Here is a 212,654-nt window from a genome sequence, read left to right on the forward strand (position 1 = left end):
TCTGTTGATCATTGGTTTCGAACTCAATCTTTCCATTCACCATGTGAAGAAAATGAAACGAAACACTGAAAAATTGTAACATTGATTCATTAAACCTAAATTGCATATTCTCTTACTTTTTGCTTATGAAACGAATATTTATTCTCCTGGTACTTTCCATACTGATTATTCCAATCAAAGCACAGGTGTACGATCCATTATTTCCTCCGAATACCTATCGTGCCAACGATAATCCACAGTACTGGAAAAACCGTATTCCATTTGAAGGTTACTGGCAACAGGATGTACATTATATTATCAAAGCAAAAATCAATGAGCAAACGGATATCATTGATGGTGATCTGACTTTGATTTATACCAACAACTCGCCCGATGATTTGCCTTTTGTTTATTTCCACCTGTACCAGGAAGCATTTCAACCCGGATCTTATTTCGACAAACTCAATCACGCGAATAATAGCTACCCGAATTATGGTCCTTATGAAAAACTCGGATTAGGAACGGAAGTCAGTGAAGTAATCAGCGCGGGACACGTCCTGAAAACGGAACAAGACAATACCATTTTAAAAGTATATCTCGAAAAACCGATCAAAAGCGGAACCAGCGTTGAATTTCACATTCGTTTTAAAACCTATTTCGATAATGAGGGCGGAGTTGGAAGAAGATTCAAACAATTTAAGACGAATGGTTACAATCACTATGATGGTGTTCACTGGTACCCGCGTATCAGTGTGTACGACCGGAAATTTGGTTGGGACACCTACCAACACCTCGGCAAAGAATTTTATGGCGATTACGGATGTTTTGATGTGGAACTGGAATTTTCTTCGAACTACATTGTAGAGGCCACCGGAAATCTCATTAACCGAAATGAAGTTTTACCTGCAGAATTAAGAGCAAAACTCGATATTAAAAATTTTACTAAACCCATTCCGGAATCTGCCATTTCAGAAATTATTCCTTACGATTCTACAAAACGTAAAACCTGGAAGTTTCATGCAGAAAATGTCCACGACTTTGCATTTACTGCAGATCCAACCTATCGTATTGGAGAAGCCAGCTGGAATGGTATTACCTGTATTTCGGTAGCGCAGGAACACCATGCATGGAAATGGCAAAATGCTGCAGAATACACCGCAAAGATCATTGAAACCTATTCCACCGATTTCGGAATGTATGTTTATCACAAAATGGTAGTTGCAGATGCACGCGACGGAATGGAATATCCGATGTTGACATTAGACGGAGGATTTGAACCCGATTATCGCGGACTCCTAGCTCATGAAGTAGGCCACAACTGGTTTTTTGGTCAGGTAGGAAACAATGAAACTTACCGTGCTGCATTAGATGAAGGATTCACACAATTTCTCACCGCATGGGCACTTGAACATATTGACGGGGATACCATCATTAAAACTCGTCCGAGAAATTCCTACAGCAATAAATTCAAACATTACGATTTGGTACGCGAAACTTCCGTTTACGGAGGATACCTACGCGATGCTGTAAAAGGAGAAGATGCATTTTTAAATACCCATTCCGATGATTTCGAAAGCGCATTGGGACATGGCGGAGGTTATCGTCATGTGTATTACAAAACAGCTACCATGTTGTATAATCTTCAATATGTATTAGGCGATGAATTGTTTTTAAAAGCGATGAAACATTATTTTGATCAATGGAAAATTGCTCACCCTTACATTGAAGATTTTAGAAATAGCATTATTCAGTATACAAAAGTCGACCTCAATTGGTTTTTCGATCAGTGGTTCGAAACCAAAAAGTCGATCGATTACTCCGTAAAACATGCACGTTTTGGAGAGGAAAAAAATCAATATAAAATCACCTTCGAACGCAAAGGTGAAATGCAAATGCCGATTGATTTTGTTGTTATTGGTGAAAATGATTCTACCTATTCCTTTCACATCCCGAATACCTGGTTTGTAAAACAAACAGAGGCCACCGTATTACCCAAATGGACCGGTTGGGGCAAACTCAACGAAAGCTATGAAGCGGTAGTCATTTTACCTGCAGGAATTAAAGACATCATCATTGATCCCAGCAATCGTCTGGCTGATATTGATCAATTGAACAACCGTTTAAAATTGCCGGTGAAGTATGAGTTCGACTCCCGCATTTATAATACACCGGATCCTCACAATTACCAGGTGTTTGCTCGTCCCGATTTATGGTACAACGGTTACGACGGAATTAAAGCCGGGGTTCACGTGAATGGAAATTACATGAACTACAAACATATTTTCGATCTCAATCTTTGGATCAATACCGGATTCATGCACAATCTGCCCAATTGGGTTCAGTCGAACGATGGCATAAATAATTATTTCGATCCCATTTCGGTTCGTTTGAATTACAAAACCGGATTAAATAAAAAATTGGGAAAAGCGAATTTCCTATTTGGCGGAAAAATTCTCGACGGATTAAAATCGGTAGAAACAGGAATTGAAAAATGGAGCGAAAGTGAGAAAGTCAGAATGTACGCCAGTGCAAAACTGATGTACAGAAAAGATACAGCCGACAGAAACTATCTGCTTTATCCTGACCAATGGTTGGCGGATAAATTCAATAACACATTGAATGTTGGTCTGGATAAAAAATACAATTACAAAAATGGAAATGGATTTGTGAATTTTAATTTGCGCAGCTCCGCATTAGGAAGCGATTACTCCTATGCGCAATTATCCATGACCTCTATTCACCGCACTAAAATCTGGAGAACAACCTTAAGTACACGAATTTTTGCGCAATACGGAACAGGAACAGATTTACCACGGGAAAGTGCCCTATACATGGCAGGTGCCAATCCGGAAAAATTAATGGACAGCAAATACACCCGTTCCATTGGTATTGTTCCGAATGATTGGGCCGGTTCATATGGAGCAAGCACCAATCACTTTCAGGCCGGTGGCGGATTAAATCTGCGCGGTTATGCAGGGTATTTATGTCCGGAACAAGACAGCATCGGCAATATTTCTTATTACTATGCCGGCAACAGCGGGGCGAGTATTTCAGCCGAACTGGATCTCCGAGATATCGTAAAATGGAAACCCCGCAAATTGAGCCGGTATTTTGGTTTAGATATTTATCTGTTTGGCGATGCAGGTGTAATGAGTAAAAACATCGACGGAAAAGAAATAAAAGCTACAACACTTCGCGCAGATGCGGGAATCGGAAGTGCATTGCATATTAAGAAATTTGGTCCGCTCGAAATGGTAGAACCACTGGTTATTCGTTTCGACATGCCCTTATTCCTAAATGCAATTCCGGCTAGCGACAATAATTATTTTCAGTTTCGTTGGGTAATGGGAATCAGTCGTTCTTTCTGATTCCAGCTTTACGAGCAAGTTTCGCGCCTAAAAAACGAATCTCCGGAGAAACACCGGAAAACCAGACCAGCAACGCAAAAACAAGCGCAATGATGCTGGAACGATAAGCTACATTAAAAAAAACGGCTTTTAATTTTTCGGCCATTGCTGCATCATTGGAATAATGCATTATTTCCGGAAGATAATATCCAATCCCAAAGGGAACCAGTAAACAAATCAGCATTGCAATATTGCTTTTATGAAAAGGAGCAATGTTGAATTTCCGGTATAAAAATTCAGCTTTTAAAACATTATAAATTAAAATACAAAAAGCAGTAGCAATCGCAGCACCGGTGATACCCATAACGGGAAGCAATATTAAATTTGTAAGGACTGCAAGGGAAAGTAAGATTACATTATAATAAAAATTATACCGGTAGTAAGGCGTTGCAGATAATATCACGCCATTTATGGAAGTAAACAAATCAAACAATTTCGAAATTCCTAAAAACAAAAAAGGATATTTAGCTACACGAAAAGGTTCCGGCAACAAGGCCAGCATTGTATCGATATTGATCCAGATTAAAATAAAAATGATTCCGCCCACCAGTGTTTGGTGCAGGGAATTGGAACGATATAACTTCCGGATATTATCCCAATCGTTCCGGTGTACCGATTCATTGACCACTGCCAATGAAACATTAACCAGCGACCTTCCCGGCAATGAAATAACAGTGGCCATAAAAAAGGCCAGTTGATAATATAAAATATCCGCAGAACCGATTATGGCACCGATCATTATGACATCAATCTTATTGATAAAAATATTGGCTCCGCTATCGAGCACCGAATAGGCACCGAAGGATAGCAATTCATTGCGCTCTTTTTTATCGGCAGGTTTTTTAATCTTGAATAACCGGAATCCGCCAATTGTAAATAGCATTACAAAAAACTGCAAAGCATAAGCTAAAACCGAATACCAGAACAAAGCAACAAAATCGATTTTACCGAGGTAATACAATGCAAAACCAAGAATGAGAATGATGCGGATAAAGACCTCATTAAAAAACGATCCAAGGGTATTTTTAAAATCAGCAATGGCAATTCCGTTGAGCGAGCGGAAATAGGTCATAAATACAGTGTGCAAAAACAAAATGATCACCAGAAATCCGACATCCATCACAGGTTCTTTCACAATGATTCCCATGAACCAATATCCGCCAATACCTAAGAACAGCGCCAGAATAAACATCCCAATAAAAGGAAACAACCAGGTGTAATAATGCAATTCTTCCCGCCGGTTTTCTGCCCTGAAACGAGGCATAAAGCGAACGGCAATGTTGATGGCGCCAAAATTTAAAAATTGAGAAAAGACCACCGCCCAGGCAACAATCAATTGCAGCAATCCGAATTTTTCCTTCGAAATTTCATCGGAGAACATAAACGGAACAATCACCAGATTGGTGAAAGCACCAATGCTAAAGCCGATTAAAAGATTAACCGCACTAAAAATTCCTTGTCTGGCAACTATACCCATAAGCTAGATAAGGGTAAAACTAAGTATTATTCTTCAAGAATTTGATCAAGTTCAGGCTCCGAAAAGCAAAACGGGACTTTCATTTTCGTATTTTGGTCCTTCACAAACTTTAACATGAGCGACAAATCTCAACTCGAATCGAAAGGCTGGGTCTGGAAAACAGCAGTATTCTCCAAGGAAGAAATTGCACAAATCCGGAAATGGGCCGAGGAAGCCAAAAAGAAAAATCCAATGGGCGATCTGCTGCAGGACGACAATTTATGGAAAGTCCTTACCGATGACCGTGTTTTAAACCTCGTGAAAGAATTAGTAGGACCCAACCCCGTATATTTCGGCGATTCAAATATTTCATTCGATGTGTCGGATAATGGTTTTCATAAAGACAATGTCGATCGTTTTAATCCTACCGGCGGCGACTGGAAAGGTCAATACACCATTGTGCGAATGGGAATTTATCTTCAGGACCATTTTGAACATTCAGGCGGATTAACGCTGCGCGAAAATTCGCACACCAAACCAGGAAATGATCATGGAAAAATCATCAATGTAAGAACCAAAGAAGGAGATTTACTGGCCTGGTACCTCACAACTACCCATAGCGCCAATGCACATGTGATGAAAATGGCACCCAACTGGCATTTGCATCCACGCATTGCACGGCGAATTCCCGGATTTCTTTTGCAACCTAAAATCCGTCCACGCATAGCACTATTCTTTTCCTTCGCTGCTAACGACGAACACCTGAAGCGATTCATCACGTATTTGGAAACACGCGAATATGCCGTAAACCGCTGGAGAAATTCCTATTACGCTCCGGAAAAAATCGAAGCAGCTAAAGCAAAAGGATTAACCATTTTAGACATGCACGAAGCTTCGAAATCGATGGATTTATCGAAGGTGAGCAAAGAGCATGTGGAGATGAAGTAATTAATCGACATCACCCGACTCGAGCGGGTGACCTACTTGTAAATCGCGGCTGGCTTTTTTACCGAGAATCACATCAAAATATCGCGGGTGCAAACCTTTGGCGGGACGAATCACTTTTATGTTGGCCTCACTAAACACTTCACCTTTGGTGATAGGAGAAGAAACGTAAATGGACCGTTTAAATTCGAGACTTTTTTTCTCTTTCTCGGTTAAATCGTAACTCACTTTCCCCAATGAAAGCCAGGCGCGTTCCGTTTCCACCACCAATGCTTTTAATTCTTCGGGTTCCATCGAAAATGCACTATCTACTCCACCATCTGCACGACGCAAAGTGAAGTGTTTTTCAATCACCACTGCACCCATGGCCACAGCAGCAATACCCACTCCAATTCCCATTGTGTGATCCGAGAGTCCGGCAAGCACACCAAACCGATGTTCCAAATCAGGAATCGTGCGAACATTGGTGTTTTCGGGTGAGGCAGGATAGGTGCTGGTGCATTTCAGTAAAATCAATTCTTTACATCCCGCATCCTTCAGCACTTTTACAGATTCAGTAATATCATCCACCGTAGCAACACCGGTCGACATAATCACCGGCTTTCCTGTTTTAGCTACCTTTTTCAGTAAAGGATGATGCGTATTTTCGAATGATGCAATTTTATAAAGGGGGACATTCAAACTTTCCAAAAAATCCACAGCCGATTCATCAAAAGGAGAACTGAATGCAATCATACCATGTGCTTTGGCGCGGTCGAAAATAGCCTGATGCCATTCCCAGGGCGTATAAGCCTCTTTATACAACTGATGCAATTCTTTCCCCTGCCAGAGCGAACCTTCGTCCTGAATGGTATAAACACCCTTCATGGTGATGGTATCTGCGGTATAGGTTTGAAGTTTTAAAGCATGAGCACCACTAGCGGCAGCGGCATCCACCAGTGCAAGTGCACGATCGATGGATTGATTATGATTGCCCGACATTTCGGCAATGATAAAAGGCTTATGATGTTTGCCGATGGTATAGTTTTCTATTTTGATTTCCTGCGTCATAATTTCAAATTTGAAAAATGAATCATATCCATTTCATACCTAAGGACCTTTATTTCATTTAATTCATCATTAAATTCCTTAAATGCATTTTTTAAAAAAGCTTTTTGCGAAGCAACATTTTCTAATTTTACCCAGCCCTGAACTTTTTCGATTTCCGGGTGGTGAAAGATGATATATTCGATGGCTTTCTTCATCAACACGAAGGACAATCCTTTACCTCTGAATTTCTTATCCAAAGAATAATTAACGGTTGCCGTATTTCCTTCTATCGAAAATCTAACTTGTCCAACGGATTCATTTTCCCGCTTCAACTTCAACAACAATTGCGACTCATCCCCCATCTTTTCAGCAAACCATTTTTGGTGTTCCTCGAATGGAATGGGATTAGAATTAAATGATTGACTTCTCGTATCCGGATCATTGGCCCATTCAAAATAAAGTTCCAAATCGGAGAAGTCGGCCTCCTGGATATAATACTCCGTTTCCTCAGCAATGGAATGAAACAAATCAGGATAGGAATAATCCACCATTTCTTTTCTCCATGATTCTAAAACGGAACGATTCGTTTCATTTTTTCCTTTTAACCAATCAGTAAACGGAACGGCAACTTTCGATTCATGGAGGTAATCAAATAAATTTAACTGATTCGCTGCAGTTCGTATGATGACTAATTGATCATTGCAACATAAAAATTCATAAGCGATGGTGCTCGATGAACAAAATCCAATTTTTGCTCTGCGCATTAAATGAACCATTTCATCTGCCTTCAGACTATGGTGAATTTTCACATTGCCCATCATACCATAATCTTCGAAAAACTGTTCATAATGCACAAAGGCAGATCCTAAAACAACATGAATCGGATCTTCCGGGTAATGTTGTAAAACATCACGCATCAGAATAGAAATACGGTTTTCAGGATCAGCACCACCGAGACAAACAAATACAGATTTTCCTGAAACCTGATTTCCGGTTTTTGCAGCCTCAACAAATGGTTTTCGTAATAAAGATTGCTTAAACCCGAATAAAAACCGGGTATAAAAAGGAGATTGATAGGCATTTCTTAATCGTTCTCCATCTGCAATATTAATAACCAAATCGGCCATTACCGGATAAGGATGATAATCATCCATAGTCACCAGAAACACACCTGCTTTTTTTAAAATTCGCTGGTACTCGGTATCGAAAGGATAGCCATCCAGCACTAAAATATCATTACGTGATAACTTAGATCCAAGTTCCTTCGCTTCAAGATGCAAGGAAGCGGAAGTGAGAAAGTGAATTTCCTGAAAAAAATCTCCGATTGTTTTTTTTATCAAATCCGGATCGGAACAGGTAAATAAAACGCAATGAAAATCCGATTTCAGTTTTTCAGCCAATGCGGCGAGTCGAAATAAATGTCCCAATCCGATTTTTGGATCCCCATCCGCTCTGAAACAAATTCTCTTCTTCACCCTTTCAACATTTTAAACTTCAGCTCAGCCATTTTCCAATCGCTTTCTTCATCGATATCCTGCACCTCCAATTCCGATAATTCTACAATGCCGGTGTTGTTGGTCCAGATTTTTTTTGAGGCTAATAACAAGTCGGGACGAAACCAATAAAATTGTCCGGCATCGTGATACACCGGTGCTAAATCCTGACTCCTGCTATTGAGGTGTTCGGGAAACATCAATTGCATTTTATCGTTGTTGAGCACAAAAGAACGTTGAACGGGAAAAGAATATTTAACAGCTGCAAAGACGGAGTCGAAATTTGAATCCTGAAGTTTTTTTAATCCCTCCTGCAATCGGTTTACCGATAACAATGGATTTGTAGCATAAACACAGCAGGCAAGATCAAAACGAATTCCTTGTTGCTGATACGCTTCTATCACTTCTACCAAAACATCTACTGTTCCAGCTGTATCGGAGCTGTTTTCTGCACTTCGAAAAAAAGGAACACTGGCACCAAGTGAACGCGCAATATCAGCTGTAACTTCATCGTCGGTGGAAACCATCACCTCATCGAACAATCCCGATTCAATGCAAGATTGAATGGCAAAACTGATCATGGGTCGACCTAAAAAATCGCGCACATTTTTTTTTGGAATCCGTTTACTTCCTCCGCGTGCAGGTATAATGGCGATTTTTTTCATGCATTATTTTTGAAAAAATTCTTTCATTTTTCCAATCACGTAAGCTTGTTCTTCATCTGTTAAAGAAGGAAACATAGGCAAGCTCAGGCATTGCTCATAATACGATTCCGCAAACGGAAACTCACCCGGTTTATGTCCGATTTCCCTATAATAAGGCATCAGATGAACAGGAATGTAATGGACCTGACAAAGAATCTGATTCTCCTTTAGAAAATCATACAACTCTTTTCGCTTTTTAGTCCGAATGATATATAAGTGATATGCGTGTCGAAAATGTTTATCGTGTTTCGGTAGTTTAATGGGCAATCCATCCAATTCGCGATCATAACGCGCTGCAATTTCAATACGGCGTTTCATTCCTTCATCTGCTCGCTTTAATTGCGAAGTACCCAAAGCAGCAAGTATATCAGGCATGCGGTAATTGTAACCCAATTCCTGCATTTCATAATACCATCCACCGTGATTTTCCTTCATTAATTCCGGATCACGTGTAATACCGTGCGTTCGGAGCTGCAATAATTTACGATACAATTTTTCGTCGTTGGTGGTAATCATTCCTCCTTCACCGGTGGCAATATGTTTCACCGGGTGAAAAGAAAAAACACTCATATCCGCAAAATTTCCGTTACCACATTTCTGTATTTTTTTGGTGGCATCGGTAAACCATGCACCGGGGGCGTGACAAGCATCTTCGATGATCCATAAACCGTGTTCATCCGCAATCTTGCGAAAATGATCCAGGTTGCAGGGATTACCAGCAAGGTCAACCGGTATTATTCCATGAAAATAACCTTTCGGTTTGGAAGCAATCAAACGAATTACTTCAATGGGATCCAGTAAAAAAGTTTCCGGTTCCACATCCGCAAAAAAAACTTCGCCACCACAGTAACGAATGCAATTGGCAGAAGCAGCGAAGGTGATGGGTGTAGTGATAACACGTGTACCGGAATGTACATTTAAAGCTAAAGCAGCAAGATGCAAAGCAGCTGTTCCATTCGTTACAGCTACTGCGTATTTCGCTTCTACATAATCAGCAAATGCTTGTTCAAATTCCGCTACAGCCGGACCCTGTGTTAAATAATCAGACTGAAGCACTTTGTTCACTGCTTCGATATCTTCGGGAGTAATATGCTGCCGTCCGTAAGGAATCGTTTTCATCACAAGGTGAAATTAGGATCTACAAATTTCCGAATGAGTTCACGGATTTGTTCTGCGCTTAACCAATCGGTATTCTCTCCGGAATTATATCCGAAACCAGCAGGAACACGTTTCGCTTTTCCGCTGTTGATGATTTCTTCAGCCAAAACATTCCATCGGTCATTATTCGGATAAATCACAAAATGCGAATCGTATTCGAGCGTATTCAACGCATCGGAAGGAGTAATCATGTCCTCATGAATTTTTTCTCCCGGACGAACACCTACCAATTCCGTTTTCACATTGGGTGCAATTGCTTTTGCTAATTCCATGATGTTGTAAGAAGGCAATTTCGGCACATACAATTCACCACCTTGTGCAGTGGCAATAGCATACATCACCAAATCGACGCCCTGCTCCAATGAAATATTAAAACGACTCATTTCACTGTGCGTGATGGGCAGCACACCCGAGTTGCGTCGCTCCATGAAAAAAGGAATAACGGAACCTCTGGATCCCATTACATTCCCATAACGTACCACCGAAAAACGGATGTCGCGGTTTCCTTTGATGTTGTTAGCAGCAATAAATAATTTATCGGAACATAATTTGGTAGCACCGTACAAATTAATCGGAGCAGCAGCTTTATCGGTCGACAACGCAACTACATGTTTAACATGGTTAGCCATGGCTGCTTCAATCACATTCTCTGCGCCATTTACATTGGTCTTGATGCACTCCGTTGGATTGTATTCGGCCGCAGGAACCTGCTTTAATGCAGCAGCGTGAATCACCACATCAATTCCTTCCATGGCCCGAATCATGCGTTCTTTATCGCGGACATCCCCAATAAAAAAACGAATGCCATCATATTTTGCTTTGGGAAAGAGCAGCGACATTTCGTACTGCTTCAATTCATCGCGCGAAAAAACAACAACACGTTTTACCTTCGGATAATCGCGAAAAATGGTTTCCACAAATTTCTTTCCGAACGAACCCGTTCCACCGGTAATTAAAACCGATTTCCCATTTAAATCAAGCTGGTGATTGTAAAATTTCATATACAGTAAATCAAATCCGGTATGGCGGACAATCAAAGGTAACAAAAAGAGGCATCAGTACAAGGGAAAACAGCCTGTGAAAATCAGTGTTTTCCTGAAAGAAACTGCTTTAATTCCGGGCTACCCATCCGCTCAAAGGCATCAATGAAGGAATCGGGACTGGCATTGATAATTCTCACGTTGCGATCTTCGGCATAGCGAAGAATAATGAAATACGATTCAAAGGTGTGTGCAAACTTCCAAAGCACCTCATGCAATTTACGCTGTCCTTTACCCAATTTTTTCATGGTTTCGGGTTTGCTGCTATTCGCATCGTAAAAATGCTTTTGGTTCACCAAAACGTTATTGTGATTATCCACACTAATTTGTGGCAGCCAGCTATGATCTGCACCCAAAAGAATGATATCCGAATAGCCTTTTTGCATGGCCATCATAATGGAGGGCACCAGCACATTGTGCGGACGAGGCATTCCCAATTGCCGGTCGAACATCCACTGGCGGAAAAAAGGAAATCCTTCTGCAGGTAAAATATTATAGTACGTAATTTTTATGTTTGGATTTTTTGATAAAATGGAAATCCAGAACGGAAATTTTTTGGCTTCCCAGGCAATAAAAACCTCCAATGGCCAGGTGGTTTTTTCAGCGATTGCATTAAATATTTTTAATCGGAAATCGATGTAAAAATCATCTACCCCATCGCGCCATAATTCCGGGGCGGAGGTAATAAAATAAGCGGGCTTTAAACGTTCATAGTCCTCTGTAGCCGGATAAAAATTGACACACATTAAATCCGCATTTGAAATGCTGTCGCCCAAACTTTCCACACTACTGTGAAGACTTGGTCCATTACCCAGAACAATTAACCGGCGATTGTTTTGTTTGCGAATGACTTTTCGCCATTTGGAAATCAGCAACAGTCGCAAAAACGTTTCTGCGCTTTGTCGTAATTGCTCAAAAAATAACCTCAGCTTTTCCATTTATTCCTTAGCGAAAAATAATCCCTGTGATACCCACCAGCGAAAGCGAATTAAAAATACTGCTTTTAGCGGTTGAAGCGTGAAGAAATAGCCCAAAAACAAAAACAATGTTGCGATCCATTTCAATTTTTCAGCCATTGCTTTAAAGAGAAATGCATGCCATCCCAATGATTTTGTTCGTACTCGTTCCGAAAATCCGATTCCTCTTGCCTGGCGGCGGATATAATCCACTTTCATGCGCGATTCGGGAATGATATGCTCCACCACCGTAGTTGGCAAATACCAGGGTTGAAATCCGGCTTCACGAATCCGGTTAAATAGATCTTTTTCTTCTCCCCCTTGAAGATTTTTCCCTTTTCTTCCCAGATTTACATCAAAGGCTCCTACTTTTTCCAATATGGATTTCCGCACGGCCATATTGGCTCCTATGGGATATTGACGCAATTGAAAAGGTTGGGCTTGTTCTCCTAAATCCATCGCTGCAACAAGCGGCATTAGAAAGTGCGACATCCACGCCGGTTTTCCTGCTTCAAAAACCGGAATGGTTTTTCCACCGCTGGCCACTATTTGTGGATGTGAATCATAAAAAGAAAGAATGGAAGAAACGAAATCAGGAGCCGCAAACGCATCATCATCCAGATACACCAGAATATCGCCTTTCGACTCCTTAAATCCTCTGTTACGGGCATAGGATAATCCCTGAGAAGTTTCAATGATGTATTGAACTTTTAAACCGGGAAATGCGGCGATTTTTTCTTGACAAATGACATCGGTTGAATCGGTGGATTGATTATTGACCAAGACCAATTCATAACTGTTTTTATCTGCATTCTGATTTGCAACGTTATCGATGGCGCGACCAATATACTGTTCGCGATTATAGGTACAAACGATCAACGAAACACGAATGCTGCTCATTAAGCTGCTGTTTTACGCGAACGTCGGAATTCCATGTAACCAAATAATGCAACTGCAATCAATAACATCAGATTACCTGCAAGATTTATTTTCTTCATGGATTTAAAGTTATCCGGCTCAAAGGTGAATTCAATCACGTGATCGCCTTTAGGAACATCCATTCCGCGAAGAATATAATTTACACGAACATAATCGGCAGGCTGACCATCAATGGTTGCTTTCCAGCCTTTGTCGTAATAAATCTCGGAGAAGACCACAAATCCATCCTGCGAATTTTTGGTTTTATACACCAGGTGATTCGGCAAATACGATTCCAATTGAACCGATGCGTTGGAATCAAGCACCACATTACTGAATTTGACTTTATCCTTAAACCGCACATCCGCGATCACCGAATCTTCAATCGCAAAATTGGTGATTTTAAATGCAACCGAATCCACCTGTTTCCCTTCGTGTACAACCTGTAATGTTTCTGCCGGCACAACATTGGATACCGCCATCACTTCTTCATTGGCATCATTTACAAAACGCACATTCGAAGCAAACCAGGCTGGTCCTTTCGCTTTCGGATTGACTGCTGCGGGAATACCCGGATTTAAAACGATGTATTTTGTATTGAGCATATTGAGCAAATGCGTGCGCTCAAAAATTCCGGTGCTTGGCATAATGGTGGACAATTGCTCAACCGGTACATTGTTCTTCAGCATTTGATTCAGCAATCCATAACACATATTGTGTTCGCGGCGAATACCGAATTCAATCAGTTCCTGATAGCGCTTTAATTTTGCACCGTGATAGCCGCCAACCGATTTATGGAAATAAGAAATGGCAGAAGAATTAAACGGATCTCCCACACCCAATACACGGTAATTCGAATTGAAATTCAAAGCCGGAAATGCACCTTCAATCATTTGTGCTACCTGCAAATCTTTTCCTTTTTCAGCCTGCACCGATTGCATTTCAGTCTGAATTTTTTTCATCAGCTCAGGATTGTTGGTCACTTCCTGATTTAAAATAGAAATGTCACCATTGGAAGGCATATAAGGATACTCACCTGCCTTTTGCCAGGAAATGTATTCCGAACCTTGTTTTTCATCGTTCAGATAACGACGATCAAACGAATATAAATCGGCAGTAATAATTACACCTATACCAATTAACATCACCGACTTCGGCAGATTATTGTAGATGTAAAAATAGATCAGGGCAAATCCTAACAAAATAATTCCAAGCGAACGAAATGCATCTCCACGGAATAATTCCATACGGTAGGCCACCAGCTCCTCCTGTAAATCGCCTAATTGCATCGCCATAGGTGAGCCGAATAAGCGCATATCATTTTCACTCAGGAAGGAAATAAATGAAGATGGAACAGCTACTACCAATAATAAAACACCGAAAACACTTCCGGCAGCAATGAGAAATTTCTTCTTTTCGCGCACAAACCGATCTTTATCTTCAATCAATTCCTTAATGAATAAAATAGCCATGAAAGGCATGGTCAGTTCAATCATCGTAATGATCATCGAAACCGATCTGAATTTATTGTAACCCGGGAAGTGGTCGATAAAGAATTCGGTGAAGCCCATAAAGTTTCTACCCCAACCAAGGAATAAGGCCAAAACAGAGGCAGCGAGAATGGCCCATTTTAGTTTATCCTTAACAAACACAAAACTGAGAACAAAAAGGAAAACCACTAATGCACCCATGTAGGTGGGACCACTGGTAAAGGGCTGATTTCCCCAATAAGAATTAATCGGAGCGCCTTGTTCGGCCAATGAGCGGATCAATCCTTTATTACCGCTACTGATCGCTTTCGTTTTTGCAAAAGCCTCTTCATTTCCTATGAAACCGGAAGAGGGACCATTTGCACTTGGGAAAACAAAAGACCAGGATTCGGCAATACCATAACTCCAATCGGTGATATACGCTTTATCCAATCCCTGATCGGCCTGTGAAATAATTCCATCACCACTTATGGTGAGCTCGGAAGGACCACGCGTTGTATCTTTTCCATATTCGTAGGTATTCCACAAATTGGAAGAGGAAGCCATAATTCCCAATGCAGCGCCGATGACTAAAAATCCACTCCGCGTAAAAAATTGCATCAGGTTTTTCTTTTCGACTATGGTATTTACGAGTTCTCCAATTCCAACGATGAGTAAAAGAATAAACAGATAGTAAGTGATTTGAACGTGATTCGACTGCAATTCCAATCCAAAAAACAAGGTAAAAATTGCAGCACCCAGCCACATGTTTCCACGCAGGAGCATTATGAATCCACCCAATACGGCAGGGGCATAAGCCAATGCGTGAACCTTGGTATTGTGTCCTGCTTCAACAATAATGATGAAGTAGGATGAAAATGCATAAGCAACGGCCCCAATAATGGCCAGCCATGGATCCACTTTCATGCATAACATGAGAATGTAAAATCCTAAAAACAGCAATAGAAAATAACCAACTACTCCCGGAAACCATAATTGAAGTGCCCGGTCAACCTCATGCAGCAAATTGGTGTTATTATAAACATCAATCTGATAGGCCGGCATACCACCAAACATGGAATTGGTCCATAAAGGCTCATCACCATACGTTTTCCGGTAATCATGGATCTCCTTGGCCATTCCCTTGTAATTGATGACGTCGGCCTGACGCAGCTCATAGCCCTTTGTAATCGGAGAAAAATAGCTTAGCGTAAGAGCTACAAATACCACAAGGGCAGCCAGATAAGGCAAAAACTTTTTAAAATCGATGTTTTTCATTGGCAGAATTATGCGAATGACCAAATGTAATAACAAATGGTCATTTCCATACCCTTCACCGAGTGAATAAAACCTTAATGCTGTTAATAATGCTTAATCCTTGACTTCCTCGTAATCGATGTATTCGGAATTATCATCACCGTATTTTCCCGGTTTAGAGGGCTTGTGCTGCCCCCCGACTTGTTGTCCGCGGTTTTGCCCGGTAGCTGGGTTTTGTGTTTTATTGGCTGATGCAGATAAACGTCGGAAATAGCCAAGAAGCCACATAATGGCAATCAAAATAACCAGTGCTTCAATGATGTTGACTTTCCCCATTTATTTATCGGCTCAGGTAAAGATTTCGTTCCGAATAAATCTGACGGAAATAAGGATCTTTCAAATCATCAATGAAACGTATGGCTTCGCCGGTGGATTTCATTTCAGGACCTAATTCCTTGTTCACGTTCGGGAATTTCTCGAAGGAGAACACCGGAATTTTAATGGCATATCCTTGCTTACGCGGATTGAATTTAAAGTCTGTTACCTTATTTACACCCAGCATCACCTTGGTGGCGTAGTTGACATAAGGTTCGTCATAAGCTTTTGCAATGAAAGGCACCGTACGTGAAGCACGTGGATTAGCTTCGATGATGTAAACGATTTCATCTTTTATTGCAAACTGAATATTAATTAATCCAACCGTGCGCAATGCAACCGCAATTTTTCGGGTATGATCCTCAATTTGCTGCATTACTAAATCGCCCAGATTATACGGAGGCAATACCGCATACGAATCACCGGAGTGAATACCGGCAGGTTCGATGTGTTGCATTACACCGATAATGTGTACGTTTTCTCCGTCGCAAATTGCATCTGCTTCAGCTTCGATAGCACCGGAAAGGAAATGATCCAACAAGATTTTATTCTCCGGCATATCGCGTAAAATATCCACCACATGCTTTTCGAGTTCGTTCTCGTTGATTACAATTTTCATTTTTTGTCCGCCCAATACATAACTCGGACGAACCAATAATGGAAATCCAAGTTCCTTGGAAAGTTCTATGGCTTGTTCGGCCGACTCCACCACTCCGAATTTCGGATAGGGAATATTATTTTCTTTCAAAAGCGTAGAGAAACTACCACGGTCTTCAGCTAAATCCAGTGCTTCAAACGACGTACCGATAATTTTAATTCCGTAGCGATTCAGTTTTTCGGCTAGTTTCAGCGCGGTTTGTCCGCCCAATTGCACAATAACACCTTCCGGTTTTTCATGCAAAATGATTTCATAAATATGCTCCCAGAAAACAGGTTCAAAATAAAGTTTATCTGCCGTATCGAAATCGGTAGAAACCGTTTCCGGATTGCAATTGATCATAATGGTTTCAAAGCCACATTCGCGCGCGGCTAACACGCCATGTACGCAGGAATAATCAAACTCAATCCCTTGTCCGATTCGGTTGGGACCTGAACCTAACACTACAATTTTCTTTTTATCGCTCACCACCGATTCATTTTCCTGTTCGAAGGTAGAATAATAATACGGCGTTTGCGCTGGGAATTCGGCGGCACAGGTGTCCACCAGTTTGTATACGCGACGAATACCTGAATCCTGGCGACGGTTAAACACTTCACTTTCCAGGCAACGGAGGAGATGTCCTAATTGACGATCTGCATATCCTTTTTGCTTGGCTTCGAAAAGTAATTCGTGAGGAATGGTTTGAATAGTATATTTTTCAATTTCCTTTTCCATCATCACCAATTCTTCAATCTGGCGAAGGAACCATTCATCGATTTTGGTTTTCTCCTTGATGGTTTTAAATGGAATTCCAAGTTTAATGGCATCGTAAATATGGAACAAACGGTTCCAGCTTGGATGCTCTAAACTTTGCAATATTTGATCTTGATTCGTTAGCTCTTTTCCGTCAGCACCTAGTCCGTTGCGACGAATCTCGAGTGATTGACATGCTTTTTGTAAGGCTTCCTGGAATGATCTTCCGATTCCCATTACCTCACCTACCGATTTCATTTGCAAACCGAGTTCACGATCTGCACCCTGAAACTTATCGAAATTCCAGCGTGGAATTTTTACGATTACATAATCGAGTGTTGGTTCAAAATAGGCAGAAGTTGTTTTTGTAATCTGGTTGCTCAACTCATCCAGTGTATAACCAATCGCTAATTTCGATGCGATTTTTGCAATGGGATAACCGGTTGCTTTCGATGCAAGTGCAGAAGAGCGCGAAACACGGGGATTAATTTCAATGGCAATAATATCCTCATTCACATCATCACTCACCGCAAACTGCACATTACAACCTCCTGCAAAATTCCCGATGGAACGCATCATCTTGATGGCCATGGTACGCATTTTCTGATAGGTCTTATCCGAAAGCGTCATTGCAGGTGCCACAGTAATGGAATCACCGGTGTGAATACCCATCGGATCAAAATTCTCGATGGAACAAATGATGGCTACATTATCATTTTTATCGCGCAACAACTCCAACTCAAATTCTTTCCAGCCAATCACTGCTTTATCAATCAACACTTCGTGAATGGGTGAAGCATGCAATCCACGGGTAAGCAAACGATCGAAATCTTCCGCTTTATGAACAAAAGAAGCACCTGTTCCACCCAGGGTGAAAGAGGGCCGAATTACCAATGGAAATCCGATTTTCTGCGCAATTTCTTTTCCTTCAAGGAATGATTTAGCAATAAATGAAGGGGCCTGGCCAATTCCGATCTGGTTCATCAACTGGCGAAACTTCTCACGGTCTTCCGTGATTTCAATGGCTTTAATGTCGACACCAATCAACCGGACATTGTATTTTTCCCAAATTCCCAGCTCTTCACATTTCATACAAAGATTCAAACCGGTTTGTCCGCCCATCGTTGGCAGCACCGCATCAATCTTATGTTGTTGCAAAATGTACTCGATGGACTCCGGTTCCAGGGGTTTCAGATATACATTATCCGCAACCACCTTATCCGTCATAATCGTAGCCGGATTGCTGTTAATGAGTGTGACTTCTATACCTTCTTCACGTAGTGAACGGGCTGCCTGTGAGCCGGAATAATCAAATTCGCAGGCCTGTCCGATGATGATGGGTCCCGATCCGATGATCAGGACGGATTTAATGCTTTGGTCCTTAGGCATAGAGCAATGAACTGTTTTGAATCGCGCAAAGGTAATGGCTCAAAGCAAAAAAGCGTAGGAAAAAAGAGAAATAATGGACTGAACTTTTAAACAAAAAAGGGGATATCGTGGAAAACCATCTAGAATAAAATTCGAAAGCGCGACTTATTGACTGAAAATCAAAAATAGACCGTTGAAACACAGGGCAAGTATCCCTATTGATGTACTTCCAGCGTGGAGCATAAAAATAATTTATCGGCTTAGAAAAAAGGATTTATGTGACTTATGACGGGAAATGGAAATAGCAAAACAGTCCGTTCAATTCAAAAATCCTGAATAATGGACAGAAAAACAAAAATGACTAAAAGACCTTGATTGTTTCTATTTTTGGGAGGTGGAACGGTCGCAATTTTCGAAGGGGCCCTTTGTGCTCGATTATTTAAGCTTTGGAAGTGGTCCAAAAACCTTAATCTGTTTCCATGGATTCGGTCGAAGAGCAGAAGATTTTTTATACTTCCGCAAAGAGCTCGAATCAACTTACACCGTGTATTCTTTTTTCTTTTTTCACCACGGGCGATCGGAATATCCCGGTGATCGGATCGATAAAAACACACTCAGAGCAGAAGAATGGAATGAACTGATCCGGGACTTCCTGAATGAAAAAAAAATAGATCGCTTTTCTCTGATGGGATACAGTATGGGAGGCAAACTGGCGCTTTCGATTTTGGAACGGCAATCTGCCCATGTAGATGAAATTTTTCTGATGGCACCGGATGGAATAAAAACCAATTTCTGGTATCGCTTTACAAGTAAAAACAAATTGGGAAATATGATTTACCGAAGGGTTTTAAAAAATCCTAAACCATTATTCTCCCTCATGAATCTAATGGTAAAATTGCGATTGGTTTCATCGAAATTGGTTCGGTTTGCTCAAAGTAATTTAGAAACAAGAGAAAAAAGAGAATTGGTTTATAAAGTTTGGCTTACGCTCCGTCATGTAGAACCCACCGTTAAAACCTGCTCCCGTATCATAGCGCATCAATCGATTCAATGCTATCTGCTTTTTGGGAAATATGACAACGTAATTTTACCCTCTACAGGAATCTGGTTCCAAAAATTGAGTGAAGGAAAAGCAAAATTTTTCGAAGTGGAATGCGGACATAACATGTACAATGAGAACAGTAAAGCCGTATTAAAAAAGATCTTGAGCTAAATCTTTATTTTAATTTCCGTAAAAACGTATCGACCAATTTTGTTATGCCATCAAATGCAAAAAGTGATAATTGATCGGCCTGATCATTGATATCATGATACGCTTTTGATCCTCCCATGGTGTACATAAAAAAAGCAGGAACTCCTTTTTGTGAGAAGGGATAATGATCGGAATTGGCAGCAGTACCACGCGGCTTAATCTGCACCAGCGATTTCGTTTTTTTATTCAGATTGGTCAGTAATTTAAACTCCTTTTCATGCAAAGTTGCATTGACAATCGTCGCTCCTTCTTCACCAGTGCCTTGTAAATCGAGATTAAATAGAAAGCGGATTTTTTTTAAGTCCACCGGACAATGATCTGCCATATAGGAAGAACCCAGCAATCCTGCTTCTTCTCCCGCAAAAGCGACAAAAATGACATTGAATTTTTTAAGCGGATTTTTAACTATTCCTTTTAGCAGGGACAATAGCTGAGCAATTCCGCTGGCATTATCATTTGCACCATAAAAACAGGCTTGTGTACCCATCATACCCAAATGATCATAGTGAGCAGTGATCAGAATATATTTATCCGATTTTTTCTTTGCAGGGACGATAGACCATACATTTCGTGTGCTGTATTTGGGAATAAATCGGTTATTGATTTTTACATGAAGCATCTCAGCATTTTCAGGAAAAGAAGAAGCAAGCATATCCAGCTTTACGACGTCAGAAACTTTTCGTCCCACGCTCCATGTCAGTTTATTTTGCAGGCGAATAACCGGATATTTTTCGGAACAGGATTTCAAAATTTCCTGATATCGTTTTAAGGAATCTTTATCCGTAATTCCCTTCGAAGAAAAGACCAGAATTTCATCGGATGAATGTCGCGTTAATGCATTTTCCCAATGAGCGGGATCGTAAAATTTTATTTTATAAGTGGCGTTTACTGAAGGACAATTCGGATCTACTATATAATCGGTTCCCGGAATTAATGTTTTTCCATCCATCTTCAGTTCGATGGTATCCGGAAAAGTATTCACTCCGAATTGAAAGGGCTGAAAATAGGAATTAAGAACAGGTAGGGCACCGAGATTTTTCATTTCGGCAGCAATGTATTCGGCAGCGAGTGAATCGCCATGATTTACATAACCGCGGCCAAACAATTCCGGAGAAGCAAGATCCTTGATCCACTTACGGGAATCGTTGGATTGTGTCCATGCAAAAACATGGATTCCCAAAAACAGAATCGTAGCTAGTGTCCGAATAAAAAACATATCAGGAATATCTGCGTTCCACCAATTCCGTAAACTGAACGACGGATTCCGATTCAAGGTCCCAGTTATATTTCGTTCCGAGAGATAACAGGAGATTTTTGGCATCGTCCATAGAACTCATTGAGTTCAGTTGATTCACAGCTTCGTTATAGGCCGTGTTTTCTCCTTCGAATAAATCATTCATGAAGAGAAATTTCTGATTCAGACCTATGGCTGTTTTCAAATCTGAAATCGGTTTCTTCTGAAGTTTTTCTGCCAGTGAAACCTTTTGTTGTTGTTGCGATAATTTATCGTTGAGCGAACCAATATCAGTGCTGCTGCTTAATTTCTCTTCCACTGCAACAGGAGCTTGTTTAGTCTCCAGTTTAGGCTCTACAACCGGTTTAATTTCCTCCTTGGTTTCCTTCATTTCGGGAACCTCAGCATCTAAAATACTGGTTTGTGAAGTTGGCGTTTTAACCGGGTTCGACATGTTGATTTTAAAGGTGGGGACATCCACTTTTTCCTCTGCTACTTCCTGTTTTTTCTCCAGCACCACCGGAGCTTCCTTTACCGAACCGATAATTTGTTTTTCGAGCGCTTTATACCTCAATACCACAAGGCGTTCATACAATTCCCGGCTCTCCTGCACAAGGTTTTCCAATTCGGAAGCGGCTAATTGTCCACCCTCCAGACGGGCCAATTTGGACTGTAGGTTATCAATGAGTTCTTTCATGCTGCGATAAGCATTGGTATCCATGGATCTAAAGCTTTTGGGTAAAGATAAACAAAAGGCATAAACAGAACGCCGTAAATGGAATTGTGTTATCCACTAAGCGTCTTTTTTGCTATTTTCACATTTAAATCGCGAATTGATGTTCCTCGAGCACAATAATCAGGGAAAAAAAAGGGGCTGGATCGAAGTGATCTGTGGCTCGATGTTCTCCGGTAAAACCGAGGAATTGATCCGTCGTTTAAAGCGGGCTGAATTTGCGCGACAAAAGGTGGAGATTTTTAAACCTACCATCGACAAGCGTTACCATGAAACCGAAGTGGTATCGCATGAAGGAACAACAATTCGTTCCACACCCGTGGAATCCTCTTCCGAAATTTTACTTTTGGCCACCGATGTTGATGTGGTGGGTATTGATGAGGCACAATTTTTTGATGAAGAATTAGCCAATGTCTGCAACCAACTTGCCAATAACGGCGTGCGGGTTGTGATTGCCGGTTTAGATATGGATTTTCTTGGAAAACCATTTGGCGTGATGCCTAAATTATTGGCAATAGCAGAATATGTCACCAAAGTGCATGCGATATGTATGGATTGCGGTGAACTGGCCAATCATTCACATCGTACCAGTAAAGAAGAAAAACTGGTGCTACTCGGCGAAACAGATCATTATTTACCGCTCTGCCGATCTTGTTTTAATAAAGCAAGAGGTCAACAATGAATTCAGTTAGTCCACAACAACTCTGCAGCATTCTGAAAGGAACCATAATTTCTTCGGGGAAGGATTGTTTTATCACTTATCCTTTGCTCGACAGCCGGATTCATGCTGTTGCAGGACGTGAAGCTTTTTTTGCCATCAGAGGAAAAAATCACGATGGACACCGCTATATCCCTGAGATGATTGAAAAGGGCATTCAGGTCATTGTAGGCGAAACATTTGATCATATTACTTCGAATGATTGCTGGCTGATTCAGGTAGAAAATAGTTTGGAGGCCCTGCAACGATGGTCGGCCTACCACCGTTCGTTTTTTACTGCACCATTAATCGCCATAACCGGCAGCAATGGAAAAACGATTGTGAAAGAATGGCTCTATCAAATTCTTCGTAAGGATTTTAATATTGCGAGGAGTCCCAAAAGCTACAATTCCCAGGTTGGCGTTCCGCTTTCATTGTTATTGTTAAACGAACAGCATGAATTAGCCCTCATTGAGGCCGGAATTTCTCAGCCGGGTGAGATGGAAAAATTACAGACCATCATACAGCCGGATATTGGGATTTTGACCAATGTGCGAAATGCGCACTCAGAAAATTTTGTCGACCGAAAGGAACATATTCGTGAAAAAATTGAATTGTTCAAGAGTTGCAAAACCATCATTTACGGGAATGATGACGAACAACTGGACGAAGAAATCCGAAACCAATTTCCGGAAAGGGAGTTGATTACATTCGGAAAAAACAAAGATGCCTTTCTGCACGTGATCAGTCAACTGAACAGCGGTTCAAAAACAAAACTCGAACTGAATTCACCCGCAGGAAATTTTTCGCTCGACCTGCCCTTTACCGATATCGCCTCAATCGAAAATGCACTCTGCTGCATTTGCTGCGCAATACGATTACAAATTGAGCCCTCCATTATTTCAGAACGCATTGCCCAATTAACACCCATTGAAATGCGACTGGAATTATTAAATGGAGAAAATCATTGTACACTGATTAATGATAGTTATAATTCCGACATCGCCTCCTTATCCATTGCGCTTGATTTTATGAATCAGCACCACAGAAAAGGGAAAAAGACGGTGATATTATCGGATATATTGCAGGACAAACAAGCTGAACTAGAACTATACCGGCAGGTAGCGCATTTGCTGAATGAGAAAAAAGTGGATCGTTTAATTGCCATTGGTGATAAAATAAAAATCTGCAGTACATTTTTTCAGGGTTCCTCTTCCTTTTATGAAAGTACCGAAGCCTTTTTAAAAGAAATTTCTGTTGACGATTTTAATCAGGAAACGATTTTAATCAAGGGCGCCCGCTCTTTCGGTTTCGAGCGCATCACTCAACGCCTGCAGGAAAAAGCGCATGAAACCGTTTTGGAAATCGATTTGAATGCGCTGGCACATAATTTAAATTACTACCGGAATTTAATTCCCCGCGAAACAAAAATCATGGGCATGGTGAAAGCATTTTCCTATGGAAGCGGTAGTAAAGAAGTAGCCGAAGTGTTGGAATTTAATCGTTGCGATTATTTAGCTGTTGCCTATGCGGACGAAGGAGTTGAATTGAGAAAAGCAGGGATTTCTTTACCCATCATGGTGATGAATCCCACAGAAAGAAGCATCCGTCAAATCATCGATTTTCATTTGGAACCAGAAGTATATTCGTTCAAAATTCTTCATGAAATTCGCGATTATCTGATGCAGCACAGCGAAATTTTTATTCGTGTCCATTTGAAAATTGACACCGGTATGCATCGTTTGGGATTTCTCCCGGAAGAAATTGAACAACTCTGCCAGGAATTAAAATCGGTTCCCCGACTGAAAGTGGTCAGTATATTTTCTCACCTTGCAGGAAGTGATGATCCGCAACTGGATGAATTCTCCCTGCAGCAACAACATGAATTGGAAGCTGCAGCATTACAGATTGAACTTTCCCTCGGATACAAACCCATGAAACATTTACTGAACAGCGCAGGAATTGCACGTTTTCCAAATGCTAGTCTGGACATGGTTCGCCTGGGAATTGGATTATACGGCGTGGGATCGCAGGCTCAGGAACAATTACAACTTCAAAATGTAAGCAAACTACGCTCAATCCTTTCACAAATAAAATCCATTCCCGCAGGAGAAACAGTGGGATATAACCGAAATGCGAAATTGAATCGCGACAGTAAAATAGGAATTGTTCCACTAGGATATGCCGACGGATTTTCGCGTTTATTGGGTAATGGAAACGGTGATGTAATAGTAGCCGGAAAACGCGCTCCCGTTGTTGGTAATGTATGCATGGATATGCTGATGATTGATCTCACCGATATTCCCGAAGCAGCAGAAGGAGATGATGTCATTATTTTTGACTCCGCCGATCGATTAAAAGAATTAGCTCAAAAGTCGCACACCATCCCCTACGAAATCCTAACCTCCGTATCGGCCCGGGTAAAACGGGTTTATTTGCGTGAATAAAAATTTAAAGTCTTGCTTTTCAGCGAATTAATGATTGAATAATTTCAGCTTTCGTTTTAAAAAAAATCCTATTTTTGAAGCATCAAAATCATAATACTATGAGCCACGACAATCACGGACACGATCAAGAGCACGACCACGGACATGAACACGGTAGCGAGCACATCTTTTTTGATGGCGGCGGAGTTGCAGGTGTGGGATGGATTTATTTGATTCTTGCGCTCGGTATTATTTCCTATATGGTATTCCTGGGCTAAAAAAAGCCTACTTGTTTTTAATAGAAAGCAGATACAGTGATGTGTCTGCTTTTTTTATTTCAGGTTGGTGTTGATCCAATGTCCCAATACCACTAAATGCCAAACGCGCGACCAGCTCACGCGTGGATCATCCTTTAAAAATGCATTCCACCAATTTCTGATTTCTTCCGCATCAAAATGTTCATCCTTAACCAACACCTGAATTCCATCTTCGCAAAATGATTTTAATTCATTTTTCATCCAGTTTTTCCATGGCAATGTAAATCCCATTTTAGGGCGATCCCAGATTTCTTTCGGTAATACATCATTCATGGCATCCACCAGTAATTTTTTTGGTCGATCCGGATACTTATACCGGTTGCGAACACCCAGTACATATTCAATTAAATGATGATCCAAAAATGGTTCGCGAATTTCCAATGCATGTGCCATACTCATTTGATCCGCATCACGCAATAAGACATTCTGCAGATAACTGTACATTTCTGCATACGAAATTTTACTCAATTCATGCATCGAAACACCGGCAGTACCTGTGCCAATTCCGCTTATTAGAATTTCTTTTACACTGCGTGACGGTAATTTCTTTTGATCAAGCAATTGAGCAATGACCACATCTTTTAACACCTGACGATTCAATGGATATACATGTTCGAGATCAAAATATTCCAAACGCAAAAACTCATCGATTTTATCAGATGCAATTCCAGGTTTAAATTTTCGATAGGAAAACCCTGCCAGTTTGCGTAATCCCATTGGGAAATATTGCAAGTATTGTTTGGAAGAAAGTCCACTCAATCGTTTAAACACATCGTAGCCTGCAAACAATTCATCTCCGCCAATACCCGACAAAGCCATGCTAATCCCATTTTGTTTTGTAGCACGCGAAACAATCCAGGTATTGGGACCATCACCCGAAGGGTGATCCATATCCTGAATAGCTTGAGGTAAATCGTTTAAAAAATCTTCGGGCTTTAATTTTATTTCGGTGTGACGCGTAGAAAATTTTTCTGCAATAGTTTTTGCGAATTGTGCTTCACTAAACTCCTGATCATCGAAAGTAACTGTAAACGTTGAAACCGGCTCGGATGAAACCTCTGCCATCAATGCAACAACAACGGAAGAATCAATTCCACCGGAAAGAAATGCGCCGAAAGGGACATCAGCTACCAATCGTTTTTTCACTGAAGCTTTCATTAGAGCACGGACATCCGCTGTTACCTCTTCATAGGATTTACCCTCACTGCGATAATTTACCAATGCAGCTGCGTTCCAGTATTCTTCCGTTTTTACTTCACTGTCCTGTATCACCATATAATGACCAGGCATCAGCATTTGAACCTGCTTTAAAATAGTTGAAGGAGCGTGAACGGTTTGATACCGCAAATAATCCACCAGGGATCTTTTATCCATTTCTTTCGACACCAATCCCGATTGAATAATTGCCCGGATTTCACTACTGAAAACAATCGATTTTTCCGTTTGTGCGATATAAAGTGGCTTTACCCCCATTCGATCGCGGGCTATAAATAATTCCTGTTTCGCTGTATTCCAAATGGCAAAAGCGAACATTCCTTCCAAGCGCGATAAACAGTGGACGCCCCACTTTAAATAAGCGGCCATCAACACTTCAGAATCACTTTGTGTTTTAAAAGGATAATCGCTCAACTCATTTTTTAGTTCACGGTAATTATAAATTTCACCGTTAAACACCATCACCACCTGACGATCCTGCGAATAAAAAGGTTGATTGCCATCGGCAGAAACATCAATGATAGAAAGTCGGCGATGACCTAATACTATCATGGAGTCTGCAAACACACCTTCAGCATCCGGACCACGATGCGCAATGGCTTTGTTCATGCGACCTAAAACCTGCGATGGATCCACAATTCCATCTAGACCAAAAATTCCGTTAATTCCGCACATATAAAAAAAAGGGAGGGATTTCTCCCCCCCTAAATATAGCGTGTTTTATTTCTTTATTTAACCAAAAATTTGATGGTTTTCATTTCAGATCCAATCATGATTTTTGCAAAATAAATTCCAGATGAAAATTCTGTTCCTACAGGAACCGATAAGAAATTACCACCAACATTGGAATTGTATTTAGAAGAGTGAATTAGCTTACCGGAAATATCAATAATATCAAGTGAAATTAAATTCCCTTCCATTGACGTTGGCAATTCAAAAGATAGATTTACAAATCCTCCAACTTCTGTTGGATTAGGATATAAATTGAAATCAGAAATTGTTGAAGCATCATTTATTTCCATTGAGCGTTGAACTTCAATAATCTCATCCATTGCAACGGCTGATGCAAGCGTAATTGAACAACGAGTTGAATAAGAGCCCCAGGTAGTTCCAATTTTTGCACGAACATCAACATTGTAAGAATTTCCTGCAATTAACCCTTGAATGTTTCCGAGTGTATTTGTTGTTCCACCTGTAGTTACAGATGTAACTAATGTATTTCCATTATAAAATCTCCATTGGTAATTTACTGCTGAAGCTACAGAAGTACAAGTAATGGTTCCGGTTGATCTGCTTAATCCGGTTGCACCACAACTTGCACCATCAAGTGTAGTTGTTGGAACACCACCATTTAAAGTAATCTGACAAGTTGCTCCGGGATCAGTCCATGCGCCATTGATGTAAGCCCTAACAGAAACATCATAGGTGGTTCCATAAATCAAACCTGAAAAAGCTGACAAGGAAATATTTGGTAAACCCTGACCTCTATATTTCACCTGTGAATAGCCCAATGATGTATTTGTAAGGGTAAACTCATAATTATCTGCACCTGCAATAGAATTACAGGAAATACTGCTATTGGTAGAAATACCAGAAGCACCACAGAATGTTGGAGTCAATTGAGTGGTTGGTGCAACGGCTTGTAATGAAATAGAACAAATACCTGAAAAATCACCCCAAACTCCACCAACTTTTGCTCTAACTCTTACATTATACGTTTGACCATATAACAAACCCGGAACAGCACTTAATCCAATACTTGGTACGGCTTGACCTCTAACACGGTTTTGCGAGTAGCCTAAACCTGAATTGGTAAATTCGAATTCATAATCTTGTGCCTGGTAAACATTGTCGCAATAAATATAACTCGACATACTAAGATTTACTGCTCCACATGATGCAGTAGTTAATGCGGTTGTTGGAACACAGGCTGAAGAACTTACTGTGATATTGGAAGTAGCAAAATTAGAAATACCGTTACCATCTGTGTAGGTATAGGTGAGTGTATGTGTACCCGCACCGGCTACGGCAGGATCGAATGTATTTCCTACAACGCCCGGACCTGAATAAACCCCTCCAATAGGTTGACCATCCGACAAGACAAATGATGGCGTGTTAATACAAACACTTGACAATGGACTAAAAGTAACTAATGGAATACTCGTAACGCTAATATCATCCACAAACAATGTTGAAGCGTTGGTAGAAGCGCCTGACACAAAATAATAAACCCATCTGATTTGTACTACGGATTGATTATCGCAGGAAGCAGGAAGAGTTACAGGACCAAAATTGGTAGATCCTACTCCACTTACACTGCTGTACTCTCCGCCACCAGAAATTACATCGGTCCATGACCCTGAAGTTCCAATTCTATATTGAGCGCGAATTGCATATTTTCTTATTTGCACATTTGTACAACCTGCGGTCCAAGAAACCTGAACATTTGTTCTGTCTGTTGTGTTAACCGCGAGGATAGCATGTCCGCCTCTGTTCGTTTGATATCCCGTATTATCTGGAGTAGTGTTGGAATTGGTAAAGCTAAATCCGCCGGCGCCTAATCCATTCATGCGTGTTTTGGTAGACAGGCTATACGAACCAGTAATATTCCCTACTTCAGTGGAAGATAAATTTGGATTGACTTGTGAAAGCTTGTGAAAAACCATAGAAGTAGGATAGGTTCCTGCAGTACTTGTAGAAGCCCAATCCGTCATGGAATAATTTCCAAGTAAAGCTAAATTATAAGGTGTTGGATAGGTCTGTCCTATAGCCGTATAGCTTAATAAAAAGGCAATAAGAACAGAAAAAGTAAACTTTTTCATATAAAATTTGGTTTTGGGGTTTTAATTTCTGAGGCCAAAGTTATCGTTTTAAGCATGGACAGAAAAATGACCTCACTCAGTACCGGGTACACGGAATTATGACATCGATTACCTTTGAAAATAAAATCAACTGATTATCAACATCAATTCGCGAAACAGAAAAAATCTAAGCAATTTCAGGTTAAACAACTAACTGAATATCAATAGATAAATTTCGACCAATTTTTTTTAAGTTAGTGAATATTAAGCAATTTATCCGTCCAAACCTGCGGGGTGATTTTGCTTGAAAGTAAATGGCTGTGCACCGACATGGACAATAGAGAATCCTGATTCAAATTCATGCATTTAGTTAGGACCTCTTTAATTGAATTTTTATTTCCTGCCTCAATCAAAAAGCCATTTTTATTTTCCTCAAGAAACACTTCCGATGCACCAACATTGGGTGTGCAAATAAGAGGAAAACCACTTGCTGCAAATTCATGTACCACTACTCCCCAGGGTTCAAATTGACTGGGCAAAATAAACACACCGGTTTGAGCAATGATTCCGGAAATCTCATTCGGTTGAACAAAACCGAAGTGCTTTATTTTTGGATGCTCCACTTTTTTATCCCATAAATCACCCGTTCCTAAACACCACAATTCCCATTCATTCGGATGTTCATTTTGTAATTCAACAAAAGCATCCCATAAATCCTGAATACCTTTAAATGGTAAATAACGGCCTACATAAATAAATCGTTTCGGAAAGTGAGAAGTTCGAAGGGGTAATAATTCATTATAGATTTTAAAAAAATGACGCGTATCTGCCGAATAAAAACCGGTCGAAATATTTTTTTCGGGAATCCCCAATCGCCTTGCAAATTTTTTCTGTCGCTCGCCCGGCACCCAGGCGTGACTAAAATAGGGACGAATCAATTTAAAGCGAAACAATGATGCGATGCGTTGACGAAAACTTCCATCCCATTGATTATCGAGTCCAACAACCACCGGAATTTTGAATCGGAATTCCTTACAAACTTTCAGGTAACCTTTATCCACCCAACCACTACAAAAAATTAAATCCGGATTAAAATTTTTAGCCATTGCCAGTAATTCATCATCCTTGATTTCATTTCGTTGTAGCACCTTAATACCATCCGGAAATTTAAAATCGAACGGAGCTTCTTTGTTGAGGGGCCAACGTACTAAAATTACTTCTGTAGAAGTAGTATTCACTAATTCATCGATACAGCTCAGAATATAACCGGCTAATTCGGTGTACAAAAACAGAATTTTACGTTTTGAATCGCTCATTTCTTTCGGCGTTTAAACATAAAACGAATCAGCACCAATGGCAACAACAAACAAATTACACCATACCAGAAATAACGATGACCGATCGCTTGTTTGGTATAGAGCGGTACCAGTCGCCAGTTAAAGGCAGGCTTTGTTACTTTGTGAGGCGCATAATAGTCGAGATCATAAAATTCGGGCGACATAGCAAGCGGAAAACTTTCCAATTGGTATTGATCTCCCTTTATGTTCACTTTTAAAAGCGCATCCCTTGGCGTATCGCGAATGGCGGTTGCGACGTATTGAATATTACCTTCGCGATGCACAAAAAATGACGTGGGAACATTTCCCATGGAACCGCCCATGAAACAGACTTTTTTGGTGGCAGATAATTGTTCAAGTAAGGGTAAGATATCTTTTCTGTAATTGGAGGGATGAGAACCTCGGGTATTATCCGTAAATAAATCTTTGAGCTGCGGATGTTCTTCAGCCCAGATTAAGCGATGTGCAAACAAAAACACACCATGTAACGAATCGGCAAGATTTAATTCCGATTTTAAAAAATCTAATTGTTCTCCTTCTATTGAACCATCATTCAGTTCCGTATCGAGAATAATAAATTTCCAGCGGCCAACTACCATGGAAAACCAGGTGGCTCCGTAATTTTTCTGATAAACATCTGAAGACAAATCGTGATTTCCGACTGCATTATAAAGCGGGATTCGCAAGGGATTTAAAATATCGCTGGTATAATTCGGAATATCATTCTTTACATCCAGAAAAAAATCACCCAGGTGAATCAGAAAAAGTGAACTGTCTGCATTTATTTTTTGAAGATTGGAGGTGATGGTTTTTGCAGGGTGACCGGTAGTATTGTTGGAACTACCGTGAAAATGTCCGCTGACAAAAAACGAAAAGGAATCGCCAGTTACTGTAGGAAGCGATTTCCCATTCATGGCATGCCCGAATCCGAATTGCACCTGAACGAATACAGCTAAAATGGAAACTACAATTTTAATGCGATTCATTGCTTAAGGATTTCAAGTTTACAATCCTCTTCCACCTCATCCAATTGATCAACTTCGGTTGACTTCAGCGATTTAATTGTGCCGGAAGCGGGACCAAATACTTGTCCCTTATGATGCACTTTCAATCCTAATTTTAATTGCGACAGATTTAATTTTTCCACGTTCAGCACCGAAGAATTACTGAGATTAATTCCAAGTGGACCCTCACTTAAATCTAAAGTGTTAGAGCGTAACGTTGAATAATCTTCGATCTTCAATAATTCATCCTCTGTTTTCGAAATTTTTAATTCTTCGGCGCGAACAATGGCATTGTTCAATACGATTCCATTATCGCCGCATTTTTTTACCGTGATTTTATTCAGTGCTGCATTACCAAAGAAAAAGCGAATTCCATCGGAAGAGCAATCATAAACATACACGTTTTGAAGTCGGGCATTGCATCGTACAAAACTTAATCCTGCGCCTTTGCATTCTTCCACCAGGCAGTTTTTCATTTCAACGGATGAACCATAAACATTGAATACTGCATCATGCGAAAAATCACCCTTTTTGGGTCGCGACAATTTTTTAAAATGAACAAAATTAAAATGGTTTTCACCGGAAGTTTCCAGTAGTATTATTCCCATTCCTGTTCCATCTTCCGAACTAAACACAATTGGATTTCCTTCTTCTCCATTGGCATCTATGGATGAATGAGAAATAATTTTTGCTTTATCCTTTAAGTTGAATGAGGTTTGAGCTAATATCACCACGGTGTAACCAGAAGGAATAATCATGTCGCGATCTAGGGTATGATGCCCCGGCACAACATGAATGGTTTTGCTCGACTCCTCTACCACCATAAATGGAAACTCCGATAAATTGGCAGGCTGATTCAAATAAGCATCTTCTGCCTTGGAATAGCTATAAGCAGAATATGTAAATGATTTTTCTTCTTTACGTTCAGTTCTTCCAGGCAATGAATACTCAAATACAAAATCAGTTTTTTCAGTAATGGCTAAACCGGCAGGACGTCCGATTTTTATTTTTTTATAATTCACATAATCATCCGGCGTCTTGGAAGGGACAACCATTGGTTGCGCTAATGGAATACGAAGAGAATCAATTTTTAGCGCATAAATAACCGAAGGCAATGACTCTATACCTCCAATACTAAACTCCAATGAATCATCTTTGATTTTCTCGAGATGAGCATAAAATCCTTTAGGTGATTTTAAAATAGCCGATATGCTCTTGGCATTGTTATAATATAAATTGGGATCATATTTTTTGAAAGGGAATTCAGCATTCAGAATGGCCAAATGCGATTTTAAAACGGGATCAACAGAAGTTAAAAACTGATCGAGCCATTCTTTGGTGGCAATCCGATCCAAGGCCCGGATATAAGCCGCGAAAAATGCCGTATCATTAAAAAGTGCATTGTGGTGATCATTGATGTATTCCTTTTTTCCGGTAAAACGATATGAACCTGCCAGCTGATTGGTTTTTCTTACGCTGAAACTTTCATACGAAACAGGTTCCAGTAATTGGGTTTGAGAATTATAATAATACTTTACATCACTCCAATCGAGAGAATGGTGTCCACCAACCAAATCGATAATCGCATGAAAGCGTGCTAATTTTTCGATATCGAAAACTTCCGAAGTAGTTAAATCGCCGCGACGAAATCCTTCTAAGCGTTCCATGGCATTGACAAACAATTTACGCAGGGAAGAATCTTTTAAGGTATTCTTGGTATCGTAAGGTTCAAAGTAGGAAGACTGCATTTGTGCATATTCTTCCGTAATATTTATTTTATTTAATTCATTCAATCGATACACCCAATATAATTCCGGATTGTAACGGATAATGGGTCCTTTTAAACGTTCATTGTTTTCCACTAATTCCTGACCGAAATGTTCTTCCAGCGCATATACACCCCAGTTTTCTCCGTTTACGTTTACATGTAAAAACATATAGCGCAATGCCATAATGTCTTCATGTTCCATCATGGTGTGAAAAATCCATTCGTAAATATAATTGCGTGTTCCGGGATGCTGGAGTGAAAAGCGTTTCATCCCTAAAAAGGCATCCCCCTTTTTCGTCTTCACCCGGAAGGACCATTTTTTTTCCTGCAAATGATCAAGCATGTGTCCCTTTAAGCGCAACTCTGCACGAATGGGAGTACCGTTATGTTCAAGTAAGGCATCTACATAACTGTCCTCTTCATTCACCATGACTCCCCGCTCCAGCGATCGTTCCCTTTGTTGTTCGAGTTTTTTAAAATCAGCTTCATCAATGGTGATGGACAATGTTTCGTATTGTGCTTTAAAGCTTCCGGCATAATTTGAACTGGTAGTAGTAATAAACTCCCAGAGGTTGGAATAACCTTTGGATTTCACCCAACGATTGGCAAAAAATCCCCCAACTAGAGAAAATGCAAATAATCCAAGAAATCCGTAAAAAATCCGCTTACGCGTTTTGGGTTGCAGAGCCATGGGGTAAAAATACTTGAAAATGAAGAATAAATGATTAATTAATTCTTAATCTGTATCGCTTCATTTAAATTTTCTTCAGATTCCTGAATTTCAGGTATAATTTCAGGCGAAATTAAGATTGTAATCGTGCAGAATAAAATAATGGTAAATGGGTTGAGTGAACCTGCCAGCCAACTTTCATAAGTTATAGAAAACAAGGTTGCGAACAGGACAGGTATAGCTACACGGTTTTTTCTTGCCCCCTGAATAAATAGCTTAATAAAATTGGTAAAATATAGGACTAGTCCGATAATTCCTACATCGAACCACAATGTTAAATAAGAATTGTGTACCCCTCCCTGATGCCCCAGCTTTGCAAGCATACCGTAATTCTGCCTCATAATAAATTCATCGTTACCCATACTGCCTCCAATAAAGAAGAAATCCTGAATTTTTTGCCAGGCAAAACCCCATGCAACGAAACGGCCGGAACCTTCTTCCAATGTATTTAACCGGAAGTATTGCTCAAGGCCCAATGTTTGAATGATGTAAACCAGATTTTGGAAAATCAATTCCAGCGAAAACATAATGATGATTAAAATAATAAAACCAATAAACGGAGAGAAGCGATAAAGCCGGGTGAAAAGCAGCAATATAAAAACGGATAATAGTGCCGTTCTGGATCCACAAATCAATAGTGCATAAATAAAAATGATATAAAAAAATCTTTTCTCATTTCTGGTAAATAATGAGGGATACAAAGTTTGCAATACAAAGAAATAGGCAAACGATAAAAATAGATAAATACCAACACCATTAGGATTACCAAACAAACCTCGAAATCGTCCTGCCAAATAAGAAAATTCTGGATTGACTATCCTAAATAAAATCCCAAACAAGGTTATTAGGACCATCAGCCAGGCCAAATCTTTTAGTCCGATTAGTCCTTTCTCCCTATGAATAACAACTACATAAAAAGGAACAACCACAAGTAATAAAAAATAAGAAATTGTTTTTTGAAGTGAAACAGAAAAATTCCCTGCGTACATCAAACCAATGGTTGCAATAATTAAAAAAGGTATAAATCCAACATGGATAGTTGGAAAGGGTGAAAAATATTTTTTACGCGTGAAAATCGTAATAAACAAAAACAGAATATATACGTTTTTAAAAGATTTTGCGAAAGTAAAGTGATCTAGATTATCTGAAAAAACCAGGACCAGCAAAAATCCCATCAATAATTCGAGATACCTTTCACTTTTCCAAAATAATAAAAGTGATAAGGAAACCACCATCATGGCTCCAACGGAAGAAAACCAACCCACGATTCCCCAAATCAGAAAAATCACATATGATTGAATATGTCTGCTTAAATGATCTTTCATTTTGAAGCTTTTTCTGCCCTTATACTTTCTTCGGAAACATCATTTTTATAATGCTTCATTATTTCCTGATGTCTATTCTCCAAAAACTCGATTTGAAGTTGCAGAAAATTTTTCCATTCCTCCATTCCAAGAGGTCTTCTCCATCTCCGGATCTGTTGAGGCATTACCGGTTCAATGCGATCTGACATTTGCTGAAAGGAGGAAATCAGCGTCTCCGAATTTAATTTAGGATCCTGATTCAAGGTTTGGCCAAACATCTGCTTGAATTCTAAGGAATGATCCAGCGATTTAAACAAGATTCCTATTGGAGATTTCGAATTTCGAATTCGTTGAATCATGTTTGTGGTAAAAGCATCTTTCCCTGAGTATGCCATTCCATAATCCATATCCCAAAGCACGAAATTCCATTTTTGCATGGAGCTGTCAGCCTTTGAATCATTAATGCGAAAACACTTTACATTGTTAGCCGGCCAATCCGTATTTGCCACATAGATTTCAGTTACTAAATAGGCAACAAAGGCGGGAATGTTTAAACGTTGCTTTACGTAATTGTAATTTTCCTCTAGCGAAAGATCTTTTGTGCGACAAAAATCCAGCAATTGGTTGAAATCATCTACATCGCGTTTATTTCCATGACTCAAGGTTGTACCTTCGATAATGGCGACATCCTTTTTTGAGACGGAGAAACGGTTGGATAAATAATCTTCATTGATACGCTCTCTTAAATTATGTAGTCCCCAATATTCCCCATTGATAAATAATTCAACCGGAACATAGCGTTGAGCAATCAGGTGGACACCTAACTCCGGCCAATGCGAAAAATGGCGATGAATAAATTCATCGGAAATCATGGTGCGATCCCAGTCGTTACCACCATTCCGTAAAATCAAATCTTTCCATTTTCCAGCTTTTCCTTCCGAAAAAACATCACCCGTGAAACCGGTGTTTTTCTTTTTGCCTTTTGCACTTAAGCGAATGGATTTTTGCGGATAAGCCCTTGTAGCATTTCCGTGAATCCGCGCTGATGCATCCGACTCAAAAACCAGATTTCCATTGGCATCATTCATCATCACATGCACACCTCTCGCCCACTTTTTGCCTCTGAGTTTATAATTTGCCGGACGTTCCCACCAGGGAGTTCCTGTTGGAACATTGGTGCTGAAATAGGATGTATTTCCCATTACATATATTCCACTTTCATTGCTGAAAAAATCATCCGGATTGATCCATAATGCCATTTGGGGAATTCCGGAAGTGCTTAATGAATGGAAATGATAGTTTAATGCTGAGCGCTTTTTATTTTTCCGATCCACCTGACATGAAACGTAAAAATCACAAGCAGGGAAATTTCCGACAGGAGCTTTCCAACGAATGGACGTAGATACGGCACTTAAGCGATGAATTCCTTTCGGAAGAAAAAATTTCAATTGCGACTGGTCCTTCACCCAGTGATGACCATCGGTTGAATAATAGGTTTCAGCATCTGAAGAAAATTCATGCTTAGCATCAATCGCATAATTGGGTAATTCGGTCCACTTAACAGCAGGCGACATGAATGCATAGGAAACACCAATCACCAGCAGGAAATAAATAAAAGCGATATTGACTTTTGATCTCATGAACGCTTTTGCAGCCACAACAATGGCAACACAATGAGAATAAATGAAAGGAATGTTAAAATAACATATCCCGCTCCGCAACAAATTCCGGCTACAGCACTGGCCAGGTACAGGATAAATGCCGCATCATCTTTCCAGAAGCGCATAAAACGCACACTGAATAAAACAGCAAGTACAAGCACCATGATGGAAAGCGGAAAAGAATATTTTACCAATGCGGTTAACACGGCGAATAAGGAAGAAAATAAAGCAGAAGAATAAATTTTCTCATCACTTTTGCTGAATAATCCAGCCAGAAGACCCAAAATAGCAGCACTGGCAATCTGTATCAGGAATAATGGCACATCAGACAGTGCAAAACCATTGAGTAAATCAGAAAAAAGTGCTTTCATCGATAAAATCCTGTTACTCAACAAAAATAACCTTTTTACCATTAGACCAATGCGAATAGCAAGTATATTTGCAGCTACACACACTGGCTATGAGTAGAATTTTTATCACCGGAGGCGCCGGGTTTATTGGGAGTCACCTGGTAAAACGACTGGTTAATGAGGGGCACGACGTGATTGTTGCCGACATTTTGCTTCGGGGAAACAAAATAGAACCTGAAATTTTCAGAAAAATACAATTTCATCATGCGGATGTAAGAGACCATAAATTAATGCATGAGCTCTCTGCGGGATGTGATTTAATCATCCATTTTGCCGCTGTTCTCGGGGTAGATGTTGTAGCCGATAATCCGGTAGAAACCATGGACACCGAAGTGATTGGCATGCGTAATATTTGTGAAGCCGCATTACAAAACGGAATCAAAAAAATAATGTACGCATCCACCAGTGGGATTTACGGACATTCCGCCATTGATCAAACCGTTACGGAAAACATCGTTGTAGATCCGCGCACAAGTTATGCCATTGCGAAGCGCTACAATGAAATTTATCTTGCCGCTTTACATCAGGAAAAAGGATTGCAATCGGTTTCCCTTCGCTTTTTTAATATTTATGGTCCTGCCCAGGACAACCGCATGGTTATTCCGCGCTTTATTGAACAAGCGAAAAACAATGAAGCTATCACCGTTTATGGATCAGGTTCGCAAACCCGCGACTTTACTTATGTTGACGATACCATTGAGGCTTGCATGCGCTTAATGCAAAACATTCAGGGTTGTGAAATATACAATGTGGCCAATGAACGCGAAATAAAAATCAAAGATCTGGCTCAAACCATTATCGATATTACGCAATCGAAATCTGAAATACATTTTATAGAATCACCCAGTAAACGCTACGACTATGAAGTAGGTCGCCGCTGGGGAAGTTCGGAGAAATTATTTAATGCAACGGGGTATAAACCGGAGACGGGGTTAACAGAGGGAATACTTAATACTTTAAAAAATCCCTAAGCGCCCACATCCATTGACTGAACAATGGAATTCCATGTAAACTTTGCAGCATGGGAAAGGGACGCCTGTTTCATGTTTAACAATTCTTCATCACTCATTTCAATCCCCTTTTTTATCCCAGAATAAAGGGCTTCGGTCGAGCCAGGTATTATCAATATGCCATTTTGAGTAGTCACCAACTCCGACACCGCTCCAACATCCGTAGAAATTAAGGCACAAGAACGGCTCATGGCTTCTAATAAAAACGTCGGCATTCCCTCTGAATAACTCGAACAAATAGCGAAATCCATTTTGTCCATTAAGGATCGCATTTCCGTCTCATCAGAAATTACACCATGAAAAATGATGTTTGCATTATTTTTTGATTCCGAAGAATTAAATGGACCAACAAAATGAAATTCCACTTTATCTGTGGTAAACATGTTGAGGACAGGGAATAATAAATCCAAGCCTTTCACCTTATCATTCCGACCAACAAATAAAATCTTCCTTGGGGTATTTATTTTTATTTTTTCAGTATTCTCATACCAAAATTGATCTAAACCATTCGGCTGAACCAAAATTTTAGAGGAGGAAATTCCCATTTCCAATAAAATTTCAGTCAATCTGCCGCCTAAAGAAATAACTTTATCTGCCCGTTGCAATTGTGATTTCACAGGACCGCGTAACATAAATGATTCTAGTTGAGCCCTCCAACCAAAGGATTTTTGAAACATGTTTAATCCATGAAAATTGACCCAAACCGGAGCCTTGCGCATTTTGTTTTCAAGAATTGTCCAGCCAGTAAATCCCTGACAATAGATTAAATCGACCTTATATTGATTTAATTGTCGGGCTATCTCACGGGAGAATCGTTTTGATCTTCGGAGATAATGTCCAGGTACCTTTCCAGCTGCAGGAAAAATCACCGTGTTGATTTCCGGTAATACCGGAGGCAAATTTCCATTAGGAAAAATAGCCTGGACGACTTCCTCATTGGAGGGAACAGGATTTCCTTCTGGTATGCCATGAAATAAAATGACTTTTACCCCACTCCATGCTAATGCACGACATAAACCTAAGCTGTGCTTTTGCATGCCTCCCAAAACGAAAGGATGAATTCCATCGGTTAAAAGTGCAATTGATTTTATCATGACAAAATAAAATCAAAAAATGAGGAATAAAATTGTACAGTATTTGTTTCAGAATAATCCGACTTTATCCGATGCTGAAGTTTTAGACATTGCTCATCATATCTGTTCGAATCTGTAATTAAGACCCTCAATGAAGCAACCAATTGATCCTTGCTATTTTCTTTAAATAATAATACCTCTTTATCCTTTCCAAAGAGATCATGTATCGTTAAAGTATCAGGAGCCACAACAGCTAATCCAGCTGCTCCATATTCAAAAATTTTATTTGGAGCTCCATACCAATTGGAACCAGGCATAACACCTATATGCATCTTCCTTTTTTCACTGGCTAATTCAGCACCATCAAGGTAACCTAATAATTCAATTTGATTTGAATCGGGTCCGGACATCACTTTGCTTTTTATCCGATCAAATTCCATTCCAGCTCCAACCAACTTTAAGCGAATATTAAATCCATCCTTTCTTAGATCACTAAATGCTTCCAATAAAAGATCTACGTTATGCCATTTTAAGAATGAACCAATAAAACCAATACACATTTCATTAGAAAAAGGTTTAGGTTCAAAAAATTCAAACCGGGAAAAATCAACATTCTGATGAATACGGATCTTTTCCTTTACTGCACCAATCCCCGCAACAAAATCTTTCATGCTTTCTGAGTAAACTACTATTCCTGAAGCATGTTCAACAGAAGCTTTTTGCAACTTTAAAATTTTATTCCTGCCAACTATTTTTTTACCGTTAAAAAACTCATACTCTTCCAACACCGGAGCATCAAACACTAAACAGTATGGTTTATTGTAGTAGGCACTGACTTTTAATGAAAGATCCGAGCCATAGGTGTAAAACTCCATAATTAAATCAGGAGAATTCGGCAAGGAAATGCAATCCTTGTAAACTAATTCGTTTCGACGAAAAAGCTTTTTGTCGCGCAAAACATCTTTGATAAAAGAAGGGACAAATTTTCCAACGCTGAATTTCTTCCGGCTTTTTAAAGTACCTGGCTTATCCGAAGAAATGACTAATGAATCGAAAGGATCTTTATTGATAAATACCTTCCACCCATTTTTCTCCAACAAACCACATAAACAAAAGATATAAGAACCCAAAGCAGATTGCCGGTTCAATATTTCATTGCTTCCTTTTGAATATATTAACTGTAAAACCGGCATATCATTTCCACTTGACATCTTGCTTGATAACTCGTGCGGGATTTCCGGCAATTAACACGTGAGCTGGGAAAACCCCTTTTACAACACTTCCTGCCGCTACAACACTTCCTGATCCGATTTCTGTACCTTTTAACAGGGTAACGTTACATCCGATCCATACATTATCACCAATAATAACTTTTTCTTCAGCAGAGATTTTTCCTTCATAGTCCAATTCATGGTGATCAGAATCAATTATAGTGGATCCCCAGCTAATTGCACAATTATTTCCTATGGAAATTTGTTTGCAACATTCAAGATGTAAATCGGAAGTAAAGTAAGTACCATCGCCAATCTTTAATTCCGCATTTTGTTTGACAACAATATGAACTCCCGGTCCAACACTTACTGAATGACCAATTTGTACAACGCTGTTATCTGCGAAATCTATATTTACTTTAGTTGCAGAAACACGTTGTTTGTTTCGCCCCGGTGCACCTATAAATAAACGTCCGTGCAGGACGAGATTATTTGTTCTTATTTTAATTCGGGCAGGAATAGAAACAACAAACGGAATAAATTTTCCGGAAATGGATGGATACCTCAATGCATACAGAATGGTTCTCCAATTCATATCATTCAAATTTAAACATAGGTAATAGTGGACTCATTTTAAACTTCGATTTTCCCATTATAAATTTCAAGCATCGATATGCAAAAACATACATAGCATAAAATGAATTCGCGAAACCATTAACAAAGGCTGAAATAATAAATTTAGGAATACGGGTAGCTAAATAAATTTTCATTTTCAGAACCTCTCTCCTGTAATGAAAAGCTTCAGGGTAACCGCCTCCAAAGTGCATGATTACAGGCTCAACCTTAATATTATGTTTGAGAAAAGAACAATATCCTTTTAAGATATCCATTCGAAAAACACCTTTCTGACCAACAGGTGTACGCATACCTTTCCCATTATCGTTAATTGGACTCAGACCAAATTGAGCCATCGAAAGTGACATTAGAGGCTCTTCATTTACCTGCCCTCTCAATCTTGCAATACCAATGGTGTCATAGGCTTCAATTAACTTCTGAGCATTAGAAAAAACGGCAGCGGCGGTATCATTTTTTTTAAAGTAATAAACACCTCCGTTCAATTGAACGATGTAAGGCAACTTCAATCGGTCACATGTTTCCGTTACAGACATTCCGGCCCAGTTTCCATCTATGAGTTTTTCTCCAATTGCAGAAACATCATTTCCTTGAAAAAGATCCCACAGAAAAGAAAAATCATTCACCACCAAACAATCCGAATCAATAAAGATCGTTTCAGAAAAAGGTGAATAATCATATAAGTAAACCTTTTGAACCAGGCCCAATCCATGACGAGGATTCACAGGCACTACATAATCGAACCACTTTTTCATTTCGGCCTCCGGGCGATCCGTGATAACTGCAATGGGTAAACCAGGAGAATTTAAACGAATTGATTTAGCAAGATTAACTGCCATATCAATATATCGTTGTTTGCCTTGCGCTAAGGTTATTATGCCACGGTTAAACTCCATGAAGCAGGTTCAATTTAAATCTCCAATTGAGAAGATGATCGTTGTACGGATTATTAAACTATGAAGATAATGAAATATGGAAATGATTCTTAATTCCGGGACCTAATCCTGTCCAGTAATTCAAGAAAACGAAGACCAATGACTTTTGCAATGACTCTTTTCATTCCTGAATGGATAAAAGAGACCCGATTCTCAGCCCAAAATCTCATTTCAGTCCTATAAAAGCTTCGGTTACTAACTTTTTTACTATGGACCAACGTTAAATAATAAACAGAAGCCAAATAATCCCCCACCTTTATCGAATAAAGGGAATGATTGCGAATCCCGGACTTTAATTGTGGTAAATGATCGCAAGCCGTTTCATACACTTTTACCCAATTTGATGAAATGGAATCGGACATTTTGCGAATTATAAAAAACTCGCCGGGAATATATGAAAACGTTGAACCCGAAAGAAACAATCGAATGTGAAAATCCCAATCCTGTGCAGCAGATAAATCCGGGTTATACCCCCCAATTTTCTTTACTGCTTCAGCCCGGTAAAGAGGGTTTCCTGAGGTTAAAATCTGCCTGAAAACGGAATAAAAAAGATCATCACCGAATGATTTAAAATTCTGATGTTCTAAAATTTTGTTCTCATGAAATGAATCAATCCGAAGATCAGAATATACCACATCAACATCCGGTGAAAATCCCTGTAACTGTATTTCAATTTTATTAGAAATGATTAAATCATCCGCATCCAAAAATTGGATGTAATTTCCGGTTGATATGGCCAAACCTGCATTTCTGGCTGCAGCAGCTCCTTTTGCAGGGTTTAACATAACTTTTATTCTGGAAGGATGGAGCAATTGCAATTTCTCCAATTCGGAAAATGTAGAGTCCGTAGAATGATCATCAACCAAAATCAACTCCCAATTAGAATGGGTTTGGCCAATAACTGACTGTACCGCATCCTTAACATAAAGTGAAGCATTAAAACAAGGGATGATTATGGACACTAAATCATTCATTGGTTAATTGTTTCGCAAATTGATGAAAAACAACTTCTGCATTATAACCTTCTTTCCAAACTTCGCGCACTGCTAATCGCTTTTCTTTATTCCGGGAATAGGTATTGAGCAGCGATTGCAATTGCTCAGTTGCTATAGGCACATCAACAGCATGATTAAGCAAAATACCTGTTCGCTCCGAAACAATTTCCTTAACACCCCCGGCATCTGCTGCCAAAACAGGGATTCCAAAACTAATGGCTTCCTGGATTGAAACAGGAACTCCTCCTTCCGACTCACTCATATGAAGAAAGGCATCAACAGCATTTTCCTGGTAAAATGACAAAATAATATCATTCTTCACATGGCCCATTAATTTTAACTCAACCAGTGGAAAAGAAGCTACTTTTTGCATGATTTTTTCACGTTCTACCCCATCGCCAAAATGAACCCATTTAATTTTTCGATTTAAGCTACCTAAAATCTCAGCGATCAAATGAACACGCTTGAGAGGAATAAGATTGGAACAGGATACAACAATGGGAATAGCGTCTTCATTGATGGAGGTGATGCCACGATCAAAAACACCAAGACTAGCTTTCACATATTTTGATTTGTGTTCAGGATATTTATTATCGAGATATATTTTTCCAGCCTCGGAAACAGGAAAAATGCGTGTTGCTTGCTTAATTACAAACGATCGAAATGGAATTTTACCCCCACTTGTACGTTCTTCAAACAAATCATATCCATGTACCCTGAAATAAAATGACTTAATCTTTCCTTCCGACTTAAGGAGGGCTAATGCTAATGACCATTCATCACCCCAATACGAATAATAGATTTCTGTTTTATTTAATCCATTCTTTTCAAGAAATTTTTTTCTGTTCAAGGCCTCAGCATAATAACCTAACCAAAATTTTCTCTCCGGTGACGGTAAGGAAAAAATGGATTTTAAACATAAGGGGGATAAATAAGCCCCAAATTTTTCCTTTTTACCTGCTCCCTTTCCTAATGAAACAGAATGGACATTTTCAGGAATGGACCTTTGTGTTAAAAAACGAGAATCAGCATTAATTACAGTGATTGTTTTGAATTCCAAAGCCAGCACCTTCAATTCATTTTCAAGGAAAACTTCTGCCACACCGAAGGGATAGGATTGGGAGAGGATGGTAATATTTTTATTTACCATTTCCATATTTAAATTTTGAAATCAGTTTGTGTAGAAGGCTTTTATTAAAAGGATCTTTCGGGATAAATAAATTCTTTCTTTTATTAGAAACTTCAAGTTGTTCTATTATATTCACTAATCTAGGATAAAATTGAAGGCGGTTTAATATTATATTTCTAGCCTCACTTAATTGATCAATATTTTTATCCCAAAACTTTCCGGTCATAGCTAATTCAATTTCCGAAACTGTGTCTAATGGAGATTCTATATTCACGGGGATAAAGGAATTCGAGGGTAGATACTTACCTAAATTAGGACAACCGTAGTAAAAGGGGACATTCCATGAAAGTATAGCATCCTGAATCTTTTCAGTCCAATAATCATTACCGATAAAATTTTCCGCTGCTATTGTGTATTTTGAATATTTTAAAACTTCAATTTTATCATCAATTGGATTAAATCCTCTTCCAAAAAGCTTAAAGGGGATTGATGTATTTTTAAGATGTTCAATTAAATTTAATCTCAATTGATGTGCAGGAAATAAATTAATATTACTTGTTATCCATGAGACTTCATCTTTTTTATCTTCTAAACTAGACACATCAGATTTTAATAATTGATCATAGGTCAAGTTAATGTGCCATGGCAATGCAGCTTGCTCATGTATTATTTTTACTTTGGGGAAATCAAAATGAGAAACAACAAGGTCAAAATAAGGGAAGTACTCTCGATTATATAAATTTCTCTCTAATGGAGGTTCTTGGACAATTAGAACTGACCCGCCTTTTTTAATTTTGCAGTTAACATCCTTTAAAGGATAATTTAAAACTACCAAATAATCAGCCTCGGGAATTTCTTCCTCAGTAAAAAAATATCCCTTCCATTCTGAACTACAACCAGGCGATTGTCTAGCAATTTCCGGAAATTTGTAATTTCTTACTAGCCGAACTATTGGCATTATCGTCTAATTATTTTTTTAACAACTCGTTTAATATTTTCTTTTAAAAGAAACTGCCTATTCCACTTTCTATTTTTCTTTTGAAATTTATCTAGTAATTCTTCCCCATTGATTACCTTATCCCATTCGCCTTCAAAAATTTTTCGAACCTCATCATAAAATATCACATCGTAAGAATGGATTTTATTATAAAGATTTATTAAATTATCTGAAATTTTAGTGCGATCATAATTATTCGCAACATTACGCTTTAAATACTTTTCAATATTAAATCCTTCGTATTGATTTAATATTATACATGTCCGATCAAACTCTTCGGTTAACCCAACATGAAAATATTGATCTTTTATGATTTTCAATGCCACTGTCAACATTTCATCATTAACTTCAACTGTAGGATCAGGAATATTTAGAAACGTTTTTAGTTGAGGATTTTTCCCATAATAAATATCTCCCATTCTAACGTATTCCTCTAAACTGGGTGGAGATTTTACAAACTCGATCCTTTCTTTTAGTTCCGGCTTAACCTTTAAAATCTGATAATATCCAGAGATATGCCGTTGTGCGGGTTTCCGCAATATTGTAAGATATTTTACTGTGCCACTAAAAAGTCGATCCATTCCATATGTTCGGTGTCCCTTTAAAAGATCAATTGAATCAATCACATTTTGAGGAAGGCCAGAAAACTCTTTTTTTGAATCATCATGTTCTGTCTGATTGCCATTAATAGTATAGACTTTTCCGGAAAATGAGTTGTCAATTATAGAATAAAGTGTGGTGCCAGCTGTTTTGGGAATATGGTGAAATATAATATGATCCGCGGCTTTAATTTTCATTTTTTAGAACAAATTACAATTTCTGTTGAAGGCCCTTCAGTTTTTAATTTCGTAAATAATAATTCCAAAGGATAAAAAAATGACCCAACGATTGAACTGAACCGCTTATTCCTATAAATAAGTTTTTCCTGAGTTACCCATATCCATTTTAGAAATTTTCCTCTCGCATCAACAGGAGCGTTCATGAAAACAAATGCAGGCTTACGATATTCAACTTTAAAACCTGCCTCATTTAATGCATTGTAAAATTCATCTATATTCCTAGAAACATGATGTTGGCTTCTAAATGTTTTATCGTGAATAAAATTATCAGTTAATATCAGCTTCCCATTTTTATTAAGAAGTGCATTGATATTTTTTAACGCATTTAAAAATTTCTCATCATCAACTATGTGAAATAACACATCAAAAATACTTATTACATCATAAGTACCCTGATTTAAGGTTTTAACGTCATTGCTTGATGAAATGTCTAAGCAGTAAAAATTATTTTCAGGAAATTTCTCTTTTAAATTTTCAACCGCCACTTGTGTGATATCAGCGCCTTCAACATTCTTTATTTTTTGCTTATTCCATAAATCAATATAAAATCCAGTTCCTGATCCGATATCCAAAACATTTGTTGAAGAATTATTCAAAGAAATTTTTTTTATAGCTCTTTTAAAAATTCTGGTCCTCACCTTATACATCCATTTATTATATTCCTCACCCAGGCCAATATAACCTACACCATGAAGGCTATAATCATTTTTTAGCCTCTTTTCCCAATATTCCTTTGCGTTAAAATCTGACATTTCTGGTTTTTATTAATTCAAAAATAATAAATATTAATGGTTATTTCTTTTCAATTTTGACCTCAAAACCAATAGGATCCGTTTAAATAAAGTTTCATTTTTAGTAGAAATCCAGATAATTGCACCGTTCCCCGTCGCTTTCGCACGATTAACAAATCGAGACTCCATTATTTTATAATGAAAATTCATGGCAAATTTAGTCAGCCCCAGATTAACATCGAAATGAGAAAATCTTAATTTTTCCAACCAAGTAATGTAATTTGTAATTTCTTTTTCTTCAAAATTTAATAAATCAGTATATCCCAAATGTATTTGCAAAAGGTTATTAGTACATTCAATCCCAAATTCTGGGAATAATTCTTCATAAAACCTAGTTACTCTTTCTGATAATGTCTCCCGATTCCTTACCGTAACATTATGTTCCAAAATCCGGTATTTATATAATGCTTCCTGCAGATTGTGAAATTTGGCAATGGAAAACAAGGAAAGCCACATTACGCGATCTTCCATGTGAATATGACGTTCAGAATATCGGATTTGGTGATGGTTTAAAACTGACATCCGAAAAATTGCACTGGCGTGACCAACCATACTTTTATAAAAAATACAAGGTCGAATCATCTCATCTGTTTCATTGTATTTCCAAATGGAATTATCATTCCCAAAAGTTTCAATGAATGATCCGCAAACACCGATTTCCGGATGAGATTCCATAAAGTCCAGGAGTTTTGCAAGACGATCAGGTGTGCTGATATCGTCACCGTCCATTCGGACCATATACGGGGTAGAAATACAGTCTAATCCTCTGTTTAATGTGCCAACCAAACGGAGATTGGTCTCATTCTTTAAATAAATAATTCTGGGGTCGGAATAAGATAAAATGATATCCTCAGATTTATCGGTTGATGCGTCATTGATAATTAAAAAATCAAAATCAGCATAAGTTTGATTTAAGATACTATCAATGGCTTCCTTTAAATACGGCTCACAATTGTAAACCGGCATTAACACTGTAATTTTTTTATTCGAATTCATTCTTCTTCCAACAAAGCATTTTCTAATCTTTTTAAGCGCTCTTCTAAAGCTTTGTTTTTTTCTTCTGCTAGTTTTATTCTTCGTTCCAAATCATCAATTTCTTTCTCTTTTAGTTTAAGCTCTGCCGTTTTTACTTCCAATGCTTTAATAGCCGCAAAATTTACTCCATCTGCATCTACCAATGAAATCGTAGAATCGCTTTCTCCCATTTTAAAGGCAGCATAAAAATCCTGAGCCATGGGCCCCATGTGGATGATCGAAGAGTCCTGCGTTTTGTAGCTCCAGGTATATACCGGAAGTGCCTTTAATCCCTCTAAAATATGATCTGAATTTACCTTTCTAATATTATTCTTCATTTGCCGGTCGCTTAATGTAGACCATGATCCTCCCCCGGCAGCAAGACTTACCCCAGAAGTAAGAGCCGTATTTGAATACAACATATAACCACCTGAAGCACGCACCATAAATTGGTTGTCTGCCGTATTTGTTGTTACTGCAGCAGAAGAAGCATCTGCAAATACAAAACTACCCCGTTTGCCCCCCGTTGAACTATTATATCCCATCGACAATGAATAATCGCCGGAGGCTGTAGTTTGATAACCGAAGGCTAAGGATGCAATCCCTGTGGAATTACAATGATATCCTATACAAATCGACATCGAATCATTAGCGATAGGTCCCCTTCCTAATGCAATTGCATATGGACCACTTGCCTGTCCACCCGAACCAACCGCAAAACTATTAAAACCAGAAGCGATATTACCCCATCCTATAGCAGCTGAATTCGTTCCTAAAGCCTGATTTTGTTGTCCGGAAGCAAATGAATTATCCCCCTTTGCAATATTGTTAAAACCTCCCGCAAATGAGTTGTTTCCTATATTAGAAATATCCCATTCCGAAGCAGAAACTGTTCCCGCTCTAAATGCTGCTTTAGAAGGAAACCACATCATTCGTGTTCCGGCACCTGAAATAGGTAAAGTTGCTCCATTTCCAAAAGTTCCTGCTGCAATAAACCCATTTGGTGACTCCAGATGTAAATCCGCTAGTGGATTTACCGTTCCGATTCCGATCCGGCCGGTTGAAGTAAATCTTGCTCTTTCCACATTATTTGTACGCAGTACCAAATCAGTTGCGTCCGTAGTACCAAGAAATTGAGAAGATGAATTTATCCCCGAATTTCCACTTAACAACCAGGAAGCAGGGATGTTTCCGCAATTCCATGCAAATGTAGAGGAGTCGGAATAGTAAGCATAATTTGAACTATCAGAGAAAGATGAATTATTGCTGAATAAGGACGAATCTGCATACGTAGAATATAAAACTGAATCAGGTTGATGAATCAAATAATCAGCAACAATTGCAGTATCTGCATGCGTGGCAACTGAACTTGTATAGGCAAACAAAACCGTATCCACTACCATTTCATTTTGTGGAACCCAATTGAAACCATTCCATTTTAATACCTGTCCAACCTGAACTCCTGAGGTGTCCACATCAAACAAATCATTTATTGAAAGAGGATTTAATAAGGCATTTGCTTTTAAAGCATAAAGTGAATAAGGAACAGAATAAAATTGAAGTGTGTCGATAAAAGTATATACACTTCCGCCGTTTATATCTACCTCCACTTGGATAAAGTGCGGACCACTACCCCAATTAATTGCACTAAACGAGGGTTGTGACCCTGTATTTGTGGAAGTACCCGTACCAATTACTACGAAAAACAAACCTTGCTCATTGGTTGTTGTTTGATGCACTTCTTGCCAAACATTTTGACCATTTATTGATCCTTCAAGAATGGTAAAACGCAAACTGATGGATTGGGTGGTGACCAAAGAACCACCTGTATTCCGAAGGAGCCCCTGGTAGCTGATACCTTGAGGAACACTTTGAGCAAAAAGTGATCCAAATAAAAATATCAAAAGGCTTGAAACAATATATTTCATGCTAATTATTTCTTAGTGTTTAACTTTTCTTCAAGAATTTTTATTCGTTTTTCCTGTAGAGATTGATCCGTTTCTAACTGTGTTGTTCTGTTTTTTAAATCAGCGGTTTCAACTTTGATTAAATAGGAATTTATTCTATTGTTAATGCCTTTTGCACAAACCAGAATTACGCCATCCATATCTGAACATACAATGGAAGACTCATTTTCACCTAAACCAAATACCTTGTAAAAATCCTGAGCATATGGTCCAATATGATTAACACCTTTTTGCGATTTATAACTCCAAAAATAAACAGGAACGGAACGCACCAATACCAATACACTTTCGGGATTAACTAATTGAATATTTCGCTTTTTTGTACTGTCACTAATACTTGACCAACTTCCTGAACCGGGAAACAAAACAACACCCATTGTATTTAATGGATCAGTATAAAAAACATACCCACCATCAGCACGGGTAACAAACATATAATTGGCAGAAGGAACGGTGTTTACCACTGCACTGCCATCACCCCAGATAAAACCACCTAATCTTGTTCCCGAACTAACCGTTGAACCTAAAGCGGAAGAAAAATTTCCTTGTGCAGTAATCGCAACTCCAAGTGCTGTTGTAACATTTCCTAAAGCATTTGCCTTATGTCCGATAGCTACTCCGGTTGTATTCGTGCAACGGTTATGCCGACCTATGCACACCGTTCTTATACCTGTGGCCAAGCAACTATCACCCATGGAAAACGAAGTTCCTGATCCTGCAATACCTGTTGCGGTTGATTTGTTCACCCTTCCAAAGGAAACACCATTGTCACCCGAAGCATCATTTCCTGAGCCTGAGGAAAAAGAATAATCTCCTGAAATATTATTTTCGCCAAAAGCAATGGAATATAATCCTGTATTTAAACTATCCCATTGGATCGCATCTGCTTTTCCTGCTCTAAATGCACTTCGCGTACCTGACCATACCATGGAAGCTCCAGGAGAAAATGGATGAGTTCCTGTACCAGGACTTCCTTTCATTAAAAAACCCAGGTTAGAATATAATGCATATCCCGGAATACTGGTTCCACTACCTTGTACAAAATCACCAGCAGGATTTATCGACCAAATCAAATTGTTATTAGTTTTAACAAGAAAAGAAATAGAATCATTCGTGCCAATGTAATTTTGATTGCATTGAAGATTACCATCCAATTCCCAAAGTTGATTTGGATAATAAATGGCATAATTTGCAGTATCTGCAAAAACAGTATGTATGGTTGAATCTGCTGTTCCGCTATTTAACGCAAACAAAACAGAATCAGAAAAAGCTGCATATGAAACTGTATCAATGACAAAATCCCAAACAAAATTCGAGCTATCTACATGGTTTGCTAATAAAGAATTCCATGCAAACAAAACAGTATCACTCGTGTGATCGATTGAATTATAAAATTCAATTCCATCATAGGAAATTAAATCTCCTTGTTGAACATTTAAAATAGTAGCATCAGAAAGTTCTTCCAGTGTTGGATTTTGGTCCAATGCAACCGCTGTATCAGTTTCCAAAGCATAGGGCTGTGCGAACAATCTTACATCACCAAGTGATTGAAATACGCCTGTTCCACTGGTGTCGAAATCGATGTGTAAGCTGATCTCAGCATCTAACCAGGGAATTTGATCAAAGGATAATACGCTTCCGGCATTGGTGGAAACACCGGTTCCGATAATCGTTGTAAGTAATCCCTTAGAGTCGGAAATCAATGAATGATCCTCTTGCCAAAAAACAGAAGATGGAACCAGGGTATTAAAAAAACTGAAACGAAGGGTGACGGAATGATTCGAAATTGGCCATGCATTGATATCGCGCATTACAGCCTGGTAATAAAAACCATTATTGGTTTGGGTCGATCCCACCAAAGCGCTTAAAACTAAAAAGAATAGAAGGGCCAGCCGTTTCATAACTTTACGAGTTTGAATTGATAGGTCCTGCCACTATTCACACCTAGAATATTCAGAAAATAGTATCCTGAATTTAATGCCGGTAAATCTGGTTGGTACAAATTAACCCCAGTATTTAATTTGCTTTGAAAAACAATTTGTCCGCTCAAGGAATACAATTTTACTTCCAAAGCTTCATCACTTCCTTCAATGCGCATGGTAAATGAATCCGAAAAGGGATTTGGAAAAACATATAAGTTGATTGGGTTCAATTCCGGTATTCCAACCGTGTAAATTTCAGGTTGAAGAAATCCTTGAGTAAAAGTAATTCCATTAGAAGAAAGTGTACTGGAAATTAATTCGCCGGGATTCGAATTTAATTCAATCTGTGCGTTGGAAGCTACTCCTGCCGATGAGCTTATTACATATGGAGTAATAGACTGCGCATTTATTCCATAAAAATGAAATAAAAAGAAAAAACTAATGAATGAAATTTTTCCAAAAATTATCGTAGTTCTTTTCCCAGGCATGACATCCAAAAGGCAATTGTTGATGATTCTTTTCAAATAATTCTTGCGGAAAGCGATCAAAGCCGAATGCAATTTCTTCGGAAAATGGCGCCACTCTAAAGCCCTTGTAAATTTGGGCTGCCCAAACCGACCAGAAAACATCTTCATTGTTACCGAATTCCTTCACGAAATTTAGTGAATTGTTACGATACCCTGCCATTCTGGCTAATATAATTGGTGAACGGAGCAAAAGACCTGACCAATTATGGAATTTTTGATGTTCCTTCCATACATTTTTAGGGGAATCCATGATTCTCCATTTTTTTAAGACCCTAAGGGAGGCTTCGATATTCCGTAAAGAAAAACCTCCGTTGCCCCCATATGGCATCCATGTCCCATCCTTTCCCTGAATGGGGGAGCCAATGTAATCGTAGGATAATTGCATCCAATTATCCAGTTCATCCCGAAAAACCCAGGTATCGGTTTGACAAATCAACATATGACTATAGTCCGAAAATCGCTTGAAAAACTCTATCGACATTAAAAGGCGATTATAGCCGGAAATCGAGGAAAAAAAAGAGGGATGGAAGAATTCGAATGGTAATTGAAATTTTTTGTAGGCGCTAATATCAAGCCCAAAAGGAGCGACAAATAAAATTCTTCGTTTTGTCAAAACAGAAGTTATGGAAGTAATAGATTTTTCCTCTAAATCACTAGGATTAGATTTATAAACTGGTATAATAATAACAGCGTTCATTTTCTATTGGAAATAATTGAAATAAACCTGTGAAATATGGACTTCCGGGAAAAATTACTAGACCTTTTCTTCTTTGAATAAATATTTTTCAAAATGCAAGACGTCTTTACTGAGGCCAATTGTAATTCAAATTCCTTCACTTTACCTAATTCATTTTCTTTCTTATAATATGAAATCAATGAATTTAAAATTTCTTCCTGTTGATACAGTAGATTTGATCGTATTGGTTCACCAAATACAGTAGAGAATTCACTTAGCATATCATTCCATTCCAAATTCCTGGAAATAGATTTGTAATTACTCCAAATACCACCTTCATGAATTCGATAAACTGCCATATTTCGATTAATAAATATTCCATGGCCAAATGAGGCATTGATTAAGTGTAAAGCATAATCGCCTACAGGTGCACTAAAAAGAATTTTATTTATTTCTCTTTCAAAATTATTCCGAAAAACAACACTGCAAGTTCGGATTATATTTCCTTTCGCAATCAGAGATGGTTCTACAATAGTGGGAGTAAATTCATTAAGGTAATCCTGAGAAATTTCCCCTCCTTTAAGTATTTGTACCGGATGAAATGAAAATGAAGCAGAAGGAGATTTTTCCAATGCTTTTACCTGAAGGTTTAATTTAGTTGTATCACTCCAATAATCATCACCTTCAAGTAAAGCGATAAATTCCCCTTTTGCGGATTGCAAAAGATCTAGAAAATTTTTTCTTCCGGTTCTTCGTCCATTAATATTTATCCCACTTGATCTATCCCTAATAAAATGGGTTATCAAATCAGGATACATTTTAGCATATTTCTCACAAATCATAGAGGTTCCATCTGTTGATCCATCATCACCAATTAAAATCTCCATCTCAAAATCATGCTTTTGATCAATTACGGAAGAAATTGCTCTTTCGATATAATCGAAATGGTTATAGGTTATGATACAAACACTAATTTTCATGTTTTATTCTCCCATGGAAATTCATCCCGAACAGGTGTTCTTTCAAGAAACTCACAAAAACGATGGTAATCTTCTTTTTTTGCAACATTTATTTCCAATAATTGATTTGGAATATGTCTGAAAAATTCTCTAACACAGTTATTATGAGAAAGGTAATAGTTTACCAAATATTCACGATTATACAAATCATTTTCAGGTGTACTATAAAGTAATCTATTAGAAATATATGGTCTGCCTTTAAAAATATAAGTTCCATTTTTCAAATCCTCTGCATTTGGAACGCGTTTCCCGTCTGAATAAAGTTTTGAATGAAATCGTATTAAACTGTCAGCCCAATCATCTGGACTATCTCTTTGCGTTAAAATAAATTTTGCTTTGGGATATTTATGATGAAGGTGAATGAACGTATAAGGTAAACAAAAAGGGACATCTTGAAAAGCTTCAGCAGTATCGCAAAAATCAAGTATATCAGAAAATTCTCTTTTCGCCCAATTCTCAAGAAGAAGCTCCCCTTTCCGTTGATCTCCTAATAAAAATCCTAATTCCTTTAGGGCAAGTTCAGTTGATGTTGTACCTGTTTTACCAAGTCCAATTACAAAAATCTTTTGCTTATAAATTTTATTTTTTCTGAAAACAAACATCAAAAATTCAAATTAAAATATGAAGAAGGAAGTTGTATTCCTGATAATTCTTGAAAATTATGATTTGCTGCTTCAAAATAAATTTTCATTTTTTCACTTATTTCAGGGCTGCAATAATAATCTAATTTGACTTTCTCTGAATTTGACATTGCAGACTTTGCTTCTGCAATTAATGATCGTTTCTTAATTACATCTTCATACAAAATAGATTCAGCCTCTACCAGCTTTAAATCAATAATTAAGTATTTTTTCAATCTATGTTTTTCAGCTGCACCATATAATTGCTCACCAAGATCATGTCGAGCATTTTTATTCAATTGAGACTTCATTCTGATCTCATTATCAGTTAATGCTTCGTTATAATGTTCAAAATCAACTTCCAGATATTCTACACCAATGGAATCACACAGATCATTAATCAGCTTAACCTTACTTTCGGACATGATCATAGATTTTGACTTTTCATTACGGTAATCTTCAAATAAAAAGACAGAACACGAATCTTTTCCAAATTCCTTTTCAATTGCTTTAAAAACCAAATCATATGAAAAATCGAAGTAATAACTACGATCCTGATATTTATATACCGAATATATGTATTCAGCAAAACTCCCAATGTAACCAACCCTTACAGATTCTCTGTATAAAGATTTGAAAACCTCAAATTGATTCCTTATGATCATGATAAAACCCAGGTCTTCACCAAACAAGGCTTTCAATCTTTTCAACTTTTCATTGAAATCAATAGAATCAAACGTAAATGAAAAGGAAAGATGTTCACTTGAAACGGACAACACCTTTTTTGACGAATTTTCTGCTTTTTGAATTAGTTTTTCTATATGTACTTTTAATCGTGGAAATTCTCGTTCAAAAAGAAAATTTTTACTCGTTTTTAAATACAATTCAAATATAGTATCGACAACATCATCAAAGTAACCAAGATTATCTTCTAAACCTATACCAAGATGAAACACATCTGGGTGCAAGGAAAAGAAATTCCGTTGTAAAGAGGTTGAAAAATTTTTAGGATATCCAATATGTACTACTTTTTTCATACTCAATGAAACTTTAACTCCATTACTCCAAAACCGGCGCCTCCAAAACCATCCCCATTATAAAACACCAAAAATTTTCCATTTTCCTTTGTTGGCAAAACACTTGTATATTCATTCATAATGGATTCCCATGGGGTATCCTTAGGAACTTTAAAGTCTACATCTTGATTCCAATCTATCCCATTATCCGAAACTGATAAACAAATCCTATAACCAGATTCAGGCTTATCTCTGTAACCATCAGCCTTTCTATTTGAATGTAACATATAGTATTTACTATTAAATCGCCAAACACAAGGCCGACCAATAGCATCAGTGTTTAAATCAAAATCAATACACGTTTTTTCTAAACGCATCCAATTTACACCGTCAGTTGACTCTGCATACCTTACATTATAAAAAGGTTCTGGCCTACCTGAGATTATTTCTACTTTAGAACAAGATAAATACCACATTTTCCACTTCCCATCTTCATTCATAACACAAGGTTGACCCACCCAAACCTGATCGGCGGGACCTCTATCCAAAATTGGTCCGGTAAACTTTCTTTTAAATGTGATTCCATTATCCAAGCTTTCGGCTAATCCAATTGCCAGGCGATATGCAGCAGATTCACTTTTATTCCAACCTGTATAATATAATAATAATGAATTGTTGTCCTTAATAAACCAGGAAGGCATTGCACCTGTTTCATCAAACATTCCAATTCCACCGTGCTTAAAACATAAATCATTATGAACATAATCTACCTTGGTCGGATCCTCAAAACTTACTTCAACAAAAGAAACACCTGATTGGCCAAATTGATCTCTTGTAGAAAAGTAAACTCTGATTTTTCCATTGCCCATATCCATTGCAAAGGGAACCTGAGCATGTGAAGTTGACCAAGCCTGATCACCTTTTGGTTTAAATACCCAACCTAATTTTCGTATTTCGACTTGAGATTTCATATTAATAAGCATCAATACTTTTTACACCGTCTTTTAGTTTAGCAGGACTACCCATGTACACCCCCCAAGGTTCGGTATCTTTTGTAATACTGGCTGACATTGCTACTAATGTTCCTTCTCCAATTTTTGTGTAGTCTCTAATTGTTGCATTTACTCCAAAAAAAGAATAAGATCCAACATCACAATGTCCGGAAAGCACAACATGAGAAGTAAAAAAAACATGGTCGCGAATTATGCCATGATGACCAATGTGATTCCCTGACCACAATACAACATTATTTCCGATTTTTGTAAATGGCTGAAGTGTATTATCCTCCAGGATAAAGCAATTCTCGCCGATATCGTTATTACAAACAGTTGCTTTTGAACTAATATAGGAGACGAATGAATAGCCCATTTCTTTTCCTTTTAAATAAATACTCTCACGAAGTGTATTCATTTTTTTTGCAGTCATCGGAGCGAATAATGCGTATTCGTTTGGAGGGTAAAAATCGTTAAGCTCTTCAAATGGAATAACAGGAAGTCCTTTAAAATGCTTCTCTTTTAAATATTCTTTATTTACTGTAAAAGCAACTACCTCATGAATTGAATCATGAGTTAAATAGTAATGGGCAAGTTCTGCAGTATCGAGAACACCAAAAATGACAACTTTAGCCATGATTAAGATTGTATTTTGACAGCATTAATTTTATTGAATCAACATTATTCCACATTAAAACATCAATCATTGATAAATATGGTACGAAAGGAAATTTACCTTGACTATATTCTGAATTTTGCATATCAATAAAACAAAGTTCTATCCCGTTTTCCTGAAATTTATCCGCATGATAGAGATGTTTTCCACCAGGCAGATTAACATACATTTCTGCATTATGGTGAAGACAGATGGATATAATTCGCTCTTCACCTTTTACGTCAATATTCGATAAAGATGATGATCTTGAGAATTGTTTTTGAAATCCTAAATAGGATGAAACATTAATAATTGATTTTTCAGCCCAGGTTGAAATCCGTTGATCATTTAAATCGATGGAAGAATCAATAATATCAAGAGTATTGGAATAAAATGGAGCCTTTTTATAATTCATTTCAATTGTCTTTAGAAACTTTGTACGCCACGCATCCGCATTAGCAACCTTCACATTATTTATCATTTCATTTTGACTTCCATTAGATAATGGAATGGTAAATAATGAAGGCTTTCCGTTAACTAAAATATTATTCCGATTAATCCATCCTTTATTTATATAGTTAACATTATCCAGAAATACAAAATGATCTGTTGCATTTAACAACTGATAATACCCTAAATAAGGGAAAAAATAAGGTTGCATAACCGCCAACTTCATAGGTTGGTTTTAATAAGATTTACGATTCTAATTTGATCTTCCCTATTTAAATCATGATAAAGAGGCAAACACAATACTCTGCGTGAAATATCTTCAGATATTGGACACGAATTCCCATTTACAAAAGATAATTCGTTCAATGAAGGATAAAAATATCTTCTAGGAAAAATATTTTCATTATTCATTTCTTTAATAACCTTCAAAACAATTTCTTCCGATGTAAAAACTAAAGGAAAATAGGAGTAATTATAGGAAACATCAGGAGAAACGGTAAGGGAATAAACAGTTCCTTCCTCAATAAATGATTCATGGTAGAATTCCCACTGTTTTTTTCGAACTTTCAAAATTTCATCAATACTATCCAATACACAATGGCCAACTGCTGAATGCACTTCGGAGTTTTTTCCATTGATCCCTAATTGATGGTAATTCTCACCTCTATGACCAAAACTCTTTAATAAAAACAATTGTTCCATTTTGGATAGATCTGAGGTAATAATAGCCCCGCCTTCAACCATGTGAAAGATTTTTGTAGCATGAAAACTTAGCGTACTCATGGCGCCAAAATTCAAAATTGATTTGCCCTGTAACTTCACTCCGAATGCGTGAGCAGCATCATAAATTACAGGTAAATTATATTTTTTTGAAATCTGTTCAATTCGTTCAACATCACAAGGAAATCCATAAACGTGGGTAAACAACATTCCTTTAACATCCTTATCAATATACTTTTCAATTAAATCAACATCTACATTGAAGTCAGTAGTGTTAATATCTACGAAAACAGGAACACAATTTTCCCATAAAATTGAATTTGTAGTAGCAACATAGGAATAAGGTGTTGTAAGAACTTTTCCACCATTTTCAATCCCCAAAGCACGCATAGCAATTTGAATAGCAATTGTGCCATTAGAGACAATTTGCAATCCAGAAACATTTAAATAGGAGGACAATCGAGATTCCAATTCATTTAATTGGGGGCCATTATTTGTAAGATGACCCGAATTCCAAACCTGAGATAATCTTACTTGCAATTTTCCACTTTCGGGAATAAAAGCTTTGGTTACAGTTATCATCTTATTGACGAATTTTCAATTTTCCAATCAAGTTTAGGAGCAAAATATCCTTTTGCTTTCCCCAACCATTGACCTTCTTCTTTTTGACCATCAACTATTGTAAAAGACAAAATACTGTCTAATGAAGTAATAACTTCTCTTCTATTTTTGACCATTAATAAATTTACTTCGATTGTGCCTGAATTAAAAAGATTTTCCGGCACTTTCAAAACTGCTTTATTGTATCCAATGTTTCCCTGATTTATTGTTAAACCACCAGTACCTGTTGCAAATAAAATCTCTCCTTCTGGGCCCTTAAATTGCAATGTAAAATCATGGCGATCCTTAATGTCAGACAAATGATAGGAAATTTCAATTCCAAGCATGTCATCCATTGAAATTGGGGCATCCGATTCTTTAGAAAAATTAACAACTTGAATGGAAATTAATTTACAATTTTCATTGCCAAATGCGCTGTTTAATTCCCAGCTATGAAATTTACGTTGCCCAACTTCCCCTCCTAAATATTTTGAAACTGCAGAATCAGGACTTCCGTCAAATATTAATTTTCCCTCTTCCAATAAAACACAACGAGTACACAAGGATCTAACTGCAGTCATATTATGGCTTACAAAAAGTACTGTACGTCCGCTTTGTGAAACGTCTTTCATTTTACCAAGACATTTTTTTTGAAAATCAGCATCACCTACTGCCAGGACTTCATCAATTACAAGTATCTCAGGTTCTAAATGTGCTGCGACTGCAAAACCTAAACGAACTTTCATTCCTGAAGAATATCTCTTTACGGGAGTATCGATATGGTGTTCAATACCTGAAAAAGAAATAATTTCATCTAATTTAGAGCGAATTTCAGACTTAGTCATTCCTAAAATGGCCCCATTCAAGAAAATGTTCTCTCTACCTGTTAGTTCAGGATGAAAACCTGTGCCAACCTCAAGTAAACTTGCAACTCGACCTTTTAATTTTATTTCACCTTGCGTTGGCGAGGTGATTTGCGACAAAATTTTTAATAAAGTTGATTTTCCTGCTCCATTTTTACCAATGATGCCTAATATTTCTCCTTCTACAACTTCAAAATTAATATCCCTCAATGCCCAAAAATCACCTTTTTCATTTGACCTGGGGCCAATAATGTTAGAGTCCGCTTCCTTTCCTTTAAGCTTCGAAATGAATTGGCTAATATCTTCACGTAAGGTTCCACTTCCGAAAACTCCAAGTCGATATCTCTTGGTTAAATGTTCTACTTTAATGACTGTTTTCCTGGAATTCATTATACAGTATCATTAAAACTACGTTCAACCTTATTAAATATGATAACGCCTCCCAAAACCATAATTAAGGTAATTACCAAGCTATAGGAAAGATGAAGCCAATTAAACTCACCTGTGCCCAAAAGACTATAGCGAAATGCTTCAATAATGGGCGTCATCGGATTCGCTAAAAGCAAATATTTCAATTTTCCTTCAACCGTATCAAGTGGGAAGATTACTGGACTGAAATACATCATTAACTGAACTCCAAACCCTACAAGAAATGAAATATCTCTATATTTTGTTGTTAAAGAAGAAACAAGAATTCCAGCTCCAAGAGCTAAAAACGCCATAAGTATCAACAGTAATGGAAGAAAAATTATGGTGATATTTCCATTAAAGGAATAATTTTCAACCAAAATAAAATAAAGTAAAAACCCAAAAAAAGTCAACAGTTGAATTCCAAATGAAATTAAATTAGAAATCACAATAGAGATAGGAACACTTAATCGAGGGAAATATACTTTGCTAAAAATATGAGCATTCGAAATAAATGTTGTAGAAGTTTTTGTAAGTCCTAAGGAAAAATAACTCCATGCAATGATACCCGATAAATAAAATAAAATTTTTGGACTCCCATCAGTGCTTAAACCCGCAATATTCCCAAAAATTATGGTAAACGTTAAGGTCGTAAGAAGCGGCTGAATAATATGCCAAAGTGGGCCAAGAACAGTTTGCTTATAATTCGCTACAAAATCTCGTCTTACAAATAAAAAAACTAAATCCCTATACCTCCAAAGTTCAGAGAAACCAAAATGCCATAGCTTTCGGTCAGACTTTATGATAACATCCCAGTCTTTAGTATTATCCTTCATTACCGTCTCTTTTCTTCTTCCTTTTCACTGAAGCATTTTCCTTCTTATTGTCCTCTCCATAACCACTTCCATAACCACTTCCATAACCATAGCCGTAACCATAGCCATAGCCGTAGCCGTAGCCATAGCCGTATCCATAACCATATTTCGCGTAATAATACTGAATGCGTTTCATCTTAATGCTGTTCAGAACCAGACCTACGGAAGTTTGTGTTTCTTTGGATAGGATTTCTTCCAAAAACTTCACCGCATTTCTGGTGGCGTATTTGGTATTCATTACAATAATGGCAGTATCCACTTTCGGTATTAATGACAATGCATCGCTGATTAATCCAATTGGTGGGGTATCCACAACTACAACATCGTATTTCGATTTACCAAATTCAATCAGTTCATCCACCAATTTTTTCACCACCAGCTCTGAAGCATTTGGAGGAACGGGTCCTGCAGTGATTATATCCAAATTATCCACATCTGAATGATGGATAATGGTTTCTATGGAATCTCTTCCGATCAGGTAAGTAGATGTACCTTTTGAGTTCTCCATTCCCATCGTCTTGTGCACCTTTGGCTTGTGGAGGTCAAAGTCAATTAACAAAACTCTTTTTTCAGACTTGGCGAGAATATATGAAAGGTTAATAGAGCAAAATGTTTTTCCTTCACCGGGGTGTAAAGAGGAAACCAAAAACACTTTAGGTTTCGAAAAATCTCCATAATACTGTAAGGTTGTCCGGAGACTTCTGAACGATTCAGTAATTTGAGATTTTGGTTGTTCTTTAATAATGATTTTATCGTCGGAAACATTTGCAGAAAATGGAATCCCTGCCAAAATATTTAAACTTGTAAGGGACGACAACTCTCTGATATTTTCAATTCGTTCGAAGAAAATATGCCTGAAAAACGCTACAATAGATGCTAAAACCAATCCGATCAAAAGAAAATATAAAACCTGCTTTTGTTTTCGGCCGGGATTAATTAATCCCACTACCCGTGCAGATTCAATCAGGCGAACCTGAGGAATAATACCCGCGCGGGCAATAACAGTGGATGCACGTTTTTCTAATAGAAAAACATATAATTTCTCATTCACTTGAAGCTTACGTTCAATGCCAATCATATCCCGCTCCGATTTCGGAATAGCCTTAATTAAGCCTTCGTAATAGTTGATTTGCTTTTGAACATCATTCATGCTTTCACCAATCGCTTTTCGGGTATTCTTTATGTAAATCAATAAATCCTTTTTCAGCAATTCCATTTTTCGGTCAACAGCCTTTATGATCTCACTGGATTCTGTAACACTGTGTTTTTGTTCTATGCGCTTCAGTTGAATATCATATAGCTCATTGAGTGTGGATTCTAAATAATTATCCTTATCCAAAATATAAAACGATGGAGGCAATAAGCGTTCATTATCGTTCATAAAGACGTAATCCTCCAGTGAATTAATACTTTCAATTTTCAGTTCCAGTTCTCGCTTTTTTGCGTCATAGCGTACCAACTCCTGAAAATATTGTTCACTTTCCTTCGGAAGATCAATAATTGCTTTTTTCGTTCGGTATAATTCCAATTCTGTTTCAATGGAATCCATAATTGAAGTAACCTCATCCAATTGCTTTTCTATATACAACCGGGTACGTTCATTAATTTCCATTTCCGACCTCAGGGAATAATTGACATAAACATCCGAAAGTGTATCTAAAAACATTTTTGCGCGTTCCGGAACCTCATCCTGAACTGTGATGGTTAAAATGGAAGTGTATTCTTCATTTTCGATGCTTAGTCCATTCAAAAATTTACGAATCAGATTTTCTCTGCTATGAACGGTAAACTGGTAATGATTCATGCTAAGTTTCTCAACCGTTTTTTTATTGAGAAGCTCATTGGTTACCACTCTCATTCTAAAGTTTTCATCAATAATTTCTTCGTTAAATGGAAAGGTTTTAACAAACTCATCGCCATTTTTAGAAAAACTTACTGTGAACGTTTTGAGGTCGTTTATTCTGAAATCAATAGGGAACTCATATAATCCATCATTGATTAGATCGATGTCCCTAACGTGGAAGGGCATTCCACCAAAAAGCTCTGTGGTTTTAATTCGACCAACAATGTAATAGGATACTTTAAAATCTAACCGATCAAGTGCATTACCAATGATATCTCTCGATTTCAGAATCCGCATTTGATTATTGATATCATTGTAAACACCATAGTACCCAAGCCCTTTATACAATGGATTTTGGTAATCATAGGTTTCTCCGGATTTAAGCAGAATCTGACAGCTTGCTCCGTATTGTTCAGATTTTCGGTGCGCAAAGAAATATCCTATAATGGCTAACATTAAGGGGAGTCCAATAAAAATCCACCAATTTTTAACCAGAATCCTGAGGATTAATCTCAGGTCTTCCATTTCAATTAGTGCATTATTGTTTTTCAAGGTTTTAGCCACGAGAGGATGAAAATTGATGAATGACAAATTAACCCAAAAAAAACGAATTCTCCATTGAAAAAAATGATGAATTATCAGTGGAAATACTGTTTTTACACGATAAAACCACCGATTTATGGTATTTTTGTCGTTTTCAAAATAATTCTTTAGTAAATTTACCCATTAAGAAATTGGGCTATGTATAGATTTGTACCACTTATTTTTGTTCTTGCAATATTATCTAATTCAAGTATTGCAGGCACGTTTACCTCCAATGGAACCGGAGCCTGGGACCAACCCGGAACTTGGATTTTTTCCGGAGATGCCAATGGGATTCCAGATGCAGATGATGATGTTACTATTCTATCTGGCCATGTAGTTACTGTTGGTGGCGGCATCAACGGGAATTGCCTGACATTAACCGTAAACAATGGCGGTAATATCGCTATTGGTTCTGCCGTACTTTACATTTGGGGTGATTATACCAACAACGGTATAGAAAGCAGTTCGGGTGCTATTTCCTTTAAAAATTCCGGCCTTATTAGCGGGACAGGTACGTTTGGTGCTAGTGTTCGTTACACTATCGCAAATACCAGAACTATCAGTGCCGGTACAGTTATAACAAAAAACGTAACTGTTCGTTTCCTCGACAATGTGGTTGTAACTAACAATGGATCTCTTACTTTAACATCAACCGTAAACGGCAACAATGTTACTTTTACCAATGGAGCAACAGGAAGTTTAACGCTTAAAACGACCGGATTTTTAAACGGAGCCGGAAATGTATTTAACGCTTCAGCGTCAGGAAATACGGTCACCGTTCAATACAATTCCAGTACGCTACCTGCAGCCAGCTCAAGTACATTTCATCACCTGGTGATCAATGGAACAAATATTACCCAGCCTTCTTCTTCCGTTGTAAATGGTAACTTTACAGTGAACGCATCCAGGAGTTTCTCCATGAACGGCTTCGATTTTAGCGTTGGTGGAAATTTTGCGAATTCAGGAACATTTACCGTTTCTACCGGTAATGTAACATTCAATGGAACAAGTGCTCAAAACGTGACTTCCTCTTCTGCAATTGCCTTCAACAATGTAACGTTTAACAATGCAAGCGGGGTTAATGTAAACTCTGGCACTTACACCATTAGCGGAGTAATGACTGTATCGGCTGGAAACGTAAACACAGGAAGCAACCTGATTACACTTCTCTCCAATGCAGGATCTACTGCCCGTATAGCCCCTGTTACTGGTTCCATCTCCGGATCCATGACAATCCAGCGATTTATCTCTGCCCGCTCGGCAGGATATTCAGATATGTCCAGCCCTGTTGTATCTTCCACCTTTCAGGATTGGGATAATGAGTTATTGCTAATCTACCCGTATAATCCTCCCGGATCATATCCATCCCAATGGTCGTACAATGAAGATGTGCAATTTGATTATGTTCCGATTACATCAGCTGCAACTGCACTTACTCCAGGAGTTGGATATGAGGTGTATTTAGACTCGGACGGAGGTTATACCACCTTTAACGCCACCACCTTAACAACAGTTGGAACGCCGAATACAGGAGCCGTGAATGTAACTGTGACCCGGGTTAATGATGGATGGAATTTAGTTGGAAATCCGTTTGCTTCTTATGTTTCCATTAATACTCTTAGAAGCCAGAATTCTGGCGAAATCGCAGCTACCTGGGGTTTTTATGACGAAACCATTTCAGACTTTTCATATACCACCGGTGGTGAGGTTGCTCCTCATCAGGGATTTTGGGTAGAATCGAATTTAGCCTCTACAACCTTAACCTTTAATGAAACGGCTAAAACAACGACTACCTCGAGTACCTTTAGAAACAGCGAAGAGGTTCGACTTGCGCTTAAGCTGGAAAGTGAAGGTTTAACCAAATTTACTTCTAGTACCTATTTCGAGTTTTTAGGTAATACCTCAACGGAATATGAACAAGGCACGGATGTTACTTTCAAAAAAGTACCTCATCAGCATGCTCCTGCTCTTTATTCATATAGCACAGATGGAAAAGCGCTACGTATTTCCAAAATGCCTTTTGAACTGGAAAAGCAAATCCCCCTCGAATACAACGTTGGCATTGAAGGTTTCTATACGCTTTCGATTAACGACATGAGTATTGCGCAGGATTTGGGTTATAGCTGCGTGGTGTTGGAGGATAAAAAAACTGGTTCGTTCCACGACCTCAGCTCGGGGGCTTACCGTTTTAATGCAAGTCAGAATGAAAAATCGCGTTTTGTACTGCACCTCAGCAACAACAACAGCGCCTGCGAAAAAATTCAAAGCTCAGCAGTTGCCGCATTGGAAGGTGTTAACATCAATCGCACCAGCGAAGGTGTGTTTGTGGAGTACAATTTAGATAGCGACCAAAGCTCGGTGATTTCTGTTGTAAATGTACTGGGTCAGGATATCGTTAATGCCCGCAGCGTTAGCGTATCCACCGGAAAAATCCGCATCCAGTTACCGGCCGACTACAGTGGTATTTTCATTGTAAACGTGCAACTTGGCGATAAAATGATCAGCAAAAAATTCTTTAATCTCTGATTTTAATTAGATTTGCACCATGTCGAAGAAATTCCTCTTACTTATTTTTCTGGCCTTTCTGGCAACGCAAATCAACATGGCTTATGCCGGTATGGGTATGGGTCCTCCCAACCCTCCATGCGGAGTAGCGCCTTATCCTCCATGTCCGGTGCCTATTGATGGCGGACTTCTTTTCCTGGGGGCAGCCGGTGCCGCTTTTGCCGGTAAAAAGCTTTACGATAAGAACAAAAAACAACCTACTGCATAATACGATCCCCGGTCCTCCGGGGATTTTTTTTCAACGAATATGGACCTGAATCTCCGGCATCCGATCGCAAAATTTCTGCTTCGCTTTGCAGGACTGTATTTGCTCTGGTTCCTGCTTTACGATTTATGGCTTCACCCGAAGGGTGATTTGGACTCGGGTGTTGTTTTTTACACCATCTGGATGGCAGAAGATCTCCTGGAATTGCTCGGTTATTCGGTAGTAACCTACAGCAGCAGAATTCTTGCGGTGGAAGGAACCTCCGGTCTATCGGTTGGTGATGCCTGCAATGCCGTAACGCTGATTGCATTATTTGCCGGATTTATGATTGCCTATCCCGGAAAAATAAAACGCAAACTCTATTTTATTGCACTCGGTTCCATTTCTATTTATGTACTCAATGTATTGCGCATTGTTGCACTTGCCGTGATGGAAACCATTTCCAGAAGTGTTACGGAATTCAATCACAGTTACACCTTCACTTTTCTGATGTACGGCTACATTTTTTTCCTCTGGTATTGGTTTATCCGTAAAGAAGAAAAAGAAAATCGACAGGCAGCATGAATCGTTGGCGAATGGTTGGTGGTATTCTTGCAATGATTTTCCTCTTTGCATGTTGCGGTTTATACCGTGATGCCTTTTTTCGTCACCTCAACGCGCAGATTTCTGTGCTCGAATACGGAACCGATTCCTTCGAATTTCAATTTGGACTCCAATTCATGGGTAACCTGAGTCTTGCTGCCCTGCTGAAACTAAAATGGATAGCTACATTGGGATTTTCATTGGTGTTTTTTGGAATTTCCTGTTTGGGAATCCGCATTTGGTTTCATCGCCGTGAACATTATTTCTGGCTGATTTTAATTTACGCTGCAGCCATTGTTTTATCGGCACTTGCCATGCTGGTGGGAAAAATTTCGGGGATGCAAGAGCAATGGTATTATTTTGCGCGCTGGATGATGGGTGCGGCACAATCGCCGGTATTATTTTTGATTGTTGCGGCATTATTGCTTTCGCCATTGGCAAAAACAACATCTTCTACTCAAACACCGGAATAGATCCCTGATACGGATCTTTTTTGAGCGATTGAATAACGGCCCTGCGCCACGATAATCCCGCCGGAGCATTGATGATTTCATAGAGTGGATATTCATCGCTCAACACCAGTGCATCCTCTAAATTCAATTCTTTTTCCGAATAAAAAACAGCATTGTCGGGTATAGGATTTCTCCCTGCAACAAAAACCAGATTTCGTGTTTCCACATCTTCATGCGTGGGCCAGATAATCGCTTCCAATCCCGCATGGCGTATGGTTTTAAAAATACAACGGGCACCTCTTCCTTTTTCTCCATCAATAAAACCGAAACTGTTGATCAGTAAAATTCCATTTTCCGAAAGCAAGGTTTTGATTTCCTCTATGCTTTCACGGGTGATTAAATGACTGGGGGTATCTTCTCCTTTAAACGTATCGAATAATATTAAATCGTATTTATTTTTCGTAGTGCGGATAAAATGCCGGGCATCGTCGATGTTCACCTTCACCTCGGGTGATAGTCCAAAATAGTTCCGAGCCACGTATTCCATTCGCGCATCGAGTTCGCAAACTTCTACCTGAAACCCCTGGCGGTATAACATCTGGGCAGCGGATCCTCCTCCTAAGCCCAATACTAATGCCTTTGGTTGTTCTATGCTAAAGGTATCAGCAAGCGTCTCCAGTTGATGAATGTAACTGAAATACATTTCTTCCCCGGCGGCGGTATCGGCATAGGGATTATACATCGATTGCGAAACGCGGTTTACAAATAACCAGCGGGTGTATTGGCCGTGGCGAGAAGTGTCGCCCGAATAAATATCATTGGGAAAATCGAGGATCATGACTTGTCCCAATAACCCTTCTGAGTTGTAAACTAATTTTACTGCATTGGCCAAACGGGGAGCTGCTGCAAATTGTAGCATCCAGAAAAAAAAGAAAAGCAAGGCTAATCCGCTAAAGTCTTTTTTTTTTAAAAGCAGAATTGCCGGATAAATTCCCAATACAATTCCGGTGATGATGGCCGGGTAGCTGAGTCCGAAATAAGGAATAATCCAAAACCCAAATGCAAAAGTGGCAAGGATTCCTCCCAGTGTAGAAATAGCGTAAATGGTTCCGGCCGCTTGTCCGGCATGCTCCACATCGCGTGTAATATTCCGGATAATTAATGGCGAAACCATTCCCATCATAAACACCGGAGGGAATAAGATGATGAGTGAACTAATGGTAACGGCCGGCAAGAGGGATAAATAACCGAATAGGTGCAAAGTGAATTTTCCGGTAAAGGGTAACAGGATCATAAAAACCGCAGCAAGCACCAGCACTTTGTACAAGGCCTTTTCCGGATCTTTTTTCGAAGAGAAAAATCCGCCCGTAAAATATCCACCGGCTAATCCACCGAGGGTAATGGCCATTACGGCCGACCAAACATAGAGTGACGAACCGAAAAAGGGTGCCATCATTTTGGCCCCGATCAATTCCGCGGCCATCACCGAGGCTCCTTCGAGAAAGGAAAGTAAAAGAAATGTTTGAGCGGCTTTCACACAACGAAAATAGTCAATTCTTTATTCCTTATTTAATCCCCTATCTTCGTTATGATGGTAGAGCATTGGATATATGGAATAAAAAGCGGTAAAGGAAAAATCCTTCTCCTTGCCTTTTTCTTGCGTTTACTCTGGCTTCTGACCCTTCCCCATCCTGAAAACAGCACGCGACTGGCCGATTCCGAGGGCTATATTGCTATTGCGCAAAACATCATGAACGGAAACACCTACAGCATGAGTGTTGAAGAACCTTATTATCCCGATGTATTCCGCACGCCACTTTATCCCTTGTTTTTAATATTAAGCGGGGGTCAATCGGAGCTATACTTTTTCACCCTGGTGCTACAGCTATTCATGTCGCTCTGGATTATTCACCGGGTGATGCAATGGACCGAACAACTCAGCGCTAATAAAAAAATAATTTACCTGATGGGTTTGTTGCTGGCAATGGATATTCCTTCTATTGTTTTTTCCACCCTGGTGATGACGGAAACCTTGTTTTCTTTTTTGCTGATTGAAGCATTTTACCAATGGAAACAAGCATTCGACAGCGGCAGGCCAAGACTTTTTTTATGGGGATCGTTCTTGTTGGGACTCGCCGTTTTAACCCGCCCGATTCTGCTTTATTTTCCGGTCCTTCTCAGTGTTTTTTTATTGGTAATTACTCTCAGAAAAAAAATAGGCTGGCGCATTTTTATTTACATGCAAATTCCTTTTTATGGAATGATTTCACTGTGGATGCTACGTAATTTCATGATCATGGGTCATTGGTATTTTTCCTGCATTGGTAGTTTTAATATGGCCTATTTTTCGGCTGCCCAGCTTCGCTCGGAACAGGAACACATTTCACTGAATGAAGCGCGTCATCAATTATTCGAAGAAGCACATCAGCACATCGGGAAAAATCCCTATGAATATCCCTTAGAATTTTACGGCGCATTACAGGAACTGGCATTGCGGGAAATAAAAAATCATCCGTCATCTGCCATCTACCATGCACTCGGTGCTGAACTTCGGCTTTGGTTTTATCCCATGCGCGGATATCTGCTCCAACAACGCTCGGGCGAAGCAATGCAACAAGCCTGGAGAAATACCGAAACTGATCCCTTCACCTTCCTGCTCATCATCGTGCAAGAGTTGCAAACAATGATGATTTGGACCGGCGTAGTATTGGCTCTTTTCTCGATTAAAAACTGGCTGAACCTAACTTATTTCACACTTCTTATTCTGCCCCTCATTTATGCCTTCATCACCGGTAGCGGTGCAGAAATGGAGGCCCGTTTTCGCATTCCCTGGCTGCCTTTTTTACTGGTTTTAGCAGCATTGGGTTATTATCACCGGGTGATGAAAAAAGGAATAGGCGCAGAACAAGCTTAAAGGATAATTTTCTTTTTATCTTCGCCCCATATTTTTCCTCTATGAAACGCGACGAAACCATTTTCCATTTAATCGATGAAGAAAAAGAACGTCAGACTCGTGGTATCGAGCTGATTGCTTCTGAGAATTTTGTAAGTGAACAAGTGATGCAGGCCATGGGTTCTGTACTCACAAATAAATATGCAGAAGGACTTCCCTCCAAGCGTTATTACGGTGGTTGCGAAGTAGTAGATAAAGTGGAACAATTGGCAATAGATCGTTTAAAACAATTGTTCGGTGCAGAATGGGCCAATGTACAACCTCACTCGGGTGCTCAGGCAAATGCCGCTGTAATGCTGGCGGTTTTAAATCCGGGAGATACCATTCTCGGTTTCGATCTGAGTCACGGTGGTCACCTCACACACGGTTCACCGGTTAACTTTTCAGGAAAATTATATCGTCCGAATTTTTACGGTGTAGAAGAAGCTACAGGTCGTGTTGATTATGATAAAGTGGAAGCCAAGGCCAAAGAATGTATGCCAAAACTCATCATCTGCGGTGCCTCTGCCTATGCGCGCGATTGGGATTATGCCCGTTTGCGCAAAATTGCAGATGGAATTGGTGCTTTGTTAATGGCCGATATTTCTCACCCTGCGGGATTAATTGCTGCGGGATTACTGAACGATCCGATGCCGCATTGCCATATCGTTACCTCAACCACACACAAAACCTTGCGCGGACCACGCGGTGGAATCATTATGATGGGGAAAGATTTTGATAATCCGTGGGGACATAAAACACCAAAGGGTGAAATCAAAAAAATGTCGGCACTTTTAGATGCAGCCGTTTTCCCGGGAACACAGGGTGGTCCGTTGGAACATGTGATTGCTTCCAAAGCTGTTGCTTTTGGTGAAGCACTTTCGCCTGAGTTTAAAGAATACGGAAAACAGGTAATAAAAAATGCAGCAAAAATGGCGGAGGAATTTATTGCCCGCGGATATAAAGTGATTAGCGGAGGTACCGATAATCACAGCATGCTGATTGATCTCCGTTCTAAAAACCTGACCGGTAAAGCCGCAGAAAATGCCTTGGTACTCGCCGATATTACAGTAAATAAAAACATGGTTCCATTCGATGACAAATCGCCTTTTGTTACTTCGGGAATTCGTGTTGGAACGCCGGCTATAACTACACGCGGACTGAAAGAAAACGACATTCCGAAAGTGGTGGAACTGATGGATAAAGTGTTAATGAATATGGACAACCAATCGGTGATTGATGAAGTGAGAAAAGAGGTGAATCAACTGATGGGTGGTCGCCCGCTGTTTGCATGGTAATTGAAAAGGACTCTTCGGAGTCCTTTTTCTTTACAACCTTTTGCTCTTCGCTGCGTCTTGCTTTTGTTATATTTATACAATGATCCCTTTTCATCGTCCCACGCTTACCGGCCTCGAAGAAAAATACCTGGCCGATTGCATCCGTGAAAATCACTTTTCCGGTGGTGGTTCATTTACCCGGGCGTGTACTGATTTTTTGAAAAAGGAATTTTCTTTTCCCGAAGTTTTTCTCACCACCTCATGCACGGCTGCACTCGAAATGGCAGCTTTGCTGATCGATATTCAACCCGGCGATGAGGTGATTGTTCCCTCCTACACTTTCGTGAGCACGGCCAATGCCTTTGCATTAAGAGGAGCACAAATACGCTTTGCCGATTCCTGCAAAGATCATCCGAATATCGATCCGCAATCGGTTCGCAAATTGATCAATGAAAAAACAAAAGCGATAGTGATTGTGCACTATGCAGGAATGGCTTGCGATATGGCAGCTATCATGAAACTGGCTATGGAGAAAAATATCTTTCTCATAGAAGATGCTGCCCAATGCGTTTTTTCGCAGTACAACGATACACCTCTTGGAAGCTTTGGAGATCTGGCGGCTTTTTCTTTTCATGAAACAAAAAACATTCACTGCGGAGAAGGCGGTGCTTTGGTGGTGAACAATAAAAAACTAAGAGCTCAGGCAGAAATTCTATTGGAGAAAGGAACCAACCGCATCGAATTTTTACGAGGTAAAGTGTCATCGTACGAATGGAAATCGATTGGTTCTTCGTATACACCTTCAGAATTAAATGCTGCTTTTTTACTGGCACAACTCACAGCGGGAAAAGACATCACGCAACAACGCATCAGTAACTGGAATTTTTATTTCGAGCAACTACATAATGTAAAAAGCGAACACTGGGGACTTCCACAGGTAGAAGATTATATGCGGCACAATGCGCATCACTTTTTTATTCGTTGTAAGGATAAGGAAACGCGCGACCGGCTTATTTCATGGTTTGCAAAAAACGATATCAAAGTGGTGTTTCATTATTTGCCTTTGCACCAAAGTGAATTTGCAAAACAACATTATGGAGATGTATCCCTACCGCATGCAGAAGCTTTTGGCGATGCATTAATTCGTCTCCCACTTTATCATTCCATTACAAAAGCAGAAATGGAACAAGTGATAAAAACCTTGCTTGCGTTCTGATGCTTATTGCTGAATATAGCGGTAAGTGATGGTTCCCTCCTGAGGTTCCGGCGCAGTAGATGAGGCTTCGAATTTTGCACGGTACACATAGGTCATGGCCGCACTGCGCATGCAATCGTCGGTGACATTCGACTTTGAATTATCGATACTCGCACTTGTTACTTTTCCGCTGCGGTTCACTTTTATTTTCATCACAATGGTGCCACTACCGATACAGGTATACGAAGGCTTGGGAAGTTTTTCGTGTCTTCGTCCGCCAAGATCATAGTCCACTGTAGTTGTTCCCTTCATCGCCCCGGAAGAACTACCCTCGTTATTTTTTTTGTCGTTGGGATCGGGATTCGGATTGGGATTGACTTTTTCTTTTTGCGTATTGGTTTGAATCGCATTCGGATCGCCGCCTCGCTCGTTAGCCAGTTTATCAAACTCCGCTTTCTCCATGGCTTTTAATTCCTCGTACACACTTTTCTCTACACTCGACTTATCGAAACGTGCATCGTATTTCTGAGTACTTGCTTCCTGTTTATCGGCCTTATTAAATTCGGTATTGATAATTTTTCCATTGGCATCTGTCTGCATCAATTCTTCGGGTTTAGGATCTTCCTGCACCACTTCTACGGGAATAGAACTTTCCTCCTCCAGCTGCAGCGCCGGAACGTATTTGGTGACCACCACACTCTGGCTATACACCAGAAAGCCCATGTGCAACACAAAGGTTCCGATAATTCCCCAACGGTGTTTTATGATAAAATCACTAATCATTTACGCTACAAATCTACGTTTCCTGCCTATCAACTGTTACCCTTTTCCTTGTGTTTCGTTCACAAAAGTGAAATCAAAAAATAGAAATCCATTTAGAAACAAACACAACAATCTAATAAACAGTTGATTACGATATTAATGGTAAACATTCAAAATATTAATCCTGCCTCATTCGTCTTACTGTTCAATTAAAGGGAATCATTACCTTTGCCCCTTCTAAAAAACAACACGTTCAATGGATAGAAATTCCGTTATTGGATTAATCCTCATCGCCGGAATACTGGTGATTTTTTCCATTTTCAATTCGCCTTCGGAAGAAGAGCAGCGTTTAATTGCTCAACAACGCGATTCAATTGCCCGCGCCGAAGAGGCAGCTCAGAAAACAAAACTTCAGGTTGAAAAAGACAGCAGCAAAACTGCCGTTTTGAACAATGCAGGAAATGAAGTAGTGGTTCCGGCAACAGATTCAAGTTTAATTGGCTTAAATGCTGATTCCCTTTCTGCCGTTAGAGATTCAATTCAAATGGCACAGGAAAGTTCTAAACTGAATGAGCGTTTTGGAATTTTTTCTGCTTCTGCCAAAGGAGAAAAGAAATATGCCGTTATCGAAAACGATAAGATCCGTGTAACCACCACCAATCAGGGTGCACGCATTGTAAGTGCCGAGGTAAAAAATTACCGCACCTATAGCGATTTCGTTGCCAATAGCGATCAGCCTTTACGTTTGTTCGATGAAGATTCTACCAGCATCGGGTTGCGTTTTAACATGGGCAACCTGCAACTGAATACGCTTGACCTTTTTGCTCAAACCACTTCCGGACCTTTGCTAAAAGTCAGCGGCGAAAACAATAAAATCACCTACCGCTTTGCAACTGAGAATGCAGGGAAATACCTCGAAGTAGTCTATACGCTTCCAGAAGATGGATATGCCATTAAAATGGATATAAATGTGGTGGGATTGGAAAGTGAAGGCGTTGCATCATCGTTGGAGATGAACTGGAATTCGAAATTACTCTCTACCGAGCGATTGGTGGATAATGAAAAAATCACTTCCTCTGTATTCTTTAAATACACCGAATCCGGAAGATCTTATTTAAGTGAATCATCTTCCGATCAATTGACCCTGGAAGCAAATGCTTCATGGATTGCCTTTAAACAAAGTTATTTCTCGGCAGTAGTGATGTCGGAAAAGGGAATTAATTACGATGGATCTCAAATTTCCATCAACATGATTAATTCTAAAAAGTACATCAAAGAATACAATGCCGATTTAAATATTTCCACTGCAGATGCTGCAAAAAGTAATGTGGCTTTACAATTCTATTTCGGTCCCAACGACCGTGATGAACTGGCGAAGTTCAACAATGGTATGGAGGACATCGTTAACATCGGTTGGGGAATTTTCGGTTGGGTGAATAAGTGGCTGGTTATTCCGGTATTTAATTTACTGGATTCACTGGGCATCAATTACGGTTTAATCATTATCCTGTTGACCCTGATCGTAAAAATCATCATTATGCCATTGACTTATAAAAACTATAAGTCGAGCGCAAAAATGCGTGTTTTGAAACCGGAAGTAGATGAAATCGGAAAACGCATTGGAACGGATGATCCATTGAAAAAACAACAAGAGGTAATGGCCCTCTACCGTAAATCCGGTGTAAATCCTATGGCGGGTTGTATTCCTATGTTAATTCAGATGCCGGTATTGATTGCCGTGTTCCGCTTTTTCCCATCGGCAATTCAGTTACGTCAACAAGGCTTCCTGTGGGCTGAGGATTTATCTTCCTATGATTCTGTTTTAAATTTCGGATTCAGCATTCCATTGTATGGCGATCATATTTCATTGTTCGCTTTATTAATGGCTGTATCTACCATTTTAATTACACGCATGAACAGTGGACAGATGGACACTTCCATGCCAGGGATGAAATTCATGATGTACTTCTTCCCGGTAATGATGATTTTCTTCTTCAACAGCATGGCTTCCGGTTTGAGTTTCTATTACTTCATCTCAAACATCATGTCGCTGGTAATTATGTGGGGAATTAAAAAATGGTTCATCGATGAACAAAAAATTCTGGCTCAAATTCACGAAAACAGAAAAAATCCGAAGACTCAAAAGAAATCCGCATTCATGCAACGTCTCGAAGAAGCTCAGCGCATGCAACAACAGAAAAAAAATGGCGGTAAAAAATAATAAAGCATAAATCGATATAAAAAAAGACGACCAATGGTCGTCTTTTTTTATTATAGTACAGCTATTTTAACCGATTTAATCCAATCCTATAAATGTCCCCTTCGGATGTTTTACACTATACATCAATTTAAACTGATTGTTTTGTCCGGGTTCCAATTTTATTTTCCAGGTTACCACACCGGTTTGATCATTCAGTGACCCGCCACTTTTTTCTTCCCGTTTAACTTCAATAGAAGAAACAGAGGATAATGGAAACTGATCCTCGATAATAATATCGATGGCTTTGTTTTTACCATTGCGTACTGTAATATCCCATTGTCTGGAAGTGGTTTGATCATTACCGATAAATTGTCGTTTGCTATATTCTTTCACTTTTTTTCGTTCAACCCGCACGCCTTTATCGCGACCTAATGAAATATCGAGTGTATCCTTCAGAAATTTTGTATCGAGTAAGGTATTGCCGATAAAGGTATTTTCGAAAAATACATTCGCTTGTCCTTCCAGAAAATTGTATTGCTCCCAATCACTCATGCGTGCAGTGAGAAAAACATCTTTATCTAACCGCGGAGCGCAATAATATTGATATTGAGCAGGAGCTAGAATACTTTGAATTTGCACGGTGTAAGATTGCTGATTGGAGGGAATCGAATATTTTTCTTCAATTACAAATTCCGCATTAACAATGTTGAGTTGTGGACTAACCTGCGGCTGCGCATTTTGGGTTTGTCCGGATTTTTTAGACCGTGTTTTACGAATACTTTTCACCTCCACTTCCTGCAATGAAGTCGCATTCATCATCATGCTTGGTGACGCATAATACAATTGCGAAGTGCCTTCATTGGCAATGATGGCTCCATCTGCATAACCCATTCCATTTCCACTAAAAACTATTTCCGGACGCTTATCCACAGCCACTACAATTTCTTCTTGTTGTTTTAAGGGTTCCATGTAAACAATAAATTCATCATCGTTCACACTGATGGATTGATTTTGATATCCGACAAAAGAAATCGTTAAAGCATTCCCGTTTTGTGGCAAGGTCAATGCAAATTTCCCTTCCGAATCGCTGGTGGTTCCCACATTGGTTCCGTTTACCATAATCACACTTCCCTTTAAAGGCTCTCCGGTTTCTTTGCTGTAAACAACACCTTTCACTTTTACATAGCGGCTATCGGTATACTGATAATAATTGGATTGCGGAATGGGGGATTGATACGATTGATTGAGCTGCAAGTACCAGGGTTGAATCTGAGGTGCTCTGCTGCTGCGGGAAGGATCGCCGGTGGACAATTTTATTTTTACATTCTCCCAGTTCTCGCCGGAGTTTTGCATCACATTGGCTTTGTATTCAATCAGCATTGGTTCTCCAACATTTTTTACACGGATATCATAACTCGGAAACCAGCGTGCGTTGGGAACGATGTATCCAATTTCAAAATCTGCTTTGGTTTCTTTTGTGGCCAGCACTTTTATGACTACCTCATAAGAAACGGTTTGACGGGAAATATTAAGTGCAACAATTTGCTGCATGATGTTTTGCAAATTCTCTGCAATCTGATCCAATTGCCGCTTTACCGATAATTGCTCCGTCATAATTGCATTCATTTTTAAACGCAGCATTTCCTGTGCTTTTACAACCTGTTCTACTGTTACACCTTGGGTAGTAGTGGAAATGTATTGCAAATTGCCAATAATGTTTTCTTCGGCTTGCAATACACTGAATTTCGCAATGAGGTCTTCTGAACTTCGCTGCAATTCTTTTTTCTTAATTTCCAGTTCCGTATTTCTCGTTTTACTCAACTCCTGGTCGTCGTAGTTCACCTGGTGATTTACGGAAAGGATGGTAATATCTGCATCTGTTCTTACTTGCAGACTTTCTTTTTTCAGAAGTGGTGTGGCATCTTTAATTTTTATTTCATGTTCACCTGCCGGAATAAGCAAATAGCCGGTTCTGTTCACCTGCGCACCTGCGGTGAAGACGGTGACATCGCGAATAGCGGTTTTTAATTCAAGGTCCTTACCCCACAAACTAAGAGGTGAAAGGCACAACAAGAGGATGATTTTTTTCATAGCGCTTTTTAGTATAAGATGCGTGAGGAGAATAATTCCATAAGCAAACGCAAAAAAATCAGATTGGTATAAAAAAAGCCGGTCCATTACTGAACCGGCTTCCTTGATGAAGATACATCCATCAAATATCAATTTTTGCGTATTTCGCATTTTTCTCAATGAATTCGCGGCGAGGCGGAACGTCATCTCCCATAAGCATGGAGAATATACGATCACATTCTGCTGCACTTTCAATGGTAACCTGGCGCAGGGTTCTGAATTCAGGATTCATGGTGGTTTCCCACAATTGTTCTGCATTCATCTCTCCAAGACCTTTATAACGCTGAATGTTTACGCTACTGTCTTTCCCTTGTCCTTTTAACTCCGCAATAAACTGATCACGTTGTTCATCGTTCCATGCGTATTTCGCTTGTTGTCCTTTCTTAACGAGATACAGCGGCGGGGTAGCAATGTAAACATATCCATTTTCAATGAGTTCTTTCATGTAACGGAACAGGAAGGTTAGAATTAAAGTGGTAATGTGACTTCCATCCACATCGGCATCGGTCATGATAACGATTTTGTGGTAACGGAGTCTGGAGATATCCAGTGCTTTGGAATCTTCCTCGGTTCCAACTTTAACCCCTAATGCGGTGTAAATATTTTTAATCTCTTCGTTTTCGAAAATTTTGTGGTACATCGCTTTCTCCACATTCAGGATTTTACCACGTAGCGGCATAATCGCCTGAAAACGACGATCGCGTCCCTGCTTCGCTGTTCCACCCGCAGAATCACCCTCAACGAGGAATAATTCGCAAGCAGCCGGATCACGTTCGGAGCAGTCTGCCAGTTTACCCGGCAATGATGTTCCACCCATTACACTCTTACGCTGCACCATTTCACGCGCTTTACGGGCGGCGTGACGAGCAGTAGCGGCAAGAATTACTTTGTTTACGATCTGACGGGCGTCTTTCGGATTTTCTTCGAGGTAATTGTTCAGCATTTCGCCTACGGCCTGATCAACTGCCCCCATTACTTCATTGTTCCCCAATTTAGTTTTGGTCTGACCCTCAAACAATGGCTCTGCAACTTTTACAGAAACGATAGCGGTTAATCCTTCACGAAAATCATCACCCGAAATTTCAAATTTCAAGTTCTTGAGCATCCCCGAATCATCTGCATACTTTTTCAACGTACGTGTTAAACCGCGACGAAAACCGGCAAGGTGTGTACCGCCTTCATGCGTATTGATGTTGTTTACGTACGAGTGAATGTTTTCGGAAAACGATGTATTGTAAATCATCGCCACCTCAACAGGAATTCCGGCTTTTTCGCCTTCCATATACACCACATCAGCCATCAGGGCTTCACGGTTTTGATCCAGAAAACGAACAAACTCTTTTAATCCACCTTCAGAAAAATATTCTTCTCTGCGGAATTCGCCATTGTCGTCTGCCGAACGTTTATCCGTTAAACTCAAGTGAATTCCTTTATTCAAAAAAGCCAACTCGCGCAAACGGGTCGCCAGCGTATCGAATTTATATTCATGAACGAAGAAAATAGAAGTGTCCGGCTTAAACGTAACAATCGTTCCGCGATAATCCGTTTCACCAACTTCCTTTACCGAATAAAGTGGTTTACCAATGGAATACTCCTGCACATAATGCTTACCACTACGGTGAACTTCAACTTTCAATGCAGTAGAAAGTGCATTTACACACGATACCCCTACACCGTGCAATCCACCGGAAACCTTATACGAATCCTTGTCAAATTTACCACCGGCGTGAAGCACCGTCATTACCACTTCTAAAGCAGAACGCTGCTCCTTTTCGTGGAAATCTACCGGAATACCGCGACCATTATCCTTAACGGTAATCGAATTGTCTTCATTGATCCACACTTCAACATGCGTACAGTGACCCGCAAGGGCCTCGTCAATCGAGTTATCTACCACCTCATACACCAGGTGATGGAGACCTTTTTCACCGACATCTCCGATGTACATCGCAGGACGTTTACGAACCGCTTCAAGACCTTCCAGAACCTGTATACTATCCGCCGAATATTCACCAGCTTTTTTCTCGGTTGTTTCACTCATTTTTTATCAGATTTTTAATGTGATTTTTAAAGGAAAACAAAGATAACATTATAGCCCAATTAAAGAGGGAAAAAGAGCTTAAAAATGGAGTAGAAAATCAAAAAAAAATCAACAGAAAACAGGATCAAAAACAAGGTAATTGTTGAAAGAAAAAATCAACCAAAAACTTGTGAAACTCGGAGATTCATCTTTACACTAAAAAATCAATCCCATTTTATTCAATCATCCCGGAATCCAATCCGAATACATGCACCACACCAACCCTACATAACTGATAAACAACACCTTGAAATATCAGAGAAACGACACGGTTAAACGCCGTCCATTTTCTGGAATTCCATACAACTGGATGCACCCCAAAAGAAAAGGCCTGAAAAGGGATTTTACAGGCCTTAGATTCCAAAATTCGGTTCAGACAAGTGTTAATAACTATAAAGCTCTCCAACGCGAAATTTGCCCTTAAAACGAATAAGTGGCTCCGCCCAGGATATTTATACCCTGAACGGGATATTTATACCAGTACTGATAGCGTTGTGCAGCAATGTTGTTGATGTTTAAAAAAGCAGAAATGCGTTTTGTATAGCGGTACTCAATACCAAGGTTTGCATCAACAAAAGGTTTCATTTTGTAAGCGTAGGTTTTGTCGCCATTGTCATAGCTAACCTCTTCCGCTCCATCCACTGCAAAAGGAGAACGTGCCCAACGATTTCCAACAAAAAATATATCAGCACGAATAACCAGCTTATCGTATAAATCATAAAAACCGGAAGCCGTAATTTTTAAATCAGGAATTCCCCAGGCGTGTTCTTCATTGGTTAAATTATAATGGAAATATTCTCCGCGAAGCAGGACTTTAATTTTTTCTGTTTTCTGCCAATTAATCTGACCACTCAACCGAATTAAATCCCCATTGTCGTACACCAATCCGAATTTGGTCTGCGGAGAAAAAACCGTATCCGTAACAAACATCGCCAGATCTTTCATTTTCGTAAATGAAAACTTGGCATTGAATGAAAGCGTAGAACTAAATGTGCCACGGATACCACCATACACATTCAATTTATCAATGGTGTTTCGCAGGTCCTGATTAAAGGTCATTAAAAACGGATTTTCATCGGTTAATGTTTTATAACCATTTCTGCGAACACCACCATCTGCTCCGGCATAGGGGACAAAAATATCGTTGAACAAACTATACCTGAATTCTACATCCGGGAAAAAATAAAAACTGGCATCGCCGCTATAGACATCCATAGCTACTTTTAAACCAGCTTTTCCAATCCAGTTTTTCCCTTTGGAAATGATGTGCGGATTAAATACTGCCAGAAAATTTTCTTGTGCCGTAACCGTTTTTTTATCTTCTAAACAAGTTAGACAACTATCATAGTTATAAGTCCCTTTAAAGGAATTGTACAACAACGAAAAATCAAGACCATAAATTTCCTTACCCATTTTCTTTGCAAGAGAGGTACCACCCTTGATGTAGTTTTCATTCGCACCAAACAGGTCGTTGAAATAATAATAACTCAATTCTTCACGGTGATTGATCTTCAGTGAATCCGGTGTATAAGTGCTCAGATAGGCATTGGCACCGATAAAATTAAATCGCTGGCGAATGGTATCCTTTGCCCAGTTAAAGCTGTCCGGATCAAAACCGTAATAATGCACTACATTTCGCTTATACGAAACATCACCGCCTATCTCCAGCTTATTCACAAAATACTTTCCGTAGGCCGATAATTCATTGTCCGAAAAACCACTGAATCCCACATCTTTTATTCCACCATTGGAGGAGAAATGTTTTAAATGCGCTCCCCAACTTCCTTTCTTGTTATACAAATCGTTCACATACAATTCTGCAAGTGGCATTACATAATTACCAATTCCTCCCTTGGCATAAAAACGATAAAGTTTTGTTAATGGAGTTTTAGGAAAAACATTGGCCGCAGAAATTTTTTCGGGCTCGAATTTTACGGATGATTGTCCCGGAAGATTGTTATACGTCATTGGAGGAACAGCCACTGTGGTATCTGCAGTTTTCGGACTCTCTCCTAATTTAGTAGTACGCACCAGGGAACGTGGAAGTCCGCTCACAATAACGGTTGAATACGTTTCTCCACCACCTGTTTCCTGTGCATAGGAAATAGTTCCTATACAAGCGGCGATGAAAACAATTGCTATTTTGACTTTTCTCATGATCATTCCTGATTAGTTTCTTCGGTTCCTTCCTCGGTATTGGTATTTTCCATCATTCGCTTCTGGTTCTGGGTATTCTCAGATTGAATAATAGCATCATATTTCTGTTGAGCAGTAGCAACAATATCATCATCTCCCACATAGTGATCGATAACGCTTTTTAAGGTAGCTTTTGCCTGGAATGCATCGTTGAGTGCTAAATAATTATCCGCAAGAAGGATATATGATTTTGCCACCCAATAATCATAATTCGGTTTAACTTTTACGAAACTGAAAATTTCCGTCTCGCATTTTTTATGATCTCCCTGCTTAAACAGAATGAAACAAATGTTATAACGCGATTCAGCCCACCGCCATCCGGTTTTGGTAATTTTAATGGAGCTTTCCAGATCGAGTTTGGCATTGACCAAATCACCGGTTTGCAATAAGGACATCCCGGAGATGAAATACGATTCTGATTTTAAATCATCTTTCACTGTGTTGTCCTTTAACACCTTTTTCGCGTATTCATGCGCAAGGACAAAATCGTTGGTCAGAAAATACCCGCGCATTAATCCAATTTGCGCATTGAGAATATTAACCCCCGAAGAACCTACTTTTTCGAGGTTTAAATAATATTTATTACTCTGAGCGTAATCCTTCTTCTGGAACCAGTAATTACCCATCTTTAAGGAAATGGTTTCCATATAAGGATTCCCGCTTAGGCCATAAACATATTCATATTCAGCAATGGCCAAATCTTTGGTTTCATCCCTCGAGTACAAGCACTCTCCTTTATAAAAACGAGCTTGTAAAACGTAAACTCCGTTTGGAAACTGATTTAGATAATTGTTGAATTTTTCAATGGCTTTATCACAATTGTTTTCGTTGTAGGCTTTTTCGGCCTGATCCCACAAGGTGTTTTCAATTTCTTTCGAAGATTCACCTTGTTTATCATATTGCTTCACAAGTGCCACCCACTCCGCTTCACGATCCTGGGCCGTTAATACATTCTTTAAGCCATCCAAAGCAGTTTGAATATCCTGCGCGTTTTTGCTGGTTAGCAATTTCCGGTAATAGGTTTCCGACTCCGGATAATTTTTAAGCTGATAATAAGAAAGTGCTATGTACCCAATCGCTTTATTCACCCGCTGATTGGCTGGGTAGCGGCTAATAAATTCCTTATAGGATTCAATACTTTTCGCATGGTTTTGATTTTCGCGATATACTTCACCGATTTCAAATACGGCTTCGGGGACATAATTGCTCGACGGAAAATCACGAATCAGTTTGTTGTAGGTTGTTACGGCATCATCATATTTACGAATGAGGTGACGACAATGCGCAATCTGGTACAGTGCATAGTCACGCGAACCCACATTGTAATCATAAGCTTTATTATAAAACTCTATGGCATTCTCATTTTCCTTTTTGAAATAATACAAATCACCAACCCTTAAGCTGGCATCCGCAAGTTTTACTTTATCCTTTTCGTCTTTATCCGCAATGAATTTTTTAAATGCATACAAACTTGAATTCAGAGAACTGTTATCGCCACCCGATTTTGTACGCTCAATTTCATCCATTCCCTTTTCATACCAGGCATAGGCAATGTTGTAATTGGCAATGTTATAATACTTCATGGAAAAGGCACCGGGTTCCTGCTGGAATCGGGAATAGGATTCGATGGCTTCATCGTATTTCTCTTTTTTGTATAAACATTCCGCAATCCAAAAACGACTTTCTGCATTCAAGCGCTTGTCGATCGGATAAGTCTTCACATTTTCAAATGCACGAATCGCTTCATCGTATTTTCCATTCTGAAATAATTCCACCCCAAGATTAAACGTTACCATCTGATAAGCCGTCTGAATTCTGAAATCCTTGTTTTTCACCTTATCAATGGCATCTAAAGCCGACTGATACTTGCGGGTGGTGAGATAAACATTCACCAGGAAGGAATACGCCTCATCACGACGTGGACTTTCCGGATATTTTTTCAAATAAGCCTGAAGCGCATCAATCGCTTCGTGAAAAGGATTATTGGAAAGCTCGTAAGATAAACGTGCGTAAGAAAAGGTAGCGTCTTCCTGAATTTTTTTATCGAATTCTAATTCAGATGCACCTTCGTAAGCATTTCTTGCATAATCTTTTTTATTCAATCGCAGGTAACAATCACCCATGTGGTAATAGGACAATTGCGCCATTTCATCTTTACCATTGGTTGTCTTGTTTAAATAAGGAACCGCTTTTTCATAAAATCCACTTCGGTAATAGGAATAACCCATAATATAGTTTTCCTCGCGATTGGGTGTAACGGTAGCAAGGTATTGTTCCAGATAAGGAACAGCAATATCATATTTTTTCAGGCGATAATAGGAATCACCAACAAGGTGGGCCAATTCAGGTTTTTGTTTTCCTTTACAGGTATCCAGAATCGGAGGCACATAGGTGATTACATCATCGTATCTTCCTTGTAAATAATAAATCTGTGCAATATAATAGGGAACCAGCGCCCTGAACGTTTCACTACTTTTTAATTTTTCAAATCCCTCCAATGCAACCTGATAAATTTTATCCTGATACGCAATGTGGGAATAATAATATAAAGCAGGTTCTCTATAGTCGTTTTCGCTTTCTTTAATTAAAACAAATTCATTGGCAGCCGCTTTATTTTCTTTCAATTGAAAATAGGAATATCCCTTTTTGTAATGGTATTCCGCTTTTTCTTTTTCATTGAGATGAAACAAATCTACCTTATCGAAATATTCGAGCGCTTTCTTCCATTTTTTGTTTTGAAAAAAGTGGCGGCCTAAATGCAAATACACTGTACGCACCTGTGGCGATTCAGGGTGCATGTCGACAAAACGCTCCAGAAGGTATTCTGCATCTGGATGGAATAATTTTAACGCACAGAGCGCGTAATAGTACTCGGCGTTTATGCTCACCTCATCCTGCTGGTCGTTGAGGACTTTAATCACCTCTTCGAATTTCTCTTGTGCAGCAGAATATTTTTCCTTGTCATACAACTCCAATGCGTCGCGGTATGCAACGTATTTATCCGTGTAAATTTTAGTCTTTTGCGCATAGAGTGTTCCAGACTGAATAAACAGCACAAAAACTAAAGCGCAAAACCATACGATTCTTCTCGCCATCTCATAATGGGTTTGGGTCCGCGAAAACGGACAGATTTCAACTTAGTAAAATTAGACAGCCCATAGGGGACATCCTCTCCGACTTGTATAAGTTTTCAACCCATTTCTGTTAACATTAAGACTGGCTTCTGATTGAAAAAACGCCTGAAGTAGCGTGTTTTTTTGGCATCTTTACGTATCCAAATCCATCAGGGTTACATATGTCCACTGCCATTACCTTAAAAAACGTTGGTATTTACCAAAACGAGAACCTCATTCTGGAGGAGCTGAACTTTGAATTGAACAAGGGTGAATTCGTTTATCTGGTTGGTAAAACGGGAAGTGGGAAATCCAGTTTATTGAAGACCCTGTATGGTGAACTTCCTTTAAAATCGGGAACCGGGCATGTAGCGGGTTTTGATATTTCGGGATTAAAACGAAAACAAATCCCCTACCTGAGAAGAAAAATCGGTATTGTTTTTCAGGATTTCCAGTTGCTAAGCGACAGAACCGTAAGTGATAATTTGCTGTTTGTTATGGAAGCCACCGGATGGAAAGACAAGAAGAAAATGAGCAGTTCGGTGGATCAGCTGCTTCATATGGTGGGATTAGAAGGAAAAAACAACCAATTACCCCATCAATTATCCGGCGGAGAGCAACAACGCGTGGCCATAGCAAGAGCCCTGGTGAATGAACCGGAATTAATCCTCGCCGATGAACCTACGGGAAATCTCGACCCTGAAACGTCTGCAGAAATTTTGAACTTAATGTTTGCTATATCCAGAAACGGAACAGCAGTTTTAATGGCCACACACGATTATTCCATTATGGAACGTTTTCCTATGCGCACCATGAAATGTGAGAACAAAAAATTAATCGAAGTTACTCCGGTGGCACATTTTAACCCCATGAATCCTTTATCCAGAGATTAAAATGATCTCTATTTTAATTCCCGTTTATAATTTCGATGTGCGTCCGCTCGTCAATGAATTATTGAAGCAGGTTCAAAATAGTGGAATAGCCTTCGAGATGATTATCATCGACGATTGCTCCTCCCCCGATTTTCAGCAAATGAATTCGGAATTAAAAGAGAAAGGAGGTCTCTGCTATTTTCAGCTAAATGAAAACATTGGCCGAAGTAAAATCAGAAATTTACTTTTCGAAAAGGCAAAGTTCCCCTATTTACTTTTCATGGATTGCGATTCGTGGCCGGAAACGGAGAACTACATTTCTAATTATATCCGTCAGGCAGAAGAAGATAAAGTGGTTTATGGAGGCAGGACCTATTCTCCAATGGCACCTGAAAAAAAATCGCAATTCTTACGTTGGCATTATGGCATTAACCGGGAAGTTATTCCCTATCATAAACGACAGGTAAATCCATACCGCAGTTTTATGACCAATAATTTTTTGATTCACCGCAATGTGTATGAAAAAATTAAAATGGATGAAACGGTAAAGGGATACGGACATGAAGACTCGCGCTTTGCTTATGAATTATCAGTAATGGAAATTCCGGTAAAACATATTGATAATCCATTACGACATATAGGACTCGAAGACGCTGATGTTTTTTTAAGACAAACTGCCATTGGTGTAAAAAATCTCCATCGCTTAATCCAGGAAAAAAAGATAAACTCAGATAATAAGTTATATTCCGCTTACCGCATGCTTAAGGGCGACTGGAGCCGGAAATGGTTTATACGCTGGTTTAAACGAAATAAAATATCCATAGAAAAAAATCTTCTTTCTGAACATCCCTCTCTTCGGAAATTCGATTTATTTAAACTAGGATTACTGCTTCAATGTGAAGAAGAAATGATTAATCCGGAACCATAGTTTTTTACCAAAAATTGCAAGTGATGAGTTCAAAAATATTATTGGTAGAGGATGAGGAAAGTCTTCTGAATGTAATCCGGATGAATCTGGAATTAGAGCAATATCATGTTGATACCTGCTCCGATGGAGAGCTTGCTCTAAAAATGGCGAAAGAAGGAAATTATGACTTGATATTACTGGATGTAATGTTGCCAAAAATGGATGGATTTGAAATTTGCACACAGCTCAGAAAAACAGGAAATGTAAGTCCGATTTTATTTTTAACCGCCAGGGGAACCAGTGAAGACCGCATTAATGGATTAAAACGTGGAGCAGATGATTATTTGGTAAAACCGTTTCATCTCGAAGAATTATTATTACGCATTAAAATTTTACTCAACCGGAATAAAAAAAGCATCACGCAAGAAGAGCGTGAAGAAGTTTTTAGTTTCGGAAATTTTAAAATTGATTTTAACACCTTCGAAATTTTCGAAAACGGAAATAAAAAAACGGAATTAGGTAAACGGGAAATTCAATTGCTGAAGCTGCTCATTCAACATCCCGGAAAAGTCATCTCCAGGGAAGAAATTCTGGATAAAATCTGGGGAGAAGATGCCTACCCGACCTCCCGTACCATCGATAATTATATTCTCGTTTTCCGTAAAAACTTCGAATCGAACCCCAAAGAACCCCGTTATTTCCACTCCGTAAGAGGTGTGGGATACAAATTCACACCCTGATTTACAGCAGATTACAGCCCGATAAATCGTTCTAATTCCGATAATACAGTCCTGGCAACCGTTTACCCAAATTTTTACATATGAGGCAACCTCTGTGAAATTTGTTCGTCTTTATTACGGAATCTGGCAGATTGCTACCTCCACGATTCTACTGGTTTTATATTCCTTGCAGGATTACCTGAAAAGAGCCCATCTCCTCCTCCAACCTCCGGACTCTTTTCAGGTTTCTTTTTTTTCATTCATCACATTTCATTCAATCATTAGCAACCTATTCAAGTTCCTGTCGTTGTACAGTTATACTCGAAGGCTATGAAGAAATTTTACTTGATTCTATTTCATCTGGTATTAATCAATGAAATAAATGCACAGAATTTTCTGTTTCTCGACCCAACGGCTTCATCCTCATTTTATAATCCTGCCTTTACCGGTGGTGATACCTGTACACAGATTCGAAACAGCACACAACTACAATCACCGGGATCCTATAGCTGGCAATTCCAGAATTTTTTAACGGTTAGCCAATACCTGAATAAACCCAATGCATGGATTGGCTTCGGACATTTATTTGATAATAAGGCGGATTTAATTCACTACAACCAATACTCTTTGTTTGTAGCAAAACCTGTTTATATAAAGAAGAATATCATTTGGACCCATGGATTACAATTAAGTTTACTTCATCAACAGCATAATAACGGCCAAATATTCTATGGGGATCAAATTGATCCGCGAATAGGATTTGTGTTTGATAGCGGTGATAATTATCCAAACTACAGATCTAATTTTTTTCTTATCAGTTATGGTACCAGCTTCCAGTATAAAAATTTATTAGGGGGAATTACACTACACAACATCAATCACCTTGGAAAAAATATTGCACCAAAGCTTATTCAATTCGAAGCAGATAAGGATAACAAAAACTATCAATCGTATTTAGATGTGCAATTAGCATACAAATTGAAATTAAAAATAGCAGGCGGAGAATTAAATACAGCCCTGTTTTCTACGGGAACATTTTATGTAAACGCTAATCCATATATAAAAGCAGGATTGAATTTTGAATGGCAACAATTCAGAATTCAATATAGTAAACGCATTACCGAATCGCTGGATTACAATCCTTTCAATAGCATCAGTTTTGGTTATAATGGAAAATCGGCTGGGATCACTTATTCATTTGGATGGAATAATCCGCAATTAAAATACGGCGGCACACACCAACTTTCGCTACTGTTAAAAATCAGAAAAGTGAACAGTCACGCTGATTTTAAAAGTAAACAAAATGAAATATTCATTCACTAAACTGTAGCCTATGAAAACTACTTTATATATTTTTTTAGCGCTGACATTTCTATTCTCCTGCAAAAAATATGAGCATACCGATTTGATTTCGCAGGGACATTATTATATCGAAAACGGTGATACTATTTCTACATGTTTTATTCCAACTGCTTTTACCCCTCAAACCAGAGATGGAATAAATGATGAATTTAAACCCATTGTAACCGGTTATCTCGAAGGAAGTTTTTCGGTAAAAATATATAGTCAGAATTCAGATTTACTCTTCTCTTCTTCATTACCTGAAAACGGGTGGGACGGAACATATCACGGCGGCTATTACCAATCCGTTTATGCAAGTGTTCAGGTTCGCTTTACTGCAAGTAACGGAAATGAACTTCAATTTGAGTCACCCCTATTAGTACAATATTAATCGCAAAGAATACAAAAAGTACTCGCTTCCGTATGCGTAAATGATACGTTGGGATCGAGCATTTCAGCAACTATCCGGTTAATCTCTGTCTCAAAGAAATCCCAGTCTTCACCTTGAAGATTAGCATTCTTTTCAATGGTCAGTAAACACAACTCTTCTTTTTTCAATAAAGGATAAATTCCGGATTGAACTATATTCACTTCAGGATGATTTCTTTGGTAGCACCAGGCATAAGCTAATAATTGCAAGGCCTTAGGTTTGCTTCCTAAATCTTTATCCCTGTTGGCATGCACATCACGCGCTTCGAATTTTCCGGTTTTATAATCGATAATACGTACTTGTCCATCCAATAAATCAATCCGGTCGGCCTTACCTTTAATCCGAATAACACCATGAGGTGTATTTAAATCCTGACCAAGATCTTCCTCAATTCCCAGTATGATTAATTCATGTTGCCGAACTACTTCACGTTCCATTTTTAGCAAGCCTTCCAATATCGACAACGAAACCTGATATAAAAGCAAATAATTTCCCTGATCCACCTGTGCAGATCCAGCTTCCTGTTTTAAATATCGTAAGGCTGTTTCAGGATAATTATTTAACATGGTATCTATGTCCTGAACCTGTAGTTGCTTCCCGATAAAATCCTTATAAAAATGTTCCATTACATGATGCACCACATTTCCAACAATGGCATTATCGGAAACTTCATCCAATTCTTCCTGCTCTTTAATACTTAAAATGTATTTGTAATAATAATCCAGCGAGCAATTGAGGTAGGTATTTAATGCAGAAGGAGAAATTCCATTTTCCAAATGCTGGCGGATTCGTTGAAGTACTTCTTCGGTTTTTTCGACGGATTTTATTCCGGAATATTCTCCGGATTTTAATCGCACCGTTTTTTCAGTAATACTTACTTCCGGATTGTAGGCAGGAAGTTCCTCCGTTAACTGCTGAACAAAACGACTTTTTTCTCCGCTCGATAAACTTTCGGGATCTGAATTGTAAACCAGCCAGGCTTCATCACAACGTTGCAACAAACGATAAAAGTGATTGGCATATACTGCATCTTTATCCTTGTATGTAGGTAAACCATGATATTTTTTTACCTCATGTAAAATAAAGGAATGTTCCCATCTCGATTTTGGTAATACATCTTCATTAACCGAAAGCATGATTACTTTTTTAAAATCCAGACTCCGTGTTTCCAGAACACCCATCAATTGCAACCCATCCAATGGTTCTCCTACAAATGAAATATCGAGCTGAGAAACGTATTGCCGCAATAAGGTCCTGAACGAATGAAATTCTTTTACAAGCGGATATTTTTGCAGCATAGAACGCAACTTGTCCATCGCCGAACTCATGTGATAAACATACTCCAAAGCCAGTTTATCCGGATGAATATGGAGATATTCTTCACGTAAAATTTCATTTAAGCGTTCAAAGGACGACATAGCATCAACAGGAAAATTTTTCCAATCCTCAACCAAAAAATGAATGAATGAAAATTTTCCTTTTGCATATTCATTCAGATTTTTGTCTGCTATGAAAATCCGTTTTCGCTCTGTAATATCCAGCCTGATTTGCTCGGCTTCCTGTCCCAGGTAATTCCGAATAATAGGATGAAATAAAAATTCTATAAAAGGACGATAATAAAATCCGCCTTTATCTTTTCCATTTTCATCTTTACGAGCTTGTTGCAAATCGAGCACTACATAATACAACTGAAACAAATCGCTGTTTCGCAATGGAAAGCCCATGGTCACATTCACACGATCTACGGTAACCGGAAGCGAATTTAAAACCGGTAATAACAATTGCTCATTAGCAAGAACGATGGCCGTATCTGCCGTACCTGCTTCAGACAAAACCTGACCAGCAATGCGCGCTTGTGCAACATTACCCGGCGCATTTAAAACATGAATGGATTTTTTCCCCTTTGCAAAATGCGACTTCACCAACTCAAAACCTTTTCCCTCCCATTGCTTTTTCATTCGCCTTAAAAACAAACCCGCTTCCTGATTGGGGTCATCGATATAATAAGGATCTCCATCAAAATAAATCCTTGCAATATCCTGATCGATTAACCATTCGATTATTTTCTGTTCAGAAGCAGAAAAAGCATTAAAACCCGCAATCAGAAATTTCTTTTCCGATGCAACAAATACTTCTGAAATATGTTCCGCCACATCGCGATACAACATACCGGAATAGGCAATGGACTTTTCTTTCAATCTCCTTCTGAAGACTTCATATATAGGTTGCATATTGAGCCAAAACTCCAAATACCGTTCCTGATTTTGCGATAATTCTCCTTCTTCGAAACTCCAAGCTTCAATTTCCATTTCCTGCGTTTTAATATTCCGCAGATCTCTGAAAATTAATTTCGGATCAATTAAATAACGATCGATGTCATTATAATCCGTCAACAACATATTCCCCCAACGTAAAAAGCGATCGAACGATTCTGCTTTTTCTTTTTCTATTTCCGAATAGGCTTCATACAATACAAACAACAATTCGGCAGGATCTCCAATATGGAGAGGGGTATAGCGACTAAAAAGTTCGGTTAATGTAACAATTTGAGGCGGGAAAAAAGATTTCTTTAGTTGGTCGGACAAATGTTTCTTTAAAAACAAACCTGCCCGCTTGCTGGGCAATACTACTTCAATGTTCGAGAAATCACTTCCGTAATCCCGAATAAGTATGGTGGCTATTTCATTTAGAAAAGTCAATCCTGTTTTTTCCGTTTAAAAATAAAACTCATAAAATCTTTAAAGCCTTCTTTGGAAGTAAAGACAGATTTGATAATACCCCATTTACTTTCTTTTTTAGCAGATGAATCATCATCCTTCTTGATGTAATTCGCTGCTTTTTGTTTACCCGGTAAAATAAATTTTTCAGGTTCAGGCTTTGTTTGCTTTTCATTATCGGGAATCCGATCAAAAAATCCTTTTTTATCGGCTAACTCATCCGCCTTATTAAAATTTGATTGCGCCTTGTTTTGATAGCCCATTTTTTCCTGAACTAATCCAAGATTATTATAAGCAACCGCATCTTCCGGATCCAGTTCAACTGCCTTACTGTAATCTGTAATTGCCCCTTCCAGGTCCCCCACCCTGTCCTTTACATAAGCTCTGCTCGAATAGCGGTATGGATTTTCGGGTTCAAGTAGTTGAGCGCGATCCAGATCAATTAATGCTAAATCAAACTTCTCCAGATGAAAATAAACTACACCCCGCTCGCTTAAATAATCGGGATGGTCCGGACAAATCTCCAGTGCTAAATGAAGTTTATCCAGGGCAGCCTGCGGATTACCGGCTCTTAACAAACCAACCGCTTCCTGATAAATTTGATGCGCATTCATAGTGTAAAAATAGATTATTTATCTTTGAAAACGATGAAAAACAGCTTCCCCATTTTCCGTAAATACTCCAATAACAAATCCTACTTTAAAATTGTTTCGGAAAATCATTTTGTAGAATTAAAAATAATGGGGAATTATTTTTCCGTTTATGAAATAAAAGCAAGCATTTTACCGGAAAGGGTTTTTATTCAGGACATGTTAGAAATGCAAGGCGAACATTGGGTTTCTTCTGATGAACATGAATTTCAACAGCAATGGGACCGATGTCATTCTGAATTAAAGTTACTTCCCTAACAACTCTTTACAGGTGATGGTACGTTCAATAATTTTGGCGGAAAATTTACTTCGCTCTTCGATGCGTATTCCTGCATCATCGCCCGCATAACCAAAACAGGTACATAATTCCGCTCCCAGCATTTTAAAATAAAACGTTTCGGCCATAATGGGGACATTCAACTCTTGCATGGCGTAATGATCGGCCATTATAAAACTTTCATTCCGGTCCACATCATAAAATGTGAAATCCATCCACGGAGTATCGAGTAGTTTTGGACTCACACCTTTAAAATCAATATTCGTAATCCGGTCGCCTTCATCCTTCAATTTCACCGAAGATTCGTCGTTAAACCAGAAATTGATTTGGGGATTATAACCCGAATACAAATGATAAGACAACACATGGGGGTAAATACTAAAGTACCACAATAACGGCGCTAATCCCATTAACAGAAAATACGCTCTGCCCATTTTAGAATTGAAAAGTCCTGCTTTAAATTCCGACCAAGGCATTTTGAATTGATAAAACAATCCAACAACTAAAAGCATTAATTCAACATTCCAGATCCAAACTACCGAATTCCAATTATGTCCGAACGGACCTAAAATATAAAGTGCAATTACATGAAGAATAAGAGCTAATAGCACACCTTGTGTTCTCCATTTTTCCAGCAATAAAAAAAGTGCGATCAGTAATTCAACGAGAGGAACAATCCAAGCGATATGATTAATACCATTCATGGAATATTTCCCAATGTCACCCGAAGGGTGATAAAACATTTCATTCACTCCGAATGGTTTCATGAAATATGGAAAAACTTCCCATGCAAAATTTAAATTCAATTTATTTATTCCTGCCCAGGCATACATAAATACTAGTCCCCACCTCAACAGATTTAAACCTTTATCATGCAACATGGCCAATGCAACAATCATCACTCCGTGAATAAAAAGCCAGGGCTGTAAACGATTTACATCTTCTGCTAATAGTAAAAGTGTGCTGACTAAAAATAAACTCAGGAAAATTTTAGAATAAACCCGAATAAACAATCCAAGCAATGATGCCATCATTACAACAACAAGCACCATTTGAATCATTTCCGAAAATTGAAATTTCAAAAAGGGAATCAGTGGGATTTTTGGAAAGTCGATGGAATACGAAAACCAAACATGATGTGTTGCTATGACCGACAACAACATCGAAAGCACTAAAACGCGCTGAATAAAACTAGCTTGCTTAAAAACCTGATTCATTTCAAGAATGAAAATAGTCAAGATTAATCATAAATCCGACTACCGGTTCTTCTGGTAAACAAGGCTCCTTTGAGATTATGATATTTGAGCGAGATTTCGAAACCGCCAACGCCGCGTGAAACTTTCTTGAGCGTGGAGTAATTGTAATCATATGAAAGTCCAACCGAAAAACTGGAAAATTCATACATCACATATGGAATAATAGCATCATCCTTCCTCCATTGTAATCCGGCGTATAAGGAAGACTCTGTTAACAGACCTGTAACTTTTGTACCCGGATTTAATTCAATGCGCACTAAAGATCCAATGTTAAATTCACTGAGTGGACCTTGTGTAAAATAAGTAAAGAATGGAATTATCGAATACGTTGTATTAGGCAAATCGAATCGGCCCATACCATGCACCACCAATTTGCGATTTATTTTTTCTTCCGATCCGCTCAAGTATTTTAAATCTGCCTGATTAATATGAAACATCGCTGCACCAATGGTAACACGATTTACATCCCAGCCTTTGATATGATCCGACTTGCTTGCATATTCATAACGAACACCTGCACCAAGGTCCATATATCCGAATGACGTCAGCGAATTTGTTTCGCCGGAAATCATAGCGGGATCAAATGCTTGTCCGTTAAATTGAGTTCCAAATTGTAATTTGGAAATATCGGCAGAGCGTTGTCCGTAACCTAACTGCACCGCTGCAACAAATCGGTTTTCGCGATCAAATGGAACAACACCTGCAACAGATAATGCTCCTTGTGTTATTCCGAAATTTGCATCACCCGCTTTGTCTTTAAAAAAAGTCAAACCCAAACCCAAATGTGCTTTATCCGAACGCTTACCTTGAAACATCGGCATATCAAATGAAAATCCCATGGTATTATAAGCCGCTCCGACTACCGACCACTGATTGCGATAATTCAACACCACACGTTCATAGCCATCATATCCACCGGCATTGGCGGGATTAATATGTAATGGATTATTGATCACTTGAGAAAAGTGAATATCCTGTGCTTGAAGCAAGGTACCCAAAACAGAAAACACGAATAGAAAAATCTTTTTCATTCTTATCGCATTAAAGTAATGTTTCCACTCTGGTCAACTTCTGTACCATCCAACAACACTGCGTGAAGTTTGTATGCAAACACACCCGAATTAAGTGTTTTGCCATTAAACGTTCCATCCCATGTTGCATTTACATCATTGGTGCTAAAAACACGTTGACCCCAACGATCGTAAATGGATAAACTCATTGATAAAATTCCTTGCCCTTGAATTTGGAGTAAGTCATTTAAACCATCACCATTCGGTGAAAATCCGGTTGGAATAAATACCGCAATCGGTGTTTCAAAATGAGCAACAATCTGATCGTTGGCCACGAAATCGATGGTGATTAATGTGTCGTTCGTAGATGGTAATGCAGTATTTGAACTCATCGTCCAATTCACAAACGTGAATGGCGCATTTGGAACTTCAGATAATGTATTGGTAATTCCTCCATATAAAGTTACTGTATAAGGATAAGAAGGAAGTGGAGAATCATTTAAATAAACGATACCTGAATTCGGTGGATCTACATCAATGGTGATGGTATAAGGACCGGATAAATTATAGCAATCTTCCAATCCCGTTTCAATAGCTGCACACCGTGCATTTATAAAATCGCGCAATTGCTGAACATTCGCCTGCCAGGTTGCTACAGTACCTCCCCATTTGGTGACTTGCCCATTCATTTCCGGCGTAATCACATTGATGATGCTATCCAGTTTAGCTATCATATTTGCACAGGAGAAGGTTGTATTGGTTAATTCAATCCAACGATTGATATAGTAGTTTTCAAACGTAGGATTATTCATTAACTCATTTAGAATTTCCACATGGCCTTGTCCTCCCGGGTCACCGAGTGATTCCGGTGCGCATGGATCAGCATCAGGTAATGTACTCGGAATTCCGGTGTAATTGATATAATGTCCAAACGTTGCATCGTTATCCCATAATGCATAACGCCATTTTTGTTTATCACCAAGCGTGTCCATTCCTCTCCACCATGCTGTATTCCAGTTTAGCCAATCGGAACAAACCGTGTATGAATTCAGAATAAAATAATCTACCAGACTTTTCCAATTGTACAGCGAATCCACATAATTAAAATTTGCAGCTACTGCCATGTTTTGTGTGGTAATAAATGTCCTCAGTGAATTCCAATCAGTCTGTGCTTGTGCACCGCCGTATTCCGACCATGTACCACCCCAGGTTTTTAAAAACTGTAAATGAAACTCATCCTGATCATAATAATATTGCGTAAAATCTGCATCATCTACTTTCTCGCGAATATCGTACACGCCCCAATATTCACCATTGCGATAGAGAATGGCAGGTTCGTAGGTACGTTCGTCAAGATGAAGTTTTCCATCCATCGAAAGAGTATGCACATATGCATCACGAATGTGAGCACCGTCTTCGAATGGATAATTATCATTCGCCGCTGCTTTTATGATGATCCGCTGAAATTCATCTCTGTCTTTTCTGCGGAAAATTTGATGCTTCAAGGCATAGCTATATCCCTTTTGATCTTGCGCCACAAAATCGATCCCACGTTGCGGATAGGCCCATGAATCATTTCCGTGCTTATTAGCTATTCCGGTTGCTTCCGTGCGAAAGTTTCCTGTGCCATCAAAATATTCTACGGTTGCATCCGGTTCTCCATAAGAGCCTCCTAATAATTCGTCAACACCATCACCAAAAATGGATAATACGGCCACGGTATGAGTTACATTAATAAAATAGGTATTACTTTCTACAAATGATGCCGGAACTCCTGCTACGGAGCTAAAGCCTCTTGCGCGTAAAACGGTTGTAGAACTGATAGAAATCGGTGCAGAATAAACGGTAGATGATGTCGTTGGTTCGCTTCCGTCGGTGGTGTAGTAAATGGTTGCGTTCGGATCCGTTGTGGTAATAGAAACGGTAATTGATCCCGAATAAAATCCTGCAGGCATACTCATTATCGGACGAGCGGTGTATTCCGGACTCGCACCCGAATTGCTGGCACCGGGAGTTGGCGTTAAAAATAGAGACCAGGTACTAGCACCGTCTGTAGTTCGTCCACGGCTATTATCAACCTGAGTAGGATCTAATACATAGTTTTCTAAAATCACTCCGGCGGCATCTGCAAATACTAAATTTTCAGGTTTGGTTTGGGTCAGTTTAAAACCGGCATGGACAAACCCTCCGGAAACTTCATTTCTGCCTGAACAAACAATTCGTAAATACCCGTTAGCAGGAACCGTTGTACCCGCAGGTATCTGCCATTTCGTTGGATTGCTAAGTTTATCACTCATGTGAAAACCTGCAATACTTACTGCTGATCCGGTTGGATTATACAACTCTACCCAATCTTCCCGTTCGCCATAATTATCCGTAAATCCGGAAACATTCGAACAGGAATATTCATTGATCACCACCTGAGCCTGACTCCCCGCACCAAGGAGAAACAAGATAAAAAAGGCAAAAAAGCGCATGGAAATTTCTTTGAGACAATATAGCCATTTTTCCTGACAAAACAGAGGAAACAAAAGCAATTTGAACTCACATTCTTCGAATCCTGAAAACAAAAAAAGGCCGGATAGTTCCGGCCTTTTCTTTATCTTTTATTCGATTAAGCTTCTGTAGAAGTCTCAGTATTATCTGAACCTTCAGCTTTTTTCTTAGCGCGACTACGACGAGTAGTTTTAGCTTTCTTATCGCCTTTACCTTCAAGAAGAAGTTCATTGAAATCCACTAACTCGATCATGCACATTTCTGCATTATCCCCCAAACGAAAACCGGTGCGGATGATACGGGTATATCCACCCGGACGATCTGCCACTTTTGGAGAAATTTCGCGGAACAATTCAGATACCGCATGCTTGTTATTCAAATAGCTGAATACTGTACGACGATTGTGAGTAGTGTCGTTTTTAGATTTTGTAATCAAAGGCTCAACATATTTACGAAGCGATTTTGCTTTCGCAACAGTAGTGTTGATGCGTTTGTGCAAGAAAAGCGAAGCTGCCAGGTTCGACATTAAAGCTCTTCTGTGTCCGTATTTACGTCCTAAATGGTTGACTGTTTTTCCGTGTCTCATTGTAATTCTTTATTAATTCCTGTTTGGAAAACAGATGACTAGTCTTTATCAAGTTTGTACTTCGCTACATTCATACCGAAGTGTAAGCCTTTTGCATGAACGAGATCCTCCAACTCAGTAAGCGATTTCTTACCAAAGTTGCGGAATTTGAGAAGGTCGTTTTTGTTATAAGCCACAAGTTCACCAAGTGTTTCAACATCTGCTGCTTTTAAGCAGTTTAATGCTCTAACTGAAAGATCCAAATCAACAAGCTTGGTTTTGAGAAGTTGACGCATATGAAGCGACTCTTCATCAAACTCTTCAGTTTCTTGTTTTTCGATTGTATCTAAAGTTATTTTCTCGTCCGAGAACAACATGAAGTGCTGAATAAGAATTTTTGCAGCTTCTTTCAATGCTTCTTTCGGATGAACAGATCCGTCTGTAGAAACCTCCATAACGAGTTTTTCATAGTCAGTCTTCTGCTCAACACGATAGTTTTCGATGTTGTAACGAACATTTCTGATTGGAGTAAAAATCGAATCCACAAAAATGGTTCCGATTGGAGCGTTGTTCACTTTATTCTCTTCTGCAGGAACATAACCGCGACCTTTTGCTATGGTAATTTCCATGTTCAGGTTCACGTTTTTATCCATTGTGCAAATCACTAAATCTGGGTTTAACACCTGGAAAGAAGAAGTGAAACGACCAAGATCAGCAGCAGTTACTTTTTCCTGTCCTTTGATAGAAATAGAAACATGCTCATTGTCTGCGTTAATCTGACGCTTAAAACGAACTTGTTTAAGATTCAGGATGATCTCAGTCACGTCTTCTGCCACACCCTTGATGGTGGAGAATTCATGATCGACACCTTCGATCTTTACCGAGGTAATTGAGTACCCTTCTAAAGATGAAAGAAGAATACGACGAAGGGCGTTGCCGATCGTAATACCATAACCCGGTTCAAGTGGTCTGAATTCAAACTGACCAATACGGTCGTCTGAACTGATCATGATAACTTTATCCGGTCTTTGGAAATCAAGTATGGCCATAAATCGTTTATTTATTATTTAGAGTACAATTCAACAATGAGTTGTTCTTTGATGTTTTCCGGAATTTGTTCACGCTCCGGACGGTTCAAGAATGTCCCTTTCATTTCTGATGCGCTGAAATCAATCCAGTCGAAACGCTTCGAGTTAGCCGCAATTGAATTCACGATTGGTTCCATTCCTTTCGATTTTTCACGAACCGCAATTACATCACCCGGCTTCAACTGAAAGCTTGGAATGTTCACCACTTCACCATTAACGGTGATGTGTCTGTGACCAACCAGCTGACGTGCAGCGCGACGTGAAGCACCGATTCCCATACGGTAAACAGTGTTATCTAAACGCGACTCACACAATGCAAGAAGGTTGTGACCGGTTATCCCTTTAATGCGCGCAGCTTCTTTAAAGAGATTCTCAAACTGACGCTCAAGAATTCCGTAAATGAATTTCGCTTTTTGTTTCTCATAAAGCTGAACGGCATACTCCGATTGCTTCATGCGTTTCTTGTTCGGACCGTGTTGACCGGGAGGATAATTTTTCTTCTCAAGTGCTTTATCAACACGACCGAAAAGATTCTCCTTATAACGACGGGATATCTTTGATTTGGGGCCTTTGTACCTTGCCATTTTAAACTCTTATTACAAAAATAAATTAAACTCTTCTCTTCTTTGGAGGACGACATCCGTTATGTGGTAGTGGAGTAACGTCAACAATTTCCATTACTTCAATTCCAGCATTGTGGATAGAACGGATGGCAGATTCGCGTCCGCCTCCAGGTCCTTTTACGAAAACTTTTACGCGACGAAGCCCACTTTCAAATGCTTCTTTAGCACAATCTTCTGCTGCCACCTGTGCTGCGTATGGGGTGTTCTTTTTAGAACCACGGAAACCCATTTTACCAGCAGATGACCAGGAAATTACTTGTCCTGTTGCATTAGTAAGGGAGATGATCACGTTATTAAAAGTCGCATTAATGTGAGCCTGTCCTACAGCCTCAACTGCTACTTTCTTTTTTTTCTTTTTTTTGTCGTCGGTCTGCTTTGCCATAACCTGAATTAACTATATCTCAATTATTATTTAGTTGCCTTTTTCTTATTAGCAACTGTCTTACGCTTACCTTTACGGGTACGAGCGTTGTTTTTGGTCGTTTGTCCACGCAATGGAAGTCCCACACGGTGGCGAACTCCACGGTAACAACCGATATCCATCAGTCGCTTAATATTCAGCTGAACTTCTGAGCGAAGTGCTCCTTCAACTTTAATGGTATCACTAATGTATGAACGGATTTTCCCCAGTTCATCATCGTTCCATTCGTTTACCTTTTTGTCGTAATCGACACCGGCGAAATCTAGAATTTTACGAGCAGTGCTACGGCCAATTCCAAAAATATAAGTGAGACCGATTTCTCCTCTTTTGTTTTTAGGTAAGTCTATACCAGCAATCCTTGCCATTTTTCTCTATTGAATAAGTTGATTAACCTTGACGTTGCTTAAATTTCGGATTCTTCTTGTTGATCACGTAAAGACGTCCTTTTCTCCTAACGACTTTGCAGTCTGCAGAACGCTTTTTAATGGATGCTTTAACTTTCATTTTTCCTGTTATTTATATCTGAACGAAATTCTTCCTTTTGTTAAATCATACGGAGAGATTTCCACACGTACTTTATCTCCGGGTAATATTTTAATGTAGTGCATTCTCATTTTTCCTGAGATATGCGCTATGATGATGTGTCCATTCTCCAGCTCCACCCGAAACATTGCGTTCGACAATGCTTCTACAATGGTTCCATCCTGCTCTATGACTCCTTGTTTTGCCATTCTTCCTTTCTGATTAGCTGGCCATTGTTGGCATTTGCATTCCTCTTCCTTTTATTTTTCCGCTCTTCATTAATCCATCATAGTGACGGCTTAACAAATGAGTTTCGATTTGCTGGAGTGTATCAAGTACAACACCAACCATAATCAAAAGAGAAGTTCCTCCGTAGAAAAATGCGAACTGTTGCTTAATTCCAATCATCATTGCAAAAGCAGGTAGAATTGCAACGATTGCAAGGAAAATTGCTCCCGGTAGTGTAATTCTTGAAATCAAACTATCAATAAATGATTCCGTTTGTTTTCCTGGTTTTACTCCCGGAATAAATCCGCCGTTTCTTTTCATATCATCTGCCATCTGACGTGGATTAACCATGATAGCGGTATAGAAGTAAGTGAAAAGAATAATCATTACTGCGAAAAGGAAATTGTACCAAAAACCTTCGAAATTTACCAGACCGGAGAACCAACGTCCTTCTGTTGCCTGATTCACATACATTGGAATAAACATAATCGCTTGCGCAAAAATGATTGGCATTACCCCGGCAGCATTAACTTTTAACGGAATATAATTACGATGACCACCATATTGTTTGTTTCCTACAATTCGTTTTGCGAACTGAACGGGAATTCTTCTTGTACCTTGAACAAGTAAAATCGAGAAGGCAATAACTAATAACAGTAATACCACCTCTACCAAGAGAACAACATATCCACCGTTTGTGTGACGCGAAACTAATTCCTGAACGAATGCACCCGGAAGTTTGGCGATAATTCCGATCATAATGATCAGGGAGATACCGTTTCCAATTCCTTTATCGGTAATTCGCTCACCAAGCCACATGATAAACATGGTACCGGCAACAAGAATTAGCACTGTTAAAGGATAGCTGAATCCTTCTACACGCGCTGAATCCGGAATTGTTGTTGCAATGTATCCAGGAGCCTGGAAAATTGTAATAGCAATTGTCAGGAAGCGCGTCCATTGGTTTAATTTCTTTCTTCCACTTTCGCCTTCACGTTGCATTTTCTGAATAGAAGGAACTGCAATTCCTAAAAGCTGCATAATGATGGATGCAGAAATATATGGCATAATCCCAAGAGCAAAAATAGATGCGCGGGAAAATGCTCCACCTGCGAAAAGGTCAATAAGTCCGGCAAGCCCTGTAGAGTTGCTCGAGAGATTGTCTGAAATTACTCCAGGCAATACTACGTATGAACCAATCCGGTAAATGAGGATCAGGGAGAAAGTCAAAATAATTCTTTGACGCAACTCCTCAATCTTCCAGATGTTCTTTAATGTTTTTACCAGGTCCTTCATCGTTTAGTTTTCGATGTGATTAAAGAATAACCGTTTCTCCGCCTTTTCCTTCGATCGCTGTTTTAGCAGCTGCAGAAAATGCATGAGCACTGATTTTTACTTTAGCTTTTAACTCTCCGCGTCCAAGAATTTTCACCAAATCATTTTTCCCTACAAGTCCGTTTTCGAACAATACTTCAGGATTGATTTCAGTAAGATTTTTCTTTTCAACCAGAGCCTGAATTGAGTCAAGATTTAATCCTTTGTACTCAACACGGTTAATGTTTTTAAATCCGAATTTCGGTAAACGACGCTGGATTGGCATCTGACCTCCTTCGAATCCGATTTTATTTTTAAAACCGGAACGAGCCTTGTCACCTTTGTGACCACGTGTGGATGTTCCACCTCGACCGGATCCTTGTCCGCGACCCAGGCGTTTATTCGCCTTAACAGAACCTTCTGCAGGTTTCAAATTATTCAATTTCATCACTCAGCAGTTATCAATTATTTTACATCTGTCACCTCAAGAAGGTGCTGAACTTTTTTAATCATTCCGAGGATCTGAGCGTTGGTTTCTTTTTCAACGCTTTGGTGCATTTTGGTCAATCCTAATGCACGAAGAGTTTCCTTTTGGTCTTTTGGACGATCAATGGAACTCTTGATCTGAGTTAATTTAACCTTAGCCATTTCCCTGATTCTTATCCGTTAAATACTTTTTCCATTGAAATTCCGCGGTTCTGAGCAACAGTATGCGCATCTCTCAATTGAACGAGGGCTTCGATGGTTGCTTTCACTACGTTGTGTGGATTGGAAGATCCTTGACATTTTGCCAATACATCTTTCACTCCTACGCTTTCCAATACTGCACGCATCGCACCACCAGCAATTACTCCGGTTCCGTTTGCAGCAGGCTTAAGGAATACACGCGCACCACCAAATCTTCCTTCCTGAATGTGCGGAACAGTACCGTTCACAAGAGGAACTTTGATAAGGTTTTTCTTAGCGTCGTCAATTCCTTTAGAAATTGCTTCAGTTACTTCTTTTGCTTTACCAAGACCGTGACCTACAATTCCGTTTTCATTTCCTACTACAACAATAGCAGAAAAGCTGAACGTACGACCACCCTTTGTTACCTTGGTAACACGGTTCACTGCTACAAGACGATCTTTTAATTCGATGTCGGTAGCCTTGACTCTTTTTACATTTTCGTTAGCCATATAGCTTATTCCTTAATCTTTAGAATTTTAATCCGTTTTCGCGAGCTGATTCAGCCAAAGATTTAATTCTTCCGTGGTAAAGATAACCGTTACGGTCGAATACTACTTGCTGAATACCGGCTTTAAGTGCTTTTTCTGCAATTTCTTTTCCGATAAGCTTAGCTTGCTCAACTTTGTTGACCTTCTGAGCATCATCGTTTTTCAGTGAACCTGCAGAAACCACTGTAACCCCTTTCAGATCATCAATGATTTGTGCATAGATCTGTTTGTTGCTGCGAAATACAGACAAACGTGGACGATCAGTTGTTCCTGTAACATTCTTACGAATGCTCTTTTTGATCTTTGATCTGCGAATAACTTTATTACTGGTTGCCATAATCTTAATCTATTATTTTTTGGCTCCGGCTGATTTTCCGGCTTTACGTCTAACATTTTCACCAACGAAACGAATACCTTTTCCTTTGTAAGGCTCAGGCTTACGGAGTGAACGGATTTTCGCCGCTACCATTCCGATCAATTGCTTGTCGTGCGACTCCATAATGATTCGAGGTGCTTGTCCTTTTTCAGCCGTTGTGGTAACCTTGATTTCTTTTGGAAGTTCAAACACAACATTGTGAGAGAATCCTAAAGAAAGCTCAAGCTGCTGACCAGTTGCGTTAGCACGGTAACCTACACCAATGAGTTCTTGTTCAATTTTATATCCTTTCGATACACCTGTAACCATGTTGTTGAGCAGGGCACGATAAAGACCATGAAGAGCGCGAGTTTGTTTTTCATCTCCTTGACGGGTTAAAACCAACTTGTTTTCTTCCATGCTTACAGATACCGATGGATTGATTGCTTGATTAAGTTCGCCTTTTGGCCCCTTAACTGCTACATTGTTTCCTTCGATCTTCACTTCCACCCCTTTCGGGATTTCAATGGGAGCTTTTCCTATACGTGACATATCCGTGAGTTCTTTCTTAGATTAATAAACGAAGCACAATACTTCACCACCAACATTATTCTTGCGAGCTTCTTTGTCGGTCATCAATCCTTTACTTGTAGAAAGGATTGCGATTCCCAAACCGTTTAGAACGCGTGGAAGACTGTCAGCTCCGGTGTATTTACGAAGACCTGGACGGCTGATGCGCTCTAATTTGCGAATCGCGTTGATCTTTGTAACCGGGTGGTATTTCAATGCAATTTTGATGATACCTTGTTTGCTGTCATCCTCAAACTTATAGTTGAGGATATACCCTTTTTCAAAAAGGATTTTTGTCATATCCTTTTTAAGGTTAGAAGCTGGAATCTCAACAACCTTGTGGTTGGCTTTGATTGCGTTTCTAACTCGGGTCAAATAATCTGAAATGGGATCAGTTACCATTTTATTTTCTTTATCTTTTTACCAACTTGATTTAGTTACTCCTGGGATTAAGCCATTCAGGGCCATCTCACGGAATGTCACACGACAAACCCCGAACTGACGCATGTAAGCGCGAGGGCGACCTGTGAGTTGACAGCGGTTACGCATACGAACTGCTGAAGAATTTTTAGGAAGTTTTTGCAAACCATCCCAATCTCCGGCTTTCTTAAGAGCTTCTCTCTTCTCAGCGTACTTGGCTACCATTTTCGCGCGCTTACGGTCACGCGCTTTCATTGATTCTTTTGCCATGTCTCTATTATTTTTTTGTAAATGGGAATCCGAATTCTTTCAATAAAGAGAACGCTTCTTCATTGGTAGTGGCAGTAGTCACAAATGTGATGTCCATACCAAGAATTTTGTTCACTTTGTCGATATTGATCTCTGGGAAAATGATGTGTTCTTTTACACCGAACGTAAAGTTTCCTTTTCCGTCAAATCCTTTTGCATTTACACCACGGAAGTCGCGGGTACGCGGAAGAGAAACAGAAATCAAACGATCGAGAAACTCATACATCACATCTCCACGAAGTGTAACTCTGGCTCCGATTGGCATACCTTTACGGAGTTTAAAGTTGGAGATATCCTTACGAGAATGTGTAGGAACTGCCTTTTGACCAGCAATGATCGAAAGTTCTTTAATTGCAGCTTCTACCAATTTTTTATCGGCAACTGCATCACCAAGACCTTGGTTGATACAGATTTTTGTAATTTTTGGAACCTGCATCGAGCTCTTATAGTTGAACTGCGTTTGCATTGCAGGAATTACTTCTGCCTTATACTTTTGCTTAAGTCTGGGAACGTAGCTCATTACTTAATCACCTCCCCTGATTTTTTAGAAATACGTACTGATTTACCTTTTTCGTCTTTGCGACCAACTCGTGTTGGAGTTCCACCCACAACAAGCATCAAATTTGAAATATGAATACCTGCTTCTTTCTCAACAATTCCACCTTGTGGATTTTTTGCATCGGGTTTGGTATGACGCTTAACGACATTTACACCTTCGATCACCGCACGATCTTTCTTGCGATCGATAGAGATGACTTTCCCTTGTTTGCCTTTGGATTCCCCGGCAAGAACAAGAACAGTGTCGCCCTTTTTAATATTTAGTTTCTTTTGCATACTCTGGAAATTTCTATCGATTAAAGAACCTCTGGTGCAAGTGATACAATCTTCATGTATTGCTTTTCGCGGAGTTCACGAGCAACGGGACCGAAAATACGGGTTCCGCGCATCTCCCCTTGAGCATTGAGAAGCACAACTGCATTGTCATCGAATCGGATGTATGATCCATCCTGACGACGAACTTCTTTTCTGGTGCGAACAACAACCGCTGCAGAAACCTGTCCTTTCTTTACATTACCAGAAGGGAGGGCATCCTTTACGGATACGATGATCTTGTCACCAATTGAAGCATATCTTCTTTTAGTTCCACCAAGTACTCTGATGCAAAGAACTTCTTTTGCACCGCTATTATCGGCTACTGAAAGCCTTGATTCCTGTTGTATCATCGCTCAATATTATTTAGCACGTTCAACGATCTCGATTAATCTCCAGCATTTAGTTTTGCTGAGAGGACGAGTCTCCATGATTTTTACTGTATCACCAATGTTGCATTCATTTTTTTCATCGTGAGCAACAAATTTTTTGGTGCGCTTTACGAACTTACCATACTTCGGGTGTTTCATCTTACGTTCTACAGAAACAACGATGGACTTATCCATTTTGTTACTGGTAACAACACCGATACGTTCTTTGCGTAATGATCTTTCTGCCATTTTCTTTCTTATTACTTGTTATTGGCTTTAGCTTCCTGCTGTTTGATAGCTGTCTTAAGACGAGCAACTGTACGGCGATTAGCTCTGATCAACATCGGATTTTCTACTGGAGAAATCGCGTGTGTGATTTTCATTTTAGCTAATTCAGCAGTTTTTTCGTTTAGCTTATCCTTGAGTTCTTCAAGGTTAAGGTCTTTGATATCTTTCGCTTTCATAATTTTCTACTCTATCAAATATTACCATCGTAATCGTTACGTACTACAAAACGTGTACGAACAGGAAGTTTTTGAGCAGCCAAACGAAGTGCTTCTCGTGCGATTTCCTCGCTTACTCCATCTGCTTCGAAGAGAATACGGCCGGGTTTCACAACTGCGGCGTAATATTCAACTGCACCCTTACCTTTACCCATACGAACCTCTAACGGTTTTTTGGTTATTGGTTTGTCTGGAAAAATTCGAATCCAAACTTTTCCTTCACGTTTCATAAAACGAGTAAGAGCGATACGGGCAGCTTCAATCTGACGTGAAGTCAAAAGAGCGCCATCTACAGATTTCAGTGCGAATGATCCGAAGGAAATCACACTTCCTCTTTTGGCATTTCCACCAAGGCTTCCTTTACCTTTTTGGACTTTCCTATATTTTGTGCGTTTAGGCTGTAACATTGCTACTTTTTATTATCGCATTATTTACTTCTCTTTCTTCTTGGCTTACCTGCCCCACCTCTGTCGTTTCTTCCTTTTCCTTCGTTATTACCGCCGGAAGCTGAAGAACCAAGAGCTTTGGTCATTCCGAAATTTGGAGAAAGATCTCTCTTTCCGAAAACTTCGCCTTTGCAGATCCATACTTTTACACCAAGCAATCCGTAAGTTGTGAGTGCTTCACCAACTGCATAATCAATATCCGCACGCAAAGTGTGAAGTGGAACACGACCTTCCATGAATGTTTCAGTACGTGCAATCTCAGCTCCATTTAAACGACCGGAGATAGTGATTTTAATTCCTTCTCCACCCATACGGATGCAACTTGCAATTGCCATTTTAATTGCACGACGGTAAGAAATACGAGCTTCAATCTGACGAGCAATTCCATCTGCTACCAAACGAGCATCAACTTCCGGACGTTTAATCTCAAAAATGTTGATTTGAATTTCTTTTTTGGTAAGTTTTTTCAACTCTTCTTTCAGCTTGTCAACTTCTTGTCCGCCTTTTCCGATGATAACACCAGGACGTGCAGTATTGATGGTAACTGTAATAAGTTTAAGTGTACGTTCGATGACGATCTTGGCAATACTAGCTTTGCGAAGACGAGCCATAAGGTACTTACGAATCTTTTCATCTTCAACCAGCTTATCAGCATAGCGGCGTCCGCCAAACCAATTCGAATCCCATCCGCGGATGAATCCAAGTCTATTGCCAATCGGGTTTGCTTTTTGTCCCATTATCGAGCTTATTAATTGTTATTAGAATCTACTACTATCGTAACGTGATTAGAACGCTTGCGAACTCTGTACGCACGACCCTGTGGAGCAGGACGTAAACGCTTCAGTGCACGCGCACCATCTACCATTACTTCTTTTACTACAAGTGTTTCTGCACTTTGACCTTCATTTTTTGCTTCCCAGTTAGCGATAGCTGAACGAAGAACCTTCTCCATGTTCTTGGAAGAATGCATGGGATGGTGTTGCAAAATGTGAAGAGCTTTAAGAACATCTACACCGCGGATAAGATCGGCCATAAGGCGCATCTTACGAGGAGAAGTTGGACAGTCCTTAAGAACTGCAAGTCCTTTAGACTTTCTTGATTCCTTAATCTTCTCGGCACTTATTTTTTTTCTTGCACCCATTTTCTGGAATGAGATTTATATTGCTTACTTACTTCCTTTATCTTTTTTGTTACCTGCGTGACCACGGTAAGTACGAGTTGGAGCAAATTCTCCAAGTTTGTGTCCTACCATGTTCTCTGTAACATAAACCGGAATAAACTTATTCCCGTTGTGTACCGCAAAAGTTAATCCAACGAACTCAGGGGTAATGGTTGAAGAACGTGACCAAGTTTTTAGTACTGTCTTCTTACCAGATGCCTGCTGTTCAGTGACACGCTTTGCAAGCTTATAGTGTACGAATGGTGGTTTTTTAAGCGAGCGGCTCATAGTCTAATTATTTCTTTCTTCTTTCGAGAATAAGTTTATTGGATTGCTTTTTAGGTGTGCGGGTTTTGTATCCTTTAGCAGGCATACCCTTACGTGAACGTGGATGTCCTCCTGATGAACGACCTTCACCACCACCCATTGGGTGATCGACAGGGTTCATTGCAACACCACGGTTACGTGGACGGCGACCTAACCAACGTGTACGACCTGCTTTACCTGAACGAACCAGATTGTGTTCTGAATTAGAAACAGCTCCGATAGTTGCAAGGCAGGTTCCAAGGATTAATCTGGTTTCACCTGAAGGCATTTTGATAACTGCATATTTACCGTCACGTGCGCTTAATTGAGCATATGAACCTGCAGTTCTCGCAATTGAACCTCCCTTACCAGGATACATTTCAATGTTGTGAATAATTGTACCCAGTGGAATTTCGCTCAGGAATAAAGTATTTCCAATTTCCGGAGCGATACCGGTACCAGAATTGATAACCTGACCAACTTTTAAACCTTGTGGAGCAAGAATGTATCTTTTCTCACCGTCCTTATAGGTTACTAGTGCAATGCGTGCAGTACGGTTGGGATCATATTCAATTGTACTTACAGTTGCCTCAATTCCGTGCTTGTTACGCTTGAAATCAATTAAACGGTATTTACGTTTATGTCCACCACCGATGTAGCGCATGGTCATTTTACCATTGTTATTTCTACCACCTGACTTCTTAGAAGAAACCAAAAGGCTTTTCTCAGGAAGATTGGTAGTAATATCATCGAAGTTCGCTGTCACCTTGTGACGCGTACCCGGAGTTACTGGTTGAAGTTTTCTAACAGCCATCTTACTTTTCCTTAAATGTTGCCGTACAAGTCAATTACATCACCTTCAACCAGCGTAACAAATGCTTTCTTCACTACTGGACGAGAAGCTTTTACTACGCCTTTGTTGGTATACTTGGTAGCTTCTTTTCCACCACCTGTAACAACTGTATTAACACTTTTTACTTTAACGTTATAGTGACTTTCTACCGCTTTACGGATTTCAATCTTGTTGGCTTTACGCGCAACGATGAAACCATAGCGACCTTTTTCACTTTCGGCGGTCACCTTTTCGGTGATGATTGGTTTAATCAAAATTGTACTCATCGCCTTAATTATTTAAAACGGTTTCGATTTTCTGAATGCTACCTTCTACCAAAATGATATTGTTTGCATTCATAATATCATAAGTATTCAGTTCTGATGCAGGAACAACTTTACTTTTTTCAAGATTTCTGGAAGAAAGGAAAATGTTTGCATTTGATTCGGGAACAACAAATAATGTTTTTTTCCCTTCGAGCGACAAGTTCTTCAGCATTGAAACGAACTCCTTAGTACGAGGTTTATCCATTTGGAAATCCTCAATAACCATAATTCCGTTTTCTTTTGCCTTATATGTAAGCGCTGATTTACGTGCAATCTTTTTAAGTTTTTTGTTCAACTTAAAATCATAGTCACGTGGTTGTGGACCGTGGATATTTCCCCCTTGTTTGAAGAGTGGAGATTTAATACTACCCGCACGTGCACCACCGGTACCTTTTTGACGCTTCAATTTACGTGTAGAGTAATCTACTTCTGCACGTTGCTTAGTTTTAGAAGTCCCTTGACGTTTGTTAGCAAGATATTGCTTAACGTCGAGATAGATTGCATGATCATTAGGCTCAACTCCGAAAATCGAGTCGTTCAGCTTAACTTTCTTGCTGGTCTTCTTTCCCTGTATGTTTAAAATTTCGAGTTCCATAGTCTTACTTCTCAACGATTACGAATGAACCTTTAGGGCCAGGAATTGATCCTTTAACCACCAGAAGATTTTTCTCCGGAATTACGCGAAGAACTTCGAGGTTACCCATTTTCACTTTATCACCACCTGTACGGCCAGCCATACGCATTCCTTTGAATACGCGTGAAGGGAATGAACATGCACCGATAGAACCTGGAGCGCGAAGACGGTTGTGCTGACCATGGGTCTGACCACCTACTCCACCGAATCCGTGGCGTTTTACAACACCTTGGAATCCTTTTCCTTTGGAGGTTCCTGATACATCAACAAATTCACCTTCTGCGAAAAGTCCATCGATTTTCACTTCGTCGCCGAGGTTGAGGGCTTGTTCGAATCCTTTGAATTCTACAAGTTTTGCTTTAGGAGTGGTGTTCGCTTTTTTGAAATGTCCTTTCAAAGCAGCTGGCGTGTTTTTTTCACGACGCTCACCAAAACCAAGCTGAATGGCAGAGTATCCGTCTTTATCAGACGTTCTAACTTGCGTTACAACGCAAGGACCAGCTTCAATAAGTGTGCATGGTATATTTTTACCCTCGGCACTGAAGAGACTGGTCATCCCGATTTTTTTACCTATGATTCCAGGCATTTTTGCTTGTTATGTATGATTACACTTTAATTTCTACTTCTACACCACTTGGTAGCTCAAGACGCATTAACGCATCAACAGTCTTAGATGAAGAACTGTAGATATCTAACATGCGCTTGTATGAACAAAGTTGAAATTGTTCACGAGCTTTTTTGTTCACGTGAGGTGAACGGAGAACGGTGTAAATTCTCTTATGAGTTGGAAGTGGAATTGGACCACTAACCACCGCACCTGTAGCCTTAACAGTCTTAACGATTTTCTCTGCAGATTTATCTACGAGATTGTGATCGTATGACTTCAGCTTGATTCTAATCCTTTGGCTCATTGAGGAATATTTTATGCTGTTACTTTACCTTTTGCTTTTGCGATTACCTCATCTGCGATGTTGCGTGGAGCTTCAGCGTAGTGAGAGAATTCCATTGTTGATGTTGCACGACCGGAAGTGATGGTACGAAGCTGTGTTACATAACCGAACATTTCGGAAAGTGGAACTTTTGCTTTTACAACTTTAGATCCTGCACGCTCATCCATTCCTTCAACCTGACCACGACGACGGTTAAGGTCACCCACAACGTCACCCATGTTTTCTTCAGGTGTAAGAACTTCGAGTTTCATAATTGGTTCGAGAAGGATAGGCTTAGCTTTTGGAAGAGCTTCGCGGTATGCCATTTTCGCACACAATTCAAACGATAATGAATCGGAGTCAACTGCGTGGTAAGAACCATCTAACAATGTAACTTTCATTTTATCGAGTGGATATCCGGCAAGGATACCTGTTTTCATTGCTTCTTTGAATCCTTTTTCTACTGCAGGAACAAATTCGCGTGGTACGTTACCACCTTTAATTTCGTTCACAAATTGAAGACCTTCTTTTGCATCTGCATCAGCACCTTCAATGCGGATAAGGATATCAGCAAATTTACCGCGACCACCAGATTGTTTTTTGTAAACCTCACGGTGTTCAACTGATCCGTTGATTGCCTCTTTGTAAGCAACCTGAGGAGCACCTTGATTACATTCCACTTTAAACTCACGTTTAAGACGGTCGATGATAATTTCAAGGTGGAGCTCACCCATACCTGAGATAACAGTTTGACCTGTTTCTTCATCCGTTTTAACACGGAAGGTAGGATCTTCTTCAGCTAATTTATTTAATGCTAAACCAAGTTTATCTACGTCTGCCTGAGTTTTTGGCTCAATAGCAAGACCGATTACCGGCTCAGGGAAGTTCATTGCTTCGAGAACTATTGGATGTTTTTCATCACAAAGTGTGTCCCCGGTTTTGATGTCTTTAAATCCAACTGCAGCACCGATATCTCCTGCTTCGATGGTTTCGATTGCATTTTGTTTGTTCGCATGCATTTGGAAGATACGAGAGATACGCTCCTTATTTCCGCTACGTGTATTTAACACATAGGATCCTGCATCGAGTTTTCCGGAATAAGCGCGGAAGAAACAAAGACGACCTACGAATGGATCTGTTGCAATTTTAAACGCAAGTGCAGTGAATGGTTCTTTTGCATCTGGTTTACGTGAAACTTCTTCTCCAGTATCAGGATTAGTTCCAACGATATTGTCTTTATCCAATGGACTTGGTAATAATTCCATTACCAGGTCGAGCATGGTTTGTACACCTTTGTTTTTGAAAGATGAACCACAAACCATAGGAACAATTTTATTTGCAAGACAAGCTTTACGCAATGCGGCTAAAACTTCTGCTTCTGAAATTGAATTTGGATCTTCAAAGTATTTTTCCATCAATGTATCATCGAATTCTGCAACTGCTTCAAGCAATTGTTCGCGATACATAGTAGCTTCTTCTAATACATCTTCAGGAATAGCCACTTCTTTGTAAGTCATTCCCTGATCATGCTCGTTCCACTCAATTCCACGGAAGTTGATCAAATCAACCACACCACGGAATTTTTCTTCAGCCCCGATTGGGATTTGAAGAGGAACTGCGTTACCACCCAGCATTTCACGTACCTGCTTAACAACGTTAAGGAAGTCGGCACCCTGGCGGTCCATTTTATTTACGAATCCGATACGTGTTACGTTGTAACCATCGGCAAGACGCCAGTTGGTTTCGGATTGTGGTTCTACTCCGTCTACTGCAGAGAAAAGGAATACAAGTCCATCAAGAATACGGAGTGAACGGTTTACCTCTACGGTAAAGTCAACGTGACCCGGAGTATCGATGATATTGATTTTGTATTTATTTCCGCGGTAGTTCCAGAAACAAGTAGTTGCTGCTGAAGTGATGGTAATTCCGCGCTCTTGCTCCTGAACCATCCAGTCCATGGTAGCAGCACCATCATGTACTTCACCGATTTTGTGATTCACACCGGTGTAGTAAAGGATACGCTCAGTGGTAGTTGTTTTACCAGCATCAATGTGAGCTGCAATACCAATGTTTCTTGTATATCTTAAATCTGCCATTTTCGTTCGCTCTATGGATTAGAATCTGAAATGTGAGAAAGCTTTATTTGCTTCAGCCATACGGTGAACATCTTCTTTCTTTTTGAAAGCAGCTCCTTCTTCTTTTGAAGCAGCGATGATTTCACCGGCTAATTTTTCAGCCATTGATTTCTCATTACGTGAGCGAGAGTATCCAATCAGCCATTTCATAGCCAATGATTGTTTACGGCTATCGCGCACTGGTGAAGGGATTTGGAAAGTTGCTCCACCCACGCGACGGCTACGAACCTCTACTGCTGGGGTAACATTTTCCAATGCCTTTTTCCAAATATCTACTCCGTTTTCATTCGTTTTTTTAGCAACAATTTCAATGGCATTGTAGAAGATCTCATACGCTGTGCTCTTCTTACCGCTCAACATCAAATTGTTTACGAATTTCGTAACCAGTACCTCGTTAAACTTTGGATCCGGTAGAATTTCTTTTTTCTTGGCTTTCGTCCTTCTCATGACGTTATTCTATTCAGTTCTCTAATTATTATTTCTTTTTAGCTGGTGCTGCTGCTCCTGCTTTTGGACGTTTTGCTCCGTATTTAGAACGACGTTGACGACGTGCATCAACTCCGGACGTATCTAAAGCTCCACGAACGATATGATAACGTACTCCTGGAAGGTCTTTAACCCTTCCACCACGTACCAACACGATTGAGTGTTCCTGCAAATTGTGTCCTTCACCGGGAATATAAGCGATTACTTCCGTCTGGTTTGTCAAGCGCACTTTTGCTACCTTACGAAGCGCAGAGTTTGGCTTCTTTGGGGTAGTAGTGTACACCTTTGTACATACACCGCGACGTTGAGGGCAGGAATTAAGCGCAGCCGACTTGCTTTTGCGTGGCTTGCTGCTTCTTCCTTTTCTTACCAATTGCGAAATGGTTGGCATAATTTATTCTTCTTTTTTGTATTCAGTTATAACTCTTGTCTCCGTAAATTGGGGCTGCAAATTTAAGAGTAAATCTTTACAAAACAACAGGAAATCCAATTTTTTCACACACAGATGTTAGCCTAATTGTAAAAAACGGGTGAAATCAGTGAAAAATTTATCATCAAAAAATTGAAAATCAATAACTTAAATCAAAAATAAAAAGTTTTAATTAATTTGAATAAAAATCTGTCAGGGCTAAAAGTTTTCAACAAATCTCGGGTCCAAATTAAAAATTATATCTGATTATCAATGACATACGTTGCACAAAACTTAATATTTGGAATTTGAAACAAGTAACACCCTGATTATCAACGCTAATTATTAGGATAAATCCAAAGAAGTGATAAAAAGATACAAATAAGCAAAGTATTGATTACCTTGAAATTACGAGAAAACTATGCGCGATAGGAATCCAATAGTTAAGCAAAAGCGGTAAAATCCTGTCAAATTTTCAGTCGGCCAGCGGTTAAAGAACCCAGATGATTGTGTAAGGGGTGGTTGGGGTTTGACTCAACGGAATGAACCATTGCCTCCATTTCCCGGATCAGATCCTGATGTGAATCATCGTAAACATCCCCTTGAAGGAATTTGAGAACTTGCAAACGGTATTTAGGGTGATTCACGAAATAGGTAAACATAACATTAAGGCGGTAGTACATGCCGATGAAGGTGTACCAATTCGAGATACCTTTTCGAATGGTTAATTCATAGTTTTCAAAGGAAGACTTATTAAAATCACCGGTTCTTAAAGCTTCTATAATGTCCTTAGCAGCAAAACGGGCTGAATTCAATGCAACACTTACACCGGAACTGAATATGGGATCAACAAATCGTGCCGCATCACCTATCATTAAAAAATTATTTCCTGTTAGTTCCGTAATGGCATAACTGTAATCTGCCTCCACTTTGAAGTCGGTGGACTGGGTAGCTTTTCGCAGTTCTGCTTCAAGCTCCGGACGAGTACTCACACATTCCCAAAAAAACTTCTCTCTATCCGCCGAAGTTGCAGGAAAGTTTTTTTTCTGAGTTACTACACCAAAAGAGGTGGTTGATTCATCAATAGGAATTTGCCAGATCCAACTATTGGAGACAGGTATGAAGTGAATGTATATATATTCTGATTTTTCAAATGCATTACGATTAAAATTGCTGAACCAACAATGAAATGCGCATTGATCAAAAACCTTATCTTTTACCTTTAAATTTAATTTACTACCCAAAAAAGTCCTTCTACCAGATGCATCCACAACCAGTTTGGCAGAAACCTTTTGTTCAGTTTGATCCTGAAGCCGAACACTAACAATAACTTCTTTTGGGGATTGAAATTTTACATCAAAAACATCTGCGCCTTCCACGATTTTTGCTCCCAAATCTTTGGCATGATGAAGCAACAGCTGATCGAATTTTGACCGATTCACGTGATAAGTATACGGTAAATTCACTCCTTCTTGTTTACGCTCATCAAATCGGATATCTGCATCCGCTTCGAGATAATGATTCCAATCGTGATCGAACGTTTTACTGGAGTTGTAGGTTGTCCATGCTGCTCCAAATTTTTTGGGGAAATTGGCCGCCTCCAATTTTGGCAACAATCCCAACTCCTCAAAAACGCGGTTGCAGGAAGGAACCAATGATTCACCCACGTGGTGACGAGGGAAGATTTCCTTCTCAAATAAACCAACTTTTACCTTTTCTTTCGCGAGGTAGGAGGCCATTGCAGATCCTGCAGGACCACCTCCAATAATTACAACATCAAATTCTTCCACACTATTGATTTATTTTAAAAGATCAGGGTATATTTCTTCAGGACGGTGTCCACATCCAAATTCCGAATCATGGGTATTTATAACCAGATTTTTAAATTTCATAAACATCTCCGGTTTTTCTAACAGATCGATAAAATCAGAATAGCGGGCATGTTGGGAGAAAAAATCACCAGCCAATAAATAATGAATTAAAGAAAATGCATTTTCGTGCTTGAGATGTTCCATTCCAGAACTAGTTCCTAGTCCGGCCATATCTAAACGATCAGGACTATAAAACAAGCGTACAAATTTTTCAATGAGTTTATATGCTCCGTTGATTTCCTGATACACTTCATCAAAACCTTCAGATAATTTACCAGTTTTTAAGTTTTCCGATAATTTATTGCATAATACATATGCACTTTTCATACCCATATAAATTCCGGAAGAAAATATGGGATCTAAAAAGGCTACCGCATCTCCCAACAAGGCAAAATTCTCTCCGTATTGAACGGAAGAATAATAACTATAATCGGAAATTGAAATGACCGGCTGAATACGAACTGCGTCTTTTAATATTTCATTTGCCTTTGCAGCTAAAAACAATTCATCCAAATACAATTGCTCAGTAACATTTTTAACTCCGATGGAATTATAATACTCAAATCTGGATTTAACGTAATCGGAATTCAAGGCAACACCAATACTTATACGGTCTGATTCAAGTGGAATCATCCAAATCCACCCTTTTTTTTCTCCTCCCAGATAAACAATTTGAATGTTTCCTTCTTTTAAAGCATCATCGTAGTTGACATTTTTCCAATGTGTTGCAAATGCTGAACGATGAAGATCGTTGTATTTAAGTTTAGTATTATTTCTTGTTTGATAAAATGCATCCTGACCACTGGCATCAATAAAAAATCTGCATTCCACATCACCCGTGGTGCCTTTAGTTCGGTATTTTATTTTGATGTTTTGTCCCGGAGTATTTTCGATTGCCGTAACCAAATGTTCCTCTCTGACTTCAGCTCCCAGGGTACGCGAATGATCCAACAATAATTTATCGAATTCTGAGCGGAGTACATGGAAAGAAAGGTAGCTATCATCGTGAATTACGTGACCAAAACACCAGTGGGAAGAAGTGGAATTATCAATGGAAGTGAATTTAACTCCCGGCTTACGTGAAAAACGCTTTATCATTTCTCCGGTTATTTCCAGATCATCAAATAATGGTTTGCAAAATGGAAGCAATGACTCTCCCACATGATCACGCGGAAATTTTTCTTTTTCAAGAACAATTACATTGTGACCGGCCCTTGCCAACAAGGAAGCACAGGTTGAACCTACAGGTCCTCCCCCAATAATAGCTACATCGTATACCATATGGTTTCAAACTTAACTTAAAACAACGAGAAGAAAAAAGGTTTTTATCAGTTTTGGATAAGCGGTAAATGTCAGCGAACAGACATTGGGAAAATTGCCTCATACGGCATGGGACAACCTTGTTCTTTGTAGGCGTCCCGGTTCATTACTAAATAATAATAGCGTTCAAACTGACCGGGATTCTCCAGAAAATCAAGTGTTTGATGGTAGCGCTTGTTCTCATTGAAAAAATCGCCCCCCATCATGAAGTGTAATGCACCAAAGGCAAGTTGGTGTTGAATGAAATTTTCATCATCATTTGTGCCATAACGTTCTTTCAGTTTTTGACCCAATTCTGCAAAATTAAATCGTTCCTGATCATAAAACATCCGGATAAAGCGATCGACCAATTGCACGGCTCCTTCGAAATTTTCTGTTGCGGTGTTCAGGGCCTTTTTACCTTCTTCAATCCCGTCATTAAGCAAAACGGATAATGCTTCCGAATATACTTTGGCACTATTCATTGCCAGATAAATTCCCGTTGCAAAAATCGGATCTAAAAATGAAGCAGCATCACCAATCATAGCATAATTCGATCCATGCTTTTTGGTCATGGAATACGAGTAATTTCCAACGACCATTAACTTTTGAATAATTTCCGCATTTTTTAGAATATCGGAAGTAAATGCTGCACTTCTGATTTCTTGAAGATAAAGTTCCATTTTCCAGTCCTTGGTTCCCTTTGCCGATAACTCTTCCTTCATTTCCCGGGTAAAAATATTATCTACCACCAAGCCAACACTTAAACGATCTTCGCCTACCGCCTGTATTCCAATCCACCCCTTTTTATTGCCGGCGAGGTAAATGATATTTAGTAGTCCCTCCCTAATACTAGGTACAAAATCAGCTCCTTTCCAGTGGGTGAGGAATGCAATTCGATCTAATTCTTTATGCTTTACTTTTACCCGTTGCTTTTGACCTAAAAAAGTATCCTGGCCGGTTGCATCGAATAAAAAGCGAGCGTTGAAACTAAGTTCTTTATCTTCATTGGTGGCATAAACTGTAACAGCATCCTCAACGGAGAGGTCAACATCCTTTACTAAAACATCTTCCATGACTGTTGCTCCCTTATCCCTGGCATTGTCCAAAAGTATCTTGTCGAATTCGGAGCGAAGTACATGAAAGGAAAGCTGGTTTGGACCAGGTAAAATATTTTTAAAACAATAAATCGTATCGAATTCTCCGGTTTTATTTACAAAACGAACACCTGGCTTTCGTACAAAATTAGATTTCAACTTGTCGAGCACTCCAATTTCCTCAAAAAGATCATAGCAAAAGGGGACAAGGGATTCTCCTACATGCGGACGTGGAAATATTTCCTTTTCGAGAATTAAAACTTTATGCCCGGCCATTGCCAATTTTGCTCCGGCAAAGGCACCAGCGGGTCCACCACCAATAATGATGGCGTCGAAAAATTCTTTAGGACGATTCATTAACTAAATAATTAGTTATAAATAAGCTGAAATAATATTCTTTTGAATATGATTGGTACCGGAGTAAATTCCGGATGCCTGAGCATCGCGTAATGTCCGTTCTATCCAACCCGTTTGATAGGCTCCCGATGCACAAATCTTCATTGCTGCATCTGCACAAAATATTAATGCTTCGCTTGAAAGCACTTTTAATTCTGCTGCAATAGCATTTACATTTTTTTCCTGGTCGAAAATTCCGGCTGCATAATAAACCATTAAGCGGCACGCGTCCAGCTTAATTTTCATGTCTGCAAGCAAGTGACTTACGGAATGAAAATTCATAAGTTCCACCCCTGTAGATTTTTTTAACCGGATAAAACTCAACACCTCTTCCATAAGATGTTCCATTATTCCAAGATTCATGGCAGCCATTCCAATGCGCTCGGCATTCATTGCTGTTTGAAAAATCATTAAACCACTACCAGGCTCATTTACAATATCACCTGCGGATAAAACAGTATCTACAAAAACATCGGATGCAGGACTGGTTCTCAATCCAAGTTTTGAATATTTTTCACCAACTAAGAAATTAGTTTTATCAACTAAAAAAGCAGTTATTCCTCCCATTGCACCTTTATTTTTATCGGTGCAAACAAATAATAATATCTGATCTGAAATGGGAGCATTGGTGATCCAACATTTTGATGCCTTTACTTTATAATTATTTCCATCCTGGAATGCTGTGGAATCCATATTAAATGCATCCGATCCTCCTCTGGCTTCTGTCATCGCATTAGCCAATATATTTTTACCACTTACTCTTAGTTTCAATTCGGGCTGCTGTGCCGAGAATCGTAGAACCGGTAATTGAACTGCTAATAAATGTGCTGCTAAAGAAAACAACAAACCATTATCGCTCGATTTTTGTGCGAGTCCATTTAACACAGCACATGCGGACGTTAAATTTAATCCGGAGCCACTTAGATTTGTGGGAACAAATAAATCGGTATAACCTTCCCGAAGTAATAAATTCCAGAGGTCTTGGGCGAATTCTGATTGGTGATCTCTTTCTTCACACGGTGAGGATAAATGCACCCTTGAAAATTCCGCTGCATGCGAAAAGAGGTTAAAATCTTCTTTATTTAAAATGTTCTGCAGCATAATGAATCAAAGCCTGGTAATCTGTTTTCTGTGAAGAATTTAAAGGAATATTATCTAAGATAATAAATTTATCAGGAATCATATAAGCCGGCAAGACTTTCATGAGCTCGGCTCTTAATGCAATTAAATCACTTTCATTTATGCCTGAAACAAATGCTACTATTTTCACGGATTCGGGTAGGTGAAAAGCTACAACGGCAGCAAAAAGGAGTCCGGCGCAACTTTGCAGTCCCACTTCAATTTCATTGAGTTCAATCCGGTATCCGTTTCGCTTAATCATTCGATCGTACCGACCTTTATATACGAGTTCACCGGATTGCCATTCCACCAAGTCACCCGTTTTGTACCATTTTTTACCGTCGATAAAAACAAATGCATGTTGATTTGCCTGTTCATTATTGAGATATCCATTCATCAAAGATGTGCCCGACATCAATAGTTCCCCTTGCGAAGTTCCTTCGATGTCTCCATCAGAAATTTTACTTTCATATTGAAGGGTAGCTCTCCCTATGGGAAGTGCTTGTTGTGGATTCCAGTTTCCCTGTGGCACCGAAAATGAAGTGCAAACATTGGTTTCTGTAGGACCATACCAATTATAAAAGCGTGCTTTATTGGTTGAATTATGCTGAAGTTTAATAAACTCGGAGGAGGGATACGATTCTCCCGCAAAAATAATGTGTTGTAAAGAAGCTGAGGATTCCTGTGTATAATTGCCGAATTCAACCATTAAGCGCAATGTTGTGGGGGTAGAATACCAAACAGAAATGGAGTGTTTCTTTATTGAATCCACTAAAAAAGCAGGTTGAGCGATCTGCAATGAATTAAACAGAATCAACTTAGCGCCTGATTTTACAGAGGCAAAAATATCAAAAACAGAGAGATCGAAATGAAAGGGTGCCACCGATGAAAACACGTGCTGTGCGTTCAGCTCAAGGTGATCGGTTGCCCAATGAATAAAATCGATAGCCGCAGGGTCTGAAACACAAACCCCTTTTGGAATTCCTGTTGTACCTGAAGTAAAAAGTACATAAGCCAAATCTGGGTGTACCTCACGTTCGCGGACTAATTCATTCTCAAACATTGCCCATTTCGAATTAATTGTGGAATACAGATTATACCCTAAACTTTCCAGATCCTTTTTACGGGATAAGTCGGAAAAAATAAATCTAATTTGAGCAACTGAAATAATTTTTTGGATACGCGATAGTGGAGAATTGAAATCCAGCGGCAAATAGGCCTTGTTAGCACCTGCAATGCTGAAAATTAAACTTAGCGTGTCAATGTTTTTTGGTCCTAAAACCCCTATTATTTTACTATCAACTAAATCTTTAGTTAATAACAATTCCATTCTGGATTGAACGAGCTGTAATAAATCAGCGTAAGAAACAGATTGCCCACCCGCCTCCTCTACCGCAATTTTGTCGGAGAATTGATTGGCAGAATTAACTAAAAGTTGATACAGCTTTTCAGCCAACTGATTTTGATTTAATAAATGCAGCGATTTTTTCTACTGTATCAAGATTATCCCGGTCCACTTCATGCGCTGCGAACTTTATGGAGAACTGTTTTTCCAGTTTATCGACTAACCGCAAGGTTGAAATGGAATCCATTAATCCACCGGAAATAAGCGGAGTAGAAATCGTTAACTGAGAGGCCTCCGGACCAGTAATAAATTCAGAACGCAAAAGTTCTAAAACACTGGTAACAATTGTGTCATTTCCCATATCGGTTGAATATTATTTCCTCATTCTTTTTCCATTGAACATAAAGCGCTCTCATCAGCAATTGATGTCCGAATGCATTCGGATGATGATCCAATTCTGAAACTCTGATATTTTCTACCGGATAATTCACCAGTGCATTTGAAATATCAAGAATAACAAAACCGAGTCCTTCTGCTTTTTGTTGCAATGCTTCCCATTCTAAACGATTTTCCTCATCCATAGTTGCCTGGGCAAAGACCATTATGGGTACGCAAGAATGTGTTTTACAATAATATATAATTTCTTTATAACCCCAATCTAAAAGCTCATCCGAAAATGGTTGTGTGCGACTAAATAATTCATCAAATCCCATGTATTGTTTCAATCCTGCCCTATCCCGGATAGAAATTAATGCGGGGTATTTGAGGTCGATACCATTTTGTACCAGGCTCACAAAGGAACGGGTAACCCTGAATTTCTCCTGAGAGTGGGCGGTATAAATCACCCCTCCGGGGTGATAATGGTTTACTTTTTCGTTTAATAACGCAACCTGTTGAACCAAACTGTAACTACCAACTCCGAAGTTTAAAAATTCAACGCAATAATCTCTTGAAAGTGTATCTTCTAACAAAGCTTCGAAGGATTGTCTATCGTTTACTCCATAACCCATGGTATAGGAAGCTCCAAGAAAAGCAAACCGATAGCAACCGGAATCCGGATATTCTGCATATTCTTTATCGCGGAGTCCGAAAGAATTGGTGGTATAATGCGATCCATTTAAATCGACTGAAACGGAAGGTCGGAGTTCTCGGGTAAGAAGGTCGTTTCTCCGGCGGTGCAATTGATCATCGCGTTTAAAAAATTCGGGGCGTTTCCGGTTAAGAATTAATTCCCAATTATAAGCCCTGCGATTTACAGAACCAACTGCAGCATCGTAATAATCCTTTTCCATACGGGAAACATCTTCGTGGTTCGGGACATAATGAAGTAATTTTTTTAGTTGCGGAGGATCTGCGAATCGTAGAAAAAACAGCATGAGAATAAAAATTCCCGAAGAAAAAGGCAATACCGAAAAAAACTCTTTATGATTTCTGAACCGGTGAAAAATCATCGTTAAAACTGCAAATCCGACTAACAACAAACTTGCGGTGCTAATTAAAAAATAAAAATCATCATAAGTAAAATGCTGCAATAACGATAGGATATAAACCCAATAATGAATATCGCCGGTAATCCATAATGAATACAGAACTGACATTGAAATAAAAACCATCAGTACGGCTGATGCATTTCTCATTGCATCCAAAAAATTGATTTTGGTTTGCGCATTAAAGCGCTGAATAAATTTTGAAGGGAAAATTGTGCCGCTAACAAATACCAAACAGCCAAGAACAGTCCAATAAACCAAATCTGTAATTCTGAAATCGAAATTTCCTTTAATCCAAAGCAACTGCCATGTGTGAAGTAATGAAGACAACGCAAATGCAAGAATAATGGCCATCCCCATTCGCATATTAAATGAAAATTTTCCAAATAAAACGAAGAATGGATTGTAGAGTTGTTTAACGACAAATTCTTTCCAGTAAATATTTATCCTACGCCAAACTTCCGAATAGGTATTTGCAAAGTAAAATCGTCCGAATACAGGCGGGAGATTTAATCCCATTAAGCCTAACCAACCCGAAATAAGCAGAAACAAACCGGGTAAACGCAATAACATTAAATAACTGGCCAACATAAATTGAATCACGTCCATGCCGTTATGAATAGCAAATGGAGCGATATATAAAAAATGATAAATGACCCGAAACAACAGAAGATTAAATAAGCCTGCAGCGAGTCGATCTATGGCAGTATAATATGTTGTTTCAGTAGAGGAATTGTACGCCTTTTTCCAATCCCGGTAATCGATAATTGGCATAAGCGGAAATGAAAGATTGGGTCCCAGAAAAAAGAAGTTAAATGCATGTACCGATTTCTTTTCTAATTCAAGTTGGTTAACGGATAAAAAACTCCATACTCTGAGCATAAAAAAACCGGCCAAAAAAGGAACAATGATCTGGATTCTCGGCATATAAATAATTTCCAATCGCCAGGGTAACATGGAAATAAAAAACAGGAGTAGAAAAGCTATTTTGACCCAGTAACGAATACCTGAACTCAGCACAAAATAAACGACCACTGTTCCAAGAAATAAGAGTAAACCACTGAGCCATCCAAATGCGATGTATACCACTCCTAGTGAATGAAAAAGCATCATGAGCGGTTTATATTCAAGAGGCAGATAATGATTAATGATAAAACTAATCACTAAAACGGGGGCCAAAAGTTCAAACCCAATTCCAGGTTCCAGTTCAAGGAGTTGAAATACTATTAAAAAGATCAGTAAGACTCCTAATGCATAAAGGAAACTTCTACTGGTCTTTGAAACGATATTTGAAATCCAGCTCATGGAATAATACCCTGCTTTTTAAATACGATTTGAATTTGATGGTAGAGTAATTTCGCAATCACTTCATGTCCCTTTTCATTGGGATGATTATCCCATGGAGAAAGATATAAATCTGATATTTTATCATTGTTGTAAACTTCCGACAAATCGATTTTATAATCTGCCGGAATGAGCAGGCATTCTGATAATTGTTGAAACTCTGTTTGACTTGCCTGTTCCCCCAATGTAGGTAGGTATACAAAAAGGAATTTTTGTTGATTGATTATTTCATTCAATAGTTCACAATATAACAGCAGTATGCTTTTTCTTAGCAATTGTTCTTTTTGCAAATCCGGCATTCCTGATTCTATTCCACAACTCAATATATAGCTGTTCACTTTTTCAAGTGTAAAATCAACTTTCTTCCGCAATAAAAATGTAATGTCACCGGCTATCCTATCCAGTTCTCCTGAATGAGCGATATAAATAATTAAATCGGGTTGAATCTCCTGAACTTTATGTTTACACAGGAAAGCGGTTTGAATTAATCCATATCCACCCAAACCGAAATTCCATATTTCCCATTTTTTCTCCGGGTAGTTTGCGTTAAGTTGTAACTCGATACGACTTTCAAAATCCTGCTCCTGATTTACACCTGAGCCCATTTCATACGAACCTCCCATTAATGCAATCCGATAGGTATTGGGGGTTTTCTTTAATTCATAAGCCTTATCGCGCAGTCCATATGAATTTGTATAAATTTCTGTTCCTTTAAACGATTGCGAAGTATCTGGAATTAATTCTCTGAACAATTCATTTCCGGTTTCTCGTGTCAGATAATTATGCGGATTCCAATCTTCTCCTGTTTGGAGCACTGCAATTTTTCTTTTCAAATCGTCCGTATCCAGGATTTTACCATAATATCCTCTTTCAATTCTTTTTTTATCCCTTTTATTCAGTTTATGTGGATTTGTAATATCTGTAATCAATGAATCTGAATATCCTGTTTTTTCTTCTGTAAAGTAAGCCGTGGTGGACAGTCCTCCTATGAAAATCACCAACGCTAGTGTAATAAAATTTGATTTTAAATTAATCCTGAAAAGGATTGTTCTGAAAAGAATTCGAAATAGGATTACAGCAAAAATGATTATCGACAACCACCAAATAGCGGCTCCGGGGTTTACCGTTAACAAAGAAATAAGATAAAGCCATTCTTTTATATCTCCACTTGTCCATAACCCATAAAAAAACGATATAAACACCAGGAGAAGTCCCGCCTTAATATCGTTCAACCATTGCTTTTCTTTACGTTTTTTTAAGCTCCTGATAGCATCGAATGCTATTCCAAAACCGAAGGTCATCCAAAACACCAAATCTGTAAGGCGTATTACAAAATTTCCACTAATCCAGAATTGTTGCCAGGTATGCAGAAATGCGCTTAGCAGAAACACTATAGCTATGGTTAATCCGATTCGGAATGCCTCTGATGAAAAATAGTTTTTAATTCTAAAATAAAGCGGATAGTAGAAAATCCGGAGCATAAATTCTCTCCAGAAAACATTTATTTTTTGCCAAAGGTTGGTAAATGAATGAGCGGAAAAATAATTACCAAATACATCTTCATATTGATACCCCCAGCACTCAATTAAAGCCAATCCAATATAAAATATTCCCACCATTCTGAGTGAAAGGGCGAAACCAAAAAAGAAATATTTTACTACCAATGAAGCTTCAATAACATCGATGGGATCATTGATAAATGACAAATTAATCCACCGATAAAGGATGTAATAAAAAAGTCCCAATGCCAAATGACGCAAAGCCGATTTCCAGATCATGAATACTGGAACGGAATAGTAATTGCCGGTAAATTTTCTGTAATCGATTATTGGAAATAAAAAGAAAAACAAGTTGGGAATCATGGCAAAATAGTTCCATTTAATAATCCATGGACTTTTAATTTTTCCAATAGAATTTTCATAATAAAAACTTATCCCTCTAAACATAAACATTACTCCAAAAAACGGCATTACCACCGAAATGCTTAGCCAATGCTCTGCCGAAGATTTTGTGATGAGGAAGAGTAAAATGATGAATCCAAAATAAATGAGTTTAAACAGACCATTTATTTTAAGGATTAAAATAAACAGGGACAAAGAAATAAAACCCAGCAAAATTAATGTTGGATTAATTCCTATTAAAAGTATTGAAGTAAGAATGAAGGATGCCGACTGAACCCATGGCCGGAATTGGATGGGTATAAATAATGCTAAAAATGAAACGGCAACACCCAACGGCGCGATGCTTGTCCAACCTAACGCATCCTCCGGATGAAAAATATGTAAGGAAAAAAACAAACAAATAAATCCCACAAGCAGGAACATCCATTGCCAGCTAAACTGAAATGAAGCATTATTACGAATTGCATCGTAATAGTCTGTTGATTTAATTGTATTTGATTCCCTTACCATTCCTGATACATTCGGTTATATTCCCTGGCGATGACTTCTGGTGAATGAAAACGAAGATAGTGTTGACGGATTATATTCCCGTCGAAATTCATCTGTAAAGCCCTTTCAATTGCAATAGCGAAAGCTGGTCCTGAAAACTCACTGGCAAAAACTCCCGTTTGCTCATTCATTAATTCCAGATAGGCCGGAACAGGCGTACATACAACAGGCTTCCCGCATAAACCTGCTTCTACAATGGTATTTGAGGCAATATCATTCAATCCAGGATTTAATAAAAAATCGCAGGTATTATAAATCTGATTCAGCATTTCGGTCGAGTTAATTTCTCCCAGTTGAATAATTTCAGATTTATTAATTGATTTTGGAACATTACCTTTTCCAACCACTATAGTTGTTGAAGGAACATCGACCAGAGCAAGTGCTTCTCTCAAAACATGAAATCCCTTTCGCGCATAATTAACCTGATCGGCTATAAACAGAAATACAGGCTGATCATTTTTGATATTTAAATTGCTCTTGAAATCTAGATTTTCTGTTATTCGAAATTCATGGTACGGAACAGGATTTTTTATGACTTGTACGGGTGTTTTTCTGATCCAATTCGATTCTGTCACTTTATTAGCCAAAACCTGTGATGGTGTTATAAATTGTATATCTGTTTTTAAAAGTGCAGTTGAAATTTGATTTTTCTGTCGCAGAATTAAATCTGACAAGTCTAAAGCATCCGCCATTGGAGGATAATGAAATCCCCCGGAAAAAGGAAATTCATCGTGCAAGGTCCACACCAATTTTTTGCCATTCAATTGAGGCAATTCCTCCACATTTAAAAATCCGCTCACCCAATGAAAATGAATAACATCTGCAGATCGTATCAATGGATGATTTTTTATTTTCCATACCGTATCCGGACGCGAAAACCATTCGCCTTTTGATTGGATGATGGTTTTTACTTTCTGCTGGTTCAGGTAGTTTTTCGCTTTGTAATACAGTGCGGAAAAGGGATTAAATGCATCCCGGAAATCAACAATTGAATCCTCCATTTCTCCATCTTTATAGAGGGAAATAAATGTTGAATCGATGCCGGATTGCTTTAATGCCCGATGCAAACGAATAGACGCGATTGCCGCTCCGCCTTTTGTATAAGTATTTAAGTGAACTACTTTCATGGAATATTCGATGCTTTTGAAAGTAATTGCAGATAAAGTTCCTTTAATTCCCCGTTTTCAATTTCGCCTTCTTTAAAGCGGTATTCCGATTTTTTTATCAGAGAAAGAATCCGATCCGGATGATCCACTTTTAAATCAAGAATATTAATTAACCGGTGGATAGTCAGCTCCGGATGCTGCATTAAGTGATCATAAGAAATAAAAACAGTTGATGAACTGTCCATCTTCAAAATTGATTCATAATAGCGGAGGTAGACCTTATCCGTTAATTGAGGTGTTATTTTAGAAGCAGAAGCAATTGCTGCTGTTGGATTTCGAAAGCAAACGATAAATTTCGCTTTTGGCCATTTTCCGATTAACCAGGGCCACAATACTGAAAAATGTGGATTTTTAACCAGTGGACGATCACCAAATTCATTAAGTAGATACCGGTTTAAATTGCCAATTCCATAATGCTTTAAAACATGAATTTTATTCCTATTCGAAATGCGGTCATCATGTACTCCGCACAATGAAAATTCCTGAAAAAGTTTTTCTTCACTTTCGGTCAAATCCACTTTCATTACCTCTTCGGAGGAAGGAGGTAAATGTCCCCATGCATTTAATTTATTAAACGCATACAAGGATGCATCCATGAACAAATAGTTCTCAAAAAAACCATCCCGATTCAAATCCGCTCTGCTCCCTTTTGATTTTAATAAATCATTTTCCGGTCCCACATTCATTCCACATTCCTGCAAAAGATGAGTAACCAAACTAGTACCTGAACGAAAAAATCCGGTTACAAAAACAGGACTTGAAACGGGTTCTTGCGCTTCGACCTTTTTCTTATTTATAAGCAACAAATACCAATAGAAAGCACGATTTATCACGCGGTGATACCATTGATTGGGCTCAATATATGGAACTTGTTTTACCATGGAAAATCACGGTTTAATAGTTGCCTGAGCTCCTGATTGTGTTCCAAAAAAAATCGCTGCAAAAAATCTTTGGCCTGATCCGGTATTTCAGATTCCGTTCCTGCATTTTCATGCTCAAACTTAATCTCCTTGATATAGGATATTCCTAAATGCCGGGTGATTTTTTCCATTATTTCACCAGGTGAAAGAAACAATTCTTCGCTACAAACAATCAACAATTGGCTACCGAAATGATTTATCCAATCCTTGAGCAAAAAGGCATATTTCCCTTTAGAGGCATAACCGAGTCGCTGATAAGCAAAATTATGTCCACCCTTTTTCTCTCCCCATTGAATCCGATCCATCTCCTGCAAAAGCGCCGTGTAAAAATCAGCCTTTTCAAATCCCAGTTTTACCGACATTCTGTAATGAGAATAAGCACGGTGGACCGGGTTTCTCAGCAGGACAATAATTTTTGCTTGGGGAATTACCGACTTAATTCTGGCGGCTGTTTCTGGAAATTCAAAATAATTAGCCGTTGCGTCAATAGAAAAACATGACGACTTAACTTTTTTATACTCACTATGTGCGTACCATCTGGAAGCAAATCCGGATTTATACCAATTGATTCCCCGTTTAAAATGAGCTTCATTATGAAAAAAATAATGTTCCTTGCGTTTAGCAGGTAAAACCGAAGGATAATGCTGAAGTGTTTGGTATAGCGATGTAGTCCCAGCCTTTTGCGCCCCAATGATGAAGGCTTCAGGCATCACCCGTAGGGGTGCAGTGATTTTAGAAAAAAATGATCGTGACAATTCTGCTGAATCATCAAAAAGCCTTTTTTCATCAATTAATTCTAAATTTATCACAGATAAAGGAATTATCTTTAATAAAGATAAGGCTTCAAACCTATGAATCATCAAAAAACAGCTTTGGGACTGAAATTTTTTTTGGGTCGTTTGCGCCTACGGTTTTTGACCAAGCCCAGAGCTTTGCGTTATTGGAGAAAAAGCAATGAAAACAAGTTTTTAAATGGACAATTAAAAGCCACAAGCTCTCATCCTTCCATACTTTTTATTGCTCCCAATAAATCAGGCTCATCCATTTCCGCAACGATTATTTCCGAAATTCTATTGAGGGAAGGATTGATTCAATTGGATTGGGAAGGATACTATGCATGCACCGAACCGGATATTAAAAACACTCACTTTTCCGGAAAACAATTTCGTGATTTACAATTACCCGAAACCGGATTTTTCATTGGTCCACTACGCCGATCCATTGAAATCCCTGAATCATCCCCAATTCGTGTTATTATTCAAATTCGCGATCCGAGAGACATACTAGTTTCTCACTATTATTCCATGACCAGGAGTCACCCTGTTTTAACAGAAAACTATCTGAAACGAAAACTAGAGGCCAGTCATAAAACAATCGATCAACATGTCCTCGACGAAGCTCCTCGATTCAGACAATTGTTTACCGAACTAATCAGATCATATTTTCATACAAATAATGCCTTGTTCATTCGGTATGAAGAAATGGTGGAATTGCCGGAAGAATGGATAAAAAAAACAATGAATTTCTTATCAATTCCATTGGAAAAACATGAAAATACCATCTCAAAACTCAACCATCATTTCACCCAGGGTGAAGGGGAAAACAAACATAAGCGGCAAGTGAAACCAGGGAATTTCAGAGAACAATTATTACCGGAGACGATTGATGCTTTAAACCACGAATTTTCCGAAATTCTGCGTACTTTCAACTATTCCATTTCATGAGGACATTTCTCCATATTGTAAATCCTTACCCCTGTAAAGAAAACAGCAGCGCGTACAAAGAGCAGTCTCACACCCTGCATGCTTTAAGTGTTGCAAAAAAGAATTATCAGGGGGAGGTGATTCAATGTGGTGTTACATTTCCGGAAGAAATTATTTCCATTCCGAATTCTTTAATCATACAACCTGTATTACATTCAAGTCTTGCTCAATTTTGCAATTCAGAAAAAAAGCTACCTCTTCTAAATGAAATTCTGGGAATAGCCAAAACGTATGAGAAATGTGAATATGTGATCTATTCCAATATGGATATCATTCCCTCTCCTTCGTTTTATTCGTATATAAATCATCAGCTTCAAGAGCACGATGCCTTGGTAATAAATCGCCGAAGAATAGATCGTTCCTTTTTAGATACAAAAATTGAAAATCAATATTTGATTTTTTCTGAGGCCGGGAAGGAACATCCCGGTTTTGATTGTTTTGTTTTTAAACGTGGACTCATTGATCAATTTGAATTAGGTCGTGTTTGTATTGGTATTCCCCATGCAGAAAACACATTGCTGCATAACCTCATTGCATTCAGTAAAAGTTTACAAGTAATCAGCAATGCGCATATCACCTTTCATATTGGGATGGAGTTGCATAAACAATGGGGGACAAAAACCGAAGAGCGTTTTAATCTTGCAGAATACAAGGCACAGTTAAAAAAACTAAAACCTCATTTACGTATATCGAATTTCCCGGGGAGTAGTGACGGATTTTGCAAACGTCATTTCCGCTGGTTAATGCATCCATCGTTTTCCTTTCCGCTGATGCTAAGCTTAGAATTGAAACAAAAAAGAAATAAAAGGGAAAAACCGCAAAAAGAAAAGCTGAATTTTAAAAACAAATACCTGGAATGGCTTTTTAAAAAAGTCAAGATCGACGAATGATTCCTTTCAGCTTTCTGAATCGTTCAGCCCACACATTACCCTTACGCAGCTTTAATATATCTCCATTTAAATCTCCGGGGTACATGGACAATTCCTTTGTAAATCGTTCTAACGCATAATCGTAAAGTTTGCGATCCCAGATTGAATAACGGTCTACCAACAAACGGGTTTCATGATCCAACTCACTTAAAGGACTTCGCTTTTTATTCACATTTGCTTTAGCATAATAAGGAAAACGGATGTTCATTTTTTTCCCTAGCAATACCACTGACTCTTCGTATTTCTCATTTATACCGACGAAAAAAAACGAATCAAGATTTGCCTTTGCCTTTTCAAATAGTGCTTCATTACACATTCCAAAGGATGGATTCTCGCCGGCAATAAACCGGGTCATTCCATTATCAGCTATATCCATTAATCCTTCGTTTAAAAAATCGGCCAGTGATAAATGCCGGTTTTTGATTTCATCATGCAATGGCAAACCCGGCACCCGTAATAAATGGTGATAGAGTGAAACGAGTCGAATTTCCGGCTCGCGAAGCATGGTGATATATTTGGCGTCAATCCCTGGATGAAGCTGATGAATTCCGAATAAAAAATGTCCCTTTACCATTTTTAATCCTTTCAATAATTCAGGATTAATATCTCTGTAAATATGAGTGGATTTTATTCTCGGAATATCAAGAATTTCCTGTTTATGAAAGTTTCTGTTTAGAATTCCCTGAAAGGTTGATCCACCGGTTTTATGAATATGTAGAAAATAATACATTTTATTTTCCGTGTTTTAATTCAATAGTGGAAATCATTTTCCCTTTCATTTCCAGGTATTGCTGCACAAGAAATTTTTCGGATTCATCTAATTGCGGAATAGCATAAAAGGTTAGTTGTGTTCCATATTCCTTCGATAATATTCTGCGTGCATCACGTGTTGCTTCAAAGAAATCGTGACTATTCAATTCGTATTTCTGATTTTCCACTTCATCCTGACCAGCCAATTTTTTATAACCCAAAGCCAAATTAAATTGAATGGATCTAAAATTATTCCGAAGGATTTTTGCCCGCGAAACGGATATTCCCAGATTGAATGAAAACTCTGTTAGCAGAATTGCAGCAGCAAAGGGTATGGAGGTGGACCAGTATTCTTCTTCCCAAACAAATATGCCTCCGTTACCGGTAATGCCATTTTCCCAGTCGGTATCTGAGCCGTTTATTAATCCGATGTATTTTCCATTAACCGTAATGAGAAAATAATAATCCAGGGTTTGATTGATTTTTTGAAACCATTGTTTTTGCATTTCCGGAGAGATTTCTTCCCGAAACTCCATAAATCTCCGGATATGTTGCGAATTTCTCCAATAGCGGATCAATTCGATATCCGTTATTTCGAGTCGCTTTAACTGAATGCCGTATCCTTCAAATATTATCATCAGATCACTTTTCGAATGGTATAAGGTGGTTTCCCCATTTGGTGATTAAATATTTTATAAAGGTATTGCCCGATAATACCCATACATATCAATAATATACTGGTGGAAAACAATACAACAACAATGGTTGCCGTAAATCCGGGTACAGTTGTTTTTAAAAATATTTTTTTGAGGATAAACCAAATACCCATTAAAAAAGAAATAATTGAAAGCGTAACCCCACCCCAGGTCATAATTCGTAACGGAATGGCCGTATAATTAATCACGATATCGGAGAACATTTTTGTCAATGAAAAAATAGAGTATCCCGATTTACCGGACTTACGTGGAGAGTGACTCACTTCTACAGTTTCAATTTCAGTGGTATGCCAATACACCAATTCATCTATAAAAACAAAGGAGTGAAAATGATCTCTGATTTTATCGACAAGGTTGCGGTTAAATAATCTGAACGAAGAGCCTTCCCCTATCGTTTGTGCTGTGTATTTGGAGGCTTTTCGGATAAAGTAACTTCCAGTTTTACGCATCATGGTTGAAGAGCGTTTGGGATAAACACCATAAACTAAATCGGCGGAAGTCTCACTTTGTTTCCGAATAAGTTTTTCGATGTCCTCCGGTGATTGCTGCAGATCGTCATCCATCGTCACCAATAAATTCCCCTTTGCAAAATTGAATCCGCACATTAAGGCTAAATGCTGACCTGTATTTCTTGCCATTCGGACTCCCGTAATTGTTCCTGCATGTTCAGTTTTTAATTTCTGAATGATTTCCCAGGAATTATCCTTACTGGCGTCATCAACAAAAATGATTTCAAATTCAAGCTGCAGACGCGACATTTCATTCTGAATGCGCTGAAATAATTCAGAAAGTGATTCACTGCTGTTATAGACAGGAACAACAATTGAAATATCGATTCGTTTTTGATTCATAAGCCTAATGATAAACCTCCATCAAGAAAAAGCGTTTGACCTGTAATCCATCTTGAAGCGGGGGAAAGTAAAAAGGAGATAGCATGCGCTACATCTTCGGGATAACCCACACCTAAGGGGTATTTTTGAATATGATCATTTAGTTTTTCGGCAGAGATTTGACGCTCTGTCTCCTCATAAACCTCTGTTTTTACCATTGCCGGGGCTACGCAATTACAACGAATGCCGGAAGCTCCGTGTTCTTGTGCAATTACCTGTGCAAATGCTTCAACTCCCAATTTCGATGCGGCATAAGCAGCCCCTCCTTTATAGGTATGATGTGCACCAAAAGAAGAAATAAAAACCATTGAAGCATGATCATTTATTTTTTTTGAGCGCAATAAAGATGCAGCAAGTAAAACCGTAGAAGAAAAATTTAGATCCATTACTGAGTCTAATTTTTCTTTGGAAAGAAATTTTACCGGAAAGGGTTCTATTTTACCTGCAGAAAACACCACACCATCTACGGCTGAAAGTGAATTAATCAATTGATTCCTGTCCTCCTCTTTTAATAAATCTGCTACAACATATGAATGAATTCCGCCTTTTAAAAGGCTTATACTTTCTTTCAATTGCTGTTCCCTTCGAGCAGTCAATATCAATTCTGCACCCATTTCCGATAAAAAAACAGCAACCGATCTGCCAATGCCGGAAGAAGCACCGGTGACTAAAATCTTTTTACCATTTAACTGAAAGGGTGAATTCATCATTTATAAATTATTAAATCGGGTAGTACAAGTTGACGAACAGATAGCAATACAGAACCCCAGGATAAGCCAACTCCAAAACCGGATAATAAAAGTTGAGCCTTATCTTGTTTTAATCTGTCACCTAAACGTTCTGTAATGGTTAAAGGAATAGATGCTGAACTGGTATTTCCAAATTCATCCAGCGAATAGGGGACCTGACCGGAATCGAATTTTAATTTTTTACGAATGGTTTCATTCATTAATTTATTCGCCTGATGCATCACGAAATAATCGATATTGCTTACAGATCGTTGTGCGAAATCCAATAATTCATTTACATTTTTGGGTACTTCACGCACTGAAAAACTAAAGACTTCCAATCCATCCAAAATTAATTCTGTCCCTTTTCTGAATATGCCTCCTTCAACTTCTTTTTCTTGTTCTGAATCCAGAGAATAGGGATGACGAGCAGCTCCATCGGGTATCATTATTGCTTTAAATCCTGCACCATCTGAACCGAGATTAAATAGCATTTCTCCTTCCTCATCATACTCTAAAGCGGTTACAGTTCCGGCATCACCGAATAAGGGATAGGTGCTTTTATCGCGGTAATTTAAAGACATGGTTGAAATGTCACCCACCGCGAGCAATGCTCTCTTGGTTACGCCAGATTGCATCAAAGATGAAACGATACTTAATCCGTATACATAACCGGAACAACCCAGCGGCACATCAAAAGCCATGGCGGACTTTTTTAATCCTAATTTATCTTGCAACAGAATGGCTGTTGAAGGCAAAACATAATCGCGCGACTGAGAAACAAAAACAATTAAACCAATGCTATCCTGTTCCCACTGCAAAGCTTGAATCAGTTTTTCTGCTGCTGGGAGGCATAGATCCGAAGTTGTTGTCCCTTTTTTTGCAATTCTCCGGTGGGAAATTCCTGTAGTTTGAATGAGCATTTTACGATCCTGTTCCGGGATCCAATCATACGATGCATTATCAAAAACAAATTCAGGAACCGCAGAGGCTATTCCTTTTATTGAAACCTGATTTGTCTTGAAAATGCCCATGATTATTTCCTGGACTTCACCAGATCATAAAGTTCACGCACCGTATTGCACTTTCTAAGATCTTCACCATTCACTGCAACATCGTATTCGGTCTCCATTAACGCAATAATAATAAGCGAATGCATAGAACTCCATGAGTCAATTTCCCGATATGGAATATCAGGCTTCAAAGTGCCGGGCGCCATGCCGTCGATTTCATGTTCTATCTTCGACATAAAAACTTCTATGCTATCCATTTACGTTAATTTATTTAAATATACAAAAAATCATGCTCAGTTAAAGTTGAACGATGGTCCCAGACCAAGACAGTCCCGTTCCAAATCCAGCCAGTAAAATCTTATCACCCGGTGCGAACCTTCCTGACCGGATTCCCTCACAAAGTGCAATAGGAATCGTTGAGGCTACCGTATTACCTACTTCGGCCATATAAATCATAAATTTTTCTTCTGGGATATTCAGCTTTTTCCGAAGCGACTCGTTAAGAAATGCGTTTGCCTGATGAAAAACAAAATGATCGACCTGCTCTAAAGAAATTTTATTTTTTTCCAATAAGGAATTTACCATTTTCGGAACCACATTCATGCTAAACAGAAATACACCAATACCATCCATGTAGAGTGTTTCGCGCGAATGAATATTTCCGTATTCGTCGATTATTTCTTTGGACGATTCTTCATCAATCGGATTTCTACCCAAACCATCCTTGATGATTAATTTATCGATATCCTTTCCCCGCGATCCGAATTCAAATGCACCAATCCCCCAATTGTCAGTTCGTGAATCAACCAATGTGGCCGCAGCTGCATCTCCAAATACAAATCGCAGTGACTTATCCTTTGGATGAAGATTTTTTGTAAGTGTAGATGTGGTTAAAATCAACACATTTTTTACCTGACCCGATTCAATCAAGCCCTTTGCCATGGACAATGCATAGGTATAGCCACTACACCCGTGATTGCAATCGAAAGTTCCAACGCTTTCCCGCAATCCCAGGCGATCTTGCAATACACACGAAGTGGCAGGTGTAATATAATCGAACTCAAGTGAACAAAAAATCAGAAAATCGATGGATTCAGGATGGATATTGAAGTCCTGAAATAATTTTATTCCTGCTTCATATGCAAGATCTGAAGCGGTGGTGTTTTTATCCACAACAAATCGTTTCTCAACTCCAACTTTTAACAAATTTGCATTGGAAGCGGCTTCCGGAAAATCCTTAAAAAAATCGGTATTGGAATATTCCTTCTCAGGAGTAATCCATGCAATTGATTTGATATATGCAAAATTTGAACTCACTTAATACCTTCTGCTTTTGCAGCAAATTCATCCGCCGTAGAATGATCATTTATCTCCCGCGATTTGGAGGAGATGATGGAATAGATTTGCTTCAACTCATTTTTCTTTTGTCCTACCCATTGCCCAACAATCATAGCAGAGCTACCATTTTTGGCAACACTCAATTGATAATTAATCAGGTTTAAACGGAATAATTGTTGTTCATCCAGAGAAGCTGCCTTTTTTAAATGGTCTATGCCGGTTTTTGTTTCACCTTTCATCAAATAAGAATTCGCTTTGTGAACCAATAATTGTTCAGGCTGATAAAGCGGATTTTTCTCAAGCCGGTTGCACAAGGTGATAACAGAATCATATTGGGCAAATTCATTGTAAGAAGCAATTAATTTTTCATATGCACTTGCAAGCGTTGCCTGATAAACTAAGGTCTGGTTTAAACAAATCCACATCGAATCGCGTGTTTCGTAATAGCGTCGTTGCGCATAATTGATCCACGGAGATGGTCCTCTGCCCGAATCGGAAAGTGAAGCGACATAAGAAACCATATCCATTCCGCACGATTGCAAAATACTGAACCGAACCACTTGTGCGGGTTGTCCGCTTACTTCATTATTTAAGAACCGCTGAAGATTTCCGGAAAAATAATAGGCTAATGAATCTGCGTTTGGACGAACATCCATTCCCCTAAAATAGTAGGAAACATTTTCACGTACTGTCATAGGAATATTTCTCACTTTCCCCATTAAATCTTCTTTAGATTGTGAACGCATTAAATCGTTCATGGAGAACATGAGATTGCGCTCCACCAATCGTAAAGCCATAAATGCGCGCTCCACTTTTTGAATGTTTTTGGTTGGTTCACCTTCAACAATGTTGGTGTCTGCAATATTTGTAACCCTTCTGATCATCTTTTCCATTAGGGAATACATATCCTTTTCCAAGTCATAAACAGAAGCGAGATTAAAATAAGCTTGTGCATATGCTGTATCTAACTGAACAGCTTTACTGAAATAAAATTTAGCTGTATCCATCGCTTCACGCTGATTAAAATACATGGTACCTAAATTGTTATTTACAGCGATATAATCAGGGTATACATCCAGCGCCTGATGAAAGAAATAAATGGCGGAGTCGATTTTAGTTTTTTTCTGAATGGCGGTCAAAGGCAATAATCCTAATCGGCTTTTATTGATCTGATCGGCATACACGGAAGCCATCAAAGAATTTAGTTTTGCAGACTTGGGCACTGTTTCAACATCTGCTTTATACAAAGATGCAGCCGAATTCCAATCCGCATTTCGGTCGATCGTTTTTACAGAATAAACCAACAGCAATCCGCCCAACACATAAACCATATTGCGGGGCATTTTTTTCCATTTATCACCCGGTGATAAAGAAAATTTAAAGCCACGGATTAATAATTCTGCCACAATCAATGATAATCCGATGGTGGAAGCAAACGCAAAACGCTCGGCTACAATTCCAACGGCAGGAACAACAAAATTGGCAAAGATGGAAATGGCAACAAAAAAGAAAATGACACCATAAGCAATTGGCGTACGATTTTTAAATTCACGAATTGCAAAATAAAGCATCACTGCTATCAATACAAAATAAAGCCACATTTTAGGACTCGACCAGGTACCAAGTTCGATGGTGTTATACCCATAATAAGAAACCAATGGATGAGGGAAAATAAATTTCTGAAGATAAAAACCGATTGTCTCGATAGCTACAGGAATGCGTTCAACCAAATTTAAGTTGGCGGTGTATAATGGATTTTCCAGAAACAATAATTGTCGTTTCTCCGAAGAACCTGACGCAAGCACAATGTACATGGCGCGCATGGCTTTGTAAGCACCGAGGAGTCCGACCACTGTAAAAATCATTCTTGCCCTTGACGGTTTTCCAAAAAACCAAATGGTGAAGGGAATGATGGCAATCATCGGAAGGGAAGACTTTTTCGATAACAAAGACAGTCCCATTAAAAGAATCCCAAATAATATTCTCCATTTACTATTTTGTTCGGAAGCTTTAAAGAAATAGCGAGTTGCGAGTAAAGCGAACAGTAAGCTTAAAATTTCATCTCTGTTTTTAATACTTGCCACCACTTCGGAATGGAGTGGATGGATCATGAAAATAAAAACAGTAAGTGCCGGTAAAATCCAATGATGATTTTTAAACAATTCCAACAAAAGCAGAAACAAGACTACTCCCGTTAGTGCATACAAAATGATATTGAAGAAATGACTGGCAGCGGGATTTTCACCAAAAAACTGATACTCGATAGCGAAACTGGTCAATACAACCGGACGATACTCATAATTTTGTTTTTCATTGACACTGTACCTGCTTTTAAAAATTTTCGGAATGCCGGAAATTCCTTTTGCTACCAATTGGTTTTCTTTCACTACCAGCTCATCATCCATGGAGTAACCATTCCACATGGTTGTTCCATACATCAAAAAGGAAAGCGCAAAGATCATCCAGATCATCCGCTTTTTAAAATTCAAATCGCTCCAGCCTGATTTCTGCGAGGAAACCGGTTTTTCTTTAACGGATGAGGCTTTGGGTGTTGGAGGTGTTTTTTTCTTGGCAGCCATAGTTCAAATATAACTGAAAGCGAAGGTTTTTCAAATTTTATCAACCCCGGAAATCCGCATCAGACTTCTGCTTATTTTTGAGGGATGAATTACGATTACCTTAACGAACTCAACGAAGCCCAAAGGGATGCCGTTACCAATACCGAAGGTCCCATTATGGTGATTGCCGGTGCCGGGTCCGGGAAGACCAGGGTTCTCACTTACCGGATTGCCCATCTGATTAACAAGGGGGTAGACCCTTTTCATATTCTTGCATTGACCTTTACCAATAAGGCCGCTAAGGAAATGAAAGAGCGTATTGGCAAAATTGTTGGCGATTCGGAAGCAAGAAACATTTGGATGGGCACCTTTCACTCGGTGTTTGCCCGCATCCTCAGAAGCGAAGCCGACCGTATTGGATACCCAAGGGATTTTACGATTTATGATACCGCTGACTCTAAAAATCTCATCAAGGACATCATCCGGGAATTAAATCTGGATGATAAAGTGTATAAACCGGGATTAGTATATAACCGCATTTCATCAGCAAAAAACAATTTGATCTCAGCTACGGCCTATGAATCGAACAGCGACCTCGTGGCGGACGACCGAATGAGCGGAAAACCCTTGACTGCAGAAATCTATAAGCGCTACGAACAACGATGCTTTCGGGCAGGAGCGATGGATTTTGATGATTTATTATTTAAAACAAATGTCTTACTCCGCGATTTTCCGGACGTATTGCACCGCTATCAGCAAAAATTCAAATACATTCTCGTAGATGAGTATCAGGATACCAATTTTTCGCAGTACCTGATTGTAAAAAAACTCGCTGCCATGTTTGAAAATGTATGCGTTGTTGGTGACGATGCACAAAGTATTTATGCCTTCCGTGGAGCAAATATTCAGAATATTCTCAACTTCAAAAAGGATTATCCTGATTTTAAAATATTCAAACTCGAACAAAATTACCGGTCAACTAAAGTTATAGTTCAAGCAGCCAACAGTGTTATTGAGAAAAACAAAGAACAGATAAAAAAGGATGTCTGGACCGACAACGAAGAGGGCGACATCATTAAAGTTCTCAGGGCCCCAACCGATAATGAAGAAGGTAAAATTATTGCCTCCTCCATTTTTGAAACCAAAATGAATCGTCAGGCCCGTAATAAAGACTTTGCCATTCTTTACCGGACCAATGCACAATCGCGTTCATTTGAGGAGGCCCTTCGTAAACTAAATATCAATTACAGAATTTACGGTGGACTTTCATTCTATCAGCGAAAAGAAATAAAAGATCTGTTAGCGTATTTCCGCTTAACGGCAAATCATAATGATGAAGAAGCATTAAAGCGGGTAATCAACTATCCTAAACGTGGGATAGGTGATGCTACAGTTGATGCTTTAATTGTTGCCGCGGCAGAAGCAAATACCGGAATTTGGAACGTGATTGAATTCCCGGAAATGCATAATGTAAAATTAGGTTCCGGACCATTAAACAAAATCAAGGAATTTGCCTTGATGATAAAAAGTTTTTCTGTTCAACTCAGTACCATTCCTGCCTATGAATTAGCAAGTCATATTGCTACCTCATCCGGGATTTTAAAGGAATTATATGATGACAAATCACCGGAGGGTGTGAGTCGTTACGAAAACATTCAGGAGCTTCTTAACGGTATTAAAGAATTTACCGAGGCACCTTCTCAAAGCGAAGAAATCAGAAGTCTGAGTGACTTTTTGATTGATGTTGCCCTGCTTACGGATGCCGATAATGAAGATCCGGAGAACAAAGATCATGTTACCTTAATGACCATTCACTCGGCAAAAGGATTGGAATTTCCCTTCGTGTACATTGTTGGAATGGAAGAAAATTTATTCCCTTCACAATTGGCCTTAAATTCAAGGGAAGAACTGGAAGAAGAACGCCGCCTATTTTATGTTGCCATTACACGGGCAGAAAAAGCCTGCACATTAAGCTATGCCCTTACCCGTTATCGCTGGGGAAATTTAACCCATTGCGAACCGAGTCGTTTCATTGATGAAATTGACCAAAAATATGTAGAGCTTCCGCCTGCTCCGAAAGAAAATGCATTTGATGATGATTGGGATACTCCAAAAAATCTTCGTGCTAAACCTTTCTTTGGAAAGAAAGATAATTTATTCGAAGAGCAAACGCCTAAAAAGAAAACACCGGTATCTCATCCTGAGCCTCCACCAGTTAAACGAAATCTGGTTAAAATAGACGAAAAGACAGCCCCATCAAACGCTAGTTCTAATATTGACAATCTCGGATTAATGGTTGGTCACAATGTGAACCATGAAAAATTCGGTAAAGGAAAAGTAATTCAAATTGAAGGTGTGGAACCAAACAGAAAAGCAACTGTTTTCTTCCCGGCTGTGGGTCAAAAACAATTGCTTTTAAAGTTTGCCAAATTAGAAATTCTGGATTAACTAAGTTTTTAGTTTAAAAACTAAACATTAGTTGCATCCGGGGAAAGATTCTACGTATTTGATTTTAATATCCGGGAACGAGGTTACAAACTGTACCTTGATATCAGGAAAAGAAGTAACAAACTGCCACTTTCCGCACTTATCGGGGAAGGACGTCACTTTTTGTACTTTTAAATCCGGAAACGATTCAACGATTTGGACTTTGATGTCCGGAAAAGATTCAACGACCTGCACCTTGCCGTATAGTTTCTTTCCTTTAAAACTACAGGAAGAACAAATATCCGAAGACAGCATGTGATTTTCTTTCAATACAAATGCACTGGCTGAAATTAAAATGATTGTTGCCCCAACAGCCAGCAAAAATCGTGAAGAGATATTTTTCATAGTTTAATTATTTTAAAAGTTTGGTTTGAGGATTGAGAAGAAAGTTTAGCAAAATAATACCCTTTGGTTAATGATTCGAGATTCAATTTAACTTTTCCATTATAGGAAATATCATTTTGAATCAACACCAATTTACCTGCACTATCAAAAATGGAAATAGTAAACGATCCTTGTCCTTCTCCACTTACGGTTAAATAATCAATGACAGGATTCGGGAAAATTGTCCACCCGGAATTTCCAGTTTGATCAATCACCCCGGTGGTAAAATAATTACAATCAAGATTGGGATCGAAATCGATAAAGCCGATTATGGAATCGGAATAGCAACGTATATCGGAATAGAAATTCATGTCACAAGCCATATGAAATCCGGGAAAAAATCCCGATGGTAATCCCAAATTTTCTATTGCCACTCCATCTACACCACCAAAATAAAAATCATTTCCGGTGAAATTATTAAAGTGCAATGAGGTCGTCTTTAAAGTGTAGCCATTGTAAATTACTGAGGAAGTATCTACCACAGAAACCTGGAGCGTATCTTCTAACCAACCAAAACCATAAACAGGAATGGACCAGGCATCTCCGATTGCTGCTCCAAAATCGTATAGCATGTAAAACTGCTGGTAATAAAATGAATAATAAAACACTTTTCCTGTGCCGTCTTTATAAACGTAATTGTTGTTTTGGTCGAACGGAGAGCAGCCCGTAATTCCGCCATTCAATTTCTTGCAGGGAATTCCTTCTATGGTTGTATCTGCAATGCAGGTCATGGTAGCCGGACCAATCTGCGCCGAAAAAGCCCAATTTTCCGTGTAGGTCCAGGTAGCTCCAACAGGAGCAAAATCTTGTGCTTTTAGCAACATGCTAAACGATAAAGCAAAGAGTAAAACAACTGTACGCATAACTATTTATTTAAAGGTTTAAAAAAATCCCACATAACAATCCCCGCACAAACAGAAATATTCAGTGAGTGTTTTGTTCCATATTGAGGAATTTCAATACTTCCATTGCATAAGTCAATAACTTCCTGATCCACCCCTCCCACTTCATTGCCAAAAACAAGGGCATATTTTTCAGCGGAATTAATGTTAAGCTGATCCAATTTCAATGAGTTTTCCGTTTGCTCTATTGCATAAACCACATAGTTTTCATTCTTCAGCCATTCAACTGCTTCTGTGGTTGATTTAAAATAAGTCCAATCCACCGAATCGGTTGCCCCCAGTGCTGTTTTATGGATATCCCGGTGTGGTGGACAAGGCGTATATCCGCAAAGTAAAATTTTAGAAACCTTAAAAGCATCGGCAGTACGAAAAACAGAACCTACGTTATGATGACTTCTAATATTATCCAAAACAATTATCAGCTCAATTTTTTTCAATTGTTTAAACTGATCCACGTTCACACGATCGAGCTCCTCCAGTTTAAGTTTCTTATTCTTGATTGCCATTGTATTTAAATATAAACAAAATAGACCAAAAAAATTGAATAAATCGTTGAAATTGTTCATAAATCCATTTAGAGATATTCCTTCTCTTTCACTTGGGAATCCTACTTTCGGAGTTCAATTTATCCTTGTGTCAAAACCGAAGAAAGATAGTCCAACCGAAACCCCTTTGATGAAGCAGTATAATGCCATCAAAGCGAAGCATCCTGATGCCTTGTTGTTATTTCGGGTGGGCGACTTTTATGAAACTTTCGGAGAAGATGCCGTTAAAACTTCAAGAGTTTTAGGAATCATTTTAACGAAAAGACATAATGGGTCTGCAGGTGAAATGGAGCTTGCCGGTTTTCCTCATCATTCGCTGGACAGTTATTTACCGAAACTTGTTCGTGCTGGATTTCGCGTTGCGATTTGTGATCAGCTGGAAGATCCTAAAATGGTTAAGGGCATTGTAAAGCGTGGCGTTACCGAATTGGTTACTCCGGGTGTTTCGTACAATGAAAAAGTACTGGAAAATAAAAGCAATAATTTTCTGGCAGCAGTTCATTTTTCAGATTCGGCAGCAGGAGTTGCATTTCTGGATGTCTCTACCGGCGAATTCCTGACCGCTCAGGGGAATTTCGACTACATCGATAAACTGCTTCAGAGTTTCAAGCCCAGTGAGGTATTATTTCAAAAGCAGCATCATAAAAGATTTACGGAAAAATTCGGAGACCGGTTTTATACATTTCGTTTAGAAGATTGGGTGTTTACACCCGATTTTGCCAATGAAATTTTACTCCGGCATTTCGGCACGCAATCGCTAAAAGGTTTCGGAATTGAAAATATTCCATTGGGAATTATTGCTGCCGGAGCAACCTTGCATTATCTGGCAGATACAGCACATGATAAAACAGCCCATATATCTTCCCTTTCACGCATTGAGGAAGATCAATATGTGTGGCTGGATCGTTTTACCATTCGAAATCTGGAATTATTATTCAGTCCGAACGATCAGGCAAAAACATTGATTGACATTTTAGATTTCACGCTAACTCCAATGGGTGGCCGACTCCTGAAACGCTGGATGGTACTTCCGCTTAAGGACAAAAACAAAATTCAGGATCGTCAGGATACCGTAGATGCGATTATCCGCAACGAAACGGCGCTTAATTTTTTCGAAAATAAATTATCCGGATTAGGCGATCTGGAACGCTTAATTTCTAAAGCTGCAGTTGGACGAGTTAATCCGCGTGAACTGGGACATTTATTTCGCTCGCTTCAGGTGATTGAACCGATAAAATCTTTTTGCCGCGAAAGTGATAATGCTTCACTTCAACGCATCGGAGAACAGTTAAACCCCTGCGAATCGATTCGAAATAAAATTGCTGCTGAGCTGGAAGAAGATGCTCCGGTTGCATTGGGAAAAGGTCATGTTATACGAAAAGGAATTAATCCTGAACTGGATGAACTGCGTGGTTTAATGTATTCGGGGAAAGATTATTTATTGCAAATACAACAAAGAGAATCTGAAAAAACGGGAATACCTTCACTTAAAGTAGCATTCAATAATGTCTTCGGTTATTATTTAGAAGTTACCCATACGCATAAGGACAAAGTCCCTTCTGAATGGATTCGTAAGCAAACGTTGACCAATGCTGAACGATACATTACAGAAGAATTAAAAGAATACGAAACAAAAATTCTGGGTGCAGAGGAAAAAATTCTCGCCCTGGAAACAAAATTATTTAATGATCTCGTTGCTGCATTATCGGATTACATTCAAATTATCCAGTACAATGCTCAATTACTTGCGCAGATAGATGTTTTCTACAGTTTTGCAAGAGCTGCACTAATCAATGGTTATACCAAACCGGAAATTAATGAGGGAAAAACATTAAATATTCATTTGGGTCGACATCCGGTTATAGAAAAATCTTTACCCGAAGGTGTTCCTTATGTACCGAATGATATTTATCTCGATAACGATCAGCAACAAATCATTATGATAACCGGTCCGAATATGGCCGGTAAATCTGCCCTGCTTCGTCAGACTGCGCTGATTGTTTTAATGGCACAAATGGGTTCTTTTGTTCCGGCACAATCTGCACAAATCGGAATTATCGATAAAGTATTTACACGCGTTGGTGCTTCAGATAATATTTCGTCAGGAGAATCAACCTTTATGGTTGAAATGAATGAAACCAGCAGTATTCTGAATAACATTTCCGACCGCAGTTTAATTCTACTTGATGAAATCGGTAGAGGAACGAGTACCTACGACGGAATTTCAATTGCCTGGGCCATTGCCGAGTTTTTGCACGATAACGGTAAAGCGCGACCAAAAACGTTATTCGCTACCCATTACCACGAACTAAACGACATGGAAGGTACTTTCCCTCGCATTAAGAACTTTAATGTTTCGGTAAAAGAATCAGGAAACAAAGTCATTTTCATGCGAAAATTAGTACCAGGTGGTAGTGAGCATAGTTTCGGAATACACGTTGCAAAACTCGCAGGAATGCCCTCCAAAGTGGTTTTAAGAGCCAATGAAATACTTTCTCAACTCGAAGCTTCCCACGGAGCTGCAGAACGAGGAGAAAAAACCGGGAAAAAATCACCCGTTGCGGGTGATGAAATGCAGCTTAGCTTTTTTCAATTGGATGATCCGGTTTTATCTCAAATCCGCGATGAGATTGAAAATACCGACATCAATACGCTCACTCCCGTAGAAGCTTTGATGAAGCTGAACGAAATAAAAAAACTTATCGGAAAATAAAAAACCCCGCCTTTTGAGCGGGGTTTTTCTATTTATAAAACCGAATTAGTCCATCAACACTACACGCTGAACCATTTTGTTCGAAGCGTTTTCTATAGTGATAAAATAAACTCCACGTTCGAAGGTGCTTAAATCAATCGTTGTTTGAGTTCCATTTACAGATTTTGTTAATACAACTTGTCCAACTGCATTGATTGCACTTACATTGTACTGACCAGCATTACTTAATGTAAGATTAAAGATTCCATTGGAAGGATTTGGATAAATTGAAACCTGAACAGTATTCAATTCGCTAACTCCAACCTGAGAACCGATCGTTACTTGGGCATTTTCTGTACAGCCATTTGCATCCGTTACAATTACATCATAGGTTCCTGCAACTAATCCAGAAGGATCTTCGGTAGTAGAAGTAAATCCGTTTGGACCTGTCCAACTGTATCCATATGGTGCAGAACCACCGGTTACAATCAGGTTAACAGAACCATCATTTCCTTGCATTTCATCGAAACCGATGGCAGTTGCTGCCATAACTGAAGGTTCATTTACGGTAACAATAGACGAAGCTGTACATCCATTATCATCTGTAATAGTTACTGTATAATCACCACCGTGAAGTCCATTTACATCTTCAGTTACAGAAGTGAAATTGTTTGGATCCACCCAGTTAAATGAATAAGGAGAAATTCCTCCTGTTACAGTAATATCAATTGAACCATTTTGATTTCCATTACATGTTACATTGGTAATTGCAGTTGAAATATCAATAGCATCCGGCTCTATAACATCTACATCAATCGTTGCGATACAGTTGTTGTTATCGGTAACTTCAAGTGTATATGATCCTGCGCTTACTCCTGAAATATCTTCAGTAGTGCTGCCGTTCACATCATTCCACAAATAAGTAGCAGAAGTTGCAGTTCCGTTAAGTACTACATCAATTTGAATATCTCCTGTTACATCACCATTACAATTTAAATTCAACACAGAGCTGGCATTTAAACTAACGGTCGGACCATTTGGATCTACAACAGAAAGTGAAGCTGTTCCGGTACATGAATTATCGTCGGTAACAGTTACTGTGTATGAACCTGCAGCCAGATCTGTTGGATCTTCATTGCTTGAAGAATAGCTGCCACCATCAGTCCAACTAAATCCATAGTTAGCACTTACAGTACCACCATTAACAGTAATAGAAGCTGTACCGTCGTTTAATCCGCATACTGAAGGATCAGTAGTGAAATCTACGGTAACATCTATTGCAGAAGGTTCAAAAATAGTAACGCTTCCTGCATCTGCACATCCATTGGCATCAGTAGCAAAACCAGAATAGGTACCTGCTGATAAACCTGATAAATCTTCCGAGTTGATAGTTCCGTCCCAAATTACAGTATATGGAGCTGTTCCACCGCTAATAGTAATATCGATGAATCCATCATTACCACCATTACATGAAACATCTCCTGTTACTACTCCTACAACTGCAAAATCATTCGTTACTGTAACATCAAAAGAAGATGTGGTAAAATTACCGGCATCATCCGTTGCTGTATAGGTTACAGTAGTAGTACCAACTGTAAATGCATCACCTGAAGCATAATCTGAAGTAATTACTACAGTTCCTCCACATACATCACTTGCTGTAGGTTCTGTCCATGTAACAATTCCTGTACAACCATTATTATTAGCAGCAATGGTAACATCTGTTGGCATAGATGCTAAAACAGGTGCTTCATTGTCTACAACAGTCACAGTAAATGATGAATTGGTTGTTTGTGAAGAAGCGTCGGTGTATGCATACGTAACGGTTGTTATCCCAACAGGGAATAAAGAACCTGAAGATAAACCTGCAGTTAATGTTCCTGATAAACCATTACCATCACAATCATCATTAAATGTAGGTGAAGTATAGTTCACAATTGCTCCACATGTAGAAGCATCAACGTTTACATTGATATTAGAGGTGGAAGTCGCAACTGTTGGAGCATTATCCTGTACAGTAACAGTTACTGTATTGGTCATCTCCAAATTGCATGAACAGTTTGATACACCGGTTTGCCATGCGATATTTTCATCAACATTGGTAAGGATACCTTCGTTTGCATTCACAGAATGATCAGTTGCAGTTGTGCTTCCAGAAACCTGATTAAAGTTGTAATACAACAACAATCCCATTTCATTACCATTTACACAATTGCTCATGTTCGCCGATACTTCACTTGCTGATAAAGCGTAATTCCAGATTCTTAATTCATCCAGATTACCGCCAAAATTATCTGCTCCCCAACCCGTATTACCAACATGTACTACACCTGATCCGTTGTAATCTCCCGATGCAATACGTGTTGCTGCCAATACGCCATCCATATACAGATTTTGTGTATTGGTAATTGCATCATAAGTGCCTACCCAATGGTGCCAGTTTAAGTCGGTAATTGCAGCAGTGTTGATATCGTCAGCCCAAAATGCCATGGTAAACTCATTGCTTCCTCTGAATCCAAAATGCAATGCCTGGTCTGTACCAGGTGTACCTTGTGATACGATAAAATCATTTGTTCCAATTGAATTTCTTTTGGCCCAAACTTCAACAGAGAAAGATCTTCCTCCTATCGAAACCTGATCGGTAGTAATGATTTCATCATTTACACCATCCAATAAAATTCCATTCACATTGCTCTCCGCATAAACGTTATAAGTAGTGGTTGAAGATAAATTTCCTGTAGAGAAAGTTAAGGCACTTCCCGTTCCGGTAGTTGGACCATCAACTACAGCATTAGTTGCATCGTTACGCAAATAATAGGTAACACCACTTTGTGATGAAGCGGTGGTAATTGTAGTTCCTGTATTTGGACAAACAATTGCAGCAGTTGCAGCAGTTGTTTGATTTGAAAGTGCATTTACAGTAAGTGTAGGAGTGCTTGTCATTTCAGCCGAACAAGAACCGCAAGTTCCGGAACCGCTAACCCAGTCTTGTGCCGGATTCATATTTGTAAGCGTTCCATTTGCTCCACCCAAAACATCAGTTAATGTGGTTGAGTTAACACCGTTTTCATATTTGTAATAAGCCACTAATCCTGTTTCTGTTCCAACAAGACATTTATACATAGCAGAGCGAATTTCAGATTGAGAACGAGCAACATTCCAAACACGCGTTTCATCCATTTGTCCGATTAATGGTTTATGTACACCAGGTACTCCGGCACCAATGGTTAGCGGACTGGTAGTAGTAAGAGGAACGCCTGTATAGGTAGTACTGGCCATTTCCACTCCGTCTAAATAAATTTTACAAATAGAACCGGAACGCGTAGCAGCGATGTGATGCCAACCTGAACCAGGAGTGATCACATTTGTTGTAGACAAATTCAAATCTGTTGTTCCATAGATTTGCCATAAAATAAATCCGGAAGGATTCAGCCAAAGTCCATAGTTACGATTAATAAAATCTCCTTTACCAACAAGGCGAACCCAATCAGAAGAAGTAGCATCCACTTTTACCCAGGTTTCTAATGTAATATCACCTGTGATAGTTAATGGAGCGCTATTACCACAATCAACATAATCATCTACACCATCAAAATCCAAAGCACCGGAGGCAGATTGTGCATATACATTATACGTAGTTGTTGTAGTGGTAACACCAGTATTTAAATCAATCGCCGCACCGGTTCCTGCAACAGGACCACCAATTACAGTATTGTCGGCATCGTTGCGCAAATAGTAGTTCATTCCGGCTTCAGATCCACCAAGGTGAACATCGGTTGAACCGGAACAAATCAGCGAACTTGAAATCAGGGACACTGATTGATTTGCTGCAGAAACAACATTTACCTGAATTAATTGACGTGGACCTTCACAACCACCGGCATCAAGCTGAGATACGCCATAATAGCGTGTACCCACTGCAGCAGTACTTGGTGTTGGAGCAGTTGTTGTATGTCCGGAACCATATTGATCCGTATACCAACGCAAAGAAGCACCTGTTCCATTTAAAGATGCCATTAATTGGGCAGCAGTTGCACCCTGGCAATAGGTATAACTAGTTATTGGTGTAGTTGGCAATGCAGGAGCAGATGCTGAGTTAGAAGTAACATGCAAGCTAGCATCTACCGTATGCCATGTACCGGCATTGGAAGTCACCTGTAAACTGGTAATCGGAATATATGGTGTTAAATCTAAAGTAGTAGGGGTAGGAAATGAACCCAAATTCGTTCCGTTTACAATTACGGAGAAGTTTCCACTGCTCCATACAAAGCCGTTCCAAATTCCACAACTACCATCCAGACTAACCGATGTTTGGCAAGTTGACAAATAGTTAAAATTGACCGAGGCTGTAATTCCTCCATTTACACCTGTAGCTTCATGATAGTCTACAGTGTGTGTCTGAGCCGTCCCTAGCAAGTGGAAGGATGTGGCCCAAACCATCAGTAAAAGTTTTTTCATAGATGTTATTTAGTTTAGGCCGAAAATAAATTTTTGAAAACAAACTAAATAAGAACGGAGACGCTATGACGTGAAATGCAAAACTTTGTATTTAAAATACACAATCGAATGCTTGAGGGGAAAGAAATGAACCGGACTTAAAAAAATAAATAACCTGCGTTTTGGATTACCCTTCCAGGTGTTCAATATCCCATCCATTAAATAATTCATTCAGAAACTGGTTTTCCTCGACCGTAATTTTTTTATCGGCAATCACCATTTTAACTGCTTTATTTAAAAAATCGATGCGTTCTTTCTCTGTAGAATCCTCATAAAAATCGCCCATTGCTTTCACAAAGTGATTGTAATATTCGTCTCTCGGTAATTTCGATAATTCCTCTAATTCATTATCGAGGTTGACATTAAATGGGAAACTTTCACTGAGATAATCGACCATCATTAAACCTTCTTCGGGCGAAAACTCACCATCCGAATTAGATATAATCATTAATATATGATAGCCGGCGATTACCTTGTTAAACTTTCTCGTTTTCATTGCAATTGTATTTACAGGGTAAAAATAGAATTGGATACTCAAGAAAAAAATTTTGGGGGTCTAAAATATTTTTTATTTTTGCAGTCCATTCTTCGAATCCTTTAGCCTACCCTTCTAGGTTAAAGACTTGAAAATCAAGCGGGAATAGCTCAGTTGGTAGAGCATAACCTTGCCAAGGTTAGGGTCGCGAGTTCGAGTCTCGTTTCCCGCTCAAAACCTCTCGGAAAAGAGAGGTTTTTTTTTAGGACTTTCAAATGTCCGCAAGATAAGAACCGGTTTTACGGTTCAGTTCTTTGCCCGGGTGGTGAAATGGTAGACACGAGGGACTTAAAATCCCTTGGGCAGTAATGCCTGTGCGGGTTCAAGTCCCGCCCCGGGTACAAAATCAGAGCGAGAATGAGAGCGAGAGCGAACATTCTGCTCTGATTTTCCTTCGTTCTGATTCTGATTCTCATTTCGTCCACCATTAAGTTTGAATTAATGTCCAAACCAAATGTATACAGCGAGAATGAGAGCGAGAGCGAACATTCTGCTCTGATTTTCCTTCGTTCTGATTCTGATTCTCATTTCATCCAACATTAAGTTTGAATTAATGTCCCAAACGAAAGTATACAGCGAGAATGAGAGCGAGAGAGAACATTCTGCTCTGATTTTCCTTCGTTCTGATTCTGATTCTCATTTCGTTCAATATTAATGTTTGAATTCCAAAATTTAGAAGTTTATAAAAAGGCTAAGGCATTTCACTCCGAGTGCAGAAAGCTAATTAATACTAACAGGCTAGATAATTACGTGAAGGACCAATTAGGGAGAGCTTCATTCAGTATTCCCTTAAACATTGCCGAAGGGAGTGGGAAATTTTCAAAGGCAGACAGAAAAAGTTTCTTTGTCATTGCAAGGGCTTCTGTTTTTGAATGTGTAGCGGTTTTAGATATACTAAGTGATGAAGAAGTAATTTCAAAAGAATCATTTCAATCACTTGTTGAAAAGGCTGAAGAACTTTTCAAGATCCTATTTTCAATGATTAGGAACCTGAGTTAATCAACACCACCCTCACCCCTATTCAAAAACAGAATTGCCGGGGAAATTTTCATTTGGAATTTTACTCTTTTAATTCCCTCGATCAATACAAAGTAGAAAAACAATTAGCGTTTTATTTGCCAAATGAAATAACCTCAACGATTTTTTCTCATGTAAATAAGGAGCAGGGTAAATCAAAAAAATAAAAAGCAAAAAAAATCCCGCATGTATGGTGCGGGATTTATTCTATTCGTATTACGATTTACTTTCGTTTTAAAACGATATCGTTGTCCTTCGATTTAAATTTCAAGAGGTCACCCTCGATGGTTACACCCATCATGGTTTCTTCTTTTCTTCCTTCAGGTTGAAGAATAATATCCTTTTTGTCTTCGGTCCATTTCCATGTCCCCTTTTCTTCCCTGCCATCCATAGAAACAGTAATTGTTCCATCACCATGGAATGTAAACACTGCTGCTTTTTCGCGTTCGCTTAATTCTTCGCCGGAAACAGATTCCATTGCCCAGCTACCTTCGATGGATGGTCCACCCCCACAGGAGATGAACAACAAAAGGATAAATCCTAAAATTGCTTTTTTCATTTTTTGTAAGATGTATTTGTGATTTATTAATTGGCCATTTCACTCATGAACTTAATACGCATGAGCCGCAATTCCTCTTCAGAATATGCACCATCAAATTCATGGTAAGCATCCGTCAACGAATCGGATTCTGCACTGCGGAAATAATCAAAAATTTCTTCCTGACAATCCTCATCCAGCACATCATCGATTACATAACTGATATTAATCCGGGTACCGGAAGCAACAATGCTTTCTATTTCGGCTACAACTTCATTCACGGATTTACCTAATGCTTTTCCAATGCTTTCCAATGAGAGTTTTCGGTCGACATTCTGTATAATCTGAACTTTAGCGCCGGATTTATTGACTACGGATTTAATCACTAAATCTTGCGGACGATCAATGTTGTTTTCTTCGACGTATTTAGCAATCAAATCAACAAATGGTTTACCAAATCGCTCGGCCTTTCCTGCTCCAACTCCGGTAATGTTGTTTAATTCTTTTACGGTTATCGGATATTGAACAGACATATCCTCCAATGAAGGATCCTGAAAGACTACAAATGGCGGAACATTTTTTTGTTTCGCGATTGTCTTGCGTAAATCCTTTAGCATACTGAATAGATTTTCATCTACCGCAGTTCCACCGGATTTTCCGGAAATAATATCATCATCATCGTCACTGGAATCACCTTCGTAGTCGTGTTCCTTTAACACCATAAATGAAACCGGGTTTTCCATAAAGGCCTTCCCTTTTTTGGTGATGTTTAAAACACCATAGGTTTCAATTTCTTTATTGATGTATCCTGCAACAATGGACTGACGAATTACGGCCGCCCAGAATTTATCGGAATGCTCTGCTCCTTTTCCAAAAACTTCAAGTTTATCGTGCTTGTAAGTGCGGATATCGCCCGTTAAATCGCCGGTTAAAATACTGATAAGGTGTTTTGCTTTATGTTTTTCTTTGGTCTCGGCAATTGAATCGAGAAGAATTAATAATTCATCTTTTCCTTCTGTTTTTTCACGTGGGTTCCTGCAGTTATCACACATATCCCCGCAGCTTTTCTCTTCGAAGTGCTCACCGAAATAATAGAGGAGGTATTTTCTCCTGCACATGGAGGTTTCTGCAAACGAAACAATCTCATGCAATAATTGCTTGCCGATTTCAACTTCGGAAACATGTTTACCGTTGAGGAATTTTTCAAGTTTTTCAACGTCTTTATAACTATAAAAAGCAAGGCAATGTCCTTCCCCACCATCCCGGCCTGCACGACCCGTTTCCTGGTAATAGGATTCTAATGATTTTGGAATATCATGATGGATTACAAAACGGACATCCGGCTTGTCGATTCCCATTCCAAAGGCAATTGTGGCAACAATAACGTCAACATCCTCCATCAAAAACATATCCTGATGTTTTGCGCGGGTAGTTGCATCTAATCCTGCATGGTATGCCAGTGCTTTTATTCCGTTGACCTTTAGAATTTCAGCTATTTCTTCAACTTTTTTCCTGGATAGGCAATAAACAATTCCTGATTTCCCCGACTTGGTTTTAATAAAGCGGATAATCTCTTTTACAACATCACGTTTAGGGCGAACTTCGTAAAACAAATTAGAACGGTTAAATGAGGCTTTATAAACCGTAGCATCCATCATACCTAAATTCTTCTGGATATCCATTTGAACTTTAGGTGTAGCCGTTGCCGTTAATGCAATAATGGGTACATTTTCCCCTACCTGATCAATCATTGGGCGTAGCTTGCGGTATTCGGGACGAAAATCATGTCCCCATTCCGAAATACAGTGCGCTTCGTCAATTGCAAAAAAGGAAACTTTAATGGTGGTGAGAAAATCTATATTTTCCTGCTTCGTGAGCGACTCCGGTGCAACATAAAGTAATTTTGTTTTACCGTCGAGAATATTCTTTTTTACTTTTTGTATTTCTGCCTTGGTTAAGGAAGAATTTAAAAAATGTGCTACGCTATCATCTGAACCATAATTGCGAATGGAATCAACCTGATTCTTCATCAAAGCAATCAAAGGAGAAACAACAATAGCTGTTCCCTCCATCATCAATGCGGGCAACTGATAACAGAGCGATTTTCCACCTCCGGTTGGCATGATAACAAAAGTATGGTTGCCCGAAAGTAAATTATTGATAATAGCTTCCTGATGCCCCTTGAACTTATTAAAACCAAAAAATTTCTGTAGTGCGTCCTTCGGGGAAATCTCTAATGTCTCCATCTCTAAATCTAAAACTTTGTTCTTGTTTTTCATTTACAGTACTAATATATAGGAAAAAAAAATGGTTTCCCGACAGATCAGACCACTTTTTATTAATAAAACTACGATACAAAGAAATTGTTCGATGAATTGAAATTGTAGACCGCCCAATATTCCAAAGAGAAATGTTTGGAATTTTTCAGGAATTTAAAGAATGAACAAAATGTGTTATGAAATTGGAATCTTAAGTTAAATTAACTTTTGCTTCCATATCCCGCCACAAATTATCAGAAGGAACCGGTGCTTCAATTGTAATTGGTAAACCGCTTGTTGGGTGAATAAAATCGAGTTTGCGGGCATGCAGGGAAATAGATCCGTCTTTATTGCTGCGCTCAGCTCCATATTTTAAATCCCCTTTTATCGGCGACCCAATAGCTGCCAATTGCGCTCTGATTTGATGATGGCGTCCGGTTAACGGTAATATTTCCAATAAATGATAATTTTCTCCGGAGGCAATTAAGCGATACTTCAATTCTGAACGTTTGCTTCCCGGGACTTCCTTTTGAAATGCTTTTGATTTATTGGTTTTTTCATCCTTCACTAAAAAGTGAACCAAATCATCTTCCGGTTTAGCAGGCTTTTTTTTCACCAGTGCCCAATAGGTTTTCTGTATGTCTTTCTCTCTAAAACTTTCCGACATCCTGCTGAGTGCTTTACTGGTTTTTGCAAATAAAACCACGCCGGTTACAGGACGATCAATCCGGTGAATTACTCCACAAAAAACATTTCCGGGTTTATTGTATTTCTCCTTCAGATAACGTTTTAATGATTCACTCATTGGTTCATCACCTGTTTTATCACCCTGCACAATTTCTCCTGAACGTTTATTTACGGCAATGAGATGATTGTCCTCATAAATGACTTCCGGAGAATATTCTTTCATGTTTAGTACGATTCTTTTTCATTGGGGAAATCCACTTTTTTCACATCGGTGATAAATTGTTTCACTGCCCCATTGATAATACTGCTTAAATCGGCGTATTTCCGCAAAAATCGCGGCTGAAATTCTGTGTTAATCCCCAACATATCGTGCATCACTAAAACCTGACCATCTACGCCAGAACCTGCACCTATACCAATAATTGGAATAGTGACTTCAGATGCCACACGCGCGGCCAACTTTGCCGGAATTTTTTCCAATACAATGGCAAAACATCCCGATTCTGCTAATAAATGTGCGTCTTCAATCAAACGATTGGCTTCTTCTTCTTCTTTTGCACGAACAACGTAAGTACCAAATTTATAAATGGACTGCGGTGTTAATCCCAGGTGACCCATAACCGGAATACCTGCCGATAAAATTCGCTCCACTGAATCTTTAATTTCTCTTCCGCCTTCCATTTTCACAGCGTGCGCACCCGATTCTTTCATAATTCGAATGGCAGATGCCAAGGCTTCTTTGGAATTTCCCTGATACGAACCAAACGGCAGATCCACTACCACCAAACATCTTCCTGCAGCTCTTACTACAGAGGAAGCGTGATATATCATTTGATCCAAAGTAATAGGCAGCGTAGTTTCGTGTCCTGCCATCACATTGGATGCCGAATCTCCCACTAAAATCACGTCAATTCCTGCTTCGTCGATGAGTTTAGCCATGGAAAAGTCATAGGCTGTCAGCATCGAAATCTTCTCTCCTCTGGCCTTCATTTCAGCCAAAACGTGGGTAGTTACCCGCTTAACTTCTTTTTTTGCGAACGACATGTAAGTCTGTTTTTTGGCAAATCTACGATATTGAGGGAATTATGCCCTGTAATGTCTACGAAAACAGGCAAAGGGTCGACCTGATGAACGAACGGTCCGCCTGATGATTGTTTTTTTAATATTTTTGAGCTTCAGATTTAGCAATGAAGACATTTAAAAATATTCTGGCAGGATTCGCAGCAGCCACTGCGCTTGTTTCCTGTTCTACCGATTTCGACATTATCGCTCCTTACGAAGAGCATACGATTGTATTTGGGCTATTGGATCAAAATGACAATATCCAGTGGATCAAAATCAATAAATCATTTCTGGGTGATGGAAATGCCTATGATATGGCCGCCATTCGCGATAGTTCTGAATACGACCTTGTTGTTGGTAATGTAGAAGCCTGGGCGGGTGGAGCATTACAAGCCACTTATCCACTTCGTGATACCGTAGTTACAAATCGTGATTCAGGTGTATTTTATTATCCTGAACAAACTCTTTATTACTTTAATGCCACACTGAACGACGCTTACGAATACCGTTTAAACTTACAGGTAGGAGAAAACGGAAAAGAAGTATCGGGCCGCACCAACCTGGTGAAGAATACCAATTTTACGGGTAACATTACCGCATTTTCATTTGCCTACTCCACTAGTTCTATAACTGGTGTTTACCCGCCAAACTCCCAGGTAAGGTTTAATACCGGTCAATACGGAAAACGTTACGACACCTGGTTACATTTTTGGTACGATGAATACACGGCCAGCGGAGTTGAGCGGAAAGACTTAACATGGAAAATTGATAATTACATTACCTTATCTACCAATGGAGGTGAAAACCGGACCATTACATTTGATGGAGATGCTTTCTATCGTTATGTTTCCCAACAAATTCATTTTGACGCGAATGTAATTAAGCGGATTCCAAGGCAGATGGATATTCAAATTGTTGCTGCCAGCGAAGATTTGTATACCTACATGAAATTGAATGAACCGTCCACCGGAATTGTTCAGGAGAAGCCTTCGTTTACCAATCTAACAGACGCTATCGGTCTATTTTCCAGTCGCTATACCAAATGGATCAGAGGTAAAGTGCTTAACAAGGACTCCATGAATGAATTGGCGATGGGCCAATTTACCAATGGTCTTCAATTCTGTTCCGACTCATTAATATGGGCTGCAGAACCTTGTGCTTGTCCTTAAAAAAAGACGAATTGTCCTGAAATAACAGCCGGAACTGACGTTTCCGGCTTTTTTTTGGTTTTGACAGTCAAAATCCTGCCATTTTTTCTGTTTTTATTCCCTTCATTTCCATTGGCACATCTATTGACTATTCCTGTAAGAAACTTGTAAATAAATAAATCAAATGAGTAAGATTATCGGAATCGACCTTGGAACAACCAACAGTTGTGTTGCTGTAATGGAAGGTAACCAACCTGTTGTAATTCCTAATAGCGAAGGAAAAAACACCACCCCATCCATTGTAGGATTTGTAGAAGGAGGGGAACGCAAAGTTGGGGATCCTGCAAAACGTCAGGCGATCACGAATCCGCGTAACACTATATTTTCCATTAAACGCTTTATGGGGAATACCTACGACGAAGTGAAAACGGAAGTATCCCGCGTTCCTTATGAAGTGGTTAAAGGTGATAACAATACCCCTCGTGTAAACATCCACGACCGTCTCTATACCCCACAGGAAATTTCTGCAATGATTCTTCAGAAAATGAAGAAAACCGCAGAAGACTATTTGGGTCACGAAGTGACAGAAGCAGTTATTACTGTTCCTGCCTATTTTAACGACGCGCAACGTCAGGCAACCAAAGAAGCCGGAGAAATCGCAGGCTTAAAAGTTCGTCGTATTATCAACGAACCAACCGCTGCTTCATTGGCGTATGGTCTTGACAAGAAAAATCAGGAAATGAAAGTGGTCGTATTCGACTGCGGTGGAGGTACACACGACGTTTCAGTTCTGGAATTAGGAGACGGGGTTTTTGAAGTAAAAGCAACAGATGGAGACACTCACCTTGGTGGTGATGACTTCGATCAAAAAATTATTGATTGGTTAGCAGAAGAATTCCTAAAAGAAGAAGGAATTGATCTTCGCAAAGACCCAATGGCACTTCAACGCTTAAAAGAAGCTGCTGAGAAAGCAAAAATTGAATTATCCAGCACCACTAGTTCTGAAATTAACCTGCCATACATCATGCCGGTTAATGGAATTCCAAAACACTTAGTTCGCTCTTTAACCCGTGCTAAATTCGAACAATTGGTGGACGACCTGATTAAACGAACCATTGAGCCATGTCGCTCTGCACTTAAAAATGCAGGTTATACCGTAAATGATATTGATGAAGTAATTCTTGTTGGCGGATCTACGCGTATACCTGCTGTACAAGCTGCAGTAAAAAGTTTCTTTGGAAAAGATCCTTCTAAAGGTGTAAATCCGGATGAAGTTGTTGCTATCGGAGCAGCTATTCAAGGTGCGGTATTAACAGGTGAAGTGAAAGACGTATTGCTCCTGGATGTTACTCCACTTTCATTAGGTATTGAAACCATGGGTGGTGTACTTACCAAATTAATTGAAGCGAATACAACCATTCCTTCGAAAAAAACAGAAACCTTCTCTACAGCATCCGATAACCAACCTTCGGTTACCATTCACGTATTGCAAGGTGAACGTCCAATGGCAAAAGACAACCGCACCATTGGTCAATTCAATCTTGATGGAATTCCACCAGCACCACGCGGCGTACCACAAATTGAAGTGACATTTGATATCGACGCGAATGGAATTCTGAATGTTTCTGCAAAAGATAAAGCAACCGGAAAAGAACAAAAAATCAGAATTGAAGCCAGCTCTGGATTAAGTAAAGATGAAATTGATCGCATGCGTAAAGAAGCAGAGGCTAATGCTGAAACGGATCGTAAAGCGAAAGAAACCATCGATAAGTTGAACCAGGCCGACAGTATGATTTTCCAAACCGAAAAACAATTGCAGGAATTTGGAGATAAAATACCCGCCGACAAACGCTCAGCGATTGATAATGCTCTGGCAGAACTCAAGAAAGCACATGAATCGAAAGATTTACCTTCCATTGAAACGGCTATGGCAAACCTGAACAATGTATTCCAGGCTGCTGCACAGGAAATGTATGCAAATACAGGAGGAAATCCCGGCGCTGACCAAAACAGCGGTGCCAATACCGGAAACGATCAGGAAGTAACTGACGTGGATTTTGAAGAGGTAAAAGACAAGAATTAATTCATTTATCATTCGATAAAAAGGGCGACATAGGATGTCGCCCTTTTTTTATTTGCCCTGACCGAAACTTAAATTCAGAAAAAATCTAACTACCAGTCAGCCTGAATAAAGCTGATTTTTGAACTGCATGTTTTTGGCATCAGTTCCATTTATACGTTACCTACCATTTCTAATGGCGGGAATTTTAACTTCGGCTATTTTTACAGCCGAACATACACTGCTATTTTCCTGTTTAGCAGCAAGTATTTTAGTTCAATTCATCTTCTTGTTTCCAGCAATGAGAGATGTCCGGATTAAATTCAAAAAATCCAGAAGTATCGTTTTATTTATTTCTGTTTATCTATTTGGCTGGAGTCTTAGTAGCTGGAACAATCACCTTAAAACTGCGCATCACTATTCCAACTTTATTTCCAGCGGAGAAAATCAAAAGGTTGTATTGAAGTTAAATTCTCCCTGGGAAGAAAGCCATTTCGGTTATAAAACAGAGGCTGTTGTTGAGCAAATTTTTTTTAATGAGTCCTGGTATTTTACCAATGGAAAAATACAACTGAAAACCAAAAAAGAAATTGAATTCAAATTACCTCAAGCGGGTGAACAAATTATTATTTACACGAAATTAAATCCTATTAAAAAATCAAAAAATCCGTTTGATCCTGATTTTGCCACCTTGCTAAAGCGAAAAACAATTACGCACCAAATCTATCTTGATAGCACGAACTGGAAAACGGGAACAACGATTTCGAACTCCATCTTTTTAATGGCAGGTGAAATAAGAAATTCCCTTTCTGAACTTTTAAAATCAGGAATAGAAAGTTCAGCTCATCATGCAATTGTAAGTGCTTTAATTCTTGGAGAGCGCACAAATATTGATCAACAAATCATGCTGGCATTTTCAGCAACGGGTACCATTCATGTGCTTTCAGTATCCGGAATGCACGCTGGATTAATTTATCTCCTGATCTCCTACCTTGTGAAATTGGTTTTCCCTCAGGAAAGAAAGCCTCTTTTCTACTCATTGTTTACCATACTTCCCCTATGGAGTTATGCCTTAATAACCGGATTTTCTCCTTCTGTTTTAAGGGCTGTTGCCATGTTAAGTCTGATTATCATTGGTAAATCTGCAAAGATGTTTACCAATGTATACAATACCCTTGGCGGATCTGCTTTTATCCTGTTATGCATCAATCCCGATCTAATTAATAATGCCGGATTTCAGCTTTCCTATCTTGCAGTGATAGGGATTGTGTCAGTACATCCAATGGTTTATTCCATTTTCTATTTTAAAAATAAGTGGGTCGATAAAGCTTGGGTTTTAAGCTCAGTATCATTATCAGCACAGCTGACCACCTTCCCCTTGGCACTTTTCCATTTCGGCACTTTTCCAAATTACTTTCTATTCACCAACCTCCTTATTATCCCCTTGAGTAGTCTGGTGTTGTTTTCAGGAATCGCAGCACTTGCATTTTCGTCCATTCCATTTTTAAATGAACTCTGTTTTTTCGTGCTGAATAAATCCATGATTGTCCTAATGGCAACTGTCCATTGGTTTGCCTCCATCCCCGGAGCAACCACTACCATTTATTTATCTGCAGTTGAATGTATCATTGTTTATTTGATGCTGCTTTCCATTTTTATTTTAATTCGATTCAAATTCCAAATTGCCAAACACATTTTTCTCAGCTCCGCAGCTTTATTTTTTATCGTAAAGTCGTTCAATTGGAACACTAATCATAATACACAAATCCGATTTCTGTATTGTAAAAACTGTAACGCTATCAGTTTTCAAACTCAATCCAAAAACTACCTATTTACTCAAGGGAAATTACCTGATCCTTTTTTTATGAATGGAATCCAAAACGAAAAGGATAGAAGGGAACTAAATACGTTAATTCAATTTCATGTCGACAGTCTTCCAAATCAAGCATTTTCCTGTCCATACTTCTGCTACAATGAAGGCATTCTTTCTATTGGGAATTTCAGAGTTGGATTAATTATTGGTTCACAAAAAAAGAGAGCTCCGCTAAATGTAAACGCGGTACTTGTAAGTGGATTACATCCTTATTCCAGCATTAGAGAAATGGATCAGTTCAATTGCCAATTAATCATTTTAGGGAATGGATGCAGTAAACGCCGAAGAGAAAAATGGAAGGAATATGCACTAAACAACAAAAAAACAATGTGGAGTATTCCGGATTCAGGAGCTAAAGTGATCTCCCTTTATTTTCCCTGATTCTTTTTGTAAAGAATTTTTATCTGGTCATTCTCTTTACCAATCGAACCGGTGATTTTTGCTTCAGTAATTACATATTTACTGTCAAGCTTAATATGATGCACATAATAAACTGTGAGTGCATTATTCACCATGATATTGGCCCAAAAATCGATTTCGTAACCATTTGCTTTATTTACAGAAGAGTTCATGGCGGTGGACAAAGAATCAATTTTACGGTCCAGCTTTTTTAAGGAGGCTTCGAATTCTTCTTTGGTTTTTTTAATTTCCCCTGCGGCAAAGTTTTGTTTTAATTCCTCACGATATTCTTTTAAGCTGGAAACCTGGTTCTCGAGTTTAAAAAAATCGTTGGAAGGAATCACCAGAAATTTTTCAAAGCGGGGACCATCATAATACTCAAATGTTTTATCCGCCCACTCTAAAATTGATTTTTCTACCATCTCCTGCTCGGGACTGGAAGAAATTTCCGGAATTCTGAATGCATAAATCAGAACCAACACGAATAAAATGGCAGAGGTAAATACGATTCTCATTCCCTTGTTGAATGATTAAATTTATGATTTTCCCTATTTAGTTTCAAAATACTGTTCATAAGGTGCTTCAACAAATTGAATGCCACCGATAACAAACCACGCATCAAGCTCAAAATAAAGGCATTGCGACACCAGCTCTTTTTTATCGTTTAAGGTACTAAAGCGGCAAAAAACGCTGTAGCCAACCAATACCTCCTTATTATCCGAAACCTCATACACCCCTTTAACCGGACTAAACTCGCCGATGGTATAGCCTTTATAGGATACCTGATCCGACTTCAAATAATCATGAATCACTTCTTTTACTATACGGTTGGGATCATATTCGCCTGTTTTTTTTACTGTGCGAATGCAAATTAAAGCCGAACGCATCAGGTCATTTTTCTGCATTTCAACGGGAGAAGTTAATCGTAAATCGAAATAAGAATAAATGGCCTCCGACTCTTCGCGCCCATTGAGATCGCTATCCTCCGAAAACAGATTAAAGCGCATAAAATAATAGTAGAACCAATCATACTCTTCATCATTCAAAAGAAGATCCATAGAGATAGAAACATCCCTTACTTTAAAATTTGCGGACAATGAAAAATTTACCTGATAGATTTTATGACCTTCTGCGGAATTAATAGCGAATAAATGATCGATACGGTAATTATTTCTTGGTTTTCGTTCCTGAATAATTTTTTCCTGCTCTACAATCATGCTATCATAAGCTCTAAGCACACTGTCGTGACGTTCACCAAAGTGATCTTTCATTCCTGATGCTGTTTTTCTGTTGGCCTTTAACTCCTCCAAATAGGCAACATCCCTCGGAATAACAATTTCTATTTCGCCAAATGAATAAGGCCGGTAGGTTCCCGTTTTTTTAAAGGAAGAATTGACGTAATTGGTCACAGAACTTTCTGCATATTGCTGTGCAAGATCCTTTTCTGCAGTTTGGCATTTTGCATCACCAAAACCTAACAAAACGAAAACCAAGGCAACAATTACGGCCGGAAATTTGCATTTGAATGTTAACATAAATTACAATATGCAATTACTATGCAAAAAAAGTCAAAATATCTTTACTTTTCATGACTAAAGGAATATCTATGAGAGAATTCATATTTGTACTACTAGTTTGCAACAGCCTTCTGCTCCAGGCAGCGACCGACACCTGCAAGGTAACAATCGATTTACGAACAGTAACGGATGACAAAGTAAAAGTTATAGTCATCCCACCTGCTCTAAACGAGGGTATTGCGGAATACATTATGCCGGCGGTTATTCCGGGTTCCTATTCAAAAAAAGATTTTGGTCGCTTTATATCTGAGTTTACAGCCTATGATAAAAAGGGTAAAAAACTTAAGATGAGTAAAGAGGGTCCCAACGTTTTTAAAATCAAAAAAGGCGAACAGATTTCACGAATAGAATATTGGGTTGACGACACCTGGGATGCGACCAACGAGCAATTTATTTTTCAGCCGGGAGGAACAAATATTCAAGAGAACAGAAATTTCGTAATCAACCACCAGGGATTCTACGGCTATTTCGAAGGAAAAAAAATGAATCCGTATACAATCACCATTCATCACCCCGATCAGCTGTATGCGCATTCTGCTTTAAATGTTAACCGCGGAAAGCAAAGGGACGATGTAACAGAAAAAAACTACGTGAAACTCGTCGATAATCCCATTATGTACAGCCTGGCCGACACCTGTTCTTTTCGTGTTTCCAACATGCAGGTTTCAATTGGCGTTTATTCCGACAATGGCGTGGTAAATGCTGCACAAGTAAAAAAAGCTGTTCAACCACTGGCGGAAGCTTTAAAAAATTTCTTCGGAAAATTACCGGTAGATCATTACAATTTCATCATGTATTTTCCGCGCTATGGCAAAATGGGAGTGTCGAGATACGGAGGATTTGGCGCATTGGAACATTCCTATTGCTCTTTCTATTTTTTACCTGAAATTCAAGATCAGCTTCAACTGGAGGACATGATTCAAAGCATTGCCGGTCACGAATTCCTTCACATTCTTACTCCCTTAAACATCCATAGTTTCGAAATTGAAAACTTCGATTTCAGAAACCCGAAAATGTCCATGCACCTTTGGATGTACGAAGGCGTTACCGAATACTTTGCACAATTGGTGAGAGTAAAAAATAATCTGATCGATGAAAAAGGATTTCAAAATGAAATGCTTTCAAAAGTGATTAACATGAACAAATACCCTTCTGTTTCATTTACTGAGATGAGCAAAAACATCCTGCAACCTGAATTCAAGGAGATGTATTCGAATGTATATGAAAAAGGTGCATTGTTTGGATTGTTGCTGGATATTCGCCTGCATGATCTCAGCAAAGGCACAATGGGGTTGAGAGAATTAATGTTGATGTTGGCGGAAAAATTCGGAGCAAATAAACCATTTAACGATGAGCAATTAATTCCTGAAATTGTACAAATGACTTACCCTGAAATCAAATCCTTTTTCACTGATTTTATCATCGGGAATAATCCTTTACCCCTGAAAAATGATTTGGGGAAACTTGGCTGGGAATTATATATCGATGAAGAAGTAGAAGAATGGAGTCTGGGAAAAATTCATTTATTCAGCGACAAACGAAACGGACAGGTTATCGTTTTGGAAACAGACTCAACCAAAAACAAGCTGGGATTGCATAAAAACGATATCATTCAGAAAATTGACACCTTGGAGGTAAAACCGGGAATGGACCAGTATTTCGACCTGGTAGAAGCTCCATCCTCCGGTAAGCCGGTTACAGTAAGCATACTTCGTAATGGAAAAGAAATCACACTGTCTGCAAGCCCTTTAAGAGTAAAGAATAAATACAAATTCCTGCTCCGGACTTCAGAATCACTCAGTGAAGAGCAAATAAAATTCCGAAATTCCTTTTTTGGGCGTTAAAAATTGCTTTTTATCCTAATTTTGCCCCATGCCAGAAAAGGACCCTAAAGAAATGTCATTTTTCGGTCATCTCGAAGAAATGAGATGGCGACTGGTTCGTATTGCTGCAGTGGTTCTCACCTTTGCAATTTTGATTTTCATTAATACGGAATGGATCATCAATACGGTATACATCAACATGGCAAAAACCGACTTTATTACCTACCGTTGGTTTTGTGCAATCGGAAATTTTTTCGGATTAGAAGATTCACTCTGTGCCACTGAAATAAAACTGAAGTTTCAGAGTATTAAAATGACCGGACAATTCTCCACTAACATTTATTTTTCAATTGTTGGAGGAGTTGTTTTAGCCTTTCCATTTATCGTTTATCAGATTTGGGGATTTGTAAATCCGGGATTAAAAACCAATGAAAAATCTGCCACCCGTGGAATTGTAGGTTGGGCCAGTCTTCTTTTTATTCTTGGAATCGCCTTTGGATATTTCATTATTGCCCCCCTCACCGTACAATTTTTCGGAAATTATACGATGTCGGACGAAATCATGAATATTCCCACCATCGGCGATTATATTGGCATCATTACATCAACTACTTTCTGGACCGGCTTGCTGTTTGAACTACCGGTTATCATTTACATTTTAACCCGCCTTGGAATTGTTGGTCCGGAATTTTTAAGAACCTATCGGAAACATGCTGTTGTTGTTGTTTTAATCGTATCTGCCGTTATCACTCCACCTGATTTCTTTTCGCAAATTGTAGTTGCCATTCCGATTTTATTACTCTATGAAATCAGTATTATGGTCTCGGCAAGAACGCAAAAACGATCCGCTGCTAAATCCTAATTATGAGCAATCCAGTAGATGATTTTAATGACTACCGAAGCAAAATGAACGAAAAGCTTCTGGGCAATGATAACCTGGTCATAAAACGATTCTTTAATTTAGATACCAATTGTTACAGCGAAGGGGTTCTCCCGGAGAAAACAAAGGAAATGTTGGGATTGGTTGCTTCCCTGGTTTTGCGTTGCGACGATTGTGTAAAATATCATTTGGAAAAATGCTATGAACTGAAAGTTTCCAGAGACGAAATGCTGGAAATAATTCAGGTTGGACTGGTCGTTGGTGGTTCCATCACCATTCCCCACATCCGCAGAGCCTACGAATTCTGGGAAGCACTCGAAAATCGCTAAAATATCCTTGGTTTTTTGCTATTTTAGGGCTGTTATAGCATGAAGTCGAAAACCGGATTATTTACCCTGCTTTTATTTCTCATTGTGGGGAATAGCATCAATTTATTGGCCCAGACCACCAAGGTGAGCGGGACGGTTATTGACGCATCCACCAAGGAACCACTACCCGGAGTTCACGTTGTGTTTACTGGAACGAAAATCGGAGTTGTTACCGATCCGGACGGAAATTATTTATTGGAATCGTATTACAACTCAGACTCTGTTACAGCCACCTTTATCGGTTATCAAAAACAAACAAAAGCGATAAAAAAAGATAAAGCTCAAGTTGTAAATTTTGAATTAACCGTAGAAGATGAAATGCTGGATGAAATCGTGGTGCGTCCACCCGACGTTGATCCGGCAATTATGATTTTCAAAAACATCATTCGGTATAAGGATGTAAATAACCGGGAAAAACTGGCATCCTACGAATATGATGTGTACAACAAAGTTGAATTTGATTTGAACAACTTCGATGAAAAATTCATGAACCGAAAAATTCTGAAACCCCTCAGTTTTGTTTTCGAGAACATGGATTCTACAAATAACAAACCTTATTTACCACTTTTCATTACCGAATCTGTATCGGAATTTTATTTCCGGAAAAATCCAAAAACACACAAAGAGTTTATTCAGGCCACAAAAGTATCCGGTGTAGAAAATGAAAGTGTTTCTCAGTTTTTGGGCGACATGTATCAAAACATCAACATCTACGATAACATGGTTTCCGTATTCGGAAAAAGTTTTGTAAGTCCTGTGTCGGACCGAGGAATGTTGTATTATGATTATTTTTTGGTTGACTCCTCCTTTCTGGGTAACGATTGGTGTTATAAAATCAGATTTGTTCCAAAACGAAAACAAGAACCAACTTTTATCGGACAGTTTTGGGTAAATGATACCACTTATGCTATTCGAAAAGTGGAAGCAAGTTTAGCAGATGAAGCCCCAATTAATTTCGTTACCTATTTCGAATTCGTTCAGGAATTTCAGCAAGTAGAAAACGAAGTCTGGATGTTGAGCAAAGATTACTTGTTAGTCGATTTTAAATTGATTGACAGTAAAAAAAACATGGGCTTTTATGGTAGAAAAACAACCTCCTATCGCAATCATGTAATTAATCAACCTAAGGACGAATCCTTTTATGCGGGTCCAAATAACATTGTTGTAGCAGACGATGCCGACACCAAAGATGATGCCTATTGGCTAACGGCTCGTCATGATACCTTAACACAACAGGAAAAAGATATTTACGCCTTGATGGACACCATACAGGAGATTCCTCAAGTAAAAAGCACCATCAATTTAATTTCGATGTTGATTAACGGATACAAAGTTTTTGGTCCGGTGGAATGGGGTCCATATTTCACAACCATGTCATTTAACCGATTTGAGGGTCCTCGCTTCCGTTTGGGAGGAAGAACATCCAATAATTTTTCGAAACGAATCGAGTTGAATGCGTATGTAGCCTATGGCACGCGTGATGAAAAATGGAAATACAGCGGTGGTTTCAGGTATATGATCACTAAAAAACCAAGGCGACAGATGTTGTTGTTTCAATACAAATACGATTTGGAACAATTGGGAATAAGTTCAAATGCATTTCGATCGGATAATTTACTTGCCTCCGTATTTAGAATAAATCCTGCCAATAAATTATCGATGGTGGAGGAATATAAAGGATACTATGATTTGGAGTATTATCCTGGATTAAGCAACCAATTTATGTTTCGCAGAAGAAGCATCTCGCAACTTCCGGATAGCAATTTATATCAGCGTCAAATTTCTCCAACTGAATTTGAATCCTTGAAGCATGTTACCATTTCAGAATTCACCTATTATTTGCGTTGGGCAAAAAATGAAAAATTTCTTTCCGGGGAATTCGACCGCATCTCTCTGGGGACAAAAAAACCCATTTTCGAATTGCAATTGGCAGCCGGTATTAAAGGACTTTTCGGTGGTCAATACAACTACCAAAAAACAGTCGCCTCCATCACACAGTGGTTTCCATTAGGAACGATAGGATGGGGAAGATACCGGATTGAAGCCGGCAAATTCTGGGGTACGGTTCCTTTTCCTGTGTTAGAAATTCATCGCGGAAACGAAACATACTACAACGATGAAATGGCATTTAACACCATGCTCTACCTGGAATTTGTAAGCGATCAGTATTTTAGTGCTTATTACACCCATCACTTCGATGGTTTCTTTCTTAATCATTTACCCTTGTTACGTCGTTTAAAATGGAGAGAAGTGGCTACCATTAAAACCTGTTGGGGGACAATTTCCAATGCCAATAGAAATGAAATTCAATTTCCGGCCTATCTGCATTCCTTTTCAGCACAACCTTTTATGGAAGCAGCAGTAGGAATTGAAAATATTTTCAAATTTTTACGCGTGGATTTCGTTTGGAGAATGTCCTACCTCGATCATCCAAACATTGCGAAATACGGGATAAGGGCTAAATTTGATGTTGACTTCTAAGCTATGAAACTCTGGACCCGACAAATATTTAAGCAGTATAAAAACCGTGTGGTAGTAAACGGGGTATCCGTAGAAGTAAAACAAGGAGAAATCGTCGGTTTACTTGGTCCCAACGGAGCGGGAAAAACAACTTCATTTTACATGATCGTTGGCCTGATTAAACCGGATAGCGGAAATGTATTTCTGGACGATGAAGACATCACCGGCGAGCCCATGTACAAACGGGCGCAAAAGGGTATCGGATATTTACCACAAGAGGTTTCCGTTTTCCGGAAATTAAGTGTAGAGGATAATATACTCGCGGTTCTCGAAACAAGGGGATTGAATAAGGCAGATCGAAATTTCCGACTGGAAGAATTACTTGAAGAATTCTCTTTAAATCATGTTAGAAAAAATTTAGGTATTAAACTTTCGGGTGGTGAAAAAAGAAGGACAGAAATTGCACGCGCTTTAGCCTCCGATCCTAAATTCATTTTGTTGGATGAACCTTTTGCAGGAGTAGACCCCATCGCAGTTGAAGACATCCAAAGTATCGTTGCCAAATTAAAGCTGAAAAACATCGGTGTATTAATTACCGATCACAACGTGCAGGAAACACTTTCTATTACCGACCGCGCCTATTTATTATTCGAAGGAAAAATTTTAATGCAGGGAACTGCAGAAGAATTGGCGGCCAACGAAATGGTTCGAAAAGTTTATCTCGGTCAACATTTCCAATTGCGCAGAAAAAATTATTTCTGATTAAATGGCAAGTCGAAACGACTCCATCATCTTTTTCATATCCTCTTTATACCAGTTTGTCCTGGCACCGGTGGTTGTCCACGCTGTTTGAATGTAAAAATCCTGAGCCCCTTCTACAATCACTACCTGATAAGAAATACTTTGAGCAATGTCAGGTTTACCGGTTACTTCAAAACGATAGGCTTTCAGTCCACCACAGGTGATTTCACCATGATCCGTATTCGAAGATTTTTTCAAATTCTCCGTCATACTTTTCATCAACTCTTTCGAAAATGCAACCAGATTAAATTCAACACCGGCATCCGATAACTCCGATTTTTTCCGCTTATCAATCATAAAATACAATTCCCTGGCCTGATTTTCTAATTGAACTAAAGCATCCGGAGCAAGTTCATGAGTAACCGTCATGTAATTCGGAACTTCAATTGAAACGCCTCCTTCAAATGTTTTTCTTTCCCAGGTAACACTACCGCAGGAAAACATCAGTAAACCAAAAAATAATACTATTGCTCTTTTCATATCACAAACTTACTCATCTTGCAATCTGAATCCAACTCCATGCACATTGGTGATGGTAACTTTTTCATCATCCTTAAGGTATTTCCGCAATTTGGTGAGGAAAACATCCAAACTCCGCCCATTAAAATAATTATCGTCGCCCCAAATCATATTTAACACCAGCTCTCTGGGTAAAACTTCACCTTTGTGTGCGCACAATAATTTCAATATTTCTGCTTCCTTCTTTGTCAATTTTTGTTCGTTTCCATCTATTTTTAAATTGTAATTGGACGAATCAAATACATATTTTCCAATTGTAAAAACATCTTTATTTTGCTCAACTGCGGGCTTTATGCGTTTTAAAATAGCTTCAATCCGCAACAATAATTCCTCAGTGGAAAATGGCTTTGTAATGTAATCATCACCACCGCTTCTAAATCCCTTAATTTTATCTTCGGTCATTGATTTCGCCGTTAAAAAAATAATAGGAATTTCTTTATTCGTTTTACGAATATCTTCTGCCAAACTAAATCCATCCTTGTAGGGCAGCATCACATCCAGTAAACAAAGATCAAACTTACCTTCATTAAATTGCTTTAATCCCTGTTTCCCATCCGACGACAACACCACTTTGTAGCCGCTCATTTTCAAATTATCCTGCACTACAAATCCAAGATTCATATCGTCTTCTACCAATAATATCGTTGCTTTTTGATCAGGCATAATTTTCTATTTTATATTAAACGGTAACTCCAAAATAAAACGGCTTCCCTTTTCCGGCTCACTTTCCACATGAATAGTTCCACCGTGTTCTTCTGTCATAACTTTTACATAATACAATCCCAATCCAAATCCTTTCACATTGTGAACATTTCCGGTTGGCACCCTATAAAATTTATCAAAAATATGACGAAGCACATCCTTGCTCATTCCGATTCCATTATCAGAAATCACAATTCGAATTCCTCGTTGTGTATTCTCTGTAGAAACGCGGATCAAGGGATCCACCGGCGAATACTTCCGCGCATTATCAATCAGGTTATATAAAATATTTGTAAGGTGAACTTTATCGCCGTTCACCAAATATTTTTCGGCATTCAAATTCAATTCAAGCACACCACCCGAAGCTTCAACGGCAATCTTAAAATTATCAACGCAATTTTTAATCAGATCATGAATATCAATTTCAGATTTGCGCAATACAATTTTTTCCTTTTCCAAGGTTGCCATCTGCAATACACGCTCTACCTGATTCTCCAGTCGTTTATTCTCATTAAAAATGATTTTCGCATATTGGTGTATTCGGTTCGGATCATTGGAAATATTGTCGCGCAATAGCACTTCTGCAGATAGAGAAATTGTACTAATCGGCGTTTTTAATTCGTGAGTCATATTATTAATAAAATCCGTCTTCACATCTGCTAATCGCTTTTGTTGCAGAATTAAAAACACGGCATAACCGAAAAACCCGATTACGATTAAAACAATTACCGATGAATACAGCCACACATTTAATTCCGGTTGTGAAACGTTGCCTTTAAATCCAGCTCTATTGGGAAAAAACACACTGAAATAATGCGCGTCCTTGTCCCACTTAATATCTGGCTTTTTACTCACATCATTTTCCTTGCTTTCATCCATCGAAACGTATTTACCATACACTAATGAATCGGTAAAGCAATCGTAAATAGCATATTCAAAATCTTCCTTAATGTTACTCTTGGCAAATTCCTGTTGTAAAAAACTCTCAAGAATATATGGATGCAATGTGTCGTTGATCCGGACCACAAAATAATTGGACTGCACCTGCTCAACGTTGTTAAATAAATCGGACGGATCGTTGTAAAAATCCAAAATACGGTCGGCAACATTACTTAATGCAATTGTAACGCGATCATTAAATATTTTTTCCTGCTGACTATATTCCCTTTCCTGCAACAACTCCTCATTCTTTTGGGCAATTAATGCTTTATTCACCCAATAAATCTGAATTCCCACAATCCCAATCAGAGAAAGCGTTCCCAGCAACAATAAGGATCTGAATGTACGTGGTTTCACGGCGGTTGAATAATTGGCAAAATAAAAAAAAAGCCCCCGATAAACGAGGGCTTAACAAGTCTATAACAAGTTACGGTTATTTCTTTTTAATTGTAATTATTTCAGCAGGCATTCCCACTGTACAACCTTCTGGGTTAGGCATTCTAAGCTGACGATAAGAAAACATGATTTTGAGTCCATCAACATCAAATTTACCCAAGGAATTACTTGGAATTAATACCAAGGTATCCGCTTCCGGTTGGGCAACCTTAATTACCGTTTTACAACCACCGGCTCTGTATTGATGAGATACAGTTCCTTCGCTTAAATTCTGCATGGGGTCAGTTGCTTTTTTAGAGGATTTACACGATAAAAAAAACAGTCCCAGGCTTACCGATATCAGTACAAAAACATATTTCATAAACTGTGAAAATCAATTATTGTACCACAACCTTAACAACGTTTTGGAAATTCTCATTTCCAACACGAATCAAATAAGCCCCGGCCGCAAGTCCGGAGATATTAATCTGAGATTTAAATTCTCCATTCACAGGTACAACCTGTGATGCAGAAATTAATTTTCCTTGCACATCAAATAAATCTACAGCAACTTTTTCCTGACTCGGAATTTGACTTGCATTCACAAGCAGGGAAGTTCCATTTTGATTCACGGTAATTTCTCCTCGTACTTGTTTATCATCAAGTCCGGAAGCACCTGCTATTCGGAATGAAAAAATTCTGGTTTTTCTACTTGCAGAAATATACTCGCCGGTATGCCAGAATGTAAGACCATCCGGATCAAGTGTAGTTTGAGAATAATCACCGAATCGGTTAACGTTTGTTTGCGCAGAAGTTCCTGTAGCTGCAGTTTGTTCTACAAATGTCATTTGTCCAAGCGGATCACTTGCAAGTCGTCCTGTATAACGGATGCTTGGAAAAGTGGATGAACTGGAAACGGCATAAGCAAGCCCAATGTTCCCTTGATTGTCCATGGCGATACTTCCCACCCATCTGCTTTCCGTTGTCGGCGCATATGTTCCTTCCTGATAAATACTCCAAACACCGGTGGCCGTATTCTGTCTTAATTCATACCAGCGAATACCTGCTTGTCCGGTTCCTGCATTTACCTTTACTACGTTACACAACATCACCGTATTGTAACCCGTCCAGCGCATATACTGTGCACGGTAGGTAAACACTCCTGCAATAGCATCCAGTTTTTGTGAAGTTCCGGGTTGTGTAATATCGTTCCAAGTGGTAGTAAATACTGCGTCGAAGGGAGTAGTAGGAAGGGTTTGATCCAATACCAATGTAGCCGTTCCGCCTGTCCAGTCGCAAGTCATTTTGTAAACACGGATCTGATCGGTATTACCTGAATTCCATCCGTCGTCTTCGAAAGTGAAAACCGGACATGGCGTTCCTGCCGGAGGCAATGCTCCGTCTGCATCTCCTGCAAGTGCACAGAAAAATCCGTTAGAAGGTGTAGAAGGCATGGATTTCACAATCATACCAGCCGTTGGATCGCCGGTTAAAATTTTTGCGCGCTCAAATACAACAACGCGCTTGGTGGTATAATTCGATGTCATGTAATACCCATCATGCCAGATGGAAAATTTCGGATAATCCGGAAACTGATTCGACACCGGAATAAAGGTATAGGCATAATAGGTTCCGAGCGGATCCGGCGAGGTACTCACCGCAATCAATATTTTATTTCCTGTAATTTGAAACTGAGAAATAAACCAACGATCAGCGTGACGATCATACATTACAATTGGATCACCATCGTTGGCAGAACCGGACCATAAGGTACTTAAGTTGGATGCTGATGCTAATGCGGTGCCTGATTTATTGTAAACGCGATAGGAAGTATTTACGGCTTGCACATAGTGATTAGGACCTGCAGCTCCGGAGGGATCTGGTGGAATAGCTCCTCCACTACCATTCCATGCCACCAATGGTGATCTGAACGAACGCTCTCCCATTTGAGTTTGAGCGATAGGGTCATTTCCTAAAGGAAGCGCATTGGGATTGTTTTTTTCAAAAGCCATCCGATTGTTATGCACTTCAATTTCATCTCCCTTTTCTGCATTTTTATCAGGATACATTTCAATTAATTCACGCAATGGCATAGTGATTTCAAAACTCGCACATCGAATAAAATAATTATCATTTTCTTTTTGCTGGGCATAAGCCAACGAGCCCGAAAAGAAAAGGGCCAGAGTGAGTATTCTTGTTTTCATTCGCAACTTTTTATTGGGAACAAATTAAGAATAAAAGAGGAAAAAGAAAAAGAAAATGAAGGAACGGAAAGGGTTTACAACTGACTGTTTAACTCTTCCCATTCTAAAAACAAGGACTCCAGCAACTTCTTAACATCATCATATCTTGATGTCAATGTTTTTGTTTTTTCCTCATTGGAAAAATCATTCACCGCTAAATCCTGCTCAGCTATTTTTAACTGCTGCTCCTTTTCGCTGATTTCCTTTTCCAACTTTTCTATTCTGTTCTGAATTTTTTTCTTGTCCTTTTCGTTCGATTTCACCTCAACATTCGGAACATTGACTGCTTTTTCAGCACTTTTTTTCTCCTTTTTGATGTGCTCAAACTCTGCAATACTTTCATTCTTTTTCATCACCAGGAATTCATCCACCGACATGTGATGAACACCTACTTTTCCATTTTTCATTTCGAAAATACGCGAGGTTAAACCCGACAAGAAATCACGATCGTGCGATACAAGAAGTAAAGTTCCGTCATAATTTTTCAATGCGTTTTTCAGCACTTCCTTACTCGCTAAATCAAGGTGATTGGTCGGCTCATCGAGAATCAGAAAATTCACCGGCGACAACAACAATTTGCAAAGCGCCAGTCTGGTTTTTTCTCCACCCGAAAGCACAGAAACTTTTTTCTCAATATCATCTCCGCCAAATAAAAAGGCACCTAATAATCCTCTTACACTTTTTCTAATTTCACCCTGTGCCTCATCGTCAATGGTTTCAAAAACCGTTTTATTCCGATCCAGTTTTTCCGCTTCATTTTGTGCAAAATATCCAATGGATACCTGGTGACCTAAATTCAATTCTCCTTCAAAATTTTCTCTGCCGGTAATGAGTTTGGTCAATGTCGTTTTACCTGCACCATTTTTCCCTACCAGTGCAATTTTTTCGCCTCTTCCAATTATCAAATCCAATCCATTAAACACCGATTTATTTTCGTATGTTTTGCTCAGGTCTTTAGTTTCCAAAACCACTTTTCCCGAATGGGGAGCTGCCGGAAAACGGATGTTTATTTTAGCTGCTTCAAAATCATCAATTTCAACTTTCTCTATACGATCCAGTTTCTTCATTAAGCTTTGAGCAAATGCTGCTTTACTCGCCTTTGCGCGAAACTTATCAATTAATTGTTCGGTCTCCTTAATGAATTTTTCCTGATTCTTTTTAGCGGATTTTTGTAGCTCAATTTCTTGTCTCCGCAACTCCACATATTTCGAATAGGAGGCCTTATAATCGTATGCTTTCCCATTGGATATTTCAATGGTTCGTTTCGTAACTGAATCAAGAAACCTTCTATCGTGCGAAATAAGCAATATTGCGCCACGGTGTGATAATAAAAAATCCTCAAGCCATTGAATCGATTCAATATCCAAATGGTTCGTGGGCTCATCCAGCAACAATAATTCAGGACTCTGTAAAAGTATTTTAGCGAGCTCTACACGCATTTTCCAGCCCCCACTGAACTCCGACATCTTTCGTGTTAGATCTTTTCGTTCAAACCCCAATCCAAACAAAACACGTTCAACTTCTTCATCCACATTTGCCGCACCAATCATATTTAGCCGTTCATTCAGATCGCTGATCAGGTTCAGGATTTCTCCATATTCCTCCGATTCATAATCTTCGCGGGTCACCAATTCTTCGTTGAGCTGGTCCAGCTTAATGGTAATCTCATTGTATTCTGCCAAGGCGGATTTTGCTTCCTCAAATATCTCTGCCTCTTCATGATGATGCATTTCCTGTGGCAAATAACCAATGGTTAATCCTTTCGGCATCGCCACCGCTCCGGAATCAGGTTTCTGAGTACCTGCAAATATTTTTAACAAGGTTGACTTCCCCGCTCCGTTTCTACCTGTTAAACCAATCCGGTCATCTTTATTAATCATAAATGATAACTCATCGTACAGGACTCTGTCGCCAAAATGTATTGATATGCCGTTTACTGAAATCATGGCCGCGAAATTAGTTAAAAGGAGCGCCCTAAAAAAGAAAAGGCCCCTCAATGAGGAGCCTTTTCAATAATTTGAATTCAAGAATTACAAATCCCAAACATCGTGTTCGAAATCAGCCATTCCATCTTTTATTTTTTCAGATTCAAGTAATGCATCTACCCCTGAGGTGTAATCCACAATTTTCCTGTCGTAAATATTCGATTCCTTTTTAATGTAACTGGTAAACATTCGTTTCCAGAACAAGTCATCAAACGACATCCGCTGCGCATCATTCTGACGGTTATACACGAAGTGGTTTTGTAAGATGTATCTCAACTCAGGGAAATATAACCAGAACAATGTACGCACGCCGGTTACAGCTTTTGTAGCAGGATCGATAGAGTAAATAATCGGTGCAATACCAATAATACGAACGTCTAAAACAGAGCGTTGTTTATCGAAAAACCAATCCTCCTTCAATTCCCAGGCAATGATATCTTTGGAAGTAATCCAAACCGTATCTGCCGGTGGATAAACAGGGTTACCTGCTCCATCCAATGAGTCCATTGTACCTCCCATACCATCAGAAACCTGATAAGCATTGGTAGATTGAGAAACGTCTTGTACCAAGAGGTTTTGAACGTCTTTCAGATAGGTGGGACTACTTTGATTTAAAGGAAATAGAAACTGGTCAGCACCAAAATCTGCTTCATTCAGATCCTTTGCATTAAGATTCAAAGGTTGATAAACTGTGAGCTCTCCTTTAAGCATCCAGAACATCATTACGTCGAATAATGACATACGATCTGTAAGAGGCTTTAAAGGATAGTAGAGCGGGAAATTAATTTTCTCGCGTAAGTCGATCACTCTCCAGATGCGTTTTTCCCACATCACGTCAGCCTCACGCAAATGCGTGTACTGAATGAGTTTTTTGGTCGGAATGTGCTCTTTCACGTAAACACCATCCAACACGTTCTGCGCCATCGACGATGAAGCGATGATAAGCGCAATTCCAATCAATATCGATCTCATAACTCTCATAATTTATCTGCCTTTCAACTATTACTTGATGATGAATGCAAGTGGTGATACTTTCAATTTAGTTCCACCAGGACCTACACACTCAATCGCTGTAAAGGAAACACTCATTCCTGAAGAAAGACCGTTTAACAAGCCTTGCATTTTAGGTGTTAATGCACCGCTGGTAGTGGTTTCACGAATTGGTGTTCCTTTTACCATAACAACCATTGTAAAGGAAGTTACACGGAAAGAAACTTTTGTAGGGTCAAGTGGTACTGAAGGATCATACGCTACACGTACACCTGCGTTCGAGTTTGCTTTAAGGTCAGCCTTACTAATGTTACCCTCAGAGGAAGGAATACTTCCAAGGTAAGAAGAAGGCTTCGGAAGCTGTTTTACTACAAAGGTTGGACCAGAAAGTGATTTACTTCCGCCACCGTCAGTTTTAACGGTTATGGACGATTGTACTTTCTTACCAATCATTCCAACTGGAGCTTTAACGGAAAACTTACCGCCACCTTTTGAACCAACTGCTAATCCTGGTAAATTCAGGTTAACACGATCCTGAGGATACCCGGATGCAGATGCAGAGAAAGTGTGCTCATAGTTTGCGTAAACTACAAGGAAGTCCTCATTAGCAATTACACCTGTAGGTTCTCCAACTTCATATTGGTATTTCCAAGGTTTCCACTTCTCTTCTCCTTTTTCTTTTACAGAAATCAGACCATAAGCTGTATATGCTCCTGGAGTAGTTCCGCGAACGGAAATTTTTCCAATTTGTTCTTTGTAATTAGCCGGATTCGAATCGTTAATTCCAAAACGAATTTTAGGAACTTCTGTCGAGTCATAGGCTGCAATCATAACGCGAAGATCCATCGAGTCGCCAACGTTCAGGTAAGATGTACGGGCAAATGCCAATGGTTCAATTTTGTTAAAGTTGAATGTTGGCGCCTGAACTTTACCTAAAAGGTGGTCGATAGCTACTGCCTCTGCGTTACGGATATCGTTACGAAGTGAGGTGAACAACGCTGCTGCGGCTACTACCGGAGCATGGTCGAACATACCAGCCTGCCAAGGAACTTCTTCCTCGTGGTTCTTCATTTTCTCTGGAAGCGTAAGCATTTGATACACCTGCTTGATTTTAGCTGTGTCTTCAGGATTACATTCCTTCAGAGCTGCTAATAACTCTTCATCCGAGAATGAAGAACCATCAAACTTAGGTGCAAACTTAAATGTACGTTTTCCTAAAGTGTAGTTTGCTAAAACAAAACATACAGAGTCACGATAAGTATGGAACTTAGTTACAAGGTCCTTACCACGTTGGTTGATGTTACCCGGATCTCCTACGAATAAGCGGGTAGCCGCATCGTAATCGTCTTTTGAACCAACTTCGTGAAGTGTATGAAGTTTCTTTTTGCCGTTTTCATCATCCAGCCAATCTTTCTTCTCAACTTCTTTGATCAGATCGTTGGTTTCCTGAAGGAAAAATGAATACGCATTGTTAGCCATTCCCTGAATTTGAGTAGCACGCGCAGCCCATGGCTTAGCAGCTTCTTTCGTCTGAGGAACTTTCATGAAATTTTCAAAGGCCTGATAAACTCCACCATTCTTTGTTTCGATAGCTCGGGTTGAATTTTCGAGTTTATCGTTCAAAGTGATAAAAGCTACCACGATTTCCTTTGATACGTTAAGTGCGAGAAGAGCGGTGAGTACAAGGTACATCATCCCGATCATCTTCTGTCTGGGCGTTTCTTTACCACCTGCCATTTTTAATCAATTGTTTTGGTTGTTCAACAAACATTGAATTACATCGGGAGACGGAATTAACCGCGAGCTCCTGTATTGATGTTCATGGCAGCAAGCATGTTGCCGTAAATAGTATTCAGAGCAGACAAGTTACGAGCAAGGTCGGACATGTTCTCTTTGTACTTCTTAGTATCATCTAATGAATCGTGCAGATTTTGCATTAATTCATTGATACCGGAATACAATTTCTGAGTTGACTCAAGATGAGAAGATGAACCTTTCAATTGCATTTCGTAAATGTTGTTCAATGCAGAAAGATTAGTAGAAAGTTTTTGCATTTGCTCACCGAATGATTGTCCTTCAGCTTGTGTGCTGGTAAGACCCATTAATGATTCAGATGCTTTTACATACGATTCAGAAAGTTTTTCAACTTTTTGAGAAGCACCTTTCAGGCTATCGATGTATTCATTTGTTGCAATAGATGCGTTAGATACGTCACCAATTTTGTGTGTTGCATCCGTTAATGAACGTAATCCTGTTCCAAGGCTTTGGATCAATTCAGGTTCAATTTTGGCTTCTTCAAGCATCTTGTCGAGCTCTTCAGTTACCGATCCTTTTTTCTCCACTTTGTGATGTTGTGCACCATGCTCATGTTCGTCGTCCATGTGACCTAATGCGAGTTCAGGGTAAACAAGTTCCCACTTCGGATCTTCATGAATCGGTTCAAACGCCGAGAAGATAAAGATAATTGCCTCAGTCGACAGACCGATTACAAGCATCGCTCCAGCACCCGGCCAGTGCATAATTTTAAACATCGCTCCAACGATTACCACGGCTGCACCAAATCCGTACAGCTTGGCCATGAATTTTTTCCACGCTTTGCTTCCTGGTTTCATAGTTTTTCTTGCTTTTATTTGGTTTTACATTGTTTGATTGCTACTTCAAGGGTATTATTTTGCCTCCTCATCCTGGTTAGGACCGCCACGACCGAGATAAGTCATAACACAACGGAATCCTACGTATGATTTAGCCGAATCCTGGTATTCGAATGAACGGCTACCGGTTTGCAGATAATAAGCGATGTCTTTCCAAGAACCACCACGAATTACCTTACGTTTCATACTTGGCGGATCATGGTCTAATGCATCATATCGATACTCTGTATTTAAATCGTGAGCGAATTCGTAAACCGACTCATCATAGGCTGTTTCGCACCACTCAGATACGTTTCCGGACATACAGTACAGACCATAATCATTAGGATGGTAAGAAGTGATTTTCACGGTGTGGAAACCACCATCTTCCATATAGCGACCACGCATTGGTTTAAAGTTTCCTAAGAAACACCCGTGTGCGTTACGGATGTAAGGACCTCCCCATGGGTAAGGACTTAAATCCAGACCACCACGTGCAGCATATTCCCATTCAGCTTCTGTTGGTAAACGGAAGTCCTGAACATAGAAATCGCCATTGCTTTCTAACCAAGAGTTCAATAATTGGGTTCTCCAAACACAGAATGCTTTTGCCTGAACCCAGGTAACTCCTACTACCGGATACTCATCATAAGCCGGATGCCAGAAATACATATTGGTCATCGGGTCGTTGAATGAATAGGTAAAGTCGCTAATCCAGCACAATGTATCAGGATAAACGTTGATGATTTCTTTAATGATAAAGCGTGAACGATCGGTATGACCACGGATAGCATTGTTTTGCCCCTTTTTGTTGCGGTAACCCAAATCTAAGTCACGACCAACCGGTTCTTTGGTAATGGGATCTTCCGGGTTGGAAAGTGTACGGTGCTCCGGATCTTCCGGGTTCTCTTTAATATTGTAACGTCCCTTTTTAGCAGCTGCCTGAAGGTCGATCCAATAGTATTCGAACAACAATTTACGCACATCGAATTCTTTACGGCGATAGTAGCGTTCATGATCCGGTAGATACATTTCGGACAAAAGCGGCATGTAGTCCTCATCGAAATAACGAAGACGAGTGGACCAATTTAAATCCCATTCACTTTGATCCAATTCATTCATTTCGTCATCATAACGAGGATTGAGGAATTCATCTGGGAAATCTTCTGATAATTTACGACGAGCGATTGAATCTCGTACATAGTAAACAAACTGGCGATACTCATTATTCGAGATCTCAGTTTGATCCATATAGAAAGCCTGAATCGAAACAGTTTTCGTGCGATTGGTATGCGCCCAAGGCACATCCTGATCACTGGCTCCCATATTGTATGATCCCGCCGGGATATACAACATTCCGTACGGTGTATTCTGATACCAAGCTGGACGCGGGATAACTCCTACGAGCTCTCCGTTGTTCCCTTGTGAACAAGAAAACAGCGTAACTACAATTGCTGAATAGAACAACAACTTTTTCATGCTACCTCCATTAATTTATTAAACCCCCACAGGTTCCAACCTCCTGAAATCGGACCACCATGGAATGCTTTTAACGCTTTCAATTCCTTTTGAGTTACAGAAATTATAAAAATCTTACAGTTTTGGACTTCTGAAGTGTTGGAACAGGCACCACATTAAAGCAGTAACTCACCATAAATTCATGACTTCCTTTACTATAATTCTTAATCTCGCTGGTGGTTACATCGTATGAGTAACCAATTTTAATCATACCTGGCATTTTTTTCGGATCGCCAATGGCTTGTTGATATCCTAACATAGGTACAATTGCATCTTTAATACGGTAGCTCAGACCTCCCCAGAACATATTTCTCCAAAGGACATTCGCGTTGATGTCAACCTGAGTTGAAGTAGCATCAGATTCCAAACGCATAGATGGGCGAATCATAAAATCTGCATTTGAAGGCAGTGTCCAATCATATCCCCCCATGAGGTAGTAGTGACGAACATTTTTTACGTTCAGATTCTTAAGATCAGTTTCCGTTAAATGGGTTGCTGATAAACCGGCATACCAATCGTTGGCTTTATAATAAACCCCTAATCCAATATCATAAGAACCTTGGCTGTAGCTGGCTCCATTATTAGGAATGGCATTATCTAAAGACGGATCGGTTATAGCTACCCATTGTGGGTTTAAGGAAACATTCATAAACCCAATGGAAATACCTCCACCAAGAATACCTCCCTTAACTGGCTGGTGAAAAGAATAATTTAACCGAGCCGAGAAATTATTGAAAAATCCGATTTTATCGCTGTATAAAGATAAACCTAAACCACCGTGAAGCATTTTAACCGGACCATGAGCATTAAATAAAAATGTTGAAGGCGCACCGGTAAAACCTGCCCATTGCTGACGGAAAAACCCGGTAGCACAGATTTTGTTGTCAATTCCTGCATAAGCCGGATTGATCGATAAACGATCAAACATATACTGCGAGAACTGATAGTCCTGCTGTGCATAGGAAACCATTCCTGTGAACAAGCATGCTGCAGAGAGTAAAATTTTCCTCATAAAGTAATTTACTTTATTCTTTTTTTCGGTTTAGTATGGATAGAATACTCCATCCAAAGTCCGGTAAAGTTAAAGAAAAATTAGTCTGGAAAAAATTTTTGGTAACATTTTCACAGGATTTTGAACAATCCTTTAAGATTCAAGACAACTTCTGGTAAGTTTTCCACCACAAATCTGGCATCTCACCCTCGGAAGCAGTCTGATAATCAGCATATGAGCAAGGAACCATGTGGTGGCGCTCAAATTTAAGTCGTTTGTCGGGCGGGTATGGAACGTCCATCCACCAGCGGTCTGAACGGTTACTTTTATAAAAAATAATCTCGTGGTCGGTGTTAACCCCGGCAACCCGGTATTTTGTAAACAAGGCTTTATCCCCTATCGGATAGTCTTTTTTACGGTTATAGTAACCATCCATAAGGTACCAAATCATCTGGGCTACCAAATGTGAAGTTTGTCCCCTGCTATCGAGTTTAGGATTTAATTCGTAAAAACCGGCTGAAGTCAGTTTATCACTCATTCCGGCATAGCGGCACATTTGGCAAGCTTCCTCTCCAAATAATCCGTTGGGGCTTGCATTACCATTTCCGGGCGCTTCCGAAAACCTGAGTGCGCCGATATCGAAACTCAACACGTCTGCATTTCTAATTAAGGGTTCCGTTTGGGTGATGTCCTTACGGATTTCGCCAAGACGAAAATTATCGAAATACAATTTATCCATCAGATCCAGCGTCTTTGCATCCGAAAAATGAGTTTGCAAAGCGATATTACAGTAATTGAATAAATAATTCGGTTGGTGTAAAATGATTTTTCCCAAATAGGTTCGGGATGAAATTTCTTCCTCAATGGCACCTAAATCCAATCGTGAATCGATGGTGACCATATTTACCGTCTGCTCCAGTTTTTCATAGGCAAGATAATTGGCGTAGGTCAAATCCTGACTCCCACCTATGATGATTGGAAAAATATTTCGCCGAATTAAAAATGCGAGGGATTGCGATAAAGCATACCAGGTATCTTCAATGGTGGCTCCTGCTTTTATATTTCCGAGATCAGCAATTTTGGGTTGGTAACCCGACAAGGCTAATGCGTATAAATATTTCCGTACCTGATCTGCACCTGAAGCACAACCCTGGTTGTTATAAGCCAAACGCTCTTCATGAACTCCTATGATGGCAATTTCAATCCCTTCCAAAGATGGAAAACCGGAAGCATTGTGATAATCGACACTCTTGGCAAGCGTATCGTTTAATAAATTTTCTTCCGGAATTGATTCGGGTATAAAACCCGGCTCAAAGAAGATTGAAATATCCTTCATTGGTTATTTGCGCTTTTTCGCTGATTTAACTGAAGTGCTTTTCTTTTTTACGGTTGTTGTCTTTTTTACTGCAGTTTTTGCGGAAGCTGACTTCTTACTTACCGTTTTTTTTGCGGTCGATTTTTTTGGCGTCGCCTTTTTTGCTGCTGCTTTCTTTACACCAGTGCCAGTACTCTCTCCAGCTTTTAATTTTTTAACCTTGGTTTCTCCGGCTAATTCTAAACACTTCTCCAGCGTAAGGTCAGTTGGTTCAATATCTTTTGGAATACGTACATTTTTACGTCCCACTTTAATAAACGCTCCCCATCTTCCTTTCAATACTTGCACTTCCTTATTTTCAGGGAATGTTTTTATTGTACGTTCTGCATTCGACTTCCGTTTTTCTTCCAACAGCTGTAGCGCTCTTTCAAGCGTGATGGTCATTGGGTCATCCCCATCTGCTTTTTTCAAGGAAGCGAAAACGCCATCGTGACCTACATATGGACCGAATCGTCCGACGCTTGCAACTACTTTTTTACCATTGGATTCTCCCAGCGTACGAGGAAGTTTGAAAAGATCCATTGCTTCGGCGAGGGTGATCGTACCTATACTTTGTTCTTTACGCAAAGAAGCAAAACGTGGTTTTTCTTCATCATCTGCATCACCTATCATTACCATTGGTCCATAACGACCAATTTTCACCACTACTTTTTTCCCGGTCTCCGGATCTTTACCTAATTCACGTTCACCTGTTGCGCGGTCAGATGTCTCTAAGGTTTCCTCCACATCTTTATGAAATGGTCCGTAAAAACGGCGAATCATTTCATTCCATTTCAACATCCCCTGAGCAATATCATCGAACTCTTTTTCTACAGAAGCAGTGAAACTAAAATCAAGCACATCACCAAAGTTCTTTACCAGAAAATCATTTACAACAATTCCTATATCGGTAGGGAATAATTTCCCCTTTTCAGCTCCGGTATTTTCTGTTTTTATCTCTTCAGAAATTTTCCCCTTTTTCAGTGTGAAAACATCATAATTTCTTTTTACGCCTTCACGTTCTTCACGAACTACATAGCCGCGCTTTTGAATGGTAGAGATGGTTGGTGCGTAAGTTGATGGTCGGCCAATACCTAGTTCCTCTAACTTTTTCACCAAACTTGCTTCAGTATAGCGAGCAGGGTGATGCGTGAATCGTTGAGTTCCGGTGATTTCAGAAACATCTAATGCTTGTCCAACTTTCATTGGAGGCAACATGGATTCATTTTCCTCCTCGGTATTTTCATCGTCGGTTGACTCTAAATATACTTTTAGAAAACCATCGAATTTAATTACTTCACCCTGTGCAATAAATTGTTCGGTTGTAGTGGAAATTCCAATGGTAACCGTGGTTTTTTCCAATAATGCATCTGCCATTTGAGAAGCTACGGTTCTCTTCCAAATCAGTTCATATAATTTTTGTTCTGATGCATCACCCGGAACAGTCTGCTTATCGAGGTAAGTTGGACGAATGGCTTCGTGGGCCTCTTGTGCTCCTTTGGATTTTGTCTGGAATTTGCGAGGATTAGAATACTTAGCACCATATAATTTGGTGATTGCATTCTTTGCTCCATCAATAGCTGTATCGGATAAATTTACGGAATCGGTACGCATATAAGTAATGAACCCTGCCTCGTATAGTTTTTGAGCAACGCTCATGGTACGGGCCACCGACATTCCGATTTTACGTGATGCTTCTTGTTGTAAAGTAGATGTTGTAAATGGTGCGGCTGGAGAACGTTTGGCAGGTTTAGTCACCAAATCGGCCACTTTGAATTTTGCATTCGTACATTTTTCCAGAAAATCAAGAGCGTCTTTTTTCTTGGTAAAACGCTTATTTAATTCTGCTTTCACCAGGTGCTTTCCATCCACTAAAAAGACACCAACAAATCGATAAAATGTCTCTGCTTTAAAATCGTTAATCTCCCTTTCACGATCTACGATAATACGTACTGCAACCGATTGAACTCGTCCCGCAGAAAGCGAAGGTTTCACCTTTTTCCATAAGACTGGAGATAATTCAAATCCCACCAAACGGTCCAAAACCCTTCTAGCTTGCTGTGCATCAACCAGATGTTTATCAATTTTCCGCGGATTTTTAATCGCGTTTTGAATTGCCGGTTTAGTAATTTCATTAAATGTAATACGCTTGGTACGGGAATCGGGTAACTCCAACGCCTCTTTCAAGTGCCATGAAATTGCCTCTCCTTCCCGGTCCTCATCCGTTGCTAACCAGATGATCTCTGCATCTTTCGACAACTTTTTGAGTTCGGTAATAACCTTCTTTTTATCTTCAGAAACCTCATAATGAGGTGCAAATCCTTTATCGATATCAATGGACAAACCATTTTTAGCCAAATCACGAACGTGACCAAAGCTTGATTTTACGATATAATCTTTTCCTAAAAACCCCTCGATGGTCTTAGCCTTTGCAGGCGACTCCACAATCACCAGATTTTTTGCCATGCGTTAAAATAATTTCAAAATTGAGACCCCTAACCAGCCGGTCAGGGGTGCAAATAAAGCGAAAAGGAAAATTGAAAAAAAACACCTTGCCCCGCATTTTTTTTTAAACGTCTGATTTAGTGGATCTAAAAATATCCTGTCATTTTGACATATACCTTATAATGCTTATCTTTGCCTCCTTAATTTTTACAAGACTTTACGATGGCAGGGAATGCTGAACATATGATGGAGGAAAGTCGCCAGGGCGAGGCGATGGTATTAGAATCGAGCACATCGAATCCTAATAATGGTAAAAAATTACTTCTGGAAAGCTACGGATGCCAGATGAATTTTTCGGATTCGGAAATAGTTGCATCTATATTAGTGGGTGCCGGGTTTAGCACTACCCGCGATGCCGACGAAGCCGATGTGGTTTTAATAAATACATGTGCCATTCGCGATAATGCCGAGCAAAGGGTAAGAAACCGGTTGCAGGAATTCCATAGCAAAAAACGAAATAAGCCCTCGTTGGTAGTTGGCGTTTTAGGCTGTATGGCGGAACGATTAAAATCGAAATTACTCGAAGAAGAAAAGCTGGTGGACATTGTTGTTGGTCCGGATGCCTACCGGGATCTACCGCAATTAATAGCACAAGTTGAAGGGGGTCAAAAAGCCGTTAACGTTTTACTTTCCCGGGAAGAAACCTATGCCGATATCAACCCGATTCGATTAGATAGTAATGGTGTATCGGCCTTTGTTTCTATTATGCGGGGTTGTGATAATATGTGTTCATTTTGTGTAGTACCTTTTACACGAGGAAGAGAGAGAAGCCGCGATCCGGAATCCATTGTTCACGAAGTGAAATACCTGTTTGACCAGGGCTACCGCGAAGTGACTTTGTTGGGCCAGAATGTAGATTCCTACAAATGGAATATGAACGGGAAAGGAGAAATCCTTGACGCCTCTAAACCTACTTTAAATTTTGCCGGCTTATTGGCGAAAGTAGCAGAAGTATCACCCCTTTTACGAGTACGCTTTTCTACCTCACATCCAAAGGATATGACGGATGAAGTTTTAGAAGTAATGGCTGCATATGAAAACATTTGCAAATACATCCATTTACCGGTTCAATCCGGAAATTCTGAAATTCTAGAAAAGATGAACCGGGGCTATAGCCGTGAATGGTATCTGGACCGCATAAAAGCTATTCGCCGGTATATGCCGGATTGTGCGATTTCTACCGATATCATAACCGGTTTCTGCAGCGAAACTGATGAGCAGCATAAAGAAACGATTTCACTGATGGAAGAAGTTAAATATGATTTTGCTTACATGTTTAAATATTCTGAACGTCCGAAAACCCTTGCGGAAAGAAAATTTGAGGATGATATTCCTGAAGAAATTAAAAATAAGCGTTTGACTGAAGTGATCGAGTTGCAACAACAACACTCCCTGCTCAGTAATAAAAAAGCTGTAGGAAAAGTTCACCGCGTTCTTGTAGAAGGAGTATCAAAACGTTCGAAGGAACATTTATACGGACGTAATACCCAAAATACAGTAGTTGTTTTTCCTAAAGAGAATTACAATAAAGGTGAGTATGTAAACGTCTTAGTAGAAGAATGCACCGCAGCAACCTTAATGGGCAAAGCGGTAAAATGACGGAAGAATGAATTTGCAAAATATTACCAGCATAAAACAACGGTTTGGAATTATAGGTAATTCTCCATTGCTGAATCGTGCCATTGAAGTTGCCTCTCAGGTTGCTTCTACCGATTTATCCGTTTTGGTAACGGGAGAAAGCGGTACCGGTAAGGAAATAATGCCTCAGATTATTCATAATCTTAGTCCACGAAAACACGGTCCGTACATCGCCGTAAACTGCGGAGCCATTCCGGAGGGAACCATTGATTCGGAATTATTTGGTCACGAAAAAGGTGCATTTACAGGTGCTCATGAATCGCGGAAAGGGTATTTTGAGGTGGCCAATACGGGTACCATTTTTTTAGATGAAGTAGCAGAACTTCCTTTACAAACACAAGCGCGGTTATTACGCGTTTTGGAAACCGGAGAATACATTAAAGTTGGTTCTTCGAAGGTGATGAAAACGGATGTCCGCATTATTGCAGCAACCAATGTGAACATACCCGAAGCCATCCGGAAAGGAAAATTTCGCGAAGATTTATATTATCGTTTAAATACTGTTCCGATTTTTATTCCTTCACTTCGTGAGCGAAAGGATGACATTCAATTATTGTTTAGAAAATTTGCTTCAGATTTTGCTGAAAAATACCGGATGCCAGCCGTAAAATTAAATGACGAGGCCATGCATTTGTTAAGCAATTACTCCTGGCCGGGAAATATTCGTCAATTAAAAAATATAGCGGAACAAATCTCCGTCATTGAAACGGACCGCGAGATAAACGCCGTGCAGTTAAGTCAATATTTACCAAAAGAAACAGCAGGATTACCTGCCGTAGTTGGATTAGGTGGAAGTGCGTCTGAAATGAGTGAGCGGGAAATTCTATACAAGATCATTTTCGATATGCGCAGTGAATTGAATGATTTAAAATCGGTGGTGGTAGATTTAATGCAGGGGCGAAATCCCGAAATGAACTTTAATACCGAAAGTAGTCCACTTGTAAAACGCATATTGAATGATGCTGAAAACGGCAACATTGCTGTAGAAGGCACCATCTCCCGTCCTGTAGTTGCCAATCCGATTGTCCATTCGAACATGCCTCATTTTGCAGAAGAGATTGAAGAACACGAAGAGGTGGAGGAATCGCTTTCGCTGGAGGAAAGGGAAAAAGATCTGATTAAGAAAGCACTTCAAAAGCATCGCAACAAGCGCAAACATGCGGCTGAAGAATTAGGAATTTCTGAGCGGACATTGTATCGAAAAATTAAAGAGTATAATATCAAGTGAGAATATTTCTTTTCATATTGATAATTGCTTTAGAAAGCTGTTCGGTAAAATATTCCTTTACCGGAGCGGATATTCCACAGGAAGCAAAAACCGTGAGTGTTGCATTTTTCCAAAACAATGCTGCACTGGCTGGTCCAAACGTTCCTCAACTTTTTACTGAATCGTTAAAAGATATTTTTATTTCCCAAACCAAACTTAACCTTGTACGCCAAAACGGAGATCTTCAATTTGAAGGAGCAATTACCGGATATGATGTGCGTCCGATGGCCATTCAGGGAAATGATGCTGCTGCGTTAAACCGTTTAACCATGACGGTCAACGTCCGTTACGTGAATCAATTTGATTCCAAGAAAAATTTCGAGCAGAATTTTACTCGTTTTGTCGATTTTCCTTCAACCACAGATTTAACCAGCAATGAAGAATCACTGGTAGGTGAAGTAAACCGACAATTGGTACAAGATATTTTTGACCGTTCATTTGGAAATTGGTAATGAATAAAGATCAGTTCATAGCGATGATTAAAGGGGATGGCCATCCACAAATTAGCCATTACCCGGCTATTTCCATGCTAAGTCATAAATACCCCTGGAGTCAGGCCATACAAATTGTAAAGACCCGGATATTGCATGATGAAAAAAGCACGGAATATCTGGAGCAATTAAAACTTACTTCTGCATTAACATCGGATCGAAAGCAGTTGTATCGTTTTATCATGCAAAAAGCATTGGTTGAAAAGCTGATTGCGTTGGATGAAGAAATCACAACTGAACTCAATTCGGAAAGTGAAATAAAAGAAATCCCGGAAAATGAAAGGGTGATCAGCACCGTCTCCTCCGAAGTAGAACCTTTACATTTCAAATTAAGTGATGATATCCTCAAGGAGGAATCTGAGCAACCTGATTTAGAAAACAATGAAAAAATAGGTACAGGTGACGTCACTCAGAAATCAACTAATAATTTAGTTGTTGTAACTAAAGATATTCTTGAAGAATTAATCGAGCGAAAAATTAATGAGGTTATTGTTCCCGAAAAGAAAGAAAAGGAACAAGAAATTAGTTCATTACCTGTTCAGGAAGAATTCCATTCAACCGAAGCATCAGAGGAAATAATAATTTCGAATGAGGCTGCAGAAAAAGAAAATATTGCAGAGCACTACGATGATTTGGAAAAGCAATTTTTATGGGAGGCCGTAAACGCGACCATTCAGGTGGACGTGATGAAAGATTTGGAGAAGTTACCGGAATTAGAAGTTGAAAATCCCATAGAATCGCCCAAAATTCAAACTTTACGTCCGCAAAAACCAAGCGAAAAACCAAGTGTGGAAGAGTCATTTAATTGGGAACAACCTCATTCTTTTTTGAATTGGCTTGTGCCTAAAAAGGAGGATTCCGAAGGCAAAAACAACATCCCGGTTGAAGACCTTGTAGAGCAATTTTTGAAAAATGATCCTAAAATTACCCCTCAGAAAGTGGAGTTCTACACCCCCGGAAATGTAGCAAAACTATCGATAGCCGACAACGAAGACTTTGTTTCTGAGACACTTGCGAGCATTTACGAGAAACAAGGTTATTATGCCAAGGCGATTCGGGTATATGAAAAATTAAGTTTGAAAATTCCAGGAAAATCCGCTTACTTTGCGTCCCGCATTAAAGAGCTGGAATCGCTTAAAAACAATAAAACAAAATAATAATGGCAACTATTTTTACAATCCTTTTGATTTTGGTATGTGTACTAATGGTTTTGATCGTATTGATTCAAAATCCAAAAGGTGGAGGTATTAATTCCGGCTTATCCGGTGCAAGTCAGATGTTAGGTGTAAAACAACAAACTGACCTCGTTGAAAAATGGACCTGGTATTTAGCGGTTGGTCTGGTGGTTCTTTGCCTGATCAGCACTCCGATTTTACATGGAAATACTTCCGGTGAAGAGCAAAAATCGATTGAGACAGAAGTTCCTGTACAAGGTATTCCTCAAGGTGGTATTAACACTGCTCCCGGAGTAAAATAATTCGCCGATTAATGAAATTAAAATGTCAGTGTGTCGCAAGCACTGACATTTTTGTTTTATACCACTGACAAATCATCCTTGATCCAATCAATTTTTATGATTGGAATGATTTCTGAGTATTGATTGCACTATAAAATCGAATAAAAATGTCACTGAACGTAAAACCCATTGCAGACCGTGTTCTTATTGAGCCGGACGCAGCAGAAACAAAAACCGCTTCCGGTATTATTATTCCTGATACCGCGAAAGAAAAACCAATGAGAGGAACCGTAATCGCTGTTGGGGCGGGTAAAAAAGATGAACCGATGACCGTAAAGGCTGGTGATAAAGTTCTTTATGGGAAATATTCCGGTACAGAAGTAAACATCGACGGGAAAGATTTCCTGATTATGAAGGAGAGTGATATTTACGCAATTATCTAAAACATAAAAAAATGGCATCGAAAGAAATTTCTTTTAGTACAGAAGCTAGAGAAAAACTTAAAAAAGGCGTTGACGCATTAGCAGATGCAGTTAAAGTAACGCTGGGTCCTAAAGGACGAAACGTGGTAATTGATAAAAAATTCGGAGCGCCGCACGTTACCAAGGATGGTGTTACGGTTGCAAAAGAAGTTGAGCTTTCAGACAAAGTTGAAAACATGGGTGCTCAACTTGTTCGTGAAGTAGCTTCTAAAACAGCGGATATTGCAGGTGACGGAACTACCACAGCAACTGTACTTGCGCAAGCGATTGTTGCAGGTGGATTAAAAAATGTTGCAGCAGGTGCAAATCCGATGGATTTAAAACGTGGTGTGGACAAAGCAGTAATTGCAATTATTGCCGAGCTGAAAAAAATCTCTAAAGAAGTTGGAGATGATATTTCCAAGATTGAACAAGTAGCGACCATTTCCGCAAATAACGATCACGCCATTGGAAAACTGATTGCAGAAGCAATGGCAAAAGTGACGAAGGAAGGTGTAATTACTGTTGAAGAAGCAAAAGGAACAGAAACAACCGTTGATGTGGTAGAAGGTATGCAATTCGACAGAGGTTATTTATCTCCGTATTTTATTACTGATCCCGAAAACATGGAAGTTGTATTGGAGAATCCTTACATTCTGATTACCGATAAAAAGGTTTCCAGCATGAAAGAACTTCTTCCGATACTGGAGAAAAGTATTCAAACCGGAAGACCGATGCTGATCATTGCCGAAGATGTAGACGGAGAAGCTATTCAAACATTAGTGGTGAACAAACTTCGCGGCGCCTTAAAAATTGCTGCAGTTAAAGCTCCGGGATTCGGCGACAGAAGAAAAGCCATGCTTGAAGATATTGCTATTCTTACCAATGGAACAGTGATCTCAGAAGAGCAAGGTTATAAACTTGATATGGCCGATTTAAGTCACCTCGGTATTGCAGAAAAGATTGTTATTGATAAAGACAATACCACCATTGTAAATGGTCAGGGCGAAAAAGAAGCGATCAAAATGCGCATTGCTCAAATCAAAGCACAGATGGAGCAAACCACCAGTGACTATGATAAAGAAAAACTCCAAGAGCGTTTAGCAAAACTTGCAGGTGGTGTAGCCGTACTTTATGTTGGTGCAGCAACCGAAGTTGAAATGAAGGAGAAAAAAGACCGCGTAGAAGATGCGCTTGCAGCAACCCGTGCAGCAGTAGAAGAAGGAATTGTTCCCGGCGGTGGAGTTGCGTACATCCGTTGTTTAAGTGCGCTCGACAATCTCAAAGGTGAGAATGAAGATCAAACTACCGGTATTGCCATTATTCGCAGAGCACTTGAAGAACCACTCCGTACCATTGTTGCCAATGCAGGCGGTGAAGGATCTGTAGTGGTAAACAAAGTGAAAGAAGGAAAAGATGATTTCGGTTTCAATGCCCGCACAGAGCAATATGAAAATCTGCTAAGCGCAGGAGTTATTGATCCTACTAAAGTAAGCCGTGTTGCACTTGAGAACGCTGCCTCTATTGCCGGTATGATTTTAACTACAGATTGCGTTGTTTCGGAAATTGAAGAAGAAACACCTGCTATGCCAATGGGCGGAGGAATGCCCGGTGGAATGGGTGGAATGATGTAATCAACTAAATAATTAGTTATAAAAAAGGGCGATCTATTGATCGCCCTTTTTGTTATAACACTTTCATCTCAACGCGGCGATTAAATTCATGCTCCTCTTCGGAACATTTTACACCGTTTTTACATTGATTTAAAACCTTTGTCTCACCATAACCTTTGGGTACGAGTCGACCCGCAGCAATTCCGTGTTCAATTAGGTATTTTACGGTGGACTCCGCTCTTACTAATAAAACTTATCCTTTGTGTCTCAAATTTATTACTGAATCTTTGTCAATAATATTTTGTCAAATAAACATTGTAATTTAAAACCAAAAGTAGAAATGATTTATTAAATAATTCTTCTTAATGTCAATTGTCACTTTTTATGGCGACGTCCACCCTGTTTTCCGGATTTTGCTTTTTGTTCGTTGCGTTTTTTTTCGAGCCAGGCAGGGACCTTTGATTTTGATTCCTGTTTTTCTCCCAATAAGCGAAAACTTAAATCGGAACGTTTCAATGTTTTTAAACGCTCACGAATCCACTCTCTGTTTTCTTTTTGATACCAAAAGAAAAAGCGATGCTGATCTCGTTTTTCTTTTTCTGATTTGGGTGTATGTACAGGTTGTAGTGTATATGGATGATAACCGGAATAATAGATCTCTGTTGCAACCGTCATTGGTGTTGGTGTAAAATCCTGCACCTGCTCCAGATGAAATCCGAGTTCTTTTGTTTCTGCTGCAAGATTTGCCATGTCTTCATCACTGGTGCCGGGATGACTGGAAATAAAATAGGGAATGAGTTGTTGTTTCAAATTGAATTTGCGATCAATTTCATCAAAGCGTTTTTTAAATTCTTTAAAATGCTTGAAAGATGGTTTTCGCATTATTTTTAATGTCTCGTCCGAAGTATGTTCCGGTGCAACTTTTAATCGACCGGAAACATGTCGCTTCAACACTTGTTCTAAATATTCATCAATGGATTCATCTGCATTTTTATTATATGATTTTGTAAGCAAATCATATCGTATTCCGCTTCCCACAAATGCCTTTTTAACTTTAGGATTGGCATCTACTTTTTTCAGAATACTTGTCATTGCCGAATGATTCGTATCGAGATTACTGCAAATCACAGGGTGAATGCAGGAAGGACTAACACAGCGATCGCAAATTTCCTGAACCTTCCCTTTCATTTTGTACATATTGGCAGAAGGTCCGCCCAAGTCGGATATATACCCTTTAAAATCCTGCATACTTACCACCTGTTCCACTTCTTTTAAAATCGATTCTTCGGAACGGCTGGCGATAAATTTACCCTGATGAGCGGAAATGGTACAAAAGCTACATCCGCCGAAACAACCGCGGTGCATATTGACCGAAAATTTGATCATTTCCCAAGCAGGAATTTCTCCTCGCTTTTTGTATTTGGGATGCGGGTAACGGGTATAAGGTAAATCGAATGACTGATCCATTTCCTTTTCCGTCATGGTTTGAAAAGGCGGATTGATGATCAGAAATTTATTATTGACTTCCTGTATAATTCGTTTGGCGTTTAATTTATTTGATTCCTGTTCTACATGTTTAAAATTGGAAGCGTATGTTTTTTTATCCTTCAAACAAGCTTCATGTGAATTCAGATACAAATCTTTCCACGCTTTATTTTTGGGAATACCTTCACTTTTATTTTTAAGGTAGGCCGTTTGCTTCACCATGGTGAGTTGGTGAAAAGGAACTCCTTTTAACAATAAATCGACCATCTCACGAAGCGGTTGCTCTCCCATTCCATATACGAGCAAATCGGCACTGCTACTTTCCAAAATCGTTGGAAATAATTTATCTGCCCAATAATCATAATGCGTTACTCTTCTTAATGAAGCCTCAATTCCGCCGATAACAATCGGGCTATCCGGATAAATTTCTTTTAAGATTTTAGAGTAGACATTCACAGCGTAATCCGGACGAAAACCGGCTTGTCCGCCCGGTGTATATGCATCGGTAGAGCGCTTTCTTCGATTCGCGGTATAATGGTTCACCATGGAATCCATACAACCGGAAGTAACGCCAAAAAACAATTTTGGTTTTCCGAATTTTTTAAAATCGCGCAGATCATCTTTCCAGTTTGGCTGCGCTACAATTCCAACCCTCAATCCGCAATCTTCCAGTATCCGGCCAATTACGGCAGTACCAAAGGCAGGATGATCCACATATGCATCACCGGAAATGAGCACAACATCCAATTCATCCCAACCTCGTTGTTGAGCTTCTTTTACAGTAGTGGGTAACCAGGCGGTAATTGGCAGATCTTGCATATTGCAAAACTAGGGAAAAGTAAAATAGAATTTAGCCTTAAATAATCGTTCAATTACTCATCAAATTGTATTTTTATAAAAAATCTGGATATGAGTGGAAAACAAAAATTATTTATTGCTCTCGGCTTTTTATTGGTTTTAATAATAGGCCTGATGGTTTGGATCAAGCAACCTGCTCCTGTTACCCAAAAAGATCTAGATAAAGCAGAAGAAGTTGCCAGTGATGATGATTTAATGGATGCCATCGAAACTGGTACTAGTGGCGACAGTTTACACGTTGCAGACAGTATTTCCCACTGATTATTTTAATTTTTGCAGGAGTTTCTCGCATTCTTTGCGGGTCTTTTCATCATCTTTCGATTTAACCGGATATTCCATTACTTTATCTGCGAACTTTTTCGCATTGGCTTTTTGACCCATTTCGTAATAGGTCAATGCCAATTCATAAACATGCATCGAAAGCTTGGGTTCCAGTTTAATTGCCTTTGAAAACATATCTAATGCGTCTGCATAAGTTCCTCCTTTGGGTGTTCCACCGTAAAGTGTGTTAATCATAGTCCGTTCAAATCCGTTTAATCCGGCGAAAGTCCGGTGCCATCTTCCCATAATGTGGAAGGCCGTTGCATTGTTTGGATCAATCTTAAATACCTGATCACATTCGGTCTTTATTTCTTTTGCGTTCGAAATTTTGGTTTTAGTAGATGCATTTTCATTTTCCCTTGCAAGCGCCACTGCATAAGCAAGATGGGAATCGGCATAATTCGTATTTAATTTAATGGCCAGTTTACCCAATCGCTTGGCTTCGGAATAATATTTTTTTTGTGTTTCACCAACCGACATTAATGCTCCTGCACGGCTATACGACAAACTCATTCCGCAAATTATTTCCACGTTGAGTGAATCCTTCGCGTATAGCGTTTTATATGCAGAAAGAGCTTCTTCATGTTTACGCTCATCCTGAAGCTTTTTAGCCTGTTCTAAATTCATTTGAGCGCTGGATTGGGTAGATAATCCCAAAACAAACAATAAATAAACCAATGCTTTCATAACCATTTTTTTGAAAGGAAATTTTTCAGTTAAACCCATAATCAACAACAAAGTTCTTAAAACCGCATTTTAAATATTACTTTGATTCAAATGATTGTCCTTCAATTTACGAAAATGAACTGAAAATAATAACTTTGTCAACCATTTGGCTCCGTAGTTTAATGGATAGAACGAGAGTTTCCGGAACTCTTGGTAGGGGTTCGATTCCCTTCGGGGCTACCATGAAGTAGAAAGGCTATGAGGATCCTCATAGCCTTTTTTATTTTTCCGGCCTTTCACTTCATGGTAGACCTCTTTAGACCGTCGTCTAAAGTTCAATTTGTATTAAGATGGGAATTGATTCTGTGTTTTATGAGGGATAGGTCCAGAATTTTTGCGAAATGTGGAGATCGTACCCCTGAAGCAGATCCTCCTTCGTCAGATCGCTACAGGGCTATGAGGAGAAAAAATTCAGTTCTTACGTTTATTATTCTTCCCTGAAGCAGATCCTCCTTCGTCAGATCGCTACAGGGTGATGAAGCGAAAAAGTCCAAGGGTTACCTTGTAAAGGATGAAGATTGTTCCCCTGAAGCAGATGCTCATTCTTCGCATCGCTACAGGGTGATGAAGGGAAAAATTCAGTTCTTACGTTTATTATTCTTCCCTGAAGCAGATCCTCCTTCGTCGGATCGCTACAGGGCAATGAAGCGAAAAAGTCCAAGGGTTACCTTGGACTTTTTCTGCTTCATTGGTAGCGGGGACTGGATTCGAACCAATGACCTTCGGGTTATGAGCCCGACGAGCTACCTCTGCTCTACCCCGCATCGTTTTTGAGAGTGCAAATATAGTAATTAGTTTAATACCTTTGTAAAAATACTTTGAAATGGCGCATAAAGCCGGATTTGTCAATATTATCGGAAGTCCCAATGTAGGGAAGTCAACTCTCATGAATGCTCTTGTTGGTGAAAGGGTGTCAATTATTAACGCTAAAGCACAGACTACCAGGCATCGTATCATGGGTATAGTGAGTGGGGAGGATTTTCAGATTGTGTATTCAGACACCCCGGGTGTGCTGAATCCTGCGTATAAAATGCAGGAGGGGATGATGGGATTTGTAAACGCAGCATTTCAGGATGCGGATATTTTTATTCTGGTTACCGATTTAAATGAAGATCAACCCGCTGTACCGGATATCGTGGAGCGATTAAACAAACAAAGCGTTCCGGTATTTGTATTGGTGAATAAAATAGATTTAAGTACACAGGAAAAAGTAGCGGAGCGATTGGATCATTGGAAAAGCCTACTCCCTAATGCATTGGTAGCAGGTATTTCCGCTTTACACAAGTACAACCTGGATATTCTTTTTGAAAAAATCTTAGAATTATTACCGGAGAGTCCGGCGTATTTCGACAAAGAAGAATACACCGACAGATCCATGCGCTTTCTTGTGTCGGAAATTATCCGTGAAAAAATACTTACGTTATACGACAAGGAAATCCCCTATAGTTCTGAAGTTGTAGTAGAATCGTTTAAAGAGGAAGAGCATATTACACGAATCTCCGCCGTGGTTTACGTTACGCGCGATTCTCAAAAAGGAATAATTATTGGTCACCAAGGCAAAATGATAAAACTGCTTGGAACCAAAGCAAGAAAAGAAATGGAAGAATTTCTCGGTAAAAAAGTTTTTTTGGAACTCTTTGTGAAAGTCCAGAAAAACTGGAGAGATGATGAGCGGCATTTAAAGAATTTCGGATATATTAACTAATCAACATGGCAAACATTGTAGCAATTGTAGGAAGACCCAACGTGGGGAAATCCACTTTATTTAACCGGCTTACAGAAAGTCGGGATGCCATCGTTGATCCCACCGAAGGCGTAACACGTGATCGCCATTATGGAAAAAGTTTGTGGAATGGTCACGAATTTTCGGTGATCGACACAGGAGGATATATTCACGGTAGTGAAGATGTTTTTGAAGAAGAGATCCGCAAACAAGTGAAGCTCGCCATTGAGGAAGCAAATGTGATTCTTTTTGTTGTTGATGTAATGGCTGGTGTAACCGATATGGATCAGGAAGTGGCTGACATGCTCCGCAAATCGAAAAAGAAGATTTTTCTGGTGGCGAATAAAGTTGATACTTCCGACAAAGCCGCTTATGCAGCAGAATTTTATCGCTTCGGTTTAGGCGAAATTTTTTCTTTATCGGCACAGAACGGATCCGGAACCGGAGAATTACTGGATGAGATCACAAAAGATTTTGTACACGAAGAAGAAGATGAAAACCCTGAACGTTTACCGCGAATTGCAATCGTAGGAAAACCAAACGTTGGTAAATCATCTTTATTAAATGCGCTTACCGGACAGGAACGAAATATTGTAACCCCTATTTCCGGTACTACACGCGATTCGATTCACACCCACTATAAAGCATTTGGATTTGATTTCGATTTGATTGACACTGCAGGTATCAGAAAAAAAGCAAAAGTTCAGGAGGACATCGAATTTTATTCCGTGTTAAGGTCTATCCGCACCATTGAAGAATCGGATGTTTGTCTGTTTATGATTGATGCTGCCGAGGGATTGCAAAAGCAGGATTTAAATATTTATTATCTCGTTGAAAGCAACAAAAAAGGTGTAGTGGTTCTTGTCAACAAATGGGACCTGGTAGAAAAGGACACCAAAACGCTAAAACAATTCGAAGAAAATTTAAGAAGCGGACTTGCACCGTTTAATGATGTTCCGATTATTTTTATTTCTGCGTTAACCAAACAACGAATTCATAAAGCACTGGAAGAGGCCATGCGCGTATATAATAACCGTGCAAGAAAAATTCCAACGTCGAAACTCAATGAAGCGTTATTACCCATCGTAGAGCAAAATCCGCCGCCTTCCTATAAAGGAAAATACATTAAGATTAAATACATTACTCAATTACCAACCGAGGTGCCAAGTTTTGCCTTTTTCTGCAATTTACCGCAGTATATAAAGGATCCTTACAAACGTTATCTTGAAAATCAGTTGAGAAAGATTTTTGATTTCGAAGGTGTACCGGTGCGTATATTTTTCCGCCAGAAATAATCAGGCAAATACTGCACCTGCCATTAGCATCATTCCAATACGAAGTGCATCCTCATCCACATCGAAGGTAGCCGTGTGTACAGGAGAAACAATTCCTTTGCTTTCATTGCGGGTACCGAGACGGAAAAAGCAGGAAGGGATCTCCTGAGAATACCAGGCAAAATCTTCTGCAGTCATGCGAAGTTTTAATTCTGTTACATTTTCTTTACCCAAAAGATCAGTGGCAACACTCCTGATTTTTTCAGTGGTGGTTGGGTCGTTCACCAAAAAGGGATACCCTTTTTCAATGGTGAATTCAACAGACCCTCCCATTGATTTTGCGATCGAATTTGCAGTTTGAATCAAAACCTCATGCGCCTTTTTTCGCCACTCTTCATTCATGGTTCTGAATGTTCCTTCGAGGTTGACAAAATCAGGTATCACATTGGTGGCACCTGCTCCGGTAATTTTTCCGAATGCAAGAACGGTAGGAATTTTTTCCGGATTTAATTCAGAATTCGCAACCATAAATTTGTTGTTCAGTTCCTGAATTATGGCAGCTGCGATCAATAGCGGATTATTGTATTGTTCCGGGAGAGCAGCATGTCCACCTTTACCTATAACTTTCAAATATAATTCGTCGGTAGAGGCCATATACATTCCACTTTTGAATCCAACTTTCCCAACTTCCAGTTCAGGAAAAACATGCAGACCAACAATGAAATCGGGAACAGGATTTTTCAATACTCCTTCGGCAATCATCAATGTAGCACCTCCGGGTAATTTCTCTTCTCCGGGTTGAAAAATCAATCGGACTTTACCTTGAAATTTATCCTTGTGGTTGTTCAGAATTTTTGCCGCTCCCAACAAACATGCAGTGTGTACATCATGTCCGCAAGCATGCATCACGCCTTTGTTTTTAGATGCAAATTCAATTTCGTTTTTTTCCAGAATCGGTAAAGCATCGTGATCGGATCGTAATGCAATTAAACGTGATTCCGGATTGGTACCGCATATTTCGGCCACAATACCGGTATTTCCTACTCCACTTTTAAAACTGATACCTTCTTTCTCTAAAACAGATGCAATAAAGCGCATGGTTTCTGTCTCCTGAAAAGATAACTCAGGATGCGCATGGATATGCCTTCTGATTTGAATGATTTCCGGAAGCAATGCTTGTGCCTCAGTTTGCAAAAAGGAAAGATCAATCATTTTGCCCAGAAGGTTTTTAAAGCACTTAAAATCATTTTTACGGCAGCATAAAGCATCACACTGCCAAAAACTAGTTTTATGACGTGTACGGACTCTTTTAGCGATTGTGAAGCCAATCCGCCAAGCCATCCGCCAAGAATAAATGTAAGCGCGATAACTAGCGCGTAAGGAATATTAATATCGCCTTGCTGATAATACACCATTGCTGCCCCAATTCCAATGGGTGGTAACATGACGGCCACTGAGGTACCGATAGCCTGATGTTGGGTAAGACCTAAAAAATATACAAGGGCAGGCACGATAATAATTCCTCCACCTACACCAACAAACCCGCCAAGTAATCCGGCAAAAAATCCAATGAGTGCGAGAATGATAATGGTAGAACTTTCCATGTTTTAAAAATCGAGTGAGAGCGAAAAATAACGGATGGCCTTATAACGCACGCCGTCATCCACACCCCATGCCCAGTCAAACCGAATAAAATATCCGAACAAACGACTTCTTAATCCCCAACCATATCCGTAAATAATAGGTTCGCGTTGGTTCTTCAACGTTATGATAATCGGATTTCCTGAACTGGAATATTGAATGGTATTGAATGAATTTTCATCTGAATACGGATTCGGACCTGTCCATGCTGCGCCTACATCAAAGAAACTTACCACCTGGAAATTTTCGAGAAAGTCAGATTTTAGCGGTTTCTCTGCAAAATATTTTACCAATGGCATTCTTAATTCAGCATTCACCACTCCAAAATTAGATCCGTTTCGTGCATTCTGATAAAATCCGCGCACCGGTGTGGCAATGGTTTGATAGGCGTAATTCTGACTTTGTGAAACCTGAATGGTATTATCATACTTTGGCGCAATCCAGTTATCCACTCCTCCTAAATAATAAACCAATCGTTTATCACCGAGTGATGCGCTACCTGCAACACGTGCTGCAAAAATAAAATCGCGGTGGATTTTTTGATAAAAACGATAATCGAATCCGGCGACAATAAAATTGGATTGATTGGTAATGATCTCTCTGTAATATTCACCCCAAATTTTAAACCTCATTCCGTAATATAAATTCAGTCCGCGTGGTATGGTATTATCAAAAACCAATTCAAGTTTACTTCCCAACATATGGTAGTAATCATTTTTGCGTTGTAAATTATTATAATCCGTAGCAAGTGTTACAACCCGGTCGAAACGATAATTCGCTGTCCCTCTCAAACTCAAAACTTCATTGAACGGATATTTTAATAAATACCGCATGTCGTAAATATTCGTTTTGGTAACACCGCGGTCGCGATTATAATCGTTAAATGCCTGACGATAGGCTACGTATTGCTTATCTAATCGTTTTGAATTATCCATGTAGGTCAACAACATTTCATTGCTGCCAAAGTTCCCTGCGAGACGATAACCTCCAATAATCCGGTGATCTTCGAATACATCCGTTATGCCGATTTTAATCAGTGCATTTAAACCGGGATTAAAATAGCCTTGTCCGGGAGTATAACGTTGATAAGTTTGATTGAGGTAATTATTGTCAAATTGCGAAACAATATAATCCGTTGCAAAATTTCTTCTGTATTGAGCATAAGGAGCAGGCTTGAATTCTTCTTCCGGTTTTTTCTTAACCTTTGTACTATCCTTTTTCTCCGATTTTTTAGGCTCTTCTACAATCCGGATGGTCTCCTTTTCATATTGTGGATTTTCGTCGCTGAATACATAATTGTTGATGTCAATTAATCCACTATCCAGTTTTGGTGTAGAACTAGTATTTACAATAACCGTATTCGATTTTACCGAATCCTTCTTTACCGAATTGTTGGCTTTAAGCAAGGCCATGTTTTGCTGAACGCGATACCTGGTTTTAGGAAGCGATCCTGCAAAACGAACATCTTCAGAAAATTTACCTGTAAGAAATTGGTACTGACCACCGGTTTTCATCAACAGCGCATACTTTCCTTTTTTCTCGTTTACATCATATTCGAGAATGTTATTGTTAAAGTTGGTCAATGCCGTAACAGTTGTAAAATACCTGTAATGCACCGTTGTATCCACATAGGCAATTGCACTGTCGTAAATAGCTGCGTAACGATTGATTATTCCGTTCTCATCACTCAAATAGGTATAATTGAGCGTATCCATTTGAGAAGGCCAGCTTTCATCAGCCAAAGGCGTATTGGTAATTCGTTTTAAATACCTGGATTTATCTTTGATGTCGATCACGAAAATATCTTTGGTATTATCATAAGGCTTCACCTTTACATCCTTATGAAGTGTATCAGAACTCCGGTTGGAGGCGAATATCACTGCCGTGCTTTTGTCTACAAATTTCGGATACAAATCATCGTAAATATCATTGGTCACCTGATCCAATGCATTACCCGCAATGCGATAAATATATAAATCGGTCTGACCACCGGCTACTCCCGACATCACCAGCATTTTTCCGTCGTCGGAATAATCCATGCTCAAAACTTTATCCAATTTTCCAATGGGTTTTTTATTGGTGCTGCCGTCTTCGATGGAATAAATACAGAACCATGTTTCACCCTTTTTTTCTACCACATAAGCGATCCCCTGACTACCCGGGTGCCATGCTGTAACCGGAAATGAAAAATCGTTGATGCGGTTTAATTTATGCTCGCCTTTTACTACGCGTTTTAATTCCTTTTTGGAAATATCATAAATCCATAATTTGTATTGCCCCATCTGGTTGGTGACAAAAGAAGCATATTGTCCGTTCGGACTCATTTTAAACTGCTGAAAAACGGTATTGGGTTTTTGTTTTTTTCTAATCTCCAGTTTTTCCAATTGTGGTTCAACAAGAATTTTGTTGTCCTCATTAAATTTCCGCTTGTAATAATTTACGTAATCGCTCGATAATTTTTTCAAACCAACACCCAACACAAACAAAAATCCACTTTCAACATTACGGGAGATACGCGTCATGTATAAAATATTCGGGATAACGGATGGACCGTAAACCTCAGCGATATAATTCCACATAGCGTGACCCGCAAATTGGGCATCAATTCCTTCGAGGCGATAAAAGCGATCGAATTTACCGGATAGTACACCGTCCTTTACATAACCCTCCGTTTCCGTGTCCCAGGGTTGCGACACGTAAGAAACAAATCCTTGTAAATACCATTCCGGCAATGTCATTAATGTAGAATTCTTCAATACATCCTTCCAATCGCCGCCATACATCATCTGATTACATAAAACCGATGCAATACCTGCGCGAATCTGGCGGTCCAGCTTTTTATGGTCTCCTTCGTAATAAAGAAAAACCTTTGTGCCCACTATACGTGATACACCACCGATGTTATACATTTCATCACCTGTGACACCAATGTTGCTTTGACGAAATTGGGATTGAGAATTGTAAATAATAAATTCAATTTTATCGTCCAGATAAAAATCAAACATCTTCTCCACTTCCATAAGTTGGCGGTGCGCCGATTGAGCTATATAAGCCGCATGCGTTTTCCCGCCAATGGCATAATAAATTTTAAAGCGCTCATAGTTTTGCGACATCCAGGTAAAACCATTGTACTGAACTCGATTTTTACCAAAGGTCATTTGCGAACCATTGTAAAACTGGGCAGAAGCATTCTGACTGAATAACAGAATGAAAATTGCCAGGATTCGCTGAATATAGGTAATGGCTCGGGACATGAATAAATTGAGACTTGTAAATATAACTAATACGGAACAATTCTAGTATTTTTACACTCCTAAAGTGTAGCAATGGCCGAAATAATCTGCTTTTCTTTTAATCCTTTTCAGGAAAACACCTATATCGTTTTCGACGAAACCCGTGAATGCGTCATCATTGATCCCGGTTGCTTCGAAAACTTTGAGAAAAAGGCCCTTCGCGACGAAATCGAAAAAAGGAATTTAAACCCGGTACGATTACTCAATACCCATTGCCATATTGATCATGTTTTGGGAAATAAATTCGTGGCAGATACCTGGAAACTTAATCTGGAAATTCACAGGGAGGACCTGCCTACCTTACATGCGCTGCCCAATTACGCACATATTTTTGGCGTTGGAAATCTGGAAGAATCGCCTGAACCCGGTTCGTTTTTAGAGGAGGGCGACAAAGTACAGTTCGGAAACACCACGCTCGATGTGATTTTTGTTCCAGGTCACGCCCCCGGCCATATTGCTTTCGTAAATCATCCGGATAAAACTGTTATCAGTGGAGATGTTCTCTTTGCAGGCAGCATAGGCAGAACCGATCTCCCGGGAGGCTCATTACCTGTATTATTAGCCAGCATAAAAAACAAACTATTGCCACTGGGTGATGATTTTACCGTTTATAGCGGGCACGGTCCCAGCACTACGATCAAAAAAGAGAAGCGGGAAAATTATTTTTTACAAGCCGAATTCGAAGGAAGATTTAACTGAAATTCGAGAACATCCTTCCACCCTTTCCATTTGCTGGAATCATTTATGGTTTCATTGTGCCATAACACCGATAAAAAACCGCCGTATTTAACTACTTCATCCCACAATTGCCGGCTCCGCAATTTAGCTTGTTCGGGAGTCAATCTTAAATATTCATTGAGAGTGCCATCCATAATATGCATGGGATACACCAATAATTCACCTTGTTTCTCTTCCTCTAAATCATAAAAATAAAAGGGAAAACAGGTGCCTGCTCTAAACCCGGTATCAGCTGCGTGTCCCATCGAATGCTCTTCCCGGATTCCTGCATTTTGAGCAATGCGATACGATTGGGGTAATTTAAATCTTAAATAATGAAATCTGCTTCTGGTATTTTTTTCTCCGCTAATCAGACTTAATCGTTGGCTCTCGGTATTGAAAGCCTCCTGATTCAAATGAGAGGCATATCCCGGATGAATTCCAATTGAAAAATTTTCCGACATCCGCTGAATCAGTCGAACCATTTCCGGATGATTATAACTTATATTCCTGTCGAACTTACTTCTGTTGGCCAATAAAAAAAACATCATTTTACTGACCGTTTTCCCATTGAGCAAAAACATTAAATCGTCGTAGGTATCATAAGGATCTTTTTCTTTTCCTCTGGCCACACGGATTTTATTTTTTAAGTCAGTAAGATTGAACGAAACCAAGGTTTTTAACCAGGAAGCGGTTTTCACCCATGGTGATTTATTCTTAAAAGCCCAGGCATGATCGATATCTACTGTTAAAAGTAAAACCGGCTTTTTTTCGGCAATGGTATAATGAGAAAAATGATTCGACAACACCTTTTCAAACCACCGGATTTGTTCTTCAACGATTGGTCGCTGAAGTAAATTTTCTTTAAATAAAACAGATTCCGCTACAGGAAAACGATCATGCAAATCTCTGGTGGTACAGGTATATTCTTCATGCCGACTTAACAACCAAAAAATGGAAGAAAAAAGATCGAAAGGAATAATTGAATTTTCCACTGGGAAAAAACCGGTTACATCTTGCCGTTTTACTAAATCAGGTTTTACAGGTCTGATATTGTTCTCTTCGAGTAAACCACAAGGAATGATCTGCACACTTCCTGAGATTTCTTCCGTCGAATAATTTATTCTCACTCCGGAGTAAGAAACAAATTCATTTTTATTATCTGTAATTCTAAAATCATTAACATTCATTCGCCTTACCAATTCGGTACAGACAAACGACAAGCGGGGGCCTATATGTTTAGAAAAAACAATCAAGGGATCTGTTGCACAATTTCATTCGCGATAAATTCAGCTGCTTTTCCGTCGCCATAAATGGAAGGCATATTGCTCAAATCTCTATTCATCAATAAAGAAAACGCATCCATGATCCGTTTGGTATCGGCATCTGCTAAAATTGCGGCACCGAGTTCAACGAGTTCAACCCATTCCGTTTCCGGACGAAGAATTACACACGGTTTTCCAAAATAGAACGCTTCTTTTTGTACTCCACCAGAATCGGTCATCACTAAAACTGCATTTTTTTCCAATGCAATCATTTCTAAAAATGAAGCCGGCTCTATAATATGAAAATTGGGATTGTTTTCGATTTTTGATTTTAACTGCTCACTTAAAAACTGATTCATGCATTTTTTGGTCCGTGGGTGTAGCGGGAGAATCATCGTGGTGGATTCACTTTCACAAATCCGGATCAATGCTTCAAAAATGGAATTCAACTTTTCAGGCTGATCCGTATTTTGATTGCGGTGAATGGTAACCAAAACAAAATCGTTTCCGGTACAACCTAATCGATGGAATACATCTTTTTTATTTTCTGCCAGTTCAGAAAAGAAAATACTATTGTCGTACATCACATCACCACAGTGGTAAATATGGGGATTATCATTGGTAAAAGGCCCCTTATTTCCATTTTTAAATCCCTCGCGAACCAAATTATCAATGCCGGTTTTTGTTGGAGAAAAAAGCAAGGTTGAAACATGATCGCAAACGATTCTGTTTATCTCTTCGGGCATCGATTTATTGAAGGATCGCAAACCGGCTTCAATATGTACCACTGGAATTCCCATTTTCGAAGCGACAATTGCACCTGCAAGTGTAGAATTGGTATCGCCATACAACACTAAAGCATTTGGTTTTTCTTTCACCAAAACTTCTTCCAGCCCCACCATCATTTTTGCTGTTTGCACACCGTGTGATCCGGATCCTGCATTGAGATTATAATCCGGTTCGGGAATTCCCAATTCCCGGAAAAATACGGCCGACATATTATCGTCGTAATGCTGACCCGTATGTACAATGATTTCCTGAAGTTGATGCGGGAATTTGTTTTTTACCGCTCTGCTTAAAGCTGCTGCTTTAATAATTTGCGGACGGGCACCGATAACCGTAATAATCTTTTTCATACTACGAAGTTAACGGATTCAACCGAAAATTATCAGGGCATCATTCCTTCATCTGAAAAGCTGTAATAACCCCTCTCCGTAACAATCAAATGATCCATTACCGGAATATCCATGATTTTACCGCCCTCCACAATTTTGCGTGTAAGATGAATGTCCTCATTACTTGGTTTTAAATTCCCCGAGGGGTGATTATGGCAGAGTATGATTGAGGTGGAATGATGATCAATAGCCGATTTAAAAATAAGACGGGAATCCACCACAGTCCCTGTGATTCCTCCGGAGCTGATTTTTGTTTGTGCAATACAAATGTTTGCCCGGTTAAAATGCAATACATGAAATTCTTCATGCGGTAAATCTGCCAAATGGTGTCGGATCAATTCATACGCATCGGCAGAATTGGTTACCGGTTTTCGCTGTTCTTTGGGAAGCTCTTTTCTGCGCTGGCCTAGTTCCAGTGCTGCAATAATGGTGATGGCTTTTACCTGACCAATCCCTTTTGTCTTTTGTAATTCCCCGATGGTCATTCTTCCCAATTTCCCCAGGTCATTGTCTACCGACCTTAACAATTTCCGGGAAAGGTCCAACGCACTCTCCTTACCTGAACCTGTGGCAATCAAGATGGCCATCAATTCCGCATCACTCAAGGATTTGCGACCCAGGTTTTTCAACTTTTCCCTTGGCCTGTCATTTTCTGCCCATGCCTTAATTGGAGTAAACGAATTTTCCATACCCCAATAATATGTAAATCAATACTATAGCCGACGTCAAATTTTGGACAAGTTTACGCTTCGGCAATGCTTGAAAAATCAAGGCAAAAAAAAAGCTTCGGCGAATACCGAAGCTTTAATTTCAAACAATGTAACAATTAAGCCATTGTGTTCACATGCTTGTGAAGGCTTGACTTAACGTTTGCAGCTTTGTTTTTATGGATAATGTTTTTCTTAGCCAGTTTATCGAGCATCCCAAACACTTTTGTAAGCAGAGACTGAGCTTCCTTCTTGTTATGAGAAGTTCTGATTGCTTTTACCGCGTTACGGGTAGTCTTATGAAAATAACGGTTGCGAACACGCTTTGCGTCGTTAGAGCGAATACGCTTAATAGCCGATTTGTGGTTTGCCATCTTTTCTATTTTTAATCAATCCGGTTTCCCGGTAAAATTTTAGTAGCCCGTAGGGGAATCGAACCCCTGTTCCAAGAATGAAAATCTTGTGTCCTAACCCCTAGACGAACGGGCCATCCCTTCAATTTGGGAGTGCAAATGTAAACAAAGAATTTAATTACTCTAAAAAAATTGTGGAAAAATTTGTGGAAAATCAGAAATCATCGCTGTCGGCCTGAAATTTAAACCCAAGTCTCTTTCCTGTTTTAATCTGCATCATATCACTCATTTCCCTGATCTCCATAACACTAACCTCTTTAACCAGGTCGTAAGGTGGTGTAAACAGATCGAAATCAATAGCATACAACACAATGGACTGAACCACGGCCATCAGTTTTTCGTAGGTGAGGTCGGAGGATATAAAATCGTTGTACAAAAATCCGAGTTGACGTTTTCCCTGAACCAAAAAATGATTTTCGCGATTCACAAAAATCCGGGCAACCAGATATCCCAGGTCATTCATACGGTTATAACGGAAAGAATCTGCCAGGAAATTAAACACGTTGATAATTCCGCAGTAGGCTCTTGATGAATCGTCCTTGAGATAAGAAGTTTTCCAAAGATTACTTTCGGAATCGAACATAAACACATTGGTATGCATGTGAAATACCAATACATCACCAGCAACCTGAAGTTGACATTCAAATTCGCCTTTATCAATAAAATTCACCTTGAGTCGTTCATCTATCCGGTGGGCTTCTTTACCAATGGCATCCGAAAACTCTTGTAAAACACGTTTTAAATCGGCAAAGCGTTGTTTGGTTAATGCATAAACATCTTGCTTCACTGAAGATTTTTCTTTGAGTGAAGAAAGGATTAAATCATTCGCATGTTTCAGGTCTTCGTTCATAGGCGATTAATAAGCGCGTGCAAATAATACTCGACGAGCAGATGGTTTTCCGGTTACCATACAGGCCCCCGGTGTTTCATCCATTCCGAATGGAATACAACGAATGGTGGCTTTGGTTTCTTCTTTAATACGCTCTTCCGTTTCTGCAGTGCCATCCCAATGAGCAAGAATAAATCCACCCTTTTCTTCCAGTACTGATTTAAACTCATCGTAGCTGTTAACAGTAAATGTATTAGCCTCGCGATGAGCTAATGCTTTTTGAAATAAATTATTCTGAATTTCTTCTAATAAAGCTTCCACTCTCTCTGCAAGTCCATCCTGCGAAACCACTGTTTTTTCACGTGTATCTCTGCGGGCCAGCTCTACTGTTCCGTTTTCAAAATCGCGTGGACCAATAGCAATTCGAACAGGCACTCCTTTCAATTCGTATTCCGCAAATTTCCATCCCGGCTTTTGTTTATCAGAATCATCCAGCTTAACGCTAATTCCTCTTTTTTTCATTTCGGCCATATAACCTTTAGCACGCTCGGAAATTTTTGCGAGTTCATCGTCACCTTTGTAAATCGGAACAATGACAACCTGTATCGGTGCTAATTTGGGAGGCAAAATTAATCCCTGATCATCGGAATGGGTCATGATTAAAGCACCCATTAAACGGGTAGATACACCCCAGGAGGTAGCCCAAACATAATCCAGTTTTCCTTCTTTGTTTGCAAACTTCACATCAAATGCTTTTGCAAAATTCTGACCTAAAA

General features: G+C 39.2%; 188 protein-coding genes and 5 tRNA genes (1 of these 193 cut by a window edge). 49 read left to right on the forward strand and 144 right to left on the reverse strand.

The annotated features are described in order from the left end of the window. Both K1X56_00445 and K1X56_00450 read left to right on the forward strand, forming a co-directional pair. Positions 1-79 carry the end of a YihY/virulence factor BrkB family protein gene (locus K1X56_00445; protein MBX7093161.1) on the forward strand. It extends 845 nt beyond the left edge of the window, so the window shows 79 of its 924 coding nt (coding positions 846-924); the start codon falls outside the window, past its left edge; its stop codon occupies positions 77-79. Between the two features lie 46 nt (positions 80-125). Beyond that, complete coding sequence (locus K1X56_00450; protein MBX7093162.1) at positions 126-3,347, forward strand: M1 family metallopeptidase; 3,222 nt, start codon at positions 126-128, stop codon at positions 3,345-3,347. Here the strand turns inward: K1X56_00450 and K1X56_00455 are convergent. Beyond that, a complete protein-coding gene (locus K1X56_00455; protein MBX7093163.1) occupies positions 3,331-4,863 on the reverse strand; it encodes an oligosaccharide flippase family protein in 1,533 nt (510 codons plus the stop codon). The two genes, K1X56_00450 and K1X56_00455, sit on opposite strands and share 17 nt — an antisense overlap. Positions 4,864-4,977: 114 nt before the next feature. Here K1X56_00455 and K1X56_00460 point away from each other — a divergent pair, with 114 nt between their 5' ends. Next, positions 4,978-5,790, forward strand: a complete 813-nt coding sequence (locus K1X56_00460; protein MBX7093164.1) for a hypothetical protein — start codon at positions 4,978-4,980, stop codon at positions 5,788-5,790. Here K1X56_00460 and pseI read toward each other — a convergent pair whose 3' ends face one another. The 10 genes from pseI to carB form a co-directional block, all read right to left on the reverse strand. Next, a complete protein-coding gene (gene pseI, locus K1X56_00465; GenBank protein ID MBX7093165.1) occupies positions 5,791-6,825 on the reverse strand; it encodes a pseudaminic acid synthase in 1,035 nt (344 codons plus the stop codon). It abuts the gene before it with no gap. Between the two features lie 8 nt (positions 6,826-6,833). After that, the gene (locus K1X56_00470) at positions 6,834-8,291 is read right to left on the reverse strand and encodes a GNAT family N-acetyltransferase (protein MBX7093166.1); all 1,458 of its coding nucleotides are present in this window, start codon (positions 8,289-8,291) and stop codon (positions 6,834-6,836) included. Then, entirely contained in the window at positions 8,288-8,974 is a 687-nt protein-coding gene (pseF, locus tag K1X56_00475) for a pseudaminic acid cytidylyltransferase (GenBank protein ID MBX7093167.1), read from the reverse strand. The genes K1X56_00470 and pseF overlap by 4 nt, the downstream gene beginning before the upstream one ends. Positions 8,975-8,977: 3 nt before the next feature. Then, positions 8,978-10,132, reverse strand: a complete 1,155-nt coding sequence (gene pseC / locus K1X56_00480) for a UDP-4-amino-4,6-dideoxy-N-acetyl-beta-L-altrosamine transaminase (GenBank protein MBX7093168.1) — start codon at positions 10,130-10,132, stop codon at positions 8,978-8,980. After that, positions 10,132-11,172: a UDP-N-acetylglucosamine 4,6-dehydratase (inverting) gene (pseB, locus tag K1X56_00485; GenBank protein MBX7093169.1), complete on the reverse strand. Its 1,041-nt coding sequence runs from the start codon at positions 11,170-11,172 to the stop codon at positions 10,132-10,134. Before pseB ends, pseC begins: the two co-directional genes overlap by 1 nt. A gap of 83 nt (positions 11,173-11,255) precedes the next feature. Beyond that, positions 11,256-12,149, reverse strand: a complete 894-nt coding sequence (locus K1X56_00490; GenBank protein ID MBX7093170.1) for a hypothetical protein — start codon at positions 12,147-12,149, stop codon at positions 11,256-11,258. Further along, positions 12,150-13,067, reverse strand: coding sequence for a glycosyltransferase (locus K1X56_00495; protein ID MBX7093171.1), 918 nt, complete (start codon positions 13,065-13,067; stop codon positions 12,150-12,152). It lies immediately after the preceding gene. Beyond that, entirely contained in the window at positions 13,067-15,832 is a 2,766-nt protein-coding gene (locus tag K1X56_00500) for a YfhO family protein (protein ID MBX7093172.1), read from the reverse strand. Before K1X56_00500 ends, K1X56_00495 begins: the two co-directional genes overlap by 1 nt. A 93-nt stretch (positions 15,833-15,925) precedes the next feature. Then, positions 15,926-16,147 (reverse strand): DUF4834 family protein, encoded by a 222-nt coding sequence (locus K1X56_00505; GenBank protein MBX7093173.1) that lies wholly within the window; start codon positions 16,145-16,147, stop codon positions 15,926-15,928. A gap of 4 nt (positions 16,148-16,151) precedes the next feature. Beyond that, positions 16,152-18,968, reverse strand: coding sequence for a carbamoyl-phosphate synthase large subunit (gene carB, locus K1X56_00510; GenBank protein ID MBX7093174.1), 2,817 nt, complete (start codon positions 18,966-18,968; stop codon positions 16,152-16,154). A gap of 373 nt (positions 18,969-19,341) precedes the next feature. Here carB and K1X56_00515 point away from each other — a divergent pair, with 373 nt between their 5' ends. Further along, a complete protein-coding gene (locus K1X56_00515) occupies positions 19,342-20,160 on the forward strand; it encodes an alpha/beta hydrolase (GenBank protein MBX7093175.1) in 819 nt (272 codons plus the stop codon). A gap of 4 nt (positions 20,161-20,164) precedes the next feature. Here K1X56_00515 and K1X56_00520 read toward each other — a convergent pair whose 3' ends face one another. Further along, the gene (locus tag K1X56_00520; protein ID MBX7093176.1) at positions 20,165-21,415 is read right to left on the reverse strand and encodes a M20/M25/M40 family metallo-hydrolase; all 1,251 of its coding nucleotides are present in this window, start codon (positions 21,413-21,415) and stop codon (positions 20,165-20,167) included. 1 nt (position 21,416) lies between these two features. Beyond that, entirely contained in the window at positions 21,417-22,154 is a 738-nt protein-coding gene (locus K1X56_00525; GenBank protein ID MBX7093177.1) for a hypothetical protein, read from the reverse strand. Positions 22,155-22,269: 115 nt separating this feature from the next. On the opposite strand from K1X56_00525, the gene K1X56_00530 reads away from it, so the two are divergent. The 3 genes from K1X56_00530 (at position 22,270) to K1X56_00540 (ending at position 25,567) form a co-directional block, all read left to right on the forward strand. Beyond that, positions 22,270-22,848, forward strand: coding sequence for a thymidine kinase (locus K1X56_00530; GenBank protein MBX7093178.1), 579 nt, complete (start codon positions 22,270-22,272; stop codon positions 22,846-22,848). Then, a complete protein-coding gene (locus K1X56_00535; GenBank protein MBX7093179.1) occupies positions 22,845-25,310 on the forward strand; it encodes a bifunctional UDP-N-acetylmuramoyl-tripeptide:D-alanyl-D-alanine ligase/alanine racemase in 2,466 nt (821 codons plus the stop codon). Before K1X56_00530 ends, K1X56_00535 begins: the two co-directional genes overlap by 4 nt. A gap of 98 nt (positions 25,311-25,408) precedes the next feature. After that, entirely contained in the window at positions 25,409-25,567 is a 159-nt protein-coding gene (locus tag K1X56_00540; protein ID MBX7093180.1) for a hypothetical protein, read from the forward strand. Positions 25,568-25,621: 54 nt separating this feature from the next. Here K1X56_00540 and asnB read toward each other — a convergent pair whose 3' ends face one another. The 8 genes from asnB to K1X56_00580 form a co-directional block, all read right to left on the reverse strand. Continuing rightward, positions 25,622-27,496, reverse strand: a complete 1,875-nt coding sequence (gene asnB / locus K1X56_00545) for an asparagine synthase (glutamine-hydrolyzing) (protein MBX7093181.1) — start codon at positions 27,494-27,496, stop codon at positions 25,622-25,624. 53 nt (positions 27,497-27,549) lie between these two features. Continuing rightward, complete coding sequence (locus tag K1X56_00550) at positions 27,550-29,643, reverse strand: T9SS type A sorting domain-containing protein (protein MBX7093182.1); 2,094 nt, start codon at positions 29,641-29,643, stop codon at positions 27,550-27,552. 233 nt (positions 29,644-29,876) lie between these two features. Then, entirely contained in the window at positions 29,877-30,938 is a 1,062-nt protein-coding gene (locus tag K1X56_00555) for a glycosyltransferase (protein ID MBX7093183.1), read from the reverse strand. Next, complete coding sequence (locus tag K1X56_00560) at positions 30,935-31,945, reverse strand: hypothetical protein (GenBank protein MBX7093184.1); 1,011 nt, start codon at positions 31,943-31,945, stop codon at positions 30,935-30,937. The genes K1X56_00555 and K1X56_00560 overlap by 4 nt, the downstream gene beginning before the upstream one ends. After that, positions 31,942-34,422 carry a CotH kinase family protein gene (locus tag K1X56_00565; GenBank protein ID MBX7093185.1) on the reverse strand — a complete coding sequence of 827 codons (2,481 nt, stop codon included), beginning with the start codon at positions 34,420-34,422 and terminating at the stop codon, positions 31,942-31,944. The genes K1X56_00560 and K1X56_00565 overlap by 4 nt, the downstream gene beginning before the upstream one ends. Positions 34,423-34,460: 38 nt before the next feature. Next, entirely contained in the window at positions 34,461-35,786 is a 1,326-nt protein-coding gene (locus tag K1X56_00570) for an O-antigen ligase family protein (GenBank protein ID MBX7093186.1), read from the reverse strand. Next, entirely contained in the window at positions 35,783-37,405 is a 1,623-nt protein-coding gene (locus K1X56_00575; GenBank protein MBX7093187.1) for a CotH kinase family protein, read from the reverse strand. The genes K1X56_00570 and K1X56_00575 overlap by 4 nt, the downstream gene beginning before the upstream one ends. Further along, positions 37,402-37,797, reverse strand: a complete 396-nt coding sequence (locus K1X56_00580) for a hypothetical protein (protein ID MBX7093188.1) — start codon at positions 37,795-37,797, stop codon at positions 37,402-37,404. The genes K1X56_00575 and K1X56_00580 overlap by 4 nt, the downstream gene beginning before the upstream one ends. Positions 37,798-37,886: 89 nt before the next feature. On the opposite strand from K1X56_00580, the gene K1X56_00585 reads away from it, so the two are divergent. After that, complete coding sequence (locus K1X56_00585; protein ID MBX7093189.1) at positions 37,887-38,807, forward strand: NAD-dependent epimerase/dehydratase family protein; 921 nt, start codon at positions 37,887-37,889, stop codon at positions 38,805-38,807. Here the strand turns inward: K1X56_00585 and K1X56_00590 are convergent. The 24 genes from K1X56_00590 to K1X56_00705 all read right to left on the reverse strand — a co-directional run bounded on the left by K1X56_00590 (position 38,804) and on the right by K1X56_00705 (position 64,180). Further along, positions 38,804-39,940 (reverse strand): glycosyltransferase family 4 protein, encoded by a 1,137-nt coding sequence (locus K1X56_00590; GenBank protein ID MBX7093190.1) that lies wholly within the window; start codon positions 39,938-39,940, stop codon positions 38,804-38,806. The genes K1X56_00585 and K1X56_00590 overlap by 4 nt on opposite strands. Continuing rightward, positions 39,937-41,130 carry a glycosyltransferase family 4 protein gene (locus tag K1X56_00595; GenBank protein ID MBX7093191.1) on the reverse strand — a complete coding sequence of 398 codons (1,194 nt, stop codon included), beginning with the start codon at positions 41,128-41,130 and terminating at the stop codon, positions 39,937-39,939. The genes K1X56_00590 and K1X56_00595 overlap by 4 nt, the downstream gene beginning before the upstream one ends. After that, on the reverse strand, positions 41,114-41,725 hold the full coding sequence (locus tag K1X56_00600; protein MBX7093192.1) for an acyltransferase: 612 nt from the start codon (positions 41,723-41,725) through the stop codon (positions 41,114-41,116). Before K1X56_00600 ends, K1X56_00595 begins: the two co-directional genes overlap by 17 nt. A 1-nt stretch (position 41,726) precedes the next feature. Next, a complete protein-coding gene (locus K1X56_00605) occupies positions 41,727-42,659 on the reverse strand; it encodes a hypothetical protein (protein ID MBX7093193.1) in 933 nt (310 codons plus the stop codon). Positions 42,660-42,748: 89 nt separating this feature from the next. Continuing rightward, on the reverse strand, positions 42,749-43,672 hold the full coding sequence (locus tag K1X56_00610; protein ID MBX7093194.1) for a glycosyltransferase: 924 nt from the start codon (positions 43,670-43,672) through the stop codon (positions 42,749-42,751). Then, the gene (locus K1X56_00615) at positions 43,665-44,849 is read right to left on the reverse strand and encodes a glycosyltransferase (protein ID MBX7093195.1); all 1,185 of its coding nucleotides are present in this window, start codon (positions 44,847-44,849) and stop codon (positions 43,665-43,667) included. Before K1X56_00615 ends, K1X56_00610 begins: the two co-directional genes overlap by 8 nt. Then, positions 44,833-45,780: a hypothetical protein gene (locus tag K1X56_00620; GenBank protein ID MBX7093196.1), complete on the reverse strand. Its 948-nt coding sequence runs from the start codon at positions 45,778-45,780 to the stop codon at positions 44,833-44,835. The genes K1X56_00615 and K1X56_00620 overlap by 17 nt, the downstream gene beginning before the upstream one ends. Further along, a complete protein-coding gene (locus K1X56_00625) occupies positions 45,780-46,616 on the reverse strand; it encodes a sulfotransferase family 2 domain-containing protein (protein MBX7093197.1) in 837 nt (278 codons plus the stop codon). Before K1X56_00625 ends, K1X56_00620 begins: the two co-directional genes overlap by 1 nt. Next, the gene (locus K1X56_00630) at positions 46,613-47,410 is read right to left on the reverse strand and encodes a class I SAM-dependent methyltransferase (GenBank protein MBX7093198.1); all 798 of its coding nucleotides are present in this window, start codon (positions 47,408-47,410) and stop codon (positions 46,613-46,615) included. The genes K1X56_00625 and K1X56_00630 overlap by 4 nt, the downstream gene beginning before the upstream one ends. A gap of 33 nt (positions 47,411-47,443) precedes the next feature. Beyond that, positions 47,444-48,415 carry a glycosyltransferase gene (locus K1X56_00635; protein ID MBX7093199.1) on the reverse strand — a complete coding sequence of 324 codons (972 nt, stop codon included), beginning with the start codon at positions 48,413-48,415 and terminating at the stop codon, positions 47,444-47,446. Positions 48,416-48,441: 26 nt separating this feature from the next. Continuing rightward, a complete protein-coding gene (locus K1X56_00640; protein ID MBX7093200.1) occupies positions 48,442-50,391 on the reverse strand; it encodes a tail fiber domain-containing protein in 1,950 nt (649 codons plus the stop codon). Positions 50,392-50,396: 5 nt separating this feature from the next. Then, positions 50,397-52,331 carry a tail fiber domain-containing protein gene (locus K1X56_00645; protein ID MBX7093201.1) on the reverse strand — a complete coding sequence of 645 codons (1,935 nt, stop codon included), beginning with the start codon at positions 52,329-52,331 and terminating at the stop codon, positions 50,397-50,399. Beyond that, positions 52,328-52,840, reverse strand: coding sequence for a T9SS type A sorting domain-containing protein (locus tag K1X56_00650; protein ID MBX7093202.1), 513 nt, complete (start codon positions 52,838-52,840; stop codon positions 52,328-52,330). Before K1X56_00650 ends, K1X56_00645 begins: the two co-directional genes overlap by 4 nt. Further along, entirely contained in the window at positions 52,791-53,576 is a 786-nt protein-coding gene (locus K1X56_00655) for a hypothetical protein (GenBank protein MBX7093203.1), read from the reverse strand. Before K1X56_00655 ends, K1X56_00650 begins: the two co-directional genes overlap by 50 nt. Beyond that, on the reverse strand, positions 53,573-54,535 hold the full coding sequence (locus K1X56_00660; protein ID MBX7093204.1) for a glycosyltransferase: 963 nt from the start codon (positions 54,533-54,535) through the stop codon (positions 53,573-53,575). Before K1X56_00660 ends, K1X56_00655 begins: the two co-directional genes overlap by 4 nt. Beyond that, positions 54,532-55,176, reverse strand: coding sequence for a hypothetical protein (locus K1X56_00665; protein MBX7093205.1), 645 nt, complete (start codon positions 55,174-55,176; stop codon positions 54,532-54,534). Before K1X56_00665 ends, K1X56_00660 begins: the two co-directional genes overlap by 4 nt. Further along, on the reverse strand, positions 55,176-56,231 hold the full coding sequence (locus tag K1X56_00670) for a hypothetical protein (GenBank protein ID MBX7093206.1): 1,056 nt from the start codon (positions 56,229-56,231) through the stop codon (positions 55,176-55,178). The genes K1X56_00665 and K1X56_00670 overlap by 1 nt, the downstream gene beginning before the upstream one ends. 2 nt (positions 56,232-56,233) lie before the next feature. Continuing rightward, the gene (locus K1X56_00675) at positions 56,234-57,181 is read right to left on the reverse strand and encodes a hypothetical protein (GenBank protein MBX7093207.1); all 948 of its coding nucleotides are present in this window, start codon (positions 57,179-57,181) and stop codon (positions 56,234-56,236) included. Between the two features lies 1 nt (position 57,182). Beyond that, positions 57,183-57,839: an acetyltransferase gene (locus K1X56_00680; protein MBX7093208.1), complete on the reverse strand. Its 657-nt coding sequence runs from the start codon at positions 57,837-57,839 to the stop codon at positions 57,183-57,185. Further along, complete coding sequence (locus tag K1X56_00685) at positions 57,832-58,533, reverse strand: WbqC family protein (protein MBX7093209.1); 702 nt, start codon at positions 58,531-58,533, stop codon at positions 57,832-57,834. The genes K1X56_00680 and K1X56_00685 overlap by 8 nt, the downstream gene beginning before the upstream one ends. Further along, entirely contained in the window at positions 58,530-59,609 is a 1,080-nt protein-coding gene (locus K1X56_00690) for a DegT/DnrJ/EryC1/StrS family aminotransferase (protein MBX7093210.1), read from the reverse strand. The genes K1X56_00685 and K1X56_00690 overlap by 4 nt, the downstream gene beginning before the upstream one ends. Next, on the reverse strand, positions 59,606-60,880 hold the full coding sequence (locus K1X56_00695) for an ABC transporter ATP-binding protein (protein MBX7093211.1): 1,275 nt from the start codon (positions 60,878-60,880) through the stop codon (positions 59,606-59,608). Before K1X56_00695 ends, K1X56_00690 begins: the two co-directional genes overlap by 4 nt. Continuing rightward, positions 60,880-61,734: an ABC transporter permease gene (locus K1X56_00700; protein ID MBX7093212.1), complete on the reverse strand. Its 855-nt coding sequence runs from the start codon at positions 61,732-61,734 to the stop codon at positions 60,880-60,882. Before K1X56_00700 ends, K1X56_00695 begins: the two co-directional genes overlap by 1 nt. Next, complete coding sequence (locus K1X56_00705; protein MBX7093213.1) at positions 61,724-64,180, reverse strand: polysaccharide biosynthesis tyrosine autokinase; 2,457 nt, start codon at positions 64,178-64,180, stop codon at positions 61,724-61,726. The genes K1X56_00700 and K1X56_00705 overlap by 11 nt, the downstream gene beginning before the upstream one ends. A gap of 177 nt (positions 64,181-64,357) precedes the next feature. Between K1X56_00705 and K1X56_00710 the strand changes: the two genes are divergently transcribed. The 4 genes from K1X56_00710 to K1X56_00725 are packed head-to-tail and all read left to right on the forward strand — an operon-like array spanning position 64,358 to position 68,026. After that, positions 64,358-66,727: a hypothetical protein gene (locus tag K1X56_00710; GenBank protein MBX7093214.1), complete on the forward strand. Its 2,370-nt coding sequence runs from the start codon at positions 64,358-64,360 to the stop codon at positions 66,725-66,727. A gap of 19 nt (positions 66,728-66,746) precedes the next feature. Then, positions 66,747-66,974, forward strand: a complete 228-nt coding sequence (locus K1X56_00715; protein ID MBX7093215.1) for a hypothetical protein — start codon at positions 66,747-66,749, stop codon at positions 66,972-66,974. Positions 66,975-67,013: 39 nt separating this feature from the next. Beyond that, on the forward strand, positions 67,014-67,535 hold the full coding sequence (locus tag K1X56_00720; protein ID MBX7093216.1) for an exosortase/archaeosortase family protein: 522 nt from the start codon (positions 67,014-67,016) through the stop codon (positions 67,533-67,535). Beyond that, positions 67,532-68,026: a hypothetical protein gene (locus K1X56_00725; GenBank protein MBX7093217.1), complete on the forward strand. Its 495-nt coding sequence runs from the start codon at positions 67,532-67,534 to the stop codon at positions 68,024-68,026. The genes K1X56_00720 and K1X56_00725 overlap by 4 nt, the downstream gene beginning before the upstream one ends. On the opposite strand, the gene K1X56_00730 is transcribed toward K1X56_00725, so the two are convergent. Continuing rightward, a complete protein-coding gene (locus tag K1X56_00730; GenBank protein ID MBX7093218.1) occupies positions 68,007-69,542 on the reverse strand; it encodes a fused MFS/spermidine synthase in 1,536 nt (511 codons plus the stop codon). The two genes, K1X56_00725 and K1X56_00730, sit on opposite strands and share 20 nt — an antisense overlap. Before the next feature lie 51 nt (positions 69,543-69,593). On the opposite strand from K1X56_00730, the gene K1X56_00735 reads away from it, so the two are divergent. From K1X56_00735 to rffA, 3 genes are all read left to right on the forward strand, one after another. Beyond that, positions 69,594-70,919, forward strand: a complete 1,326-nt coding sequence (locus K1X56_00735; GenBank protein MBX7093219.1) for a hypothetical protein — start codon at positions 69,594-69,596, stop codon at positions 70,917-70,919. A gap of 41 nt (positions 70,920-70,960) precedes the next feature. Then, a complete protein-coding gene (locus K1X56_00740) occupies positions 70,961-72,235 on the forward strand; it encodes a serine hydroxymethyltransferase (protein MBX7093220.1) in 1,275 nt (424 codons plus the stop codon). 79 nt (positions 72,236-72,314) lie between these two features. Beyond that, positions 72,315-73,430: a dTDP-4-amino-4,6-dideoxygalactose transaminase gene (rffA, locus tag K1X56_00745; protein MBX7093221.1), complete on the forward strand. Its 1,116-nt coding sequence runs from the start codon at positions 72,315-72,317 to the stop codon at positions 73,428-73,430. Between the two features lie 3 nt (positions 73,431-73,433). Here rffA and K1X56_00750 read toward each other — a convergent pair whose 3' ends face one another. After that, on the reverse strand, positions 73,434-74,192 hold the full coding sequence (locus K1X56_00750) for an energy transducer TonB (protein ID MBX7093222.1): 759 nt from the start codon (positions 74,190-74,192) through the stop codon (positions 73,434-73,436). A gap of 235 nt (positions 74,193-74,427) precedes the next feature. Here K1X56_00750 and yidC point away from each other — a divergent pair, with 235 nt between their 5' ends. Then, positions 74,428-76,392, forward strand: a complete 1,965-nt coding sequence (gene yidC / locus K1X56_00755) for a membrane protein insertase YidC (protein MBX7093223.1) — start codon at positions 74,428-74,430, stop codon at positions 76,390-76,392. Positions 76,393-76,467: 75 nt separating this feature from the next. Here yidC and K1X56_00760 read toward each other — a convergent pair whose 3' ends face one another. The 4 genes from K1X56_00760 to K1X56_00775 form a co-directional block, all read right to left on the reverse strand. Further along, entirely contained in the window at positions 76,468-78,462 is a 1,995-nt protein-coding gene (locus K1X56_00760) for a mucoidy inhibitor MuiA family protein (GenBank protein MBX7093224.1), read from the reverse strand. Positions 78,463-78,583: 121 nt separating this feature from the next. Beyond that, a complete protein-coding gene (gyrB, locus tag K1X56_00765) occupies positions 78,584-80,542 on the reverse strand; it encodes a DNA topoisomerase (ATP-hydrolyzing) subunit B (protein ID MBX7093225.1) in 1,959 nt (652 codons plus the stop codon). Between the two features lie 459 nt (positions 80,543-81,001). Continuing rightward, the gene (locus K1X56_00770) at positions 81,002-82,738 is read right to left on the reverse strand and encodes a hypothetical protein (protein ID MBX7093226.1); all 1,737 of its coding nucleotides are present in this window, start codon (positions 82,736-82,738) and stop codon (positions 81,002-81,004) included. A gap of 2 nt (positions 82,739-82,740) precedes the next feature. After that, entirely contained in the window at positions 82,741-85,872 is a 3,132-nt protein-coding gene (locus tag K1X56_00775) for a tetratricopeptide repeat protein (protein MBX7093227.1), read from the reverse strand. Positions 85,873-86,072: 200 nt separating this feature from the next. Between K1X56_00775 and K1X56_00780 the strand changes: the two genes are divergently transcribed. The 5 genes from K1X56_00780 to K1X56_00800 all read left to right on the forward strand — a co-directional run bounded on the left by K1X56_00780 (position 86,073) and on the right by K1X56_00800 (position 90,120). Continuing rightward, positions 86,073-86,783, forward strand: a complete 711-nt coding sequence (locus K1X56_00780) for an ATP-binding cassette domain-containing protein (protein ID MBX7093228.1) — start codon at positions 86,073-86,075, stop codon at positions 86,781-86,783. A gap of 1 nt (position 86,784) precedes the next feature. Then, complete coding sequence (locus K1X56_00785; GenBank protein ID MBX7093229.1) at positions 86,785-87,690, forward strand: glycosyltransferase; 906 nt, start codon at positions 86,785-86,787, stop codon at positions 87,688-87,690. Positions 87,691-87,713: 23 nt separating this feature from the next. After that, positions 87,714-88,409 (forward strand): response regulator transcription factor, encoded by a 696-nt coding sequence (locus tag K1X56_00790; protein MBX7093230.1) that lies wholly within the window; start codon positions 87,714-87,716, stop codon positions 88,407-88,409. A gap of 309 nt (positions 88,410-88,718) precedes the next feature. After that, positions 88,719-89,711, forward strand: a complete 993-nt coding sequence (locus K1X56_00795; GenBank protein MBX7093231.1) for a hypothetical protein — start codon at positions 88,719-88,721, stop codon at positions 89,709-89,711. Between the two features lie 10 nt (positions 89,712-89,721). Further along, on the forward strand, positions 89,722-90,120 hold the full coding sequence (locus K1X56_00800) for a gliding motility-associated C-terminal domain-containing protein (GenBank protein MBX7093232.1): 399 nt from the start codon (positions 89,722-89,724) through the stop codon (positions 90,118-90,120). On the opposite strand, the gene K1X56_00805 is transcribed toward K1X56_00800, so the two are convergent. Next, positions 90,117-92,858, reverse strand: coding sequence for a PD-(D/E)XK nuclease family protein (locus K1X56_00805; GenBank protein ID MBX7093233.1), 2,742 nt, complete (start codon positions 92,856-92,858; stop codon positions 90,117-90,119). The two genes, K1X56_00800 and K1X56_00805, sit on opposite strands and share 4 nt — an antisense overlap. Beyond that, entirely contained in the window at positions 92,855-93,490 is a 636-nt protein-coding gene (locus K1X56_00810) for a tetratricopeptide repeat protein (GenBank protein ID MBX7093234.1), read from the reverse strand. The genes K1X56_00805 and K1X56_00810 overlap by 4 nt, the downstream gene beginning before the upstream one ends. Positions 93,491-93,523: 33 nt before the next feature. Here K1X56_00810 and K1X56_00815 point away from each other — a divergent pair, with 33 nt between their 5' ends. Continuing rightward, the gene (locus tag K1X56_00815) at positions 93,524-93,784 is read left to right on the forward strand and encodes a hypothetical protein (GenBank protein MBX7093235.1); all 261 of its coding nucleotides are present in this window, start codon (positions 93,524-93,526) and stop codon (positions 93,782-93,784) included. On the opposite strand, the gene K1X56_00820 is transcribed toward K1X56_00815, so the two are convergent. From K1X56_00820 to K1X56_01045, 46 genes are all read right to left on the reverse strand, one after another. Next, entirely contained in the window at positions 93,773-95,020 is a 1,248-nt protein-coding gene (locus tag K1X56_00820; GenBank protein MBX7093236.1) for a hypothetical protein, read from the reverse strand. The genes K1X56_00815 and K1X56_00820 overlap by 12 nt on opposite strands. Before the next feature lie 23 nt (positions 95,021-95,043). Then, a complete protein-coding gene (locus tag K1X56_00825) occupies positions 95,044-96,090 on the reverse strand; it encodes a PorP/SprF family type IX secretion system membrane protein (protein ID MBX7093237.1) in 1,047 nt (348 codons plus the stop codon). 2 nt (positions 96,091-96,092) lie between these two features. Continuing rightward, complete coding sequence (locus K1X56_00830) at positions 96,093-98,546, reverse strand: CotH kinase family protein (protein ID MBX7093238.1); 2,454 nt, start codon at positions 98,544-98,546, stop codon at positions 96,093-96,095. A gap of 137 nt (positions 98,547-98,683) precedes the next feature. Continuing rightward, positions 98,684-99,151, reverse strand: a complete 468-nt coding sequence (gene rplQ, locus K1X56_00835) for a 50S ribosomal protein L17 (protein ID MBX7093239.1) — start codon at positions 99,149-99,151, stop codon at positions 98,684-98,686. Positions 99,152-99,189: 38 nt separating this feature from the next. Further along, positions 99,190-100,179, reverse strand: a complete 990-nt coding sequence (locus tag K1X56_00840; GenBank protein MBX7093240.1) for a DNA-directed RNA polymerase subunit alpha — start codon at positions 100,177-100,179, stop codon at positions 99,190-99,192. Between the two features lie 14 nt (positions 100,180-100,193). Further along, positions 100,194-100,802, reverse strand: coding sequence for a 30S ribosomal protein S4 (rpsD, locus tag K1X56_00845; protein MBX7093241.1), 609 nt, complete (start codon positions 100,800-100,802; stop codon positions 100,194-100,196). Between the two features lie 25 nt (positions 100,803-100,827). Beyond that, positions 100,828-101,223 (reverse strand): 30S ribosomal protein S11, encoded by a 396-nt coding sequence (gene rpsK / locus K1X56_00850; protein MBX7093242.1) that lies wholly within the window; start codon positions 101,221-101,223, stop codon positions 100,828-100,830. Positions 101,224-101,249: 26 nt separating this feature from the next. Continuing rightward, positions 101,250-101,627, reverse strand: a complete 378-nt coding sequence (gene rpsM / locus K1X56_00855) for a 30S ribosomal protein S13 (GenBank protein ID MBX7093243.1) — start codon at positions 101,625-101,627, stop codon at positions 101,250-101,252. A 22-nt stretch (positions 101,628-101,649) separates the two neighbouring features. Continuing rightward, positions 101,650-101,766: a type B 50S ribosomal protein L36 gene (gene ykgO / locus K1X56_00860; GenBank protein MBX7093244.1), complete on the reverse strand. Its 117-nt coding sequence runs from the start codon at positions 101,764-101,766 to the stop codon at positions 101,650-101,652. 8 nt (positions 101,767-101,774) lie between these two features. Then, entirely contained in the window at positions 101,775-101,993 is a 219-nt protein-coding gene (gene infA / locus K1X56_00865; GenBank protein ID MBX7093245.1) for a translation initiation factor IF-1, read from the reverse strand. Positions 101,994-102,006: 13 nt separating this feature from the next. Next, on the reverse strand, positions 102,007-103,308 hold the full coding sequence (secY, locus tag K1X56_00870) for a preprotein translocase subunit SecY (protein ID MBX7093246.1): 1,302 nt from the start codon (positions 103,306-103,308) through the stop codon (positions 102,007-102,009). A gap of 19 nt (positions 103,309-103,327) precedes the next feature. Then, complete coding sequence (rplO, locus tag K1X56_00875) at positions 103,328-103,774, reverse strand: 50S ribosomal protein L15 (GenBank protein MBX7093247.1); 447 nt, start codon at positions 103,772-103,774, stop codon at positions 103,328-103,330. Between the two features lie 17 nt (positions 103,775-103,791). After that, the gene (gene rpmD / locus K1X56_00880; protein MBX7093248.1) at positions 103,792-103,974 is read right to left on the reverse strand and encodes a 50S ribosomal protein L30; all 183 of its coding nucleotides are present in this window, start codon (positions 103,972-103,974) and stop codon (positions 103,792-103,794) included. An 11-nt stretch (positions 103,975-103,985) separates the two neighbouring features. Further along, positions 103,986-104,504 carry a 30S ribosomal protein S5 gene (rpsE, locus tag K1X56_00885; protein ID MBX7093249.1) on the reverse strand — a complete coding sequence of 173 codons (519 nt, stop codon included), beginning with the start codon at positions 104,502-104,504 and terminating at the stop codon, positions 103,986-103,988. Between the two features lie 19 nt (positions 104,505-104,523). After that, positions 104,524-104,880: a 50S ribosomal protein L18 gene (rplR, locus tag K1X56_00890; GenBank protein ID MBX7093250.1), complete on the reverse strand. Its 357-nt coding sequence runs from the start codon at positions 104,878-104,880 to the stop codon at positions 104,524-104,526. A gap of 12 nt (positions 104,881-104,892) precedes the next feature. Next, positions 104,893-105,450: a 50S ribosomal protein L6 gene (gene rplF, locus K1X56_00895; protein ID MBX7093251.1), complete on the reverse strand. Its 558-nt coding sequence runs from the start codon at positions 105,448-105,450 to the stop codon at positions 104,893-104,895. Positions 105,451-105,471: 21 nt separating this feature from the next. Then, entirely contained in the window at positions 105,472-105,870 is a 399-nt protein-coding gene (gene rpsH / locus K1X56_00900) for a 30S ribosomal protein S8 (GenBank protein MBX7093252.1), read from the reverse strand. A gap of 18 nt (positions 105,871-105,888) precedes the next feature. Beyond that, complete coding sequence (gene rpsN / locus K1X56_00905; protein MBX7093253.1) at positions 105,889-106,158, reverse strand: 30S ribosomal protein S14; 270 nt, start codon at positions 106,156-106,158, stop codon at positions 105,889-105,891. A 7-nt stretch (positions 106,159-106,165) separates the two neighbouring features. After that, complete coding sequence (rplE, locus tag K1X56_00910) at positions 106,166-106,717, reverse strand: 50S ribosomal protein L5 (protein ID MBX7093254.1); 552 nt, start codon at positions 106,715-106,717, stop codon at positions 106,166-106,168. Next, complete coding sequence (gene rplX, locus K1X56_00915; GenBank protein MBX7093255.1) at positions 106,717-107,031, reverse strand: 50S ribosomal protein L24; 315 nt, start codon at positions 107,029-107,031, stop codon at positions 106,717-106,719. The genes rplE and rplX overlap by 1 nt, the downstream gene beginning before the upstream one ends. Positions 107,032-107,051: 20 nt before the next feature. Beyond that, positions 107,052-107,420, reverse strand: coding sequence for a 50S ribosomal protein L14 (gene rplN / locus K1X56_00920; GenBank protein MBX7093256.1), 369 nt, complete (start codon positions 107,418-107,420; stop codon positions 107,052-107,054). Between the two features lie 9 nt (positions 107,421-107,429). Further along, positions 107,430-107,687 (reverse strand): 30S ribosomal protein S17, encoded by a 258-nt coding sequence (gene rpsQ / locus K1X56_00925; GenBank protein ID MBX7093257.1) that lies wholly within the window; start codon positions 107,685-107,687, stop codon positions 107,430-107,432. A gap of 11 nt (positions 107,688-107,698) precedes the next feature. After that, positions 107,699-107,902: a 50S ribosomal protein L29 gene (gene rpmC / locus K1X56_00930; GenBank protein ID MBX7093258.1), complete on the reverse strand. Its 204-nt coding sequence runs from the start codon at positions 107,900-107,902 to the stop codon at positions 107,699-107,701. 14 nt (positions 107,903-107,916) lie between these two features. Further along, on the reverse strand, positions 107,917-108,348 hold the full coding sequence (rplP, locus tag K1X56_00935; protein ID MBX7093259.1) for a 50S ribosomal protein L16: 432 nt from the start codon (positions 108,346-108,348) through the stop codon (positions 107,917-107,919). Positions 108,349-108,368: 20 nt separating this feature from the next. Then, positions 108,369-109,124 (reverse strand): 30S ribosomal protein S3, encoded by a 756-nt coding sequence (gene rpsC, locus K1X56_00940; GenBank protein ID MBX7093260.1) that lies wholly within the window; start codon positions 109,122-109,124, stop codon positions 108,369-108,371. 11 nt (positions 109,125-109,135) lie between these two features. Further along, positions 109,136-109,528: a 50S ribosomal protein L22 gene (gene rplV / locus K1X56_00945; GenBank protein ID MBX7093261.1), complete on the reverse strand. Its 393-nt coding sequence runs from the start codon at positions 109,526-109,528 to the stop codon at positions 109,136-109,138. 24 nt (positions 109,529-109,552) lie between these two features. Further along, the gene (gene rpsS / locus K1X56_00950) at positions 109,553-109,834 is read right to left on the reverse strand and encodes a 30S ribosomal protein S19 (GenBank protein ID MBX7093262.1); all 282 of its coding nucleotides are present in this window, start codon (positions 109,832-109,834) and stop codon (positions 109,553-109,555) included. A gap of 7 nt (positions 109,835-109,841) precedes the next feature. Next, on the reverse strand, positions 109,842-110,666 hold the full coding sequence (gene rplB, locus K1X56_00955; protein MBX7093263.1) for a 50S ribosomal protein L2: 825 nt from the start codon (positions 110,664-110,666) through the stop codon (positions 109,842-109,844). An 11-nt stretch (positions 110,667-110,677) separates the two neighbouring features. Beyond that, the gene (gene rplW, locus K1X56_00960; protein MBX7093264.1) at positions 110,678-110,971 is read right to left on the reverse strand and encodes a 50S ribosomal protein L23; all 294 of its coding nucleotides are present in this window, start codon (positions 110,969-110,971) and stop codon (positions 110,678-110,680) included. Positions 110,972-110,975: 4 nt separating this feature from the next. Continuing rightward, complete coding sequence (rplD, locus tag K1X56_00965) at positions 110,976-111,605, reverse strand: 50S ribosomal protein L4 (protein ID MBX7093265.1); 630 nt, start codon at positions 111,603-111,605, stop codon at positions 110,976-110,978. 4 nt (positions 111,606-111,609) lie between these two features. Then, positions 111,610-112,230 carry a 50S ribosomal protein L3 gene (gene rplC / locus K1X56_00970; GenBank protein MBX7093266.1) on the reverse strand — a complete coding sequence of 207 codons (621 nt, stop codon included), beginning with the start codon at positions 112,228-112,230 and terminating at the stop codon, positions 111,610-111,612. Between the two features lie 19 nt (positions 112,231-112,249). After that, entirely contained in the window at positions 112,250-112,555 is a 306-nt protein-coding gene (gene rpsJ, locus K1X56_00975) for a 30S ribosomal protein S10 (protein MBX7093267.1), read from the reverse strand. Between the two features lie 11 nt (positions 112,556-112,566). Further along, positions 112,567-114,669: an elongation factor G gene (fusA, locus tag K1X56_00980; GenBank protein ID MBX7093268.1), complete on the reverse strand. Its 2,103-nt coding sequence runs from the start codon at positions 114,667-114,669 to the stop codon at positions 112,567-112,569. Between the two features lie 18 nt (positions 114,670-114,687). Next, a complete protein-coding gene (gene rpsG, locus K1X56_00985) occupies positions 114,688-115,155 on the reverse strand; it encodes a 30S ribosomal protein S7 (GenBank protein ID MBX7093269.1) in 468 nt (155 codons plus the stop codon). 28 nt (positions 115,156-115,183) lie between these two features. Further along, a complete protein-coding gene (gene rpsL, locus K1X56_00990) occupies positions 115,184-115,585 on the reverse strand; it encodes a 30S ribosomal protein S12 (GenBank protein MBX7093270.1) in 402 nt (133 codons plus the stop codon). Positions 115,586-116,070: 485 nt separating this feature from the next. Continuing rightward, complete coding sequence (locus K1X56_00995) at positions 116,071-117,393, reverse strand: tryptophan 7-halogenase (GenBank protein ID MBX7093271.1); 1,323 nt, start codon at positions 117,391-117,393, stop codon at positions 116,071-116,073. Positions 117,394-117,402: 9 nt separating this feature from the next. Next, on the reverse strand, positions 117,403-118,755 hold the full coding sequence (locus K1X56_01000; GenBank protein ID MBX7093272.1) for an FAD-dependent oxidoreductase: 1,353 nt from the start codon (positions 118,753-118,755) through the stop codon (positions 117,403-117,405). Between the two features lie 71 nt (positions 118,756-118,826). Continuing rightward, positions 118,827-120,227: a tryptophan 7-halogenase gene (locus K1X56_01005; protein ID MBX7093273.1), complete on the reverse strand. Its 1,401-nt coding sequence runs from the start codon at positions 120,225-120,227 to the stop codon at positions 118,827-118,829. A 15-nt stretch (positions 120,228-120,242) separates the two neighbouring features. After that, positions 120,243-121,367 carry an acyl-CoA dehydrogenase family protein gene (locus tag K1X56_01010; protein MBX7093274.1) on the reverse strand — a complete coding sequence of 375 codons (1,125 nt, stop codon included), beginning with the start codon at positions 121,365-121,367 and terminating at the stop codon, positions 120,243-120,245. Then, positions 121,345-122,841, reverse strand: a complete 1,497-nt coding sequence (locus K1X56_01015) for an AMP-binding protein (protein MBX7093275.1) — start codon at positions 122,839-122,841, stop codon at positions 121,345-121,347. The genes K1X56_01010 and K1X56_01015 overlap by 23 nt, the downstream gene beginning before the upstream one ends. Continuing rightward, positions 122,834-123,091, reverse strand: a complete 258-nt coding sequence (locus K1X56_01020; protein ID MBX7093276.1) for an acyl carrier protein — start codon at positions 123,089-123,091, stop codon at positions 122,834-122,836. Before K1X56_01020 ends, K1X56_01015 begins: the two co-directional genes overlap by 8 nt. Beyond that, positions 123,081-125,330 carry a hypothetical protein gene (locus tag K1X56_01025; protein ID MBX7093277.1) on the reverse strand — a complete coding sequence of 750 codons (2,250 nt, stop codon included), beginning with the start codon at positions 125,328-125,330 and terminating at the stop codon, positions 123,081-123,083. Before K1X56_01025 ends, K1X56_01020 begins: the two co-directional genes overlap by 11 nt. A 188-nt stretch (positions 125,331-125,518) precedes the next feature. Further along, entirely contained in the window at positions 125,519-127,972 is a 2,454-nt protein-coding gene (locus K1X56_01030) for a hypothetical protein (GenBank protein MBX7093278.1), read from the reverse strand. Further along, complete coding sequence (locus K1X56_01035) at positions 127,966-129,138, reverse strand: glycosyltransferase (protein MBX7093279.1); 1,173 nt, start codon at positions 129,136-129,138, stop codon at positions 127,966-127,968. The genes K1X56_01030 and K1X56_01035 overlap by 7 nt, the downstream gene beginning before the upstream one ends. Continuing rightward, on the reverse strand, positions 129,135-130,058 hold the full coding sequence (locus tag K1X56_01040; GenBank protein ID MBX7093280.1) for a sulfotransferase: 924 nt from the start codon (positions 130,056-130,058) through the stop codon (positions 129,135-129,137). Before K1X56_01040 ends, K1X56_01035 begins: the two co-directional genes overlap by 4 nt. Continuing rightward, the gene (locus K1X56_01045; protein MBX7093281.1) at positions 130,052-130,807 is read right to left on the reverse strand and encodes a sulfotransferase; all 756 of its coding nucleotides are present in this window, start codon (positions 130,805-130,807) and stop codon (positions 130,052-130,054) included. Before K1X56_01045 ends, K1X56_01040 begins: the two co-directional genes overlap by 7 nt. A 222-nt stretch (positions 130,808-131,029) precedes the next feature. On the opposite strand from K1X56_01045, the gene K1X56_01050 reads away from it, so the two are divergent. Together K1X56_01050 and K1X56_01055 are read left to right on the forward strand one after the other, a co-directional pair. Further along, entirely contained in the window at positions 131,030-131,821 is a 792-nt protein-coding gene (locus tag K1X56_01050) for a sulfotransferase domain-containing protein (protein MBX7093282.1), read from the forward strand. Then, complete coding sequence (locus tag K1X56_01055; GenBank protein ID MBX7093283.1) at positions 131,818-132,750, forward strand: hypothetical protein; 933 nt, start codon at positions 131,818-131,820, stop codon at positions 132,748-132,750. Before K1X56_01050 ends, K1X56_01055 begins: the two co-directional genes overlap by 4 nt. On the opposite strand, the gene K1X56_01060 is transcribed toward K1X56_01055, so the two are convergent. From K1X56_01060 to K1X56_01095, 8 genes are read right to left on the reverse strand one after another with little or no spacing between them, the layout of a single operon-like run. Then, the gene (locus tag K1X56_01060; protein MBX7093284.1) at positions 132,734-133,519 is read right to left on the reverse strand and encodes a sulfotransferase family 2 domain-containing protein; all 786 of its coding nucleotides are present in this window, start codon (positions 133,517-133,519) and stop codon (positions 132,734-132,736) included. The two genes, K1X56_01055 and K1X56_01060, sit on opposite strands and share 17 nt — an antisense overlap. Position 133,520: 1 nt before the next feature. Further along, positions 133,521-134,177 (reverse strand): GNAT family N-acetyltransferase, encoded by a 657-nt coding sequence (locus tag K1X56_01065; GenBank protein ID MBX7093285.1) that lies wholly within the window; start codon positions 134,175-134,177, stop codon positions 133,521-133,523. Continuing rightward, on the reverse strand, positions 134,177-135,106 hold the full coding sequence (locus tag K1X56_01070; GenBank protein ID MBX7093286.1) for a glycosyltransferase family 2 protein: 930 nt from the start codon (positions 135,104-135,106) through the stop codon (positions 134,177-134,179). The genes K1X56_01065 and K1X56_01070 overlap by 1 nt, the downstream gene beginning before the upstream one ends. After that, entirely contained in the window at positions 135,103-135,855 is a 753-nt protein-coding gene (locus K1X56_01075; protein MBX7093287.1) for an SDR family oxidoreductase, read from the reverse strand. The genes K1X56_01070 and K1X56_01075 overlap by 4 nt, the downstream gene beginning before the upstream one ends. Then, a complete protein-coding gene (locus K1X56_01080; GenBank protein MBX7093288.1) occupies positions 135,852-136,907 on the reverse strand; it encodes a ketoacyl-ACP synthase III in 1,056 nt (351 codons plus the stop codon). The genes K1X56_01075 and K1X56_01080 overlap by 4 nt, the downstream gene beginning before the upstream one ends. 2 nt (positions 136,908-136,909) lie before the next feature. Continuing rightward, entirely contained in the window at positions 136,910-137,143 is a 234-nt protein-coding gene (locus tag K1X56_01085; protein ID MBX7093289.1) for a hypothetical protein, read from the reverse strand. 40 nt (positions 137,144-137,183) lie between these two features. Next, complete coding sequence (locus K1X56_01090) at positions 137,184-138,203, reverse strand: ketoacyl-ACP synthase III (GenBank protein MBX7093290.1); 1,020 nt, start codon at positions 138,201-138,203, stop codon at positions 137,184-137,186. Then, entirely contained in the window at positions 138,200-140,803 is a 2,604-nt protein-coding gene (locus tag K1X56_01095) for a hypothetical protein (protein ID MBX7093291.1), read from the reverse strand. The genes K1X56_01090 and K1X56_01095 overlap by 4 nt, the downstream gene beginning before the upstream one ends. 84 nt (positions 140,804-140,887) lie before the next feature. Here K1X56_01095 and K1X56_01100 point away from each other — a divergent pair, with 84 nt between their 5' ends. Further along, the gene (locus K1X56_01100) at positions 140,888-143,230 is read left to right on the forward strand and encodes a UvrD-helicase domain-containing protein (protein ID MBX7093292.1); all 2,343 of its coding nucleotides are present in this window, start codon (positions 140,888-140,890) and stop codon (positions 143,228-143,230) included. A 27-nt stretch (positions 143,231-143,257) separates the two neighbouring features. Here the strand turns inward: K1X56_01100 and K1X56_01105 are convergent, their stop codons facing one another. Genes K1X56_01105 through K1X56_01115 form a run of 3 tightly spaced genes read right to left on the reverse strand, consistent with a single transcriptional unit; the run spans position 143,258 to position 145,061 of the window. Continuing rightward, the gene (locus tag K1X56_01105) at positions 143,258-143,614 is read right to left on the reverse strand and encodes a hypothetical protein (protein MBX7093293.1); all 357 of its coding nucleotides are present in this window, start codon (positions 143,612-143,614) and stop codon (positions 143,258-143,260) included. Next, positions 143,611-144,516 carry a T9SS type A sorting domain-containing protein gene (locus K1X56_01110; protein MBX7093294.1) on the reverse strand — a complete coding sequence of 302 codons (906 nt, stop codon included), beginning with the start codon at positions 144,514-144,516 and terminating at the stop codon, positions 143,611-143,613. The genes K1X56_01105 and K1X56_01110 overlap by 4 nt, the downstream gene beginning before the upstream one ends. Before the next feature lie 2 nt (positions 144,517-144,518). Further along, on the reverse strand, positions 144,519-145,061 hold the full coding sequence (locus K1X56_01115; protein MBX7093295.1) for an RNA methyltransferase: 543 nt from the start codon (positions 145,059-145,061) through the stop codon (positions 144,519-144,521). A gap of 169 nt (positions 145,062-145,230) precedes the next feature. On the opposite strand from K1X56_01115, the gene mutS reads away from it, so the two are divergent. Continuing rightward, entirely contained in the window at positions 145,231-147,813 is a 2,583-nt protein-coding gene (gene mutS, locus K1X56_01120; protein MBX7093296.1) for a DNA mismatch repair protein MutS, read from the forward strand. A gap of 45 nt (positions 147,814-147,858) precedes the next feature. Here the strand turns inward: mutS and K1X56_01125 are convergent, their stop codons facing one another. Both K1X56_01125 and K1X56_01130 read right to left on the reverse strand, forming a co-directional pair. After that, positions 147,859-152,250, reverse strand: coding sequence for an HYR domain-containing protein (locus K1X56_01125; protein ID MBX7093297.1), 4,392 nt, complete (start codon positions 152,248-152,250; stop codon positions 147,859-147,861). Positions 152,251-152,416: 166 nt separating this feature from the next. Beyond that, positions 152,417-152,785: a TerB family tellurite resistance protein gene (locus tag K1X56_01130; protein MBX7093298.1), complete on the reverse strand. Its 369-nt coding sequence runs from the start codon at positions 152,783-152,785 to the stop codon at positions 152,417-152,419. A 138-nt stretch (positions 152,786-152,923) separates the two neighbouring features. Here K1X56_01130 and K1X56_01135 point away from each other — a divergent pair. From K1X56_01135 to K1X56_01145, 3 genes are all read left to right on the forward strand, one after another. Then, positions 152,924-152,996 (forward strand) — tRNA-Gly (locus K1X56_01135). Between the two features lie 84 nt (positions 152,997-153,080). Then, positions 153,081-153,165 (forward strand) — tRNA-Leu (locus tag K1X56_01140). Positions 153,166-153,478: 313 nt separating this feature from the next. Next, on the forward strand, positions 153,479-153,823 hold the full coding sequence (locus tag K1X56_01145) for a four helix bundle protein (GenBank protein MBX7093299.1): 345 nt from the start codon (positions 153,479-153,481) through the stop codon (positions 153,821-153,823). Between the two features lie 241 nt (positions 153,824-154,064). Here K1X56_01145 and K1X56_01150 read toward each other — a convergent pair whose 3' ends face one another. The 4 genes from K1X56_01150 to panB form a co-directional block, all read right to left on the reverse strand. Next, positions 154,065-154,400, reverse strand: coding sequence for a copper resistance protein NlpE (locus tag K1X56_01150; protein ID MBX7093300.1), 336 nt, complete (start codon positions 154,398-154,400; stop codon positions 154,065-154,067). A 26-nt stretch (positions 154,401-154,426) separates the two neighbouring features. Next, positions 154,427-156,625 (reverse strand): DNA helicase RecQ, encoded by a 2,199-nt coding sequence (gene recQ, locus K1X56_01155; protein ID MBX7093301.1) that lies wholly within the window; start codon positions 156,623-156,625, stop codon positions 154,427-154,429. 223 nt (positions 156,626-156,848) lie between these two features. Continuing rightward, entirely contained in the window at positions 156,849-157,547 is a 699-nt protein-coding gene (locus K1X56_01160; protein ID MBX7093302.1) for an RluA family pseudouridine synthase, read from the reverse strand. A 2-nt stretch (positions 157,548-157,549) separates the two neighbouring features. Next, the gene (gene panB, locus K1X56_01165) at positions 157,550-158,368 is read right to left on the reverse strand and encodes a 3-methyl-2-oxobutanoate hydroxymethyltransferase (GenBank protein MBX7093303.1); all 819 of its coding nucleotides are present in this window, start codon (positions 158,366-158,368) and stop codon (positions 157,550-157,552) included. Between the two features lie 143 nt (positions 158,369-158,511). Between panB and K1X56_01170 the strand changes: the two genes are divergently transcribed. From K1X56_01170 to K1X56_01180, 3 genes are all read left to right on the forward strand, one after another. Further along, positions 158,512-159,555, forward strand: coding sequence for a hypothetical protein (locus K1X56_01170; protein MBX7093304.1), 1,044 nt, complete (start codon positions 158,512-158,514; stop codon positions 159,553-159,555). 163 nt (positions 159,556-159,718) lie between these two features. After that, positions 159,719-161,617, forward strand: coding sequence for a molecular chaperone DnaK (gene dnaK, locus K1X56_01175; GenBank protein ID MBX7093305.1), 1,899 nt, complete (start codon positions 159,719-159,721; stop codon positions 161,615-161,617). Between the two features lie 172 nt (positions 161,618-161,789). Next, the gene (locus K1X56_01180; GenBank protein MBX7093306.1) at positions 161,790-163,847 is read left to right on the forward strand and encodes a ComEC family competence protein; all 2,058 of its coding nucleotides are present in this window, start codon (positions 161,790-161,792) and stop codon (positions 163,845-163,847) included. Here K1X56_01180 and K1X56_01185 read toward each other — a convergent pair. Both K1X56_01185 and K1X56_01190 read right to left on the reverse strand, forming a co-directional pair. Beyond that, positions 163,835-164,380 (reverse strand): hypothetical protein, encoded by a 546-nt coding sequence (locus K1X56_01185; protein MBX7093307.1) that lies wholly within the window; start codon positions 164,378-164,380, stop codon positions 163,835-163,837. The two genes, K1X56_01180 and K1X56_01185, sit on opposite strands and share 13 nt — an antisense overlap. 33 nt (positions 164,381-164,413) lie before the next feature. After that, a complete protein-coding gene (locus tag K1X56_01190) occupies positions 164,414-165,400 on the reverse strand; it encodes a hypothetical protein (protein ID MBX7093308.1) in 987 nt (328 codons plus the stop codon). 71 nt (positions 165,401-165,471) lie between these two features. On the opposite strand from K1X56_01190, the gene K1X56_01195 reads away from it, so the two are divergent. Genes K1X56_01195 through lptB form a run of 5 tightly spaced genes read left to right on the forward strand, consistent with a single transcriptional unit; the run spans position 165,472 to position 171,735 of the window. Further along, positions 165,472-167,286, forward strand: coding sequence for a hypothetical protein (locus K1X56_01195; protein MBX7093309.1), 1,815 nt, complete (start codon positions 165,472-165,474; stop codon positions 167,284-167,286). A 52-nt stretch (positions 167,287-167,338) separates the two neighbouring features. Then, complete coding sequence (gene tatC / locus K1X56_01200) at positions 167,339-168,127, forward strand: twin-arginine translocase subunit TatC (GenBank protein MBX7093310.1); 789 nt, start codon at positions 167,339-167,341, stop codon at positions 168,125-168,127. A gap of 2 nt (positions 168,128-168,129) precedes the next feature. Beyond that, positions 168,130-168,474 carry a carboxymuconolactone decarboxylase family protein gene (locus K1X56_01205; protein MBX7093311.1) on the forward strand — a complete coding sequence of 115 codons (345 nt, stop codon included), beginning with the start codon at positions 168,130-168,132 and terminating at the stop codon, positions 168,472-168,474. Between the two features lie 39 nt (positions 168,475-168,513). Continuing rightward, positions 168,514-170,994: a DUF5686 and carboxypeptidase regulatory-like domain-containing protein gene (locus K1X56_01210; protein MBX7093312.1), complete on the forward strand. Its 2,481-nt coding sequence runs from the start codon at positions 168,514-168,516 to the stop codon at positions 170,992-170,994. A gap of 3 nt (positions 170,995-170,997) precedes the next feature. Continuing rightward, positions 170,998-171,735, forward strand: a complete 738-nt coding sequence (gene lptB, locus K1X56_01215; GenBank protein ID MBX7093313.1) for an LPS export ABC transporter ATP-binding protein — start codon at positions 170,998-171,000, stop codon at positions 171,733-171,735. On the opposite strand, the gene K1X56_01220 is transcribed toward lptB, so the two are convergent. The 13 genes from K1X56_01220 to topA form a co-directional block, all read right to left on the reverse strand. After that, positions 171,736-172,254, reverse strand: a complete 519-nt coding sequence (locus K1X56_01220) for a hypothetical protein (protein MBX7093314.1) — start codon at positions 172,252-172,254, stop codon at positions 171,736-171,738. A 9-nt stretch (positions 172,255-172,263) separates the two neighbouring features. After that, positions 172,264-172,956 (reverse strand): response regulator transcription factor, encoded by a 693-nt coding sequence (locus K1X56_01225; GenBank protein MBX7093315.1) that lies wholly within the window; start codon positions 172,954-172,956, stop codon positions 172,264-172,266. A gap of 6 nt (positions 172,957-172,962) precedes the next feature. Continuing rightward, entirely contained in the window at positions 172,963-174,291 is a 1,329-nt protein-coding gene (locus K1X56_01230; protein MBX7093316.1) for a HAMP domain-containing histidine kinase, read from the reverse strand. 76 nt (positions 174,292-174,367) lie between these two features. Beyond that, the gene (locus tag K1X56_01235; GenBank protein ID MBX7093317.1) at positions 174,368-174,691 is read right to left on the reverse strand and encodes a hypothetical protein; all 324 of its coding nucleotides are present in this window, start codon (positions 174,689-174,691) and stop codon (positions 174,368-174,370) included. Between the two features lie 16 nt (positions 174,692-174,707). Further along, complete coding sequence (locus K1X56_01240) at positions 174,708-176,513, reverse strand: T9SS type A sorting domain-containing protein (protein ID MBX7093318.1); 1,806 nt, start codon at positions 176,511-176,513, stop codon at positions 174,708-174,710. 74 nt (positions 176,514-176,587) lie between these two features. Further along, on the reverse strand, positions 176,588-178,498 hold the full coding sequence (locus K1X56_01245) for an ABC-F family ATP-binding cassette domain-containing protein (protein MBX7093319.1): 1,911 nt from the start codon (positions 178,496-178,498) through the stop codon (positions 176,588-176,590). Positions 178,499-178,582: 84 nt separating this feature from the next. Beyond that, complete coding sequence (gene gldN / locus K1X56_01250) at positions 178,583-179,509, reverse strand: gliding motility protein GldN (protein ID MBX7093320.1); 927 nt, start codon at positions 179,507-179,509, stop codon at positions 178,583-178,585. Positions 179,510-179,539: 30 nt separating this feature from the next. Continuing rightward, positions 179,540-181,264, reverse strand: coding sequence for a hypothetical protein (locus tag K1X56_01255; GenBank protein ID MBX7093321.1), 1,725 nt, complete (start codon positions 181,262-181,264; stop codon positions 179,540-179,542). 56 nt (positions 181,265-181,320) lie between these two features. Then, positions 181,321-182,106, reverse strand: a complete 786-nt coding sequence (gene gldL, locus K1X56_01260; GenBank protein ID MBX7093322.1) for a gliding motility protein GldL — start codon at positions 182,104-182,106, stop codon at positions 181,321-181,323. Positions 182,107-182,193: 87 nt separating this feature from the next. After that, positions 182,194-183,636 (reverse strand): SUMF1/EgtB/PvdO family nonheme iron enzyme, encoded by a 1,443-nt coding sequence (locus K1X56_01265; protein ID MBX7093323.1) that lies wholly within the window; start codon positions 183,634-183,636, stop codon positions 182,194-182,196. 103 nt (positions 183,637-183,739) lie between these two features. Next, positions 183,740-184,687 (reverse strand): type IX secretion system membrane protein PorP/SprF, encoded by a 948-nt coding sequence (locus tag K1X56_01270; GenBank protein MBX7093324.1) that lies wholly within the window; start codon positions 184,685-184,687, stop codon positions 183,740-183,742. A gap of 139 nt (positions 184,688-184,826) precedes the next feature. Then, positions 184,827-186,002, reverse strand: a complete 1,176-nt coding sequence (locus K1X56_01275) for a formimidoylglutamase (protein MBX7093325.1) — start codon at positions 186,000-186,002, stop codon at positions 184,827-184,829. A gap of 3 nt (positions 186,003-186,005) precedes the next feature. Further along, positions 186,006-188,486: a type I DNA topoisomerase gene (gene topA, locus K1X56_01280; GenBank protein ID MBX7093326.1), complete on the reverse strand. Its 2,481-nt coding sequence runs from the start codon at positions 188,484-188,486 to the stop codon at positions 186,006-186,008. 201 nt (positions 188,487-188,687) lie between these two features. On the opposite strand from topA, the gene miaB reads away from it, so the two are divergent. The 7 genes from miaB to groL all read left to right on the forward strand — a co-directional run bounded on the left by miaB (position 188,688) and on the right by groL (position 195,472). Then, positions 188,688-190,124, forward strand: a complete 1,437-nt coding sequence (miaB, locus tag K1X56_01285) for a tRNA (N6-isopentenyl adenosine(37)-C2)-methylthiotransferase MiaB (protein ID MBX7093327.1) — start codon at positions 188,688-188,690, stop codon at positions 190,122-190,124. 13 nt (positions 190,125-190,137) lie between these two features. Further along, positions 190,138-191,391 carry a sigma-54 dependent transcriptional regulator gene (locus K1X56_01290; GenBank protein ID MBX7093328.1) on the forward strand — a complete coding sequence of 418 codons (1,254 nt, stop codon included), beginning with the start codon at positions 190,138-190,140 and terminating at the stop codon, positions 191,389-191,391. Beyond that, a complete protein-coding gene (locus K1X56_01295) occupies positions 191,388-191,882 on the forward strand; it encodes a hypothetical protein (GenBank protein MBX7093329.1) in 495 nt (164 codons plus the stop codon). The genes K1X56_01290 and K1X56_01295 overlap by 4 nt, the downstream gene beginning before the upstream one ends. Then, positions 191,882-193,078, forward strand: a complete 1,197-nt coding sequence (locus tag K1X56_01300; protein ID MBX7093330.1) for a tetratricopeptide repeat-containing protein — start codon at positions 191,882-191,884, stop codon at positions 193,076-193,078. The genes K1X56_01295 and K1X56_01300 overlap by 1 nt, the downstream gene beginning before the upstream one ends. 2 nt (positions 193,079-193,080) lie before the next feature. After that, a complete protein-coding gene (gene secG / locus K1X56_01305; protein ID MBX7093331.1) occupies positions 193,081-193,398 on the forward strand; it encodes a preprotein translocase subunit SecG in 318 nt (105 codons plus the stop codon). A gap of 146 nt (positions 193,399-193,544) precedes the next feature. After that, positions 193,545-193,820 carry a co-chaperone GroES gene (locus tag K1X56_01310; protein MBX7093332.1) on the forward strand — a complete coding sequence of 92 codons (276 nt, stop codon included), beginning with the start codon at positions 193,545-193,547 and terminating at the stop codon, positions 193,818-193,820. Positions 193,821-193,831: 11 nt separating this feature from the next. Next, positions 193,832-195,472, forward strand: a complete 1,641-nt coding sequence (gene groL, locus K1X56_01315) for a chaperonin GroEL (protein MBX7093333.1) — start codon at positions 193,832-193,834, stop codon at positions 195,470-195,472. A 354-nt stretch (positions 195,473-195,826) separates the two neighbouring features. Here groL and K1X56_01320 read toward each other — a convergent pair whose 3' ends face one another. Further along, positions 195,827-197,755 carry a YgiQ family radical SAM protein gene (locus K1X56_01320; protein MBX7093334.1) on the reverse strand — a complete coding sequence of 643 codons (1,929 nt, stop codon included), beginning with the start codon at positions 197,753-197,755 and terminating at the stop codon, positions 195,827-195,829. Positions 197,756-197,845: 90 nt separating this feature from the next. Here K1X56_01320 and K1X56_01325 point away from each other — a divergent pair, with 90 nt between their 5' ends. Then, positions 197,846-198,055 carry a hypothetical protein gene (locus K1X56_01325; protein ID MBX7093335.1) on the forward strand — a complete coding sequence of 70 codons (210 nt, stop codon included), beginning with the start codon at positions 197,846-197,848 and terminating at the stop codon, positions 198,053-198,055. On the opposite strand, the gene K1X56_01330 is transcribed toward K1X56_01325, so the two are convergent. Then, entirely contained in the window at positions 198,056-198,802 is a 747-nt protein-coding gene (locus K1X56_01330; GenBank protein ID MBX7093336.1) for a hypothetical protein, read from the reverse strand. 147 nt (positions 198,803-198,949) lie between these two features. Between K1X56_01330 and K1X56_01335 the strand changes: the two genes are divergently transcribed. Next, a tRNA-Arg gene (locus K1X56_01335) sits at positions 198,950-199,024 on the forward strand. A 506-nt stretch (positions 199,025-199,530) separates the two neighbouring features. On the opposite strand, the gene K1X56_01340 is transcribed toward K1X56_01335, so the two are convergent. Further along, positions 199,531-199,605 (reverse strand) — tRNA-Met (locus K1X56_01340). Positions 199,606-199,664: 59 nt separating this feature from the next. Here K1X56_01340 and era point away from each other — a divergent pair. Further along, positions 199,665-200,546, forward strand: a complete 882-nt coding sequence (era, locus tag K1X56_01345) for a GTPase Era (GenBank protein MBX7093337.1) — start codon at positions 199,665-199,667, stop codon at positions 200,544-200,546. Between the two features lie 5 nt (positions 200,547-200,551). After that, complete coding sequence (gene der, locus K1X56_01350; protein MBX7093338.1) at positions 200,552-201,859, forward strand: ribosome biogenesis GTPase Der; 1,308 nt, start codon at positions 200,552-200,554, stop codon at positions 201,857-201,859. On the opposite strand, the gene K1X56_01355 is transcribed toward der, so the two are convergent. Genes K1X56_01355 through K1X56_01365 form a run of 3 tightly spaced genes read right to left on the reverse strand, consistent with a single transcriptional unit; the run spans position 201,860 to position 206,733 of the window. After that, the gene (locus tag K1X56_01355) at positions 201,860-203,050 is read right to left on the reverse strand and encodes an amidohydrolase (protein MBX7093339.1); all 1,191 of its coding nucleotides are present in this window, start codon (positions 203,048-203,050) and stop codon (positions 201,860-201,862) included. It abuts the gene before it with no gap. Further along, positions 203,047-203,442, reverse strand: a complete 396-nt coding sequence (locus K1X56_01360) for a sulfite exporter TauE/SafE family protein (GenBank protein MBX7093340.1) — start codon at positions 203,440-203,442, stop codon at positions 203,047-203,049. The genes K1X56_01355 and K1X56_01360 overlap by 4 nt, the downstream gene beginning before the upstream one ends. Positions 203,443-203,445: 3 nt before the next feature. Beyond that, the gene (locus tag K1X56_01365) at positions 203,446-206,733 is read right to left on the reverse strand and encodes a hypothetical protein (protein ID MBX7093341.1); all 3,288 of its coding nucleotides are present in this window, start codon (positions 206,731-206,733) and stop codon (positions 203,446-203,448) included. Between the two features lie 72 nt (positions 206,734-206,805). On the opposite strand from K1X56_01365, the gene K1X56_01370 reads away from it, so the two are divergent. Continuing rightward, entirely contained in the window at positions 206,806-207,471 is a 666-nt protein-coding gene (locus K1X56_01370) for an MBL fold metallo-hydrolase (protein MBX7093342.1), read from the forward strand. On the opposite strand, the gene K1X56_01375 is transcribed toward K1X56_01370, so the two are convergent. The 7 genes from K1X56_01375 to K1X56_01405 all read right to left on the reverse strand — a co-directional run. Continuing rightward, on the reverse strand, positions 207,432-208,679 hold the full coding sequence (locus tag K1X56_01375) for a polysaccharide deacetylase family protein (protein MBX7093343.1): 1,248 nt from the start codon (positions 208,677-208,679) through the stop codon (positions 207,432-207,434). The two genes, K1X56_01370 and K1X56_01375, sit on opposite strands and share 40 nt — an antisense overlap. Positions 208,680-208,741: 62 nt before the next feature. Next, positions 208,742-209,890 carry a UDP-N-acetylglucosamine 2-epimerase (non-hydrolyzing) gene (gene wecB, locus K1X56_01380; GenBank protein MBX7093344.1) on the reverse strand — a complete coding sequence of 383 codons (1,149 nt, stop codon included), beginning with the start codon at positions 209,888-209,890 and terminating at the stop codon, positions 208,742-208,744. Between the two features lie 32 nt (positions 209,891-209,922). Next, on the reverse strand, positions 209,923-210,618 hold the full coding sequence (gene radC, locus K1X56_01385) for a DNA repair protein RadC (GenBank protein MBX7093345.1): 696 nt from the start codon (positions 210,616-210,618) through the stop codon (positions 209,923-209,925). A gap of 137 nt (positions 210,619-210,755) precedes the next feature. After that, positions 210,756-211,010 (reverse strand): 30S ribosomal protein S20, encoded by a 255-nt coding sequence (gene rpsT, locus K1X56_01390; GenBank protein MBX7093346.1) that lies wholly within the window; start codon positions 211,008-211,010, stop codon positions 210,756-210,758. A 43-nt stretch (positions 211,011-211,053) separates the two neighbouring features. Beyond that, positions 211,054-211,125: transfer RNA gene (locus K1X56_01395), tRNA-Glu, on the reverse strand. Between the two features lie 78 nt (positions 211,126-211,203). Then, positions 211,204-211,899: a hypothetical protein gene (locus K1X56_01400; GenBank protein ID MBX7093347.1), complete on the reverse strand. Its 696-nt coding sequence runs from the start codon at positions 211,897-211,899 to the stop codon at positions 211,204-211,206. 6 nt (positions 211,900-211,905) lie between these two features. Beyond that, a partial coding sequence (locus K1X56_01405; GenBank protein ID MBX7093348.1) for a proline--tRNA ligase occupies positions 211,906-212,654 on the reverse strand: 749 nt, incomplete at its 5' end.

Source organism: Flavobacteriales bacterium (genome assembly GCA_019694795.1).
In the GTDB taxonomy this organism is placed as follows: Bacteria; Bacteroidota; Bacteroidia; order Flavobacteriales_D; family UBA2798; genus UBA2798.

Bases quoted from the DNA above. Each gene is read 5' to 3' on its own strand.
- K1X56_00450 (MBX7093162.1), top strand. From the start codon at position 126: ATGAAACGAATATTTATTCTCCTGGTACTTTCCATACTGATTATTCCA.
- K1X56_00455 (MBX7093163.1), bottom strand. From the start codon at position 4,863: ATGGGTATAGTTGCCAGACAAGGAATTTTTAGTGCGGTTAATCTTTTA.
- K1X56_00460 (MBX7093164.1), top strand. From the start codon at position 4,978: ATGAGCGACAAATCTCAACTCGAATCGAAAGGCTGGGTCTGGAAAACA.
- pseF (MBX7093167.1), bottom strand. From the start codon at position 8,974: ATGAAAAAAATCGCCATTATACCTGCACGCGGAGGAAGTAAACGGATT.
- pseC (MBX7093168.1), bottom strand. From the start codon at position 10,132: ATGAAAACGATTCCTTACGGACGGCAGCATATTACTCCCGAAGATATC.
- pseB (MBX7093169.1), bottom strand. From the start codon at position 11,172: ATGAAATTTTACAATCACCAGCTTGATTTAAATGGGAAATCGGTTTTA.
- K1X56_00490 (MBX7093170.1), bottom strand. From the start codon at position 12,149: ATGGAAAAGCTGAGGTTATTTTTTGAGCAATTACGACAAAGCGCAGAA.
- K1X56_00495 (MBX7093171.1), bottom strand. From the start codon at position 13,067: ATGAGCAGCATTCGTGTTTCGTTGATCGTTTGTACCTATAATCGCGAA.
- K1X56_00500 (MBX7093172.1), bottom strand. From the start codon at position 15,832: ATGAAAAACATCGATTTTAAAAAGTTTTTGCCTTATCTGGCTGCCCTT.
- K1X56_00505 (MBX7093173.1), bottom strand. From the start codon at position 16,147: ATGGGGAAAGTCAACATCATTGAAGCACTGGTTATTTTGATTGCCATT.
- carB (MBX7093174.1), bottom strand. From the start codon at position 18,968: ATGCCTAAGGACCAAAGCATTAAATCCGTCCTGATCATCGGATCGGGA.
- K1X56_00520 (MBX7093176.1), bottom strand. From the start codon at position 21,415: ATGTTTTTTATTCGGACACTAGCTACGATTCTGTTTTTGGGAATCCAT.
- K1X56_00525 (MBX7093177.1), bottom strand. From the start codon at position 22,154: ATGGATACCAATGCTTATCGCAGCATGAAAGAACTCATTGATAACCTA.
- K1X56_00530 (MBX7093178.1), top strand. From the start codon at position 22,270: ATGTTCCTCGAGCACAATAATCAGGGAAAAAAAAGGGGCTGGATCGAA.
- K1X56_00535 (MBX7093179.1), top strand. From the start codon at position 22,845: ATGAATTCAGTTAGTCCACAACAACTCTGCAGCATTCTGAAAGGAACC.
- K1X56_00540 (MBX7093180.1), top strand. From the start codon at position 25,409: ATGAGCCACGACAATCACGGACACGATCAAGAGCACGACCACGGACAT.
- asnB (MBX7093181.1), bottom strand. From the start codon at position 27,496: ATGTGCGGAATTAACGGAATTTTTGGTCTAGATGGAATTGTGGATCCA.
- K1X56_00550 (MBX7093182.1), bottom strand. From the start codon at position 29,643: ATGAAAAAGTTTACTTTTTCTGTTCTTATTGCCTTTTTATTAAGCTAT.
- K1X56_00555 (MBX7093183.1), bottom strand. From the start codon at position 30,938: ATGAGCGATTCAAAACGTAAAATTCTGTTTTTGTACACCGAATTAGCC.
- K1X56_00560 (MBX7093184.1), bottom strand. From the start codon at position 31,945: ATGAATCGCATTAAAATTGTAGTTTCCATTTTAGCTGTATTCGTTCAG.
- K1X56_00565 (MBX7093185.1), bottom strand. From the start codon at position 34,422: ATGGCTCTGCAACCCAAAACGCGTAAGCGGATTTTTTACGGATTTCTT.
- K1X56_00570 (MBX7093186.1), bottom strand. From the start codon at position 35,786: ATGAAAGATCATTTAAGCAGACATATTCAATCATATGTGATTTTTCTG.
- K1X56_00575 (MBX7093187.1), bottom strand. From the start codon at position 37,405: ATGAGATCAAAAGTCAATATCGCTTTTATTTATTTCCTGCTGGTGATT.
- K1X56_00580 (MBX7093188.1), bottom strand. From the start codon at position 37,797: ATGAAAGCACTTTTTTCTGATTTACTCAATGGTTTTGCACTGTCTGAT.
- K1X56_00585 (MBX7093189.1), top strand. From the start codon at position 37,887: ATGAGTAGAATTTTTATCACCGGAGGCGCCGGGTTTATTGGGAGTCAC.
- K1X56_00590 (MBX7093190.1), bottom strand. From the start codon at position 39,940: ATGATAAAATCAATTGCACTTTTAACCGATGGAATTCATCCTTTCGTT.
- K1X56_00595 (MBX7093191.1), bottom strand. From the start codon at position 41,130: ATGTCAAGTGGAAATGATATGCCGGTTTTACAGTTAATATATTCAAAA.
- K1X56_00600 (MBX7093192.1), bottom strand. From the start codon at position 41,725: ATGAATTGGAGAACCATTCTGTATGCATTGAGGTATCCATCCATTTCC.
- K1X56_00605 (MBX7093193.1), bottom strand. From the start codon at position 42,659: ATGGAGTTTAACCGTGGCATAATAACCTTAGCGCAAGGCAAACAACGA.
- K1X56_00610 (MBX7093194.1), bottom strand. From the start codon at position 43,672: ATGAATGATTTAGTGTCCATAATCATCCCTTGTTTTAATGCTTCACTT.
- K1X56_00615 (MBX7093195.1), bottom strand. From the start codon at position 44,849: ATGGAAATGGTAAATAAAAATATTACCATCCTCTCCCAATCCTATCCC.
- K1X56_00620 (MBX7093196.1), bottom strand. From the start codon at position 45,780: ATGCCAATAGTTCGGCTAGTAAGAAATTACAAATTTCCGGAAATTGCT.
- K1X56_00625 (MBX7093197.1), bottom strand. From the start codon at position 46,616: ATGAAAATTAAAGCCGCGGATCATATTATATTTCACCATATTCCCAAA.
- K1X56_00630 (MBX7093198.1), bottom strand. From the start codon at position 47,410: ATGTCAGATTTTAACGCAAAGGAATATTGGGAAAAGAGGCTAAAAAAT.
- K1X56_00635 (MBX7093199.1), bottom strand. From the start codon at position 48,415: ATGCCGGTTTACAATTGTGAGCCGTATTTAAAGGAAGCCATTGATAGT.
- K1X56_00640 (MBX7093200.1), bottom strand. From the start codon at position 50,391: ATGAAATATATTGTTTCAAGCCTTTTGATATTTTTATTTGGATCACTT.
- K1X56_00645 (MBX7093201.1), bottom strand. From the start codon at position 52,331: ATGAAACGGCTGGCCCTTCTATTCTTTTTAGTTTTAAGCGCTTTGGTG.
- K1X56_00650 (MBX7093202.1), bottom strand. From the start codon at position 52,840: ATGCCTGGGAAAAGAACTACGATAATTTTTGGAAAAATTTCATTCATT.
- K1X56_00655 (MBX7093203.1), bottom strand. From the start codon at position 53,576: ATGAACGCTGTTATTATTATACCAGTTTATAAATCTAATCCTAGTGAT.
- K1X56_00660 (MBX7093204.1), bottom strand. From the start codon at position 54,535: ATGAAAATTAGTGTTTGTATCATAACCTATAACCATTTCGATTATATC.
- K1X56_00665 (MBX7093205.1), bottom strand. From the start codon at position 55,176: ATGTTTGTTTTCAGAAAAAATAAAATTTATAAGCAAAAGATTTTTGTA.
- K1X56_00670 (MBX7093206.1), bottom strand. From the start codon at position 56,231: ATGAAAAAAGTAGTACATATTGGATATCCTAAAAATTTTTCAACCTCT.
- K1X56_00675 (MBX7093207.1), bottom strand. From the start codon at position 57,181: ATGAAATCTCAAGTCGAAATACGAAAATTAGGTTGGGTATTTAAACCA.
- K1X56_00680 (MBX7093208.1), bottom strand. From the start codon at position 57,839: ATGGCTAAAGTTGTCATTTTTGGTGTTCTCGATACTGCAGAACTTGCC.
- K1X56_00685 (MBX7093209.1), bottom strand. From the start codon at position 58,533: ATGAAGTTGGCGGTTATGCAACCTTATTTTTTCCCTTATTTAGGGTAT.
- K1X56_00690 (MBX7093210.1), bottom strand. From the start codon at position 59,609: ATGATAACTGTAACCAAAGCTTTTATTCCCGAAAGTGGAAAATTGCAA.
- K1X56_00695 (MBX7093211.1), bottom strand. From the start codon at position 60,880: ATGAATTCCAGGAAAACAGTCATTAAAGTAGAACATTTAACCAAGAGA.
- K1X56_00700 (MBX7093212.1), bottom strand. From the start codon at position 61,734: ATGAAGGATAATACTAAAGACTGGGATGTTATCATAAAGTCTGACCGA.
- K1X56_00710 (MBX7093214.1), top strand. From the start codon at position 64,358: ATGTATAGATTTGTACCACTTATTTTTGTTCTTGCAATATTATCTAAT.
- K1X56_00715 (MBX7093215.1), top strand. From the start codon at position 66,747: ATGTCGAAGAAATTCCTCTTACTTATTTTTCTGGCCTTTCTGGCAACG.
- K1X56_00720 (MBX7093216.1), top strand. From the start codon at position 67,014: ATGGACCTGAATCTCCGGCATCCGATCGCAAAATTTCTGCTTCGCTTT.
- K1X56_00725 (MBX7093217.1), top strand. From the start codon at position 67,532: ATGAATCGTTGGCGAATGGTTGGTGGTATTCTTGCAATGATTTTCCTC.
- K1X56_00735 (MBX7093219.1), top strand. From the start codon at position 69,594: ATGATGGTAGAGCATTGGATATATGGAATAAAAAGCGGTAAAGGAAAA.
- K1X56_00740 (MBX7093220.1), top strand. From the start codon at position 70,961: ATGAAACGCGACGAAACCATTTTCCATTTAATCGATGAAGAAAAAGAA.
- rffA (MBX7093221.1), top strand. From the start codon at position 72,315: ATGATCCCTTTTCATCGTCCCACGCTTACCGGCCTCGAAGAAAAATAC.
- K1X56_00750 (MBX7093222.1), bottom strand. From the start codon at position 74,192: ATGATTAGTGATTTTATCATAAAACACCGTTGGGGAATTATCGGAACC.
- yidC (MBX7093223.1), top strand. From the start codon at position 74,428: ATGGATAGAAATTCCGTTATTGGATTAATCCTCATCGCCGGAATACTG.
- K1X56_00760 (MBX7093224.1), bottom strand. From the start codon at position 78,462: ATGAAAAAAATCATCCTCTTGTTGTGCCTTTCACCTCTTAGTTTGTGG.
- gyrB (MBX7093225.1), bottom strand. From the start codon at position 80,542: ATGAGTGAAACAACCGAGAAAAAAGCTGGTGAATATTCGGCGGATAGT.
- K1X56_00770 (MBX7093226.1), bottom strand. From the start codon at position 82,738: ATGAGAAAAGTCAAAATAGCAATTGTTTTCATCGCCGCTTGTATAGGA.
- K1X56_00775 (MBX7093227.1), bottom strand. From the start codon at position 85,872: ATGGCGAGAAGAATCGTATGGTTTTGCGCTTTAGTTTTTGTGCTGTTT.
- K1X56_00780 (MBX7093228.1), top strand. From the start codon at position 86,073: ATGTCCACTGCCATTACCTTAAAAAACGTTGGTATTTACCAAAACGAG.
- K1X56_00785 (MBX7093229.1), top strand. From the start codon at position 86,785: ATGATCTCTATTTTAATTCCCGTTTATAATTTCGATGTGCGTCCGCTC.
- K1X56_00790 (MBX7093230.1), top strand. From the start codon at position 87,714: ATGAGTTCAAAAATATTATTGGTAGAGGATGAGGAAAGTCTTCTGAAT.
- K1X56_00795 (MBX7093231.1), top strand. From the start codon at position 88,719: ATGAAGAAATTTTACTTGATTCTATTTCATCTGGTATTAATCAATGAA.
- K1X56_00800 (MBX7093232.1), top strand. From the start codon at position 89,722: ATGAAAACTACTTTATATATTTTTTTAGCGCTGACATTTCTATTCTCC.
- K1X56_00810 (MBX7093234.1), bottom strand. From the start codon at position 93,490: ATGAATGCGCATCAAATTTATCAGGAAGCGGTTGGTTTGTTAAGAGCC.
- K1X56_00815 (MBX7093235.1), top strand. From the start codon at position 93,524: ATGAAAAACAGCTTCCCCATTTTCCGTAAATACTCCAATAACAAATCC.
- K1X56_00820 (MBX7093236.1), bottom strand. From the start codon at position 95,020: ATGAATCAGGTTTTTAAGCAAGCTAGTTTTATTCAGCGCGTTTTAGTG.
- K1X56_00825 (MBX7093237.1), bottom strand. From the start codon at position 96,090: ATGAAAAAGATTTTTCTATTCGTGTTTTCTGTTTTGGGTACCTTGCTT.
- K1X56_00830 (MBX7093238.1), bottom strand. From the start codon at position 98,546: ATGCGCTTTTTTGCCTTTTTTATCTTGTTTCTCCTTGGTGCGGGGAGT.
- rplQ (MBX7093239.1), bottom strand. From the start codon at position 99,151: ATGAGACACGGAAAAACAGTCAACCATTTAGGACGTAAATACGGACAC.
- K1X56_00840 (MBX7093240.1), bottom strand. From the start codon at position 100,179: ATGGCCATACTTGATTTCCAAAGACCGGATAAAGTTATCATGATCAGT.
- rpsD (MBX7093241.1), bottom strand. From the start codon at position 100,802: ATGGCAAGGTACAAAGGCCCCAAATCAAAGATATCCCGTCGTTATAAG.
- rpsK (MBX7093242.1), bottom strand. From the start codon at position 101,223: ATGGCAAAGCAGACCGACGACAAAAAAAAGAAAAAAAAGAAAGTAGCA.
- rpsM (MBX7093243.1), bottom strand. From the start codon at position 101,627: ATGGCAAGGATTGCTGGTATAGACTTACCTAAAAACAAAAGAGGAGAA.
- ykgO (MBX7093244.1), bottom strand. From the start codon at position 101,766: ATGAAAGTTAAAGCATCCATTAAAAAGCGTTCTGCAGACTGCAAAGTC.
- infA (MBX7093245.1), bottom strand. From the start codon at position 101,993: ATGGCAAAACAAGGAGTCATAGAGCAGGATGGAACCATTGTAGAAGCA.
- secY (MBX7093246.1), bottom strand. From the start codon at position 103,308: ATGAAGGACCTGGTAAAAACATTAAAGAACATCTGGAAGATTGAGGAG.
- rplO (MBX7093247.1), bottom strand. From the start codon at position 103,774: ATGAAATTGAATAATTTGAAACCTGCAGAAGGTTCTGTTAAGGCGAAT.
- rpmD (MBX7093248.1), bottom strand. From the start codon at position 103,974: ATGGCTAAGGTTAAATTAACTCAGATCAAGAGTTCCATTGATCGTCCA.
- rpsE (MBX7093249.1), bottom strand. From the start codon at position 104,504: ATGGCTAACGAAAATGTAAAAAGAGTCAAGGCTACCGACATCGAATTA.
- rplR (MBX7093250.1), bottom strand. From the start codon at position 104,880: ATGGCAACCAGTAATAAAGTTATTCGCAGATCAAAGATCAAAAAGAGC.
- rplF (MBX7093251.1), bottom strand. From the start codon at position 105,450: ATGTCACGTATAGGAAAAGCTCCCATTGAAATCCCGAAAGGGGTGGAA.
- rpsH (MBX7093252.1), bottom strand. From the start codon at position 105,870: ATGGTAACTGATCCCATTTCAGATTATTTGACCCGAGTTAGAAACGCA.
- rpsN (MBX7093253.1), bottom strand. From the start codon at position 106,158: ATGGCAAAAGAATCAATGAAAGCGCGTGACCGTAAGCGCGCGAAAATG.
- rplE (MBX7093254.1), bottom strand. From the start codon at position 106,717: ATGAGCTACGTTCCCAGACTTAAGCAAAAGTATAAGGCAGAAGTAATT.
- rplX (MBX7093255.1), bottom strand. From the start codon at position 107,031: ATGCAAAAGAAACTAAATATTAAAAAGGGCGACACTGTTCTTGTTCTT.
- rplN (MBX7093256.1), bottom strand. From the start codon at position 107,420: ATGATACAACAGGAATCAAGGCTTTCAGTAGCCGATAATAGCGGTGCA.
- rpsQ (MBX7093257.1), bottom strand. From the start codon at position 107,687: ATGGCAGAAAGATCATTACGCAAAGAACGTATCGGTGTTGTTACCAGT.
- rpmC (MBX7093258.1), bottom strand. From the start codon at position 107,902: ATGAAAGCGAAAGATATCAAAGACCTTAACCTTGAAGAACTCAAGGAT.
- rplP (MBX7093259.1), bottom strand. From the start codon at position 108,348: ATGTTACAGCCTAAACGCACAAAATATAGGAAAGTCCAAAAAGGTAAA.
- rpsC (MBX7093260.1), bottom strand. From the start codon at position 109,124: ATGGGACAAAAAGCAAACCCGATTGGCAATAGACTTGGATTCATCCGC.
- rplV (MBX7093261.1), bottom strand. From the start codon at position 109,528: ATGGGTGCAAGAAAAAAAATAAGTGCCGAGAAGATTAAGGAATCAAGA.
- rpsS (MBX7093262.1), bottom strand. From the start codon at position 109,834: ATGAGCCGCTCGCTTAAAAAACCACCATTCGTACACTATAAGCTTGCA.
- rplB (MBX7093263.1), bottom strand. From the start codon at position 110,666: ATGGCTGTTAGAAAACTTCAACCAGTAACTCCGGGTACGCGTCACAAG.
- rplW (MBX7093264.1), bottom strand. From the start codon at position 110,971: ATGAGTACAATTTTGATTAAACCAATCATCACCGAAAAGGTGACCGCC.
- rplD (MBX7093265.1), bottom strand. From the start codon at position 111,605: ATGGAACTCGAAATTTTAAACATACAGGGAAAGAAGACCAGCAAGAAA.
- rplC (MBX7093266.1), bottom strand. From the start codon at position 112,230: ATGCCTGGAATCATAGGTAAAAAAATCGGGATGACCAGTCTCTTCAGT.
- rpsJ (MBX7093267.1), bottom strand. From the start codon at position 112,555: ATGAGCCAAAGGATTAGAATCAAGCTGAAGTCATACGATCACAATCTC.
- fusA (MBX7093268.1), bottom strand. From the start codon at position 114,669: ATGGCAGATTTAAGATATACAAGAAACATTGGTATTGCAGCTCACATT.
- rpsG (MBX7093269.1), bottom strand. From the start codon at position 115,155: ATGAGAAGGACGAAAGCCAAGAAAAAAGAAATTCTACCGGATCCAAAG.
- rpsL (MBX7093270.1), bottom strand. From the start codon at position 115,585: ATGCCAACCATTTCGCAATTGGTAAGAAAAGGAAGAAGCAGCAAGCCA.
- K1X56_01000 (MBX7093272.1), bottom strand. From the start codon at position 118,755: ATGGTATACGATGTAGCTATTATTGGGGGAGGACCTGTAGGTTCAACC.
- K1X56_01005 (MBX7093273.1), bottom strand. From the start codon at position 120,227: ATGAATCGTCCTAAAGAATTTTTCGACGCCATCATTATTGGTGGTGGA.
- K1X56_01010 (MBX7093274.1), bottom strand. From the start codon at position 121,367: ATGCTGCAGAACATTTTAAATAAAGAAGATTTTAACCTCTTTTCGCAT.
- K1X56_01020 (MBX7093276.1), bottom strand. From the start codon at position 123,091: ATGGGAAATGACACAATTGTTACCAGTGTTTTAGAACTTTTGCGTTCT.
- K1X56_01025 (MBX7093277.1), bottom strand. From the start codon at position 125,330: ATGATGCTTTTTCATTCACTAGGAGTGGTATACATCGCATTTGGATGG.
- K1X56_01030 (MBX7093278.1), bottom strand. From the start codon at position 127,972: ATGGTAAGGGAATCAAATACAATTAAATCAACAGACTATTACGATGCA.
- K1X56_01035 (MBX7093279.1), bottom strand. From the start codon at position 129,138: ATGAAAGTAGTTCACTTAAATACTTATACAAAAGGCGGAGCGGCAATC.
- K1X56_01040 (MBX7093280.1), bottom strand. From the start codon at position 130,058: ATGGTAAAACAAGTTCCATATATTGAGCCCAATCAATGGTATCACCGC.
- K1X56_01045 (MBX7093281.1), bottom strand. From the start codon at position 130,807: ATGCCTGAAGCCTTCATCATTGGGGCGCAAAAGGCTGGGACTACATCG.
- K1X56_01055 (MBX7093283.1), top strand. From the start codon at position 131,818: ATGAGGACATTTCTCCATATTGTAAATCCTTACCCCTGTAAAGAAAAC.
- K1X56_01060 (MBX7093284.1), bottom strand. From the start codon at position 133,519: ATGTATTATTTTCTACATATTCATAAAACCGGTGGATCAACCTTTCAG.
- K1X56_01065 (MBX7093285.1), bottom strand. From the start codon at position 134,177: ATGATAATATTTGAAGGATACGGCATTCAGTTAAAGCGACTCGAAATA.
- K1X56_01070 (MBX7093286.1), bottom strand. From the start codon at position 135,106: ATGAATCAAAAACGAATCGATATTTCAATTGTTGTTCCTGTCTATAAC.
- K1X56_01075 (MBX7093287.1), bottom strand. From the start codon at position 135,855: ATGATGAATTCACCCTTTCAGTTAAATGGTAAAAAGATTTTAGTCACC.
- K1X56_01080 (MBX7093288.1), bottom strand. From the start codon at position 136,907: ATGGGCATTTTCAAGACAAATCAGGTTTCAATAAAAGGAATAGCCTCT.
- K1X56_01085 (MBX7093289.1), bottom strand. From the start codon at position 137,143: ATGGATAGCATAGAAGTTTTTATGTCGAAGATAGAACATGAAATCGAC.
- K1X56_01095 (MBX7093291.1), bottom strand. From the start codon at position 140,803: ATGGCTGCCAAGAAAAAAACACCTCCAACACCCAAAGCCTCATCCGTT.
- K1X56_01100 (MBX7093292.1), top strand. From the start codon at position 140,888: ATGAATTACGATTACCTTAACGAACTCAACGAAGCCCAAAGGGATGCC.
- K1X56_01105 (MBX7093293.1), bottom strand. From the start codon at position 143,614: ATGAAAAATATCTCTTCACGATTTTTGCTGGCTGTTGGGGCAACAATC.
- K1X56_01110 (MBX7093294.1), bottom strand. From the start codon at position 144,516: ATGCGTACAGTTGTTTTACTCTTTGCTTTATCGTTTAGCATGTTGCTA.
- K1X56_01115 (MBX7093295.1), bottom strand. From the start codon at position 145,061: ATGGCAATCAAGAATAAGAAACTTAAACTGGAGGAGCTCGATCGTGTG.
- mutS (MBX7093296.1), top strand. From the start codon at position 145,231: ATGAAGCAGTATAATGCCATCAAAGCGAAGCATCCTGATGCCTTGTTG.
- K1X56_01125 (MBX7093297.1), bottom strand. From the start codon at position 152,250: ATGAAAAAACTTTTACTGATGGTTTGGGCCACATCCTTCCACTTGCTA.
- K1X56_01130 (MBX7093298.1), bottom strand. From the start codon at position 152,785: ATGAAAACGAGAAAGTTTAACAAGGTAATCGCCGGCTATCATATATTA.
- K1X56_01145 (MBX7093299.1), top strand. From the start codon at position 153,479: ATGTTTGAATTCCAAAATTTAGAAGTTTATAAAAAGGCTAAGGCATTT.
- K1X56_01150 (MBX7093300.1), bottom strand. From the start codon at position 154,400: ATGAAAAAAGCAATTTTAGGATTTATCCTTTTGTTGTTCATCTCCTGT.
- recQ (MBX7093301.1), bottom strand. From the start codon at position 156,625: ATGGAGACATTAGAGATTTCCCCGAAGGACGCACTACAGAAATTTTTT.
- K1X56_01160 (MBX7093302.1), bottom strand. From the start codon at position 157,547: ATGAAAGAATATTCTCCGGAAGTCATTTATGAGGACAATCATCTCATT.
- panB (MBX7093303.1), bottom strand. From the start codon at position 158,368: ATGTCGTTCGCAAAAAAAGAAGTTAAGCGGGTAACTACCCACGTTTTG.
- K1X56_01170 (MBX7093304.1), top strand. From the start codon at position 158,512: ATGAAGACATTTAAAAATATTCTGGCAGGATTCGCAGCAGCCACTGCG.
- dnaK (MBX7093305.1), top strand. From the start codon at position 159,719: ATGAGTAAGATTATCGGAATCGACCTTGGAACAACCAACAGTTGTGTT.
- K1X56_01180 (MBX7093306.1), top strand. From the start codon at position 161,790: ATGGCGGGAATTTTAACTTCGGCTATTTTTACAGCCGAACATACACTG.
- K1X56_01185 (MBX7093307.1), bottom strand. From the start codon at position 164,380: ATGAGAATCGTATTTACCTCTGCCATTTTATTCGTGTTGGTTCTGATT.
- K1X56_01190 (MBX7093308.1), bottom strand. From the start codon at position 165,400: ATGTTAACATTCAAATGCAAATTTCCGGCCGTAATTGTTGCCTTGGTT.
- K1X56_01195 (MBX7093309.1), top strand. From the start codon at position 165,472: ATGAGAGAATTCATATTTGTACTACTAGTTTGCAACAGCCTTCTGCTC.
- tatC (MBX7093310.1), top strand. From the start codon at position 167,339: ATGTCATTTTTCGGTCATCTCGAAGAAATGAGATGGCGACTGGTTCGT.
- K1X56_01205 (MBX7093311.1), top strand. From the start codon at position 168,130: ATGAGCAATCCAGTAGATGATTTTAATGACTACCGAAGCAAAATGAAC.
- K1X56_01210 (MBX7093312.1), top strand. From the start codon at position 168,514: ATGAAGTCGAAAACCGGATTATTTACCCTGCTTTTATTTCTCATTGTG.
- lptB (MBX7093313.1), top strand. From the start codon at position 170,998: ATGAAACTCTGGACCCGACAAATATTTAAGCAGTATAAAAACCGTGTG.
- K1X56_01220 (MBX7093314.1), bottom strand. From the start codon at position 172,254: ATGAAAAGAGCAATAGTATTATTTTTTGGTTTACTGATGTTTTCCTGC.
- K1X56_01225 (MBX7093315.1), bottom strand. From the start codon at position 172,956: ATGCCTGATCAAAAAGCAACGATATTATTGGTAGAAGACGATATGAAT.
- K1X56_01235 (MBX7093317.1), bottom strand. From the start codon at position 174,691: ATGAAATATGTTTTTGTACTGATATCGGTAAGCCTGGGACTGTTTTTT.
- K1X56_01240 (MBX7093318.1), bottom strand. From the start codon at position 176,513: ATGAAAACAAGAATACTCACTCTGGCCCTTTTCTTTTCGGGCTCGTTG.
- K1X56_01245 (MBX7093319.1), bottom strand. From the start codon at position 178,498: ATGATTTCAGTAAACGGCATATCAATACATTTTGGCGACAGAGTCCTG.
- gldN (MBX7093320.1), bottom strand. From the start codon at position 179,509: ATGAGATCGATATTGATTGGAATTGCGCTTATCATCGCTTCATCGTCG.
- K1X56_01255 (MBX7093321.1), bottom strand. From the start codon at position 181,264: ATGGCAGGTGGTAAAGAAACGCCCAGACAGAAGATGATCGGGATGATG.
- gldL (MBX7093322.1), bottom strand. From the start codon at position 182,106: ATGGCCAAGCTGTACGGATTTGGTGCAGCCGTGGTAATCGTTGGAGCG.
- K1X56_01265 (MBX7093323.1), bottom strand. From the start codon at position 183,636: ATGAAAAAGTTGTTGTTCTATTCAGCAATTGTAGTTACGCTGTTTTCT.
- K1X56_01270 (MBX7093324.1), bottom strand. From the start codon at position 184,687: ATGAGGAAAATTTTACTCTCTGCAGCATGCTTGTTCACAGGAATGGTT.
- K1X56_01275 (MBX7093325.1), bottom strand. From the start codon at position 186,002: ATGAAGGATATTTCAATCTTCTTTGAGCCGGGTTTTATACCCGAATCA.
- topA (MBX7093326.1), bottom strand. From the start codon at position 188,486: ATGGCAAAAAATCTGGTGATTGTGGAGTCGCCTGCAAAGGCTAAGACC.
- miaB (MBX7093327.1), top strand. From the start codon at position 188,688: ATGGCAGGGAATGCTGAACATATGATGGAGGAAAGTCGCCAGGGCGAG.
- K1X56_01300 (MBX7093330.1), top strand. From the start codon at position 191,882: ATGAATAAAGATCAGTTCATAGCGATGATTAAAGGGGATGGCCATCCA.
- secG (MBX7093331.1), top strand. From the start codon at position 193,081: ATGGCAACTATTTTTACAATCCTTTTGATTTTGGTATGTGTACTAATG.
- K1X56_01310 (MBX7093332.1), top strand. From the start codon at position 193,545: ATGTCACTGAACGTAAAACCCATTGCAGACCGTGTTCTTATTGAGCCG.
- groL (MBX7093333.1), top strand. From the start codon at position 193,832: ATGGCATCGAAAGAAATTTCTTTTAGTACAGAAGCTAGAGAAAAACTT.
- K1X56_01320 (MBX7093334.1), bottom strand. From the start codon at position 197,755: ATGCAAGATCTGCCAATTACCGCCTGGTTACCCACTACTGTAAAAGAA.
- K1X56_01325 (MBX7093335.1), top strand. From the start codon at position 197,846: ATGAGTGGAAAACAAAAATTATTTATTGCTCTCGGCTTTTTATTGGTT.
- K1X56_01330 (MBX7093336.1), bottom strand. From the start codon at position 198,802: ATGAAAGCATTGGTTTATTTATTGTTTGTTTTGGGATTATCTACCCAA.
- era (MBX7093337.1), top strand. From the start codon at position 199,665: ATGGCGCATAAAGCCGGATTTGTCAATATTATCGGAAGTCCCAATGTA.
- der (MBX7093338.1), top strand. From the start codon at position 200,552: ATGGCAAACATTGTAGCAATTGTAGGAAGACCCAACGTGGGGAAATCC.
- K1X56_01355 (MBX7093339.1), bottom strand. From the start codon at position 203,050: ATGATTGATCTTTCCTTTTTGCAAACTGAGGCACAAGCATTGCTTCCG.
- K1X56_01360 (MBX7093340.1), bottom strand. From the start codon at position 203,442: ATGGAAAGTTCTACCATTATCATTCTCGCACTCATTGGATTTTTTGCC.
- K1X56_01365 (MBX7093341.1), bottom strand. From the start codon at position 206,733: ATGTCCCGAGCCATTACCTATATTCAGCGAATCCTGGCAATTTTCATT.
- K1X56_01370 (MBX7093342.1), top strand. From the start codon at position 206,806: ATGGCCGAAATAATCTGCTTTTCTTTTAATCCTTTTCAGGAAAACACC.
- K1X56_01375 (MBX7093343.1), bottom strand. From the start codon at position 208,679: ATGAATGTTAATGATTTTAGAATTACAGATAATAAAAATGAATTTGTT.
- wecB (MBX7093344.1), bottom strand. From the start codon at position 209,890: ATGAAAAAGATTATTACGGTTATCGGTGCCCGTCCGCAAATTATTAAA.
- radC (MBX7093345.1), bottom strand. From the start codon at position 210,618: ATGGAAAATTCGTTTACTCCAATTAAGGCATGGGCAGAAAATGACAGG.
- rpsT (MBX7093346.1), bottom strand. From the start codon at position 211,010: ATGGCAAACCACAAATCGGCTATTAAGCGTATTCGCTCTAACGACGCA.
- K1X56_01400 (MBX7093347.1), bottom strand. From the start codon at position 211,899: ATGAACGAAGACCTGAAACATGCGAATGATTTAATCCTTTCTTCACTC.